The following is a 224,658-nucleotide window of genomic DNA, read 5'->3' as shown; positions in this document are numbered from 1 at the left end:
CCGCCCGCTCGGGCTGCTCGGTGGTGCGCTTGACGACGCCGCGCACCAGATAGAATTGCGGATCATGGCTGCGATGCAGCTCGGTGTAGACGGCCTTCACGCGCAATGGCTCCTGTTCGCTTGCACCGACGATTGTGCACGCAGTAGCAGCCGATACAAGCACAGATGGTTCGCACGTCCATTGGTCCGTGGGCGGCTTCCAACCGGCGGAACGGACCGCTGCGCTTCGCATCTTGTCGGCAGCGAATTTGCCGGGATCCAGGCGATCCGGCGCGTGAGGCGCGGTGGATGTGAGGAGAGATCCGCTCCGCCATGCTGGCGGTTGCCGCGACGGCCGTCGGAATGCGCCACGAAATCTGAAAAACTCGACGGGCAATCCTGATCGGCTCCTGCGCGTATGGTCAGGAGAGAAGCCTTTGCCCGGCATGGAGACCCCGGGATTGATCCAAAATTTGGATCGATCGATACAGGCTTCGGTTTGGACCGCGGCCCTCCCTCTCCTCTAGGACAGTTCTCGAGGAACGTGACAAGAGAGGTGGCGTGCATGAGCGCAATCGTAACCACGGCCGAACTGCGCCGATCGCGCGTGCGGCTGCTTATCGTGACCATGCTGTTCCTGGTCACGACCGTGAACTATGCCGACCGCGCGACCTTGTCGATCGCAGGACCTTCGCTGTCCAAGGAGCTGCATCTCGATCCCGTGGCGATGGGCTATGTGTTCTCCGCCTTCGGCTGGTCCTATGTGCTCGCGCAGGTGCCGGGCGGCTGGCTGCTCGATCGCTTCGGTTCGCGCTGGGTCTATGCCTGCAGCATCGTGATCTGGTCGATCTTCACCATGATGCAGGGCTGGATCGGCTTCTTCTCCGGCGCCGCCGCCGTCACCGCGCTGTTCACGCTGCGCTTCATGGTCGGTCTCGCCGAGGCACCGAGCTTCCCGGCCAATGCCCGCATCGTCGCCGCCTGGTTTCCGAGCAGCGAACGCGGCACGGCGTCGGCCTTCTTCAATTCGGGGCAGTACTTCGCGACCGTGATCTTCGCGCCGCTGATGGGCTGGATCGCGCACGCGTTCGGCTGGCGCCACGTCTTCACCGTGATGGGCGCGCTCGGCATCCTCATGGGCCTGATCTGGATCAGGACCATGTACGGACCGAAGGAGCACGCGAGCGTCAACCAGGCCGAGCTCGACTACATCAAGGACGGCGGCGCGCTGGTCGACATGGAGGGCGCGAAAGACGCCAAGGCCGCCTCCGGTGGTCCGACCTGGTCGCACATCGGACAGTTGCTGTCGAACCGCATGATGCTCGGCGTCTATATCGGCCAGTACTGCATCAACACGCTGACCTATTTCTTCCTGACCTGGTTCCCGGTCTATCTGGTCAAGGAGCGCGGCCTGTCGATCCTGCAGGCCGGCTTCATCGCCACCCTGCCGGCGCTGTGCGGCTTCATCGGCGGCGTGCTCGGCGGTTTCATCTCCGACGCCATCCTGCGCAAGACGGGATCGCTGACGCTCGCCCGCAAGATCCCGATCGTCGGCGGCATGCTGCTGTCGATGGCGATCATCGGCTGCAACTATGTCGACGGCCAGGCGCTGGTGGTCGGCCTGATGGCGCTGGCCTTCTTCGGCAAGGGCATCGGCGCGCTCGGCTGGGCGGTCGTCTCCGACACCTCGCCGAAGGAAGCCGGCGGCGTCTCCGGCGGCCTGTTCAACACCTTCGGCAACCTCTCCAGCATCACCACCCCGATCGTGATCGGCTACATCCTGTCGGCCACCGGCTCGTTCAACGGCGCGCTGGTGTTCGTCGGCCTCAACGCCCTGGTCGCGGCGTGTGCCTACTTGCTGATCGTCGGCAAGATCCAGCGCGTCCAGCTCCGAACCTCCTGAGCACCACGCCGCGCTTCGCGTGGTCTCGACTCCAACGGCGGCCCCCCGGCCGCCGTTTTCTTTGTCGGCGCCTCGCTGCCATTCCAGGGCGACGCGCGATAGCGCGGTGGAATGGCGCAGGTGGCGTTCAATTGAACAGCCAATCGTCGACATGCATGAGCACTAATACGCTATTCCCTGCCACAACGAGAAATATGCAAAGCCAGAACACCAAGCCAAAAAAGTACATCTTGGGCTGCACGTCACGATCGTAGACGGCGCCACGACCAAGCAGCCGCCCAGTTCGCAGGGCGGTCCAGACGATCGGACCTCCGAACCAGAGCAGCACCAAAGGAAACACGGCAAAGCCGGCAAGCATGATTTTCAGAGCCATCAGAAGCAACCCAGACGTGGTGGAACCGGACACGATCTCATCATCTCAACCCGCCGATCAGCGGACAGGCCTATCGAGCCGAGCAAAGGGAGCGCGGGGAAAGTTGCCCCGGCACACGCCACAAGGTCCCCCGCCCCCGGCGCGATAGGCGCCCCCGAAACCACGGTGATCCCCAGCAATGGACTGCGGCTCCCGGCATCTCGGCGTTGTTAGGTGAGCAATGTATCCTTAATCCAAGGTCGCGCGATGAATGAGCTTCATACTTTACAACATACAACCTGTGGTTAAAATGTCACGATGGGTTGAAATTTACATACGAAACAACCAGACGTTATTGCCCACGGACCCGCGCACCGAATAGCATGGCTCGGGTCTGGTGGTGGGAGGCAACGATGCGTAACGCATCCATCGCAATCATTTCTGCTGTTTCAATCCTTCCATTTGCGCAGGCCGCGTCGGCGGCCGATCTGCCGCTAAAGGCCCCGCCCCGCGCTGCGCCGCTCGCCGTGTTTAGTTGGACGGGATGCTATGTCGGCGCGAACCTCGGCGGGGGCCAGGTGAAACACAACCTGACGACCGACGCGCCTCCGTTCCCGCCCAATCTCATCAGTGGCATTGCAAGAACGGCAATCAACAATGCCGGTCTGGCGAGCTCGAGTCACACCGGCATTACCGGTGGAGGACAGGTTGGATGCAACTGGCAGCCAACAACGGCAGGCTGGTCGCACCTGGTCTTGGGTATCGAGGGCGATTTCAACGGCATTGATGGCAACGTGTCGCGAAACACTGGCAATGTTGTCGAGCCGGTATCGGGGAGAACGGTTGCATCAGTCGACCACATTGGTATGAATTGGTTCGCCACGGTCCGAGGGCGCGTTGGCTGGGCCTTTGACCGATTCATGATCTATGGCACGGGCGGCGCGGCGATCGCCAATGTCGACGCATCAAAGAGATTTGCGTGGGATTTTGCCGACGGCTGCCCGATCGTGAACGGCTTGAATGAATGTCATGTCGGCGGCCGCAGCAGCACCCGTGTCGGCTGGACAGCCGGCGGTGGCGTCGAATGGGCATTCCGAGACCATTGGTCCGCGAAGGCTGAGTATCTCTACGCCGACCTCGGCAACTTCTCCTATTCGACTTTCAATAACGCACCCGGATTTGGCCCCCCTGGACAAGTAGCCAACCATACGGTGAGCACGAAACTCCAGATCGTTCGCGTGGGCATCAACTATCGCTTCTAGCGGACTACGTTGAATGCGTACTGAACTCGCAGAGCAACAATGGCGCTCCTTGGCGGTGCCGTTTGTCAATTGATTGCACTGTCACTGCCCCCGCAGCTGGTCCATCAACAGCGCGTACGATCTAGCGGCAAGTGGTTGGTCCGCTTATGGCACGAAACGTCGGTCCCCCGAATGGAGGGCGTATTTCCGAAGCTGGAGGTACACCGTCTGTACCATCACCCGACCGGCAACAGCCGGATTTGATGATTCTCTCTGCGGGGAAGCTGATGCGGCGCTTCGTTGAGCAAGAGCTTCTGCTCGCTCTTGGGCCCGAGCCCGGGAAGCGCCGCAATCTCACCGAGGTCACCCGGCAGCTCGCGCCTGAGCCGGTCAAGCACATCGAACTTGTGCGACGTTACGATGGCCTCGATCTTGCCCGCGAGGTCCTTGCCGATCCCAGGTAGCTCGGAGAGATCCTCGCCAGCCTTCAGCAGGCTGGTGATGCTCTTGGGCAGGCGCTCGATCAGGCGGGCTGCGTTACGATACGCGCGAGAACGGCCCTTGACCTCCAGGAGATCCGCGGTCTGGTCGAACATCTTGGCAATTTCGGCATTCTGAACCGGCATAGGCGCTCTCCACGCCTTCTAGGCGCACACCGGGCGTTCCGCTCTTGATACAGATGACGAGAATTAGCCGCAGCAACCTACTTCGTCTTCAAGTCGACAGCAGCGGCCAATTCTCGGAGCCGTGCCGCCACATGGACCGGATAGGACGAGCCGACCTGGAGTCCCTCAAGAGCTCTCGGCAGTCGCCCCAATTGAGTCCGGGCGTAGGCGCGGATATCCTGGAGCGAGGGCTGATGCGTGACCGGACGCCCTTGTTGCAAGACAGGGACGATCAGGGCTTCTCCCTCTCGGACATCATCTTCCGTCGAGAGCACGTCGGATGTCATGTGGCCGTCGGGATCATAGCGACGCCACACCTGCTTGCGGCCCGGCCAAGTCGCTTTGCCGGTCGAACGCTTTCGCCGCGGCGTGCCTGCATACTCTTGTAGCTTATAGGCGCAGTCGAGGGCGGGGGCATCGGAGGATGTCGCCAGGCTGGTGCCGATCCCGACACCGTCGATGGGGGCGGCCTCGCAAGCAAAGGAAGACAGCGCTTCTTCGTCGATGCCGCCGCTGACGAAAATGGTCACGTCCTCGAGATCGCCCTCATCAAGGATCCGCCGGACGCTTCTCGAGAGCGCCACCAGGTCACCACTGTCGATCCGTACTCCACGGATGGAAATGCCAAGGGCCCGCAGCCGGGGAGCCAAGGCCACCACCTTTCTGGCCGCCATCTCCGTGTCATAGGTGTCGATCAACAGCACGAGATCCTCCGGTCTTGCTCGCGCAAAAGCTTCAAACGCTGCCGTCTCGTCATCGAACGATTGGACGAACGAATGCGCCATCGTGCCATAGGAAGGGATTCCAAAGCATTTCTCGGCGAGAACGGTCGCAGTCCCGGCAAAGCCCCCGATATAGCTGGCGCGGGCTGCCAAAAGACCGGCTTCCGCGCCATGAGCCCGGCGCAGCCCGAAATCGACCAACAGCTTGTTCGGCGCGAGCAGCGCCATGCGGGCGGCCTTGGACGCGATCAGCGACTGGAAATGCAACAGATTGATCAAGCGGGTCTCGACGAGCTGAGCCTCGGGGAGAGGCGCCGTGACGCGGAGGATAGGTTCGTTGGCGAAGAATACCGTGCCCTCCGGCATGGCGTGGACATCACCGCTGAAGCGGAAATCCGCGATATAATGGATTAGGCTCGCGCTGAACCGGCCGCTTCGTACCAGCCAGCTCAGTTCGTCGTCGGAAAAGCGCAGACCTCGCAGGAACTCGAGCGCCTGCTCCAGACCGGCCGCCACCAGGAAGTTGCGCTGGGCCGGCAGCTTCCGGACGAAGAATTCGAAGACGGCGGTCTGCGTCTGGCCCGCTTCCAGATACGCCTGCACCATGTTCAGTTGGTACAGGTCCGTCAGGAGCGCGCTTGACGACGTATTCATGAGCAACCCCGAGATCAGGAGGCCGGTGTCGTCGTCGTCTTCGCCGGGAACCGCTTTAAGGTTGCGATGACCTCGTCATCGCTGACTTGGCCGAAGTCACGATAATAGTAGCCGATCGCGCCAAAGTCTCGCGGCGTGTCCAGGCAAACGACTGCATCGACCTCCGTGTGCAACCGCTGCAAGGTCTCGAGCGGCGCGACCGGGACGGCTAGGACCAACTCCTTCGGCTCTCGTCTTCGCAGCGCGCGGATCGCTGCGAGCGTCGTCGCCCCCGTCGCAATGCCGTCGTCGACGATGATCGCGACCTGCCCTTTGACGTCGGACCGCAGGCGACCGCCAAGATAAAGCTCGCGCCGCCTGTCGATCTCGGCAAGCTCACCGGCGCAGATGGCGTCGAACGTCTTCTCGCTCACGCCGGTCAGATCGATGACGTCCTGATTGCGAACGATAATCGGATCGTCTCCGTCCACCACCGCCCCGATCGCGAGCTCTGGCTGCATGGGCGCGCCGATCTTGCGCACCAGAACCAGATCGAGCGGCGCTTCCAACCGTTCGGCCACCTCAGCCGCCACGGGAACGCCGCCCCGAGGCAACGCCAGAATCACGGGATGGCGGCTCTTGTACTTCAGCAAGGTTTTTGCCAGCTGACGGCCGGCGTCTTCCCGGTCCTGAAACAACATGTCGGCAGATCCGCTTGAATTTTTGTCAGATTATTGCTCCGGCGCCCGGGATCGTTGATCGGTGTCAAACTGTCTCGGTCTTCGTTTGGCAAGTGATTGTCATGCTGGACCGCCAGAACGAGCTCACGACGGACGGTGCCGAGAACGTCAGCGTTTCTGCCCTTTCCGGCAAGGTCGCATTCCTGAGCCGCCCCGAGGGCTACACTCCCGTTCCCGACCGCCTTCAGACGCGCGAGACCCACATGTCCTGGGTCTTCATGAATGGCGGGCGGGTCTACAAGCTCAAGAAGCCGGTCCGTTTTGCCTATCTCGATTTTTCGACTCTGGCTCGCCGCAGGACGGCCTGCCTGGCAGAAGCCAGCCTCAACCACCGGCTGGCACCCGACGTCTATCTCGGCGTCGTTCCGCTGACCGAGACTGCTTCGGGGTACGCGATCGGCGGCTCCGGTCCGGTGGCTGACTGGCTCGTCGTCATGCGCCGACTGAACGAGGACGAAACGCTCGAGGCCATGCTGCGCAACGGCACCGCTCGCCAGACCGATGCCGACCAGCTCGCAGCGGTTCTCGCCGGGTTCTATTCGCATGCTTCGCGGGTCCTGATCGACCCAGAGACCTATTTGGCTTCGTTGCACGAAGCCGCCGTCCTCGATTTGCAAGTCCTGCTGAATCGACGCTTCGCCCTGCCGCACGGCACGATCTTGCGCGTTGCATCCGTTCAACGACGATTTCTCAAGCAGAACGCCCGGATCCTCATCGATCGGGTCTCGCAAAGGCTTATCGTCGATGGTCACGGCGACCTGAGACCAGAGCACATCTGGCTCACGCCTGCCCATCCGATCATCGACTGTCTCGAGTTCAATTCGCGTTTGCGGGCCAGCGATGCACTGGACGAGATCGCGTTTCTGCACCTGGAATGCGAACGGCTTGGCAGCCGATGGTTCGGCGACACGATCCGACAAGGGCTGGCACGCACGCTGCACGATGATCCGGCCAGCGGCGTATTCCTGTTTTATCGAGTTGGTCGCGCGATGCTACGGGCGCGCTTGTCCATCGCGCATTTGCTCGATGCCCGGCCGCGCACGCCGGAAAAATGGCCCCGCGTCGCGCGCCACTATCTCGCCCTTGCCGAAGCCGATGCAAAGCGGCTTGAACGGCTGCTCGCCCGATGATTCGAGCAAGGCTTCGTCAAGCCTGATACATCATCAAATCAGCCAGCGACTCGTTCTGATGCAGCCGTCTGATGGCTTCTGCCAGCAGCGGAGCCGCCGAGATCACCTCAAGCTTGGCGAGAACCGGACCCGGGCGCAGCCGAAACGGCGGAACGGTGTCCGTCGCGATAATGTGATCGATAGACGCGTCCGCAAGTGCCGTTTCCGCCCCCGGCATGAACAGGCCGTGAGCGACACACGCAATGACACTTCCTGCGCCGTGCGCGCGCGCCGCTTTCGCCGCACGCACCAGGGTTCCGCCACTGCTGATGAGATCGTCGACGACGACGCAGAACGCATCAGCCACGTCGCCGGCAAAGAGGTCGCCGGACACCCGGCCGGAGCTGCGATGTTTCTCGACGAAGGCCTTGCCTATGGGTCTCTGCAAGGCCTTTTGCAATGCCTCCCGCAACAGATCGGCCCGCTTGCCACCACCGAGATCGGGAGAGACGACGCTGATCGGCCTGTCGCCGGCGATTGATTTTATCCTTCCGATCAGCAGCGGCGCCGTGGTGAGTGCAATCGAAGGACAGCGGAATGCATTCTCGAAGGCAGCCTCGTTATGCACATCGAGCGTCACCATCCTGGCCGTGCCGACCGCCTCGAACAACGACGCCAGGTAACGGATCGTCACGGGATCATTCTCTTTCGTTCTGCGATCCTTTCGCGCATAGCAAAGATATGGCGTGACCGCGGTCACGCTCGTGGCACCTGCGTCTTTCAGTGCGCCGATCATGAACAACAGACGACAAAGCTTGTCGTTCGGACTCTCAATCGGACCTCCGTGAAGACTGTGAACGACAAAGACATCGCACCCGGCAACCGTATCGAGTGGCCGAACCTTGTGCTCGCCGTCTTCAAAGCTGCGCTCTTCGTGGGCCGCCAGCTTGCAACCCAATGAGGACGCAATCCGCTCGCCCAGCTCCGTGCTGCCATTCAAGGCAAAAAGGCGCAACCGATCGCTCCGCGTCCGTGCGGTACGAGGCGTCCAGCTACTGTCCATTGTGAGCACACCACCAATTGAGATGAGGAACCACCTACGTCCGCATGCCGTGTTTGCTCAGGAGCCTGACCGTGCTGGCCTGAGGCCCCTTTTCTCCGAGCTCCTCGACATAGCCGACACGCGCGCCGACGGCGATGTTCGCGCGGCCTTCCAGAACACTGTTGCAATTGAAATAGACCTCGTGGCCGTCGTCCGCCTCGAGGAACCCGAATTCGCCGCTAGGATCGATCCGTAGCACAGTGCCAACCGGCTCTCCTTGGTGGTGCTTCGTCTCGCGGTGCATCACAAGCACCTGATCCTGCAGTTGCCGCCGCGCCCGCTTGAAAGCGTCGTCCACTGCAAAGGTCGGGTCGGCATACCTTTCATCCTCCTTGGGCGTCCGGCCCACGTTGACTTCGCGCCCGTCGGGAAGAACGAGCCGGATGTTTACCTGGTACTGACCGCCCGTCTTGTGACGCTCGCCAGGGCCTCGCACGATGACGCGCCCTGCGGTCGCTCGACCGAAGCGCTTTTCCAGCTCGGAAATGTGCTGGCTGACCGCAGCTTGCAGCTCAGGAGACGGCGTCAGATTCTCGAATTCGATTTGAGCCGGGGTTTGCATGATCTTGCTCCTCAGAAAAGGCGACCGATCTGAGCACGCCGCCCGCGCACGGCCTTGCGCGAAATCAACCCGGCCCGACGCCCTCAACCAGGTAACTCGCCGCCGGTCCAGAACGCCCGGCGGCGCTCATTTTGTTGCCCTCCTTCGGGGAACTTTGCGGCAGGTCAAAGCAGGCCGAGGACAGGCTGCGACTAATTGACCATCTGTCTCTGTCCTGGGAGCGAGACCATGAGCACAACAACGGGTGTGACTGCATTGGATCATTCGGTTCAGGAAACCAATGTTTGGCTCAAAGCGATCGATGAGCAGTTGGCCCTGGAAAGCCGCCACCATGCCTACAATGCGTTGCGAGCCGTCCTGCACGCGCTGCGCGACCGTCTGCCGCCGGAGGTCGCAGCCAAGCTCGGCGCGCAGCTACCAATCATCGTGCGCGGCATCTACTACGAGGGCTGGCATATGGCGGCGACTCCGACCAAGGAGCGGCACATCGACGAATTTGTAGCGCATGTTGGCCGAGAGCTTCCGCCGCAATTTCCCATCGATCCCCTCACGGCCGCGCGTGGAATCTACGAAGTGCTATGGGAAAAGCTGGATCCCGGCGAATTCGAGAAATTGATGGCCCATCTTCCGGCCCAACTCAGAAACCTCCAGGGCTGACCCAGAAGGGCTGACCCAGAGCGGATGTGTCATGAAGATCGATCAAGCGTTCGACGTTCGCATTCCGCCTTTCGGGCTGGCAGGAACGCTGACCCTGCCGGAAAATGCGCGCGGCCTGGTCGTCTTTGCACACGGCAGCGGCTCAAGCCGATTCAGTATCCGGAACATTGCGGTCGCGCAGGGGCTGAATGAGCGCGGCTTTGCGACGCTGCTATTCGATCTTCTCACGCCGCAAGAAGAGCATGACCGCTCGAACGTTTTCAATATCGGAATGCTTGGAACGCGGCTGGTCGCAGCCGTCGACTGGCTTCAAGGCCTTAAACCGGCGATTGCCGGCCTCCCGGTTGGATTGTTCGGCGCCAGCACCGGCGCCGCGGCCGCCCTTGTTGCCGCGGCTCAATTGCCTCATCGAATTGCCGCCGTAGTCTCCCGCGGCGGCCGTCCGGATTTGGCTGGCGAGGCCTTGTCTCATGTCCATGCGCCAACCCTGCTGATCGTGGGCGGCGCCGACTCCGGCGTGATCGAGCTGAACGAGGAGGCGCTCACCCGGCTTGGCGGGCCAACGGAACTGGAAATCATTCCCGGCGCGACGCACCTGTTTCCAGAGCCGGGCGCAATGAACACCGTCATCGACCATGCCAGCCAGTGGTTCGAGCGATATCTGCGCACACCAGCGCCTGTCCCCACCTCAAGCTAGGAGAGAACCATGGAACTCCTGTCCGGCGCTTTTGTCGACCGATCGACTATTCCGCGACGCTTCACCTGCGACGGCGAAAACCTGTCCCCGCACCTGCAGTGGGCCAACGCACCCGAGGGAACCCGCAGTTATGTCCTGCTCTGTGACGATCCCGATGCCCCAAGCGGCACCTGGCATCATTGGGCGGTCTACGACATCCCACCCACGCAAACCGGCCTTGTGGATGGCGCAGCACAGAAGCCCGGGCTGAAGCAGGCCGCCAACGATTTCCGGAAGATTGGCTATGGAGGACCGTGTCCTCCGCCGGGACATGGCGTCCACCACTATCATTTCCGGCTCCTTGCGCTCTCGGCGGATCATCTGAATCTACGGGCGAATGCTTCGTGCCGCGACGTCGAACGCGAGGCGCGCAAGGTCACCCTTGCCGAGGCCACTCTGGTCGGCCTGTATCATAGATAGTCGCGTGCGAGACGCCGATCGTCACGACCGGCCCAATGTGCCTGGAACTTGCGCCCACAACGGTTTAGCGGACTCTCGACTGAACCCAAATATGAAGTAGGCGATAGGACACTCATCGTCTGAACCGAATGATGGACCAGCGAGACTGGGATCACCGCTGCGAGGGACACTGCCAGCAACCTCGGCCATTCCTCCGGACAGCACATGTCCACCTGCGATATGGACGGGAGGGCTGTAGGTGCGATCGCACGTGCCGGCGTCAGTGATGATGAGACCATTCCAATATCCGTCGTAGCCGTCACCCCGGCCGGAGATCGCCATCCGGTGCGCCTGCCGCGCATCCGCCGCACTGACGAAGGCAGCGGCTACGACCAGCATGGTCCAGAATCCTGCGCGACAAACGTTAGCGCGAATGGTGGGACCGGCGGCTATTGTCATTCCGGGTGCTTAGGGTGCGTCAGGCGTCCAAACTTAACTCGCTGATGTTCTGCCCTCGCCGAAGAAGCTCGTTCTGCACGCGTAGCAGCTCGAGTATCTCTTCATTCTGCGCCTGGAGCTTGGGCAGGACAGACATAACCAGCTTGGGTGGGGCGCCTTCCGGAAGGCTCGCCATTATCCACCCCATGTGGGCGAGCATCTTCTTGTTCACCCAATCACCTGCTGTGCGCGTCAAGCGATGCCGCGGCTCGACCGGAAGACACCGGAGCGCGACCACGCCGCCAACTGCGGCCAACCCCAGCACGACCAATTTGGTCATCCAAGTCATTCCGGCCTCCCTGCGCCGCGCACTACCACGCGCCTACGAAGATTCAGCCCTTCGCGAAAGCGTCTTCCAAAGCAGATAGCCGCCGAGCACGATCAAGATAATGGGCATAAGCGGCAAGGGCAGAGCAACAAGATCCCAGATGCCGGCCGCGAGCATGATGAGCCCCACGATTAAACCAAACATCTCGACCTTCAGGCCCCGTTGCTGTCGCACGATCTGCGCGCCTACAATGAGGACGCCGACTCCTACAAGGAACCAAGCCCAGGGCAGGTCGGCGAGCATGACGACACCGACCCAGATGAAGAACACCGCCCAGGCTGCTGAATCGATCTGGCGAGTGCGTTCGTCTCGGCTCGAAGGTCCCGGTGAGTCAGTCAAAGGCGACTGCACGGACATGGTGCACCTCTTTTGTAAAAAGATCGCGCCGTTACAGCCGACTGCTATTGATCTGGATCAACGGTGCTACTGGCTTTCATTTCGATCGGGTTCGTCCCAATCGACGCGAAGCGCCTCCCCGTCGACCGATCAGGAACGGCCTCCGAGGTGCCTGATCGCATTCTTTCGAAATGGCACAGCGCCCGCTTACCGGTCTTGAATGCTTGACTTGACCTCAATCAGTTTCATCAAGTCGAATATGCCTCATTCTAAATTTAAGATACGCGGCCAAGCCTTACAATTTGAGAACGATGCCCACCATCGCCGATCGCGAACGATATCTCCTACGCCTGTGCTCTACCGAATAGATCGACATCGATTGGTGCTAACGTCCATCGAAGGCACTGCGGTCAGTGGCAAGTTTGAATTTGTTCGCGCTCCAAGTACCAGGTCACTTATCTCGTACGCCGTCGCAATGCATGAGTTGGCGCACATCAAGGACCACAATCAGCGCAGCAACATTGTGCGTGCCCCTTGAGCTTGAGGACAGCGCAACATCGATCTTGTGATCAGGTATATCAGTTCAGAGGAAGATGCCCGACACGGCTTGCCGGAGCGGCCGCAACGCGCACGCGACTGGAGGCGAAGCGCGATCGGATCGAGGGCGAGCGGCAACGCATTGCAGAGCTGAACGAGGGACGACAGCGTGTCGAGGCGGAACGGGCCGCGCTTGCGGAAGCCCCCATCCCTGTGGCCCTGCATCCGGCAACCTTGGATCGCCATGTCGCGACCGTCGACGCGCTGGCGGAAAGGATGGCGGGCCACGCCAGTGCCGACGACGACCGAGGCACCCTGATCGACGATTTCCGGGCCCTCGTGCATGGCGTCGCGGTTCACCCGAAGGGACCCCAGGAGGACTTTGAGATTGAAGTCAAGGGAAAGCTGGCCGCATTGCTCGGGGCAGATGTGTTCCCAGAGGCCCACTACAATAGTGGGTCACGCGTGGTAGCGGGGGAGGGACTCGAACCCCCGACCCCAGGATTATGATTCCCGTGCTCTAACCAGCTGAGCTACCCCGCCACGGTGTTCGATCAAGGCAAGACCCGTCGAAGCGGGCGTCGGGGCCTTGTGAACGGGCGGCATATAAGGAGGCGTCTCCGTCCCTGTCAAGCAAAGCTCGCGGGCCGCAACGGTTTTCGCACCAGCGGATTTCTCGGCGACTCTCCAAGGCCTTGCGGATGTATCCGCCACTCGCCGAGGGGCACGGGCCGACGCGCGCAGGAGAGAGCGGCAGCTCGGCAATGCAGATCACAAGAGGCTCACTTCGGCTGCACGTTCGGATTGCCGCCGGGGCTGCCGGGCGGCGGAATCACCGGCGTCGTGCCGCCCTCGGGGGTCGGCGCGTGCATCTCCGGATCGACCCCGCTCGGCGGACACAACACGCCGTTGGTCTTCGCCAGCTTGTCGCCGAGCGGCTCGCCGGCGCGGCCGGTGGTGATGCCGTCGGGCGTCGCCGTCGCGCGGACGTTCGGCGCGCAGGCGGCATTCGCATCGGGCGCCGGCGCGGTCGCCTGCGGCGGTGTGGCCGGCGTCGGGGGCGCCTGGGCGTGGGCCGCAGCCGCGGCCAGTGCGAACGAGAGGAACAAGGATTGCCTAATGCTCATGACGGGGCAACGCAAACCCCGCGCTCGCGTTCCGCGCGGAGGGCATGGCAAAGCGCTGCCAGAGTATCTGGCGATCAGCCCTTGCGGTAGCGAATGAGCGAGAAGTGTCCGAGCGGCGGCATCGGCCGGCGCTCGGCCAGCGTGACGCCGCCATGCTTCGCGGCCCAGTTCACGAGGCGGGCCCAGGGGAACTCCGGCCGCCAGCCAAGCCGGCGCGCGATCGGCGCGAAAGCGAGCTCGAAGAGGCGGCGCGGGCCGCTCTCGGCGCCGATGTGGTTGACCAGGATCAGCTCGCCGCCGGGCTTCAACACGCGGATGAAATCATCGAGCGTCGCTTCGGGATCCGGCACCGCGGTGATGACGTATTGCGCGACCACCGCGTCGAAGAAATTGTCGGGAAAAGCGAGATGCTTCGCGTCCATCACCGCAAGCGTCTCGACGTTGAAGAGCTTCAGCTCGCGCACGCGGGCCTGCGCCCGCCGCAGCATCGGCTCGGAGATATCGACGCCGCAGATCTTCGTGGTCCGGGCATAGTCCGACAAAGACAGGCCGGTGCCGACGCCGACGTCGAGAATGCGGCCGCCGATGCGATCGGCTTCCGCGATGGTCGATTGGCGGCCCTGATCGAAGACCTTGCCGAACACCAGATCGTAGATCGGCGCCCAGCGCTCATAGGCCTTTTCGACCCCCGCGCGGTCGATGTCCCCCATGCCCCTGCCCCGAATGATGGATGCTGATCAGCCGCGGACCGGCTCGGCCACGCGCTGCGGCCTGATCACGTTGCCGCCCAAGCTGCTGCTTTCCGCAACAGCGCTCTGGATGAAGCCGCCGCCGAGCACGCGGGCGCGGCCGGACGCGGCATCGTAGAACACGCAGGCCTGGCCCGGCGAGACGCCCTCTTCGCCGGCGACGAGCTCGACCTCGTAATGGCCGTCCGCACCGCGCAGCCAGGCCGGCTGCGGCGGCCGCGTCGAGCGCACCCGCACGAACAATTCGAGGCCCTCGCGCGCGGCCGCGTCGAGCGCGCCGTCACCGATCCAGTTGACCTCGCGTAGCGTGATGCGATGCGTCCGCAGCGCCTCGCGCGGGCCGACCACGACGCGGCGGGTGGCGACGTCCAGCTTGACGACGTAGAGCGGCGCGCCGGCAGCGATGCCGAGGCCCTTGCGCTGACCGATCGTGTAGTTCGCGATACCGTGATGCACACCGAGCACGCGGCCCTGGAGATCGACGATCTCGCCCGGCTCCATCGCGTTCGGGCGCAGCTTGCCGATGATGTCGGTGTAGCGGCCGGTCGGCACGAAGCAGATGTCCTGGCTGTCGTGCTTGTCGGCGACCTCCAGGCCGAAGCGGCGCGCGAGCTCGCGCACCTCCGGCTTGGTCATGTCGCCGAGCGGAAAGCGCAGATAATCGAGCTGCTCGCGCGTGGTCGCGAACAGGAAGTAGCTCTGGTCGCGATCGCTGTCCGCCGCGCAAGTGAGCGCGCGCGATCCGTCCGCCAGCCGCCGCGAGGCGACGTAGTGGCCGGTGGCGAGCACGGAGGCGCCGAGCTCGCGCGCGGTCTTCAGGAGATCGCCGAACTTGATGGCGCGGTTGCACTCGATGCACGGCACCGGCGTCTCGCCCGAAGCGTAACTGGCGGCGAAATTGTCGATCACCGACTCGCGGAAGCGGTCTTCGTAGTCCAGCACGTAATGCGGGATGCCGAGGCGCTCGGCGACGTTGCGGGCATCGTGGATGTCCTGGCCGGCGCAGCACGCGCCCTTGCGGTGCGTCGCCGCGCCGTGATCGTAGAGCTGCAGGGTGATGCCGACGACGTCGTAGCCTTCCGACTTCAACAGCGCGGCCGTCACCGACGAGTCCACGCCGCCGGACATGGCGACGACGACCCTGGTGTCTTCGGGACGGCCTTCGAGATCGAGACTGTTGAGCATGATCCGGTCACTGCGATCGCGGCGTCAGGCAACGGGTTCCCGGCGCGGGAACGCCTCGCATGCGCCGTCTTTGCGGATGGCTTGCTTCCGGCGATCTCCGACAGGATGTCCTGATCGGAAACAACACGAAAGCATCTGTCTCTAATATAGGCGCACTTCCTGCGAAGCAATTGCGCCGGTCGCAGATGCCGGCGGCAAATCTTGCCGGCCGGGCAGAAATGGCGAGGACGCGGCGGGGGATCCACGCCGCGATCGATTCCATAAGAATTTGAATTTGTTGACTATTTTTGACAGAACTGGCTTGGCCCGCTCCTTGCTGAACTGCTTCGTCGAGTTCATCGCGAGAGGTTCCAAGGTGTTCAGCGTCACGTCAGACATCCAGGCCGGCACGGCTCTCAAGACCACGGCGCCGAGACAGTCCCGTCAGGATGCTCCGCAGCCGTCCGACAGCTTCTCGGCGCTGGTCGACGCCGCGACTCCGGATCCGTCGACAGCGTCGCCGCCCACCTCCACGTCGCCGTCACCGCGCGCCGGCAGCGCCTCCACCCCGAGCCGCGAGCCGGCGCGGGCCGGCGACGCCGATCGCACCACCCAGGCCAGGTCGCAGGACAAGCCGGCGGACAAGGCCAACGGCAGCAGTGCGGGCGCCGACGCCAGCGGTCCCGATACCACGGCCGACGCGACCACCGGCACGCCGACCAAGACCGATGCGGCCGGGACCGCCGACGGAAAGACCAGCGACGGCAAGACGGGCGACAAGAAGGACGGCGATCAGGCCGGCACGGATGCGAGCGCTGCAACGACCGCTATAGCCGAGCAGACCGTGGCCGTGCCGACGCCGGTCGCCGTCGCTATCCAGCCCGACATCACCCTCGCCAACCCCGCCACCGGCGATGGCACGGCGGACGGCGACGGCACATCCAACGCACCCGGCGCCACCGCGCTCGTCGGAGCATCCGGTGTTGGCCCGCAAGGCTCGGTCGATGCCGCGGCGGGTCTGCTGGCGGCCGCAGCCAAATCCACCGGCGCGGCCAAGGATGCCGACGGAGCCGGATCCGCCGCGGCGGCGCCCGAGACGGCAACGGCGGCCTCCGGCGACGCTGCCGCATCTGCCGATCAGACCTTCACCGCCGCGCTCGATACGGCCGTTCCCGGCGGCACCAAGACGACGGGCAAGCCGGGCACCCAGACCAAGACGGGGCTCGCCGACGGCGCAGCCGGCAAGGTCACCGAACCGGGCAATGGCGACGTCCAGGCCGCTCAGCAGCCGGGCCATGGCCCCCTCGCCCAACAGCCCGCTGTTGCAGCCAAGCCGGACTCCGTCGAGGCCGGCGACGGGAAGGCGAATGGCAACGTGCAGGCACCAGCCTCACATGATCGCAATGCCGCGCCGACGACCAGCCCGACCAACGCGCCGGCGCCCGACCCGAGCGCACAGGCCACGGCCGCCGTGCAGCCCCAGCTGTCGACGCCGGCCGTATCGACCAGCCAGATCACCTCGGCCAACCTGACCGCGACAGCCGCCACGGCGGCCGCTGTGCCGCTGCACGGGCTTGCCGTCGAGATCGCAGCCTCCGCGCTCAACGGCAAGAGCCGCTTCGAGATCAGGCTGGATCCGGCCGAGCTCGGCCGCATCGACGTCCGGATCGACGTCGACCGCAACGGCCAGGTGACCTCGCATCTGCGGGTCGAGAAGCCGGAGACGCTGGCGATGCTGCAGCAGACGGCGCCGCAGCTGCAGCAGGCGCTGCAGGACGCCGGCCTCAAGAGCAACAACAGCGGATTGCAGTTCTCGCTCCGCGACCAGAACTCGTCCGGCCAGAACGGCGGCGATTATCAACAGAATGGCAACGCACAACGCCTGATCGTGACCGAGGACGAAAACGTCCCGGTCCAGCTCGCCGGCCGGTCCTATGGACGGATGTTCGGCGCGCAAGGCGGCGTGGATATCAGGGTTTAACAGGAGGCTTCCATGGCAATCGGCGACGCAATCACGTCAAGCCCGCCAGTCTCGGGCACGACCAACACCAATTCGTCATCCGGAAACAGCAACCTCGGCTCGAGCGCAGGCTCGACGATTGCAGGCAACTTCCAGACCTTCCTGACGCTGCTGACGACGCAGCTGCAGAACCAGAATCCGCTGGATCCGCTCGACACCAACCAGTTCACCCAGCAGCTCGTGCAGTTCGCCGGCGTCGAGCAGCAGCTCAAGACCAACGACCAGCTGGCCTCGCTGCTCACGATGCAGCAGACGGCACAGGCGACCCAGGCGCTGGCCTTCGTCGGCAAGACCGCGGTCGTCGCCGGCGACACCACCAGCCTGTCCAGTGGAAAGGCGAGCTGGGGCCTCACCATCCCCAAGAACTGCAATCTGACGGTCAACATCATCAACAAGGCCGGGCAGACCGTCTTCACCGGCAAATATACGGCCAACGCCGGTGACAACCAGACCTACAGCTGGAATGGTCAGGGCAATGACGGCACGCAATGGCCGGATGGACAGTACAAGATCACGACGGTGGCGACCGACGCCACCAACGGCAATCCGGTTGCGATCAAGACCCAGGTCCAGGGCGCGGTGTCCTCGGTCGACCTGACCCAGCAGCCGCCATTGCTGACGATCGGCGGCCAGACCTACACGGTCAACCAGATCCGGCAGATCGTCGGCTAGCCCCCAAGGCTCGCAACCGGCTCCTGAGACCACGGATGCGCCTGCAGCTGAGCTTGAACATCAAGCTCAGCTGCCGCGGCGACATGTCAGCGTAAGCGCCGGAAATTCTTAACCAATCATTTACCACGATTCCGCTCCCGGGGCGTCTCGCCACCGGAAGTGGCGGCGTTCGCGCACATCGCCGGATTCGCGCCCTTGGCTTAGGCAAATTTTAAGCGAGGCGGCGTAGGGTCTTACCGTGAGTTCAGTGGTTAAGAGTTTGTGAGTACGCCATGACAGAACCCCATCGCCCGAGGGTGAAATACGTCATCGGGCCTGACGGCAGCCCGCTCACCATCGCGGATTTGCCTGCCCCAGGCACCAAGAGGTGGGTCATTCGCCGGAAGGCGGAAGTCGTTGCCGCCGTTCGCGGCGGCTTGCTATCCCTCGAGGAAGCGTGCAGCCGCTACACCCTGACCGTCGACGAATTCCTGTCGTGGCAGTTCTCGATCGACCAGCACGGTCTGGCCGGCCTGCGCACCACCCGAATTCAGCAATATCGCCAATAGATCGTTACCGACGCGACTGGACTTCTTCGAAAATCGGCTTGGCCCTGCCAAGCCGATTTTTTGCATGTCTACACTTTGTTAGGACCCTTTAACCACCGTTAACCATATCGAAACCTTCCCATAGGCAATAATTGCCCAGTGGTTCGTTTCAACCTCCGCAACCCGTCCCGCGAATGGCGGGGGCAGCGGCTGACATCGGATCGCCACCTGGAATGCGGGTGTTGGTGAAGGTTAAGGATTGAATTTCGCGATCTATGCAACCGGCCGTAAAGGCCCGCGAAGCTCAAATCACCTTTCAGCAGCCACCCGTCGAAATGCCGAACTATGGGGCAGTTGCTTGCAAGGTCTCTTGGACTTTCTGAAGGGTTTGGGCGCCGCGCGGCTCACCGCCATGATCGCAGTCACCGCTGCTCTGATCGGCTTCTTCGGTTTCGTCATCATGCGCGTGACGGCGCCGCAGATGACCACCCTCTTCACCGACCTGACCATGGAAGACTCCTCCAGCATCATCAAGGATCTGGAGCGGCAGGGCATCGCCTTCGAGATCCGCAATGAAGGCAGCGTGATCCTGGTGCCGAAGGACAAGGTCACCCGGCTGCGCATGAAGCTCGCCGAGGGCGGCCTGCCCAAGGGCGGTGGCGTCGGCTACGAGATCTTCGACAAGTCGGACGCGCTGGGCACCACGAGCTTCGTCCAGAACATCAACCATCTCCGCGCGCTCGAGGGCGAGCTCGCCCGCACCATCCGCGCCATCGACCGCGTCCAGGCGGCACGCGTCCATCTCGTCCTGCCGGAGCGGCCGCTGTTCTCGCGCGAGACCCCGGAGCCGTCCGCCTCGATCGTCGTGCGCGTGCGCGGCACCCTCGAGCCGGCGCAGATCCGCGCCATCCGCCACCTCGTCGCTTCCGCCGTCAACGGCCTGAAGCCGCAGCGGGTGTCGATCGTCGACGAGGCCGGACAGCTGCTCGCCGACGGCACCCAGACCGACATCGACCAGCAGGTCGGCGACGAGCGCCGCAACGCCTTCGAGAAGCGGATGCGCAAGCAGGTCGAGGACATCGTCTCCTCGGTCGTCGGTGCGGGCCGCGCCCGCGTCCAGCTCTCCGCCGACTTCGACTTCAACCGCATCACTCAGACCTCCGACCGCTACGATCCGGAAGGCCGCGTGCTGCGCTCGAGCCAGACCCGCGAAGAGCAGTCCGCGACCAACGAGAGCAACGGCCAGGTCACGGTCAACAACGAGCTGCCGGGCAACCAGCAGAACCAGCCGCCGCAGCAGCCGCGGGACCAGAGCAAGAAGACCGAAGAGACCAACAATTACGAGATCTCCCGGACCACCAAGACGGAGGTCACCGAGGCCGGACGGGTCAACCGCATCTCGGTCGCGGTGCTGGTCGACGGCGCCTACTCCAAGAACGAAAAGGGCGAGCTGGTCTATCAGGAGCGCAGCAAGGACGAGCTCGACCGCATCGCCGCGCTGGTCCGCTCCGCAATCGGCTTCGACCAGAAGCGCGGCGACCAGGTCGAGGTGGTCAACCTGAAATTCGCCGACGCTCCCACGGTGCCGCAGATCAACGAGCCCACCGGCTTCCTCGGCATGCTCCACTTCACCAAGGATGACGTCATGTACGTCATCGAGCTCGCGGTGATGATGCTGCTCGGCATTGTCGTCGTGTTCATGGTGGTGCGGCCGCTGGTGAAGAAGATCATTGCCACCGAAGAGGTCGCCGCCCTGGGCGGCGGCCTGCCGGCGCTCACCGACGAAACCGTCCAGGCAGCCGCTCACGCCCAGCAGACCGCCAGCCTGATCGACGTCGCCCAGGTCCAGGGCCAGGTCCACGCCCAGTCCGTCCACCGGGTGGGCGAGCTGGCCGACCGCAACCCGGGCGAAGCCGCCGCCATCATCCGCCAGTGGCTCGCCGAGCCGCAGCAGAACTGATCCCACCGACGTGAACCGCCTGAACTGAAAAGAACGTAGACGCCATGTCGCTGCCGCAGACCCAGAACGCCAACGCCAACAACAACGACATTTCCACGGTGATCGCGACGCTGGCGAGCCGCCAGGCGCAGCGCCCGAAGACCGAGCCCTTGAGCGGCCCGCGGCGCGCTGCCGTGATGATGCTCGCGCTCGGCGAGCAGTATGGCGGCAAGATCTGGCAGCAGCTCGATGACGACGAGGTGCGTGAACTGTCGCTCGCGATGTCGACGCTGGGAACCATCGAAGCCGACGTCGTCGAGGACCTGATGCTCGAATTCGTCTCGCGCATGTCTGCTTCCGGCGCGCTGATGGGCAATTTCGACGCCACCGAGCGGCTACTGCAGCAATATCTGCCGCCGGAGCGCGTCAACGGCATCATGGACGAGATCCGCGGCCCCGCCGGCCGCAACATGTGGGAGAAGCTCTCCAACGTCCAGGAAGAGGTGCTCGCCAACTACCTCAAGAACGAATATCCGCAGACCATCGCGGTCGTGCTGTCCAAGCTGAAGCCGGAGCATGCCGCGCGCGTGCTCGCGATCCTGCCCGAGGACATGGCGCTCGACGTGATCGGCCGCATGCTCCGCATGGAAGCGGTGCAGAAGGAGGTCATCGAGCGGGTAGAGCAGACCTTGCGCACCGAATTCATGTCGAACCTGTCGCAGACCCGGCGCCGCGACGCCCACGAGGTCATGGCCGAGATCTTCAACAATTTCGACCGCCAGACCGAGACCCGCTTCATCACCTCGCTGGAGGAAGATAACCGGGAGTCAGCCGAGCGCATCAAGGCGCTGATGTTCACCTTCGACGACCTGATCAAGCTCGATTCCGCCTCGGCGCAGACGCTGCTGCGCAATGTCGACAAGGACAAGCTCGGCGTGGCGCTCAAGAGCGCCAACGAGGAGGTGCGCAACTTCTTCTTCGGCAACATGTCGTCGCGCGCCGCCAAGATGCTGCAGGACGACATGGCCGCCATGGGACCGGTGCGACTGCGCGACGTCGACGAGGCGCAGGCCCTGCTCGTCAATCTCGCCAAGGATCTCGCCGCCAAGGGCGAGATCATGCTCAGCAAGAACCGCGCCGACGACGAACTGGTGTATTGATGGCTCAGCCCGCGAAATTCCTGTTCGATACCGACTTCGCCGCGCCGGAGAAGACGACGCGGGAGCGTGCGGCCACGTCCGCCGAGATCGCACAGAAGGTCGCGGCCGCCGAAGCCGCCGCCTACCGCAACGGCTACGAGGCGGCGCAGCGCGAAGCCAAGGTCGAGGCCGACCGCCGCGTCGCGTCGGCTCTGGAGCAGATCAACATCCAGTTGCAGGGCATCTCCGCCCGCTTCGAAGGCATCGAGCAGCGGATGGAAACCGAGGCCGTCGATGTGGCGGTCGCCGTCGCTCGCAAGCTGTGCGCGGCGCTGATCGAGGCGGAGCCGCTCGGCGAGATCATCGGCCTCGTGCACGACTGCTTCGCGCATCTGGTCGCCACGCCGCACCTCGTGCTGCGCATCAACGAGACGCTGTACGAGCTCGCCCGCGAGAAGATCGAGAAGCTCGCCAAGCAGAGCGGCTTCGAGGGACGCCTCGTGATCCTCGCCGAGCCGGAGATCGCGACCGGCGACTGCCGCATCGAATGGGCCGATGGCGGCGTGGTGCTGGAGCGCGCTGCGATCGACGCCAAGATCAACGAGCTGGTCGGACGCTACATGGCGTCCAGGAAGAACTAGGCCGCTGTGGCGGTCGAAGGAGTTTAAGTCATGAGCGACAACGAGATCCCGCTTCCCGACCTCAATTCCGCGGACGCGCCTCCCCTGGGCGGGGACGTCGGCTACAATGAAGAAGAGCATGCCGCGCGCATCGCGGCCGACCTCGAGGCAGTGTTCGACGTCCCGGTTCAGGTCTCGGCCGTGCTCGGCCGCTCGAAGATGGATGTTGGCGAGCTTCTGAAGCTCGGGCCCGGCACTGTGCTCGAGCTCGACCGCAAGGTCGGCGAGGCGATCGACATCTACGTCAACAACCGGCTCGTGGCACGCGGCGAGGTGGTTCTGGTCGAAGACAAGCTCGGCGTGACGATGACCGAAATCATCAAGTCCGACCGCAACTGACAGGCATGACCTGCGTGCCGATCGAGAGCGGCGCGACCGAATAGGAGACCAACATGCGGCTTCTCATCGTCGGAACGCTGAAGGGCCAGTTGACGACGGCCACCAAGATCGCCATGGAGAACGGCGCCACCGTCACCCATGCCGAGGACAACGAGCAGGTGATGCGCGTGCTGCGCGGCGGCAAGGGTGCCGACCTGCTGCTGGTCGACGTCGCGCTCGACATCCGCGACCTGGTGATGCGGCTCGACGCCGAGCACATCCACGTGCCGATCGTCGCCTGCGGCATCACCAGCGATGCACGCGCCGCGGTCGCCGCCATCCATGCCGGCGCCAAGGAATACATTCCGCTGCCGCCGGATCCCGAGCTGATCGCGGCGGTGCTCGCCGCCGTCGCCAACGATTCGCGCGACCTCGTCTATCGCGACGAGGCGATGGCCAAGGTGATCAAGCTCGCCCAGCAGATCGCCGGCTCCGACGCCTCGGTGATGATCACAGGCGAGTCCGGCACCGGCAAGGAGGTGCTGGCGCGCTACGTCCACACCCGCTCGGCCCGCGCCAAGCGTCCCTTCATCTCGATCAACTGCGCCGCGATCCCGGAGCATCTGCTGGAATCCGAGCTGTTCGGCCACGAGAAGGGCGCCTTCACCGGCGCGGTCGCCCGCCGCATCGGCAAGTTCGAGGAGGCCAATGGCGGCACCCTGCTGCTCGACGAAATCTCGGAAATGGACGTGCGGCTGCAGTCCAAGCTGCTGCGCGCGATCCAGGAGCGCGTGATCGACCGCGTCGGCGGCACCCGCCCGGTGCCGGTCGATATCCGCATCATCGCGACCTCCAATCGCAACCTTGCCGACGCCGTTCGCGAGGGCACGTTCCGCGAGGACCTGCTGTTCCGCCTCAACGTCGTCAACCTGAAGATCCCGCCGCTGCGCGAGCGCCCCGCCGACATTCTCGAGCTGGCGCAGCATTTCGCGCGCAAATACTCCGATGCCAATGCCGTGCCGCTGCGGCCGATCTCGGCGGAAGCCAAGCGCATCCTCACCACCAATCGCTGGCCGGGGAACGTGCGCGAGCTGGAGAACACGATGCATCGCGCGGTGCTGATGGCGCAGGGCGACGAGATCGGGCCGGATGCCATCCTCACGCCGGACGGCACCCGTCTCGACATCGGCAAGACCCAGCCTGCCGTCGCGCATGCTACGATGGCCGCGGAACAGGTCACACGCGCTTTGGTCGGCCGCACGGTCGCCGATGTCGAACGTGACCTGATCCTGGAGACCCTGAAGCACTGCCTGGGCAACCGGACACATGCGGCCAATATCTTGGGCATCTCGATCCGCACGTTGCGCAACAAGCTCAACGAATATGCCGACGGCGGCGTGCCGATCCCGCCGCCAGGCTCCGGCGACACGCCGCGCGTGCCGAGCGCCGTATAATCTGCCCATCCGGATCGTTCTCGGCGGCGCGCTGGCCCTCGGCGCGCCGCTTGCCGTTTCGCCGGCTGATGCCGCAACGCGCGGCGTGCTGTCCGGCTGCTGGGAGCAGACGTCGCACGCACCGCTCGTCAATCCGTCGTCGGGTCAGGAATGGGGCGCCCGGAGCTGGTGCTTCGCAGGCAAGGGCAAGCTGATCTCGCGAACGATCGCCTGTGGCAGGGAGGGCTGCGACGGCTGGGACAATGAACGCAGCTATCGCTGGCGGCCGCCCACCCTCTCGTTGTCCGATGCCGAGACGTCGCCGGATGGCGGGCGCATCAAAGTGTGGCGCCGCTGCCGCGTGCAGTTTCTGACCGACGATTGGATGCAGCTACAGGACTGTCAGCAGTCCCCGGATCCGTGGGTTCGCGAGAACACGCCGGCGCGTCGTCGCCGGGCACCACCTCACGAATAGTTCGGCGCCTCAGGATTGCGGAAAATGTGAATGGGATCGCCGGGCGTGAACTCGCGTTGCGTCAGCACGGCATAGGCATAGAGCGCGAGATAAAGGATCGCGACGGTGCCGATCACGTAGAGCGCCCAGGTTCCGATCCGTTTCATCAGCTCCGCCGCAAACACCGCCTCAAGGCCGCGGTGCTTTTACGGCGTTCAGCTTCGGGACGCCACCCTGCGACCAACCGCCGCTCACCCCCTACGGCACGTCCTGCGGATCGGCCCCGCCGAGGGGGCCAAGTCGGGCGATGTCCGCGTCGCGGTCGACGTGCACATAGCCGCCATGCCAATACGCCAGGGCTGCCGCTTGCGGCGCCACCTCGACATGCACCACGCGGCCGATCACGATGCCATGGGAATGCCGCTCGATGATCTCCTCGACCTCGCAGTCCAGCGCGGCGAGCGCCCCGACCAGGAGCGGCACGCCGGTCACGTGCTTGCGCCACTCGGCGCCGGCAAACCGCTCGGCGCCTCTGAGACCGCCTTTACCCGAGAACCGCTCGGCCACGCCGATCTGGTCCGCGGCGAGCAGATTGGCGCCGAAAACACGCTCCCGCTGCAGGATCGGCCAGGACGAGGCGTTCCGATTGAGGCTCACGATCACGGACGCCGGCTCGATCGAGAGCGATGACAGCGAACTCACCGTCATGCCGGTGACCTCATCGCCCCGCCCCACGGTGATCACGCTCACGCCCCCGACCAGTTGGCGCATCGCGGAGCGGAAATCGGGCTGAAGCGCGGTGACGTCGGGCATGAGGCGGACGATGGAGTTCATTGCGATATCATCTCCTAACCCGTCGTGCCCGGTCCGAGCAACTGGCCCAGGATCGAGCCTTCCAGCGCCGCAAGCTCCGCAGAGCCGCGCTGGCGCGGGCGCGGCAGATCGACCCTGATGTCCTCGGCGATCCGGCCATTCTCGATGACCAGAACCCGGTCGGCCAGGGCCACGGCTTCCGCCACGTCATGGGTGACCAGGATTGCGGTGAAGGTTTGATCGGCCCAGACCCGCTCCAGCAGCCGCTGCATCGCGATCCGCGTCAACGCATCGAGGGCGCCGAGCGGCTCGTCGAACGCCAGCAGGCGCGGACCGCTGACGAGCGCGCGCGCCAGAGCGACGCGCTGCTTCTGGCCGCCGGACAGCACCGCCGGCCATTGGTCGCGCTTGTCGGCGAGACCGACTTCCTCCAGCGCCTGCCGCGCGCGCTCATGCGCGCCGGCGGCCTTGCGCTCGCGGCCGAGGCCGACCTCGACATTGCCGAGCACCCGCGCCCACGGCAGCAGCCGCGGTTCCTGGAACATGACGCGGACGTCCTCGGGCCGCGCCGCTGCTTCACCGAAGCTGATGCTGCCCGACGTCGGTTTGTCCAGACCTGCGATCAGGCGGAGCAGCGTGCTCTTGCCGCAGCCACTCTGACCGACGATCGCGACGAACTGACCGGCCGGAATCTCGAGATCGATGCCGCGCAGCACCTCGTTGTCGCCGAACGCCTTGCGAAGGCCGCGGATCACCAGCGGCAAGCCGCGCGTCTCGGTCTCGGGTTTGGCCGGGGTCACGCCTGGCTTCCTCGCGCGGCGGAAGGCCTCAGCCTGCCCGATCACGTCAGTGCCGTCGATCGCCTCGGTGCCGGACACGGGAATTCGGAGCGCTTGCTGCATTTGCGAACCTCAATGTTTGCTGAAGGCCGGATGCCAGGACAGCGTCATCCGTTCCAGCACCCGCGAAGCGCTGTCGGCGACCTTGCCCAGCAGGGCGTAGATCAGGATGGAGAGCACGACGACGTCGATCTGCATGAACTCGCGCGCCTGCATCGCCATGTAGCCGAGGCCCGAAGAGGCCGCGATCGTCTCGGCGACAATCAAGGTGAGCCACATGATGCCGAGCGCGAAGCGCAGGCCGACGAAGATCGACGGCAGCGCGCCGGGGAAGATCACGCGGCGAAACAGCTCGCCGTCGGTCATGCCGTAGACGCGGCCCATTTCAATGAGTTGCGGATCGACGGTGCGAATCCCGTGCAGCGTGTTGAGGTAGACGGGGAAGAACACGCCGAGGGCCACCAGGAACAGTTTTGCGCTCTCGTCGATGCCGAACCACAGGATGACCAGCGGGATCAGCGCCAGATGTGGCACGTTGCGCACCATTTGCAAGGTGGTGTCGGTAAGCTTCGCCGACAGCTGCGACAGGCCGTTGGCGAGCCCGAAGGCGAAGCCGATGCTGCCGCCGATCAAAAAGCCGATCGAGGCGCGCCAGAAGCTGACCCAGATGTTGCGGCCGAGCTCACCCGACCACAGCAGCTTCCACCCGGCGCGCGCGACGTCGCTCGGCGCCGGCAGCACCCGCGGCGACACCAGGCCGGCGAGAGAGGCCGCCTGCCAGATCAGGATGATCGCGAGCGGCACCAGCCAGGGGATCAGCGCATCCGCGCTCGGCACCGCGAGCTTGCGGACCTTGGGAAGGCTTTCGATCAGGCTCATGACTGCGAGGCTCTCTGCAACGGACGATGCTCGTTGGCGATGGTCTCACCGAATGGGCCGGTGTTGGTGCGCAGTTTGGTCACGTTGCCGGCCTGCTCCGACACGTTCAGCCCAAGCTTGGGAAACACCAGCTCGGCGAAGCGATAGGCTTCCTCGAGATGCGGGTAGCCGGAGAGGATGAAGGTATCGATGCCGAGATCCTGATACTCGCGGATGCGAGCCGCGACCGTGTCGGGATCGCCGACCAGCGCGGTCCCGGCGCCGCCGCGGACGAGGCCGACGCCGGCCCACAGGTTCGGGCTGATCTCGAGCTTGTCGCGCCGGCCGCCGTGGAGCTGCGACATGCGCTGCTGGCCGACCGAATCCATCCGCGCAAAAATCTTCTGTGCCGAGGCGATGGTGTCGTCGGTGACGTGCTTGATGAGGTCGTCGGCGGCCGCCCACGCCTCCGCGTTGGTCTCGCGCACGATCACGTGCAGGCGGATGCCGAACGACAGCTTGCGGCCACGGCTGTCGCCGACGGCTCTCACCTTGGCGATCTTCGCCGCGACATCTGCCGGCGGCTCGCCCCAGGTAAGATACTTCTCGACCGTATCGACGGCGACGTCGATGCCGGCATCCGACGAGCCACCGAAGAACAGCGGCGGGCGTGGCGACTGCACCGGTGGGAACAGCAGCCGGCCATCCTCGACCTTGATGTGCTTGCCGGCGAAGTTGACGGCTTCGCCTTCGAGCAGCGCGTTGTAGACGGTGAGAAACTCGCGGGTGACCTCGTAGCGCTCCTCATGCGACAGGAAGACGCCGTCGCCCTTGTTTTCGACCGGATCGCCGCCGGTGACGACGTTGACCAGCAGGCGTCCGTTGGTGACGCGGTCCAGCGTCGCAGTCATGCGCGCGGCCACGGCCGGCGATTGCAGACCCGGACGCACCGCGACGAGATAGCGCAGCTTCTCGGTGAAAGGCGCCACGGCCGACGCCACGATCCAGGAATCCTCGCAGCTGCGCCCCGTCGGGATCAGCACGCCGAAATAGCCGAGCTGGTCGGCGGCCTGCGCGACCTGGCGCAGATAGTTGAAGTTGACCTCGCGGCCGCCTTGCGAGGTGCCGAGATAGCGGCCGTCGCCATGGGTCGGCAGGAACCACAGCACATTGGGCTTCGAAGCATTGCTCATGTCGTTCTCTTTCGGATCGTGTCGCAGGCGAGCGTCAGGTGGACGGCATCCACTTCCAGACGATGTCGGCGACGTTGACTTGTTTCGGGATGAGCCCAACCCGGGCGAAGCGGTCGGCGACGGCCTGCTGGCTCTTGATGACCTCGTCGTCGATCGGCACGACGCTATAGACCGAGCGGTCGACGAAGCGCTTGACCGCCTCAAGATCGACGCCGGTGGCCTCGGCCTGGGCCTTGGCGACCTCCTCGTGATGGCTGTTGGCCCACACGCCCTCCGCGGCGAAGGCGGCGTTCAGCCTGGCCACCACGGCCGGGTACTTTTCGACGAAGTCGGAGCCGACGATGTAGAACGAGTTCGGCTTGTGCACGTCCTTGTCCCACGCGATCACCCGCGCATTCTCCTTGAGCTCGGCGAGCGCGAGATACGGATCCCAAATCGACCAGGCGTCGACCGAGCCCTTGACGAAGGCGGCGGTGGCATCGGCGGGCGCGAGCGGCGCCGGCGTGATGTCGGTCCAGGACAGGCCCGCCTTCTCCAGCGCGGCAACCAGGAGATTGTGCGCGCTCGAGCCCTTGCCGAAGGCGACGCGCTTACCCTTGAGATCGGCGAGCGACTTGATCGGCGAGTCCTTGGGCACGATGATCGCCTGGCTGCTGCCGTTCTGCTTGACGGCCGCCGCGTAGCGGATCTTGGCACTGGCGGCCTGCGCGAAGATCGGCGGCGCGTCGCCGACATAGCCGAAATCGACGCTGCCGACATTGATGGCCTCCAGCAGCGGCGGACCGAACTGGAAGTCGACCCAGACGATGTCGATGCCGACAGGCTTGAACGTGTCCTCGATGGTGCGGCGCGCCTTCACGGCCGGGAAGAAGCCGCCCTTCTGGGTGCCGATCCGGATCTCCTTCGGCTTGTCCTCGGCGCGCAGCGGCGTCGCAGAGGCCATCACCGCAGCCGATGCCAACGACAGTTTCAGAAAATCACGCCGCTTCATTGCCCTCTCCGATCACCCTTGTGCATCTACGTTGATGCGATGCACAGGATGATGGTGGCGGGCGAAACGCGTGTCGAGCACCCCTGGAAAATAGTGATGCCGGTCCTCTCGGCTCACGACCAGAGGGGATGATCGTATCGAGGCCCCCACGCAAAGCAGCGAGAATTTCTCGCAAGCAAAGATGCGATCACGCGTTTTCACGGCCCATCAACCAAGATCTCGGTGGGACCGGCGCGACTCCGCTCTGGCGGTGCGCCGGTGTGCGCGAGGTTCCGCCCGCTTGATCCAGGTCAACGCCGGTTTCCGGAGCTTTCTTAAACATAAGATTAGGCGCGGCCCGGATGCCGCAATCCCTCCTGAACCTCCCCTAGCAGAGAATTCTCTCATGTCGCTCGTTGGCAGCGATGCGAACGCGCATGCGCGTCGCAGACGCATGGAAATTTTTGCCTTCCTGTTTCTCACCGCCGTGCTGATGCCCGCGCTCGCGGTCGCCACCGTCGGCTCCTACGGGCTCACGGTGTGGGTCTACCAGATGATGGTCGGGCCGCCCGGCCCGCCTGCTGCGCATTGATTGGAACGACCACGCCTATGCTCTCCCACCGCACCTCCCTCGACCGCCGCGCGCTGATCACCGGCCGTGTCCTCACCGCCGATCCCGTCGTCGCGCCGGCCAAGGGCGAGATCGCCAGCATCATCGTGCAGACCCGCCCCGAGCAGCTCGATCGCGTCGAAGCCGACATCCTCGCGCTGTCCGGCTGCGAGATCCACGGCCGCGACGAGCGCGGCAAGCTGATCGTGGTCGTCGATGCGCCCGATGCCGGCGCGCTCGGCGCCACCATGAACCGGATCGGACTGCTGCCGCACGTGCACTCCGCCTGCCTCGTCTTCCACGCCATCGACGCCGGCTAATCACACGAGACTCCAATGACCGACATGAAGATCGATCGCCGCCAGATGCTGAAGCTGGAGGCCGCCGCGATTGCCGCGGCCGCCGCCGGCATGCCGAGCGCCTCGCTCGCGGCAAACCTCGTCACCGAGCGCGAAGCCTCCGAGTTGAAATGGGACAAGGCCGCCTGCCGCTTCTGCGGCACCGGCTGCAGCGTGATGGTCGCGACCAAGGACAACCGGGTCGTCGCCACCCATGGCGACATCAAGGCCGAGGTCAATCGCGGCCTGAACTGCGTCAAGGGCTACTTTCTCTCGAAGATCATGTACGGCCATGATCGCCTGACGCATCCGATGCTGCGCAAGACGAACGGCAAGTACGACAAGAACGGCGAGTTCACCCCCGTCTCCTGGGACGAAGCCTTCGACGTCATGGCCGCGAAGTACAAGGAGGCGCTGAAGAAGCGCGGGCCTTCCGGCGTCGGCATGTTCGGCTCCGGACAGTGGACGATCTGGGAAGGCTATGCGGCCTCGAAGCTGTTCAAGGCCGGCTTCCGCTCCAACAACATCGATCCGAATGCGCGGCACTGCATGGCCTCGGCCGTCGCCGGCATGATGCGCACCTTCGGCATCGACGAGCCGCCCGGCTGCTACGACGACATCGAGGCCACCGACGCGTTCGTGCTGTGGGGCTCCAACATGGCGGAGATGCATCCGATCCTATGGAGCCGCGTCACCGATCGGCGGCTGTCGGCGCCGCATGTCAAGGTCGCAGTGCTCTCGACCTTCGAGCACCGCTCGTTCGACCTCGCCGACATCGGCATGGTGTTCAAGCCGCAGACCGATCTCTACATCCTCAACGCGATCGCCAACCACATCATCAAGTCCGGCCGCGTCAACAAGGAGTTCGTCCAGGCGCATACCGTGTTCAAGAAGGGCCAGACCGACATCGGCTACGGCCTGCGGCCCGAGCATCCACTGGAGAAGGCGGCGACCGGCCGCACCAAGGCCAATGACGCCACCGACATCTCGTTCGACGAATACGCCAAGTTCGTCTCCGACTACACGCTGGAGAAGGCCGCCGAGATGTCCGGCGTGCCGCTCAACCGGCTCGAGGCGCTGGCCGAGCTCTATGCCGATCCGAAGACCAAGGTGGTCTCGTTCTGGACCATGGGCTTCAACCAGCACACCCGCGGCGTCTGGTGCAACAACCTCGTCTACAACATCCATCTTCTGACGGGAAAGATCGCCGAGGCCGGCAACAGCCCGTTCTCCCTGACCGGCCAGCCTTCGGCCTGCGGCACCGCGCGCGAGGTCGGAACCTTCTCGCACCGCCTGCCGGCCGACATGGTCGTCACCAATAAGGAGCACCGCACCAAGGCCGAGCACATCTGGCAGTTGCCGGAAGGCACGATCCCCGACAAGCCCGGCTACCACGCCGTGCTGCAGAGCCGGATGCTGAAGGACGGCCTGCTCAACGCCTATTGGGTCCAGGTCAACAACAATCTGCAGGCCGGCCCCAACGCCAACGAGGAAACCTATCCGGGCTTCCGCAATCCCGACAATTTCATCGTCGTCTCCGACGCCTATCCGTCGGTGACCGCGCTCGCCGCGGACCTCATCCTGCCGACCGCGATGTGGGTGGAAAAGGAAGGCGCCTATGGCAATGCCGAGCGCCGCACCCAGTTCTGGCATCAGCTCGTCTCCGCGCCGGGCGAGGCGCGCTCCGACCTCTGGCAGCTGATGGAGTTCTCCAAGCGCTTCAAGATCGAGGAGGTCTGGCCCGAGGAGCTGATCGCCAAGAAGCCGGACGTGCGCGGCAAGACGCTGTTCGACGTGCTCTACAAGAACGGCCAGGTCGACAAGTTTCCGCTCGACCAGATCGAGCCGGGCTACGCCAATGACGAATCCAAGGCGTTCGGCTTCTACGTCCACAAAGGTCTTTTCGAGGAATACGCCTCGTTCGGCCGCGGCCATGGCCACGACCTGGCGCCGTTCGAGGCCTATCACAAAGAGCGCGGCCTGCGCTGGCCCGTGGTCGATGGCAAGGAGACGCGCTGGCGCTTCCGCGAAGGCTCCGACCCCTATGTGAAGGCCGGCACCGGCGTGCAGTTCTACGGCTTCGCCGACGGCAAGGCGCGCATCTTCGCCCTGCCCTACGAGCCGCCGGCGGAATCGCCCGACAAGGACTACCCGTTCTGGCTCTCGACGGGGCGCGTGGTCGAGCACTGGCATTCCGGCACCATGACGCGCCGCGTGCCCGAGCTCTACAAGGCGTTCCCCGATGCCGTCTGCTTCATGCATCCGGACGACGCCGAGGCGGCCAGCTTGAGGCGCGGCGACGAGGTCAAGGTCGCCTCGCGGCGCGGCTTCATCCGCGCCCGCGTCGAGACCCGCGGTCGCGACAAGCCGCCGCGCGGGCTCGTGTTCGTGCCGTGGTTCGACGAGTCGAAGCTGATCAACAAGGTGACGCTCGACGCCACCGATCCGATCTCGCTGCAGACCGACTACAAGAAATGCGCCGTGCGCATCGAGCGGGTGTGACGATCATGATGAGAAAAATTGCTGTCATGCTGATCGCGGCCAGCGTTGCGGCCGGATCGAGCGCCCTGCTCGCCCAGAGCGTCTCGTCCTCCCTGCGCGGTCCCGCGCCGCTCAACGACGAAGGCCCGGCGCCGCCGATGCAGCCGATGAAGAACACCGCCGAGAGGGAGGTGCGCAACTATCCGGAGCAGCCGCCGGTGATCCCGCATGCCATCGACGGCTATCAGGTCGACATGCAGGGCAACAAATGCCTGTCCTGCCACGCCCGGGCGCGCACCGCGGAGTCGAAGGCGCCGATGCTGTCGATCACGCACTTCATGGATCGCGACGGCCAGTTCCTGGCCTCGGTGTCACCGCGCCGCTTCTTCTGCACCCAATGTCATGTGCCGCAGAGCGTCGCCAACCCGCCGGTCAGCAACGACTTCGTCGACATCGACACGCTGCTGGCGCACGACAGGCCGGGTGGCAAGCGATGAGCAGCGCCGACATCCCGGAGGGCGCCAAAGCGCCCGTCCCCGAGAAGCGGCTCGGCCTTGTCCGCCGCGCCTGGCAGTTCATTCTCGACCTCATCGACGTGCTGCTGAAGCCGAGCTCCGTGTTCGGGCTCGGCGTGCTGGTGCTGGCGGGCTTCCTCGCCGGCGTCATCTTCTGGGGCGGCTTCAACACCGCGCTGGAGATCACCAACACCGAAAAATTCTGCACCGGCTGTCACGAGATGCGCGACAACGTGTTCGCCGAGCTGAAGTCGACCGTCCACTTCTCCAACCGCTCCGGCGTGCGCGCCAGTTGCCCGGACTGCCATGTGCCGCACAACTGGACCGACAAGATCGCGCGCAAGATGCAGGCCTCCAAGGAGGTCTGGGGCCATCTGTTCGGCTCGATCAACACCCGCGAGAAGTTCACCGACCGCAGGCTGGAGCTGGCCTTGCACGAATGGGCGCGCTTCAAGGCCAATGATTCGCTCGAATGCCGCAACTGCCACAGCGCGCAGTCGATGGACATCACCAAGCAGTCGCCGCGCGCCGTCGAAGCGCACCAGCGCTTCCTCTTCACCGGCGAGAAGACCTGCATCGACTGCCACAAGGGCATCGCGCACCATCTGCCGGACATGCGCGGCGTCCCGGGCTGGCAGTAGGCTTCTTCTGGAGGGGAACGAGCGATCGCCGCAGGCACGCTGCGCCCCCTCCCCCGCTTGCGGGGGAGGGCTGGGGTGGGGGCGCCACACGGGCAGTCCCGCCGGAGCGTTCCCCCACCCGCATCGCATCTTCCGATGCGATGCGACCTCCCCCGCAAGCGGGGGAGGCGTGGACCCATTCACATCGAGCGCTTGATCTCTCCCCGCCAGCCCTTAGGTTCACGGAATGTCCCCGAGTCGCCGCGCGGCTCCATCCTCGTGAGCCATGACCACCTTCTCCCCGCATCAGGATTCCGCGCTCAAGGCCGTCGGCGACTGGCTGAAGGCCAAGCCGGGCAAGAACGGCACGCCGCAGGTGTTCCGGCTGTTCGGCTATGCCGGAACCGGCAAGACCACGCTGGCCCGCCACATCGCCGAAGACGTCGACGGCGAGGTCAAGTTCGCGGCCTTCACCGGCAAGGCGGCGCTGGTGATGCGCAGCAAGGGCTGCGACAATGCCTCCACCATCCACTCGCTGATCTATCGCGCGCAGGAGAGCGGCGAGGAGCAGCCGAACTTCGAATTGTGGGACGACGCGCCGGCGTCCAAGGCCAAGCTGATCATCATCGACGAATGCTCGATGGTCGACGCCGATCTCGGCCGTGATCTCCTGTCCTTCGACTGCCCGTTGCTGGTGCTCGGCGATCCCGCGCAGCTGCCGCCGGTCAAGGGCGGCGGCTTCTTCACCGAGAGCGAGCCCGACGTGATGCTCACCGAGGTGCATCGCCAGGCCAAGGACGATCCGATCGTGCGGATGTCGATGGACGTGCGCGAGGGCAACACGCTCGACATCGGCCGCTACGGCGAGAGCGAGGTGGTGGAGCGCCGCGAGCTCGATCCGTCGCGCGTGATGGAGGCCGACCAGGTGCTGGTCGGCCGCAACGCCACCCGCCGCGCCTACAACAACCGCTTTCGGCAGCGCCTCGACATCGAGGACGCCCTCCCCGTCGCCGGCGACAAGCTGGTCTGCCTGCGCAACAACCGCAAGAAGGGCCTGTTCAATGGCGGGCTATGGCGGGTGAAGTCGCGCGCGACCTCGAAATCCAAGATCGTGACGATGCGGGTCGCGCCCGACGAGGATCTCGGACGCAAGGTAACGAAAGTCTCGGTGCGCGGCGAATGCTTCGGCGGCGGCATCGAGGACATCCCGTGGGAGCAGCGCAAGCCTTATGACGAGTTCGACTACGGCTACGTGCTGACCGTGCACAAGTCGCAGGGCTCGCAATGGGACGACGTGGTGCTGTTCGACGAGAGCTTTGCCTTCCAGGAGAGCCGCGCCCGCTGGCTCTACACCGGAATCACACGGGCCGCGAAGCGGCTGTCGATCGTGGTGTAACGCCGGCTTTACCGCGCGAGGCGATTTCGTCCGCCTCGCTGGTACCCGCCTGCGGCCGGTTGATCCACGTCAACCTGACGCAGGGTCCTTGGCGGATAGAGATCGATTCACATCTCTGTTAATCCGGCAGCAGGCGGCGGGATCGCATGGCAAAGTCCAGGACCACGAAGGGCAAGGCCTCCAACGGCCAACGCATGAAGCGCGCAGCCGCCACCGCGCGCGTCGCGCGCCGGCAGTCCGCCGCCAGGCTCGATCCGATCGCGCAGTCGCTGGTCGACGAACAGATGCAGGCCGCGCAGATCACCGGGCTGTCGGCGTTCGAGACCGTGCTCAACGGACCGCCGGCCCTGGACGCCAACTCTGCGCCGGTCAAGGCGATGCTGGATGGTGCCGCGCCCGACGATGCCAAGCTGATGAAGGCGCTGATCGAGGGCAAGGCCAAGCCCGACAAGCGTCACACCTCCGACGAGCTCGCCGACAACTGGCGCCAGGGCGGCTACCCCTACAAATTCCGCATGTACCGCAAGGACTATGAGGAACAGAAATTCATCCTGCAGACCGAGCTGCTCAAGCTGCAGAACTGGATGAAGGATGCGCGGCAGCGCCTGGTGCTGCTGTTCGAGGGCCGCGATGCCGCCGGCAAGGGCGGCACCATCAAGCGCTTCATGGAGCATCTCAATCCGCGCGGCGCCCGCGTCGTCGCGCTGGACAAGCCGAGCGACGTCGAGCGCGGCCAATGGTATTTTCAGCGCTATGTCGAGCACCTGCCGACCGCGGGCGAGATCGTGCTGTTCGATCGCTCATGGTACAACCGCGCCGGGGTCGAGCGCGTGATGGGCTTCTGCTCGCAGGCCGAATATGACGAGTTCCTGCGCCAGGTGCCGGAGTTCGAGCGCAATCTCGTGCGCAGCGGCATGCATCTCATCAAGTTCTGGTTCTCGGTCAGCCGCGAGGAGCAGCGCCGCCGCTTCAAGGAGCGCGAGGCGCATCCGCTCAAGCAGTGGAAGCTGTCGCCGATCGACACCGCCTCGCTCGACAAATGGGATGACTACACCCGCGCCAAGGAGGCGATGTTCTTCTCCACCGACACTGCCGACTGCCCGTGGACCGTGATCAAGTCGGACGACAAGAAGCGCGCGCGGCTGAACGCGATGCGCTGCGTGCTGCACTCCCTGCCCTATGCCGGCAAGGACGCCTCGCGCATCGGGCAGGTCGACGATCTCATCGTCGGCCGCGCCAGCGTCATCCACGAGCGCGAGGAGCACGCGAGCTGAGGCGACGCGCTCAGCGCCGATGACGCCGATGCGCCCTCACGGGATCGGCTGGCGGCATCGCTGCATTTGCATTCGGAAAGGCCGGCGGGCCACGGCGAGCCAGCTCCGCCTGCGCCGCCGGCGTCAGCGCGCCGCCATTGAGCACATCGCGGTCGGGATGCATGGCCGCATAGGCCGCCGGCTCGGAGAATTGGGCCGACGCCGCGGTGGCCGCCAGTGGCGACATCAGCAGAGCTGCCGCCAGGCTCCTGAATGCGATCATGATTGGTCTTCCCTGTTGCGCACCAATTCGCGCAGGCGATGATGTAGGCAGGCGAAAGCGGCATCCCAATCACGACCGCGCGAGGTGACGGCCGTTCGTGATCGCGCCCATCTCTCAGACGTAGCGCTGCAGCCGCTGTCCGGGCAGCAGATCGTAGGACGCCTTCCAGGCGACCCGTCATCGCCGCTGCGGCAGCCGATCATACGGGCGGAGATGAGCGGACGGCGGAAACGCGGGCGCCGCGCCTGAGGCGCGCACCAGGCCCATTCGTCCCGCCGGCGTCAGTGCGCCGCCGTTGAGCACGTCGCGATCGGGATACATCGCCTGAAACGCCCCCGGCTCCTGCTCGCCGTAGAACCAGCCCTGCGCCGATGCCGGCGCGGCAGTCGCCATCGACAGCAGCACCGCTGCCGCCTTTGATTTCCAGGATGTCATGATTGTTCTCCAGGTTCTCAAGATGCGGAGAACGCGCACTCGATGTCTGGTCAGGGGTCTGACGATCGAGACGCGTCCGCCTCTGTATTGACCGCAGAGAGAACGAAATATTCGCGGCGTCTCCGCCGCGCGGGCATCACGACCACGAGACCTGAACCACATCATGGTTCGAAGATCGACGAAGTGTGATGTCATCGTGAGCTTGCGGACTAGATGGCCCGTCGGGCAAATCGGCAAACGACGACAGAAGCTGTCAAGGTCTTCTGAAAAACATAAATCGTTTCGCGGTTTGCCCAAATCAGGCTTATGATGCCCGCGTTTCGTTGCACGGCAGGGGACGTATCGCGATCGTCACGGACGTTGGCAGCGAAATGCGATGGACGCGACATGTTGCGGCGGGCGAAGCGCCTGCGGACGAACGACATGGCGCGGACGGCGAAAGCGTGTGGTCCTGGCCTCCCGACGCTGAGGCCAAGCTGGTGGTGATGATCCGCCGGCGACGGGGGCAAGACAGCCGGTCCCCGAGGAGAGCACGTATAAGCGTTAACACCATCGCGCGGGGAAGGCCGGATCTGTCTGGCTGCACCTGTGGTACCTGCCGCCTGCATTTTTTTGAGCAGGCGGGCCACGGGCCTCAGCCGAGGTCCGGCCTTCCCTGCGCCCTCCGCTTCCGGAGGGCCAATGAACCGGTATCCCTCGGGCCATTCGAGCCGCGAGAACAAATCGCCATGTCTGGAACGCTCCCGCCACAACTCACAGTGTCGTTCCCGGCGCCCAGCGCGCAATTGTGCACGCCTCGCGCCACCCCGGCCGTTCACGCAGTCGTGTCGCGTCCCCCGTAACGCCGGCCGAGCACCGACGTATCTTGCAGCAGAGGCCGGACCGGGCCAGTGTTTCCGGCTGGCGAGACGACAAGCCCCCCTAGCGAGGATCCAAAGATGCGCCTCACCCGCTCCCTTTTCGTCAAGACAGCCGCGCTCGGTGCCATGGCGGCCGGCATCCTGGCCTGGCAGCCGCTGCACGCCGCCGAGGTGGCCGTCGTGATCCCGCCGCCGGCCCAGGATCAGCCGGCCTCCGACGGGCTGGAAACCGCCGTGGTCGCCGGCGGCTGCTTCTGGGGCGTCCAGGGCGTCTACCAGCACACGGCGGGCGTGGTCAGCGCGGTGTCCGGCTATGCCGGCGGCACCAAGGCCACGGCCGATTACCGCACGGTGTCGAGCGGCACGACGGGCCATGCGGAATCGGTCCAGATCAAATACGACCCGAAGAAGATCTCCTACGGCAAGATCCTGCAGATCTTCTTTTCGGTCGTGCACGATCCGACCCAGTTGAACCGCCAGGGCCCGGACTCAGGCCCGCAATATCGCTCGGCGATCTTCACCACCTCGGAGGCGCAGAGGAAGGTCGCGGAGTCCTATGTCGCCCAGCTCGACAAGGCCAAGGTGTTCGGCAAGCCGATCGTCACCAAGATCGGCAAGCTCGAGGCGTTCTATCCGGCCGAGGCCTATCATCAGGACTATCTGACGCTGCACCCGAGCCAGCCCTATATTGCCTATAACGACCTGCCGAAGATCGAGAACCTGAAGAAGATCTTCGCGGAGAACTACATCGAGAAGCCGACGCTGGTCGGCGAGGCCAAAGCGACGAACTGAGGCGACGACCTGTCGCCACGACTTTGAGGCCGCGACGGTGGCCGATCAGCGCAATGACAGGGGCGGACGAGTCTAGGTCCGCCGGAGGAAAAGAGATGAGCGACACCAGGACCGACGACAAGGTCATCAAGAGCGAGGCGGAATGGCGCGAGGAGCTGACGCCGATGCAGTACGCCGTGCTGCGCGAGAAGGCGACCGAGCGCCCGTTCTCGGGCGAATACGAGCATGAGCATCGCGCCGGGACCTATGTGTGTGCCGGCTGCGGCCAGACCCTGTTCGAGTCCGACGCCAAATTCGACTCCGGCTGCGGCTGGCCGAGCTTCACCCAGCCGGCGACGGAGAGCCACATCGACGAGGAAACCGACTATACCCACGGCATGGTCCGCACCGAGGTGCTGTGCTCGAAATGCTCGGGCCATCTCGGCCATGTCTTTCCCGACGGTCCGGGGCCGACCGGCCTGCGCTATTGCATCAACTCCGCGGCCCTGAAGTTGAAGCCGCGCTGACGTCACCATCGGCCCCGGTTCCGTTACGGACGGTAATGGGGCCGCTGGGCTGGCGGCCGGCGAGGCGTGGGCGGCCAAAACCGGCCACCAGGGGTGAGATTTTAGCCGTGCAGATCGGGCTCTCCTGCATTCACAAGTTGCAGATCGATTAAACTATTGAAAAAAGAGGATATTTCAGCGCGGTCCGAACCAGGCCGGATTTACGATGTGAGCGTGCAGGATTCGCATTTCTGCCAAATCGGCCTATATTAGGGGTCGTAACTGACTATGCAGGGCCGGGCCGCCTGGAGCGGCAAATCCCGCCCTCCACCCCCGCAATCGCTGGCGTCATCGCCAAGCTGAATGTTTTGAAAGCTCGCGTCAGCGCTTCCAGCCGACAAGAAGAGGTCTCAGACCATGCGTCCACTGCGTCCGTTCAACTTCAACACCTCTGCCGAACTGTTTCCCGCCGCCATCCGCAAGAAGAAGCGGGCGGGGTTTGCCTATCGGCGGTTCGGCACCGCGGCTGAAGCCGTGCGCTTTGCCATGGAGGAGTTGCCTGCGGATTCGCTGAATGGCGCCTACCTGCAGGTCGAGGAAGCCCGGTTCGACCAGAACGGCATCCGCACCCTGTATGAGAGCGAGGCGTTCCCGCTGCCGCGCCGGGTGGTCGACAAGGCGCCGGACGCCGATGCAGCCTGACGGCTGCCAGACCATTCTCCAACACCCTGCCCCGCCTTGTGCGGGGCAGTTTTTTTATAGGGGTCGGTTTGTGCGGCTTTTGGCCCGGTCTCGCGGCGCGTCAACGCGGCTGGGTATCGAGCCACCGCCGCAGGATCTTGGCGTTGCGCATATTGGCGCGGAACAGCACGTCGAAGGCGTCGCCCGCCACCGGCACCATGCCGATCACCCCCTCGACCGCGACATTGCCGAGCATCCGGGTGATGACGTGCCAGGGCGCGCCCAGCGCACGGGCCTCGCGCACCAGCCACAGCGACAGCGCGGTCGCGATGAGGTCACCGACCACGGGGATCAGGCCGATGATGCCGTCGATGCCATAGCGGATGTTGGTGCCGGGCAGGACGAAGGCGACGTCGAGCAGCTTCGCCACCGCCTCCAGCCGCGCGATGCGCTGCTCACGGGTCAGATTGCCGAATGGATTGGAGGTGCTGAAATCGAAGCGCACGCCGCCCGGGCCGACGAAGGCGCCATTGAACGAGGACTGGAAGGATCCCTGCGGGATCTCACGTCCGTCCTGGTCGATGATCGGTCCGCGCGCCTCATTGGCGTTGAAGCGTGCCTGCGAGGCGCGTCCGGAGGCGCGGCGGGGCGAGGGGGTCATCTGCTCTTGCATACCCATCACATAGAAACGCGGCAGCAGGGCGCAAGTTGCGTCACGCCGTCACGCGCTGTGCTCGCTGGGCTGAGCCGCCGGCGCTTCGGGCGGGGTTTCGTCGACGAATTTGTGCACCAGCCACGACGACACCGTCGCGGGAATGAAGCCGACCAGTCCGTAAAGGACCCATTGCAGGGCACCGTATTCGGAGCCGTGCGAAGCGTAGTTGAAGCCGGCGAGCAGGAAGGCGATGCCGCCCACCAGCAGCATCCGCAAGGTCGGCCCGATGCGCCTGACGTGGAACAGGATGTCGTCGATCGCGCACATCATCAGTGCCGGCAGGAAACCGAACAGGTAGCTGTATTGCAGCGAGGTGACAAAGACCTTGAACAGCTTGGCCACTTCGCCGGGATTGGTGTTGGTCCAATAGCCGGACATGTAGGTCGTGACCAGAAGCAGCGCGAAACCGCCCAGCGCCGGGCCCACGGCAACGAAGATGAGATATCGCTTCATGCCCAATCTCCTGCCTCGCCGATTCGCCCAACGCGCGAGGCGCGTGCGGACTGCTCAGTCACCCCACAGCGCGAAGGCGTCGTTGAAGGCGCGCTCGCCCGGCGCGCCCTTCTCGATCGCGATGATGGCCCGGCGCTGATTGCTGTAGACCAGCGGAACGTCGAACCAGGAGCGCTCCTTCAGGAGCTGCACGTTGCGGGTCCGGTCGGCGTCGACATTGGACAGGCCGACCAGGAAGAAGCCGTCGGTGACCTTCACTGCGAGGCCGGCCAGCGGCGTCCCGCGCGCCTGCTCGTTGGATTTCATCAGGATCCCCGGCACGTTGCCGACGCCGCCGCCAGAGAAATCCTGCGGCAGGATGAAGGTCAGTTCCGCGGTGTGGCTCGCCGGCAGCGACGTGTCGGTGTTGCGGCGGAACGACATCGTCATCTTGAACTTGCGATCGGGAATCTCGATGTCGGCGCGCACGGCGATGTCGGCCTTCTGCGTCCCCGTCGCCTTGATCTGCTCGGTGCGCCAGACCACCGAGCCGATATATTGCTTGCCCTTCGGATCGGCTGGATCCTCGTCATAGAGCACGACGCGTTGCGCGACCGGCGCGATCTGGTCCGAGGACGGCGACTGCCCGACACGGTCGGTGATCTTCGGCTTGCTCAGCGGCGTGCCGGTGTCCTTGGGCGCCTCGACCGTCGAGGAAGATTTGAACAGGCCATTGACCATCCCAACCAGCGGCCGGCCCCACAGAATTCCGGCGCCGATCAGGATCAGCACGATCCCTGCGGCGATGGCGGCCTTGAACGGAAAGGTCGAGCCGCTGCGCTCCGACTTCTTCTTGCCCTCGCGATCCGGCGCGGCGCCGCGCTGGCGGGTCGAGGTGGCAGGCAGCGCGTAGCGCTCGGCCTCCTGGACCGACTCGTCATAGGAGTATGGCGCCTCGGGCAGCGGCGGCCGGTCATCGTCGTCGCCCTCGAGCCGATCGAGATCGGTGGTCGGAACGTTGGCGTAGGTTTTGCGCGCCGCACGGTTGGCCTGGGCAGTGGCCTTGCCGAGATCGTCGACATCAGCGGTGATGTCGCGGAAGCCGCGCATGGCGGGCGGCGTTGCCGGATTGCCGTTGTCCTGAGCACCGCGGCGGGCGGCCGCCGGACGTTCGCGCACTGGAGGCGCCGCCCCATCCTGTGGAGGCGTTTGAGGCGGCTGGGGCCGCGGCGGCACAGCCGGTGCGCCAGCGGCAGCCGGCGGCGCTTCCGGTCGCGGATTGCGCGCCGGACGCGGCTCGGCCGTCTCGCCGCCGAGCGGCGGCCGCTCGGCCCGGGCAGCGGCCGGGGCCGCCGGTCGTGGCCGCGAGGCGGTCGTGGCGGCCTGGTCTGGAGTCGGAGCGGGCTGAGCCGCGGGGGTGGCCGGAGCATCCGAATTGCGCGCACCGGCCCGCCGGAGCGCATCACCTGGGCGGGCCGCGCCGCTGGACGCCCGCTGTGCCTCGCGGGCGCGCTGGGCCGCTTCCGCCTCAACCTTGCGCACGGCTTCCTCGAGCGACAGCCGCTCGCGCGTGATCTCGGATTCGCTCAGCGGCGGCTGGACGCTGCGCAACTGTGCGATCAAGGCCGCCCGCGCCCGCTCGTAAAGCGCACGCCGGCTTTCCCCGGGAGCGTTGGGGTCCAATCCGGCAATGGCACGGGCTATCAGCGGGTAGTAGTCGGCCATATCAACTCAATTCGCGCGCTCAGCTGTCGGGTCCCGTCACGCCTCGAAGGGATTCTGGACCAGAATAGTATCCTCGCGTTCGGGGCTGGTGGAAAGCAGCGCGATCGGGCAACCCACCAGTTCCTCGATCCGCCGGACGTATTTGATGGCCTGTGCCGGCAGATCGGCCCAGGAGCGCGCGTTTGCGGTCGGCTGCTTCCAGCCTTCGATGGTCTCGTAGATCGGTTCGACCCGAGCCTGCGCGCCCTCTCCTGCCGGGAAATGATCGATCTCCTTGCCGTCCAGCCTGTAGCCGGTACAGACATCGATGGTGTCGAAACCATCGAGAATGTCCAGCTTGGTCAGCGCAAGACCGTTAATGCCGCAGGTCCGCACCGCCTGGCGGACCAGGACCGCATCGAACCAGCCGCAACGACGCGGCCGGCCGGTATTCGTTCCGAATTCGCGGCCACGCTCGCCGATCTTGCGGCCGGTCTCGTTGTCCTGCTCGGTGGGAAACGGCCCCTGCCCGACCCGGGTCGTGTAGGCCTTGCACAGGCCGAGCACATAGCCGATCGCGCCCGGCCCGAGGCCCGCGCCCGTGGCCGCCTGCGCCGCGACCGTGTTGGACGAGGTCACGTAGGGATAGGTGCCGTGATCGACGTCGAGCAGCGCGCCCTGCGCGCCCTCGAACAACATCCGCTTGCCTTCGCGGCGCTTGATGTCGAGCAGACGCCAGACCGTCTCCGCATAGGGCAGCAGCTTCGGCGCAAAGGCCGTCAGCTCGCGCAGGATCTGCTGGCCGTCGATCGGCTCGAGGCCGAGGCCGCGGCGGAGCGCATTGTGGTGCGCGAGCAGCCGATCGATCTTGTGCGGCAGCGTATCGAGATCGGCGAGGTCCATCAGGCGGATCGCGCGGCGGCCGACCTTGTCCTCATAGGCCGGGCCGATGCCGCGGCGGGTGGTGCCGATCGCGGTCGCCGCGCTCGCGGACTCGCGCAGCGCGTCGAGTTCGCGGTGCAGTGGCAGGATCAGCGTGACGTTCTCGGCAACGCGCAGATTGTCCGGGCTGATGGCGACGCCCTGCGACTGGAGCTTGCCGACCTCGTCGAGGAAGGCCTGCGGATCGAACACGACGCCATTGCCGATCACCGACAGTTTGCCGGTGCGCAGCACGCCGGACGGCAGCAGCGCCAGCTTGTAGGTCGCGCCGTTGATGACGAGGGTATGGCCGGCATTGTGGCCGCCCTGGAAGCGCACGACGATGTCGGCCTGCTCCGACAGCCAGTCGACGATCTTGCCCTTCCCCTCGTCACCCCATTGGGCGCCGACGACGACCACGTTAGCCATTCGCAGCTCTTTCCTCTGCCAAGATCCAAAACAGCACGATCGGTTCGGACGAAATCGCTTCCGATGAGGGGCCAGCCTGGCCAACCATGCGCCCAGCCCAAATCGCGGCCGGGACCGCTCGCTTGCGAGGCGACCCACCGGATAAAGGAAGCCGCCGGGCTAGGCAAGCGAGAACGGGCCTTCGGAGCACACAAGAGCGCCACCAAGCCTTTGATAAGCCCCAAAATTTCATGCCGCCCCGGCTGCGGATCGGGCGACCCGGCCGTACGCTTCTGGCGGCGCATCGACCTGGGCGGTTCCATTGAGCACCCGAACGGCGGCGAATCTACGATCGAAGCGGCGCGCTCTCAGCTCTGGATGCGGCCGTCGACAACCTCGATGATGCGATCGCAGCGCCGGGCCAGATCAAGGTTGTGGGTGACGAGCAGGACGCTCGTGCCAACCTCCCGATTGACCTCGCGCATCAGGCCAAAGACCGCCTCGGCCGACTTGGTGTCGAGGTTGCCGGTCGGCTCGTCCGCCAGCACCAGATCGGGGTTCATCGCCAGCGCCCGCGCCACCGCGACGCGCTGCTGCTGGCCGCCTGACATGTTGCTCGCGAGATGGTCGGCGAATTTCGCCAGCCCGACCTGGTCGAGCAGCGTCGACGCCTGCGCCTCGATCTCGGGGCCCGGGAAGCCGCGATCGACCAGCGAGCCGACGAAGCCGAGCAGTCCGCCTGCAGCAGAAACACACGCAAAATCTGTCCGCGCGAGGTGCCCATCGCACGCAGGATCCCGATCTCCTTGGAGCGCTGGATCACCGAGACGATCAGCACGGCGGCGATGCGGCACATTGCGGCAACCGAGGCCATCACGGCAGCGGGATGTTGCGCTAGGTCAACCGCCGCCCGGAGAGCTTCATGCAAATCAACCATGATGACCACGACCATTCATCCACCAACCTGGACAGGCCCGCGTGAGCACTGAGACGACCTCCGGCCCGCACCAATTTTGGCGCCTGTCGCCCGCGCAGGCGGGCGCGACGCTCGGCTGCGACCTGAACGGTCTCGGCGCGGCCGACGCCGAGCAGCGGCTGCAACGCTACGGCCACAACGCCGATGCGCCCTCGCACGTCGTGGGTCCGTTGCGCGCCGTGCTCCGCCGCCTGCTCGAGCCGCTGTCGCTGATCCTGCTGGTGGCGGGCATCATCTCGATGGCGACGGGAGACGTGATCGGCGGCGCCATCATCGTTCTCATCCTGACGCTGTCGATCGGCCTCGACACGGTTCAGGAGGGACATGCCGTCAAGGCGGCCGAGGAGCTCCGCCGCTCCGTCGCCTTGAAGGCCGAGGTCAAGCGGGATGGCGCCTATCGCCAGATCGACGTCGAGGCGGTCGTTCCCGGAGACATCCTGCGCGTACGCGCGGGCGACATCGTTCCTGCCGATGCGCTGGTCATCGAAAGCAAGGCGTTCACCGCCGGCGAGGCGGCGCTCACGGGAGAGCCCTATCCCGTGACGAAACAGGCCGGCATTCCGGCCGTTGAGAACGACACGTCGAATGCGCTGTTCCGCGGCTCGGTGGCGCAGACCGGCGAGGCCGTCGCCATCGTCGTCAACACTGGACCGAACACGATGTTCGGCGCGGCCGCCGCGGCGCTCGCCGAGGGGCAGGCGCGCACGCCGTTCGAGCGCGACCTGCATGAATTCGGCCTCGTCATCGCGCGGCTTACGCTGGCCCTGGTCGTGATCGTGCTCACGGTTCGCGTCGTATTCGGACGCGATGTGCTCGACTCGCTGTTGTTCTCGGTCGCGCTCGCGGTCGGATTGACGCCCGAGCTGCTGCCGATGATCACGACGGTGACACTGTCGCGCGGCGCACTGCGCATGGCCAAGCGCAAGGTGATCGTGAAGCGGCTCGCGGCGATTCATGATCTCGGCGCGATGTCGGTGCTGTGCACCGACAAGACGGGAACACTAACATCCGCGGAGATCACGCTCGCCCGCAGCGTCGCGCCCGACGGCACCGACCATCCGCGAGCTGCGGAGCTCGGCGCGATCGCGGCCGCACTCGGCGGTGATCGCGGCTCGCTCGATTGCGCGCTCGTCGCAGGCGCCAATCATGCGGCCGAGGGATGGTCCCTGGGCGGCCAGCAGACCTTCGACTTCTCGCGCCGGCTCGGCTCGGTGCTGGCGATCCGCGGCCAGGATCGGATCCTGATCGTGAAGGGCGCGCCTGAGGCGGTGATCGAGTTGTGCATGCAGCAGCGGCATGGCGGCACGTTCGCGCCGCTCGACGACAACGGCCGCACCGAGATGTACGAGCGCGTTCACGCGCTCGCACGCGAGGGCTTGCGCACGGTCGCGATCGCGTCACGGCCGTGGAACGGCGCGCCGCGCGAGATCGAAACCGACGACGAGCAGGAACTGATCTTCGAAGGGCTGTGCGCGTTCGCCGATCCGCCCAAGCCGACCGCGGCGGCTGCGATCGCGCAGCTTGCCCGCGCCGGCATCGCGCTGAAGATCCTCTCCGGCGACGATCCCGTCGTGGTCAAGCGGCTGGCCGGCCTGGTCGGGCTGAAGGCGGATCGCGTGCTGTCCGGCAGCGACATCGCCGAGCTCAGCGACGACGCGCTCGCGGTGCAGGTGCACTCGGCCGATGCGTTCGGCCGTCTGGCGCCCGATCAGAAATCGCGCATCGTCAAGGCGCTGCAGGCCTCCGGCGAGATCGTTGGCTTCCTCGGGGACGGCATCAACGATGCGCCGGCGCTGAAGGCCGCCGACATCGGCCTGTCCGTCGAAGGCGCCACCGGCGTCGCCCAATCGGCCGCCGACATCATCCTGCTCGCCTCTGATCTCGACGTCGTCGCCAACGGCGTCGAAGAAGGCCGACGCACCTTCGCCAACATCCTGAAGTATGTCCGAATGGGCGCGAGCTCGAATGTCGGCAACATGCTGTCGATGGCCGCCGCATCGATGGTGCTTCCGTTCCTGCCGATGCTGCCGACGCAGATCCTGCTCAACAATCTGCTCTACGATCTCTCCGAGCTCGGCATTCCGTTCGACCGCGTGAGCCGGCAGGCGACCGCGCGGCCGCAGCGCTGGGACATGAAGCGGCTCATGCGCTTTGCCGCGATCATGGGGCCCCTGTCGTCCCTGTTCGACTTTCTCACCTTCGGCGCGCTGCTGTATTTGTTCCATGCGACGCCCGATGAGTTTCGCACTGCATGGTTCCTCGAATCGATGGCAACCCAGATTCTCGTCATCTTCATCATCCGGACCAATGGGCGGCCATGGAGCAACCGGGCGGATCCGATGCTGACGGCGTCGTCGCTCACCGCGCTCGCCGTCGCACTGGTCGTACCCTTCACGCCGGCCGGCGCATGGTTCGGCTTCGTTGCACCGCCCCTCGCCGTCTTGGCTGCCATCGCCGCCCTCGTCGTCGCCTATCTGGTCAGTGCGGAGGGCCTCAAATCTTTCGCGGTGCGATCCGGACCGCGGAGACCGCACCGGGGACACGCTCGTGCGCGATCTTGACGACGACCATCGCTGCATGGTCGCGATGCATCTGCCCTCTTGATAGGCAGCTGCAATTGGTGTCTGTCGAAAGCGCCGGGAGGAACGGCGGCCGGACATCCCGGCCGCGCGCCGCGGCGCATCGAACCGGGCCAACACCGCCGCATGTCCGCCGCCGATCCCACCGCGTCCGCCGCGCCCGCGCGCGCCTGGATCGCCAACCAGCCCTATGTGCTGCTCAGCATCACGGCGCTGTGCTGGGCCGGCAACTCGATCGTCGGGCGGCTTGCCGCCGGCCACATCCCGCCGGTGACATTGTCGTTCCTGCGCTGGTCGCTCGCCTTCCTGCTGATCCTGCCGCTCGCCTGGAAACAGCTGCGCCAGGACTGGCCCGCGATCCGGTCGCGGCTCGGCATCATGATCGCGTTGTCCGTGACGGGCATCGGCGCCTTCAACACGCTGCAATATTGGTCGCTCGAATATACGCAGGCACTCAACACCCTGCTGCTGCAGTCGGCTGGTCCGCTGATCGTGGCAATTTGGTCGATGCTGCTGTTGCGCGTGCACCTGACCCTGGCGCAGGCCATCGGCATCGTGCTGTCGCTCGTGGGCGTGCTGCTCATCCTGACGCGAGGTCACCCCACCGCGCTGGCCGACATCAGCTTCAACAGAGGGGATCTGATCTTCCTGCTCGCGATGGCGGTGTTCGGCTTCTACTCGGTGCTGACGATCAAGCGGCCGCGGATCCACGGCTTGTCGATGGTCGCCTTCACCTTCGGTTGCGGCGCAGCCAGCCTCATTCCGCTGCTGATCTGGGAACTCAACGCGCGACCGGTCATGGCGCTCGACGCGCAGAACCTGTTGTCGCTGCTCTACGTCGCGATCTTTCCTTCGACGATCGCCTATCTCTGCTTCAATCGCGGCGTGCTCCTGATCGGCGCCAATCGCGCCGCGCCGTTCTTTCACGTGGTCCCGGTGTTCGGCTCGATCATGGCCTTCGTGTTCCTCGGCGAGCAGCCGGAGGTCTTCCACGTGATCGGCTTCGCGCTGGTGCTCGTCGGCGTGTTCGTGGCGTCGCGCAAGCAGGCGACCTGATATCCACGTCCTGCGCGCGCCCCGCGGCCCTTTGCTGTCCGATGCATGGCACCAATCCGCTGCGCCGGCTTGCGAGGGGATACGATTCAGCCCAGATTGCCTCGTCTCTCCAAGCACGCTTGGCTGCCTTTGCCTGCCCAACACCGTCATCCGCTCTCCTGGCTGAACAACCAGCCCTATCTGCTGCTCACGCTGGCCTCGCTGTTCTGGGCCGGCAACATCGTGCTCGCGCGCTATGTGGCCGGTCATGTCCCGCCGCTGACCTTGTCCTGCATCCGCTGGGTCGGAACGTTCCTGATGCTGTGGCCTTTCGCGCGCGCGCATCTCGCCCGCGACTGGCGAACATTGCGCGCGCATTGGCCGCTGATCCTGCTGTTGTCGCTGACGGGCTTTGCCATCAACAACGCGCTGTCCTATTGGGCGATGCAATATACCCAGGCGCTGAACGGTCTCCTGATCCAATCCTCGACGCCGCTGTTCGTCGCGCTGTGGTCGCTGGCCTTGTTCGGTGTGCGCCTGACCATGGCCCAATTCGCCGGCATTGCGATGTCGCTGATCGGCGTGCTGGTGATCCTGATGCGCGGCGATCTCGGTGCGCTCGCCGGCATCCAGTTCAACCGCGGTGACCTGATGTTTGCGGGCGCGCTGATGGTATTCGGGCTCTACTCGGCCGCCATGACGCGACGGCCGGCGGTGCACCAGCTGTCGCTGATCTCAGCCTGCACGGCGGCCGGCGCCGTGCTGCTGCTGCCGTTCGCGGCTTGGGAATACGCGTCGGGCTTCGTGCTCAAGCCCGATCTGCTGTCGGTCCTGACGCTCGGTTACGTGGTCGTGTTTGCGTCGACACTGGCCTACCTGTTCTTCAATCGCGGCATCAGCCTGATCGGACCGAACCGCGCCGCGCCGTTCCTCCATCTGGTGCCATTGTTCGGCTCGGTGCTCGCGATCCTGCTCCTCGGCGAGGAGCTCAGGCTGTTCCACCTTGCGGGCTACGCGCTGGTCATTGCCGGCGTGATCATCGCGTCGCGGGTCCCGATCCGGCCTCCCGGCACGGGTGACCGGCTCAAGGTGTGAGCGTGCGGCAAGACGCCTCATGAAGACCGGGGAGCATCATCCGGCTGTCATCGAAATGTCAGCGCCGCGTCAGGCCTCCTGTCCAGAACGATGCGTGGATCAAGCTCCCAGGAGGCCCTCCCATGCATCGATATCTGCTGACCACCGTTGCCGCGTTCGTTCTGAGCGCCGGCACAGCGTTCGCCCAGGGCGAAGGCGAATTCCCGGCGACGCTCTCCGGCCATGCCGTGATGCCGGCCGAGTCCTTCGTCGAGGCGCCGGCCGATGCCCCGAACGATCTCAAGACGTCCGGCAAATACACCACCGGCAAGCGCATCGACGCGATCGGCAGCGTGATGGGCAAGTCCTATGAGCGTCCGACCGGGGTGTCGCTCCCGTTCAAGGGACAACCTCTCCAGGGCCACTCCGGCATCAAGAAGATGGCCGACGGCACGTTCTGGGTCCTCACCGACAACGGCATGGGCTCGCGCTACAACTCGCCCGACTCGATGCTCTATCTGAACCACCACAAGATCGACTGGACCAGCGGCAAGGTCGAGCGGCTCGAGACGATCTTCCTGCATGATCCCGACAGGAAGGTTCCCTTCCGCATCGTCCATGAGGACACCGCCAAGCGCTATTTGACCGGTGCTGATTTCGATACCGAGGGCTTCCAGATCATCGGCGACAATCTCTGGATCGGCGACGAGTTCGGTCCCTACGTCATCAAGGCGGACAGGACCGGCAAGGTGCTGGCCGTGTTCGACACGGTCGCCGACGCCAAGCCGGTGCGCTCGCCCGACCATTGGGCGGTGCAATCGCCGGGCGCGCCAGGCGCGACCTATGCGAACGTCAACCTGCGGCGCTCGAAGGGCTACGAAGGCTTCGCGTCCTCGGTCGACGGCAAGTTCATCTACGGCCTGCTCGAAGGCCCGCTGTGGGACGCCGAGAAGAAGGATTGGGAGAAGGTCGACGGCAAGGAAGCCTCGCGCATCCTCGAATTCGACGTCGCGGCGGAGCGGTTCACCGGCCGGTATTGGCAGTACGTGTTCGAGCAGAACGGCAACGCGATCGGCGACTTCAACATGATCGATCCGACCCAGGGTCTGATCATCGAGCGCGACAATGGCGAGGGCACCAGCGACAAGGCCTGCCCGCAGGGCACGCGCGGCGACAACTGCTTTCCCGATCTCGCCAAGTTCAAGCGCGTCTACAAGATCGAACTGTCCGACGCCAACGTCGGCAAGCCGCTCCGCAAGATCGCCTCTATCGACCTGATGAAGATCAAGGATCCGGACAACAAGGCGCGCAAGCCGCTCAACGACGGCGTGCTCGCCTTCCCGTTCTTCACGATCGAGAATGTCGACCGCGTCGACGACACCCACATCATCGTCGGCAACGACAACAACCTGCCGTTCTCGTCCAGCCGGGATCCCAACAAGGCCGACGACAACGAGTTCGTGCTGCTGGAGGTCGGCGACTTCCTCAAAGCCAAGTGACGGCTGGCACGCCTACGACTTGACGGCCGCCGTTGATCCGAGAGCCCCGGATCAACGGCGCGCCCTGGCCTGATCAGGCCGTTCGCACCTTCGCCATGAAGCCATCGACGGCCTGCTGCAGCAGGCCCGACTGGCTGTCGAGCTCGCGCGCGCTCGACAGCACTTCGGAGGCAGCCATGCCGGTCGCTTCCGCCGCCTTGGTGACGCCGCCGATATGGGCGCTGATCTCGTTGGAGCCTGCGGCGACGGACTGGATGTTGCGGGCGATCTCGCGCGTCGCGTCGCCCTGCTGCGCGATCGAGGTCGAGATCGAATTGGTGATCTCGCTCATCTGCGCGATGGTCTGGGTGATGCCGCTGATGGCGGTGACCGCATCCTGGGTCGAGGTCTGCATCGCCGCGACCTGTGCCGAAATCTCCTCGGTCGCCTTCGCCGTCTGGTTGGCGAGCGCCTTCACCTCCGAGGCGACGACGGCAAAGCCCTTGCCGGACTCGCCGGCGCGCGCGGCTTCGATGGTGGCGTTCAGCGCCAGCAGGTTGGTCTGCGCCGCGATCGAATGGATCAGCTTGACGACCTCGCCGATCTTCTCGGCGCCGGTCGACAGGACCTGAACGGTCGCATTGGTGCGCTCCGCGTCGCCCACGGCTTTGCTCGCAATCTCGCTGGAGCGGGCGACCTGGCGCGAAATCTCATTGACCGAGCTCGACAGCTCTTCGGCCGCGGCCGCGACCGTGCCGACATTGTCATTGGCGCTCTGGGTGGCGGCGCTGACGGTCGAGGCGCGCGAGCTGGCATCGCTCGCGGTCGAGGTCATCGATTGCGCGGTGTGCTGCATGCCCTCGGCCGCCGACGCCACCGAGCGGACGATGCCGTTGACGCTGCGCTCGAAGTCGGCGGCGAGGTTCTGCATGGCCGCGGTCCGCTCGGCGGCCGCGCGCTGCTGGGTGGCGGCCTCGGCCTGCTCTAGCTCGCGCATCCGCAGCGCGTTGTCCTTGAAGATCTGGACGGTGGCGGCCATCCCGCCGATCTCGTCGCCGCGGCCGACACCGGGAATCTCGCCATCGAGCCGGCCATCGGCGATCTCGCGCATGCGGATGCCGAGACGATCGAGCGGCACGCTGATGCTGCGGCTGATCAGCCAGGCGATCCCGCCGGCGATGACCGCGATGCCCGCGCAGGCCATCCAGATCAGCCATTTCAGGGGCTTCATCTTCGCATCGAGATCGTCGACATAGACGCCGGTGCCCACGAACGTATTCCAGCCGGGAATCATCACCGCATAGGAGATCTTGCGGGTCGGCTGCTCCTGACCGGGACGCAGATATTCGTAGTGCAAGGTGACTTCGCCGTCCTTGGCAACGCCGTCGCGCAGCTCGACGACGAGCTTGCGGCCGTTGAGCTCGAAATCGATCACATTCGAGCCACGCTGCTTCGGATCCTGGGACAACACCACGTTGCCGTCCATCGTGTAGGCGAACAGATAACCCATGCCCTTGTCGAAGGTCATCGTTCTCGCGCGATTGACGAACTCGTCGAGCGCGGCCTCCTTCGTCAGCTTGCCGGCTTCGACCTCCTTGATGAGGCCCATGGCCATGTTACGCGCGGTCTCGACGATCGCCCGGCACTGTTCGATGCGGGCGTCGACCATCTCCTTTTGCATCAGAGTGCCGGCAAACGTACCGGCCGCAGCAAGGCCCAGCATCGCCACGCCGACGACGATGGCGAGCTTGGGGGCGATCTTCAGGTTATTCAGCAGCACGTAACGAACTCCGCCCGGTCCCCGATCGACGACCTCGATCTGTCAAGGTGAGCTGCTGGTCAACTGATCAGGCGATGGTTAGATTTCGGTTGCGAACACCCCCCGTAGAAACCCGGATCAGCTCGAGACAACGGCATCCCGGACCGGGACCGCAGCGGAGGCCGGCCGCAACGGCGCAAACTCCTCGGCGGTCAGCGTCTCCTTGGCGATCAGGAGCGTGACGCCGCGCTCGAGGTCCGGGCGATGGCTTTCGAGGATCGCGCGAGCGCGGGCGCCGCCGTCTGCGATCAGATCCCGCACGGCGAGATCGATCTCGCGGCCGGTCTCCTCCGCCGCCGACACGATCTGATCCTGTGGCTGCAGGAACGAGACCTGTGGACGCGGCGCGTATGTGCGCTGCCCGACGGTCGCATCCATCCCGTATTTGGTGACCATCTCGATCGCGATCTCGGTCGCACGCTGCAGATCGTCGGCGGCACCGGTCGAGACGTCGCCGTCGAAGATCAACTGCTCGGAAGCCCGTCCGCCCATCAGCACGGCGATGCGGTTCTTCAATTCGCTGACCGCGAGCAGGAAGCGATCTTCGGTCGGGCGCTGCATCGTGTAGCCGAGCGCGCCGACGCCGCGCGGAATGATCGAGACCTTCTGCACCGGATCGACGCCGACGAGATTGGCTGCGACCAGCGCGTGCCCCATCTCGTGATAGGCGACGCGGCGGCGCTCGGCGGGACTGAGCACGCGGCTCTTCTTCTCGATGCCGGCGACGATGCGCTCGATCGCCATCGTGAAATCGTCGAACGTCACCTCGTGGCCCTTGCGGCGCGTCGCCGCGATCGCAGCCTCGTTGATCAGGTTGGCGAGGTCGGCGCCGGTGAAGCCGGTCGTCAGGGCCGCGACCTTGTCGAGATCGACGCTGTCGGCGACCGTGATCTTGCGGACATGCACCTTGAGAATGGCAAGCCGCCCGCCCCTGTCGGGACGGTCGACCAGCACCTGCCGATCGAAGCGGCCAGCGCGCATGAGTGCGGGATCGAGGATCTCCGGCCGGTTGGTCGCGGCGAGCAGGATGACGCCGGAGCTTGGGTCGAAGCCGTCGAGCTCCGCCAGCAATTGATTGAGCGTCTGCTCCTTCTCGTCGTAGCCGCCAAACTGGCCGCCGCCGCTTCGGCTGCGCCCGAGGGCATCGAGCTCGTCGATGAAGATGATGCAGGGCGCGGCCTTGCGCGCCTGCTCGAACAGGTCGCGCACCCGCGCGGCGCCGACGCCGACGAACATCTCGACGAATTCGGATCCGGAGATGGAGAAGAACGCCACACCCGCTTCGCCCGCGACGGCGCGCGCGAGCAGCGTCTTGCCGGTGCCGGGCGGGCCGACCAGCAGGATGCCCTTGGGCACGTGTGCGCCGAGCCGGCCATAGCTCTTCGGATCCTTCAGGAACTGCACGACCTCCTGCAGCTCGAACTTGGCCTCGTCGACGCCAGCGACATCGGCGAAGGTCACCTTGGTGTCGGTCTCGACATAGACCTTGGCGCGCGACTTGCCGATCGACATCAGGCCGCCGAAGCCCTGGCGGTCCATCACCTTGCGGCCGAGGAACACCCAGATCAGATAGAACATCAGCGCCGGCACGACCCAGGACAGCAGCGCCTGAATCAGCCCGCCCGAGGGTACGCCGGTCACCGTCACGCCCTTCGCGGCAAGCTTCGCCGCCAACGGCGGATCGACACGCGTGGTGATGAACGAGGTCTTGCCGTCCGGCTGCTTGTCCTTGAACTTGCCCTGGATCGTATCCTGGCCAACCGCCACTTCGGTGATCTTGCCCTGCTCGATCAGCTGCTCGAACTGGCTATAGGGAATGGTTTCGACCGTGTTGTAGGTCGTCAGCAGCCATTGCAGCAGCAGCATGCCGACGCCGGCGAGGAAGATGTAGCCGACGGCGACGGCCTGCTTGCGGGTGTTCGGGTCGGATTCCATGGCGGCGCTCTCGGTCGAGTTCGATCACGGCCGGACAGGACGTGATCGAACGGGTTCCCACGCGCATAACAGGAGCGGGACCGGGCGGCTTGTCATGGATCAAACGGCGCCGGCCCGTGGCCTCACGCCCCGCTTCAACCCGACGGCTGCATCACGATCGACTTGTCCTTCGGCCAGCGCACCCGCCAGGCGAAGGCGATATCCTTGGCCTCGCCCGGTTTGGCGTCGATGACCCATTCGACGACGCCGCGGCGATCGCGCACGTTCGTCGACGTCGGCGGCGTGGTCGCGGACAGCATCTCGACCACGATCTCCTCGTTCTCGCTGACCGGCAGCTGATCCTGGATCGCGACCTTCAGCGGGAAGTCGTGAGCGTTGCGGACCGTCGTCTTGAAGGTGCGCTCGTCGATCTTCGCCGTCGTCACGATCAGGCCGGCCGAGCCTTCGTTGCGCTTGACCACACTGCGCTCGACCTTGACTTTGTCGTCGGCCCCGAAGCCGACATGAACGACCTCGTCCTTGCCGGCCGACGCCAGTCTGCTGGTGCCGACGAACATGCCGTCGCGATAGATCGAGACCTTGCCCGGCAGCAGCGGTGCCTCCTCGTTCTGCGGGAAGCTCGCTTCGAGGTAGGCGGTGGGATCGATGACGGGCGCCGAACGGATCGTCAGTTCGGGCGTGATCGTCGCGGTGGAAATACGCAGGCTCTTCGCGCCATCATTGGCACCGACGCTGACGCGTCCGGGGAGGTGAAAGACGGTCTGAAAGGCGCTGATCTCCGCAACCGTCTGCTGCTCGACGGCCTTGTCCGCGACATCTCCGAACGTCGTCCCTCCGCCAAAGCGAAACTCCTGTCGGCTCTCCATGAGTCCTCGCGCGGCGCTGACGGCGGCCGGCTTCGGCGCTGGCTGTGGCGGCGGCGGATATTGCGCGATGATCGTCCTGAGCTCGGGCGCGCTGCCGCCGCGTCCGGTCCGCACCGTCGAAACCGTCAGCGCGACCTCGGACCAGTCCTCCCCCGTGGCCTGCTGGATCTCGGCGCGTCGCACCAGTTCGAGAGCCGGTTTGCGGTCCTTCGCCGACGTGTCGAGACGCGCGTCGTAGAGCGGCACCCAGCGGGCATTGCGCACCGCGTAGGTCACGCGCAAGGTCGCCTTGGTCGCTGCTGCAGCCGACAATTCGATCCGCACCTCCAGCTTGCTCGGAGGCTTCGTCGTGAGATTGTCCTGCAGGCGCGCGATCTCGCGATCGATCTCGCGCTGCTTGCGCTCGGCATCACGGATCGCCGCGTCGGCCTGTCCAACCTCGTCGGCAACGGCGGCGAACGCGGCACGCCATTCTGTGATCGGACGCGCCTCGCCCTTCTCGCCGAGCCCGGCCGGTGACGCCTCGGCAAAACGCTCGGCAAATTTCTTCCGCGCCAGGGCCGCGGCGATCGTGCCATCGAGATTGGCGCGCTCGTCCTTCAGCGCTTCGATGCGCTTGTCGATGTCGGGCAGGTTGACCGGCGGCGCCGCACGCGGCGGCTTGGCGTCGACGGTGCCGATCACGAGCTTGGCGCCGGCCTCGCCTTCCACACGAAGCGAGGACGCATCGAGTCCGAGCGGGAAGTCCTTGGCAATCGCCGTCGTGTCGCCGGCGGGAAGGTCGAGCGAGATGACCCGGGTCACGGTCGCGCCGTCGGGATACACGGTGACAGCATCGACGGTGGACGTCGTGTCGAGGCTTGCCGCATGGCCCGGCGCCGCCGCCAGCGAGGCACCGAGAACGAGAGTTGTCGTAACCAGCCACGTCGTTCGCATTGCCATCGATCTCTCCGTATCCCAGCGCCCCTGAGAACCGGATGAGCCGGTCCCTTGCGGGGCGTTAGACGCCACGAGAGGTCCGCGGGTTCAAATCGTGCGACCGCAAAGCTTGCCGTTGAAATTCCGTCGAGCACAGACGAGCACAGAAAAGGGCAGCACGGCCACGGTGCCGTGCTGCCCCTTTCCGGTCGGTCAATTTGGCCCAGCGCGTGAAGAGTTGAGGTCTGGTTGCGAACCGCGAAGGATGTGCGCTCCCTCTCCCGCTTGCGGGGGAGGGCTGGGGTGGGGGTGTCTCCTCAATTGAGGCTGCCCGAGTGGAGGGAGCCCCCACCCGGCGCTTCGCGCCGACCTCCCCCGCTCTGGCGAAGCGAAGCTTCGCTTGACGGGAGAGGTGAACTGGGCCAGCGGCTAAGTCGATTCAACCAAGAAGCACCGCGCGCCCCAGCGCGTCATCAGAACGCCAGCGCCTTGGCCTGCTTGACCTGCGGCAATGCCTGGATCTTGCCGAGCAGCTCGGCCGGCACCGCACCGTCGACCTCGACCAGTGCGATCGCGTCGCTGCCCGGCGCCACGCGGCCGAGATGGAAGGTCGCGATGTTGATCTTGGCGTCGCCCAGGAGGCTTGCGAATTTGCCGATGAAGCCCGGCTTGTCCTCGTTGGTGACGTAGATCATCGACTTGCCGAACTCGGCGTCGACACGGATGCCCTTGATGTCGACGAGACGCGGCTTGCCGTCGGCGTAGACCGTACCCGACACCGCGCGCTCCTGGTGCTCGGTGGTGACCGCGACCGTGATCAGGCTCTCATAGTCGCTCTCGCCGGCGCGCAGCACCTCGTCGACGATCATGCCGCGCTCCTTGGCGATCACCGGCGCCGACACCACGTTGACCTCGCCCAGCATCGGCCGCAGCAGCCCGGCCAGCACCGCCGAGGTCAGCGCCCGGGTCTTCATCTCGGCGACGTGGCCTTCATAGGTGATCTGGATCTTGGTGATGCTGCTTTCGGTGAGCTGGCCCGCGAACGAGCCGAGCTTCTCGGCGAGCGCGATGAACGGCTTCAGCTTGGGCGCTTCTTCCGCGGTGATCGACGGGAAGTTGATCGCGTTCGAGATCGCGCCGGTGAGCAGGTAGTCCGACATCTGCTCTGCGATCTGCAGCGCGACATTCTCCTGCGCTTCCGTGGTCGAAGCGCCGAGATGCGGCGTGCAGATCACATTGGCATGACCGAACAGCGGATTGCTGGTCGCCGGCTCCTCGGCGAACACGTCGAGCGCCGCACCCGCGACATGCTTGCTGTCGAGGGCCTCGAGCAGCGCCTGTTCGTCGATCAGGCCGCCGCGCGCGCAATTGATGATGCGCACGCCCTGCTTCATCTTGGCGATCGCCGCGGCATCGATGATGTTGCGGGTCTTGTCGGTCAGCGGCGTGTGCAGCGTGATGAAGTCGGCGCGCTTCAGCAGCTCCTCGAGCTCGACCTTCTCGACGCCGAGATCGAGCGCGCGCTCCTCGGTGAGGAACGGATCGAAGCCGATCACCTTCATGCGCAGGCCCTGCGCACGGTCGCAGACGATCGAGCCGATATTGCCGCAGCCGATCACGCCCAGCGTCTTGCCGGTGATCTCGACGCCCATGAAGCGGTTCTTCTCCCACTTGCCGGCCTGGGTCGAGGCGTCGGCCTGCGGGATCTCGCGCGCCAGCGACAACATCATCGTGATCGCGTGCTCGGCGGTCGTGATCGAATTGCCGAACGGCGTGTTCATCACGATGATGCCCTTGGCGGTCGCCGCGGGGATCTCGACATTGTCGACGCCGATGCCGGCGCGGCCGATCACCTTGAGCCGCTTGGCGCGCTCGATGATCTTGGCCGTGGCCTTGGTCGCGGAGCGGATCGCAAGGCCGTCATAGTCGCCGATGATGTCGGCGAGCTTGTCCTTGTCCTTGCCGAGATTGGGCTGGAAGTCGACCTCGATGCCGCGATCCTTGAAGATCTGCACGGCAGCCGGCGACAGCGCATCGGAAATGAGAACTTTGGGTTTGGACATGACGATGTTCCTTCACGCCTCTCGCGAGAGAGGGACAGCGCATCGGCGCCGGAATGGGTGGAAGCAATCGAATCGTAGGGTGGGCAAAGCGCAGCGTGCCCACCGTCTTTCGCGTCGGTTGACGTTGATGGTGGGCACGGCGCTTCGCGCCTTTGCCCACCCTACGCGTCTTGAATTTCGTCATTGCGAGGAGCGGAGCGACGAAGCAATCCAGGCTTTCTTCGTGGCCCTGGATTGCTTCGCTGCGCTCGCAATGGCGGCACGACGAGCGTGGGTCAGGCCACCTTGGGCAGCGCGGCCTTGGCTTCGGCAAAAGCCCAGTCGATCCACTGCGTCAGCAGCGCGACGTCCTTGGCTTCCACCGTGGCGCCGCACCAGATGCGCAGGCCGGCCGGCGCATCGCGGTAGTGCGCGAAGTCGAAGCCGGCGTTCTCCTTCTCGACCAGCGACACCAGCTTCTTGGCGAACTCCGCCTGGGCATCGGCCGACAGCGATGTGATCGCGGGATCGACGACCTTGAGGCACACTGAGGTGTTAGAGCGGATGGCGGGATCCTTGGCGAGAAAATCGATCCACGGCGTCCGCGCCTTCCAGTCCGCCAGCACCTTGGTGTTGGCGTCGGCGCGGGCGATCAGCGCCTTGAGGCCGCCGATCGACTTGCCCCAGTTGAGCGCGTCCAGATAGTCCTCGACGCACAGCATCGAGGGCGTGTTGATGGTCTCGCCCTCGAAAATGCCGGCATTGAGCTTGCCGCCCTTGGTGAGGCGGAAAATCTTCGGCAGCGGCCAGGCCGGCTTGTAGGTCTCGAGACGCTCCACCGCGCGCGGCGAGAGGATGAGCATGCCATGCGCGGCCTCGCCGCCGAGCGCCTTCTGCCAGGAGAAGGTGACGACGTCGAGCTTCGGCCAGTCGAGCGGCTGCGCGAATGCGGCGGATGTCGCATCGCAGATCGTCAGGCCTTCGCGCGTCGCGCTGATCCAGTCGGCATTCGGCACGCGCACGCCGGAGGTGGTGCCGTTCCAGGTGAAAACGATGTCGCTCGCGGGATCGGCCTTCGACAGATCCGGAATCTCGCCATAGCCGGCGTGCAGCTTGGTGACGTCCTTGAGCTTGAGCTCCTTGACGATGTCGCTGACCCAGCCTTCGCCGAAGGATTCCCAGGCGATCGTGGTGACGGGCCGCGCACCGAGCAGCGACCATAGCGCCATCTCGACCGCGCCGGTGTCGGACGCGGGCACGATGCCGATCTTGTAGTCGGCCGGCACTTCGAGGACATCGCGCGTCAGCTCGATGGCCTGCTTGAGCTTGGCCTTGCCGATCTTCGCGCGATGCGAACGGCCCAGGGGAGCGTCCTTGAGATTTTCGGAGGTCCATCCGGGGCGCTTGGCGCAAGGGCCGGAGGAGAAATGCGGCACGGCAGGCCGCTGCGAGGGCTTCGCTGCAGTCATCGTCTATCCTTCCAGATAGTAAGCCTCCCGTTGGGGGGAGGTGTCCCGCCGGCGTGAATACGGGAAGGGTCGTTCCGCGTCAAGGAACTTCGCGCGCTCTTGTCGGCGTTCACGCAGTCGTGCTGGCATGCAAGCGAATGCAATTCATTCCGGTGCGGCACCGACCGGTGCCTGACCAGCCGGCGGACGATGCAGGAAGGTCATCGAGGCGTAGGCGCCGATCCAGGAGCCGACCGCCGCGAACGCGACGTAGATCCAGTTCTCGGTGTAGCTGATCACGGCGAAGGACGAGAGTATGTACCAGATCGAGCTCCAGGTCGCCGCTGACACTCGCCGCTTGGCAACGACCGCCGAAGTGAACATGACGTAAACCGCATCGGTCGCTGCAGTCGCTAGGACGACACCGAAGGCCGTGAGTGGATTGATCGCCGACATCGTCCTCTCCTCTTCGTTGTGCTGCACCAAGCGACGTCATTGTCTCGCCGAACGCATCCATGCACAATGACGCGATCTGTACGCGCCGAACAACAAGGACAGAACAATGGAACGCGTCCGTCTCGGGAGGAGCCCGCTCGACATCACCCGACTCGGCCTCGGCACGGCGCCGCTCGGCGGCCTGTTCGAGCCGGTCAGCGATGGCGATGCCGAAGCCACGATCGCTGCGGCGTGGGCGCGCGGGGTGCGCTTCTACGACACCGCGCCGCTCTACGGCTTCGGCCTCGCCGAGCAGAGGCTCGGTGCATTTCTGCGCCAGCAGCCGCGCGACAGCTACGTGATCTCGACCAAGGTCGGACGGCTGCTGCGGCCGGACCCGACGGCGTCGGGCGAAGATACGCACTATAAGGGCACGCCGCCGCTGCGGCCGCAGTTCGACTATTCCTACGACGGCGTGATGCGTTCGGTCGAGGAGAGCCTGGTTCGGCTCGGCCTGGATCGCGTCGACATCCTGCTCGTGCATGATCCCGACGACCACTATGACGAAGCCGTGGCTGGCGCCTTCCGTGCCCTGCAGCGGCTGCGCGACGACGGCAGCATCAAGGCGATCGGCGCCGGCATGAACCAGTCGGAGATGCTGGCGCGCTTCGCCGAGGCCGTTCCGGTCGACTGCTTCCTCCTGGCCGGCCGCTACACGCTGCTCGACCAGGGCGCGCTGACGGCGCTGTTTCCGATCTGCCGCGCGAAGAACATCGCCATCATTCTCGGCGGGATCTACAACAGCGGCATCCTGGCCAATCCTTACGGGCCGGCGAAGTTCAACTACGAAGATGCCGATGCCGCCTTGGTGGCCCGCGCGCGCCAGCTCGACGCCCTGTGCAAGCAACACGGCACCGAGCTCAAGGCCGCCGCGATCCAGTTCTGTCTCGCCCATCCCGCCGTCACCGTCGGCCTGCAGGGCGCGCGCAATGCGCAGGAGGCGGCCGACAACATCGCGTTGGCGCAGGCGCGAATCCCCGACACGTTCTGGCGCGACCTGCGCGCCAGCAATCTGATCGATGCGCGCGCACCGCTGCCGGGAGAGGCGTCATGAGCCGCGTCATCGATGCGCATCAGCATTTCTGGGATCCCGGCCGCGCCGACTATCCGTGGATGGCCGGCGACGCGCTGGCGCCGATCCGCCGTCCGTATGGTCCCGCCGACCTCGCCCCGCTGCTCGCCGAAAATGGCCTCGACGCCAGCATCCTGGTGCAGACCCGGTCGTCGCTCGACGAGACCGAGGAATTCCTGCGCGTCGCGCACGCGACGCCGTTCGTCGCCGGTGTCGTCGGCTGGGTCGACCTGAGCGATCCATCGGTAGGGTCGACGATCGACAGGCTGCGCGGCCTGCCCGGCGGCGACAGGCTGGTCGGCATCCGCCACCAGGTCCATGACGAGGCCGATCCGGCGTGGATCTATCGCGGCGATGTCAGGCGCGGCCTCGACATCGTGTTCGCGCACGACCTGACCTACGATCTGCTGGTGCGCACGCGCGAGCTGCCGGCGGCGATCGCGACCGTGCGCGCGTTTCCAAGAGCACGCTTCGTGCTGGACCACGCCGCCAAGCCGCCGATCGTAACCGGGTTCGATCAGGACTGGGCCGATCGCATCGCCGAGCTCGGGGCCTGCGGCAATGTCTGGTGCAAGGTGTCGGGGCTCGCCACGGAAGCCGTCTGGACCGACTGGGATGCCGAGCGGCTGTTTCCCTATGTCGCGCACGTCGCACGCTGCTTCGGCGCCGACAGGCTGATCTTCGGCTCGGACTGGCCGGTGTGTCTGCTCGCCGGCAGCTATGGCGAAATCAAGCAGGCGCTCCAGCACTGCCTGACCCGGCTGGGTGCCGAGGTCCGCAGCAAGGCCTTCGGCCCGAACGCCGTCGCAGCCTACCGCCTGCCGCTCTGATTGGATCAGAACCGCATCACCATGCCGAAATGGCTCTTGGCGAAGCCGAGCCGCTCATAGAAGCGCTGTGCGTCGGTGCGGCTCTGATGCGTCATGAGCTCGACCAGATTGCAGCGCCGGCTGCGGGCCTCGGCAATCGCCCATTGCAGCAGCTGCTCGCCGATGCCCCGGCTGCGCCGGTCGATTGCGACCCGAACGTCTTCGATCAGCGCGCGCGACGCACCTTGCGAGCTGAGCCCGGGCAGGATGCAGAGTTGCAGGCAGCCGACCACCCTGTCCGCCTCCACGGCGACGACCAGGGTGATATTCGCGTCCCGCACGATCGCCTCGAATGCGTCATAGTAGGACTGCGGCAACGGCTGCTCGACACGCTCCCGCGCCCGGCCGAGATGATCGTCGGCGAGCATGGCGACAATGGCGCCGACGTCGTCGCGTTGCGCAGGCCGGATCATGATGGACATGAGCTTTCAGGACAGGCTTGCAAACAGCTCAGAACTTGTAGCCGAGGCCCGCGCGCACCGTGTTGATGCTGGTGTCGACGGTCGAGGTGAAGCGGATGTATTCGTATTCGGCCCGCGCAAACAGGCCGCCGACGAGATTGACGTCGACGCCGAGACCGGCGCTGTAGCCATAGATCAGGTGATTGTGCTGAATGTTGTTGGCGCTGAGCGGCGCGAGCGGCGTGTAGGTCCCCAGGAAAGTGGTGCTGACGCGATCCTGAACCGTCACGGACTGGCCGAGATCTGCATTGCCGAGCGCAAGGCCGAAGAACCCATAAGGCAGGAAACAGCCCATTGCATAGCCGGCACGACCCCGGATCGTTGCCATGTCGGTGATCGATATCTGCGAGGACTGCGTCGAGGTCACGGCGTGAAAGTTGCCGTCAGACAGTGCGGCCGTGCTGACAAGCGTGCGGCTCGAAGAGGCCATGCCGCCATACTTGCCATGCAGATAGCTCGCCTCGACGCCGAGCACGACGTCGTCCCATTGACTGTTGTAGCCGACGAAGGCGCCGAAGCCAGATGCGCGCGAGGACTGCTTGCCGAGATTGGGGTTCCACGACGATACCTGCATCTGGCTCTCGATCAGCGTGTTGGCAAGCACCGCCGCCGTGATGTTCTTGGTCGAGCCGTTGAAATTTTCATCGGACGAGCCGTAGCCGCCCTGGACGCCGACGTAATAGCCGTCCCAGTTGACCCGCGAATTGTTCAGGCCCTCGGTCAGGCCGCCCCGCAGGATCGGAAGGTCGGACAAATCCGCGGCCTGCGCCGCGGAGATCATGCCGCACACCGAAACCGCCACCACCAGGCTACGCATCGCAACGCTCCAATCAACACTTGACTCTCTGTTCCGATCATCGCGCGTTAACCTTAATCATTCGTTGTCGCAGCGCTCTGCACGGAAATTCTTTCAGCGCGGAGGCGTTCGAACAGCGGGATCAGAAACGCCAAACGGCGCGGGAGGCCCGCGCCGCTTGATTGTTTACAGTGATGAGGACCGCTCGGCTCAGCCCTTGCGGATCAAGGGCGGCATCATCGGGGGCGGCGGAGGCTGGTCGAAATTCCAGCGTACGCCGAGCTTCAGGTCGTGCGAGGTGATGTCCTTGAACTTGAAGACGTTGCCGGTGGTGTTGCCGACATAGTCGGACAGGACGCCGGTCTGCCCTTGACCGAGATCGACGTAGCTGTAGGCCAGCTCCAACACCAGGTTCGGATTGACGTTGTAGGCGAGACCCGCATGGGCCGCCCAAGCGAAATTCCATTTCGAGGAGGTCGGCGCCGTCGCGAAGCTCGTGGTCGTGAACGGCAGGTTGTTGATGCCCGTGTCGGTGAAGTTCGAGACCGTCACCCGCGCACCGCCGACACCAGCGCCGATGAACGGCGTCACGCACCACCAGGTGCCGAGATCGACATAGGCGTTGGCGAGCACCAGCCATTCGGACTTGCTGCCGCTGTAATTGTCGATGCCGCTATAGGGCACGCCGCCCGCCGTTGCATTGAAGCGGTCGGTGGCCTTGAAGTTCGAATTACCGCGATACTGGCCGGTGACGTCGGCGCGGAACCAGCTGTTGAATCGATAGCCGACGCCGACGCCGTAGATGCCCGCGGTGTCGAACGCCGAGGTCTGGTTGAACGACGTCATCGGCGTGTAGGCGGACTCGCGCGAGTAATGAACGTCCTTGACCTTTTGATTGCTGAAACCGATGTCGCCGCGCAGATACCAGCCACCGAAATCGGCCGCCGGCGGCGGCGCGTAGACCGGAGGAGGCGCGATGGGCATGTCGGCCGCAAAGGCGAGAGTTGAAAACAGAGAGGCCGCTCCGGCGGCGATCAAAGACTTAACGCTACGCATTGGCTTCGTCCCTTTGGCCGGTGAGGCGATCGAGAATCCGGCCCCACATCACAACTGACGACCGTACAATCGCGCCAAATGCTTAAGCGGCGCTTAACCCTAATTATTAAGGTTGATATTTCCTGAGCGCACAAGAACCGTTAACGACCGCGCAACACCTCCTAACAATTCGTCATCTCCGTTTCGTCTTTGTAGTAAGCATCAACTAATTAGTTCAACTTAAAATTGTCGACGTCGCCCCTCTCCAGACGGAGCGATCGCATATGGCGATCTGCGTTTTGCGCCGTCTGCTCCCACATCGTCGTGGCCGGCCTGTCCCGGCCAGCCCCGTCCTTGTTGCGCTCGGAAGGAACGTCGTGGATGCCCGGGTCAAGCCCGGGCACGACGTAACAGATTGGCAGACTTGCCCGCCGCGATTGGCCGATTTCATCGATGCATCGCCCTGTCCTGGCCCCTGCCCGCTTTACGACGAGCCGCGGATCGCGCCGACAGACCCGAGCCCACCGCTCTCGCGCGCAGGACGACAAGCTGCCAACAAAACGGCCTGCCATCAGACGATGATGGCAGGCCGCAAAGGCCGAATATGACGGTTGATGACTACGCGGCGGCCGCAGCCGCGTTGCCGACCGCAGCAACGATCTCGTCGACGACCTCCTCGACCAGATCGCGGTCGTCACCCTCGCCCATCACGCGGATCACCGGCTCGGTTCCGGAGGAGCGCACGAGCAGTCGGCCATGGCCGTTGAGGCGCTTCTGTCCGGTGTCGATCGCCGACTTCACCTCGTCCGCGTCGAGTGGCTTGCCGCTGCGATAGCGGACGTTCTTGAGGATCTGCGGCAGCGGATCGAAGCGATGGCAGACCTCGGAGACCGGACGGCGCAGCCTCTGCACCGTCGCCAGCACCTGCAGCGCGGCGACGAAGCCGTCCCCCGTGGTCGCGTAGTCCGAGAGAATGATATGGCCCGACTGCTCGCCGCCGAGATTGTAGCCGTCGGCCAGCATGCGCTCGAGCACATAGCGGTCGCCGACCGGTGTGCGCACCAGCTCGAGCCCCTGCCCCTGCAGGAAGCGCTCGAGACCGAGATTGGACATCACGGTCGCGACGATGCCGGCGCGCGCCAGGCGGCCGTCTTCCTTCCAGCTCTGCGCGATGACCGCGAGCAGCTGATCGCCATCGACGATGTGGCCGCGCTCGTCGACCAGGATCACGCGATCCGCGTCGCCGTCGAGCGCAATGCCGATGTCGGCGCGCATCTCACGCACCTTGCGGCACAGTGCCTCCGGCGAGGTCGAGCCGCATTCCTTATTGATGTTGAAGCCGTCCGGCTCCACGCCGATCGAGATCACGTCGGCACCCAGCTCCCACAGCGCCTCGGGCACGACCTTGTAGGCCGCACCATTGGCGCAATCGACCACGACGCGCAGGCCGTCGAGCGAGAGGTCGCGCGGCAGGGTGCGCTTGGCGAATTCGATGTAGCGATCGTGCACGCCGTCGATGCGGCGGGCGCGGCCGAGGCTCGCGCTCTGCGCCAGCTTCTTGTCGAGCGACTCGTCCAGCAGCTGCTCGATCTGCTTCTCGACATCGTCTGACAGCTTGAAGCCCTGCGGCCCGAACAGCTTGATGCCGTTGTCCTCGAACAGATTGTGCGAGGCCGAGATCATGACGCCGAGATCGGCGCGCATCGACTTGGTGAGCATGGCGACCGCTGGCGTCGGCATCGGGCCGACCAGCAGCACGTCCATGCCGACCGAGGTGAAGCCGGCCACCATCGCGTATTCGATCATGTAGCCGGACAGGCGGGTATCCTTGCCGATCACCACCCGGTGGCGATGCTCGCCGCGCTGAAACAGAAGACCTGCGGCCTGCCCGACCTTGAGCGCGAGTTCCGGCGTGATCAGGCCGTTGGCGCGGCCACGAATCCCATCGGTCCCGAAATAGTTACGGCTCATATGACCCCCAGCAACGGCTTCTGGATTTCGTTACCGGCGGGGGCGAATCACATGGCAAGCCCCTCCGGTCAGCCCGCGGGTTATAGTCGCCTTAAAGCTAAGATGGCTTCAAAAAATGTGATCAATCATTACCACGAAACCGCCACGGCCGCCGCAAGTCATTGTTAAGGCTAATTTTTCACTCGACCTGACGGCTCCGGAGGGCCCCCCCTCGGAGCGCCCCCGCAGCAGGAATGTGCTCGCTCCGGCGGCCACTGACGTCCTGTTGCGGAACGCTCGCAGTTTGCGTGTCTTGCCCGGACGCCGTGGCGGTTCCCAAGTTGGATTTGGCAGGCGCCGCAAAGATGCTAGATGACTGCCGAGCCCAAGAAACGAGACGTCGGTGGGGAGTCGAAGAGCGCGATGAAACACGTCACCTGCATTGAAGACCTGCGCCTGCTGCACAAGCGCCGCGTGCCCAAAGCCTTCTTCGACTACGCCGATCGCGGCTCCTATGCCGAGGAGACGCTGCGGGCCAACCGCGACGATCTGCAGAAGATCAAATTCCGCCAGCGCATTCTGGTCGACGTGTCCAAGCGCGATCTGTCGACGACGATCCTTGGCGAGCCGTCATCGATGCCGCTGATCCTGGCGCCGGTCGGCCTTCTGGGCATGCAGCACGGCGACGGCGAGATTCACGCCTGCCGCGCCGCCCAGGCCGCCGGCATCCCCTTCACGCAGAGCACGATGTCGATCTGCTCGATCGAGGACATCGCGGGCAGCGTCGAGAAGCCGTTCTGGTTCCAGCTCTACGTCATGAAGGATCGCGGCTTCATCAAGGCCCTGGTCGAGCGCGCGATCGCCGCGAAGTGCAGCGCGCTATGCCTGACCGTCGACCTGCAGGTGATCGGCCAGCGCCACCAGGACATCAAGAACGGCATGAGCGTGCCGCCGGAATGGACGCTGTCGAAGCTGTTCGACTTCGCCACCAAGCCGGCCTGGGTGCAGGGCGTGCTGCAGGGCAAGCGCCGCACCTTCGGCAACATCGCCGGCCACGTGAAGAACACCGAGGATCTCACCAAGCTCTCGGCCTGGACCGCGGCGCAGTTCGACACTTCGCTGAACTGGAAGGACGTCGACTGGATCCGCTCGATCTGGCCGGGCAAGCTGATCATCAAGGGCATCCACGACATCGAGGACGCGAAGCTCGCGGCCGCGACCGGCGCGCAGGCGCTTGTCGTCTCCAACCATGGCGGCCGCCAGCTCGACGGCGCACCGTCCTCGATCCACGTGCTACCCGGCATTGCGGAAGCGGTCGGCGACAAGATCGAGATCATGTTCGACGGCGGCATCCGCTCGGGCCAGGACGTGATGCGCGCGCTCGCGCTCGGCGCCAAGTCGTGCATGCTCGGCCGCGCCTATGCCTACGGCCTCGGCGCCGGCGGCCAGGCCGGCGTCGCCAAGGCGATCGACATCATCCGCAACGAGCTGCTGACGACGATGGGCCTGTGCGGCATCAACACGGTGGCCGAGATCGACCGGAAGGTGCTGGCGGATTGATCGACACTTAACCGGTTGGGGCAAAGCATGACGCTGGTCTCACACCGTGATGATCCGAAGCGCTTGCCAAGCAAAAGCTGTCGTCCCTGCGAACGCAGGGACCCATAGCCACCGCTGTCAGTTATTTCGGGCGGTCGCGCCACTGCATGGTGCGTTTGGGCATCTGCTCAGACTAAGACACCCTGGCGTGCCCCGACACTCCATCCTGGGGTTATGGGTCCCTGCGTTCGCAGGGACGACACCTTTTGTCAGGATGCGGCATACGCTCCAGATGAGCTGGGTCACATCGGCGGCGTCAGCCCATCGCGGCCGACGCTGACGCGGCTGGTCTCGAGCGAGCCATCGGGTAACTGCTTGACGGTGGCCATCACCTTCGCGCCGGCCGTCAGCTCGGACTTGTCGCCGGGCACGAAGGTGACGATCGGCGTGTCCGGCGCGATGTCGACCCGCTTCTCGCCGCCCTTGTATTTGACGAGCAGCGAGTGACCGTCGGTCGAGACCGAGCTTTCGGATACGGTGGCGTTGGTCATGCTCGAATTCGGCTTCAGGTCCCACGACCGCGAGCCTTCGCCCGTGCCGCGCATGTCCTCGGGAAAGATGTGGATCTCGACCGCCTTCGGCGCGCCGTCCGGGCCGGGCACCGTGGTGGCGCCGATGAACGAGCCCAGCTTGATGTCGGAAAGCTGCGCCTTGACGACACCCGAAACGCGCAGATCACCGGCCATGCGCAGCTTGAAGATCTCGCCGCTGCGGGCTTTCACCGTCATCATGTCGGCGTCGACGCTTTCGATGGCGCCGCGCACGCGCGTCGGCACCGGCACCTGCTGGGCAATGGCGAGCGCGGATACAGCCGCAACCATGGCGAGTGAAGCGACGGAACGGATCAGGACGAGACGAGCGGACATGCAGGGCTCCGAGGGCGAGAGAAGATCATCCGCGTCCAATGCGGGGCTACGCGGACGCTCGATCAATGAGACGCCGACCATCTGCGCTTATTCCGCGTTCAAGCCCTTGTGAGATCGGCCTCGACCAGCGCGCGCAACTCGGGCGTGACCTGCGGACGGCGGCCGAACCACAATTCGAAGCCACGCACGGCCTGGTGCAGCAGCATGCCGAGCCCATCGGCAGTGCGCAGCCCCCTCGCCCGCGCCGCCGCGAGCAACTGCGTCTCCAGCGGCACGTAGACGATGTCGGCGACGACAGCCTGCTGCGGCAACAGCTCGACGTCGAGCTCGAGCGGCGGCTGGCCGTGCATGCCGAGCGAGGTGGTGTTCACGAACAGGCCCGCGCGCGGCAGCAGCGCGCCGACGCGGTCCCAGCCTTCGGCAACGACATGGCTGCCGAACTGATCAGCCAGGGCTTGTGCGCGCGCCGCGGTGCGATTGATGACGTGGACGCGGCCGATGCCGCGCTCGAGCAGGCCGAACACGACGGCCCGCGCCGAGCCGCCGGAGCCAAGCACCAGCGCCTCGTCGGTGCGGTCCCAGCCTGGGGCGGCGGCATCCAGATTGCCGATGAAGCCTTCGACGTCGGTGTTGGTGGCCCGCAGGATGCGGTCCTCGTACCAGAGCGTGTTGGCCGCGCCGACGGCGCGGGCACGCGCGTCCGGCTCGCTCAGCTCCAGCACGCGCTCCTTGTGCGGGATCGTGACGTTGGCGCCGACGAAGCCGCGACGGTCGAGATGCATGACGAAGTCCGCCAGCTCTTCCGGCGGCACCGCCTCGATGGTGTAGCCGCCGGCAATGCCAAGCTCGTGCAGCCAATGATGATGGATCAAAGGCGAGCGCGAATGCGCGGCAGGCCAGCCGATCAGGCACGCAGCGCGGGGTTTGGCGGCGAGGGTCATGGCCGTGACATCGGACAAGCCCCGGCTGGAGTCAATGCTGGGGCTCGGCAGTCGCCCCCCGGGAAAGCGCCGCAGCGGCCGAGAGGCGCCATGGCCCCAACGGCGACGCGGCGTTAAGGTCGCGTGTCAGCTCGCGGCGAGCCCATCGGCGACGTCCGCCGGCGCCGTCTCCTTGCCCTTGATGTCGGCCACGGCGCGCTCGATTGTCTCGCGATAGCGCACCAGCGGCGGCCGCACGCCGTGGGTCAGCAGCGCCCGGCGCACGGTCGGCGACGCGCCCGTGATGAACAGGCGGATGCCCTGGCGCCTGGCCTTGGCGGCGACGCGGCTCATGGCGTTGGCGGCCGTCGAATCCAGGAACGGCACGGCGGCGAAGTCGACCACGAAGGCTTTGCGGCGGTCGGCGATCGAGTCGAGCACGGTGCCAACGGTCGAGGCGGCGCCGAAGAAGAACGCCCCGGTGATGCGATAGACCAGCACGTCCTTGTCGGTGCTGAGCTTGGGATTGTAGGGCACCCGCGCGCCGTCCTCGAAATCCGCACGGTCCTGCGCGACCAGCGGCGTGCTGTCCTCGACGCCGGTCATCTGCGCCATGCGGTTGATGAACAGCACGGCGCCGAGCGCAAAGCCGACCAGGATGCCCTCGGTGAGATCGCGGAAGACCGTCAGCCCGAAGGTCGCGAGCAACACCGTGGCATCGCCCCAGGAGGATCGGATCAGGGTGGCGAACTCGTGCTTCTCGGCCATGTTCCAGGCCACCACCACCAGCACCGCGGCGAGCGCCGACAGCGGGATGTAGCTCGCGAGCGGAGCCGCGATCAGCATGAACACCAGCAGGAACAGCGAATGCAGCATGCCCGACACCGGCCCGCGTGCGCCGGCGCGAACGTTGGTGGCGGTGCGCGCGATGGTGCCGGTGACGCAGATGCCGCCGAACAGCGCCGAGCCGACATTGGCAAAGCCCTGCGCCACCAGCTCGCAGTTCGAGCGATGGCGACGGCCGGTCATGCCGTCGGCGACGACGGCCGACAGCAGCGATTCGATGGCGCCGAGCAGTGCGAAGGCGATCGCGTCGGGGAACACCGCCTGGACCTTGGCGAGCGAGAACGCCGGCAACGCCGGCGCCGGCAGCTCGCGCGGGATACCGCCGAATTTCGTCCCAATGGTCTCGACCGGAAGCTGCAGCGCGAAGGTGATGATGGCCGCGACCACGACCGCGATCAGGATGCCGGGCCAGGTCGGCCGCAGATGCTTGAGGCCGATGATGATCGCGATCGACAGCGCGGCCGTCACGACCGCAGACATGCTCGCGGTCGGCGCGCCATGCGCGAGCGCCGTGAGCTTCGGAAGCAGCTCGCCCGGCTCCTTGCCCGCAAGCGTGATACCGAACAGATCCTTCAGCTGGCTGGCAAAGATGATGACGGCGATGCCCGCGGTGAAGCCGACCGTGACCGGATAGGGAATGAACTTGATGTAGGTGCCGAGCCGCAAATATCCTGCGATCACCAGGATCACGCCGGACATCATCGTCGCGATCAGCAGGCCATCGAGACCCTGGCGATCGACCGTCGCAGCGACCAGCACGATGAAGGCACCCGCGGGACCGCCGATCTGAAAGCGGCTGCCGCCGAGCAGCGAGACCAGGAAGCCGCCGATCACGGCGGTGTAGAGACCACGCCCCGGCGAGACACCGGAGGCGATCGCGATCGCCATCGACAGCGGCAGCGCCACGATCGCCACGGTCAGGCCCGCCAGCGCGTCGGCGCGAAAGTCGCTGAGGCCGTAGCCCTCGCGCAAGACCGTCAGGAGTTTGGGGGAATAAAGCTCGGCGAAGGTCGGCTCATGATGTCCGACCCGCCCGTGCGAACGGTGTTCGTTTGCGATGCTCATGCCCATCACGCTCCCGTCGCCTCATCGGGCCGCGGCGCAGCCGACGATGCGTCCCACACGAAGCGCCCAGGGGCCCCGTGCCGCGCGATGAGCCTAGCTCGCGTCATCGCGCACAATGTCAGTTTGACGGCCCATGCGGCGGGGCGGCCCCGGTTCCTTCAGGCGAACACCACGCCCGCCATTCTCGCTGCGGGAATGCTCACCGATCAGATCCACGCCCGCACGATTGAGCGCATCGACGACCTTGGTCAGCGAGTCCACCACGCCGCGGACGTTGCCCGTGGAGGCTTCCATCCGCTGGATCGTCGGCAGCGACACGCCGGCCAGCTCGGCCAAGGTTCTCTGATCTATCCCGAGCAGCGCACGGGCTGCTCGCATCTGGAACGACGTGATCACGATGGCCTCACGTAGCAGACACCATAAATGATGTCTGAGACAAAGACAATGATGTAAAATACATCATAAATTGCTTTCGGAGGCAAGCTGGAACCCAGCCCTCGTCCTCTGTTCCCTGCGCGCCCGAGCAAGGTCCCGACGCGATCCGGCCCGCCATCCCGAGAGAGGATGACGGGCCGGTGCTGCTCGGCGCGGAGCGTTCGGCTCAGGCGGCGTCGCGGTGGGAGGCGATGATGTGGTCGGCGGCGCGGCCCGTCACCTCGGCCATGTGGTCGAACTGGCGGGTGAAGCTGCCGGCGCCGGCCGTGGCCGAGCGCAATTCGACGATCAGCTCGCCGATCTCGGCCTCCGGCATCATCGCGCGGACGCAATCCCAGCCCGGCCAGCCGTCGCGGGTGTCGAACGACAGGATCTGGCCGCGCCGCGCCGACAGGATCGCGTTGATCCTGGCGGTCGCTTCCGTGGGGCAGACGATCTCAACGGTGTGAATCGGCTCCAGCAGCACCGGCTGGCATTGCGGCAGCCCCTCGCCGACGCCGACCCGCGCCGCGGTGCGGAACGCGAGGTCGGACGAATCCACGCTGTGATAGGAGCCGTCGGTCAGCGTGACCTCGACGTCGATCACGGGGAAGCCCAGGGGGCCGCGGGCCATTGCGTCGACAACGCCCTCCTCCACCGCCGGGATGTAGTTGCGCGGCACCGCGCCGCCGACCACCTTCTCGGCAAAGCGGAAGCCTTCGCCGCGCGGCAGCGGCCTGATGTCGAGCACGACGTCGCCGAACTGGCCGTGACCGCCGGACTGCTTCTTGTGGCGGCCGCGCTGCGTGATCGGCTTGCGGATGGTCTCCTGATAGCCGATCGCAGGCTGATGCGATTTCACGTTGACGCCGAAACGGTCGCGCAACCGCTCCAGCGCGACGCGCAGATGCATCTCGCCCTGCCCCCACAGCACCGTGTCGTGGGTGCGCGGGTTCTGTACCATCGTCAGCGATGGATCCTCCTCGTGGAGCCGCTGCAAGGCCTGGCCGAGCTTGACGTCGTCCTTGCGGTCCACGGCGGCGATCGAGAGCGCCAGCACGGGTGGACACGCCTCGACCTTTGCCAGCGGCAGCGGCGCCGTCTTGCCGGTCGCAACCGTATCTCCGGTCTTGACCGCATCGAGTTTGCCGAGCGCGACCGTGTCGCCGGCTTCGGCGCCCGCGCGCTTGCTGTCATAGGCGCCGGTCGCAGCCAGGATGCCGGACACGCGCGCCGCCTCGCCCGAAGCGGCATGCAGCGTCGCGCCGTCGTCGAGATGGCCCGACAGCAGGCGCGTCAATGACAGCTTGCCGCCATGCTGCAGGTGCAACGTCTTGAAGACGTAGCCGAGCGCCTCCTTCGCGTCCTTCACGCCCAGCCGCTGCGCGGTCTCGGCGATTCCGGGCGCCTCGTGGCGCAGCGCCTTCATCAGCCTCAGCACGCCGTTCTCGCGCAGCGCCGAGCCGAGCAGCACCGGGCAGATCAGCCCCTCGCGCAATTCGCGCGCGAGATCGTCGAACACGGCGTCGCGCGGCGGCGGGATGTCCTCCAGCAGTTGCTCCATGAGCGCGTCATCGTGATCGGCGAGCTTCTCCAGCATCGAGAAGCGCGCCTCCTTCTCGCGGTCGAGATCGCCGCCTTCGAGCCCAACGACTTCCGACGCCTTGTGCTCGCGATAGATGAAGGCGCGCTCCAGCGCGAGGTCGACGAAGCCCTCGATCAGCTCGCCGTTCCAGATCGGAATCTGGCGCAGCACCAGCGGCACGCGCGAGGCCGGCTGCAATGTGGCAAGCGTCTCCCTGATGCGCGCATTGGCGCGGTCGATCTTGTTGAGGAACAGGAAGCGCGGGATGCGCAGCTCCTCGAGCTCGCGCAGGATGATCTGCAATTGCGGCAGCTTCTTCTCGTCGGCCTCGCAGACCACGATGGCGGCATCGACCGCCGGCAGCGCCGCGCGCATGTCGTGGATGAATTCGATCGAGCCGGGACAATCGAGGAAGGTGTAGCTGTCGCCCATGAAGGTCGTAGTCGCCGCCGTCATGGCGACGCTCATCTTGTGCTGACGCGCCTCCGGGCTGGCATCGCCGACGGATGTGCCGGCGTCGACGCTGCCCGCGCGCGGGATCACGCCCGTCCGCGCCAGAATCGCCTCCAACAGAGTGGTTTTACCGCTTTGGAAAGGGCCCACCAGCGCAATGCACCGTGGACCGCGGGGACTTCTCAGGTCTTGTCCCATTCGCCGCCTCCTCGTTGTGGAGCTCGGCCCTTGATTGGGTCGGCAAAGCCGAATGCTCTGCCTCGGCTGCCGCTTTGGCAAGCAGGCGGCCTGCGAAAAACGTTGCTGCAGTGCGGGGGATCGCGCCGTCTTCCCGCACGATGGCGGGAAGAGCGGCTATTCACGGCAAAGGGAAGATCACCGCCCCGGGCGCAATTCGAGGCTTTGCAGCCCCGCCGAGACGCTGAGGCCGACCTGGCCCTGGACGCTGAGTGGCTGCAGCGCGATCGAGTTGGCGGAGCCGCCGACCAGCACATTGCCGCCAAGGCCGACGCCGACGGCGGCCGAGCCCTGGGCGCCGGCATAGTCGCCGGAGAGATCGCCCGGCCCGAGCCGTGCAACCGGGGCATAGACCACCCAGGCCAGCAGCGATTCCTGGGTGATGCCGAGATCGAGGCCGACCTTGCGGATGGTCGCGACGTAACGATCCTCCGGCAGCCCGTCGGCGCGCAGCACGCAGCCGAGATGGGTGACCGAGCCGACGATGAAGCCGACGCTGGCGCCACCGCGGCATTCGAGGACGCCGACCCGCACGCGATCTTGCGCCTGGGCAGCGCCGCCGGTGCAGAGGACGACCGCAGCAGCGAGCCCGGCGAGGATGGTCGAGCGCATGAATAAAAACTCCGGCTGAAATGAACGTGTGATGCAGACCCGTCGATCGGACTGACGATCACGGGGCATCACATCTATGCCACAAGCCTTACAGTCGCACCAGATTCGCCGCGCCGTCAGCACGCGCCATCGCGCCGGCCATTGCGACGCGTTCGCCCGAACGCTTCCGCGGCTCAGCGATAGAAGCGCGAGAAATAGGACGATGAACGGCTCGGGCTCGGGTGGATCGGCAGCAGCGGCACCAGCTCGACCTCGGTGATTCCGGCAGCGATGTTCAGGCCGGTCTGCCCCTGCAGGCTGATCGGCTGCAGGGCGGCGGCGCGATCGGTGTCGCGCACCAGGAAGCTGCCGCCGAAGCCGACCAGAGCCGCAGCGTTGGCGGACAATCCACCGTACCGCCCGCGCAGCTCGCTGCGGCCGAAATCGTTGACCGGTGCGCTGACCGCCCACGCCATCCTGGTCTCATCCGTCAGCCCGACATCGAGGCCGTAGCGCCGGACCTTGGCGACATAGCGCTCCGGCTGGCGGCCCTGGCTGCGAAACACGCAGCGCAGGCGTGACTGGGACATCACGAGCTTGCCGGAAGTCTTTCGTCCCGCGCACTCGAGCACACCGGCGCGCATGGGGCGATTTGCGTGGGCTTGCGCGAACGGAGCAACCGACACAAGCAACATGATCGACAGCAGAAGCAGCCGCATCGAACTCCAACCCTACGCCACCAGACTTATCGACCGACAAGAGAAAGGCGCCATGTTCAAAACATGGCGCCTTTCGGCCTGGAACTTGGCTTCTGGAGTTTCGAGACGGATGTTGCCCGATTACCTCAGATTGCCGCAGAAGCGCTGGATGCGCTTGCAGGCGTCCTCGAGGTCGGAGGTCTTGGTCGCGTAGGAGATGCGGAACGCCGGGCCGAGGCCGAACGCCGAGCCGTGCACCACCGCGACGCCCTCGGTCTCCAGGAGCTCGGTGACGAAGGCCTCGTCATTGTCGATCACCTTGCCCGACGGCGCCGTCTTGCCGATCGTGCCGGCGCAGGACGGATAGACGTAGAACGCGCCTTCCGGCCGCGGGCATTCGATGCCGCTCGCCTGGTTCAGCATCGAGACCACGAGGTCGCGGCGCTCCTTGAACACCTTGTTGTTCGCGGGAATGAAGTCCTGCGGACCGTTCAAGGCTTCCACCGCCGCCCATTGCGCGATCGAGCACGGGTTCGAGGTCGACTGCGACTGGATCGTCGCCATCGCCTTGATCAGGTGCGCCGGACCGCCGGCATAGCCGATGCGCCAGCCGGTCATGCAATAGGCCTTGGAGACACCGTTCACGGTCAGCGTGCGGTCGTACAGCGACGGCTCGACCTGCGCCGGCGTGGTGAACACGAAGTCGTCATAGACGAGGTGCTCGTACATGTCGTCGGTCATGATCCAGACATGCGGATGCTTGACCAGCACCTCGGTGAGCGCCTTCAGCTCGGCCTTGGTATAGGCCGCGCCGGTCGGATTCGACGGCGAGCACAGGATCAGCCACTTGGTCTTCGGCGTGATCGCCTTCTCCAACGCCTCCGGCTGCAGCTTGAAGCCATGCGCCGCGGTGCAGACCACCGGCACCGGCTCGCCGCCGGCGAGCGCCACCATCTCCGGATAGCTGACCCAATACGGCGCCGGGATGATCACCTGGTCGCCGGGATTGATGGTCGCCATCAGCGCATTGTACAGCACCTGCTTGCCGCCGACGCCGACGATCACCTGGTTCGGCTTATAGGTGAGGCCGTTCTCGCGCTGGAACTTGCCGATGATGGCTTCCTTCAGTTCGGGGATGCCGTCGACCGCGGTATACTTGGTCTTGCCGGCCCGGATCGCCTGGATCGCAGCTTCCTTGATATTGTCCGGGGTGTCGAAATCCGGCTCGCCGGCGCCGAGGCCGATGACGTTGCGGCCCGCCGCTTTGAGGACGCGCGCTTTATCCGTGACCGCGATGGTCGCGGACGGCTTCACACGGTCGAGCGCAGCGGCGAGAAAGGACATCATCAGCTCCTATGCAGGCGTCGTGGATCACCCCCTCGGGGCCACGACCAGTCATGTCAGGGAAACGCCCATTTGTAGGGCCCCCAGCGCTGCATCGCAAGAAGCTTGGGCACATGGCTCCCAAGACTTTAGGGAACGTTAAAGCCGCCCCGCTAGCGTGGGCCCACGATTGTCCAGAGTCTCAGGCCGAAATGACCACTATCGGGTGCGCCCTGCGATCCGGCGACTGGCTCACGGCCACGCGGATCAAGTCCTACAGCTGGATTCTGCTCGCGGTCACGATCGCGGCAATCGCCGGCTGGATCGCGCTGTCCGACGGGCTGATCGACCGCAACGGCAAGCCGATCGGGACCGACTTCTCCAACGTCTATGCGGCAGGCGTGCTGACCCTTCACGGCAAGGCGGCGGATGCCTACGATCCGCCGCTGCAGCATGCGATGGAAAAGGCCGTGTTCGATGGCCGCGACGTGCCGTTCTTCGGCTGGCACTACCCGCCCTTCTTCTTCGCGATCGCCGCCATCACCGCCCTGCTGCCCTATGCCGGAGGGCTCGCGCTCTGGGTCGTGTCGAGCCTGCTCGCATACCTCGCGGTCATGCGCGCGATCCTGCCGCGTTCCGAGACCCTGCTGGTGGCGACCGCCTTTCCCGCTGTGTTCGTCAACATCGGTCACGGCCAGAACGCGTTCTTCACCGCGGCGCTGCTCGGCGGCGCGCTGTTGCTGATGGAGCGCGGCCGGCCGTGGGCGGCCGGCATCCTGATCGGCCTGCTCGCCTACAAGCCGCAATTCGGCGTCCTCATTCCCGTGGCGCTGCTCGCAGGCACGCGCTGGCCGACGATCGCTGCTGCAGCCGCCACGGTGGCCGCGCTGATCGCGATCAGCTTCGCCGCGCTCGGCAACGAGGTCTGGCACGCCTTCTTCCAGTCCATGACTTTCACACAGAGCGTCGTGCTCGAGCAAGGCGGCACCGGGTGGGAGAAGATCCAGTCGGTATTCTCCGCCGCGCGCCATTGGGGCGCCGATGTCAGGTCCGCCTATGCGCTGCAAAGCCTGCTGGCGCTGTCGCTCGCGGCCGGACTTGCCTGGCTGTGGCAGAGCGAGGCTGCGTTCGATCTCAAGGCTTCGGCACTGGCGAGCGCGAGCCTGCTGGCGACGCCCTACGTGCTCGACTACGACCTCGTGGTCGTTGCGGTTGCGATCATTTTCTTCGTCCGGCACGGCCTCGCGAACGGCTTTCGCGACTACGAGCTCAGCGTGCTCGCGGCCGCCTGGATCGTGCCGCTGCTCTCGCGCAGCGTCGCCGGGCTGACGACGATACCGCTGGGCCTCATCATTCTGATGGCCCTGTTCGCGCTGACCCTGCGCCGCGCACTCACCGATCGCGCCGTCGAGATCGGTGGACACGCGCGCATCGCACAAGCGTGATCTCGATTGTTTGAATCTATTGGAAAGTTGTTATTCGAGAGTGCAGTGCAGTAGCGCATTTCGACTTTTTCCATCCGCCGGCACTTGCAGCCTGCGCTCATCGGCATCATTGTCTGGCCGCATTGCGGGACGATCTGGCGTCCGGATGCGCGATGCGTCCAACCCTTGATTCCTCGAACTCGAAATCGGCCGGATGTACAAGCTCTATTCGATGCAGCGGTCAGGCAACAGCTACAAGGTCCGCCTTGCGCTCGCGCTTCTGAACGCGCCCTATCAGGCGATCGAGATCGACATTCTGCGCGGCGAGAGCCGCACGCCGGATTTTCTCGCCAAGAATCCGAGCGGCCAGGTGCCGCTGCTGGAAGTCGGCGAGGACCGCTTCATCGCCGAATCGAACGCGATCCTCTGGTATGTCGCCGGCGGCACGCCGCTGGTGCCGGAGCAGCGCATCGAGCGCGCCGAAGCGCTGCAGTGGATGTTCTTCGAGCAGCATGCGCTCGAGCCGAACATCGGCGCCGCCTATTTCTGGCTGCTCCTGGTCAAGGGCGGGCGCGACCTTCAGACCCATGCGCTGGAGGACTGGATGGAGCGCGGCTATGCCGCGCTCCAGGTGATGGAGAATCATCTCAAGAGCAACGATTACTTTGCCGCGAAACAGCTGACGGTCGCCGACATCGCGCTCTACGGCTACACGCACGTCGCCGATCGCTGCGACTTCGATCTGTCGACCTTCCCGAAGATCCGCAACTGGCTGCGCCGCGTCGAACAGACACCCGGTTTCGTCGCGATGGATTGGCAGCCGGCACTGATCGATTCGGCCGGCATCGCCGCCGACTACGGGTGACATGCTCACCGTAAAACTACCGACCGCCCGTAGAACAGCGGGGAAAATACACGTTTAGGCGGGAACAAATACCACGAGCGCCATGTTCTTGCCTTTTTTGCTGATTTGCCGCCGCAATCCTGCCCAGCGCTACCTTAGAATTTACCTCTGCGAGTGATTCGCTCGCGGATGTATGGGTAAGGGATTTCGACTTCATGTCCCGGTGGCGTTGTGCTTCCGTTCCGAAGTTCAGTTGGGTCCGCGGCCGCGCGTCGCCGCAGGAGTCGAACCACCGTAGAGGGCTCCGCACGCCCGTCAGCGGCTTTCACGGCCACGCAACGCTCACCCTTTCGCCCGGCCTGACCACCGCCGTGGTCGCAACGATCGCGGCCAGCACGCTCTCATTGGGTGTCAGCGTCACCATTGCGGTGGTGTCGATTCGCGCCCTCTTGTCGATGCCCGCTTAGCAGGAAGCCATTTTGACAACCCTTCGCGGTTTTCGCGACAACAGGCGATGATTGTCTCGCACACAAAATGGCGATGAAATCAACGGTCGTAATCGTTGCCGTGACCCTGGCACTCGCGATCCTGCTGGCGGCGTCACTGCTGATCCTGATCGAGCGACGGGGCGAGCTCTCGCTCTCGCCGCTGACCGAGGAGGATCGGTCGGTCTACGTCGAGCTGATGCGGCCGCCCACCGCCGAACCGGTGCTGCCCATCCCTGATTGATCGCGAACACGGCTGCGCGTATCGAAGGTCCGTCGAGATTTTCAAACGGACGACGAATCCTTCATGCACGAAGCACTCACTGTGCGCGCCATCGCGCGCGACGACCATGATCGCTGGCTGCCGCTCTGGGACGGCTACAACGCCTTCTACGGCCGTTCCGGGCCGACGGCGCTGCCGGCCGAGGTGACCGTGATGACATGGTCGCGCTTCTTCGATGCCAACGAGCCGGTGCATGCCCTTGTCGCCGAGAGCGGTGGCGAGCTGATCGGCTTGGCGCATTACCTGTTTCATCGCGCCACCACCACGATCGGGCCGCTCTGCTATCTCAACGACCTGTTCACGAGCGAGGCCGCCCGCGGCAAGGGCGTCGGCCGGGCGCTGATCGAGGCGGTCTACCGCGAAGCGCGTCAGGCCGGCGCGCCGCGGGTCTATTGGCAGACGCACGAGACCAACAGGACGGCACAGGCGCTCTACGACAAGATCGCCGAGCGCTCGGGCTTCATCGTCTACCGCAAGGCGCTGTGAACGGGCGGTGTCACGCCGCCGTCACGGGGCCGGCCTACGCTCCATCGAGCGCCTGATCATCCCCCCGTCACCGGTCACGCGTTTCAGCGGTCCCCGTCAGTCGCCGTCTCTGACCGGGGCCGCATTTTTTTGTCGAGCCTGGTCGTTGGACGTGGCGCGTCTCACGCCACGTTCGTCGTCGTGTCCTGCTGCTCCAATGGTGCCAGCTGAGAAGCCTTCGCCTGCGCGGCTTCGATGCACATTCTGACAGCCTCGCCCATGCTCGCCGCGACCAGATCGGCCTTGGTGGCTTCTTGCAGCACCTTCGCGGCCTCCTGATCAACGTCGGCCGCGCAGCAGACCAACATCACTTTTGCTCTGGGGAGCCGTCGCTTCAAGCGACGAACGGAGTAGCGCATATGTGCGACGCCGGAATTGCCGATATAGATCAGGCAGGCAATCGCAACACCTGCGGGCTCGAGCTTGATGACGTTCGCCGTCGAGAGCGCCTCCGCTCCTGAGACCTTCGCGCCCAGCCCGTGCGCCGACGACAGTTGCGCGAGAATCACCGCCGCCGCTTCGTCGATCGGGGTTCGCCCCGCCACGCACAGGACCGGCTGCTCGCTCCGCCATCCTTCGGCGAGATTGTCCTTGCTGAGGATGGGTATCGTGTCGATGGCCCCACTGCTGGCCGAGCTGTCGACGGCCGATGCCGCCTCCGGATCGCTGGTGGTCTCGCGTTTCGCCAGCGGACCATCATTCTGATCGGAAAGATCGGCGGTCAACTCGGCGACGGCGTCACGGATCGTTGCAAGGCGATCATAGGCGAGCGCCCCTCGGTCGGCGTCGGCTTGGGCCAATTGCAGCCCCTTCACCGCGACCTCGTCGCAATAGGCAATCAACGAGCGCTCCTTCAAGAACTCCTCTGCCTTCTCGGCCGCTTCCGTCGGATCGTTCGCAAGCATGCGCTGGTAGAAGATCTCGGGAGGAGACAGCGCTGGACGATCACCGAACATGACGTCGAGGAACTCCAGGCGCTCCACATGTCGTCCGATGACGACCAGGCAGACCGTCAGCGGCGTCGCGAGCACCAACCCGATCGGGCCCCACAGCCCGGTCCAGAACGCGGCTGAAACGACCACCGCCACAGGGGACAGGCCCGTGCTGCGCCCATAGACCATCGGTTCGATGACGTGGCCGAGCAACGGCTCGACCACGAGGAACAGGGCCAGCGTCCAAATCAGCATCGACCAGCCAGGGTCCACCGCTGCCGCCAGAGCAAGCGGAAACGCCGCGGCGATGACGGCGCCGATATAGGGCACGAACCGAAGCGCTGCGGCGAGGATTCCCCAAAGGAGGGCGCTGGGGATGCCGATGAACCACAAGCCGACGCCGATCACGACGCCGAACCCGCCGTTCAGGGCGAGCTGGGTGAGGAACAGCCGGCTGAGCCTGTAAGCCGCATCATCGAGCGCCGCCGTGGTGCGCTGCAGGTCCGATGAGCCCGCAAGGCGGATGAGCCGATTCCTCAGGTCCTCGCGTTGAAGCAATATGAAGATCACGAAGATGATGATGATGCCGGTCGTCGCCAGCGGATGAATGAGCGGCGAAATCAGCGTGCGAAGACTGTCCAGCGCTCCAGGATCGGGCTGCCGGACCTCCACCGGGATCGGGGTCACAGGGACTGAGGAATTCGTTCGCAGTCCGCTCGGCGACCGAGCCGCTTCCGGCTCATTCGGTTTGTCGAGTTCCTTGCCCAGATCCTTGAGCATGTCTGATGCACGCTCGAGCGTCCCTCTCCCGGCCTTGGTGTCGCGGAACGACTGGATCTTGTTGCTCATCGTCGATTGATAGTTCGGCAACTCACTGGCAAGCTGGGTGAGCTGGGTGGCGAGCAGGCTGCCCAGCGTAAAGATCACGACGAACGCGAGAACGACCACGCTGACGACGGCCAGTCCGCGCGGGGCACGAAGCCGCTGCAGTTGCGCGACCAACGGCGCCAATACGAAGCTGAGCAGGATGGCCAGGGCCACGGGCACCAGGATGTCACGACCGAAATACAGCAGCGCGATGATGATGACCGCAAAAATGGCGACGGCCAGCGCGCTGATCAGCCCGAGAACTTCCTCCGGGGTGCGGACCTTGAGCGGCTGTCTGATGATCATCGAATCTCTCTGCGAACGAGGAGGGCGGCGCACGTCGCTCATGCGGTCAGGCTGTCAACGTCGACGAAGGCGGCGCGTTGCAACGGAGGGAAGCTTCTGACGATGTCGCCGGCGCAGGTGGTCATATGCCGAAAGGTTCGTCTCGATCCGAGCAACCATCCCGGCCTTCGCTAGAACAGAGCGACCGAGGGCGCTGGCCAGCGCTGCCCGCCCTGCCGGACATTCGGCTTCCTGTTTCAGACACGCGATAACAGCCTCGTGAGGCTCCAGTTCCCGAGAGCGCCTGACGTCGCATGCGCGTCTGCCGACGGCTACGACTGGTCCGCTTCGGCGCACCGTCGCACCTGCTCGAATCAGCCGGAGCTTCGCTATGGCGTCGTCCTTGTTGACGCCAGCAGGCCCGGCGGACCGGCTGGCCCGGCGCGAGCAGCTTGCGATGGCGCACGACCGGCGGCCGTCCGGGTCCTGTCGGCCGCCGCGTCGCTTCAGCGCAAAACAAGCGTCCGCTCGGCCGTGCTCAGCCAAGACGGGTCGCGGAGACGGATCGCGATGGTGGGCTTTGTCCTACGTCTTGCTGCCCACCGTTTGGCGGACCTCGAACCCCTCGAACTGCGGCGGGCCGAGATAGTGCACCTTGGTGTCGCCGGCCCGCTGGTGCGCGGCGCGGAATGCTTCGGACTTGGTCCAGTCCTCGAACGTCGTCTTCGACGCCCAGATCGTATGCGAGGCGTAGAGCGTATGGTCCTCGGCTTCCGGTCCCTTCAACAGGTGAAACTCGACGAAGCCCGGCACCTTGTCGAGATGGCTGTCGCGCGACAGCCAGACCTGCTCGAAGGCGGCCTCCGAGCCCTTGGCGACGCGAAAACGATTCATGGCGATGAACATGCTGATCTCCTGAGGGATGAATGCCGCAGGTCGAGGAGTAGCAGACTTCGCGGTGCAATGCGCCTGCGACGACGGCCGCTGATGCCGCAATGTGGAAGGCTTCAGGACGCCTGATCGGGAAATGGCGCAAGCGAGCCTTACGCTACGAGCCCCTTGATCGGCTTCACGGCCGCGCTGTCCGGAAACACCGCGCCGCCGAGCGCGTGCTCGCCGATGCCGAGATGATCGGCGAGTACGCCCTTGAACACCGCTCGTAGATCCGTCGTCGGCGCAAGATCGCGTCCCTGGTAGAGGCTCGCCATCTTCAGCGTCGGCCAGTCGGCGATCACCCGTCCGCCCTTCACCGCACCGCCGGCAAGCAGCGCAATCGTCCCGGTCCCATGATCGGTCCCCTGGGTGCCGTTGATCCTTGCCGTGCGCCCGAACTCGGTTGCGACCACCACGACCGTATCGCGCCAGCGCGGGCCAAGCCCGCTTTCGAACTCGGCGAGCGCACCGTCGAGACCCGACAAGAGCTGCGCCAGCCGACCGACCGCACCACCTTCATTGGCATGCGTGTCCCAACCGTCGAACGCCAGCGCGGCGATGCGCGGACCATCCTCCGCGGCGATCAGCTTCGCTGCGCCGCGCGCGACCTGGCGCATCGCCGCGATCTGGTTGCCGCCCGGCTTCGGCTTCATGTCGTCACCGACCGCGACCTTCTCGAGCTTGAGCCCTTGCGACAACGCAGCCGCCAACGCGGGATCGCGATGCGCATAGAGGTCGACCAGCCGCATCGCGGTGTCGTCATCGGCCTGCGGCAACGTCACCGGCGCCCAACCAACGGTGGGCGCTGCGCCGCGCAGCACCAGCGGCGCCGTCGGACCGACCGCGAGCGCGCCCGTGACGCGGGGGCCGCGCGGCAGCGCCTCGACTGCGCGGTTCAGCCAGCCCGATTGCACGCGGCCAGGACCGGCGAAGCCGCTTTCGAGCACGTCCTGACCATCGAAATGCGAGCGCTCGCGATACGGTGTCGCGACCGCGTGAATCACGGCAGCCTGCTTGTCGCGATACATGCGCGCGAATTCCGGCATCGACGGATGCAGCGCAAAGAACGAATCGAGCGGCAGCGCCGGATTTGGTCCCGCCGTCGTCAGCGCGATCGCGCCATGCAGTCCGGCGTAGTCGGGATCGCCGATCGGCGCGACGGTGGCGAGGCCATCGAGCGCGCCGCGCAGGATCACGACGATCAGCCGCGGGTCGCGCTGGCCGGCGGCCCGCGCGAATTTCGGCAGACAGCCCCAGGCCGCAAAGGACGCGCCTGCCAGCAGCAAATGGCGTCGCGAGGTCAACAGCGAGGTCGCGATCCGGTCCACCGTCATCTCCTCTGGAATTCCGGCGACATCAGCAACAACGCCAGCGCCTGCTGGCGCGATTCCGCACGCTCGATCGTGCGCCGCGTCTCCGTCGAGGTCGCATCGCCCGCGACGAGATCGAGCAGGTCGCGCGGATCGAGATTGTTGCCAAGACGGGCGGCGAGTTGCGCGGAAATGTCCAGCCGCAGCTTCATGCCCTCAGGGGCAGCCCACATCGCGTTGGTATCAGCAAATCCGTTTGGTCCTGCGGGCGCCCATAGCGGCTGGCCGAGCGTGTTCAGGGAACTGAGATAGAAGCCGGGATCTTCCGGCACGCGCGCCAGCAGCCGGCCGCCGGCGACCAGGAACTCATAGGGCGAACGGATCTTGGTCAGCGGCGCCGACCAGGCCTCGTCGGAGTCGACCAGCGCCAAGGTCAGCGCCTTGAGGTCGCCATCGCTCTTCTTGAACACGGCTTCGAGCCGGGCGACGAGCGCGGGCGGCGGATCATCGGCGACGAAATGGCGCGCGAGCCTGGTGGCGATGAACTTCGCCGTCGAGGGATGGCGGGCGATGTCCGCGAGCGCGGCCTCGCCCTGCGCGAGACCGTCATCCTGATAGACCTTGCCGAGCAGGGTCTGCGGCCCCGGCTGGTGCGCATTGGCATTGAACACGAAGCTGCCGGGCGCCGCGTTGCGGCTGTTGCGTCCGGCAAAGCTCCAGCCGGTGATGATGCGCGCCAGCGAGGTCACGTCCTCCTGGGTGTAGCCGCCGCCGACACCCAGCGTGTGCAGCTCCATGATCTCGCGGGCGAGGTTCTCGTTGAGGCCGCGCTTGCGGTTCTGGCCGGCGCGCGAGTCCGGTCCGAGCGATTCCTGGTTGTCGAGGAAGAACAGCATCGCCGGATGCTGCTCGACCGCCTTCAGCATGTCGGCGAAGCGTCCGAGCACGTGCGGCCGGATCGCCTCGCGCTCGAACGCACCGGCCCACATCCGCGCCAACTCGCCCTTGCCTGCGGAGATGCAGAAATGGTTCGACCAGAACGCCACCAGCCGCTCGGTGAAGCCGCAATCGGCGAGCACGGCGCGCTGCAGCCGCGCCAGCGCCTCGGCACGGAACGTCTTCTGGACGACGTTGGGCGGCTGCTGAGCCTGCGCGGGCTTTGCCGGCGTTCCCTGCATCGCGGGTGCAGGGTCGGCGCCGGCTGCTGGGGCCGCCGATGGCGTTGCGGCCGTGGCTTTGTCCGCGCCGTTCGTGGACAGGCCGCGCGTGGGGCTGGACTGCTCCTGCGGCGCAGCCTCCGACTTCGCGGCCTCGCGGGCCCGCTTGACCTCGTCCTGATAGGCGAAGACAGCATCGGCGAGTGCGGGCGTCGGCTGCAGACCCGGCGCTTCCAAGAGCGCTCCATTGGGACGCCCGAGCTCGGCCTTGACGAAGCCGCGCGGGTCCGACGCCGCATTGACGAGATCGCCCGAGGCGCCGCCACGCGCGCCGAAGCCGAAGCGATTCAATGCAACAAGAGCCGCTCGAGCATCACGCGCCATGCCACATCCTCGAGCCTGTCATCGCGGGAGCTCCCGAAACGCGGTGTTGCCGCGACCGCAGACTGCGATGGCGCGGCAGATTGTCACGCACTATACTTGCCCCGGCAGATGAACCGGACATGAAAAGGGGCTGGTCGGACGTGGCTCCGAACGTGACAAATCGTTTAGCGGACATGACCGCGCGGCAACTCACCTGCGAGTCGTGCGGCGCGGAGTTCAGCTGCGATCCCGGCGGCTCCTGCTGGTGCTTCGAAGAGGCCGTGCGCCTGCCGCTGCCCAACAACGGACAAAGCCGGTTCAAGGACTGCCTGTGCGTCAACTGCCTCAAGAGGCTGGCCGGCGAACCGGAGGCGGGATCGTGACGCGCTGGCACGTCGAAGCGGTCCTGCTCGACATGGACGGAACGTTGCTCGACACCGAGAAGGTCTATCTCGAAGCTGCGATCGCGGCGCTGAATGCGCTCGGCTACAGCGACGGCGTCGTCGAGCTCTGCCATGCGATGATCGGCATTCCCGGACCCGACAACGAGCAGACCCTGCGCGACCATTTCGGCGACGATTTTCCGCTGGTCGAAGTCAACCGCCTGTTCGCGGCCAAGACGATCGAGATCCTGCAGGCAGGCATGCCGCTGAAGCGCGGCGTCGTCGCGCTGCTCGACGCGATCGACGCGGTCGGCCTGCCCAAGGCCGTCGTCACCTCGTCCTCGCGCAGCACGGCCGCGGAGCATCTCCGCCTCGCCCGCATCGACCACCGCTTCGATGCGGTCCTGACGCGCGACGACGTGACCCGCGCCAAACCGCATCCGGACCTCTATCTGCTCGCCGCGGAACGGCTACGGACGCGCGCGCCGGCCTGCGTCGCAATCGAGGATTCCAATCCCGGCGTCGCCTCGGCGCACGCCGCAGGCGCGATCACCTTGATGGTGCCGGACATCGTGCCGCCGAACGATCATTCACGGGCGAATGCGGCGGCCGTGCTGCCGGATCTCGATGCCGCCATCGCGCTGCTCGCGCGCCGTTCGGTGTTGCCCGTCAAGACATGACGTCACGTCGGCAGGCTCGTCCGGCCATGCCGCTAATTCATCAGCCATTGTCTTCAAAGGCGGCAGAAGACGGTCACGATCGGTTCACGTCGTTGCGCGCCGCCGGCGGCCCTATCGGATGCATTAACCCGCACGCACTACCGTACAGGCGTTGGCGGATGGGCTTCTTTCATGTTGCGATTTATTGGCGCCGCAGGTGCGGCATTTTTGGTTGCGTTCGCAGGTGTGAGTTGGGCGGTGAGAGGCTTTCCGCTTCCGTATGGACCGTGGCGGGGCATGGCTCGGACGGCTTCGATTGAAACCGCGGCAAATCTCGCTGCGCCCTTGCGCGAGAGCGGGGCCGTTGTGACACCTCTATCTCCCCTGGTGGACAAGACCTTCGGCGGCCCGGAGGCAAAAGAGTTCGAGCGCAAGGCGTGGCTCGCGGAGCATACCTCGCAGAGCGACAAGAATCCCAAGCTCGACGCGTTGCGCATGGACGCGCTGCAGGCCGCGACGGCCTACAAGCTGTCGCCATGCGACAAGACCATGAAGCAGAACCTGGTGGACGCACTGACGGCCTATACTCGCGCCTATGTCGCCAAGCTGGATTGCAAGCGGCAGTTCTGGGGTGCAAAAATCTGCACGGACAAATCGCTCCAGGAGGCGGCCGACAGCGTCGGCACGCCGCTCGATCAGCGCGTGAAGGAGGCCTTGTTCGAAGCCTTCGACGAGAAGGGGATCACCAAGGCGGACTTTCCGGCCGATGTGCGCGAGGACGTCCCAATGTTCGCCGGACCCGGTCTCTGGTCCGACGAATCGTCGGTGTGCCGTATCCGGCAGGCGCAACGGGACCGGCGATAGCAAACGAGCGCTGCCATGAACCGGCTCATCTTCATCATCGCAGCCATCCTCGTCTGGCAGGTTGGCGGACGCCTGTTCCTGACCGACGCGCCGAGTGCGGCGGTTGCGTTTCCGCCCGTCACGGGCGCGGAGTTTCAGGACCACGAGAAATACACCGAGGACGCCCGGCGCTCGCAGCGCCAGGACGCGCTGAAGGCGCTCGATCTGGCGTGGAGCGACCGCTGCGGCGCCAAGCGCGACAGCTTCATCAGCGGCCTCAACCACTACTACTATCATCGGCAGAACCAGAACGAGCGCTATCCCGAGACCTATGGTCCGGCGGGCGCCGCCTACATCGCCGGCGTCTGGACGACCGCCGAGGATCGCCGGATCGAACGCCTGACCCAGGAAGCCTACGCCGCCGGCTACATCAAGCCGTCCGATTTCGACGGCATGGCGAGCCAGATGGTCGCGACGATCGTTCGCGGCGAGCGGGTCAGGGGACGCGGCTGCACCGGCTGACGGTCCTGCGGGGAGCGTATCGCCTCCCCTTTGGCAGCGCCGCCGCGACCAGCGTCCGTGCCGCCGCGCCCGCGGTCTCCATGTAGCTGGCGTCCCGATGCAGCAGCACGACCGCGAACGCGCCGTCGAGCAGCAGCAGCATCTGCCGCGCGAGCTCGCCCGCTTCGGCAATTCCCTGCTCTTCGAAGACCGCCAGCAGCCAGGCCTCGAACTTCTTCTTGTGGGCGGCGCCGATCCTGATCGCGGGATGGCCGGGCAGATTGGCGAGCTCCGCGGTGGTGCGCAGGAAGCCGCAGCCGCGCCATTTCGGATGCCGCGCGGCGCGCGCAAGCTGATTGAAGATCCCGGCGATCTTGTCGGGCAGCGCGCCCTCGGTCTCGTCGAACCAGCGCTTGAACAGCTCCAGGTTCGGCTGGTCGCGCGCGGTGAGATAGGCCGCGACCAGATCGTCCTTGCTGCGGAAATGATAGTACAGCGTCTTCTTGGTCACGCCGGCCTTCTCCGCCACCGCGTCGACGCTGACGGCGCGGATGCCCTCGGCATAGAACAGCCTGCTCGCGGCGGCGATGATGCGGGCGGGCGTGGGATCGGAGGATCGGGGCATGGCGGCGCTCGGTCTCGGTCAATGTATACTGACCAGTTAATATACCTCGGCTGCCGCGGCGCCTAGTCTTCGCTTGCTCCAACCGCCAGCCTGCGAGACGCCATGACCGACCTCCTCCTGCTCGACATCTCCGACCGCATCGCCACGATCACGCTGAACCGGCCGGAGCGACTGAACGCGCTCAGCTACGCGCTGATCGATCGATTGATGGCCGCGCTCGACCGCATCGAGACCGATGCCGGCGTCAGGGCCGTGATCCTCACCGGCGCGGGACAACGCGCCTTCTCGGCCGGCGCCGACATCGACGAATTCACCGCAAGCGTCCGCCAGGGGCGCGCCGCGGCGCTGCGCGACTTCGTCCGGCGCGGCCAGGCGATGACGGCGCGGCTGGAGGCGTTCCGCAAGCCGGTCATCGCCGCCGTGAACGGGCTCGCCTTCGGCGGCGGCTGCGAGATCACCGAGGCCGTGCATCTTGCGGTGGCGAGCGAGCGCGCCAGCTTCGCCAAGCCCGAGATCAGGCTCGGCATGCCGCCGACCTTCGGCGGCACGCAGCGGCTGCCGCGGCTGGTCGGCCGCAAGCGCGGACTCGAGCTGCTGCTGACCGGCGATTCTTTCCCGGCGCAGCACGCGCTGGAGATCGGCCTCGTCAACGCCGTCGTGCCGCACGACGAGCTGTTGCCGGCGGCGCGCGCGCTGGCGCAGCGCATCATCCGCCACGGGGCGGACACCATCGCCGGCATCATCACCGCCGCGACGCGCGGGCTCAACATGGCCGTCGGCGAAGGGCTGCAGGTCGAGAGCGAGCAGTTCGCGAGCCTGGTCGGCAGCCGCGATCTCACCGATGGGCTCGCGGCCTGGCGCGAGCGCCGGCCGCCGCGTTTCTAGACCGGGTGGCCCGGCGACTTGCGCGCCAGCCCGTCGAACGCATCGAGCAGCCGCTCGCGCCAGGCATGGACGCTGTCGCTCTCCTCCAGCAGCTTGAACGGGCTCACCACGCGCGCCCATTGGAAGCCGCCGAACACGATGTAGTCGGCATAGTCGGGCGTATCGCCGCCGATGAAGGCCTGCGTCTTCAAGGTCTGGCGCAGCGGCTCCAGCGACCTGCGGAAGCCGATGACCGCCTGGTCGCGCGAGGCCATGACCTCTTCGAGGCTCTTGCCGAACCGCGCCTCGCGCGACGCGCGGAAATAGTCGGCATCCTCGGCGGCGAGGTTCTTCGGAATGTCGGCGATGATCAGCGGGAAGATGCCGCCGACGATGGCGATATCACCCCAGGCATTGAGGAAGCGCGCCATCGCGCGGCCGCCGGCGCCGCCGAACAGCGACGGCCGGTCCGGATAGGTGTCCTCGAGGTAGTTGGCGATCGCCCAGGAATCGGCCACCGCGCGGTCGCCGTCGAGCATGACCGGCACCTTCTCCGATCCATGCGGCGCGATCGCGCTCTTCTCGGTGAAGCGCCACGGAATCGATTCTGCGCTCAGGCCCTTGTGCGCCAGCGCCATCCGCGCGCGCCAGCAATAGGGGCTGAACGGGCGGCCCGCATCGGTCCCGACGAGTTCATACAGCTTCACTGCCATTCCCGGTCTTTCCTCCAACTCCGGACCGTTCTAGCGCGCGACGCGGCCGTTGTCGCGCAACAGCTGCGCGCCGGCGTCGGTGACGATGATGAAGAGGCCGACGCCCGTGATCGCCTGGCGCGTGACATAGCCCAGATCGGCGGCATCCTCCCACACCGTCAGCCGCGGGCAGCTCGTTCGCCACGTCGCCACCACCTCGGCATGGCTGCGCGGCGCGCGCGCGATCCATTCGACGAAGTCGAGCACCAGGGGGTCTGCCGATACGGCCATGCTCGCCTCACTCTGCCGCCGCCGAGCTCTGCGCGGCCAGCAGCAGCCAGCCGCCATAGAGGATGTAGTAGCTCGCCACCGCCGTGATGATGCGGTGGGCCCAGGTGCGGAACTGCTGCTCGCTCATCGCCTCCAGCAGCCGCCGCGCCAGGCTCGTGCCGAGCATCGACGCTCCGACGGCGACGAGCGCGAGCACGGGATCGAGGCCCGCGGCCTGATCGATGATGCCGCCGAAATAGATCAGCTTGGTGAGGTGGCTCGCGACCTGACACGTCGCCTTGGTGGCGACGATCGCGCGGCGGTCGAACCGCGCGCCGAGAAAGAACGTGTCGAGCAGCGGCCCGGACACCCCGGTCATCAGCATCAGCCCCATGCAGATCGTGCCGTAGATCGCGCCCTGCCAGACACTGTCCGGATCGGGCCTGAGGCCGGCCGGCATCAGCCGCGCCATGAACGGCGTGACGCCGAGCAGCAGGAGCGCGACCGGCTTGTCAGGCACGTAGCGCACCAGGGACCACAGGCCGAGCGCCAGCGCGCAACCGACGAGATACACCGCGACCGGCCGCCAGCGGATGTGCCGGCGCCACAGCACGGCGCGCCAGCCGTTGGACGCCATCTGCGTCGCCGCGTGCAGCACCATCGCCGCCGGCAGCGGCATGATCGCCAAGAGCACGCCGATCAGGATCAGCCCGCCCGCCATGCCGAACAGGCCCGACAGGAACGCCGTCGCCACCATCAGCAATCCGAGCGCTGCAATCAGGGCTGGTGTCATGGCTGATCTCCTCGCCATGCAGATTGTCGCACTGGTGACGGCCGCACAAACCGAGTTATCTTGCCCTCCATCAGTTTTCCTGAGGGCTCGATGAGACGGCTGCTGTTCCTCAACGGCATCAAGGCATTCGAGGCGGCTGCGCGCACCGGCAGCTTCGCCGCGGCCGGCGGCGAGCTCAACGTCTCCGCGGCCGCGATCAGCCGCATGGTCAACCTGCTCGAGCAGCGGCTCGGCGTGGTGCTGTTCGAGCGCAAGGCCAACCGCCTGGCGCTGACCGCGCCGGGGCGCGCCTATCAGAGCGGGCTGACGCCGATCTTCGATGCGCTGTCGAGCCTGACCGCGCAGATCATGGCGCCATCGTCGATGCGCGTGCTGACGCTCGGCGTCGGTCCGACCTTCGCGATGAAATGGCTGATCCCGCGGCTCGCCGATTTCAGCACCGAGCAGCCGGACATCGAGGTCCGCATCACCACCGGCGGGGCGGCGGTGCCGTTCGGCGACGATTGGAGCTGCGGTATCAAGCTCGGCCACGGCGCCTGGCCGGGTCTCGTCGCTGAGCCGCTGTTCGCCGCCGATCTCGTGCCGGTGTGCACGCCGCGGCTGGCCGCGACCTTGAAGAAACCGGCCGACCTCAAGGGCCCGAGCCTGCTGCGGGTGTCGCATGCCGCCGAGGACTGGGCGCTGTGGCTGAAGGCCGCGGGCGCCACCCGCGTCAGCGCGCGCGGCACCGAGTTCCAGTATTACGGGCATGCGCTGCAGGCCGCGATCGACGGGCTCGGCGTCGCGATGGGCATCCGTCCCTATATCGACGATGACCTCGCGGCGGGACGGCTGGTTGCACCGTTCGCACTGACCGTCCCAAAAGGCGAGCGCTGGTATCTTGTCTACCGCCACTTCCAGGCCGGCCAACGTGATTTCGCCGCGTTCCGGCGCTGGATCATGCGCGCAGCGTCGCAACCCGCGACCCGGAATTCTCAGCGGAGGGACGCGATCAAAAAAGACGCTGACGTGTGAACCTGTTCACAAATGCCCGGACAAACTCATGCTGTTGTTGCAGTTTGGAACATCCAGGACTGCGCAATGACGTACTTGTACGAAGACTTCGCCATCGAGCCGTTCGAAGCAGGACGCGGCTTGTGGCACGCGCGGATCCGCCGCGCGGACATGACCCCGGTGGTGATCAATGGTGTTTCGTTCCCGTCTCTCGAAGTCGGCTTTGCCTGGTCCGATGCAGACATGGCGATCGCCGATGCCAAGAGCCACATCGACCGCTTCCGCAAGCGGTGGGACTGACGACGGCCAACTGATAGGCCGTCGCTTCGAGCATGCAACGGAGGATATCGACCGCCCCCCGGGAAAAGACGGATAGCGCGACGTGGAACAATCTTCGAGAGTGAAGTCCCCGAGAGTCCATCCGCGCGGCCAGACGGTTCCAAGCCAACAATCCAAACGCCAATTCGAAATGCCGAGTGTATTCGTAATGCGGACTGCAATTCATGGCTGAGCCTGCCGTCAAACACCTCGCTTATTCGGTGCGTACGCGATGCCCGGACTGCGATGCCGAGCTGAGCGTCCTGAGCGTCATCAACGGCCGCGGCGGTTCCGAGTACTGGGCCCTGCAATGCGTCGCCTGCCACGGCGTGCATCTCGACATCGTCGAGCAGCCGACCCGGCATTGAACCGCAGCGAGGCGTCGCTGGAGCGCCATCGCGCGCGCCACGGCTCGCGAGTCGCTCGCTGATCTCGTGTGGCCTTCCGCGTGCAGGCGCATCTCGGGCCGTCCTGCTGCCACCATGCTGTCAGCAAGGCCGCTGCGCGGCGCCCGATCACTCTTTCAAGTCGGCGTCATCCGTCCCATATTCGGGCCATGGCGAAGACCCCCGACACCCCCAAGAAGCCTGGCCGAACTCCGAAATCGAAAGCGCACCGGCCCGACGTGCAGCCGATCGCGCCCGCGCTCGCCGAGCTGCTGAATCCCGCCATCAACCGCGGCGAGAGCGGCATCGGTTCCTCAACGGGACTGAAGCCTCCGCCGGACAATTCCTGGGACCGCCGCAGCGGCGGCGAGGCCGCCGCGCACCGCGCGCGGGCGTCGACGCGCGGCAAGAGCGCTGAGGTTGCGGCCCGCGACACGTCCGATCGCCCGATCCCGCTGCGGCCGAATCCGCAGCCGGTGGGAGGGCGTTCGTCCGTCCGTGACACGTCACAAGCTTCAGCCCAGCAGGACGCTGCGCTCCCTCCCCCCTTGTGGGGGAGGGCTGGGGAGGGGGGTGCCCCAAGCAACACTGCCCGTGAATCCACCCCCGCCTCCTCCCCCCAAGGGGGAGAGGAGGAGAGCGTGGCGGCGCGACCTGAGTCCCCTCCCGCGTTGGCCGACGACTCAGACACAGCTCGTGCCGGAGTACCCCCCTCCCCACCCCTCCCCCACAAGGGGGGAGGGAGCGCCGCAGCGCATGCAGACGCGCCCTTTGACAACGCTGGCGAGTCAGGCCTCGCCGAAGCGCCGCAAGCCAATTACGGCACCGCCGCCACCATCCCGACGCTCGATCCCGAGCTGGCGCGGCAGCTTGGCCTGCCCACGGCCGAGGACGACGAGGAGGCGCTCGCCCGCCCGCCGCGCAGCAAGATGGAGGCGCTCGGCGTCAAGGCCACGGCCGAAGCGCTGGAGGCGCTGATCCGCGACGGCCGCCCCGAATTCCGCCGCGATGACGGCTCGACGCAGATCTGGACGCCGCACCGCCCGCCCCGCCCGGAGAAGTCCGAAGGCGGCGTGCGCTTCGAGATCAAGTCGGCCTATGAGCCGAAGGGCGACCAGCCGCAGGCGATCAAGGAGCTGGTCGAAGGCATCGCGCGCAACGACCGCACCCAGGTGCTGCTCGGCGTTACCGGCTCCGGCAAGACCTACACCATGGCGAAGGTGATCGAGGCGACGCAGCGCCCGGCGATCATCCTGGCGCCGAACAAGACGCTCGCCGCGCAGCTCTATGGCGAGTTCAAGAGCTTCTTCCCCGACAACGCGGTCGAGTACTTCGTCTCCTATTACGACTACTACCAGCCCGAGGCCTACGTCCCGCGCACCGACACCTATATCGAGAAGGATTCCTCGATCAACGAGCAGATCGACCGCATGCGCCACGCGGCGACGCGCGCGCTGCTCGAGCGCGACGACGTCATCATCGTCGCCTCGGTGTCCTGCATCTACGGTATCGGCTCGGTCGAGACCTACACCGCGATGACCTTCGCGCTGAAGAAGGGCGAGCGCATCGACCAGCGCCAGCTCATCGCCGACCTCGTCGCTTTGCAATACAAGCGCACCCAGCACGATTTCACCCGCGGCACCTTTCGCGTGCGGGGCGACGTCATCGACATCTTCCCGGCGCACTATGAGGACCGCGCCTGGCGCGTGAACCTGTTCGGCGACACCGTGGAGAACATCGAGGAGTTCGATCCGCTCACCGGCCACAAGCAGGACGAGCTGGAGTTCATCAAGGTCTACGCCAACTCGCACTATGTGACGCCGCGCCCGACTTTGGTGCAGGCGATGAAGTCGATCAAGTCGGAGCTGAAGATGCGGCTCGACCAGTTGCACGCGCAGGGCCGCCTGCTCGAGGCGCAGCGGCTGGAGCAGCGCACCACCTTCGACATCGAGATGATGGAGGCGACCGGCAGTTGCGCCGGCATCGAGAACTACTCGCGCTATCTCACCGGCCGCCTGCCTGGCGAGCCGCCGCCGACTTTGTTCGAATACGTCCCCGACAACGCGCTGGTGTTCGCCGACGAGAGCCACGTCACGGTCCCGCAGATCGGCGGCATGTTCCGCGGCGACTTCCGCCGCAAGGCGACGCTCGCCGAATACGGCTTCCGCCTGCCCTCCTGCATGGACAACCGCCCGCTGCGCTTCGAGGAGTGGGACATGATGCGGCCGCAGACGGTCGCGGTGTCGGCGACCCCCGGCGGCTGGGAGCTGAACGAGGCCGGCGGCGTGTTCGTCGAGCAGGTCATCCGCCCGACCGGCCTGATCGATCCGCCGGTCAACATCCGCCCCGCCCGCACCCAGGTCGACGATCTCCTCGGCGAGGTCCGCGCCACCGCGCAGGCGGGCTATCGCTCGCTGATCACGGTGCTGACCAAGCGCATGGCCGAGGATCTCACCGAATATCTGCACGAGCAGGGCATCCGCGTCCGCTACATGCATTCGGACATCGACACCATCGAGCGCATCGAGATCATCCGGGATCTCCGCCTCGGGGCCTTCGACGCCCTGGTCGGCATCAACCTGCTGCGCGAAGGCCTCGACATTCCCGAATGTGCGCTGGTCGCGATCCTCGACGCCGACAAGGAAGGTTTTCTGCGCAGCGAGACGTCGCTGATCCAGACCATCGGCCGCGCCGCGCGCAACGTCGACGGCAAGGTGATCCTCTACGCCGACCAGATGACCGGCTCGATGGAGCGCGCCATCGCCGAGACCAACCGCCGCCGCGAGAAGCAGGTGGAGTACAACACGGCCCACGGCATCACGCCGGAGAGCGTGAAGAAGTCGATCGGCGACATCCTCAACTCGGTCTACGAGCGCGACCACGTGCTGATCGAGACCGGCGGCGGCACCACCACCGACGACGTCATCTCGATCGGCCACAATTTCGAGGCGGTGCTGGCCGATCTCGAAACCCGCATGCGCGAGGCCGCCGCCGATTTGAACTTCGAGGAGGCCGCCCGCCTGCGCGACGAGGTCAAGCGCCTGCGCGCCACCGAGCTCGCCGTCGTCGACGACCCCACCGCCAAGCAGCGCACCGTGCAGGGCAAGGCGGGCAGCTACGCCGGCGCCAAGAAGTACGGCGACGCCGCCAACCTCCCGACCACGGCCCTGAAGGGCCGCGGCTCGGCAGCACGCGGCGGCGGTGCGTCAAGCCGCGCGGGCGGTCCCTCCGTTCCCTCCCCCCTCGTGGGGGAGGGCCAGGGAGGGGGGCCCACGAGTCGCGGCGGCCGTGGCGGAGCAAAATCCCGCGACAGAGATCCGCTCGCGCCACTCCTCGACGAACTCACCGGCTCCTCGCGCCGCGAGGACGGTCGCTCCTCCCCCTCCCCCCTTGCGGGGGAGGGTCGGGGTGGGGGGGCCACGAGTCGCGGCGCCCATGGCGCAAGCACCGCCTCCAAAGTCCACAAGCCGCATCTCGACGAGATGCACGGCCCGGAGTCCCTGCCCTACCGCCCCAACCCCAAGCTGCCCGAAAAACCGTTCGGTAGCACCAGCCGCATCATCCAGCCGACCAACTCGCGCGAGTCCGGCCCCGAATTCGGCCCCGCCCCGCGCTCTACCGGCGGGCAGCCTGGCAAACGGGGTGGGTGGAAGAAGCGGTGAGCGTCGTCCGTGGGGAAAAGCGATGACCGTGAAGACGAAGCGTTTCGACAAGCTGCTTCATCGGCAGGCGAAGGCGGACACGAGATTCGCGGCGGCGCTTCTTCGCGAAGGCGTCGACGCGATGCTCAGCGGCGACATGGAAACGGGGAAAACCATTCTTCGCGACTACATCAAGGCGACCGTCGGATTCGAGAAGCTCGGTGAGGCGATCGATACACCGCCCAAGAGCCTGATCCGCATGTTCGGCCCGCAAGGCAATCCTCAGGCCAAGAACCTCTTAAGCGTGATCGCTTATCTGCAGAAGCAGGCGGGATTGCAGCTCCACGTCACCGGCTAAGCGCTCGATCGAGCGTCGGCCAAGTCGACAGGCTGCATCTGGACCAAATGCACGGCCAGGAGTCGCTGCCCTACCGCCCCCTGCCGGAAAAATCTTTCCGGTCCGTATCATCCAGCCGACCAACTCGCGCGACTCAGGCCCCGAATTCGGTCCTGCCCCCGCTCGACCGGTGGCGCGCCGGGAAAGCGCGGCGGATGGAAGAAGCGGTGAGGTGTAAACCATCTCGCCGCGTCATTGCGAGGAGCGACAGCGACGAAGCAATCCAGTCTATGCACTTGGCCTGATCTGGATGCTTCGCTTCGCTCGCAATGACGTCCGGCCCGCGATCTCGACTGGAAAACATATCATGTTGAGCTACTCTGCTCACATGAAACTCGGCTTTGAAGAACCTCAGACTGCCTACACCAGCGGCACGCAGAAGGCGCGGGCCTGGACCGAAGCTTGGGTCGGCGCGCAAGCCTATTGTCCGAACTGCGGCCGATCGAACATGGCGCAGTTTCCCAACAACAGCCCGCTGGCCGACTTCTTCTGTACGAACTGCAGCGAAGAGTTCGAGCTGAAGAGCCAGAAGAAGGTATTCGGCGCCAAGGTCGCCGACGGCGCCTATGGGACGAAGTGCGAGCGGCTGGCCGCCAGCAACAATCCCAATCTCCTGCTGATGAACTATGACCGTGACACCCGGTCGGTCATCAACCTCTTCGTCGTGCCGAAGCATTTCTTTGTCCGCGACATCATCGAGCAGCGCAAGCCACTCGCGGCGACCGCGCGCCGCGCAGGGTGGGTTGGCTCGAACATTCTTCTCGATCGCGTTCCCGCGTCGGGCAAGATTCACATCGTCCAGAATCGCGTCGTCCGCGCGAAGGAGGTCGTGCTGCAGGAGTGGAGCCGGACGCTCTTCCTCCGCAAGGAATCCCTGGATTCACGCGGATGGCTGATCGAGGTCTTGAAATGCGTCGAGTCGCTCGGCAAAGCGGAATTCACGCTCGACGATGTCTACGCTTTCGACCGCCATCTCAGCCTGCTCTATCCCGGCAACCAGAACGTCCGACCGAAAATCCGCCAGCAGCTCCAGTTCCTGCGCGATCAGGGATTCCTGGAGTTCGTATCGCGCGGCCGCTATCGTTTGAAGACGTGAGGTCCGGCAATGGCCCGGTTCTTGAACTTCTATCGTTGTGAACGTTGCGCGCAGGCCTGGACCGATGAATGGTCGTGCATGTGCGACGACGAGTGTCCTCATTGCGGCGCCCGCGACATGTCTCCGTCCCGGAGCGAGGACCTGACAGAGCTGATTTTGAGCAATGAGGATTGCTTTGTCGTCCTGCGATCGGCTGATGACGCGAGGACGAGCCGTCCTATGAAGAGCTCGGGCGGTTCTCGAGCCGAGCCAAAGCGGAAGAATTTCTCGCGGCGTCGGACCCAAATTAGGGGTGCCCTTCACGAAATCCGTCAGACGGCCCGCCAGACAACGCGAGAGATGAAGCGCGCGTCTTCCGAAAAAAAATAAACTTCTTGCGCTTTATCGGAATTCATGATTTTCTCCCCCGCATCCCGCCTCACCGCAGAGGGGCGTTGCGCGCGATCGTCACGACACGCGAGGTGGGAATGCGATGGCCGCGACGAAGCCGCAGCGCATCTTCGGATGCGCGGACGAACGGCAGCTTGCGGACGTGAAGTCGCAGCGTCCTGATACCCCGATGCTGGTATCCAGCATGACGCGCGCAAGCGCGTCGTGCGACATGGTGGCCAACAAGCCCGGCGCACCAGGGAGACTGCGTATAAGCGTGAAGACCGTCGCGCAGGGAATGCCGGTTGAATCGGCTTTGCCTGTGGTACTGCCGCCTGCATTTTTTTCGCAGGCGGGCCATGGGTGAGGCCTTCACCCGGCATTCCCTGCGCCCTCTGCACTCACGAGGGCCACGCGGATCGTATCACTCGGGCATCACATGCCGCGAGACCGCGCCGTCATGTCCCGGAGCAATCCTTAGCTGTTTGAATCGTAAATCCGTTGTTCTCTCCACTGCCGTCGCGGGCAGGCTGCGACGCGACAGCGCGGCGCGGCGACCTGGGATCCATACGCAGCGGCGGTCGTGAGGGACAAGAAGCCAATAGCAAGCGTGCCTCAAACCGCTCCCTGGGGGTATGGGTCCCGGCGTTCGCCGGGACGACAACAGGGTTTGTTGAGGCCGATGCGCATCATCCTCGCTGACGTAACGGAAAAAGCCACGACGCGAACAAGCGGCGCTCTCTTGTAGCCGGCACCTCCGGCACGGACCGAACGCCCGGTCACGCCGGGCCATCGCCGCCAGCTTGAGGTGAAGGCACGCCAAGCACGATGGACGCGCGGATCAACTACGTCCGGCCCTGCCCGTTGACCTGGCCCTGCTGTTGCTGCTGACGCTCCTGCTCCTTGGCACGGTGACGGCCATAGAGGCAGCCGGCGGCGGCGCCGAGCACGCCGTGATGACCGGCATAGTGGCCGGCAACGCCGCCGACGATGGCGCCCTTGATGCAGCCCTTGGCTTCGGCGGCCTGCGTCGACAGCAGCGCCAGCGCTGCGACGGAGGCGGCGAGCATGGTCTTGGTGATCGACATCTTCGTGATCGAGCTCCGCAAGAATGGTGCGGGGTAACGGCGACGCGGCGAAGCGGTTCCCGCCTCGCAACCGGCATGACGCCTTGCGCGAACCTTTCGCGCGCGGGGATGACCCATGGGGTGAGAGATGGCCCGAGACATGATCATGACGCGATCCCGCGCCAAGCTTCCGTTCACCGTACCGGCGCATTGCGCCGGCAGACGGTGACGCAAGTGGTTGACGGCTGCGGGCCGGCATCTCCAGAACGCCATCGCCGACGCGGGCATTCCCGTCAGTGGAGACAGGATGATCGAGCACATCAACAAGCAGCGCGTGCGCAAGCTGCTCGAGGCCCATGCCGCCGGCGATTTCGACAGCGTGCTGGCGCATTGCACCGACGATCTCGAGCACTTCGCCTCGGCGCCGATCGACATCTTCCCCCATCTCGGCGGCCGCCGGGGCAAGGCCGAGGTGCGGCAGATGTGGGAGACGGCACGCAGCCGCTATGCCGAGGTCCGGCACGAGATCAAGACCATGATCTGCGAAGGCGACCAGGTCGCCGTGGATCTGCGCATCTTCCTGCGCAAGCGCGACAACGACCGCATCGTGCAATACGACCTCGCAGCCTTCTACACGCTGCGCGACGGCCGCGTCGCCCGCATCCGCGAGATCATGGACACCTACGACCTAGTGCAGCAGGTGCTGGAATGCGATCTCAGCCGGCTGCTGATCGCGGGCGCCGCCCGGCCCTGAGGCCCGGCACGGCGGTTGCGGAGGCCAGCCCTGACCGGCCGATCACGGAAACGTCACCAACGGCGGCGCCGTTGCCTTGAACCTGTGGCCCGGGCTCCGCACCCCATCAGCGGTGGTATACGGGGCATCGGTGACATGAGAATAGCATTCCTGGCGATGGCCGGACTGGTGATGGGCGTCGTCGGCGGCGCGACGATCGGAGTAGGGCTTGGACTGGCCTGGATCGAGCTGTTCAACACCAGCGAATTCGAAGGCTATGCAGGCATGCTGGTGTTCTTCACGTTCATGCCGCTCGGCGCCCTGATCGGCGGTCTCGCCGGCGCCACCCTGTTCGGCATGGCCGCCTTCCGCGACCACGAGGTCGCGATCGCGCAGCAGCGGATGCAGCACGAAGGACGTTGACGGGGTCCTGGCGCCCCGCTGCCGGCCCGGCGTGCATTTGTGCAATGCAAAAAGAACCGTTGCGCGCGCAGGTGGCTGATTTATGTGAGGTGTAAGAGAGATAGATTCGGCGCCCCGGCGTGACGTCCATTGCGGCGTCGCCTTCGGGTCGGCGCGCCCCCTCGCAAGCCAGTTCAGGATCCCGAGCCGATGACGGAGCACAGCCTCTGGCGTCTGTCGCGCGCATTGCATGGCGCGATCAACGACCGCCGTTTCGACGATTTCGCCGAGCTTCTCGACGACGACATCGACTGGGCCATCTACGGCCCGATCGACATGTTTCCCTTCCTCGGCGCGCGGCACGGCCGCGCGGCGGTGCTCGACGCCGTCAGGCAGATCGCGGACAATGTGAGCATCCGGCGGCTGGAGCGCGAGACCTTGATGCTGGACGAGACCAGCGCGGCGACGATGGTCCGCTGCGCGATGACGGCGCAGGATTCCGACAAGCCGATCACCGCGCGGCTCGCGCAATTCATGCAATTCCGCGCCGGAAAGCTCGCCCGGCTGCGGATCCTGATCGATACGTTCGATCTGGTCGAGCAGACGCTCGGCCGCTCCATCGACCTGCCGCGCATCGGCAGCTTCGCCTGAGCCCGCCGCCCCCGCGGGTTGGATTGTGGTCGCACTCACCGACAACCCAACAGATCGTGACTGGCGCAGCCATAATTTTGCGCCAAGATTCCACCATATTCCGGCACACAGGTTCGGGCGGCGGGGGTTGCTCTCATGACATCGTATGGTTGCGCGCTGGCGGTTTTTACGGCCGGCTTCGGCCTTCTTGCGTCCGCCGCGCAGGCCCAGACGCTGATGCAGGCACCGCAACCGCTGCAGATCGTGCCCTGGCAGCAGATCGCGCCGGAGCCAGAGGACGAGGACAAGTCCGAGGACCAGGCCGCAGCGGCCGACCCGATGAAGGACATCAACGTCGAAAAGCTCGACTGGAGCCAGCTCGCGATCGACGACACCACCTTCCTCGACCGTCCCGAAGCCGCCGCCGCGGCGAGGCGCAAGGCCGCCGCAGAGAAAGCCGCCGCGCTCGACTGGTCGAACCAGAACAAGGGCAGCCTCGCCTCGGGCGTGTCGGTCAAGCAGTCGGTGTCGCCGTTCTGGGACGCCCGCGTCGGCGCCGACATGACGGTCGCCCGGCAGCCGACCACGATGTCGGAATTGCTGGCGGAGAAGGCCGAGAACGGCGGCAATGCTCCGCAATCCGGCGGCTCGGCCTGGGCGGCCGTCACCGCGCCTGGCGCCGGCTCGATCTGGGACAAGACCGCCATCGAGGCCCGCGTCAACCCCGGCTCGGACCAGAGCCGGCTGGGCACCACCATCACCAAGGCGGTGCCGATCGATCACTACAATCTGACCCTGCAGAACGGTTACAACGTCACCCAGCAGGGCATGGTGCCGATTCCCGGCGCGGCGCCGAAGACCAGCCGCAGCTTCGACACCGAGCAATCCGCCAGGCTCTCGATCGGCGACACCGGCACCAGCGTCACCGCCGGCCAGACCTTGTCGTCCAGCGACGACAAATGGCTGCGCAAGCTCGGTGCCGAGCAGAAGCTGTCGGATGGCCTGAGCGTATCCGGCTCGGTCAGCGAGACCGCGCAGGGCGGCACCAGCAAGAGCATTTCAGCCGGCTTCAAGCGGAGCTGGTGACGTTCACCATTGCGGCAGCCCGCCATGAATGGTCGAACCATCGCCGCGACTTCGCCGCGGTGCGGCCCAATTTGGCCGCACTGATAGGCTTTGAGAAGTTCGTCGTGCGGGGACACCGCGCTCGCTTGAACGCGAAATGAGGAAATAGCCGATGAATGTCATTCGTCCGGACAAGATCGATGGAACTGAAGCCGAGCTGGATACGGATCTGGCGGCGGTCTCCGAAGTCGAGGCCGGCATTCGTGATTTCGTCCGTAATGATATCGCCTATCTGCGCCGTCCCAATGCGGCCGCCACGGCCGAGGCTTCGATCGACGCCGATGCGGCGGTGAACAGCGTCACCACGCTGATCCAGCGCGTCGCCGGCACCTCCCTGTCGGAGATCGAGAACCTGATCGGGGAGCTCGAGAGCCTGCGCGAGCTGCTGCACGCCGAGGGACAGCGGGTGCAGCGCGAGATCGCGAGCTATGCGCAGCTCAGCCAGGCGGCGATGAAGTCGACCCGGGCGATCGCCGAGAACGTGACGCAGTGGAAGCGCGCCGCCGACGGCCTGCGCAGCAGCTGAGCGTTCTTTCCGGACCTTGAAGAGGACCGCCGTGCGAGCCATCGCGCGGCGGTTTTCGTCTTTGCAGCGCCTCGCCCTTGAACGTGACCCGGCCCTCCCGCGACCAACTCCCGCCCATCTCGTGGCGGGCAGGTTGCGTCAAGAGGGTGTCACTTTCATGGAAACGATCCGGCCGGAAAACACCGATCCGATTCCTCTGAGGCCTGAGCCTCAGCGGATCGGGACCATCATGGTCCGCTTCGTCGGTTTGCTGGTGGTGGCGATGGCGGTCATGGTGCTCATCTGGAGCCGCTAGACCGCCTCTACAAACAACAGAACTGCGTGGTCCGTTCTGGTTAACGAGTAGTTAATCCGTCACTCGTTGATCGTCGCTGACGTCTCCAGCGAATACGAGCCGTCGGCATAGCCCTTCACGACCATTCCCGTCGCGAGCATCACCGCGAGCGTCACGCTGGCAAAGATAAAGCCGAGGAGTTTCAGACCACCGCGATCTGCCATACTCATCCCCCACATCCTGATCCCTGATTGGCTGTCTTATAGAGTCGGAGTTCAGAATGCGTTAGCGCGAAGTTCGTTCCGCGCCGACAATCCTACGAAGCGTGACCTTTTCGCCTCAACCCTCGTTCCGTCGAGGGACAAAGGCCGATGCCAGCACCGAGAACACCAGATCGCCGTGCTGATTGATGCCGGTATTGCGCGCCTGCAGGATGCCCCACTCCGGGCGCGACGCCGACGCGCGAAGCGAATCAATCTCACTGGAAAAGCTGATCGTATCACCCGCAAGCACCGGCTTGTGCCAGCGCAGATCCCGAAAACCGGGAGAAGGACCTCCGAGGACGATCGGCTCGCCGCGCGAGCGCGCGATCTCCAGGAGGCGCTGATTATCCGCGACGATCAGCTTCATGCAGACGGAGCCGATGTGCCATCCCGATGCCGCGAGCCCGCCGAACAGCGATCGGCGGCCCTCTTCCTCGTCGAGGTGAAAGCGTTGCGGATCGAATTGAACGGCAAAGCGCTTAATCTCTTCGGCTGTGAACGTGTAGGAGCCGAGCTCTCGGCGCTGGCCGACCTGAAGATCTTCGAAAAAGCGCATCAGCCCACCTGCCCGCGGCTCTCACGGCGCTCGACGATGATCGGCGAAACCATCTCGCAAAGCCTCATGCCCGCCTTGTTGCGCACGCTGCATTTGAAGGTGACGATCCCGGTCGACGAACGGCTCCGCGACACCCGCGCTTCCAGAACCTCCACATCGAGCATCAGCTCATCGTCGGGACGCAGGGGCGAGAGCCACCGGACCTCGTTGACGCCCGGTGAACCGAGCGAGGCGGTGCGGCCGATGAAGCCGTCGAACATCATGCGCATCATCAGCGAGCAGAGGTGCCAGCCCGAGCCGGACAGGCCCCTGAGCATCGACTGCGAGGCGGCTTCTTCGTCCAAATGCATCGGCTGCGGATCAAACTCAGAGGCGAAGGCGATGATCTCGTCGCGGGTGACGTGTCGCGGGCCAAAGCTGCCGAACGGGCCTTGCGGAAAATCTTCGAAGGTGAGGGTCATGAGGCTGGGAATGGCTGAAAGAAGCCCGATTGTGGCCGCACTTTGCAGCAATCACAACCGGGCCGCTCGCATGGCTGACGCCCGGTCCAGTCGCACGAGAGTGCCAGAAGGCGCCACACACTGGGACCAACTCGGCCGCCGCGCATGTCGTCTGGCGCGAGAGTCGAGCAGGACTTAAAGACGGATTCGACTTCGATTCGGACGTGGCCGGGGGATCAGGATGTTGGAATTTCGCGATTTGTTCCAGTGGGACCGCTTCATCACGCCCACCATCATCAAGACGTTCTATTGGCTCGTGATTGCGCTGATCATCCTGTCGGGAATTCGCGGCATTTTCACGGGCCTCTCCGAAATGGCAATCAGCCCATTCGGCGGTTTCCTGATGCTGTTGTCCTCGCTCGCCGGAATCATCGTCGGCATGGTGTTCTCGCGCATCATCGCCGAGTTCGTGCTGATCGTCTTCCGTATCAACGAGCACCTCGGCGCGATCCGCGAGCAGGGGCGGATGTAGCCGCCCCACAGGCTCTCAGTTGTTGAAGCGGAAGTGCATCACGTCGCCGTCGGCGACGACATACTCCTTGCCTTCGAGCCGCAGCTTGCCACCCTCGCGCGCGCCCGCCTCGCCGCCAAGCGCGACGTAGTCGGCAAAGGCGATGGTCTCGGCGCGGATGAAGCCCTTCTCGAAATCGGTGTGGATGACGCCGGCAGCCGCTGGCGCCTTGGTGCCACGGTGAATGGTCCAGGCCCGCGCCTCTTTCGGCCCTACGGTAAAATAGGTGATCAGGTCGAGCAGCTGATAGCCGGCGCGGATGAGCCGATCGAGGCCAGCCTCTTCGAGCCCCAAGGTCTCCAGGAAGTCGACGCGCTCCTCGCGCGACAGCGTCGCGATCTCAGACTCGATCTTGGCTGAGATCACGACGGCGACCGCACCCTCTTCCTTGGCCCGCTCGAACACCGCCTGGGAGAAACTATTGCCGTCCTTGGCAGAGCTTTCCTCGACATTGCAGACATAGAGCACGGGCTTGGATGTCAGCAGGCCGAGCATGCCGAAGGCGCGCTCCTCTTCAGGCTTACGCTCCAACAGCCGCGCCGGTTTGCCGTCGCGCAGCAGCACCAGAGCACGGGTGACGAGCTCGTACTGCTCCTTGGCATCCTTGTCGCCGCCCTTGGCCTTCTTGGACAGGTTGTCGACCCGCTTCTCGAGGCTGTCGAGATCGGCCAGCATCAGCTCGGTCTCGATGGTCTCGATATCGGCGAGCGGCGCGATCTTGCCCTCGACATGGGTGATGTCGGAATCCTCGAAGCAGCGCACGACATGCGCGATCGCGTCGACCTCGCGGATGTTGGCGAGGAACTGGTTGCCGAGGCCTTCACCCTTGGAGGCGCCGCGCACCAGGCCGGCGATATCGACGAAGGTCAGCCGCGTCGGGATGATCTGTCCCGACTTGGCGATGGCCGCGAGCTTCTCCAGCCGCGGATCGGGCACGGCGACCTCGCCGACATTCGGCTCGATGGTGCAGAACGGATAGTTCGCGGCCTGCGCCGCCGCCGTCTCCGTCAGCGCGTTGAACAGCGTCGACTTGCCGACATTGGGCAACCCGACGATTCCGCATTTGAATCCCATGACCCGTCCCGCATCCTTTTAGACGACGGCCCGAAGCGCCTCACACGGCGCCAGCGTCGCCCTTGTCCAGAAAACCTTTGGCCTGCAGCGCCAGATGCACCTTGTTGGCGAAGGTGGAGTCGCGCCGGCCCGTCAACAAACCTGCATTGTCGGCGACCGCCTCGCACAGCGCCTCGACCCAGGGCATGTCGGATTTGGCGAAGTCCGACAGCACGTGGCCGTGCACCAATTCCTTGACGCCGGGATGGCCGATGCCGAGCCGGACGCGGCGATAGTCGTTGCCGAGATGCGCCGAGATCGAGCGCAGCCCGTTATGGCCGGCAATGCCGCCGCCGACCTTCACGCGCAGCTTGCCCGGCGGCAATTCCAGCTCGTCCTGAAACACCGTGACGTCGCCGACGCCGAGCTTGAAGAAGCTGGTCGCCTCCTGCACGGCGCGGCCGGATTCGTTCATATAGGTCGAGGGCTTCAACAGGATGACGCGCTCGGAGTCCAGCGTGCCTTCCGAGGTCTCGCCCTGAAACCTGCGTCGCCACGGCGAAAAGCGGTGACGCCGCGCGATCTCGTCCACGGCCATGAAGCCGATATTGTGCCGGTTGCGCGCATATTTCGCGCCGGGATTGCCGAGGCCGACAAACAGCAGCATGACGCGGCATCCGCACCCGCCGTCGCTTCGGGAAGCACGGGACCCGCCCGTGCTTCCCGCAAGCGGAACGGCTTACTTCTTCTTGTCGCCGCCAGCCGGCGCCTTGGCAGCGGCCGCGGGAGCCTTCGCAGCGGCAGCCGGAGCAGCGGCAGCGGGTGCCGCGGCGGCCCCAGCAGCAGCCTTCTGCTCCTCGCCATAGCCGGACGGCGGCACGATGGTCACGAGGGTGGCGTCGTCGCGCGACAGCGTCTTCACGCCGGTCGGCAGCTTGACGTCGGAGATGTGCAGCGAGTGGTTGATCTCGAGCGCGCTGACATCGGCCTCGATGAACTGCGGGATGTTCTCCGCCAGGCACTCGAGGTCGAGCGTGTGGGTCACGATGTTGACCGTGCCGCCGCGCTTGACGCCCGGCGCGGCTTCCGAACCCACCACATGCAAGGGCACGCTGACGCGGATGGTCGCGCCCTGGCCGAGCCGCATGAAGTCGACGTGGATCGGGAAGTCCTTGACCGGATCGAGATGGAAGTCGCGCGGGATCACCCGGTGCTTCTTGCCGTCGAGGGTGACGTCGAAGATCGTGGTCAGAAACCGGCCCGCAAGGATGCGCTGGCGCAGCTCGCGGTCTTCCACCGAGATCGGCAGCGGGGGCTGGTTGTCTCCATAAATCACTCCGGGCACTCTCCCGGCGCGACGCTCTGCCCGTGCGGCCCCCTTGCCGACTGACGGACGGGCGGTCGCCTTCAGTTCTCTGACGGTCGCCATCGTGTTAAGTCCTTGTTTTAAAAAGTTAAAGGCCGCGATGCGGCCCGTTGCTGGACGTCCTTCGGCAAGCCTCCAGGGGTGCGGGGGCCGCGGACGTGGCGGCGTTCTAGCGGCAAACCTGGGAAATGACAAGGAAATGAAGGGGCCGCCTGCCCCTCCCGTCCCAGGGCGACCCGGCCGCGGCGTCAGCCGTCCGCGCTGCCGGCACCCGGCGGCGTGCCGGCCGCGCCGCCCAGCTTGGCTTCCAGCGCCGCGATCCGGGCCTTCAGCGCCTCGTTCTCCTCGCGGGCGAGCCGGGCCATGTCCTTGACCGCCTCGAACTCCTCGCGCTTCACGATGTCCAGGTCGTTCAGGATCTTTTCCGCCTGGTTGCGGATGACGGAATCGACCTCCCGCTTCATGCCCTGGGCGGCACCGGCGGCATCGTTCATCAGGCGGCCGAGTTCGTCGAAAAACCGGTTGTTGGTCTGGGTCATGTGAGAAACTCCGCGTCCCGCGACGAGCACGATTGTGGAAGACAGAATGGCGATCCCTGTCGCCGCCCGCAAGATGGGCCCGTCTTGTCATGCCTTGGTTTCCTTGTCATCGTACTTGTTGCGCCGGCCCGCGGCGCTGGTATGAGCAGCCCTGAGATCACATCGCGCCGCGCCTGTTCATGTGGCGGGGCCCGTTCGAAGCCCGCATCGCCCGGGGGCTTCCAGAAGCGGGACGCCGTGTCCACGAAAGCCAGTGAATGACGCCTCTCCTCATCGACTTCCCCGTGTTCGATCCGGTTGCGATCGCCATCGGCCCGTTCGCGATCCGCTGGTACGCGCTGGCCTATATCTGCGGCATCGTGCTCGGCTGGCTCTACGCTCGCTCGCTGCTGAAGAAGGACCGGCTGTGGGGAGGCCCGGCGCCGATCTCGCTGCCACAGCTCGACGATTTCATTCTCTGGGTCACGATCGGCATCATTCTCGGCGGCCGCACCGGCTACGTGCTGTTCTACAACCTGCCATTCTTCATCGACCATCCGCTGGAGATCTTCCAGCTGTGGAAGGGCGGCATGTCGTTCCATGGCGGCTTCATGGGCTGCGTCATCGCCGTGATCTGGTTCAGCCGCCGCAACGGCCTGCCGATCCTGTCGCTCGGCGACCTCACCACCGCCGTCGCTCCGATCGGGCTGCTGCTTGGCCGCATCGCCAATTTCATCAACAGCGAGTTGTGGGGCCGCACGGCCGATCCCAGCCTGCCCTGGGCGATGATCTTCCCGCGCGATCCGACCCACCTGCCGCGCCATCCGAGCCAACTCTACGAAGCCGGCCTCGAAGGCATCCTGCTGTTCATCGTCCTGGCGATCATGATCCGGATCGGCGCGCTGAGGCGGCCCGGCATGATCCTCGGCAGCTTCATCGGCCTCTATGGCACGGCGCGCATCGTCAGCGAGCTGTTCCGCGAGCCGGACGAGCAACTCGGCTTCCTCTGGCGCGGCCTGACCATGGGCATGCTGCTGTCGGTGCCGATGCTGATCGTCGGCGCCGTTCTCGTGGCACGGGCGCTGCGCAGGCCCGAGAGTCGTCAAGCCACTCCCCCGCTGCAGGCCAATCCGTGATCGAAACGTCTCCGCTCCACACCGAGATCAAGCGGCTGATCAAGGCGTCCGGCCCGATGCCGGTCTGGCGCTACATGGAGCTGTGCCTGATGCATCCGGAGCACGGCTACTACATCTCGCGCGATCCGCTCGGACGCGAGGGCGACTTCACCACCGCCCCCGAAGTGAGCCAGATGTTCGGCGAGCTGCTCGGGCTGTGGGCGGCCTCGATCTGGAAGGCGGCCGGCTCGCCGCAGCAGTTCCGGCTGATCGAGCTCGGGCCCGGCCGCGGCACCATGATGTCGGATGCGCTGCGGGCGCTGCGCGTGCTGCCGCCGCTGTACCAGACGATCTCGGTTCACATGGTCGAGGTCAATCCGGTGCTGCGTGAAAAGCAGAAGGCGACGCTGACCGGCCTGCGCAACGTCACCTGGCACGAGAGCTTCGACGAGGTGCCGGAGGGCCCCAGCGTCATCTTCGCCAACGAGTATTTCGACGTGCTGCCGATTCACCAGATGGTGAAGCGCGAAACCGGCTGGCACGAGCGCGTGGTCGAGCTCGACGAGGAGGAGAACTTCGTCTACGGCGCGGCCGCCGATCCGACGCCCGGCTTCGAGCTGCTGCTGCCGCCTCTGGTGCGCGCCGCCCCGGCCGGCGCGATCTTCGAATGGCGGCCGAACACCGAGATGATGGCCATCGCCAGGCGCATCCGCGACCAGCGCGGCGCCGCCGTCATCATTGATTACGGCCATGTGCGCAGCGACGTCGGCGACACCTTCCAGGCCATCGCCCGTCATAGCTTCGCTGATCCCCTCAAGACACCGGGGCTTGCCGACATCACCGCCCATGTCGATTTCGACGCGCTGGCGCGGGCCGCGGAAGCCGTCGGCGCGCGCGTTCACGGCCCGGTCACGCAGGGCGAGTTCCTGCAGCGGCTCGGCATCGAAACCCGCGCGCTGACCCTCATGCAGAAGGCGTCGCCGGAAGTCTCGGAGGACATCGCGAGCGGGCTGAAGCGCCTGACCGGCGGCGGCCGCGGCGGAATGGGGTCGCTGTTCAAGGTGGTCGGCATCTCCGATCCGGCCATTCCGGTGCTGGCGGGCATCAGCGACGAACACACCAACGAGACGACGGGAGGCGCATGATGCTGGTATCATCGGATGTGATGTCCGCGATTCCTGGCCTGCGCCACGCGTTCTTCACCCGCGAGGGCGGCGTCTCCGACGGCATCTATGCCGGGCTCAATGGCGGGCTTGGATCGAATGACGTGCCGGAGAACGTCCGCGAAAACCGCCGCCGCATGGCCGTCCATCTCGGCGTCGCGCCCGACCAGTTCCTCAGCCTGCACCAGATTCATTCGCCCGACGTCGTGGTTGCGACCGGGCCCTGGGACGGCCCCGTCAGGCCTAAGGCCGATGCGCTGGTGACCACGACGCCGAATCTCGCGATCGGCGTTACCACGGCCGATTGCGGGCCGATCCTGTTCGTCGACCCGCATGAGCGCGTCATCGGCGCGGCCCATGCCGGCTGGAAAGGTGCGCTCACCGGCGTGCTCGAAGGCACGCTGCAGGCGATGGAGGAGCTCGGCGCAGAGCGCGGCCGGATCATTGCCGCGATCGGCCCCCTGATCCGCCAGCCGAGCTACGAGGTCGGCGCCGAGTTCGTCACGCGCTTCCTCGACGACGACGCCGAGCACGCGCGCTTCTTCCTGCCGTCGGTTCGCGACGGCCACGCGATGTTCGACCTCGCCGGCTTCATCCGGATGCGGCTGGAAAACGCCGGCGTGCTGCTGATCGACGATCTCGGCCTCGACACCTATGTCGACGAGCGCTTCTTCAGTTACCGCCGCTCGGTCCATCGCAACGAGCCGGACTATGGCCGGCACGTCCACGCCATCATGCTCGAAGGCTGAAGCTGGGCGCCATTGTGGCCGCATGTGGATTGCTTAACCCTTTCTGTACAACTGAGTGCACTCTGTCCCGATCTGTGGCAGCCGCGACCTAGACGTTAATCGATTTTAACGATATCGCTCCCGACGATGAGGGGAGCGCCGACACCACTTCGACGGATCAGCCGCGCTGCGCAGCACGCCTGCGTTGCCGTTTTGCTGATGACGTCCGCCGCAACGCTCGGCGGCTGCGCGACCAGCAGCGGTGGTCCGTCCAACGCCTATGCGATGGCGCCTGCATCCGATAGCGCCACGATCGCCTTCGAGCAGATCGACGGCCCGCCGCCGCAAATCTTCGATCGCATGGTCAGCGTGCTCGACAGCGAGTCCAAGCTGCGCAGCCTCGCCATCGTGTCGCGCGAGGCCCCTGCAGCGTATCGTGTCCGCACCTATCTCTCCGCCCAGGTCGTCAGCGGCAAGGGCGTGATCGCCTGGGTGTTCGACGTCTACGATCGCAATCAGCAGCGCGCGCTGCGGCTGTCGGGCGAAGAGCCGGTCGGACGCGGCGGCCGCGATCCGTGGAACAATGTCGACGACATGGTGCTTCGGAAAATCGCGCAGGCTGGCTTCAGCGGACTTTCGAACATGCTGAACGGCACCGCGCCGGCCGACAGCGCGCCACCGGCGGCGCCGGCCGCCCGCGGCCCCGCGGTCGCCGCGGCCGAGCCCGCATCGCCCAGATCCGACGGCACCAGCGTCGCGGCCCTCGGCTACACCGACCATTAGGCAAAGAGGCGCAATTTGCGCCGTTCTTGACCGGGAAAAACACCTGTTTGACCGGGAAAAACGCCTGCGGCGGGTTGCCATGCGCGCAGTGTCCTTGATATCACCTCGCCCGTGCAAAACTGCCGGTTCCATGGATAGCCCGATATGCTGAACAAGGTCTCCAGCGAGACGCGAGGAGAATTCACGATGTCGGCCAAGAACGGCTCCATCAAACTCGTCGCCGGCAACTCCAATCCGGCCCTCGCCGCCGGCATCGCCGCTGAACTTGGGCTGCCGCTGACGAAAGCGGTGGTCCGGCGCTTCGCCGACATGGAGATCTTCGTCGAGATCCAGGAGAACGTCCGCGGCTCCGACGTCTTCATCATTCAATCGACGTCCTATCCGGCGAACGACCTGCTGATGGAGCTCCTGATCATCACCGATGCGCTGCGCCGCGCCTCCGCGCGCCGCATCACCGCCGTGGTGCCCTATTTCGGCTATGCGCGGCAGGATCGCAAATCGAACTCGCGCACGCCGATCTCGGCCAAGCTCGTCGCCAATCTGATCACCCATGCGGGCGTCGACCGCGTCATGACGCTCGATCTGCACGCCGGCCAGATCCAGGGTTTCTTCGACATCCCCACCGATAACCTTTTTGCCTCGCCGCTGATGGTGCGCGACATCAAGGATCGCTTCGATCTCTCCAGCCTCATGGTCGTCTCGCCGGACGTCGGCGGCGTGGCGCGCGCCCGCGGCTTGGCCAAGCGCATCAACACGCCGCTCGCCATCGTCGACAAGCGCCGCGAGCGTCCCGGCGAGTCCGAGGTCATGAACGTGATCGGCGACGTCTCCGGGCACACCTGCATCCTGATCGACGACATCGTCGATTCCGGCGGCACCCTGGTGAACGCGGCCGACGCGCTGCTCAAATACGGCGCCAAGGACGTCTACGCCTACATCACGCATGGCGTGCTCTCCGGCGGTGCCGCGACCCGCATCACCTCGTCGCGCCTGAAGGAGCTCGTCATCACCGACTCCATCATGCCGACCGAAGCGGTCCGCAACGCGCCCAACATCCGCACGCTGGCGATCGCGCCGCTGATCGCCGAGGCGATCGGCCGCACGGCGGCGGAAGAATCGGTGTCGAGCCTGTTCGACTGACCTCGGTTGTCTGCGAACGTCGCCTCATCCTTCTCGCGCTAGAACTCGATTTGGCCACCCTCCTCTGGAGGGGGAGGGTCGATCGCACGCGAAGCGGGCGAGCGGGGTGGGGTGATCTCTCCGCAGGCTCTGGTGCAAGTGGAGAGATCACCCCACCCCGCCTCACGTCTCGCTTCGCTCGTCGTGAGGCGACCCTCCCCCTCCAGGGGAGGGTGGACAGCTTGCCCCGTACGCCGTCATTGCGAGGAGCGCAGCGACGAAGCAATCCAGGGTGCCTCAACGGAGAGATCCTGGATTGCTTCGCTGCGCTCGCAACGACGCCCGCGGTGTCTTTCATGGCAACATTGTCTGCCGACATCTGGAGATACAGCTCCGCGATCTCGCGACGCATTTTGCGTCCGAGCTTTGCTCATCGTGCCGCCCTCACGAGATGAAGGGCGCAGGGAAGGCCGGGCGCTGGCCGCGCCCGTGGCCCGCCTGCTGAAAAAAAAGCAGGCGGCAGGTACCACAGGTCTGGCCGAACACACCCGGCCCTCCCTGCGCGATGGCTTTAACGGCTGCTTCGCGTTCTCCCCGGTGCACCGGCTTTTGGCCACCGTGCGCCCCATGCGCTTTAAGCGCATGACGCGGGATACCAGCATCGGGGTATCAGGACCGCGCGACTTGACCGTGCGTGCCGAGTTGTTCGTCGGCGCGAAAACGCGCTGCAACCCGACCCGCCCATCGCATTCCGCTGCCGACGTCCATGACGACCGCGATACGTCCCCTCCGACGCAACGGAACGAGCGGGACCATAATGCTGATTTGGCGAACTCGACAAGCGATTTATTTTTATCCGAAGGGCTGGACAGGATTCAGGGAGACGAGCTGATTTTGGTCGACGGGCAGCATTGGAGCCAACCAGCAGCCGACGGCGAGGATGCATTCGGCGGATTAGCGCAGCGTCATCCGCCAATCAGCCCCCCGCCTTGCACGCCCCGTCCGCTTCGGCCAACATCCCCCACGACACCAACGACAACAACAAGAACCCCGCCCGAGCCGCCTTCCCATGTTCAGCGCCATCGAACGTCCCGCAGGCCCGCCGCCGGCAGCGGGGCAGATCACCAGCGATTTGGGCCCACTCTATGTGTCACACGGCTTCATCGGCTGGCTGTTCGCGATCACCGGACCGGTCGCCATCATCCTGTCGGTCGGCGCCAATGGCGGGCTGTCGCAAGGCGAGATCGCGTCGTGGATCTTCGGCGTGTTCTTCATCAACGGGGCAATCACGCTGCTGCTGTCGTGGCTCTATCGCGAGCCGCTGGTGCTGTTCTGGACCATTCCGGGCACCGTGCTGGTCGGCCAGTCGCTGACGCATCTGACCTTCCCGCAGGTGGTCGGCGCGTTCTACGGCACGGCGCTGCTGATGCTGATCCTCGGGCTTAGCGGCTGGGTCAAGCGCGCGATGCAATTGGTGCCGATGCCGATCGTGATGGGCATGGTCGCCGGCGTGTTCCTGCGCTTCGGGCTGGATCTCGTCCGCGCCGTGTTCGCCGACTTTGCCATCGCCGGGCCGATGGTCGTGCTCTGGCTGCTGTTGACCGCGCTCCCTGCGCTGGGCCGGCGCTGCCCGCCGATCATCGGCGCGCTCGTCATTGGCACGCTCGCAGCCATCCTGTTCGGCAAATACGACCAGAGCGCGTCGCTGCAGATCGCGCTGATCCGGCCCGTGATCCAGACGCCGTCCTGGTCGCTGGCGGCCATGATCGAGCTGATCGTGCCGCTCGCGGTCACCGTGCTGGTGGTGCAGAACGGCCAAGGCTTTGCGGTGCTGACCGCCGCCGGCCACACGCCCCCGGTCAATGTGGTGACCGTGGCCTGCGGCATCGGCTCGGCGCTCGCGGCTGTCGTGGGCGGCGTGTCGACCTGCCTGACCGGACCGACCAACGCCATCGTCGTCTCCGGCGGCGAGCGCAAACGTCACTATTCCGCGGCGATGGTCGTGGGCGTGCTTGCGCTCGGCTTCGGCCTGCTGGCGCCGACCTTCACCACGCTGCTGCTGATCGCGCCGAAATCATTGATCACCGCGCTGGCGGGCCTCGCCATGCTGCGCGTGCTGCAAACGGCGTTCGTGACCGCGTTCAGAACGAACTTCTCCCTCGGCGCCCTGATCGCCTTCCTGGTCACCGTCGCCGACGTGCCACTGCTCAACATCGGCGCCGCGTTCTGGGGGCTCGTCGCTGGCTTTGCACTGTCGTGGCTGCTGGAGCGGGCGGATTTCACAGCCGCATCGGGCGCATAACGGATTGCCGCATCGCACCACGCGCTGTCGTCGCATTCCCAGCCGAACGGGCACCATGCTGTTGCAGCGCCGCTGGATCGCGCTACACTTCACGACCAAACAAGAAGTCTTCTGGGAGGATATGATGACCGCGATCACGCGCCGCAACATGCTTGCGGGCACGGCAGCAGCAGGCGCGCTGGCGCTCACCGGCCAGCCGGCCTGGTCTGAGCCGCAGTGGAAGAAATATGCCGGTACCAAGCTCGAGGTGATCCTCGCCAAGGGGCCGCGCGGCGACAATCTGCAGAAGAACATCAAGGAATTCACCGCGCTGACCGGCATCGAGGTGGAATCCGAGCAGATCCCGGAGCAGCAGCAGCGACAGAAGGTCGTGATCGAACTGTCGTCGGGCAAGCCGAGCTTCGACGTCGTCCATCTCAGCTATCACGTGCAGAAGCGGCAGTTCGAGAAGGCCGGCTGGCTCGCCGACATCACCGACTTCATGAAGGATCCGAACCTCACGGCGCCGGACCTCGTGCAGAGCGATTTCTCCGCCGCCGGGCTGACTTACGCCAGCAACGACAAGGGCCGGATGTTCTCGCTGCCATGGTCGGTGGACTACTTCATCCTCTACTACAACAAGGAGCTGTTCGCGAAGAAGGGCGTCGAAGTGCCGAAGACGCTCGACGAGATGGTCACGGCGGCGCAGAAGCTGACCGATGCCAAGGACGGCACGTTCGGCTTCGTCGGCCGCGGCCTGCGCAACGCCAACATGACCCTGTGGACGAACTTCTTTCTCAACTACGGCGGCGAGTTCCTCGACGCCAAGGGCAACATCCTGACCGACGGCCCCGAAGCGATCGAGGCCACCAAGCTGTATCAGAAGCTGCTGACCACCTGCGCGCCGCCCGGCGTGGCCGGCTTCAACTGGATGGAGTCGATGGCCTCGTTCACGCAAGGCCGCTCGGCGATGTGGATCGACGGCGTCGGCTGGGCGCCGCCGCTGGAGGACGCCAATGCCTCGCGCGTGGTCGGCAAGGTCGGCTACACCGTGGTGCCCGCCGGACCGAAGGGACAGTACTCGGCGACCTATGGCGACGGCATCGGCATTGCGGCTGCGAGCAAGAACAAGGAAGCCGCCTGGCTGCTGTGCCAGTGGCTTGTGTCGAAGCCGCAAGGCGCCCGCCTGGTGCAAGCCGGCGGCGGCGTACCGTTCCGCAACTCGGTGCTCAACGATCCCGGAGTCCAGGGCGGCGTGAAGATGCCGAAGGAGTGGCTGCAGTCGGCGATCGACTCCGGCAAGATCTCTAAGCTCGGCCTGCCCGTGATCATCCCGGTCGCCGAATTCCGCGACCTCGTCGGCGCTGCGTTGACCGCCACCCTGTCGGGCGCCGATCCCGCGACCGAGCTGAAGAAGGCGCACGAGCAGTTCCGCCCGATCCTGGAGCGCAGCGAGAAAGCGTGAGCACGATCGTCGAACAGGCCGGCGCGGCAGCGGACGCCGCTGCGCCGGAACGTGCGTTGCGGCCGCCGTCGTACTGGCCGTTCGTGGTGCCGGCGCTGGTCACCGTGCTCGCGGTGATCATCTTTCCCTGGCTGTTCACGATCTGGATGAGCTTCCAGGAGTGGAAGGTCGGCTCACCCACGACCTTCGTCGGGCTGTCGAACTACCTGCGGCTGCCGGCCGACCCGCGCTTCGTCGAGTCGGTCGGGCACACGCTGTCCTACACGGCTCTATCGGTGCTGCTGCCGCTGGTGCTCGGCACCTTCGCGGCGGTGATCTTCCATGCGCGCTTCCCGGGCCGGGGGCTGCTGCGCGCGCTGTTCATCATGCCGATGATGGCGACGCCGGTGGCGATCGCGCTGGTGTGGACGATGATGTTCCACCCGCAGCTCGGCATCCTGAACTATCTTTTGTCGCTGGTGGGCCTGCCGCCACAGCTCTGGGTGTTTCATCCGGGCACGGTGATCCCCTCGCTGGTGCTGGTCGAGACCTGGCAGTGGACGCCGCTGGTCATGCTGATCGTGCTCGGCGGCATCGCCTCGCTGCCGACCGAGCCCTATGAGAGCGCGCAGATCGACGGTGCCTCGACCTGGCAGATGTTCCGCTACATCACCTTGCCGCTGATCATGCCGTTCCTGTTCATCGCCGCGATGATCCGCGCCATCGACGCCATCAAGAGCTTCGACATCATCTTCGCGATCACCCAGGGCGGGCCGGGCTCGGCGTCGGAGACCATCAACCTCTATCTCTACAGCGTCGCCTTCGTCTATTACGACCTCGGCTATGCCTCGGCGATCGCGGTGGTGTTCTTCGCGCTGATCATCGCGCTGACTGCGCTCTTGCTGGTGCTGCGCCGGCGCGCACAGTGGAATGCGCTGGGGAGCGACGCATGAGCGCGCAGACCATCCTCGGCCGGCTCGGCCTCGCGCTCGGCGTCTTCCTCATCGTCTCCCCGGCGATCCTGTTCTTCCTCTGGATGATCTCGCTGTCGGTGAAGTTCGAGGTCGACAACGCCGCGTATCCGCCGGTGTTCTGGCCGGAGCATTTCGCCTGGAAGAACTATGCCGACGTGCTGTCGTCCAACCGCTTCTTCACCTATTTCAAGAACAGCCTGCTGGTGACCGGCGGCGCGACTTTTCTCGCCATGCTGGTCGGCGTGCCCGCCGGCTACGGCATCGCACGGATGGCCGCGCATAAATCGGCGATCGTGATCCTGATCGCGCGCATCACGCCCGGCCTGTCATACCTCATCCCGCTGTTCCTCTTGTTTCAGTGGCTCGGCCTGCTCGGCACGCTGTGGCCGCAGATCATCATCCATCTCGTCGTCACCGTGCCGATCGTGATCTGGATCATGATCGGCTATTTCGAGACCACGCCGATCGAGCTCGAGGAAGCCGCGCGCATCGACGGCGCAACGCGCTGGCAGGTTTTCCGCCACGTGGCATTGCCGGTGGCGAAGCCCGGCCTCGCGGTCGCCTTCATCCTCGCGGTGATCTTCTCCTGGAATAATTTCGTGTTCGGCATCGTGCTGGCCGGACGCGAGACCCGCACCTTGCCGGTCGCGGTCTACAACATGATCTCGTTCGATCAGCTCTCGTGGGGGCCGCTCGCGGCGGCGGCGCTGATCGTGACCCTGCCGGTGCTGCTGCTGACCGTGTTCGCACAGCGGCAGATCGTGGCCGGCCTGACGGCGGGTGCGGTCAAGGGGGGCTGACGGGTATAATGCATACCAAAGAGAACCTGCGGCGGAATGCCGAACTTGCCTTGGTCAGGCCATAGTCTACCACTTGGTTACCTGCGTGGAACCGGGATTCGCCCCGCCCTGAAGCGCGGCGATGGCCGCGTTGATGGCTTCATCTCGTCTCTGCGCCGGCTTCGTTCCAGCCGAATACCACTGCGCCGCACGATCGACCGGCTCCGGATTTGCGCTCCGTCCGGTCCGTCTTGCAACCTGTCACCGGCTGAACGCCCGACCGACGAAAGCTGCATGACGTCCGATCGCGACGCCTCCGCGCCAGACCGATTGACTTCCCTGTTGCAGACCGAGCTGCTCGACTCGCCGCCGGAGCCGGGCTTCGACCGCGTCACGCGCCTGACCACGCGGCTGTTGCAGGCCCCAGCGGCGATCATCGCGCTGGTCGATCGCGACCGGCAGTTCTTCAAGAGCTCGGTCGGCCTGTGCGAGCCATGGGCGTCGCTGCGCGAGACGCCGCTCAGCCACTCCTTCTGCCAGCACGTCGTGACCTCGGCGCAGCCGCTGGTGATCAGCGACGCCAACGAGCATCCGCTGGTGAAGGACAATCTCGCGGTGCCGGTTCTCGGCGTGATCGCCTATCTCGGCGTTCCCCTGCGGCTGCCGAGCGGCGAGGTGATCGGCGCGCTCTGCGCCATCGATCACGAGCCGCGGCCGTGGAGCGACGACGACATCGCCCAGCTCACCGAGCTCAGCGAGATCGTGATGGACGAAATCGCACTGCGCACCGAGAATGCGCGGCGGCGCACGGTCGAGCAGCACCATCGCGTGCTGGTCCACGAGCTCAATCACCGCGTCAAGAACACGCTGGCGCTGGTCGACAGCGTCATCGCGCTGAGCATCCGCGCCGATTCGGCGCTGGCCGAGTTCGGCGAGGTGCTGCGCGGCCGTATCGCGGCGCTGACGCGCAGCCACGCGCTGGCGCTGGATCGCGGCCGCGAAGCGATCGCGCTCAATGAGCTGGTGTGCGCCGAGCTGGCGCCGTTGCAGTCCGACCGGATCGCCGTCGACGGCCCCGCCCTGCAGCTCGCGCCGGGCATCGCGCTGTATCTGTCGATGGGCCTGCACGAGCTCGTCACCAACGCGGTGAAATACGGCGCGCTGTCGAACGATGCGGGGCGGGTGACGCTGGGCTGGACCCATGCCGACGGACGGCTCAAGCTGTTCTGGCAGGAGAACGGCGGGCCGGATGTCTCCCCGCCCGCACGCAACGGCTTCGGTTCGCTGCTGTTCGAGCGCATTCTCGGCGCCGCGCTGAAGGGCGAGGTCACGCGCGACTTCGCGCCGGACGGGCTCAGGGTCTCGTTCGACCTGCCGCTCGCGCCGTGACGGAATTCAGCCGCGCTGGCCGCGCCGCCGCACCTGAGTGATCTCGGCCAGAATCGACATCGCGATCTCCTCCGGCGTGATGGCGCCGAGATCGAGGCCCGCCGGGGCCTTGACCTTGTCGAGCAGCGCGGCGTCGATGCCGTCCTTGATCAGCTTGTCGCGCAGGCTGTCCATCTTGCGGCGGCTGCCGACGAAGGCGTGGTAGGCCGCATCGCAGGCGAGTGCGGTGCGCAAGGCCGCCTCGTCGCCCTTGCCTTGCGTCGACACCACGACGAAGCGGCTGCTCCCGGCCGGTTGATCCAGCGCGAAGCCATCGATCAGCACATCGGCCTCTGGTGTCGTGACGAGATCGGACGCCGGCGCCGCCAGCGTCACGTGATAGCCGAGCGGCCGCGCCTGCGCGGCGAGCGACAGCGCCACCGGGCTCGCGCCTAAGATCACCAGCGCGGGATACGGCAGCACCGGCTCGACGAAGATGTCCATCGTGCCCTTGCTCGGACACATGTTGGCGGCGAAGCGCACGCCCTCTTTCATCTCGCCCGGCTTGACGCCGAGCTCAGCGAGCAGGTCGTCCGGCTGCACCGAGACCATGCGCGGGACACCGTCGGCGAGCGCCTCGCGCGCGGCTTTCAGCACCGCGCCACGGGCGCAGCCGCCGCCGATCCAGCCCGCAACGATGGCGCCATCCGGTCGGATGATCGCCTTGGCACCGGCCTTTGCCGCGGTCACCGACACCGTGCGCACGACGGTGGCGAGCACGAAGCTTTCGTCGGCAGCTTTCAATTGGGCGGCGAGATCGAGCAGTTCGGAGGAGGTGGTCATGGGTGCCTCCTCTGGCGCACGTTCGAGGCAGTCTGCAGCAGCACTGAAGGTCTGTTCCCTCCCCCCTCGTGGGGGAGGGTTAGGGAGGGGGGCGTCTTGCACCGAACTCGGGGTGCCCCCCTCCCCAGCCCTCCCCCACAAGGGGGGAGGGAGCCGACCGCCGATGCCGAGGCAGTCTGCGTCAACAACACTTCAGAGCGGCTCACCCTCGTCATCTCACAACCTCGCCAAATAAGGCTCGAGCGCCGCGAGCGAGCCCAGCGTATGCGCGGGCGCGTAGAGATCGACATGCGGCAGCGCCGCCTTGATGCCGCGGGCTTCCGGCGCGTAGCCGTGCCAGCCGAGCATCGGATTGAGCCAGACGATACGGCGGCAACGGCGTCGCAGTTGCGCCATCTCGCGGCCGAGCAAGGCTGGATCACCGGTGTCGTAGCCGTCGGAGACGATCATCACGCAGGTGCGCGAATGGATGACGCGCGGCGCGTGCCAGCGGTTGAAGGTCGCTAGGCTTTCGCCGATCCTGGTGCCGCCGCCGGCGCCCTGCGCCATCATCGACAGCCGATCCAGCGCCCGCGCGGCATCCCTCTCCTTCATCGCATCTGAGACGTGAGCCAGCCGGGTGTGAAACAGGAACGCTTCGGCCTCGCGGAAGGCGTCGAGCACGCCGTGGATGAAGCGAACAAACACCGACGTATAGGGGCTCATCGAGCCGGAGGCGTCGAGCAGCACCACCAGCCGGAGCGGCTTGGGCTTGCGGCGGCGATGCACCAGCGCGATCGGCACGCCGCCATGGCTGATGTTGCGGTGGATGGTGCGGCGCAGGTCGAGCCGCTCGCCCTTGCGCCGGAGCTGATCGCGGCGGGTCAGGCGCGTCTGCATGGCCTGGGCGAGCCGCGCCGCCGCCTCATGCGCCAGCGCGACCTGGTCGGGATCTGCGAGCTTGCGGAAGTCGGTATCGCTGATGGACTCCACGCGCGAGGCACCTTCGCGGACGCCCTCGCCGGCCGCCTCGCGTGGGGTTTCGTCAGAGGGAATCTGATCGGTCGGGCCGTGATGCCCCTGCCGAGCAGCATTCGCATCCTGCAGACTCTTCAGGGACGGGCTGTTCGCCGATTGCGGCGACCCTGCCGTCAGAACGCGCGAGCGCACGCGCTTGCCGAGCCAGAACGCGTCGAACAGGCCGTCGAAGCGATCCCACTCGCTCTTGCGCGCCGAAAACAGGTGCTTGAAGGCGGAGCGCAACAGGCCGGGCCTGTCGGTATAGCCTGCGGTCATCACGGCTGCCGCATCCTGCCCCTCCGACAGGCCGACCGCAAAGCCGTTGTCGCGCAGCGTCTTGAGAAATGCGCTGAGGCGTCCCGCGACCAGCCGCGCCACCGCATCCATGTCCTCATGATCAGGCGTGGCGCCACAGCAGCTCATGCGACCTTCCCCAACAATCGCGCGGCGACCTCGCGGGTGATGCGGCAGCGGTCCTCATGCGTCTTGAGCAGACACATCAAGGTGTCATGCACCACCTCCGGCTGGTCCTCGAGGTCGCGCACATCGAGCCCGACCAGCGCGGCTGCCCAGTCCAGCGTCTCGGCCACACCCGGCACCTTGCGCAGCTCTTCTTTTCGCAGGCCCTCGACCAGGCGCGCGATCTGCAGCGCAAGCGACGCCGACGCGCCATCGATCCGCGCCAGGATGATGCGGGCCTCGCGATCGACATCGGGATAGTCCACATAGTGATAGAGGCAGCGCCGGCGCAGCGCGTCCGACAGCTCGCGGGTGCCGTTCGAGGTCAGCACCACGTGCGGGATGCTGATGGCTTTGATGGTGCCGAGCTCGGGAATCGATATCTGGAAGTCCGACAGGAGCTCCAGCAGGAACGCCTCGAATTCGTCGTCGGCGCGGTCGATCTCGTCGATCAGCAGCACCGGCGGCGTGGCGCGGCGGATCGCCGCAAGCAGTGGCCGCTCCAGCAGATACTTCTCGGAGAAGATCTGGTCCTCGATGGTATCCGGCTGGCCGCGATGCGCCTCGATCGCAAGCAGCTGGCGCTGGTAGTTCCACTCGTACAGCGCGGAGCTCTGGTCAAGACCCTCATAGCATTGCAGCCGGATCAGCTCGGTGCCGTGCACGCAGGCGAGCGCCTTGGCGACCTCGGTCTTGCCGACCCCGGCCTCGCCTTCCAGCAGCAGCGGCCGCTTGAGCAGATGCATCAGCGCGATCGCAGTCGCAAGCTCGCCATCGGCGATGTAGCCGCAGGCGGAGAGCGATTGCGCGATGTCGTCGCGGGTTTTCATGTCAAGTTCGACTGCTGCGTCATCGGAGGTGAACTCCCCTCCCCCTTGTGGGGAGGGGTTGGGGGTGGGGGTCTCCACGCACACTGCCCGTGGGGTACCCCCCTCCCTAGCCCTCCCCCACAAGGGGGGAGGGAACGCGCGCGCGCGGCGAACGCCAACGCCTTCAATATTACGACCCCAATACGCCCAGGTTCTTCGCTGCCTGCCAGTTGCGCCAATAGTCATGCGGCATCTGGATGTGCGTCGAGCCTAAGAACGAGAACGCGTCATTGACCGCGTTGGAGAACGCCGGCACGCCGCCGACATTGGGGCTTTCGCCGACGCCCTTGGCGCCGATCGGGTGATGCGGCGAGGGCGTCACCGTGAAGTCGGTCTCCCAATGCGGCGTCTCGACCGCGGTCGGCATGAAGAAGTCCATGAACGAGCCGGTCACGACATTGCCCTCGGAATCGTAGCGGATCTCCTGGCCCATCGCGATCGCGAAGGCTTCGGTGAGGCCGCCATGAATCTGGCCCTCGATGATCATCGGGTTGATGCGGGTGCCGCAATCATCCAGCGCATAGAAGCGCCGGACCTTGTACACGCCGGTGTCGACGTCGATGTCCATCACGCAGAGATAGGCGCCGAACGGATAGGTCATGTTGGGCGGATCATAATAGCTGACGGCCTCCAGCCCCGGCTCCATGCCCGGCGGCACGGAGTTGTAGGCCGCCCAGCAGATGTCCTTCATCGACATCACCTTCTCGGGCAGGCCCTTGACCCGGAAGCCGTCGATGTCCCATTCGAGATCGTCCTCATGGACCTCGAGCTTGTAGGCCGCGATCATCTGCGCCTTGGCCTTGATCTTGCGCGCGGCCATGGCGATGGCTGCCCCTGCGACGGGCGTCGAGCGCGAGCCGTAGGTGCCGAGACCATAGGGCGCCGTGTCGGTGTTGCCCTCCTCGACCATGATGTTGTCGGCGGGAATGCCGATCTCGCTGGCGATGATCTGGGCCCAGGTGGTCTCGTGCCCCTGGCCCTGGCTCTTGGTGCCCATCCGCGCAATGCCGGCGCCGGTCGGATGCAGCCGGATCTCGCAGGAATCGAACATCGCGATGCCCAGGATGTCGCAGTTCTTCGACGGACCGGCGCCGACGATCTCGGTGAAGAAGGAGACGCCGATGCCCATGATCTCGCGGGTCTCGCCGCGCTGGAAGGCGGCGCGCTTCTCGGCCTGCTCCTTGCGCAAGGCCGCGTAGTCCACGGCCTCCATCATCTTGCGCATGGCGGTGTGGTAGTCGCCGGAGTCATATTCCCAGCCGAGCGCCGAGTGATAAGGAAACTGCTCCGGCCTGATGAAGTTCTTCAGGCGTAGCTCGGCCGGATCCATGCCGAGTTTCTGCGCCAGAATGTCCATGCCGCGCTCGATGCAATAGGCCGCCTCGGTGACGCGGAACGAGCAGCGATAGGCGACGCCGCCCGGCGCCTTGTTGGTGTAGACGCCGTCGACGACGCAATGCGCGACCGGGAAATCATAGGAGCCGGTGACGATGTTGAAGAAGCCGGCCGGCCATTTCGACGGATCGGCGCAGGCATCGAAGCCGCCATGGTCGGCCAGCACGTGGACGCGCAGGCCGGTGACCTTGCCGTCCTTGGTCGCAGCGATTTCCGTTGTCATGTGATAGTCGCGCGCAAAGGCGGTTGCGGTCAGATTCTCGATGCGGTCCTCGACCCATTTGACCGGCTTGCCGGTGACGATGGAGGCCACCGCGGCGCAGATGTAGCCAGGATAGGCGCCGACCTTGTTGCCGAAGCCGCCGCCGATGTCGGGCGCGATGACATGGATCTTCTGCTCCGGGATCTTCGCGATCAGCGACACCACGGTGCGGATGACATGCGGCGCCTGGAAGGTACCCCAGATCGTCAGCTCGCCCTTGATCTTGTCGAACGAGCAGACGCACTGGCAGGTCTCCAGCGGCGATGGATGGGTGCGGTGATAGGAGATCATCTCCTTGATCGTGACGTCGGCCTTCTTGAACGCGGCGTCGGTGAGCTCCTTGTCGCCGACGCTCCACTCGAAGATGTGGTTGTGGTGCTTGCGCGGGCCGTGCGCGCCCGAGGTCTTGCCGACGAGGTCCTCGCGCAGCACGGGCGCATCTGAATCCATCGCCTTGAACGGATCGACCAGCACCGGCAGCGCCTCGTACTCGACCACGACCTTGTTGACGCCGTCATCGGCGGCGTAGCGGTCGGTGGCGACGACAAAGGCGACCTCTTGGTTCTGGAACAGAACCTTGCCGTCGGCGAGCACCATCTGCACGTCGCCGGCCAAGGTCGGCATCCAGGCGAGGTTGACGGTCTTCAAGGTCTCGGCGGTGATGACCGCGAGCACGCCGGGCACTTTCAGCGCCTCCTCGGTGTGGATCGCCTTCACCCGCGCATGCGCATGCGGCGAGCGCACGAAGTCGCCGTGCAGCATGCCCGGCAGCTTGACGTCATCGACGTAGTTGCCCTTGCCTTGGGTAAAGCGGATGTCCTCGACGCGCTTGCGCCGGCAGCCCATGCCTTCGAGCGCGGCTTCGCGTTGTTCCCGCGTGGGAGTCATGTCGTTCATTCCGCGGCCTCCTGGAATTCAACGCCGTTGATCTTGGCGGCGGCGTATTGGATCGCCTTGACGATGTTCTGATAGCCGGTGCAGCGGCAGATGTTGCCGGAGATGCCGGCGCGGATCTCGGTCTCGGTCGGCGACGGATTTTCCTTGAGCAGCCGATGCGCGCGGAGAATCATGCCCGGCGTGCAGAAGCCGCATTGCAGGCCATGCATCATGCGAAAGCCTTCCTGCAGCGCCGACAGCGATCCGTCGGCGTTGGCCATGCCTTCGATCGTGGTGATCTCGGAGCCGTTGGCCTGCACCGCGAGCATGGTGCAGCTCTTCACGCTCATGCCGTCGATGTCGATGGTGCAGGCGCCGCAATGGCTGGTCTCGCAGCCGATATGGGTGCCGGTGAGCTGCGCCTGCTCGCGCAGGAAATGAACCAGCAGCGTGCGTGGCTCGGCGAGGCCCTCGACCTCGCTGCCGTTCACCTTCATCGTGATATGGGTTTTGGGCATTCGTTGCTCCCTGGGAAATCGCAAAGCTTGGGCACCACTTGAGCCGCAGTGTCAGTGCGCTCCCCTCCCCCTTGCGGGGAGGGGTCGGGGGTGGGGGTCCTCAGCGGCAGTGTCGCTTAGGGCTCCCCCCCTCCCCGGCCCTCCCCCACAAGGGGGGAGGAGAAGAGAGAGTTCGCCGAGCGGCGATGTGCGTTCAGGTTGCCCGCCTCGCAGCGCGCTGCAGCGCGCGCATCACCATGATGCCGCCGACATGCGTGCGGTACTCGGCAGGTCCCCGCGCGTCGGAGGCCGGCTGCATGATCGCGCGCGCGGCGCTCGCCGCCGCCTTCAGCGCGGCATCGTCGAGCGTGGTGCCGATCACTGCAGTCGCCGCGTCGGTCGCCAGCAACGGCGTCTCGTGCAGATTGGTCAGTGCGATCACGCACGTCTCCACCTTGCCGCCCGCCATCGTCAGCACCACGGCGGCTGCGGCCGTCGCATAGTCGCCGACCTTGCGCTTCAGCTTCTCGTAGGCGTAGCCGTGCCCCGCAGCCGGAAGCGGGATGCTGATGCCAGTCAGGATCTCGCCGGGCTCGAGCGCGGTGAAATAAGCGCCCTGGTAAAACTCGCGCGCCGCGATCTCGCGAACGCCGTTCGGCCCTTCGAGCCGATAGGAGGCGTCCAGCGCCAGCATCAAGGCCGGCATGTCGTTGCCGGGGTCGCCATTGGCGACATTGCCGCCGAGCGTGCCGCGGTAGCGCACCTGCGGATCGGCGATCAAGAGCGCGGTCTCGTGCAGGATCGGCAGCGCCTCACCGATGTCGGCAGACGCCAGCAGCTCGGCCTGCGTGGTCATCGCGCCGATGACGATGCGGTCGCCATCGCGGCGGATGCCCTTGAGCCCGGCGATGCCGTGCAGATCGATCAGATGCGCCGGGGTCGCCAGCCGCAGCTTCATCATCGGCAGCAGGCTGTGGCCGCCGGCGAGCGGTCGCGCGTCATCGCCGAGGTCGGCGAGCAGCTTGATCGCATCGCTGACGCTCGCCGGCCGGTGATAGTCGAACGGGCCAGGAATCATGACGTTTCCTCTCCTGTGCTGGCCTGCTTTATCGGCAAGGCCGTCGCGTTGTTGCGGCGGGCGTTCGTGCTGCGGGAGCGAAGTGCGAACGCGGACGCATCGCGGATTGGGCGGAGCGTCGATCGGGATCGCTGGCCGCGCAACGAAGCCGGCACGGAGAGCGGCGAAATCGCACGAAATGCGGCTGGTCGCGCACGAATTGCGTCAGCGAGGGCGACCCAATCGCGCGAGTGACGGTGTGAGCGGCCGGGCAAGACGCGCGCGCGGTGTTGCATGCGTTGGGGAGAATGGCGGCGCTCTGTTGCAGCGGCGAAACGAACGCTGAACTCAGGCCGGCCGCCGCAGCCCGAGCCGCGCCTTGACCTCGGCGACCTTGGCGCGGCTCACCGGCACGCGCGGTTTCGAGGGGCCATCGAGCTCGATGATCGCGCCCTCGCCTTCCCGACCGACGTAGATCACATGCTCGATCGCGACGATGTGACTGCGGTGCACGCGGATGAAGCGGCCGGGATCGAGCTGCGCCTCAGCCTCGGAGATCGACCATGGGCACATCCGCTCGCGGGTGCCGTCGTGGATCCGCGTGTAGTGCGCATCGGCGCGCACGCTGCGCACGTCCCCGGCATCGATGAAATGGGTGCCGTTGGCGCCCTCCAGCGGCAGCCGCGCCGCGGTCGCGCGCGGCGGCTGGCCGATGCCCCCCAACGGCGCCGCCGTCGCCCGGCTCGGAACGGCGACCTCGACGACCGGCTCGGCCGCCGTCGCGGCCGGCTCCGGTGCCAATTGCGGCGCAGCCTCGGCAACGGCCGGCATCGGCTGCGATTGACGGCGCGGGTCCGGCACCAGCGACAGCAAAAATCCGGCGACGATGACGAAGCACAGCACGGCGACGACGATCGCGAGCGCTTGCGGCGACGCAGCAAGTCCTGTTGCGGCGTGATGGTGTCCCTCACCCATCGGCACGACATGCATTCCCAGCATCGCCGTGTAATGCATGCCCGACACGGCGATGCCGAACGCAACCGCGCTGATGGCGAGCCGTAGCCCGTCCTGCCGCGCCAGGAAGATGCGCAGGCCGCCATAGGCGGCGACGATCGCAATCGCCACCGACAGCGCCACCAGCGCCGGATCATGCGTCAGCCCGAACGAGCCGGACAGGCCGTGCATGCCGACATAATGCATGCTGGCGATGCCGGCGCCGAGCAGCAGCGCAGAGGGGACGACGCGCCGGGGGGAGGGATCGCCGATGCTGACGAAGAACAGCGAGATGCCGATCACGAGCGCGCAGATCAGGAACGAGATGATGGTCGGCAGCACCAGATAGACGGCATCGGCCGGCAGTGGCGCCGCCATCATGCCCACGAAGTGCATGGTCCAGATGCCCACGGCCAGAATGCCGGCGGCGCCGGACAGCAGCACGCGCGCATTCTCTCCCGGACCGCTGCGGATGCGCGCGGTGAGACTGAAACCGGTATAGCCACCCAGGCTCGCGATCACGACCGAGAGCGCGACGAGATAAGGATCGTATCCTTCGATCATCCTTGTCGGCCGCCCGTCGCCACGGGCAAGCCTCCTCCCAGGAGAGATTTTACAGGGGTGGCGAGGAAATTGACAACACAAGGCGGGGAGCGTGAGGGGACGTGGTGTCGCTGAGGGTGGGGCGGACGACACGATGACTGATCGGCGCGGAGCAAGAGGCTGAATTCGAGCTCGAGCCGCGAGACGGTGAGCCCCCTCCCCCTCGCGGGGAGGGGAGCTCACTGCCGTTGCCGTGAGATCTCGATCCCGGCGTTTCGATAGCGGGTGTCTGGCTAGCCTGAAGCCAGCCACACGACATCACCGCCTCAGATGATCCCCGCGGCCACCTGCCCCCGCAACCGCTCCAGGCTCAGCAGCGTCTCGGCGCAGGCGGTCGCCACCTCGATGCCCTTGGTCGCAAAATGCTTGCGGAAGAACTCGAAATGCGCCTGCGTCTCGTGGAATTGCTGCGGCGTCAGCACCGCGGAGAACACCGGCACCTCGGTGCGCAATTGCACGTCCATCAGCGCCTTGATGACGGTGTCGGCGACGAACTCGTGGCGGTAGATGCCGCCGTCGACAACGAGGCCGGCCGCGACGATGGCGGTGTAGCGCCGCGTCTTGGCCAGGAGCTGCGCATGCAGCGGGATCTCGAACGAGCCTGGCACCTCGAAGATGTCGACCCGATCGCGCGGGATGTGGCGCGCCTCGATCTCGTCGAGGAAGGCCAGACGGCATTCGGCGACGACGTCGCGATGCCAGGCCGATTGCACGAAGGCGACGCGCTGCGGCTTGCTGAAGCGCGGATGCGACGGCGCCGGTGGCGACTCGTCGGGCGGTGACGCGACCGGCGTATCCGCCGGCGGCGACGTTCCTGCGGTGATGGTGTCGGTGGGCGTATCAGTAGGCGCGTCTTGCAACATCTGATTCATGGTTGTCCTCGTCAGAGACCAGAATCAGGGCACACGGAACAACGACGCCCCCACGCTGGATTGCGCGGGGTGCCGGGACCCGTTCTCTTTCATCCGGACTGTGACCGTCGGCTTCGGAGTCGCACCGAATCTGCTGACCCTTCTCTGCGCGACGCGTTCCGGAGAACGGAATTCTCCAGACCGCGCCTTGCCGAGAAGGCGCTCGCGGGCTCGCGCGCTCGACCGAGAAACGCTTACCGCCGGTGGGGAATTTCGCCCCGCCCTGAGAACATCGGCCGCCCGGATGGACGGCCTGAACGAACTATGCAGGCGGTCGGCGGCTGCGGCAAGGCCTCACGCCCGCGGTCCACGACGGGCGGCCATGCAACCGCTCGCGGCCGTTCCCGCGGCCAAATCGGCTCGGACGGGGCGGTTGCGGCGAATCCGATTCCGTTTTGTTCTCATTCGGCCATGATTCCACAGGCCGGACAGGAGTTGTGGACGAAGCGGTGTTTGGCTGTGGACGGACTCGCCCCCCCGTTGCGCAGATTCCGCAAATCACATCAGTTTGTCCTCGCACGCCCGGGGTACCTCCGGGACTGCAAGCCGGGTCTCGAAGCGCCGAGAGGGCGTGGGCCGGGTCGCCGCGTATGTACCAACGAGATCAAGAAGACGAGGTCGAGACGGCATGTCCCTGCTCGAAAGCACTATCGATTCCACCGACCACCCGCTGAGCGTGGTCGAGACCATTGCGGCCGACAACAACTGGATGTTCGAGCGCTCCGGCGAGGACGAGATCACGATTGCCTCCAAGGGCCAGTGGACCGACTATCAGCTCTCTTTCACCTGGATGGCGGAGATCGAGGCCCTGCATCTGGCCTGCGCCTTCGACATGAAGATTCCGGAAGCGCGCCGCGCCGAGGTGCAGCGGCTGATCGCCGCGATCAACGAGCAGCTCTGGCTCGGCCATTTCGACATCTGGACGCACACCGGCATGGTGATGCACCGCCAGGCCCTGGTGCTGCCCGGCGGGATCACCGCGTCGGGACTGCAATGCGAGAGCATGCTGGCCGGCGCCATCCACGCCTGCGAGCGCTATTTCCCGGCCTTCCAGTTCGTGGTCTGGGCCGGCAAGTCGACCCAAGAGGCCATGGCGGCCGCGCTGTTCGATACCGACGGCGAGGCGTAAGCCGCCGCCGCTTCCTCACACGCGGTGTCGTCCCTGCGCACGCAGGGACCCATACCGCGTGATGTCCGTCTGGCGCGCGACGCTTGTCGCTCTGCCCCTGCTCCACTAGAACCGCCGGTGGTTATGGGTCCCTGCTTTCGCAGGGACGACAGCGGAGTGCGTCGTGACATCAGCGGACAACAACCTGCTTCATCAGCTCACCGGCACCATCGTGCTGGCCGGCGCCGGCAAGATGGGCGGCGCGATGCTGACCGGGTGGCTGGCCGGCGGGCTCGATCCTGCGCGCGTGGTGGTGATCGAGCCGATGCCATCGGCGGAGATCACGGCGCTGGTGGCCAGGGGCGTCCGCCTCAATCCGACGGCGCCTGCGCCGGCCGAGGTCGTCATCGTTGCCGTCAAGCCGCAGATGTTCCCCGACGCCGGCCCCGCCTTGAAGCCGTGGGTCGGCGACGCGACGCTGGTGCTGTCGATCATGGCGGGGACGACGATCGCCGGCCTGCAGCAAACGATCGGCGGCGCGGTCGTGCGCGCGATGCCGAACACGCCCGCCGCGATCGGCCGCGGCATCACCGTGGCGGTGCCCGCCGCCAACGTCAGCGCCGCGCAACGGGCGCTGACCGACGCGCTGCTGCGCGCCACCGGCGCGGTGGAATGGGTCGACGACGAGGCGCTGATGGACGCGGTGACCGCGGTGTCCGGCTCGGGTCCCGCCTATGTGTTCCTGCTCGCCGAGGAGCTCGCCCGCGCCGGCGTCGCCGCCGGCCTGCCCGAGTCCCTGGCGACAAAGCTCGCGCGCCACACCGTGTCGGGCGCCGGCGAATTGCTGCGCCAATCGGACCTGCCGTCCGCCACGCTGCGCCAGAACGTCACCTCGCCGGGCGGCACCACCGCCGCCGCGCTGTCGGTGCTGATGGGAACCGACGGCTTCCAGCCGCTGCTGACCAGGGCGGTCGCCGCGGCCACGGCGCGCTCGAAAGAGCTCGCGAAGTAGACAACCGCGAGCTGACAGCTCAGCGCGACGGCGTCGGCGGCCCGCCATGCTGCTGGCGCCATTGCAGGAACTGGCGGAACAGGGAGCTGCGCTCAGCCGGATCGTTGGACAGCTGTCCCCCGCTCTGGCGCACGAAGCTCTCGAACTGGGTCTGGCGCACGTCGGCGACCTGCGGCCGCGGCACCATGTTGCGCGCCAGCAGCCACTCGTCCGCCGCCTTGAAGCGCTTCCAGTTCGGAATGGCGGCGACGATGCTCGACTCCCGCCATTTGGGATGCCGGGGCGGCTTCATGAACTCGTCGTAGTTGGCGAAGAACGCCTCGACGAAGCGCGCCACCTTGCGATAGCGCTCGGTATTCTCCGGCCAATTGTAGCTGACGAGCAGCATGCCGATCGCCACCGTCTCGATCGTCTCGCCGGGGTTGAGCAGGTTCGGATATTCCTCGGAGGACAACGTCGTGGGCAGATAGAGGTCCTGCAGCCGGCGGTCGTAGGGGATCGTCACCAGGTGCAGCGCGCGGTTGTCGTTCCTGATGCTGCGGGCGAGCTGGAACACCTTTCCGGTGGAGACGATGTAGGCGTCGGCGTCGCCATCGATCAGCTTCTGGATCGATCTGGCATCATCGGTCGCATAGTCGAACGACGCCGTCAGGCCGAGCCGGTTGAAGATCACGCGCGCGGAATAGAAGCCGACATCGGTCGGCGCGATGATGCGCTTGCCGTTGAGGTCGAAGATCGAGCGGATCGAGGAGCGCGCGATGACATGGATCTCGTTGTGATAGAGCCGCGCGATGTAGCGGAGCTGCGAGGTGATGTCGGGGATGCCGTATTGCAGGCGGTAGAATTCGGGCACGTCGGCTGCGACCGCGCCCATGTCGATGCTCTTCAGAAACAGAATGTCGGAGACGTTGCGCACCGGTCCCTTGCCGAGCACCGGCAGCACGCGGACGTTGGTCTGATCATCGAGCACGCGCGCCATGTCCGAGCCGAACACGGAGGTGGCGCCGCCGGCCGGCGCGGTGATGATGGTGACGGTGCCGTCGTTGACGTCGGTCGGGTTGGGCAGCCGCCATACGTCCGGCCCGCTGCCGGGCGCGGGCGACAGCGACGCCGGCAGGCCGGCGGGACGTGGCGGCGCGGGGATCACGGGCGCGCCGTTCGGCCGGGCGGCCGGGGCGACAGGCACGATGATGGAGCGGGTCGCTGCCGGGCGCGGCGGCTGCGGCGGTTGTTGTTGCAGCTGCGGCCACGCCTGCGCCGATGCCTGACTCAGCATGAGTCCGGCTGCGAGCGCGGCAAGCACGACTTGCGAAGCTGCCTTCGTGACGATGGACATAGCGCAACGGCCTCCTGCACCATCGCGATGCCGCCGCAGCGTTCTCGACCAGTCCGGAGCATTCACCTCGAGGCCTGCCTGCGTCAGGCATGCGACGGGCGACCGCGGCCTCGGCTGAGACCTCGCGACAACCAATCTCGCGATGCGGAGCACGCACGAGGCCAAATGGCCACGATCGGCTCCGATCGAGTTCCACAGTTGGGTGAGGTGATTCGATGAATTTGCGGCGGGCGCCGGGATTTTGTATGACGACGTGCATATAAACCGGATATTGGACTCCGGCTGTGGCTCCGATGCAACGCCTCTTGTTTCAGGCCGCCAGCCGGTGTTGCCGTCGTGCCAGGATCAGCAGCGTCACGACGATGCCGAGGTTCAGGCCATTCCATGCGATGCCATTCGCGAAGGCCGCCGAATAGGACCCCGTGGCGTCGAAGATGACGCCCGAGACCCAGCCGCCGAACGACATGCCGAACACCGAGGCGAAGATGATGATGCCGACCCGGGTGGCGGCCTCGCGTGCCGGCATCGCCTCACGCACGATGATCGCATAGCTCGGCACGATGCCGCCCTGGAACAGGCCGAACATGCCCGAGATCAAATAGAGCGACGTCAGGCCATCGAAGAACAGATAGAACAGAAGCGCAAAACCCTGCGCCAGCGAGCCGATCAGCAACGTCCGCATGCCGCCGACACGGTCGGCGAGAAAGCCGGAGCCGATCCGGCTGACGATGCCGAGCGCCATCATCAAGGACAGCATCTGCGCGCCGACAGCGACGCCATAGCCGAGGTCGCCGCAATAGGCGACGATGTGCACCTGCGGCATCGCCATCGCCACGCAGCAGGCGATCGCGGCGATGCTGAGCAGCACGGTCAGCGCGTTGGTGGAGATCGGCAGCTCCAGTTGCGGCGGCGCCGCGCCGGCATGGTCCTGCGCGCCGGCACCGTCCATGCGCGCGCGCAGCACCAGGAGCAGCGCGCTCATCGTCACCGCGCAGAAGACACCGAGCGCGACATGGCTGGCGCGCCAGCCGATCTGCTGCACGCCCCAATTCACCAGCGGCGGCCACACCGTGCCGGCGACGTAGTTGCCCGAGGCGACGATGGTGACGGCGAGGCCGCGATAGCGCACGAACCAGTGCGATGCCTCCGCCATCAGCGGCGCGAAGGTGACGGACGAGCCGAGCCCGATCAGGAAATACACCGCCTGAAACTGCCACAGCGTCACCGACGCGCCGGCGAGCAGATAGGCGGCCGCGGTGCAGGTGATGCTGAGGGCCATCGCGGTGACGATGCCGAAGCGGTCGGTGATGCGGCCGACGATGACGCCGCCGAGGCCGAAGCCGAACATCGTCAGCGTATAGGCCAGCGACACCGCGCCGCGGCTGGCGGCGAACTCGGCCTGCACGACCGGCAGAACGACGACGACGGTCCACATCCCGGCGCCGCCGATGGAACCGATGACGAGCGCAAGCGCCAGCCGCGCCCAGGCCTGGCGCGAGTCCGGAATGAAGTGAGGCGCTTCCTCGAATCTTGGCTTCGGTGCGTGCACGATATGCGCAACCTCGTTGCCGCACCGCATCAGGTCAAGCCACATTGCTGCGGCATTGGGCATGCAGAAGCAGCGCAACAGGAGGGATCTGCACGATCACGGTCCGGCCCTCTTGGCGGCGCCGCGCTTTATCATTAGGTTGCGCGGCGGATCGGAGTGATTTGGGCGCGCATGTCGTTGGGACTGACACGGAAGATGCTGATGGTGGCGGGACGGCTGCTCGTCCTCGCTTACCTCGTCTGCGTGCTCAGCCCGGGCGTGGCGCTCGCGCTCGGCGATGGGGCGGCGCCCTGCCTCGACGAGACCGTCGTTGCCGTTGCGGCCTCTCATCATGACGCGGCTCATCACGAGATGATCTTGGCGGCGATGCCGCAGGTAGAGACCGCGCACGCCCATCATCATGATCATCCTGTTGCAGACGCTGGGATGCAGGCGCCAGCTCCCGCGCCGTCGCACCACGATCACAGCAAGATGCCGGGCCCCTGTTGCGCCATGATGTGCGCCGTGGGCCTCGCTGCCGCGCTGCCGGCGGTCACCCTTCCCGCTTCGTTCGCCGCCACCAGCGTGACCCCGCGCGACGAAGGCCTGCCCGGTCGCACGCCGCCGCGCCTGTATCGGCCCCCCATCGTCCTGGTCTGAGCGAACGACGCCGGCTTCGTGCGCGTGTCGCGCGCGGCTGCTCGCGATTCATCGACAGACCAAGGATACCTCATGTTGTCGCAATACATGGCGACGCCCGCTGCCGCATCTCCGGCGCGGCGCAGCCTGCCATTCTCCGTTGCCGCTTGCGCATTGACGCTGCTTGCCGCGGCGAGCCTCGGCGCCTGCCAGCCGCGCACGATCGCATTGGCCGGGGCTGATCCGGCCGATCCGGCGGCGAACGTTGCGCCCGTGCGCATGTCGGGGATCGTCGGGCCCTACACGCCGCTGCGCCCGGTCGCGCCGGCCTCCTGGGGCCAGCGCATCGACCCCGGCGCACCGCGCCTTGAGCCGAGCCGCTAAGGAGCGCCACATGCAGGGGATCATCAGGCTCGCGGCGCTCGCCGCAGCACTTGCGCTCGCAGGCTGTGCCTCGTTCTCGCCGGACGGCGGCATGAGCGCCGTCGCGGACATCACCGGCCACACCACCGGCAAGGAGGTCGCCTCCGTGAGAGGCAATGACGACGCCGAACGCGTCCGCGCTGCAACGCGCCGCCTGCTCGCCCGGCCCTTGTCGGCCGATGCCGCCGTGCAGGTCGCGCTGTTCAACAACAAGGGCCTGCAGGCGGCCTACAACGCGCTCGCGCTCAGCGAGGCGGACATGGTCGAGGCCAGCCTGCCGCCGAACCCGACCTTCTCCCTGATGCGCATCAGCGGCGACGGCGCGCTGGAGGCCGAGCGCCAGGTCGCCGGCGACATCCTGGCGCTCGCCACCTTGCCGCTGCGCTCGGAGATCGCGCGCGAACGGTTTCGCCAGGCCCAGTTGAAGGCCGCGCTGGCGACGCTGCGGCTCGCCGCGGAGGTGCGCCGCGCGCATGTGCGCGTCGTCGCCGCCACCGAGCTGGTGGCCCTGCTGGTCGAGGCGCAATCGGCCGCGGAGGCGACCGCGAAGCTCGCCTCGAAGCTCGGCGAGACCGGCGCGCTCAACCGGCTCGACCAGGCGCGCGAGCAGGTGTTCTATGCCGAGACCACGGCCGAGCTCGCCACCGCCCGCCGTGCCGCAGGAAGCGCCCGCGAGCGGCTGATCCGGCTGATGGGCCTGTGGGGCGACGATCTGAATTTCCGCCTGCCCGACCGGCTGCCGGCACTGCCGCGCCGCCCGCTGAGCCAGCCCTTCGTCGAGGCCGATGCAGTCGGCCATCGCATCGATCTGCAGATCGCCCGCCTCGAGCTCACGGCGCTCGCCACATCGCTGCAGCTCAGCGAGGCGACGCGCTTCGTCACCCTGCTCGATCTCGCCGGCCTCGATCGCAAGACCGTCGAGCCCGACGGCCGCGTCATCCGCGAACGCGGTTACGACGTGCAGTTCCAGATCCCGATCTTCGACGGAGGCGAGGTCCGCGTGCGGCAGGCCGCCGAGACCTACAACATCGCCTTCAACCGCCTCACCGAGCGCGCCGTCACCGTCCGCTCCGAGGCGCGCGACGCCTATCGCAGCTACCGCGCGGCCTTCGACATCGCCGGCCACTACGCCCGCGAGGTGCTGCCGCTGCGCCGGATCATCAGCGAGGAGATGCAGCTGCGCTATTCCAGCATGCAGGTCGACATCTTCGCGCTGCTGCTCGAGGCGCGGCAGCGCCTGGCGTCACGCCGCGCCGCGATCGACGCCGTCAGAGACTTCTTCCTCGCCGAGGCCGAGCTGTCGGCTGCGGTCAATGGCGGAGTCGCGAGCAGCGAGGACAGCGCACAGCAGACCGCGAGCGCAGTCGCGCCCGGCAACGACTGACAGGAGAGCACGCATGTTTTCACGCCGCACACTGCTCGGCTCCGCGGCGCTGGCCGGCGCCTCCGCCGTCTCCGGCCGGGTGCAGGCCGCCGCCATTCCCGAAGCGCCCGTGATGGACAAGGCGGTGATGCAGCCCCCGCTGCATCCCAGCGCCGGCCCGGACTATCAGCCCGTGGTCACGCTCAACGGCTGGTCGCTGCCGTTCCGCATGAACGGCGACTGGAAGGAATTCCATCTCGTCGCCGAGCCGGTCACCCGCGAGTTTGCGCCCGGCATGACCACGCATCTGTGGGGCTATAACGGTCAGTCGCCGGGCCCGACCATCGAGGCGGTCGAGGGCGACAAGGTCAGGATCTTCGTCACCAACAGGCTGCCGGAATACACCACCGTGCACTGGCACGGCGTCATCCTGCCCTGCGGCATGGACGGCGTCGGCGGCCTGACGCAGCCGCACATCAAGCCGGGCAAGACCTTCGTCTACGAGTTCGAGATGAGGCACGCCGGCACCTTCATGTATCACCCGCATGCCGACGAGATGGTGCAGATGGCGATGGGCATGATGGGCATGATCGTCGTGCATCCGCGCGGGCCGCAGCCGCCGCCGGTCGACCGCGACTTCGTGTTCGTGATGTCGACCTATCGCATCGAGCCCGGCAGCTACCTGCCGAAGGTCACCGAGATGACCGACTTCAACATGTGGACCTGGAACGCGCGGGTGTTTCCCGGCATCGATCCCCTGCCGGTGCGGCTCGGCGATCGCGTCCGCATCCGCATCGGCAATCTCACCATGACCAACCATCCGATCCACCTCCACGGCCACAAGTTCAAGGTGATCGGCACCGATGGCGGCTGGCTTCCCGAAACGGCGCAATTCCCGGAGACCACGACCGACGTGCCGGTCGGCGCGGTGCGCGTGCTCGACTTCACCGCCGACAATCCCGGCGACTGGGCGTTCCACTGCCACAAGTCGCATCACACGATGAATGCGATGGGCCACGACATGCGAAACCTGGTCGGCGTGTCGCGCAAGGAGCTGGCCGCCGCCGTCGGCAAGCTCGCGCCCGACGGCATGGTGATGGGCAACACCGGCATGGCGATGGGCAGCATGGAGATGCCGGCGCCCGACAACACCCTGCCGATGATGACCGGCAGCGGTCAGTTCGGGCCGATCGAGATGGGCGGCATGTTCACGACCGTGAAGGTGCGCGAGGGCCTCGCCCGCGACGACTACCGCGATCCCGGCCCTTATCAGTTCCCGCAGGGCAGCGTGGCCTATGAGGTCGCAAGCGCACCGGAGCCGGTGCGGCGAAGCGACGGCCCACCGACGCAGGTCCGCACCCAGCGCTGAATTCACCAAGCACCGCCTCAACCGACGACCACCATCAGGAGATCTCCATGAAGACTGCATTCGCGATCAGCGCAGTGGCGGCGGCCGCTCTGATCGTCGCACCGGCCCGTGGCCATGAGCAGCACGGATCGCGCGGCTATTCCGCCGGCGAGCCGGGTGATCCCAAACAGCCGTCACGCACCATCGAGGTGCTCCTGAGCGAGATGGAGTTCACGCCGGCGCGCATCGAGGTCAAGCGCGGCGAGCAGATCCGCTTCGTGCTGCGCAACACCGGCAAGGAGGATCACGAGTTCCTGCTCGCCACCAAGGCCGAGAACCTGAAGCACGCCGCGGTCATGAAGAAGCACCCGCATATGGAGCATGACGAGCCGAACGGCACCCGGCTCGCGCCGAACAAGACCGCCGAGCTGCTGTGGCGCTTCACCAAGCCCGGCACGTTCGAATATTCCTGCCTGATCCCAGATCATCGCGAGTTCGGCATGACCGGCCACGTCGCCGTGAAGTGACGGATGAAGCCGTCTTGACAACGCGTAGGGCGGGTCAGCGCCGCGTCATCCGCCCTACGCCTCGCTATGAGTTCACCAGAAGGAAACACATCATGAAGACGTTCTCTCAGCTCACGACCGCCGCCGCGTTGGTTCTCGCTCTCGCGACCCCTGCCCTCGCCGCCGAGGCGATCAGCGGCGACGTCAAGAAGGTCGATGAGGCCAACGCCAAGATCACGCTCCACCACGGCCCGGCCAAGAGTCTTGGCATGGACGAGGCCATGACCATGGTCTACCGCGTCAAGGACGCCGCGCTGCTGAAGGGCCTCAAGGCCGGCGACAAGGTGAAGTTCGAGGCGGTCGAGGACGCCTCCGGCTACACGGTGACGAAGATCGAGAAGGGCAAGTAGCAACGGGCATCCGGCTGCTTTGCCCAACCGCTACAGCCTCGCCCGGGCGAATATCGCCGTGATCCAGTCGAGGAACACGCGCAGCCGCAGCGTCATCTGCCGGTTCTGCGGATACAGCGCGTGCAGCGGCGTCGGTGATGGCGGCGTGTCGGCGAGGATCTCGACCAGGCTGCCATCCGCCAGATCCGGCGCGAAGCGATAGCGCGGCGCCTGCACCAGGCCGAGGCCGAGCCGGGCGAGGTCCATCATCGTGTCGGAATTGTTGACCGTGACGCGGCTCGGCAGAACCAGATGGCGCAGCGTGCCGCCGCAGGTGAATTCGAGCGGCAGCACCTCGCCGGTACGCGACGAGATGAAGCCGACCATGCGGTGGCCGTCGAGATCATCAGGTCCAGCCGGCGTTCCGTGCTCGCGCAGATAGGCCGGGCTGGCGACGGTGATCTCCTCGATCGTGCCGAGTCGGCTCTGGATCATGCCGCTCGCCTCCGGCTCGCCGGAGCGGATCACGCAATCGACACCCTCACGCACGAGATCGACCAGGCGGTCGCCCTGGCCGATGCGCAGATCGAGCTGCGGATGCGCGGCGAGAAACGCGGGCAGATGCGGCAGCACGAACGTCCGCGTCAGCAGCGGGTGCGCGTCGATGCGCAGCAGGCCACGCGGGCGCGAGTCGCGCAGTGCAGTCTCGGCCTCCTCGATGTCGGCGAGGATGCCGACGCAGCGCCGGTAGTACTCCTCGCCATCCAATGTCGGGGTGACGTGGCGCGTGGTGCGCTCGATCAGCCGGATGCCGAGCCGCGCCTCGAGCTCCTTCAGCACCTCGCTCGCCGTCGAGCGCGGCAGGCCGAGATCGGCGGCCGCGGCGGTGAAGCTGCGGCGCTCGACGACGCGAATGAACAGACGCATGGCATCCAGGCGATCCATAGCGATGGTTCGCCCAGGCCGACATCTGATGTCAAGCCAAGGCCGATTATACGGACGAGGCGATCAGCTATGTCCGCTCGCATTGAAAAGAGGGAGACTGACCATGCCCAATTCTTCATCCCAGGTCGCGATCATCACCGGCGGCTCGCGCGGGATCGGCGCGGCCATCGCCGAACGCCTCGCCGCTGATGGCGTCGCGGTCGTCATCAACTATGCCCGGGCCGAGCAGGCCGCGGCGCACATGGTGCAACAGATCGAGGCGACCGGCGGCCGCGCGCGCGCCGTGCAGGCCGACGTTGCCGATCCCGCCAGCGCGGCGGCGCTGTTTGATGCCGCCGAGCAGGCCTTCGGCGGCGTCGACATCCTGGTCAATAATGCCGGCACGATGGCGCTCGGCGCCTTCGCGGAGCTGAGCGACGCAGATGTCGCGCGCCAATTCGAGGTGAATGTCGCGGGCGTGTTCCGAACCCTGCGCGAGGCGGCGCGGCGGCTCCGCGACGGCGGCCGCATCGTCAATTTCTCGTCCAGCGTGGTCGGGCTGTATCAGCCGCGCTACGGCGCCTACGCCGCCACCAAGGCCGCGGTGGAAGCCATGACGCATGTGCTCGCCAAGGAGCTGGCGCGGCGGAGCATCACGGTCAACGCGGTGGCGCCCGGCCCCACCGAGACCGAGATGTTCCTCAACGGCAAGACCGACGAGCAGCTGCGCGCGATGGCCGCAGCGAACCCGTTCGGCCGGTTCGGACAGCCGCGCGAGATTGCCGATGTCGTGGCCTTCCTGACGAGCCCGGAGGCCGGCTGGGTCAACGGCCAGGTTGTGCGCGTCAATGGCGGCGTGATCTGACGCCGCGCTGCTGTCACCCGCCGGCCGATGCCGGCCCAACACCAAAGGAGTTCCCATGCCGTTCGCCAATATCAAGGTGCCGCAGGCCGCGCTGACCAAGGCGCAGAAGGAGGAAATCGTGCATCGCGTGACCGCGATGTTCGTCGACTATTTCAGCGAGGCCGCGCGACCGCACACGATGGTGCTGATCGAAGAGGTGCCCGACGGCGGCTACGGCCGCGCCGACGAGGTGTTCGTGATCCCGCAAGCCTATCGCGCGACGACGTGAGCCGCGGGCCGCGGCCGCTCGCGCAACGGTCGCCGAACGGGCAGGCATGGGCGGATGAGCAGCAGTATCATCCGCCCTCCCCCGCGAATGCATCGGACGCGCACGTCGACGGAACGCGCACCGATCTGTCGGCCGCTTATGGCTGCGCCGATGTTCCGATCGTATGATCCACCGCGTCGCGCGGAGCCCGCCATGAAGGCCTATCTCGTCCTCGATCTCGCCATTCACGACCACGCCTCGTTCAAGGCCTATATCGATGCGATCCCCGCCTTCATCGCGAGGCATGGCGGCCGCTACATCGTCCAAGGCGCGGTGCCCACGCCGGTCGAAGGCAGCTGGACGCCCGAGCGGATGGTGATCCTGGAATTCCCATCGCGCCAGACCGCCACCGACTTCCTCGGTGATCCCGAGATCCAGGACCTGTTCGCCATCCGGCACCGCACCACGACGAGTCGGCTGGTGCTGGTCGACGGGTGCGCGGAGTGAACGCGCATTGCACGCCTGCCCCTCGCACTTGATCCATATGAGAGCGCGTGCAACGGATGGCTCCTCCGTCGCAGGGCGAGACCAGCCACCGCGTGCACCAAATATCTCAGATGCAACTTGCTTCTTTTCGGACGCTCGCTGTGCTGGGGCTCGGCGTAACCGCCGCACTGCCTACGTTCATGCCCCGTGCCGCGATCGCGGGCGCTGGCTTCTTCGACGTGCGCACGCTGTGCCAGCCGCTCGAGATCCGAAACGGAGCGCCGGAGGAGAGCGCCTGTCTGAAGGAGCAGCCGGCCATCGCCCGGCGTGACGGCCGCAAGCTGACGCTGGCGCTCACCAACGGCAAGACCAAGGTCATCACCGACGCCAAGGAGTGCGAGCCCGAGGGGCCTGAAGCCGCCTGCATCAGCTACCGGCTTGTCGGCCACGTCGGCGGCCGGCACTACATCGTGCTGGTCATGCCCTACGAGTGCTCCTACGTCATGCTGGTCAACCGGCGCACCGGGGCCGAACTCAACATCGGCAGCGGCCCCTTCCTGTCGCCAAACGGCCAGCGCTTCATCACCATCGATCCGCGCGACGACGGCAATTGCGGCATAGACTATCGCATCGGCATGTTTTCATACGGCGACAGCCCCAAACTGGAGTGGAGCTACAAGCCGGAGGGCCTCGAGCAATACGAGATCGACACGTGGATCGGCGACAATCGCGCGCGCCTGCAGGCATCAGACGATACCCGCAAGGAGGCATCGACCGATCTGACGCGCACGGCGCTGGGCTGGCAGCTCAAACGCCCCAATGGCGAGATCAGCATGGGCTCGGTGCCGGCGCCACAGGCTTCACCGCCCCGAGCGAGTCTAGCCCCAGGCTCGTTGGGCAGCCGCTGAGCTGCTGGTGCCTGTCGACCATTTCCATCGCGTCCCGGGGCATTCGCGGACACAACAAGCTCCTTCCGTCACCCCGTTAACCATTTGCTAACCACGACGCGGGCAAGCTTTGCCGCGTCGCGCTGCGCGTGGCCGGCGACCGGACAACCACAGGACATCCTGGGCTTTGCTGCCGCCGGGCATGGCGGCGCCCCGGTTGCCGGTCGCAGCGCATCGCTGCGGCGTCCGACGCCATGCCGTCCTGTCTGTCCGGAGACCCAAGTCCTTGAGCACCGTCGGTTCGCGCGCCTTCCAGAAGGCACGACAGGAAAAGAAACAGAAGAAGCTCGTCGAGGGGCAGTTGGCGGTGGCGTTCAAGGCCTTCCAGGCCGGACGCCAGGCGGAGACGCAGGCGCTGTGCGCGAAGCTGCTGCAGGAGGTCCCCGGCTGCTTCGATGCCATGCATCTGCTCGGCGTGTCCCTGGTGTCGTCGGCACGCTTCGCCGAGGCCACCGCCTTCCTGGCGCAGGCCGTCGCGATGGAGCCGAATTCCGCCGACGCGCAGTCCAATCTCGGCTGGGCGCTGATCAATTGCGAGCGCTACGAGGAGGCGCGCGCCGCGCTGGAGCGATCGCTGGCGCTGCGCCCGAATGCGCCGATCACCTTGCGCAACCTCGCGATCGCGCTGCTGCGGCTCGGACAAGGCGAAGCCTCGCTCGCGGCCGCGACGCGGGCCCTCGAGCTCAAGCCCGACGACGTCGATGCCTGGTGCAATCGCAGCGTCGCCGAGCTGATGCTGCGGCGCTGGGACGCCGCTGCCGCCAGCGCCGAGCGCGCGCTGGCCTTCAACCCGAACCATTTCGAGGCCACGGTCAACAAGGGTCTCGCGCATCTCGAGCTGCACCATTTCGAGCTGGCGGAAGCGACCTTCAATGCGGCGCTGGCCGCACGCCCGTCCCATGCCGAGCTGCGGGCGCATCGCGGCCGGCTCTACATGATCTCGGGACGCACGGCGGAAGCCGAAGCCGATTTCGACGCCGCCGTGACGCTCGATCCCCATCTGCAATTGGGATGGCAGGGCAAGGCGCAGATCTGCATCCTCAACGGCAACGTCGCGCAGGCGATGGCCGCCTGCAAGCGCGTGCTCGACACCAATCCGAAGGCGCAGGTCGCGCTCACCCTGCTCGGCGCCTGCCGCGGCCGGCTCGGCGACGTCGCAGGCGCCATCGCCCAGTTCGACCAGGCGCTCGCGGTGCAGCCGGACTACGACGAGGCGATCACCAAGAAGATCTTCTATCTCGACTTCCTGCCCGGCGCCGACTTCGCGGTCCAGCAGGCGGCGCGGCAGTATTGGTGGATGGCGGTCGGCTCGAGATTCCCGCGCCGCAAGCTTGCGCCGCGCTCGCTCGATCCCGACAGGCGCATCGTCGTCGGCTACGTCTCGGCCGACTTCCGCATGCATTCGGCGGCCTTCGCCTTCCTGCCCGTGCTGCGCGGCCACGACAAGACGCAGGTCCAGGTCAACTGCTACTCGACCTCGCCGCGGCACGATTCCTACACCGCGACGTTCCAGTCGATTGCCGACGTCTGGGTCGAGGCCTCGAGCCTGTCCGACGACGAGTTGGCCGACCGCATCCAGGCTGACGGCGTCGACATCCTGGTCGATCTCTCCGGCTACACCACGGGCACGCGCATGCCGGTGTTCGCGCGCAAGCCGGCGCCGATCCAGGTCACGGCCTGGGGCAGCGGCACCGGTACGGGCCTTGCCACCATGGACTACTTCTTCGCCGATCCGGTCACGGTGCCCGAGAACGTGCGGCCGCTGTTCGCCGAGCACGTCCACGACCTGCCGTCGGTGATCACGATCGATCCGGTGCTCGACGTTCCGCCGGCACCGCTGCCGATGCTGACGAACGGCCACGTCACCTTCGGCGTCTACAACCGCATCGACAAGATCTCCGACGCGGCGATCGCGCTGTGGGCGCGGCTGCTCGCCGAGATCCCCGACGCGAAGCTCGTCGTCAAGCATCTCGCGCTCAACGACCCCGCGGTGCGCGACGGGCTGCTCGCCCGCTTCGTTGCGCAGGGCGTGCCCGAGGCGCGCATCCTCTGCCTTGGCGCCAGCGAGCGCGTCGAGCATCTCAAATCCTACGAGCGCATCGACATCTCGCTCGATCCGTTCCCGCAGAACGGCGGCATCTCGACGTTCGAATCGCTCTACATGGGCGTGCCGGTCGTCGCCAAGCTCGGCGCCGGCGCGGCCTCGCGCGCCGCCGGCGGCATCCTGACCGCGGCCGGACTGGCCGACTGGGTCGCCGGCGATGATGACGGCTACATCCGGATCGCCAAGAGCTTTGCCGCGGAGCCCGAGCTGCTGGCGAAGCTGCGGGCGGAGCTGCCCGGCCTGGTCGCACGCTCGCCGGCCGGCGACGTCGCCAACTACACGCGCTGCGTCGAGGCCGGCTATCGGCAGTTCTGGCGGGACTATTGCGCCAAGGGAAGCAAGGCCGGCGCCTGATCGCGCCGGCATGCCAAGGCCTCGATCTCGCAGCAGGCCTCGACGCCCGATCGCACGAACGTCCGGCTTCGACCGCTCCTTGCAACCGCAAGCTGCACCGGTTTCCAGCGAGCCATTGTGGCCGCGTGCGATGAGGCGACGACTCTTGGACTGATATCGCGGCGTTTCTCCGTCCAGACCGAGGCGCAATCAAGCCTATGGCTTTTTGGTGGCGAGGATGCGCTTCGCAGCAGCCCCGGCTGCGCCCAACCGGCGAGTAGTAGACCTCATTCCTCAACCAAGGAGATAATGCGCGAAAATCGGCCGCGCCTCACGGTCGCCGTGTGGCCGGCAACGGAGGAATTTTGGGCATGCGGGTCGCGTTGTTGAGTTGCGTCGTTGCGGCGGGATTGAGTCTGGTGGCACCGTTGCTGCCGGCCATGGCACAGACGGCGCGGACCGGAAGGCCGGCGGCGGCAACGGCCGCCGCGGCCGGCGAAGGCGGCAAGCTGCAGGAGTCCAACGAATGGACGGTCGGCGTCGCCGGCGGCCTGCTCGAAGGCACCAACATCCGTTTTGCGGCCGAGATGGCCAAGGTGCTCGACGACCGCCCGAACCTGCGCGTGCTACCGATGGTGACCTACGGCGCGCTCGGCAACATCGAGGACCTGCTCTATCTGCGCGGCGTCGACGTCACCATCACTTCGGCCGACGTGCTCGATGAGTTCGTCCGCAACGGCACGCTCGCCAACATCAAGAACCGGATCCGCTACATCTGCTCGTTCTACATCAACGAGATGCATGTCTACGTCCGCCCGGAGATCAGGACGCTCGAGGATCTCGCCGGCAAGAAGGTCTCCTTCAACACCGTGGGCAGCGCCGCCAACCTCACCGGCGGCATCGTGTTCGACCGGCTCAAGATCGGCGCGGAGAAGGTGTTCATCAACAATTCGGTGGCGCTGGAGAAGATGCGCAGCGGCGAGATCGCCGGCGTCGTCCACGTCACCGGCAAGCCGACCGATCTGTTCGCCAAATTCAAGCCGGAGCCGGGCTTCCACTTCCTGCCGATTCCGTTCGCGCGCAGCCTGCAGGACTACTACGTGCCGACCAAGCTGACGTCGCAGGACTATCCCAATCTGCTCAAGCCCGGCGAGAGCGTCGAGACCATCGGCGTGCCGCAGGTGCTGGCGGTCTACAACTGGCCGCCGGAGACCGAGCGCTACCGCCGCGTCGCGCGCTTCGTCGACTATCTGTTCAAGCGGTTCGACCAGTTCAAGCGGCCGCCGTTCCACCCCAAATGGAACGAGATCAGCCTCTCCTCCTCGCTGCCCGGCTGGACCCGCTTCCGCGCCGCGGAGGAGCTTTTGGCCAGCACGCGCGCGCCGCAGGCCGACGGCGCCGCCATCAAGCAGCAGTTCGACGAGTGGATGAGCGCAAGGGCGCCGACCGGCGGCCGGCGAATGAGCGAGGACGAAACAAGGGTGCTGTTCGAGCAGTTCCGCGACTGGATGAAGCGCGACGGCGGCCAGCCGGCGCGGTAGCGCCGATGGTTCTGGCGTAGAGCATGATCCGGAAAAGTGGAAACCGGTTTTCCCTCGCGACAAACGCCGAAGGCATTTGTGCGGAGATCATGCTCAACAGAGAGATGAGGCTACGGCGCAGCCGGCTTGGCGCGCAGCGCCGGCGGCGTGTCCGGCTGCGCCAGCGGATGGGCGGACGCGAAGGCCGGCAGCGCCATCGCGGCCTCGACGACGCGCTGCACCGTCGGCGTCGCGGCGAGGTCGAGGCCTTTATTGCGCGCGTAGACGGCGTGGCCGGCGAGGCAGATGTCGGCCATCGTCGGCGCATCGCCATGGCAGAACCGGCCGGTCGCGACATGGCCCGCAAGCTGGGCCTCGATCGCGACCAGCATCTCCGCCGTCCAGTGCCTGAGCCAGGCCGCGCGTGCCGCGTCGTCCACGTGCAGCACCTCGGTGAGATAGCGCTGCACCCGCGGCGTCGTCAGCGGATGCGCATCGCAGGCGATCATCGCCGCCAGCGCCCTCACCCGCGCGCGCCCCTTGGCATCGGCAGGCAACAACGCCGCGCCGGAACAGGCCTCGTCGAGATAATCGAGGATCGCCAGCGACTGCGTCAGCACGGTGCCGTCGTCGAGCACCAGCGCCGGCAGCGCCATCTGCGGATTGAGCGCGGCATAGGCCTCGTCCCGCTGCTGCTGCCGGTCGACATCGACCGCGACCTGCTCATAGGCGATGCCCTTGAGGTTGAGCGCGATGCGCACGCGAAAGCTCGCCAGCGACTGCCAGAACGAATAGAGCTTCATGCGGGTCCCCCTTCACCTCAATATCGCATTTCAGCAACCAATATCGTTTCGATGAAGGCGCCCGCCGCTTCCGAATCGTCTTGCCCGAGGCTCGTCCCGTCACTCCGTGCCCGGCGTGAAGTCCTGGTCGGCAACGCCGGCGGTCTGCGGCACCTTGATGACCACGGCGGCGCGATTGAGCGCCTGGTGGCACGAATTGCAGGCGGCCGTGAGGTCGGCATAGGAGCGCTCGAAGCGGCCGATGTCCTTCTGCTTGATGGCCTGCGCCAGCTCGTCGAACGGCTGCTGCGTCACGGCCGTCGTCATGTCGGCGAACGAATTGCCCTCGACCAGCGGCTGCGCCCGGCTGACACGGTTGAACGCGCCCTTGAGATTGCCGAGCTCATAGGCGCTGAACGTCCAATTGCCGCTATGGCCGGCGATCCAGAGCCTGAGATGGCGCGGCTGGATGGTCGCGATCATCAGGTCGCTGACGGTCGGCAGATAGGCCGGTGCTGGTGCGGGCGTCGGCGTCTCCGCCCTTGGCGCGGCGATCGCGATCAGCGATGCAAGCCCGGCAAGGCCAGCGGCCGTCACTGTCAGCCGCAGACCATGGCGGAGCTTCGGTCGATGCATCTTCGGGTCTCCTGAGAAAAATTTAGAAGCCTTCTAAAGAGCAACATCCCGCATCGCCAATCGCAATCGCTGATCGCAGCGATCAGAAAAACTTGAAGCGTCACGCAGCGCGACGCGCGTGATCCGGCCACATTGCCTGGTGCCGTGGGCACCATCGACCCGCGCCCCCTCCAGGTCCAACTGGAATCGCCTGCAACCTCCGCGAATGGAAGCGGCGGATCACCCTGCCGATCCGCGCCAAGGCGCGATGAGACAGAGTTGATCGAGCCTGAGCAAAACCGCGAGAGCTCCTCCAGGTCTCCCTGCAATTCTTGATTGATCGAAACAATCTGATTTCTTTTTTCCAAGTTGCTCGAGCATCCCTGCGTCGGTGAGCGGTCAATGCGATGCGCCGCTTGCGGAGCGCGTCGCCGCGGTGCCTTGCGGGCCATGGCGGCAACACCCGGACGCCGACCGCCGCGGCCTGGTGATGACGCGTCGATGCCGTCCGGCCGTCGACAGAGAGCTCAGTTCACGCTCGACAGAAAGCCTGCGAGAATCGTCCGGCTCTGGCTCAGCGTCTCGATCCGTTGATCGATCAGGCCAACCTGCTCGGCCAAGATGCGTCGCAGATTGTCGCATGGCGTAAAGGCCGGCTGGTCGCTCTTCACGCAGGGCAGCAACTGCTGGATCGTCTCCAGCGTCATCCCGGCCGCGCCCAGCAATTTGATCCGCCGCACGGTTTCCTCCTCTGCCGGGCCATAGTCGCGATAGCCGGAATCGGTCCGTCGCGGCGCCAGCAATCCCTGGCCTTCGTAGTAACGCAGCATCCGGACGCTGACCCGCGTCCTCCGGGAGAGCTCGCCAATCTTCACCTGAAAACCTCTTGACCCTGACAGCGCTGTCAGACCTTACAGAGTCTGCTCATCCAGGTGAATGCCCTTGGAAAGGAGCAACCATGAAAGCCTATCATGTGAATGGCCATGCCGGCGCCAGTCGCCTCGTGCGGGTAGACGTCCGCAAGCCCGAACCCGGCAATGGCGAGGTCCGCATCCGCGTCGAGGCGGCGAGCCTCAACTACCGTGACCTCATCATCCTCGACCGCGCGGGCCAAGACGGGCTGGACGGCCGCATTCCGCTTTCCGACGGCGCAGGCGTCGTCGATGCCGTGGGCCCCGATGTCGTCCAATGGCAGGTCGGTGACCGGGTCGCCGCGTCGTTCTTTCGCGACTGGGTCTCGGGTCCGTTCAAGACCGACTACGTCGCGTCAGCGCTGGGCGGCAGCACGATGGATGGCATGCTGGCGGAGCATGTCGTGCTGCCGGCCACGGCGGTGGTCGCCGTGCCGGAGCACCTCACGTCGATCGAGGCCGCGACCCTGCCCTGCGCTGCCGTTACGGCCTGGCATGGCCTCGTCACGCGCGGCGGGATGGGCCAAGGCGACACGCTGCTGGTGCAGGGCACCGGCGGCGTCGCGCTGTTCGGACTTCAGTTCGCCACCGCGCTGGGCGCGCGTGCGATCGTGATCTCGTCCTCGGATGAGAAACTCGCCCGTGCCAAGGCGCTCGGGGCTGCGATCCTGATCAACTACCGCACCACGCCTGACTGGGATGTGGCACTGATGACGGCGACCGACGGCCAAGGCGCCAGTCATATCCTCGAGCTCGGCGGCCCCGGCACCTATGACCGATCGATGCGATCGGTCGCCTCGGGCGGCAAGATCGTTCAGATCGGCGTCCTGACGGGGTTCGGCCCCAAGCCCGACCTCGCCCGCCTGCAGTGGGAAAATGCCGACATCATCGGCGTCACCGTCGGATCGGTCGAACATTTCACCGCGATGAATCGTTTCCTCAGCGAACACGCGATCCGCCCGATCGTCGATCGGGTGTTTGGCTTCGACGAGGTACCTGATGCATATGCCCATCTCCGGTCCGGCTCGCATTTCGGCAAGGTGGTCGTGACGCTGTAGGCATGGGGCAATGGCCGGCATCGTCATGGGACGGATCATCTCATCGCGGCCAACGCTGCCGATGCCGACATCTCAGGCCTGCCGGCCTCGCGCATTTGGTGCAGTGGACTGCACCCCTTAAGTGAGACACGATAATTTCTGTGACAGTGGGGTTGCCACGACGACTATCGTGCCTTGTTTTGCGCGAACGCGGCTTCGAACTCAATAGGCGATCGATAGCCGAGCGCCGAGTGCAGGCGCTCCTTGTTGTAGACATCCGCAATGAAGCTATCGATCCGGCGGCGAGCGTCTCTTATGTCGGAGAACGCCTTGCCGTTGACCTCCTCGGCCTTGAGCGTCTTCATGAACCTCTCAGCCTTGGCGTTGTCGAAGGGGTTGCCCGGCCTGCTCATGCTGATCGTGATGTCGCGATCCGCTAATATTTGGCGATAGGCGATTGACGCGTATTGCACGCCGCGGTCGGAATGGTGGATCAGGCTGCTGCGTTGCGGCTTGCGGGCCTCGATGGCCTTGTTCAATGCTGCAATCGCGAGCGAGGCATTGAGCGTGTTCTCGAAGGCCCAGCCAACCGCCTTGCGCGAGAAGGCATCGAGGATGACCGCGAGGTAGGCGAAGGTCGTGGCGAGATGGACGTAGGTGATGTCTGCGACCCAGATCTGATCGGGAGCGGACGGCACCAGGCCGCGCACCAGATTGGGCACCACGACAATGTCCCTTGGTCGCTCTGCAGGCGGCTTCAGGAATGGTGCCTTGCGCTGTGCGAGAAGATTGTCCTCGCGCATGAGCCTGAGCACCTTCTTAGCATTAACGACCATGCCTTTACGTCGGATGGTGGCCGTCACGCGCCGGTAGCCGTAGAACGGATGCTTCAGGCAAATGCGTTGGATCTGGTCGCGCAGCTCGCAGTCGGCAGTCTCACGACTGCGTTTGTTGAGATGCCGGTAATAGGTCGCGCGTGGCAGGCCGGCCAGACCGCAGAGCCGTTGCACGTCGGCGTGGGACTCCGTTGCCTCCGATGTCATGGCTTGGATGACTTCGATGATGCGGGTGCGGGTCCGCCTTGCGCTGCCGGCCGCTCCAATGCGCGCAAGGCTTGCCGAAAAAAATCGAGATCCATCTGCTGACGGCCGACAAGCCGTTCGAGCTCGGCGATGCGGGCATTCGCCCGCGTCAGTGCAGACCGCTTATCGTCATAGGTTGCTAGAGCCTTGAGCTTGCGGGGGCCGGGCTTCGGTCCCGGCTTGCGGTTCAATCCCTCCGGCCCCTGGGCCTTCCAGGCCTTGATCCAGTCGTGCAGGATCTTGCGGGATATCCCAAGCTCGCGAGCCACAGGCAGAACGCCTTCGCCCCGCTCGACACGCCTGATTGCCTTCAGTTTGTAAGCCGTCGGAAACTGACGGTTCTTCCCTCTTGCTGCCACAGGTCATCCTCGGAATGCCTGTCACTGAGATTATCGTGTCTCACTTGAGGGGGGCAGTCCAGCAGCGTCACCGTAATCCCCTACTGCATTTTCGACGACGTGTCGCGCCGTCAGAACGAGATTGGGGGCGACAAGAATTCCGCTCGCGCGTGTCTCTTCGCTCTCTAAAAGCGCAACCTGCCGATAGATTCCGACGGGGTTCTGAATGAACGTATAGTCCGTCTGGTAGGCGTTATGATTGTCGAGCCCTTCGTTTCGCGTTTGATCGGGATAGTAAAGATTACTAACCCAGGGGCGATCGATACCCATTGTCGCTCTCTCATAAAAGGTTGCAGATCAAAGCAGACAAACTAATCAGCTGGCAGGGGAGGTCTCGTTTCATACGTCACGCGACATAGGGTCGTTCTGATTTCGTACGTACCGAAGATCGGATGGCCCAGAATGCGCTGCACGGATTGCAAGGTGTTGCGGTCGCTGCCGAGCAAGGTCGAAGGCATCAATTTGTAGCGCGGACCGTCGCGGTCCCAATCATTGTGCACGCCCCACCGATCTGCCTAACCGTTTCGCCGGCAAGAAGCCGACGTTGAACATCCAGGTCGAGCCAATAGCTGAACCAGGTGGCGCAGACTTCGTCCAGGGCACGCTTGTCGACGGACGTGCACATGATCACATGACGCTGGCAGGAATCAGGCTGGCGCGACGTGTCCATCTGCGAACATGCGGGCCGATCCGCTGCAGACGCCCGCTGGCACACGTCGCAGCCATCGTTCCATGTCTTGCAATAGGGCGACCGCCATGCCGATGCCCGCACGCCTCGCGGAGGCTCGACCTGTTCAAGTTCCAAATAGCGCACGGGTGGCGCCCAGGCGCTCTTGTCAGCCGTTGATGTTGTGCCGCCGCCTCCGGCATGGCACGCCATCGGAAGGCTCATGATGACAGCGACGAAAGTCATTGTTCCCTGCATGCGGGTTGACGGCTGCTTTCGTACTCCACCGATCCAGGACGCTTGCTCACTCGGGCGGCCGATGACACCTGACATCATGAAATCTTCCGCCACCCGACGCCTGGCATCGCAACAAACCGCACCTGTCTCACCGCATAGTCAGGCCTGCGGTAAAATCGTAACCGCCTCCTCCGCGGAATGCAATCAGGTCGTTACACAATTTCCACGCGTGTAAGCGAAACCCGAGGCGTGCGCGTCTTCAGATTGCGTTCAACTTCACAAGAGATTTTCTCACCGATCGGAAGATCCACCCTTGAATCGTCGGCGACCCTGCCTCGGACAGATCTAATTTCGCCGCAGGAAGATTTTTCTTTCCTTTTTTCCGAAATCATGCTTATATCCCTTCGTCCTGCTTCCGCCGGAGGGGCGTGTCGCGACCGTCACGAGACGTGGGAGGTGGGATGCGATGGGCGCGAGGAATCGCAGCGTGGCCTCTGGTCGCGCGGACGAACGGTTCGTTGCGCACGGCGAAATCGTGCGGTCCTGACACCCCGATGCTGGTGTCCCGCGGCTGGCGTGCGCAAGCGCGCTGTCGCGCGTGGTGGCCAACAAGCCCGGTGCACCAGGGAGACCACGTATAAGCCGTTCCAACCGTCGCGCAGGGAAGGCCGGGTGTTTTCGGCCAGACCTGTGGTGACTGCCGCCTGCTTTTTTTGCTGCAGGCGGGCCACGGGCGCGGCCGGCGCCCGGCCTTCCCTGCGCCCTCCACCTGATTTGAGGGCGGACCTGATGCACGACTCGGGCGCGATCCGCCGCGGGAGACGATGCCGCATGTCTGCGAGCGGAAATTCATTCGTGCTTGTTCGCGGTCGGGCCCGGCAGGCGCCTCATGGTTCGAGACGGCGCTGCGCGCCTCCTCACCATGAGGGTTTGGCGCCGAAACCGGAGCTGCATTTGGCCGTGAGCGGTGTGCTCATCGGGAGGAGCGCGATGGCCGGCACAATTCATCGTCCGGGGACGACCCTCGCTCCTCACCCTGAGGAGCCCGCCGTAGGCGGGCGTCTCGAAGGGCGAGGCCCGGATCGTGGCGGCGTAACGAAGATGCGGCAGGAGAGCGCATCCCCTCTCCCCCGCAACCCTTTGTTAACCGGCATTAACCGAACGCTAACCAACCACCGGGCAAAAATTGCCGGGTGGAATGTGCGTGTCGTGGTTGGGTGCAGTTGACGGAGGAGACCTTCCGTGGACGCCGGCGCGGTACCTCAGTTTCGGAACGGCGGCCCTGCGGCCGTCGCGCAGTCGTTTGGGGCCGGCACACGCGGCCGGCGGGAAGGGGCGAAAGCCATGGTCGACGTCACGGCGGGTCAGGGGGTCGGATCTCCGGCCGGCGGGTTCTCATTCGCTGACCTCAAGACAGCAGTCCTGCGCGGCGACATCGCGCTGGCGCTCGGCATCCTCACCATCCTGGTGGTGCTGATCCTGCCGCTGCCCTCGCTGGTGCTCGACCTGTTCCTGGCGATCTCGATCACCCTGTCCATCCTGATCCTGATGACCGCTTTGTTCATCCAGGCGCCGCTGGAATTCTCGTCCTTTCCGACCATCCTGCTGATCTCGACGATGCTGCGGCTGTCGCTCAACCTGGCCTCGACCCGGCTGATCCTGTCGCGCGGCCACGAGGGCACCGATGCGGCCGGCCACGTCATCGAGGCGTTCGGCAACTTCGTGATGAGCGGCAATTTCGTCATCGGCATCATCGTGTTCGCGATCCTGGTGACGGTGAACTTCGTCGTCATCACCAAGGGTTCGGGCCGCATCGCCGAGGTCGCGGCGCGCTTCCATCTGGACTCCATGCCCGGCAAGCAGATGGCGATCGACGCCGACCTCTCCGCCGGCCTGATCGACGAGAAGGTCGCCAAGATCAGGCGCAAGGAGCTGGAGGACGAAAGCGGCTTCTTCGGCGCCATGGACGGTGCCTCCAAATTCGTCCGCGGCGACGCGGTCGCCGGCCTGCTCGTCGTCTTCATCAACATCATCGGCGGCATCATCATCGGCGTCGCCCAGCAGGGTCTCGGCTTTGCCGAGGCCGCCCGCACCTACACCACGCTGACCGTCGGCGACGGCCTCGTGACCCAGGTGCCGGCGCTGATCGTCTCGACCGCCGCGGGCCTCCTGGTCTCCAAGGCCGGCGTCAGCGGTGCCGCCGACAAGGCGCTGATCAAGCAGTTCTCGGGCTATCCGCAGGCGCTCGGCATGTCGGCCGCCGTGATGCTGGTGCTGGCGCTGCTGCCGGGCATCCCGACCCTTCCGTTCCTGGCGCTCGGCGGCGGCGCCGCCGCGCTCGCCCTCAAGGCGCGCAAGCAGAAGGAGGTCGCGAAGGCCGAGGAGGTCGCCGCGGCTGCAGCGCCGGCGGCTGCTGCCACCGCCGCGGCCGCCGAGGAGCCGATCTCGGCCGCGCTCAAGATCGACGACCTCAAGATCGAGCTCGGCTATGCGCTGCTGCCGCTCGTGAACGCACCCGACGGCACCGACCGCCTGACCGACCAGATCAAGGCGCTGCGCCGGTCGCTCGCGATCGAGATGGGTTTCGTGATGCCATCGGTGCGCATCCTCGACAACGTGCAGCTCGAGGCCAACACCTACATCATCAAGATCAAGGAGGTCGACGCCGGCTCCGGCAAGATCTGGCCGAGCCAGTTCATGGTCATGGACCCCGGCGGCAACCAGGTCGCGGTGCCCGGCATCCACACGACGGAGCCGACCTTCGGCCTGCCCGCCACCTGGGTCGACGCCGGCCTGAAGGAAGAGGCGACGCTCAAGGGCTACACGGTCGTCGACGCGGCGACCGTGCTGTCGACGCACCTGACCGAGCTGCTCAAGGCCAATATGAGCGACCTGCTGTCCTACGGCGAGGTGCAGAAGCTCCTGAAGGAGCTGCCCAAGGAGCAGAGCGAGCTGGTCAAGGACATCGTGCCGACGCAGATCACGATTTCCGGCATCCAGCGCGTGCTGCAGCTGCTGTTGTCGGAGCGCATCTCGATCCGCGACCTCTCGACCATCCTCGAAGGCATCGCCGACGCGCTCGCGTTCTCGCGCAACCCGGCCACGATCGTCGAGCACGTGCGCGCCCGCCTCGCCCGCCAGATCTGCGCCCAGAACACCTCGCCGATGGGCTACCTGCCGCTGATCGCGCTGTCGGCCAGGTGGGAGCAGGCGTTTGCGGAATCGCTGATCGGCCAGGGCGAGGAGCGCAGCCTGGCGATGCAGCCGTCGAAGCTGTCGGAGTTCATGACCGCGACGCGCGATGCGTTCGAGCGCGCCGCACGCGAAGGCGAGTCGCCGGTGCTGGTGACGTCGGCGGCGATCCGGCCCTTCGTCCGCTCGCTGGTCGAGCGCTTCCGCGCCCAGACCACGGTGCTGTCGCAGGCCGAGATCCATCCGCGGGCGCGGCTGAAGACGGTGGGGAGCGTGTGACGGCTGGCGTTGCGGAACCGCGGAATCCCGAGCGCGTTTGATCAGCGGGGCCGGCGCCAGGCGCCGGCTTTTGCCGTTTTTACCGGCAGACCACCCCTTGCTTTACCGCCACAGGCAAACAAATTCTTAAATTTGCGTTAAGTGGCTGAAGTTTCATCCGCACACCGAACAACAAGTCAAGTTATTGATTTAACTATATAAATATATATTTCATCGACTTTCGATCGCGAGACATCACGCCTTATCACACACTTGTGATGTGGTCTACGAAACAGAATTGAGGTTTCCTACGTTAGTTCACGCGAGACGATGAACCGGAAAGCCCCCGGCTCACACGAATCAGCGAAGGACGGAAGACGGCAGGAGGCTTCCATGAACCACTCGATTTACAGCGCGGATCGGACCACCCACCTCAAGATCGTGGTGGTGGCGCTCGTGGCTGGCATCGCAGTGGCCGGCTTCGGCATCTCCGCCCGTCTCAACGCGGAGCCGAACTACGCGCAGACGGCAAAGGTCCTCAAGGCCGGCAAGCCGGTCGTGGTGACGAGTTCGGAGACGTCGCTGGTTCGCTGACAGGAATTTCCCGAATTCACGCGGTTCTCACAGCCCCCCAACTGGCCGCGTGGATATGTAGTAGACCCAACCCCAAGTCGACTACTGAAAACGCCCGCTCCCCACGGGCGTTTTCTTTTTTGGGGCTTGAATCACCGCGCCGGCGGCACCGTCTCGATCAGCTTGCCGGTAAACACGATCGGCCCGGTCGCCTGCCCGGTAGGCGACCCGCCCTCGGGCTCGACCGTGACGGCGTAGGTCGCACGACTCACGGTGTCGGCGTCGTAGGACGAGAGAACGGGACGGCTGGTGAAGTCGCTGCCACCGATCACGCCGAGCGAGCGCGGCTTCTGCAGCTTGTCGGATACGAGCCACAGCTCGAAGCTCTTGCCCGGCTCCGGCGCAGCGCCGACCCGGCGCACGGTGTAGCTTTTGCTGGCAGCATCGACGGTCAAGATGAACGCCGGCGACGCCGCGTCCTTCTGCAGGAGAGCAACGAACTGGGCGGAGGGTTGCGCGACCGGCACCTTGACCTCCACAGTCTGGATCCGCGGCTTCGGCCGCAATGGCTGCGGCAAGAGATCGGGGCGGTAAACCTGGACACCGACCAGCGCGAGCAGCACGGCCGCGAGCGCGGTCATGATGTTGGCGACCGCGCGCAACTGCCGGACCTTGGACGAGAGCCGCACCACATTCGCATCATCGTTCGCGATCTCATGCGCTGCAGACGCGCTGCGCGTCGCGGCGACGGCCGCGACCTCAGGCTCGGGCGCCTCGACCGGGGCCGCTTCGATCGGCAGGGCTTCCGCCGCGACAGGCGAACCCTCGGGAGGCGCAGGGTCAGGATGAACAGCAAAGACTGGAGCCTCGGCCACCGCCACCGGTTCAGCCGGCGGCGCGCTCTCGGCGAACGCGCGCAACCGCGCGATCTCGGCCTTGATGCGCTCCCACAGCTCGGGGCGCGGCTCGACCAGCCCGACCATCTGGTTGAGCGGACCGAGACGAAATTCCCACGCCTGGACCAGCGCGACAAAATCCTTGTCGACCGCCATCATGGTCTCGACCTGCGCCCGTTCGGCGGCGTCGAGCGTCCCGAGCGCATATTCCGCCGCCAGCGCGATATGGTCTTCGCTATACGCCATCACAGGTCCAGGTCACGTCCTACAAGGTCTCTCGCCGGCTCGAACGGCACCTCATCCGAGACCGAGGCATTGGCGGATGTCCATCATGCTCCGCCGCAACCAGGTCTTCACCGTGTTCACCGGCGCCTCGAACTTGGTCGCCAATTGCTCGCGGCTCCAGCCGTTATAGTAGGCAAGCAGCACGAGCTTCTGGCGGTCGGGCTCGAGCTGGCCGACACATTCCAAAAGACGCTTGAGCTCCTCCGACATCTCGCGCCGCGCCAGCGGATCCGGCGTCTCGGCCGCAACCTCGAGCGCGGAGGGCTCATCCTCCAAAGACAACTCACCGCGCTTGCGCACCAGGTCGATGGCGCGGTTGCGGGCGATGGCGGCCATCCAGGTGATCGGGGAAGAAACGGCCGGGTTGAACTGCGCGGCGTTGTTCCAGACCTTCACATAGGTCTCCTGGACGACCTCCTCGGCGAGGTCCTGTCGGTGCAAGATACGGAGCACGACGCCATAGAGTTTCGCGCGCGTCGCCGCGTAGAGGCGCTCGAAGGCGGCCTCGTCCCCTTTGGCAACAGCGGCAAGCAACCAGACCAGCTCTGCCGGCGTCAGCATTCAGCGTCCCCGAAAATCGCCCCACTCCCTCGTTCGAGCCTACGTCCTCCCGTAGCACAAGTCCTGGGCAACTCTCCACCGGGGCGGGCGCGACGAAAAACCCGGACCTCGCGGCCCGGGTTTTCGAAAGCGACAGCCGCGACGGCGACAGGGGCTCAGGCGATGACGCCGAGCCGGGCGCGCATCAGGCCGATAGAGTCCATGTCGGCCTGCTCGCGGGCGCTCTCCTCGGCCTTTTCGCGGGCCTGGTCACGCTCGTCGAGCAGTTCGACCTTCTTCATCTCCTCGAACGCCTCGGACAACGCGGCCTTGGCGTCCTCGAGCTGGGCGCGCAGCTCGTCGGCCGAGCGCGTCAGGTTTTCCCGGCGCTGGATCGCGGCCTTGGCGTAGGTCGGATAGGCAAAATGGGTCGGGTCGTTGATGCCGGCCCGCTCCTGCTCGGTCTGGATCTCCCGCTCGAGCTCGGCCGACATGCGCTGGAAGTCAGCGATCATGCCCTCGATCTGCGTCACCCGGCGGCGTTTCTCATCCACCTGAAACTTCTTCAGACGGATCAGCGTTTCGCGCGACTTCATCGACTCATACTCCCCAGAAGTCCCGTGTACGGCGCGGGACAGGGCCGGCCGCCCTCCCTGGGCTCGCCGACTAGGCTCGTTACATGGAGGGGATGATTACCCGACAAAGTTAGCTTTCCGTTTCCAAGCGCCCCAGGATCTGTTCCAGTTCCCGATACCCGCTTTGCAACGTCGAGACCTCGTCCTTGCGCTGGCGCAGGAACGCCTCCAACGGCTCGTGCAGCCGGATCGCCTCGTCGACCTCCGGACTGGAACCGGCGCGGTAGGCGCCGAGCCGGATCAGCTCCTCCATGTCGGCGTAGGTCGCCATCACCTGGCGCGCCCGCATGATGGTCGGCAAGAATACGGGGTCGGCCGATTTCGGCATCGTCCGCGACACGGATTTGAGGACGTTGATCGCCGGATAGCGGCCGCGTTCGGCGATCGAACGTTGCATCACGACGTGGCCGTCGAGAATGCCGCGCACCGCATCCGCCACCGGCTCGTTGTGATCGTCGCCATCGACCAGCACCGTGAAGATCCCGGTGATGGTGCCGTCGCCGCTGCCCGGCCCCGCCCTCTCCAGCAGTTTCGGCAGCTCGGTGAACACGGTGGGCGTGTAGCCCTTGGCGGTCGGCGGCTCGCCAGCCGACAGCCCGATCTCGCGCTGCGCCATCGCAAAGCGCGTCACAGAGTCCATTAGACAAAGGACATCCTTGCCCTCGTCGCGGAAATATTCGGAGATCGCGAGCGTCAGATACGCCGCCTGCCTTCGCATCAGCGCCGGCTCGTCGGAGGTCGCGACCACGACGACCGAGCGCGCGAGACCCTCATCGCCGAGATCGTCCTGCAGGAACTCCTGCACCTCGCGGCCGCGCTCGCCGATCAGTCCGATCACCGACACCGCCGCATCGACGTTGCGCGCCAGCATCGACAGCAGCACCGATTTGCCGACGCCCGAGCCGGCGAAGATGCCGAGCCGCTGACCGCGGCAACAGGTGAGAAAGGTGTTCAATGCGCGGACGCCGAGATCGAGCGGCGAGCCGACGCGCCTGCGCGAATGCGCCGGCGGCGGATTGTTCCGATAAGGAACCGGCGAGGCGCCCTGCGGCAGCGGCCCCTTGCCGTCGATCGGCTCGCCCATCGCATTGATGACGCGGCCGAGCCAGGCCGGCGACGGCCGCACCTGGTTGGCCGCATTGGCGATCACGGCGCGGCAGCCGCGGCGCACGCCCTCCAGCCCGGCGAACGGCATCACCACGGCATTCTTGCCGGAGAAACCGATCACTTCGGCAGGGATGTAATTGTTGCCGGTCTCGATCACGATGCGCGCGCCGACCGACATCGCATGAATCGGCCCGGCGATCTCCACCATGAGTCCCTTCACGCCGACGACACGCCCATAGGTGTTCACGGCGTCGATGTCGCTGATCTGCTCGGCCAGGGCCTTCATTGCCAAAGCGCCTTCATCGCGAGAGAAAGTTCATTGCGCCAGAGCCTTCATTGCGAAAACCTTAAGTAGGGGCAGATTCGCGTCGTCGGCTTAACTCTGTGTTTACTCGCATCATTAATCATTACGTCATGGTCTGGAGTGACTGACGTGCTTCGCTTTGCCGCCTTCGAAAAGCGGTGAGATCTGAGAGTCGGTTAGGTCCATCTCTTAACATGGAGCTTGAACGAGGACGGCTAAGAAAAACTGCCTTATCGCAACACCTTACGGCGATTCGATAAAAATTGCACGGATAGAGCTTGCGGAGGGGAATCAGGATTTGTTAACCATCTCTCGTCAGGATCCGAATCAGTTGTTCAAAGGCGTTTTGAGTGCCGCGATGGCGGCCGACCTGACGCCCGGAGCGGCGACTATGGGGAACTGGCATGCGCGTTTTGCTGATTGAGGATGACAGCGCCGTCGCGCAGTCGATCGAGCTGATGTTGAAGTCTGAGAGCTTCAACGTCTACACGACTGACCTTGGCGAAGAAGGCGTCGACCTCGGCAAGTTGTACGATTACGACATCATCCTTCTCGACCTCAATCTGCCCGACATGTCCGGTTACGACGTGCTCAAGCAGCTGCGCGTCTCGAAGATCAAGACGCCGATCCTGATCCTCTCCGGCCTCGCCGGGATCGAGGACAAGGTCAAGGGTCTCGGCTTCGGCGCCGACGACTACATGACCAAGCCGTTCCACAAGGACGAGCTGATCGCCCGCATCCACGCGATCGTCCGCCGTTCCAAGGGCCACGCCCAGTCGGTCATCCAGACCGGCGACCTCGTCGTCAACCTGGACACCAAGACGGTGGAGGTCGGCGGCCAGCGCGTGCACCTGACCGGCAAGGAATACCAGATGCTGGAGCTGCTCTCGCTCCGCAAGGGCACCACGCTCACCAAGGAGATGTTCCTCAACCATCTCTACGGCGGCATGGACGAGCCCGAGCTGAAGATCATCGACGTCTTCATCTGCAAGCTGCGCAAGAAGCTCGCCAACGCCTCCGAAGGCCGCAACTTCATCGAGACCGTCTGGGGCCGCGGCTACGTGCTGCGCGAGCCGCACGACATGGACGAGCGCATCCCCGCCTGATCTTTCACTGGGTACTCCGGCAGGCCTCACCGGCTTGCTCCTCCCAGACTGGGCCCCGCCGCAAATGGCGGGGTTTTTGTTTGTGGGGGGTGTGATTGCTGTGGGGCCGGTGCTTGTTTGCTCGGAGCCTTGGGGGCGCTCGACCCAAACTCTCGCGACCCGATCGGTGCGCTCCCCTCCCCCTTGCGGGGAGGGGTCGGGGGTGGGGGTCCACGGAAATGGACTTCATGGAAGCCACCCCACCGACAGCTGATTAGTTAGTCATCCCTATAGCGCACACGCCGCTCGTGCCTGCATGCGCCACAAACTTCGTTCGGAGCAAGAAACCCCCACCCCCAACCCCTCCCCGCAAGGGGGAGGGGAGCCCACCGCTTCTGCCGCGCCTACGCGCCTCAAACCCCGAACTCCCAAACACGACCACCCTCGCCTTCCAGCAATGCGAGCACGAAGCTCGATAGAGCCTCGACCGCGATCCACGCCCCGCGCTTCAAACCTTCCGTCATCCCAAGCTTTCGCGATCTCGCGGCGCCCAGCGCCCGAGCTATGCATCCATCTCACCGCCCTCCTCTCACTGAGGGCGCAGGGAAGGCCGGGCGCTGGCCGCGCCCGTGGCCCGCCTGCAGAAAAGAAAGCAGGCGGCAGTCGCCACAGGTCTGGCCGAAACACCCGGCCCTCCCTGCGCGATGGTTTTACGATTTATACGCGATCTCCCTGGGGACCGGCTGTCTTGCCCCCATCACCCGCAGGCAGCTCATCAGCAACGCCCACAAGCTTGACCTCAGCACCGGGAGGCCAGGACCACGCGACTTCACCGTGCGCCGGGGATCGTTCGTCGGCACGGCCAAGCCATGCTGCGACCCCACAGCGCCCATCGCATCCCACACCCGACGTCCGTGACGACCGCGAAGCGTCCCCTCGTTGGGGCGGGACGGCGCGCAGTAGAGCACATTTTTCGGAAAAACAAAATAGAATTTCGATAAACAGAAATCATATTCCTTTCAGGCGTTCGAACGGTCACCGCCAAGGCTTGCGTTCCCGATCGAGACCCTGTCGAACGCTCCTGTTTCGGATCGGCGATCTGCCATGAGCGGCTTCGCGCAAGTCACCTGCGATGCCCATGCGGCGCAGAGCTCGGTCCCAATTCCGATCACCACGCTCGGCGGGGTGGTGTCGACCAGTTGCCAGAACGTGCTGAGCAGCGATCGGCTTCTGGTCGACATGACGACCGGCGTTTCGCAAGTCGAAGTCGATAGCGGTACGGTGAAGGCATCGGTCAAACCCGTCGTCAGAGGCATGTTGCGGAGCGACATCGGCTCCGCCGGGCACCGCGCCAAAGCCGAAGAAATGATGCCAAAAGTCGTGCGGACCGTGACGTCGCACCCGCTTTTAGTACCTTGAGTTGCATCAAAGACGGTCAGCAAGTTCCGTGGCAGGCTAACATTGACGGCGTATCCGTCATCAATGGTCCTTCAACGTGAGGAGTTCACTATGGCTAGAAGCATTGCTGTTGGTCTTGTTATTCTCGCCGTCTCTACATCTGCGGCCTTGGCCGGACATCGTACTCATCATGCAAGAGGTACTCATGCAAAAGCCAGTGCGGCTCAGCAGGTCGGGGCGGGCAAAAGTGATCGCGACCAATATGGAAATATGCAGGTCAATCCCGGAACTCCGGGCCTGAGCGGCAGCAACGCTGACCTACATGCAAAAACGCATCGCGATTCCGGCTACAGGCCGAAGAGTGACTACAATGCAGACGGGACCATGCGGGTTGACAGCGGAACTCCGGGCGCAAGCGGCAGCAACGCTGCCCTACATCGTAGAACGCACCGCGATTCCGGCTACAATCCCAAGAGTGACTACAACGCGGACGGGACCCTGCGGGTGCATCATTAGTCGCTTCTTGCGACCACGTGATGAGCCCGGAGCGTTCCGCGCACCGGGCTTTCACGTCCACGAAAACTAGCTGTCCTTGCATTGACCGACAGCGATTTCATGTCGGCTGTTCTGTAACGGCGGGCCCATGAGTCTGGCCGGTCGCGCTGGCGGCACCGTACGCGCGGACGCCATGTAGGAGCTAGTCGCGGAGATACTGTTCCTGCTGTCGCCCGGGGCGTCGAACCTGACCGGCGCATTCTACGCGACGGACGGCGGATGGACGGCCTATTGAACCCGCTTCCAGTCCGCTGAGGACTGGAACGATCGTTCACCCACGATCAGCTTCGAGCAAAGAGACGAGATCATGATGCGATCCCGCGGACCCACATCATGATCAGGGTCTCGGAAGAGCCGCGGACCTAGCGGCACTCCTTGTCTGACGGTTGTTCACGGGAGCGATATCGCAATTGGCCGTCATTGCGAAGGGCGAAGCGACGACGCAATCCAGAGTCGCGAGCTCGAGTTTGGATTGCTTCGCTGCGCCGCTGCGCTCGCAATGACGGATGGGAAGAGCGTGCTTAGGCCACTCAGGCCACTGCACCCGGCTTGCCGCGCGTAACGTAGCGGCCGTCGCCCTTGGCGCCGACCAGCTGGCCGTCGCGCACGACAAATTTTCCGCGCAGCATCGTCGCGACCGGCCAGCCGGTGATCTCGATGCCTTCATAGGGCGTGTAGTCGGAGCCGTGGTGCAGGCCGGACTGGCTGATCTTGGCCGTCTTGGTCGGGTCCCACAGCGCGATGTCGGCATCGTAGCCGATCGCGATGGAGCCCTTAGCCCTCAGCCCATACGTCTTGGCGTGGTTAGTGGCGGTGAAGGCGACGAACTGGTTCAGGGTGATGCGGCCCTTGTTGACGCCTTCGGAGAACAGGATCGGCAGCCGCGTCTCGACGCCGGGGATGCCGTTCGGCACCCAGCGAAAGCTGGTGCGGCCCTTCGGCGTCAGCTTGCCGGCCTCGTCGTCATAGCGGAACGGGCAGTGATCCGACGAAAACAGCGAGAACACGCCCTGCTGCAGGCCCTCCCAGCACGCCTCCTGGCTGGCCTTGTCACGCGGCGGCGGCGAGCAGACATATTTGGCGCCTTCCATGTTGAGGCCCTGCATGTCCTCTTCGGTCAGCACCAGATATTGCGGGCAGGTCTCGCCGTGGATCTTCAGGCCGCGCGCCTGCGCGCGGCGGATCTCCTCCATCGCCTCGCGGTTGGAGACGTGGACGATGACGATCGGCACGTCGATCAGCTCGGCCAGCGAGATCGCGCGATGGGTCGCCTCGCGCTCGACCGGAATCGGCCGCGACTTGCCGTGATAATACGGCGCGATGTTGCCGGCGCGCTCCAGGCGGTCGGTGAGGAAGCGGATGGCGTCGTAGTTTTCGGCGTGAATCTGCACCAAGGCCCCGCGTTCGCGCGCGACCTGCAGCACGCCCAAAATCTCGTAGTCGCTGAGCGCGAGGCCCTCATAGGTCATGAAGATCTTCAGCGACGAATAACCGTCGGCGACCAGCGCCGGCAGCTCCTGGCCGAGCACGGCGTCGGAGGGGTCGGCGATGATGAGGTGGAAGGAGTGGTCGACGTAGCAAGCGTTGTCGGCGAGGGCATGATAGTCCTTCAGCGCTGATCGCAGCGGCTGGCCCTTCTCCTGCAGGCAATACGGCATCACGAAGGTGTTGCCGCCGAACGCCGCGGCGCGCGTCGCACTCTCGAAATCATCGGCCATGACGATGCCGGGGCCGGAGGGCTGGCTGATATGGACGTGGCTGTCGATGCCGCCCGGCAGCACCAGCAGGCCCGTGGCATCGACGATCTCGTCGGCGTCGGTGATGGCCTCGCCGATCGCGACGATGCGGCCGCTCTTGATGGCGACATCGGCCTTGAACGTATCGCTCGCGGTGGCGACGGTGCCGTTGCGGATGGCGGTGTCGAATGCAGCCATGTGACGTCCTTCTCAGGCGAAGTTCTTGAACAGCGAGCCCCAGCCGGTCACGGCGGCCGGATCGACGCCGGCGACCTTCAGGCTCTTCCATACCACGGTGGCGATGGTGTCGAGAATCGGAATGCCCGTCTCCTGCTCCATCCTGTCGACCAGCGGCGCGGCGCGCAGGTTGGTGCAGACGACGGCGATCGCATCGGGCTTCTCGGCCGCGACCTCGCGGATCATGCGCTCGAGCTGCGCCTCGGTGACCTCGGCGAAGGAGAAATTGTCCTGCAGGCCGAGATGGCGGTCGCCGCCGCAACCGATGCCGAGCGTCTCGTAGTTGGCAATGATCCGCGCCTGCACGTCGTCGCGATAGGGTGTGACATAGCCGAGCCGCTTCACGCCGGATCTCGTCAGAATCTCGTTCAGCGCCAGCATCGAGGTGGTCGCGGGAATGCCGGTCGCCGCGGTGATCTGCTCGCACAGCTTGACGTCGGCCTCGAAGCCGAGCCAGCCGGACGAGGTGCCGTTCCAGCCGATGACGTCGACCCTGGCATGCGCGAGCAATTCTGCCGCGCGCAGGATGTTCGATGTGTCGAACTGCGCCAGCGCGTCGGTCGACAACGCGATCTCAGTGACCTTGAAGCGCGAGAAATGCGCGGAGACGCTGGGCAGCCCGGCGACCATGGCCGAGGTGATCGGCTCCAGGGCGGTGTTCGACGACGGCGTCAGCATGCCGAGGAGAGTGCGTTTGGTCATGAGTGGCTCACCTTATGCCAAGCGATGCGATCGCACGTGGCGTGCGGGAAAACCTCTCCCGCTTGCGGGGGAGGTCGGATCGCATCGCAGATGCGATCCGGGTGGGGGACATCTCTCCTCACGGGCAGTCTGCCGTGTGGCGCCCCCACCCCTGCCCTCCCCCGCAAGCGGGAGAGGGGGCGCACTGCCGTTGGGGCGATGGCTCGGGCCCAACGACTCGCGTTCAGATGGGCGCGGGCCATCCTCACACCCGCTCCCCCTGCTCCGCCCGCTCGCCGCGCAGCAGCGCCAGGATGTGGCGCTTCAGCGCGTTGAACTGCGGCGAGGTAATATCCCGTGGACGCGGCAGGTCGATCGGGATGATCTCGACGATGCGGCCGGGACGTGCGCTCATCACCGCGACATGGGTGCCGAGCGTCAGCGCCTCGTCGATGCCGTGGGTGACGAACACGATCGTGCCCTGGTGCTGCTGCCAGATCCTGACAAGCTCGGTCTGCATGTCCATGCGGGTCTGCTCGTCGAGCGCGCCGAACGGCTCGTCCATCAGAATCACTTGAGGATTCATCAGCAGCGCCCGCGCAATGCCGACGCGCTGGTTCATGCCGCCCGACAGCTCCGACGGATAGTGGTTCTCGAAGCCGGTGAGCCCGACCATGTCGATATAGACCTGCGCCCGCGCGCGGCGCTCGGCCTTCTGGCCGCCGCCTAGCAGCAGATGAAAGGCGACGTTCTCCCACACCGGCAGCCACGGCATCAGATTGGCGTGCTGGAACACGACGCCGCGATCGGCGCCGGGCGCCGTCACCGTCTCGCCGTCGACGGCGATGCGGCCCGCGCTCGGCTGCTCGAATCCGGCGATCATGTTGAGAAGGGTCGACTTGCCGCAGCCGGACGGGCCGAGCAGGCAGACGAACTCGTTGCGCGCGATGCTGAGGCTGATGTCGGCGAGCGCCGTCACCTCGGCGTTGCGCTTCCTGTCGGTGAAGATCTTGGAGACGCTGGCGATCTCGATCGCGACCATGCTCATTCCCCGCCGCCCAAGGTGGTGTTGCGCTGCCAGTGCAGCACGCGCGCCATCACGAAGCGGATGGCGAGATCGCTGCAGAAGCCGAGCAGGCCGATGCTCGCCATCGCCGCCAGCACCAGATCGTAACGCAGGAAGTAGTAGGAATCCCACAGCACGTAGCCGAGCCCGCTCTTCACCGCGACCATCTCGGCCGTCACCGTCAGCATCCAGGCCGAGCCGATGCCGATGCGAAGCCCGGCAAAGATGCTCGGCATCGCCGCGGGCACGACGATGTAGCGCAACAGCTTGCGCTCGCTGCCGCCGACCATGGCGCCGGCGCGAATGAGATTGCGGTCGCAGGTCTTCACGCCGTGGATGGTGTTGAGCAGGATCGGGAAGAAGGCGCCGAGAAACACCAGGAAGATCGCCGGCTTGTTGGCGATGCCGAACCAGATGATGGCGAGCGGGATCCACGACACCGGCGGGATCGGCCTGAGCATCTGCAAGGTCGGCTCGATCACGATCTCGGTCTTGCGCGACCAGCCGATCGCGACCCCGAGGCCGACGCCGAGCAAAGTGGCGATGGCAAAGCCCGCCGCGACGCGCGACAGGCTCGCCAGCATGTCGGCGAGCCAATGCGCGCTGTAGGTCTGGGTGTTGCCGTCGGTGCCGACCAGCCAGTCCGCCCACGCCCACAGCACCGTCGACGGCGCGGGCAGCAGCGCCGCCGGCAGCGCGCCGGAGCGCGAGAACGCCTCCCAGCCCGCGAGCACCAGCACGGGCACGATGGTGCGGTCGAGCTTCCTGAGCTGGGCGAGCGCGGCCATCTCAGTAGCCGAGCTCGGTCTTCGGCTTGCCGGTCGCCGCTTCCAGGAAGCGGTAGTCGAGATTCTTCTCGACCGCGGCCGTGACGTCCGAGTTGATGTATTTGAGGTCGCGCATCATCGTGGCGATGGCGAGCGCGGAAGCGCGGTACATCTTCGGATCGGGATCGAGATTCTCGACCGCGCCGGTGGCGATCGCCTTGTCCAGGCCGGTGATCTTGGAGATCACCTCGATCAGCGCCGGCTTGTCGGCCGCGATGTGCGCGTCGACCTTCACGACCGCGCGCACCACGCCCTCCAGCGCCTTCGGGTTGGATGCGATGACGTCGGAGCGGGTCAGGATCAGATTGGTCAGCTTGCCGGCGGCCTGGTCATAGGGGAAGCCGAAGAACTTCGCCGCCTTGGCCTGCATGATCTGGGTCGCGAACGGCTCGACGGTGCAGATCAGTTCGACCTCGCCACGGCGCAGCGCCTGCAGATGATCCGACGGGTTCGGGATGTTGATGAACTGCACGTCCTTGTTGATGTCGATGCCCTGCTTGGCGAAGGCACCGCGCATGTGAATGTCCTGCGCATTGCCGCGCGAGGCGGCGACGCGGAACGGCTTGCCGTCGGCCTTGAACTTGGCGATGACAGCCTTCAGCGCGGTCCAGTCGCCCGGCGCGATCTCAAGATCATTGCCGAGCAGGATCGCCGAGCCGCCATTGACCTGGCCGGAGATGGCGACGACATCGAAGCCTTTGTCGAGCGCGATGGCGTAGTGCAGATAAGTGACTTGCGCGACGTCGATGTTCTTCGACACCAGCGCGGTCAGCGCATCAGTGCCGGTGTTGAAGCTGACGGCGTCGATCGCGACGCCCTCCGCGAATTGCGGCGTCAGCGACATCGGCGTGCAATGCGCGCATTTGGCGTAGCCGAGTTTGATCTTGGCGGCGTCGTCGGCGAAGCTGAGCGAGGGCAGCGCGAGCGCGAGCAGGGCGAGCATGGGCAGCACGAAACGTTTCACATCCATCTCCAGGGCAGGTCGATCCACGGGATTGTCACGGCTTGTCCTCTCATCAGCAAACGACATGCCAACTGGATGCGATATGCAATGTTGATTTTATACAATAAAATCAGTATGAAATAGCATATCGAACTTGGAGAACCTGCCTGATCCGCGGGCGCATCGCCCGAATTTCAGGCATCTCGCAGCGGAGCAGCCGCGCCCGACATGACCCCACCGGCACCCCGGCCCAGACTGAAGACGCGCTTCAAGCCGGCGCGGCTGAAGCTGTCGTCCGACCACTCCAAGCGGCCGCTCGATCGCCTGTCGCTGCACGATCAGCTCGTCGCCAGGGTGCGCGAGATGATCGTGGACGGCGAGCTCGCCGCCGGCGCTGCCTTGCCCGAGCGCATGCTGTGCGAGACCTTCGGCGTCTCGCGCACGCCGCTGCGCGAGGCCTTCAAGATCCTCGCCGCCGAGGGCCTGATCGAGCTGCGGCCGCATCGCACGCCCGTGGTGACGCCGATCGACGCCCGCGAGATCGCCGAGATCTTCGACGTGATGGTGTCGCTCGATGCCACCGCGGGCCGCGCCGCGGCCGCGCGTGCGACGTCGGACGACCTCGCCAGGCTCGACGCCATGCATGCCGAGCTGGTGGCGCTGCATCGCGTCGCCGAGCGCGCCGCCTATTTCCGGCTCAACCAGCAGATCCATGCCGAGATCACCAAGCTCGCCGGCAACGCCGTGCTGCTCAACATGTGGAGCACCCTGCATGCGAGCGTGTTCCGCGCGCGGGCGGTCGCCAATTACGACGCGCGGCGCTGGGACGAGTCGATCGGCGAGCACGAGGCCTTCATGGCGTTGCTGCGGGCCCGAGACGGCGACGGCTTCGCCGAGGCGCTCTCCGAGCACACCCGCAAGACGGGCGATTCCGTGCTGCAGATGCTGGACCAGGCCAGGCTGGATCCGGCGAAAGACGGATAGACTTTGTTCACGTCGAACCGGGCATGCTGGCATCGCGACAGATGAGAGCTTCCACGCGTCGGGCCTGATCCATGATCCTGCAATCGCTCGCCGGCCTGCCGGCCTTTCTGGTGTACTTCTGTACCGCGCTGGTCGCGGTGACGGCCTACCTGTTCATCTACACCCGCGTCACGCCCTACAATGAATTCCAGCTGATCCGGGACAACCATCCGTCGGCTGCGATCTCGCTCGGTCTCAGCCTGCTCGGCTTCACCCTGCCGCTGGTCAGCGCCATCGCCCATTCCGCCAACGTGCTTGACTGCCTGATCTGGGCGCTGGTCGCGCTGATCGTCCAGGTGATCGTCTATTACCTCGTCCGCATCCCGGTGCCGGATCTCGCCCAGCGCATCGTCGCCGGCGAGCTGGCCTCCGCAATCTGGCTCGGTCTCGCGTCGCTCTCCGCCGGCGCACTCAATGCCGCCTCGATGATCATCTGACCATGTCCAAGCAACGCCGCGAATTCGGCAAGCGCCGGCCGATGCCGCCCCCGCCCGCGACGCCGCCGGTGAAGCGCTCCGGCCACGTCGCGCTGCTGCTGATGAGCACGCTCGCCGTCGGCGGCACTGCCTATGCGCTGATGCCGCGGCAGCAGAGCTGCCCGCAGCCAGGCGCCGAGACGCCGACCATGGCCGGCCAGCCGCAGACGAGCGAATGCACGACGCGCCGCTCGAGTGGCGGCGGCAGCGGCTCCGGTCGCTGGGGATTTTCCAGCGGCGACAGCGATTCCAGAAGCAGCGGCCCGAGCCATGTCGCCGAGGCGTCCTCCGCGCATGTCTCGCGCGGCGGCTTTGGCTCGTTCGGACACGGCTTCGGAGGCGGCGGCTGATTTTCGTCGCGTCGGCGCCGTGAAAACACCGCGTTTGTGATGTTTCCTTGGATTCGGATCTTTGACACAGACTCAAAATCATAAAAAACTGGCCTACCGACTCATCGGAAGCGATCCGATGCAACGTCCGCACCCTGGGGTACCGACGACTATGACGGCTGCGGTGGCCGCCGCCACCTCGCCGCGCTTTGGTAGCAAACAATCGTACGGTGCCGGGCGCGAGCCTGCGCCTGGACCGCGCGGACGACGTCATGGCCGCATCAGCGATGAGGGCCTTGGCTGTGCTGCGCCCCGTTGCCACGGGCACGGCATGATCGCCGCTGCGTTAGGCTGACGCCGATGCAGCGCATCCCATGCCCCGAGCGTGACGACTGGCGCGAGACCGCGGCACGATGCGGATTCGCCTTCTACGAACTCGACGGCGAGCGCTATTGGGACGAGCGCGCCTACTACGCGTTCACGATTGCCGAGATCGAGCTCGGCATCGAGGAGCCGACGGCCGAGATCGAGCAGATGTGTCTCGCGCTGGTCGCACGCGTCATCGGCGACGAGGCACTGCTGCGCCGGCTGAAGGTCCCGCAAGCGGTCTGGCCGCTGCTGGCGGAGAGCTGGCAGCGAAGGGACGGCAGCCTCTACGGACGGTTCGACCTCAGCTATCACGGCGGCCGCGCGCCGGCGAAGCTGCTCGAATACAACGCCGACACGCCGACGTCGATCTTCGAGGCCGCGGTCTTCCAATGGACCTGGCTCGAGCAGGCGATCGAGCGCCGCATCCTGCCGGGGCGCGCGGACCAGTACAACTCGATCCATGAGCGCCTGATCGAGCGCTGGCGCGCCCTGGGCAGGCAGCGCCGCGTACATCTGGCCGGCCTTACCGGCAACGCCGAGGACGCCGCGACCCTGGCCTATCTGGCCGACACGGCAGCCCAAGCGGGTCTGTCGACAACCATCCTTGACGTCGCCGACATCGGGTGGCGCGAGACCGGCGGCGGCTTCGTCGATCTCGACGACGGCAACATCGCGCTCGCCTTCAAGCTCTATCCCTGGGAATGGATGTTCCGCGATGCGTTCGGCGCCAAGCTCGCGCAAGCGCCGACGCAATGGATCGAGTCGCCGTGGAAGGCCATCCTGTCCAACAAGGGCATCCTGCCGCTGCTGTGGCAGATGCACGAAGGCCATCCGAACCTGCTGCCGGCCTATTTCGAGGACGATCCGAAAGCCGCCAGCCTCGGCTCGAGCTTCGTGCGCAAGCCGATCTACTCGCGCGAGGGCGCCAATGTCAGCCTGGTGTCCGACGGCGTCGCCGTCTCCGCGCAGGACGGGCCCTACGGCGCCGAGGGCTACATCCGCCAGGCGGTGGCGCCGCTGCCGGATTTCGGCGGCGTGTTCCCGGTGATCGGCAGCTGGCTCGTCGACCACGAGCCATGCGGCCTGTCGATCCGCGAGGACACGAGCCCGATCACCGGCAACCGCTCGCGCTTTTTGCCGCATGCAATCCTGTAGGATATTGACGACAGCCAGCGAAAGCGCCTCGACACGCCGTTCCGGAGCACTAGATAGGACCGAGGGGAATTCCCTGCGCGATCGGCGCGCATAGTCGGGATGAGGCATGGCGACGGACAATACCGAACTCGAAGGCCTGCGGATCCTGGTCGCCGAGGACGAGGGCCTGATCGCGCTCGATCTGAAGATCGTCACTACCTCGGGCCATGACGATGCGACGCTGCTTCCGCCGGAGATCCGCGGCCTGCCCCGGCTCGCCAAGCCGTTCGACAAGCGCGCGCTGCACGCGATGGGCGAGACCACGTTCGTTCGGCATCAGCGCAACTCATAAGGCTTCGCTCGGGCCCGGCACATCGGGAGGCATCGCGTGTCCATCATCGAAGATACCGCGGCCTACGAGGCCTGGCTTCGCAGCCAATGCGCAGTGGTCGAGGACGACCTCCTCACCAAGCACGAGCGGATGCGAAAGAGCCCCTTCATCTTCCTGCGGGCGACGTACTACCGCTGGGCGCGGCGCATCGCCGAGACCAGCCCCGAGCTCACCGACGCACCAGCTGCGCTCTGCGTCGGCGACATCCATCTGGAGAATTTCGGGACATGGCGCGACGCCGACGGGCGCTGGGTGTGGGGCGTCAATGATTTCGACGAGGCCGCGGTGATGCCCTACGTCCTCGATCTGGTCCGACTCACGACCAGCGTCGAGCTCGCGCCGAAAATGGAGATCGGCAACCGCGATGCGGCAGACGCGATCCTGGAAGGCTATCGCCACGGACTTCAAAGGCCAGGGCCGGCGCTGCTCGACGACCATGAGATGTGGATCCGCTCCTACGTCAAATGCTCGGATCAGTGCCGGCGAAAATTCTGGGACGAGATCGACGGATTGACGCCGGCGGATGCAATTCCTTCCGCCGTCCATAAGTTGCTCCTCGGCAGCCTTCCCGGGACGGGCGAGACGCCGAGATTCTTCCGCCGCGCCGCCGGCGGCGGCAGCCTGGGACGTCCACGCTTCGTCGTCGTCGCAACATGGCGCGGCGGCCGCGTCGTGCGCGAAGCGAAGGCGTTGGTCCCTTCGGCCTGGACCTGGGCGAAGGACAAGCCGCAACGGAAGCCGGCGCCTCAGCACAGGTTCATTGAACTCTCGAATGGAGCCCATCGCGCGCCCGATCCATTCCTCCGCGTTTACCGGACCGACGAGGGGGACTACGTCGTTCGGCGATTGTCGGCCGATGCGCGCAAGATCGACCTCGGCAAGGAGGCCGGCGCCGACCTCAAGCTCGTCCTTCTGCGCGGCATGGGCGCGGAGCTCGCCTCCGTCCATGCGGCTGACGGTCGCGTCAGCAGCACCATCGCGGCGGATCTCAGGAAACGCGGTTCGGGCTGGCTGCGCAGAGCTTCCCGCGCCGCACGCGAGGCGACGGAGAGGGACTACGACGTGTGGTGCCGACGGGCCTGAGTTCAGCGCTCGACGTGAGGGCCGATACGGCGAGGACGAGGAAGCACCGACCGGAGCGCGACCTTCACCACACACCGGTCAGTCCGGCCGCACGGCCGACGCCGGCGGATGTTCCGGCGATGTCTCCGCCGCCAGCGCAAACGTCAGCGAGCCGCGACCACCTTGAGGCCGGGCAGCAGCGCAGCGCCACCGCGCGGACTGCGCACCGGATTGATCTGGTACAGACCCCGCCGCTCCTGGTTGGGCCTGAACGCGTCGGTGATGCCGACGACCGATTCGGCGGCTCCCAGCAACAGCGTGCCGTCCGGCTCCATCACCTTGGCCATCCGCTCGAAGATCGAGGCCTTGGTCTCCTGGTCGAAATAGATCAGCACGTTGCGGCAGAAGATGATGTCGAACTTGCCGAGATGCGAGAAGTCCTGCAGCAGATTGAGCTGGCGATGCTGGACCATGCCGCGGATGTCGGCGCTGAGCTGCCAGAGCTCGCCGAGCTGCGTGAAATATTTCACCAGCAGCTGGATCGGCAATCCACGCTGCACCTCGAACTGGCTATAGAGGCCGGCCTTCGATTTCTCCAGCACCTCCTGCGACAGGTCGGTGGCAATGATCTCGATGCGCCAGCCCGCCAGAGCGGGACCGAATTCGCGCAGGCACATCGCGATCGAATACGGCTCCTGTCCGGTCGAGCAGGCGGCCGACCAGATGCGCAGGGAACGACGATTGGCGCGCGACTGGATCAGCGCCGGCAGGATGCCCTCACGGAGATGATCGAACGGAATCTTGTCGCGGAAGAAGAACGTCTCGTTGGTGGTCATCGCCTCGACCACCTGGGTCGTGAGCTGCTCCGCGCCGCTCCTGATCTTCTGCACCAGCTCCGGGATGCCCGGCAGGTTGGCGCGGCGGGCCAGCGGCAGCAACCGGCTTTCGACCAGGTACTGCTTGTCGGCCGACAGATCGAGGCCGGAGCGATCCTTCAGGACCTTACGCAAGAACTCATAGTCCAGGGGTGTCACGAACGGTCTCCAGCAAACAGACGGACCAGCTTCGGTCCGATCTGGTTCAAGGGAAGGACGGCCGCGCAGATGCCGGCATTGGCGGCTGCGCCCGGCATGCCCCAGACCACGCTGGTCGCCTCGTCCTGCGCGATCACGCTGCCACCGGCGGCGACGATGTCCTTGCCGCCGCGCATGCCGTCGGAACCCATGCCCGTCAGGATCACGGCCAGGGTCGAGCCCTGCCAGACCTCGATCGCCGACATGAACAAGGGATCGACGGCGGGCTTGCAGAAATTGATCGGAGGACCGTTGTCGAGCGCGATCACCACATCGGCGCCATGGCGCGCCACACGCATGTGGCGGCCGCCGGGGGCAAGGTAGATCTGACCCGGCCTCACCACCTCACCGTCGACGGCCTCGTGGGCCGGTCGGCGGCTCGAGCGCGCCAGATGCTCGGCGAGGATGGTGGTGAAGGTCGGCGGCATATGCTGGGTGATCAGCACCGGAAAGCGGTCGATCACGGGACCGAGCTCGGTCACCAGCGACATCAGCGCCTGCGGGCCGCCGGTCGACGATCCGATCAGCAGCACCTTCGGCATCTGCGTGCTGAAGGAGCGGCGCGCCAGCTGGGTCGGCACGGCGGGCGCCACGGGGGCGACCATCGGCCGCGATGCAAGCGCAGGCCGGAGCCCCTGGACTTGCGGAACGATCGGCGATGCGGCCGGCGCATGCGGAGCAGGAGCGGCGCGGCGCGCCTTGGCGCCAAGATTGCGGATCTTCTGAATCAAATCGTAGTGGAAATTGTCGGCCGCCGAGGCCTCGCGCGTGCTCTCGGGCTTCGGGATGTAGTCGGCCGCGCCGAGCGACAGCGCCTTGAAGCTGATCTCCGCGTTGCGGCGGGTCAGCGTCGACGCCATGATGACGGCGAGGTTCTTCTTCTTGGCAAGCAGCTTCGGCAGGGCGGCAATGCCGTCGAGCTCGGGCATCTCGATGTCGAGCACGGCGACGTCGGGATTGACGCGATCGATCTGGTTCACGGCTTCCAGGCCGGTGCGCAGCGACGCCGCCACGACCATGTCGGGCTCAGACGCGATCCAACGCGAGATCATGCCGCGGATGACGACGGAGTCGTCCACGACCATCACCCGGAGAGGTTCCTGCCTGATCGAACTCGGGATCGAAGAACTGGCCAACGCGACGCTCATAGTTCACCAACAGGACAGAGGCACGGGGTGACGGCAAGCCCGGACGACCACGGGACCGCCGCACGCAACGGAGATCAGATCAGCCCGACTTCCTGAAACTTCGCGGTCACGATGTCCTTGTCGAAGGGCTTCATGATGTACTCGTTGGCGCCGGCGTGCAGCGCGCGCGCGATGTGCGCGACATCGTTCTCGGTCGTGCAGAACACCACCTTCGGCGCGTCGCCACCGGGCATGCGCCGGAGATTGCCGAGAAACTCATAGCCGTCCATGACGGGCATGTTCCAGTCGAGCAACACCGCATCGGGAAGGCCCCGCTTGCAGATCTCCAGAGCCTGCTCGCCGTCCTCCGCTTCCACGATCTGGAAATCCAGACCTTCCAGAATGCGTCGCGCCACCTTTCGAATGACGCTGGAATCGTCAACTACCAGACACGTTCTCATATCAGCCTCACGAGGTCAGGATCCAATGCAACGACGCCTGATGCGCCGCCGCCCTCAAATTGCAGTGTTCAGGCCGCCATCTTGTCTGCTGCGAGCTCGAGCACGCGATCGACATCGAGGATGACCATCAGCTGACCGTCGAGGCGGTGCACGCCGCCGGCGAGCTTCGCCATGCGCGGGTCGAGATTGACCGGGTTCTCCTCCCGGCTCTCCTCGGGCAGCCGCAGCACCTCGCCGATCTGATCGATCAGGAGACCATAGGACTCGCCACGCAGATCGACGCCGACCGCCATCGGCGGCTTGCCGTCCTCGGCGCGGGCGAGGCCGAGCCGCGCCCGCATGTCGACGACGGTCACGATGCGGCCGCGCAGGTTGAGGACGCCGGCGATCTCCGCCGACGACAGCGGCACCCGCGTCACCCGCTCCGGCATGAACACGTCCTGCACCCGGGAGATGGGCAGGCCGAAGAGCTGACCGCCGATCATCGCAGTGACGTATTCGACGGCGGCGCCTTCGGTGGTTTCGATCTTGCTGCTCATCGCACGCTGCTCCTGTCCGCTTGCTGTCACGCGGCCCGCCGGTTGGCTTCGGCGCGCGCCCGTTCCTCGATCTGTTCCTTCAGCGCCGCGATCAGGCCGGGCCGGTCGAACTTGGCGATGTAGTCGTAGAGCCCGGCCTGGCGGCCGCGCTCGATCGCCGCCGGCGACACCAGCGACGACACCGCGATGACCGGCATCTGGTTCAGGTTCTGGTCGGCGCGGATCGCCTCGGTGAACTCGAAGCCGTTCATCTCCGGCATCTCGATGTCGGTGACGACGATGTCGAAGCTGTGCCCGGAACGCAGCGTGGCGAGGCCCTCGATCGCCGACGCCGCCGTGCGCACCTTGTAGCCGGCCGACTTCAACACCGGCGCCAGCATGTTGCGGAAGAACGGCGAGTCGTCGACCAAGAGCACCGACTGCGTCTGCGACTCGGTCGCCATCTCCTTGCGGATGAACCAGTCGGCGAACGCCATCGGCAGGAAGTGGCCGACGTCGATCACTTCCGTCGCCTGGCCCTTGATCACCGCCGAGCCGAGGATGCCGTCCTTGGCGCCGGAGACCTGGATGTTGAGCCGCTCCTCGACGATGTCGATGATCTCGTCGACCACGAGGCCCATCGCCCGGGTCTCGTCGGCGAACACCAGGATCGGCTGCGAGCCCGACGTCTGCACCGACACGCCTTCCATCTGCACCAAGGGCATCAGCTGGTCGCGGTACTGCACCATGTAGCGGCCGTTGGAGATCTCGATCTTGTCGGCCGCGATCTCCTCCAGGCGCGTGACCAGCGCCAGCGGCACCGCCTTGGGCTGCGCCGTGCCGGCGCGGAACACCAAGAGCGAGGTGAGCTGCTCGCCACCGATCGCGTGATGCGCGGCGTGTTCGTCGGATACCGCCTGCGAGGCCGAGCCGGCGGCGCCGAGCGCTTTCGCAATGCCGTTCGGATCGATGATCATGATCACGGCGCCGTCGCCCAGGATGGTGTTGCCCGAGAACATGTCGATGTGACGCAGCTTGGTCGACATCGGCTTGACCACGATTTCCTCGGTGTGGAACACGCAGTCGACCACGATGCCGAAGGTCTGGTTGCCGACCTGCGTCACCACGATGAAGCCGTTCTCCGGATCGGTCGACGAGCCGTCGTCGATCTTCAAGAGCTTCTTCAGATGCATCAGCGGCAGCAGCTTGTTGCGCAAGCGCAGCACCGCGGTGTCCTTGATGCGCTCGATGCGGTGCTCGGAGTTGGCGCGCGCGCGCACCAGCTCGACGACCGACAATTGCGGGATCGCGAAGCGGTCGCCACCGGCTTCGACGATCAGCGCCGAGACGATCGCGAGCGTCAGCGGGATCTTGATGGTGACCGAGGTGCCCTCGCCGAGCACCGACTTGATGTCGATGGTGCCGCCGATCTGGTCGATGTTGGTGCGCACCACGTCCATGCCGACGCCGCGGCCCGAGACCGAGGTGACGGCGGCCGCGGTCGAGAAGCCCGGCTCGAAGATGAACTTGTGGATCTGCGCTTCCGTCATCTTCTCGAGCTCGGCCTCGGTGACGAGGCCGTTCGCCAAGGCCTTGGCCTTGATGCGCTCGGTGTTGAGGCCGCGGCCGTTGTCGGCGATGCAGATGATGATATGGCCGCCTTCATGATAGGCGGACAGCCGGATGGTGCCCTGCTCGGCCTTGCCGGCCGCGGCGCGCTCGGCCATCGTCTCCAGGCCGTGATCGGCGGAGTTGCGCACCATGTGGGTGAGCGGGTCCTTGATCAGGTCGAGCACCTGGCGGTCGAGCTCGGTGTCGGCGCCGTGCATCTCGAGCTCGATCTGCTTGCCGAGCTCGGTGGCGAGGTCGCGGACGATGCGCGGCAGCTTCTGCCAGGCATTGCCGATCGGCTGCATGCGCGTCTTCATGACGCCCTCCTGCAGCTCGGCGGTGACGTTGGACAGCCGCTGCAGCGGCACCTTGAACTCGGTGTCCTCGTTGCGGCGGGCGATCTCGAGCAGCTGGTTGCGCGTCAGCACCAGCTCCGAGACCATCGTCATCAGATGTTCGAGCGTGTCGACGTTGACGCGGATCGACTGGTTGGCGACCTTGTCGTTCTCGTGCACCTCGCCATCGGCATTGGCCTTGGCGCGCGCCGCCTTCTTCGGCGCCTCGGCCCTGGCCTCTGCTTCCGCCTTGGCAGGCCCGGCCTTGGCGACCGGCGCCGGGGCAGCGGCCTTGGGCTCAGGCGCCTTCTCATGCGCGGGCGGCAACTCGATCGCGGTCTCGCGGAAGGCGCGCTCGAGCTCGTCGAGCGACACTTCGCCCGGACGCAGCGGACGCTCCAGCGTCTGGTCGATCAGCGAGCCGTGCGTGACCGCGGGCGCGGCCGGCGCTGCAGGCGCAAGCGGTGGCGCGGTCTCGCCGGCCATCGCGATCGGCTCCGCCGACGCGGCCATTGCCGCCATGCCGCGCTCGACCATGGCTTCGAGCTCGCTGATGAGATCGCGGTCCTCGCCTTCGGGCTCGGCCTCGTTGGCCTCGAGCTGTCCGAGGATGTCCTTGATGCGGTCGATGGTGGTGAGGATTAGCGTCACGGCCTCGCCGGTGACCGGCATGCCGTCGCGGAACTTGCCCATCAGGGTCTCGGCGGCATGCGCCAGCGCTTCGAGCCGCGGCAGGCCGAGGAAGCCGCAGGTCCCCTTGATCGTGTGCACCAGCCGGAAGATGTTATCGAGGATCTTGGCGTTGTTCGGCTCCTGCTCGAACCGCACCAATTGATTATCGACGGTGTCCAGGCTCTCGCTGGTCTCCGTCAGAAACTCACGCAACAGGTCATCCATGAAACTGGCCTTCGCACGCAACGGAACGCGACATGACGCGCCCTTCAAACCGTGGCCAGTTTCGGTGCAAAGCGTTTAATATTAGTTGAGTAAGCGCAAATGAACGGACTCAACAAAGAGATAAGATGCATCCGGACAAATTCGGACCCATCGGCAAGGCTTGATTAACCATGGTGAATGGATTGTTGCGTCTGTCCCACGACACGAGGTCGCAGGACTGACGCGGCAGGACGTCTGCCAGATCAGGCCGCCTGCACGACCATCGCGTTGCCGTCGGCGGTGAGCGTCACCTTGAGGCCGCAGGCATCGGCGAGCAGACGGGTGTAGTAGGGCTGCACCGCGTGGGCATCGATGGTCGACTGCAATTCGCCGCCAAGCAGATTGACGATGTTCTGCGGCAGGCGGGCATTGAGCCCGGTGGCAGCGACGCGGAAGCTCATGGACTCGCCGTCGCCGATCGGGTCGACGGTCAGCATGCCGCCGCGCGGGATCGTCTGCTGCGCCACCACCATCATGTTGAGCAGCAGCTTGACCCGGTTCTTGGGCAACAGCAGCCGCGGCAGATTCCAGGTGATCGAGGTCTTGGCGTCCTCGATGTGGCCGCGCGCCATGGTCTGGGCGTCGCCGAGATCGATCTGCGCGCCCGCAGAGCCGGCCGCACCAAAGGCGAGGCGGCAGAACTGCAGCCGCGCCGACGCCGTCTTGGCGCTCTTGCGGATCAGCTCCAGCGCGAAGTCGCGATCCTCCGGCTTCGGATTGTCGTCGAGCACCTCGAGCCCATTGACGATCGCGCCGACCGGACTAATCAGGTCGTGGCAGACCTTCGAGCAGAGCAGAGCGGCAAGTTCGAGCGTATCGGGAGCGGGAATCGGATTGGCGATCTCGGGAGAGGACGTGCCGGACATTCGATGTTCCTGAAATCCGCGAACCTGGGCGAATCATGCTTGCGTTAACGCTTGATACACTGCGAAAGCATGGACCGCCACCGGACTGAGGGCGGGACACGGGAAAGTACGTAGCGGTTTTCCCGGCAGCCGCAGCTCAATGAACGTGCGAACGGCCGTACCCGGATGCGCCGGCGCCAGAACAAGGATACGATGATGCAAGCTGCGTACGGAACGGCCGGAAGGAGCACCGCGCAATGACGACGGCACCGACTGCAGGAACCGTCGAGGTCGAGGCCGCCGCCGCGCTGATGACGCCCCTGACGGAGCTCGTCGTCGAGGCGGCCTACGCGATCCTCGCCGTCAACCGCCGCGCCATGGCTGTCACCGACAAATCCGACGGCTCGCCGGTCACCGAGGCCGATCTTGCCGCCGACAGGGTCATTGCCGAAGGGCTGGCACGGCTGGCGCCCGCGATTCCCGCGCTGTCGGAGGAACGGGTCGGGGCGAGCGCAGGACCGTTCAATGGCAGCTTCTTCCTGATCGATCCGCTCGACGGCACCAAGGAGTTCGTCGCCGGGCGCGGCGAGTTCACGGTCAATCTGGCGCTGGTCACCGGCGGCAGCCCGCTGCTCGGCATCGTCTGCGCGCCGGCCATCGGCCAGATCTGGCGCGGCCTGGTCGGCCGTGGCGCCGAGCGGCTGTCGTTCACGGAGGCGGGTTTGGCGGCCGCCGAGCCGATCCGCACCCGGCCGATGCCGCCGCAGGGCGCGGCATGGGTCGCCGCAGTCAGCCGGTCGCATGGCGATGCCCGCACCGAAGCCTTCATTGCGGCCCGTCCGGGCGCGGTGCGCCTGCCGCTCGGCTCGGCCGTGAAGTTCGGCCGGCTCGCCGAAGGTCTGGCCGACATCTATCCGCGGCTCGGCCCAACCTCGGAATGGGACGTGGCGGCAGGCCATGCCGTGGTCGCAGCCGCCGGCGGCGCCGTCACCAGCGAGACCGGCGCGCCGTTGCGCTATGGCGAGCGCCCCGACGGCTTCATCGTGCCGTCCTTCATCGCCTGGGGCGACCCGGCTGCGGTGAGGATTTGAGACAGCCCTACCGCCTACTGCGGCAGATCCTCCTCGAGCGCCGGCCAACGAGCTTCCGCCCGCGGCAGATAGCGGCTCGGGTCGGCCGCGAAGGCGTCGCGGCTTTCCTCGCGATTGAACAGGAACAGCCGTTCCTCGACCACGACGAAGAAGCGCGGGTTGCCGGCCACCGTCACGCCGCGAGCCACATCGGTCGGGTCGTAGCCGCCGAATTGCGGGCCGTAGACCTCCGGATGGGCCAGGAAGGAGGCACGATTGCCCTCGTTGCGAAACCGCCAGACCACCCCACCCTGGGACGCCTCGAAATCCGGCAGTCCCAGCAGGGCCTTGCCATCCACGAAATAGGAAACGGGGTCGAAGCCGTCGATCGCCAGCCCGCTGAAGCGGTCGGAGATGATGCGCTGCGTCGTGGCCGCCGGCGCGCCGACCGGCAGCAGCAGCGCAGCGAGCGCGATAGCGGCAATTACAAGGCGAAACAGCGACTTTGATCCGGTCTGGTTCGGTTGTTGCCGTTGTGCGGTCATAGTTGGTGCCGATAACATGGGAGTCGCAGGGGCATCGCCCCTCGCCCGACAATCGCCCGATGGGGTTGGCGTCAGGTTAAGGCGAGGCTCGGGCAGCCGATAGCAGGGGATTTCCATCGATGAGTTTCGCATCACGCCTTGCCGCCGCGACGTTAGCGGCCGTGCTGGCCATGACCGCGTCGGTCGCCGCGCAGCAGGCGCCCCCGCCTGCTGCGCCGCCCTACCAGGCTGCGCCGCCGTATCAGCAGCCCGCACCGCCGCCGCGGCCTGCGCCGAGCCCGGACAGCTTCAATCCGGACGAGCTCGTCAATGCCGGCCACCGCTTCTTCGGCAACGTCTCGCGCGGCCTCGCCTCGGTGATCGAGCGCGCCGTCAGCCAATGGGGCCTGCCGAACGGCTATATCCTGGGCGAGGAAGGCGCCGGTGCTTTCGTCGCCGGTCTCCGTTACGGCGAGGGCACGCTCTACACCAAGAACGCCGGCGACCTCCGCGTCTACTGGCAGGGCCCCTCGCTCGGCTTCGACTGGGGCGGCGACGGCGCCCGCACCATGACGCTGGTCTACAATCTGCCGGCCACCAGCGCGATCTATCAGCGCTTCGTCGGCATCGACGGCTCGGCCTATATCGTCGGCGGCTTCGGCATGACGGCGCTGACCGCCAACAACATCGTGCTGGTGCCGATCCGGTCCGGGATCGGCCTGCGGCTCGGCGCCAATGTCGGCTACCTCAAGTTCACCCCAAGTGCGACCTGGAACCCGTTCTGAGGTCGCCGGCTGGTACCGCTAGGACACGTTCTCCCGCGACGGATCAAGGTTAACACGGCATTGGGCTGGCGTTGAATCAGCCCGCCGTGCATTGTGATTCCGTTAATCATTTTGGACCGGGAGTTGTGCGTCATGGTCGAGCCGATCATGTATTTTGCGATCGGTTTTCTGATCGCCATGCTCTGTGCGCTGATGATCGTGCCGCTGGTGCACAATCGTGCGGTACGGCTGACGACGCGCCGGCTCGAGGCGGCGACGCCGCTGTCGATGGCCGAGATCCAGGCCGACAAGGATCAGCTGCGCGCGGAGTTCGCGATGTCGGCGCGGCGGCTGGAGATGAGCGTCGACGCGCTCAAGAACAAGGCCACCGGCCAGCTCGCCGACCTCGGCAAGAAGACCGACGCCATCAACCGCATGAAGATCGAGCTCGGCGAGAAGAACGCCGCGATCTTCGCGCTGGAGGCGCGCGAGAAGGCGCTGAAGGACCAGCTCCGCGCCACGGAAGAGGAGTTCGCCGCCAAGACCGAGGCGCTGCGCGCCGCCGAGCAGGCGCTGAAGGAGAAGCAGGCCGAGCTGGTCCGGCTGAGCACCGAGCTGAACGACAAGGCGCTGCTGGCGGACAGCCGCCAGGTCGAGCTGGTGTCGGTCAGGACCCAGATCGAGGAGCTGCGCAGCCGCGTGGCCGACGCCGAGAAGGAATTCTCCGCGACCCAGACGCGGCTGGCGCTGGAGCGCGACGAATCCGACACCGCGACCAAGGCGCTCAACGACGCCCGCGCGCGGGTCGAGAATCTCAGCCAGCGCGTCACCGAGCTCGACCGCCAGCTGATCGTCCAGGTCAAGGAAGCCGAGATGCTGGCGACCCGCGTCGCCGACCTCGAGAGCCGGCTGTCGACCCAGGGCAAGCTGCTTGCCGAACGTGATTTCGAGAACAACCAGTTGCGCGAGGCCAACGTGGCCGCCGACCGCGCCTTGAAGGAGCTGCGCGAGGAGCTGGCCGGCTTCGGTAGCGGCAAGTCAGCCGCATTCGAGCGGCTCAAGTCCGAGAAGGCCGCCCTCGAAGAGCAATTGCAGGCCGCCCGCGACGAGCGCACCAAGCTGCAGCGCGAGATGAACGCGATCCAGCAGCAGGCCGAGAGCACCTGGGCCCAGGAGCGGATGGAGAACGCGCTCTTGCGTGAGCGCATCAACGACATCGCCGCCGAAGTGGCCAAGCTCGCAATGCAGATCGAGGGCCCGAACTCGACCATCGAAGCCATGCTGGCCGCCGAGCCGGCCCCCGCCAAGCCGGCCAACGCCAATGGCGTCGCCGCGGCTCCGGCCGCTGCAGCCGGCGCAGGCGGTCCGCAAGGCGGCACCCTGGCCGACCGCATCCGCGCGCTGCAGTCTCATGCCTCGCGAGCACGGCAGCTCGGGGCCTGAGGCCGCCGGATCGGCGCCGAGTGCGGCGGATATCCGCCCCTCGCTTCAGTATGGAGGCCGGCCCGCGAGAGGGCCGGTTTCGGCCCCTATCGAGGACGGGCCACCGCACCCCGGCAGTTTTCCTCGCCAGCGGCGCCGCAAATCCTTGACACCCCCTGCCCGCGCTTCGTAAATCGCGGGCTCCGACGGACTGCTTCGGCAGCTGCCTCTTACGGCCCCACGGCCGGCAGCCACCAGGATCCGGGCGCATAGCTCAGCGGGAGAGCGTTCCCTTCACACGGGAGAGGTCCAAGGTTCGATCCCTTGTGCGCCCACCATTGACCTCTGAATTTGCGCGTCCGTTCCGTGTTTACTACCGTCCATCTGGCCGCCATCGCATGATGACGATCGGGGCACCGCCAGTGGACGCTCGGCGAGCTTGACCTTGCATTGGCCGAGTTCACATTCCGGCAGGCCGAAGCGGCCGATGTCGACCGGTAGTCCGAGCTGCTTCCCTGGCGAGAATGTCGGCGTCCTCGTCGTGGGATCGCGCGATCTCCATGAGAATCCCGGCCGCGACGTCCCGCGGCAGGCAGATATGATCGACCATCCACAGCGGCGCCATGGCCGCTTCGCGCTGACAGGTCTACGCCTTCCGCAACGGCGCGAGCTTCTGCAACGCCTGCTCGCGACGCTCCGCCCGAGCGTCGGCGACTGCATCGCGCGCGAGCGTCTCGATCTCCTCGGAAGAGCGGACCGCGCTCAGGTTGTTCGACTTTCCGTTCTTCCCCATGAAGCCCGAAGCTATTCCATTTGGACCAGAGGCCGACGTCGCAGCAACGGCCGCGGCTACGCATCGAATGTGCATCGAGGCATTTGGATCGCCGCACCCGGCCATTTTGACCTCGCTCGTCCCCGCATGGGCGCCCTGCACCCAGCACATCAGTCACAGAATGCACCTGCTACCTCCGCGGGGCCGGCGCAAGGCGGCTTTTGCGGGGCGGCGCTCTCACGTTTTCCTGATTCCTGCGTCAGAACGCCGCGACTCGAATCCGCCTATGGTCCGGGGCGTTTCCAACCCACGGAGGTTTTCCGCATGCGTAAACTGATCATCGCCACCGCCGCCCTCGCGTTCGTCTCGTCGGCCGCTCTTGCCCAGTCCACCGAGAAGCCGATGACGACCACCGGCCAGTCGGCGAAGAGCGGCGACGCCATGGGCGGGGGCGACGACATGAAGATGAGCAAGACGAAGAAGAAGTCGGCGAAGAAGTCGTCCGGCGACGCCATGTCGAAGTAGGGCGTGGGCGCGCCTGTCCGCAGGCTCCACATGCGCGACGAGATCGGGCCGCTCCTCTCAGGGGCGGCCCTTGTTCATTCGCGTCGACCGCGATCGCGCACCTCTTCTGCGAGATGTCTCAGCCGGCGGCGAGTCCCATCTGCTGCAATCGCCCCGCGAACCAGGCCGACAGTCCCGGATCGATCCGGGCGCCGACATAGACCTCCGGCGTGATCACGCTGCGGCGGTCGAGAATCACCAGCACGCCGATCCAATAGGCGAACCACAGATGCGGATCGGTCAGCGCCATCAGCTTGTGGCGGTCATGCGCCAGCGGCTGGTGGTTGCCGGCCTTGCGGACCTCGATCGCCAGCAGATTGTCGGGCACGGCACGCTTGTGCACGACGATGTCCGGGTAGACCGATTTGCCCAGCTCATCGTCGGTCGAGACGATGGTGCCACGCGGCAGCAGCATGGCGCGGTCGCCGAGCCGATTGTAATCGCAATCGACATCCCACCCCAGGAAGTTGCGTTCGAGATGCACCGCCAGCCGATGCGTCAAGGCGCGCTCGCCGAGATCACGGTCGAGGATGAAGCGCTCGCGCGCATAGAACTCCTGCAGCGCAGAGATCAGCCGGTTCAATTCACTGTGCATGCCGCTCAGATACAGGAGAGAAGGACACCTCACCATCAACACGCGATCGGCGTGAGTCGCCAACCCCATAAATGAGGCGATGCGCCTTCCCTCGGCCGGCGGCCGTTTTGCGGCCGCCAGCGTTGCGGATTTACATCTGCACTTCGATCAGGCGCGGGCCATATTCGGCATTGGCCTCGGCCAGCGCGGCATTGAACTCGTCAGCCGAGGTGACGGCGCGGCCGGGGACGCCCATGCCCTTCGCCATGGCGACGAAGTCGAGCGTCGGGCGGTCGATCTTGAGCATGTCCTGGGCGCGCTGGCCCGGCTCGCCGGCGCCGACGCCGTCGAACTCGCCGCGCAGGATCTGGTAGATCCTGTTGGCGAACACCACCGTGACGACGTTGAGGTTCTCGCGCGCCTGGGTCCACAGCGACTGGATCGTGTACATCGCGCTGCCGTCGCCCACGAGGCACATGACCTTGCGGTCCGGGCAGGCCACCGCGGCGCCGGTCGCGACGGGGGTCGAGAAGCCGATCGAGCCGCCCATGTTCTGCAGCCAGTCATGCGGCTTGGCGGCCGCCGTCGGCGGGAAGAAGCCGCGGCCCGTGGTGATGGATTCGTCGACGATGATCGCGTTCTCCGGGATCGCATAGGCGATCGCCTGGGCGATGGTGGTGTGGTTCAACGCGCCGGTGGGCTTGATCAGCTCGGCGAGCGGCTGCGGCTTAACGTCGGCGGCCTTGGCGCCGAGATGGCCGGCGAGCGCCTCGAGGGCGGCGGCCGAGTTCTCGCCCCAGGCGGTCATGCGGTGCACCTCGGTGCCCTCGGCCTTGAGCATGCTCGGCTTGTTCGGATAGGCGAAGAAGGCGACGGGGTCGTTGGCCTCGACCAGCACGATATGCTTGTAGTTCTTCAGGATCGGCAGCGCCTGCTCGATCACGTAAGGGATGCGGTCGATCGAGAACCGTCCGGCGCCGCGCGCCATGCGCGGGTGATAGGTCTGGCCCATCACGCGGCAGCCGGTCTTGCCGGCGATCTGCTGGGCGAAGGTCAGAGCCTGCTCGGTCAATGCGCCCGCTGTCATCAGCACCAGCGTCTCGGGGCCGTGGGCGTGCAGGATCTTCGCGGCCTTCTCGACCGCGTCAGCCGAATAGCTCGGGCGCTGCGCCTCTCCCGGAACCTGGGCAATGCCGTCGACCTCGTTCCAGGCGGTGTCAGCGGGCAGGATCAGGGTGGCGATCTGCGGCGGCGCGCTCTTGGCGGCGGCGATCGCGGCGGCGCCGTCGGCAGCCACGGCCTTGGCGCTCGGCGAGGTCCGCACCCAATCGGACATCGGCCGCGCCAGGCCCTCGATGTCCGAGGTCAGCGGCGCATTGAAGCCGATGTGGTAGGTCGCGTGCTGGCCGACGATGTTGACGATGCCCGAGCGCGCCTTCTTGGCGTTGTGCAGGTTGGCGAGGCCGTTGGCCAGGCCAGGACCGAGATGGAGAAGCGTCGAGGCCGGCGTGCCCTTCATGCGGAAATAGCCATCTGCGGCGCCGGTCACCACGCCCTCGAACAGGCCGAGCACGCAGCGCATGCCCTCGACGCGGTCGAGCGCGGCGACGAAGTGCATTTCGGAGGTGCCCGGATTGGTAAAGCAGACGTCAACGCCCCCTGCGACCAGGGTCCGTACCAGGCTTTCCGCACCGTTCATCATGTTCTCCTGCTGATTCCGCGCACTATTTGCAATGCCGGGCAGATCAATCATTGTTCGCCCGCGGCGTCAAAGGGGCTGGCCGCATTGCTGCCATCGCCACGGTGCTCATGCGCGGGCTTGGCTAACAGGATGTTGGTCCAGGACGCGCGCGATTGTCCGTGGGATTTGGGTCACGGACCGTCGCCACATACCGGCCTCACGCCGCCGTGGGTTGCGAAGTGCAACCGTTTATGGCCTGTCTGCGAACGGAATTTGATGTTTGCCAGGGGACGGAAATGAAGCGCTGTTTGGCTTTGGGAATTGCTGCGGTCGCGTCGGTGGCAAGCGCCGGGATGGCGCGGGCGGAAATGTTCGACACCAGGGACCTCTTCGGCGGCGGGCCGAACTTCTATCAGAGCGGTGTCAGCCCGATTCCGCGCCAGACCGTGATGTTCCAGAGCCAGTATGCGCCAGGCACCATCGTCGTGAGCACCAGTGAGCGCCGGCTCTATCTGGTCCTGCCGGGCGGCCAGGCGCTGCGCTACGGCATCGGCGTCGGCCGTGACGGGTTCCGCTGGAGCGGCGTGCACCGCATCTCCGCCAAGAAGGAATGGCCGGCCTGGACCCCGCCGTCGCAGATGCTGCGGCGCCGGCCCGACCTGCCGCGCCACATGGCCGGCGGCATCGAGAACCCGCTCGGCGCGCGCGCAATGTATCTCGGTTCAACGCTGTACCGAATCCACGGCTCGAACGAGCCCGAGACGATCGGCCAGGCGGTATCGTCGGGCTGCTTCCGCATGACCAATGACGACGTCGCCGACCTCTACGACCGCGTCTCGGTTGGCACGACCGTGATCGTCAAGAACTAGAGCCGCACTCGACCACGACGATGAGGCAATGTCACAGCGCGCATCCTCGCCACGAGCATCCGTGCTCCTGGCGCCCCCTGCGGAGCGCGGTGGCGGCCGCGCTGGCTGCGCTTGTGACCGCGATGGTCCCGCTGCCGGCGTCGACCACCGAAATTCCGGCGATCGCCGCCCGCCAGCGCATCGAGAAGAAGAGCTTCACCGACGCCGAGATCACCGACGGCTTCTTCAAGACCGCGTTCGGCGCCGAGTATCACCTGGCGGGCCGGGTCGACCGCATCCGGAAGTACAGCGCACCGGTGCGGGTGTTCGCCGATGGCCGCCGCGCCGATCGCAAGGCGCAGCTCGCCAAGGTCGTCAGCGACATCGCCGCGCGCATCCGCAACCTCGACATTGCGATGACCGACACCGACGGCGACGCCAATGTCCGCGTCAAGCTGGTACGCGACCGCGATCTCTACCACACCATCAGCCAGTCCTATGGCAGCGAGCGCGCGCGCGAGATCAAGACCTCGCTGGATCCGCAATGCCTGTCCGGCTTCCGCAAGAACGAGGCGTTCGAGATCGAGCATTCCGACGTCATCCTCACCGTCGACAACGGCGATTTCGTCTTTCTCGACTGCGCCTATGAGGAGCTCCTGCAGTCGCTCGGGCCGATCAACGACACTTCGAGCGTGCCCTGGACCATGTTCAACGACAACGTCTCGATGGGCTATTTCGACGTCTACGACCAGTACATCCTCAACCTGCTGTACGATCCGCGCGTCAAGGCCGGCATGACGCTCGCCGAGGTCAAGGCGGTGCTGCCGGACGTGCTGGCCGATGTGCGGGCCTGGGTGAAGAAGACGAACAATCTGGCGGAATAGGTGTCGGCGCTGCCATCTCACCAGCAGTGCCGTCGCTCAACCCGCGTCGAAGCAGACGCGCACCGCTCTCACCCCGTCATTGCGAGCGCAGCGAAGCAATCCAGAATCTTGCCGCCGAGGACATCTGGATTGCTTCGCTGCGCGCTGCGCTCGCAATGACGGATGAGAGAGGGTCGATCGTCCCGACGAGCCGTGCGTGAGGCGCCGGATCGCCGGCGGCTACTTGCAAATTCCCTTCAACGCCCGCCACTCGTCCGCACTCAGCAGCGGCGGGCCGCTCGGCGGCCGGTCCTCGGCGCGCATGCGGGCGAGACGGTCCTCGCTGAGCGGATGGCTGGCCCACAGCGACGGGCGCTTGCCATCCTCCTTGCCGGTGATGCGAAACAGCAATTCGCCCATCGGGCGCGTCGGCCGTCCGAGCTTGTGCATCACGTCGATCGCGAAACCGTCCGCCGCCGCCTCCGCCTCGCGCGAATAGGACGCATTGATCATGGCCCGCGAGGCGAAGATCGCCGCGCCCGCGCCGGTGACGTCGCCGAACAGCAGACCGATCAGGAATGAGCTGCCGCCATTGTGGATCAGCTGCCGCAGGTTGTCGCGGTGCTTGAGGTGGCCGAGCTCATGCGCCAGCACGCCGGCGACCTCGTCGGGGTCATTGGCCTTGTCGAGCAGCCCCCTGAACAGGAAGAATTGCCCGCCCGGCAGCGCGAAGGCGTTGGGGATCGGCGTGTCCAGCACCTGCGACGCGATGCTGTCGTCGAGGCCGGCGGGGCGGCGCAGCGCCGTGACCAGCTTGGCGAACGCGGCCTGCCCGGCCGCCTCGCTGCAAAGCTTGTCGCCGAACACGGTCTGGATCTGCACCACGGCGGCCTCGCCGAGATGCCGCTCCATGGTCGGCGGCACCAAGGGCGTCAGCCGATCGGATGCGAACGGAATCACCACCAGCACGACGGCGACGATCGAGGCGACGGCGGCCAGCGACCAGCCGACGATGCGCGCGATGGCGCCGCGGGTCATCCTGTTCTGGTCGATATGGCTGCAGCGCGCGATCAGCTCGGCCGACAACGCCGCGTCGCGGATCTCCAGCCGTGCCAGCGGCGACGCCGACAGGCAGCTCACGCGCAGCGTGCCGCTCGGGCCGTCGACGCGGCGGATGTCGGCATAGGGCCAGGAGACGAAATTGTCCGCGCTGCGCATCACGAGCTGATTGGCGAAGCCGATCGTGACCGTCTGCCGCCGGTTGGACAGGCCGTCGAAATAGACCGCAGGGCCGCCGAGCGGAGCGGCCGGCTCGACCGGCGTGGCGGCGGCCGGCGCAGCAGCGGCCACCTGCCCGGGATCAGAATCCGGCGACGTCGAGTCCATCGGCAAATCCTTCGCCGAGCGCGCTGGCCAGATCGCCCTTGGCGGCGACATTGGCCATGGCCTCGATGCCATGCACTTGAACCGACTGCAGCACGGTCGCCCACATGTCGCGCACCAGATAGAGCCGCATCACGACGTTGAGCGCCAGGATCCAGGCGATGTAGCCCAATCCGACCAGCACCAGCATCGGCACGTTGTCGGACAGCGCCTGCGCCTGAGGCCGGCCGTCACTCCCCGGCCCCAGCAATCTGAGCATCAGTGCGGCGACACCGCCGAAATAGGCGCTGGAGGCGATCGACAGCAGAAACCACCAGCCGATCACCTTCCAATAGAGACCATAGAACGCATTGCCGGGCAGGTCCGATTCCAGACGCACGCCGCCGAAGCGAATGCCCGACAGCCACCAGCGCCACTCGATCGCTTTGAACTGCGCATAGACGAACGGAAACAACGGAAACAGCAGCAGCGCAAACGGCGCGATGACCCACAGATACCAGGCGCGCTTGAAGAACTCCCAGCCGCGTCCCTCGAAGTCGCCGCTGAGATCGCCATAGTGCGAATGTCGCATCTTGTAGCGCTCGAGCGCGGCGGCGCGCCACGGCCAGGCCAGCCCCAGCGTGACCACCGTCAACAAGGTCCACAACATGGCGCGCCCGGCATAGGCCCAGCCCGAACCCGTCATCCAGAACCGGATGCCGCGCCAGACCGTGCGCGTCAGCCGGTAGCGGCGCGCGCGGAAGATGGCGAACTGGCCGAAGGCGTAGAAGGCGATCACCAGCGGCACGCTGGCGAAGCCCTGGTAGCGCTCGGCCTCGACGCCGATGAGGAAATAGGCGAGATAGATCGGGACCAGGATCGCCATCGCGAACAGGAAGCCGATCAGGAGCTCCTTGCCGCGCCCGGTATATTCTGCGGCATCACCGTCGACAGCCGTGTTGACCCAGAGATGCCGGCGGATGTCGGTCGCGAGCCAGAACCGGTAGAAGCCCAGTGTGATCAGTTCGATGGCCGCCCCGCGGCTGACCAGCCGGAAGAACTCGCCACGCGCACCTGAGAAGGTGGCGGTGAGAGGCGGAAGCGGCGGCAGCTGCTCCGGAACGTAACTCATCTGGTTCACGGCTCAGGGCCTCCGACACACGCAAAAGATCTACAATATACCTCGATTGTTCGTCGCCGGGACGACTCCGAGGTTCGACGTATTTTCTACGCAAGTCGGCCGGAAAAAAACACCGGCCTCGACGAGGATGACTAAAATATCTGCATCCGGCCGGTTGGCGAACGCATGTCCCGCATGCGCCAACCGCTTGGTCGGCACCTCAAGACGTCTTGTCGAACAATTCCCGCCCGATCAGCATGCGCCGGATCTCGCTGGTGCCGGCGCCGATCTCGTAGAGCTTGGCGTCGCGCAGCAGCCGCCCGGTCGCATAGTCGTTGATGTAGCCGTTGCCGCCGAGCAGCTGGATCGCATCGAGCGCACATTGCGTCGCCTTTTCGGCGGCGAACAGAATCGCGCCCGCCGCGTCCTCGCGCGTGGTCTCGCCGCGATCGCAGGCCTTGGCCACCGCATAGACATAGGCGCGCGCGGCGTTCATCGTCGTGTACATGTCGGCGACCTTGCCCTGCACGAGCTGGAAGGTGCCGATCGGCTGGCCGAACTGCTTGCGCTCATGCACGTAAGGCAGCACAGCGTCCATGCAGGCCTGCATGATGCCGAGCGGACCTGCGGCGAGCACCGCGCGCTCGTAGTCGAGGCCACTCATCAGCACGTTGACGCCGCGGCCGACCTGCCCCAACACGTTCTCCTCCGGCACCTCGCAATCCTCGAACACCAGCTCGCAGGTGTCCGAGCCGCGCATGCCGAGCTTGTCGAGCTTCTGCGCGGTCGAGAAGCCCTTCATCCCCTTCTCGATGATGAAGGCAGTGATGCCGCGCGGGCCGCCCTGCGGATCGGTCTTGGCGTAGACCACCAGCGTTTCCGCGATCGGACCGTTGGTGATCCACATCTTGTTGCCGTTGAGGACGAAGCGATCACCCTTTTTGTCGGCGCGCGTCTTCATCGACACCACGTCGGAGCCGGCCTGCGGCTCGGACATCGCCAGCGACCCGACATGCTCGCCCGAGATCAGCTTCGGCAGATATTTGCGCTTCTGCGCCTCGTTGCCGTTGCGGCGGATCTGGTTGACGCAGAGATTGGAGTGGGCGCCGTAGGACAGGCCGACCGAGGCCGAGGCGCGCGAGATCTCCTCCATGGCGATGCAGTGCTCGAGATAGCCGAGACCCGCCCCGCCATACTCCTCCTCGACGGTGATGCCGTGCAGGCCGAGCTCGCCGATCCGGGGCCAGAGGTCGCGCGGAAACTGGTTGGAGCGGTCGATCTCGGCGGCGCGCGGCGCGATCTGCTCCTGCGAAAAGCTCGCCACCGTCTCGCGGATTGCGTCCGCAGTCTCGCCGAGATCGAAATTGAACATGCGCTGCGCGTTGGCGATCATGGGGCGGCCTCCTGCTAGTCTTCTGCTTTGCAACAATCGCTCAAAGCCATATTCCGTGACGTGGCGCTTGTCACGCCCGACGTCCGGACAAATACCAGCGTTGCGACGCAAGACCGGCCCGGCGGCCCAAACTCCGCGCTTGCCCCGCGCTCCCGGGCAGGATGTAATCGCGCCCGACATCGCCGGACAGCTAGAATCCGGCCATCAGGGAGACGTCCATGCACGGGACCACCACGACGGCCGAGGCACAGCGACACGCCGCAGCAGGCGACCGCGTCAACGACGCGGCCGCCAGTCGCGCCGCATCGTTGCCGCTCGCCGAATTCGACCCCGGTCATCCGGAGTTGTTCCGTACCGACACGCACTGGCCCTATTTCGACCGGCTGCGTCGCGAGGATCCGGTGCACTACTGCAAGGAGTCGATGTTCGGCCCCTACTGGTCGATCACCCGCTACGACGACATCATGGAGATCGAGACCAACCACGCGGTGTTCTCCTCGGCGTCCGCGCTCGGCGGCATCACCATTCGCGACGTCGACCCCGACCTGCGCCGCGAGAGCTTCATCGCGATGGATCCGCCGCGCCATGCCGCGCAGCGCAAGACCGTGGCGCCGATGTTCACGCCGACACATCTCGACGAGCTCGCGATCAACATCCGCAAGCGCTCCGCCGAATGCCTGGACAATCTGCCTGTTGGCGAGGTGTTCGACTGGGTCGATCGTGTCTCGATCGAGCTGACCACGCAGATGCTGGCGGTGCTGTTCGACTTCCCCTGGGAGGACCGCCGCAAGCTGACGCGCTGGTCGGATATCGCGACCACCATCCCGGGTCCGGACGGGCTGGTCGCGACCGAGGATGAAAGGCAGGCCGAGCTGATGGACTGCGCGCGCTATTTCGCGCGGCTCTGGCAGGAGCGCGTCAACCAGCCGCCGAAGAGCGACCTGCTGTCGATGATGGCCCACAGCGAGGCGACGCGGAACATGGATCCGAAGAACTTCCTCGGCAATCTCGTGCTCCTGATTGTCGGCGGCAACGACACCACGCGCAACACCATGTCCGGCAGCATCTATGCGCTCAGCCAGAACCCGGATCAGTACCGCAAGCTCAAGGATAACCCCGCGCTGATCGACAGCTTCGTCCCCGAGGTCATCCGCTGGCAGACCCCGCTCGCCCACATGCGCCGCACCGCGCTTTTCGACATCGAGTTCCGTGGCAAGCAGATCAAGAAAGGCGACAAGGTCGTGATGTGGTATGTCTCGGGCAACCGCGACGAGGCCGCCATCGAACGCCCCTACGACTTCATCATCGACCGTATCAGACCGCGTCAGCATCTGTCGTTCGGCTTCGGCATCCACCGCTGCGTCGGCTTGCGATTGGCCGAACTGCAACTCAAGATCATCTGGGAGGAAATCCTGAAGCGATTCGATCATATCGACGTGATGGAGGAGCCAAAGCGGGTCTATTCGAGCTTCGTGAAGGGATATGAGGCATTGCCGGTCAGGATTGCGGCTTAAGTTGTATTGAAGACGAATCGGGTCCGACACGAACGGTCCCGTAGGGTAGGCAAAGGCGGTCGCGCATCGCGCGAATGCTGTGCCCACCATCTTTCGATTGGCGCGAAACGCGGTGGGCACGCTTCGCTTTGCCCACCCTACGCGTCCTGCTCGCGACGACAGGCGAGCAGACTTATGACTTGTCTCGATTGTCGAGCGACTGTTTAGCAAAGGACGCCCCCATGACCGCCCAGGCCGCGCTTCGCTCCGATAAGGCCGATCTGCTGCGCGACGCGCGCCTCGAGGCCTATTCCACCCCGATCGAGGACTTCCATCCTGGCGCACCACGGCTGTTCCAGAACGACACGATCTGGCCGTGGTTCGAGCGGCTGCGCAAGGAGGCGCCGGTGCACTACTGCACCAAGGCGCCAATCGAGCCCTATTGGTCGGTGACGCGCTATCACGACATCATGCATGTCGACACCAACCACGCGATCTTCTCCTCGGACGTCAGCAATGGCGGGATCATGATCCGAGACGTGCCGCCCGGATACGAATGGCCGAGCTTCATCGCGATGGATGAGCCCCGCCATGGCGAGCAGCGCAAGACGGTGCAGCCGATGTTCACGCCGGACCATCTCGACGAGATGGCGGTACTGATCCGGCAGCGCTCGGCCAAGGTGTTGGATTCGCTGCCGCGCAACGAGACCTTCAACTGGGTCGAGAAGGTCTCGATCGAGCTGACCACGCAGATGCTGGCGACCCTGTTCGATTTCCCGTTCGAGGAACGCCGCAAGCTGACGCGCTGGTCCGACGTCTCGACCGCGCTGCCCAAAAGCGGCATCGTCTCGTCGGAGGAGGAGCGCCGCCGCGAGCTCGGCGAATGCGCCGAGACCTTCGGCCGGATGTGGAAGGCGCGCCAGGCCGAGCCTGGCCGCGACCTGATCTCGATGATGGCGCATAGCGAGGCGACGCGGCACATGACGCCGGACAATCTGATGGGCAACCTGATCCTGCTCATCGTCGGCGGCAACGACACCACGCGCAACACCATGACGGCATCGGTGCTGGCGCTGAACGAGAACCCGGCCGAGTATCAGAAGCTGCGCGACAATCCGGCACTGATCGAGACCATGGTGCCTGAGGTGATCCGCTGGCAGACGCCGCTCGCCCACATGCGCCGCACCGCGCTGGTCGATACCGAGCTCGGCGGGAAGACGATCAAGAAGGGCGACCGCGTCGTGATGTGGTACGTCTCGGGCAACCGCGACGGGGAGGTGATCGAGAATCCGGACGCCTTCATCATCGACCGCAAGCGGCCGCGCATCCATTTGTCATTCGGCTTCGGCATCCATCGCTGCGTCGGCATGCGGCTCGCCGAGCTGCAGCTGCGCATCGTCTGGCAGGAGATCCTCAAGCGCTTCGACCGTATCGAGGTCGTGGGCGAGCCGAAGCGGGTCTATTCCAGCTTCGTGCGCGGCTACGAGAGCCTGCCGGTGCGGATTCCCGGGTGAGCTCCAGTCGACCTCTTCCAAATGGACACTCGTTCAGTCGACCGAATTCGGGCCTCATGGTTCGAGACGCCGCTACGCGGCTCCTCACCATGAGGGTGAAGGCCCGCCTGGATGAGCGAGGCTCCAGACCCTCATGGTGAGGAGCGCCGCTTGCGGCGCGTCTCGAACCGTGGGGCCTTAGCTGCCTATAACGGCATGGCTGGGTCCACCGGGATTCAATGGGCTTCGACGGTCGTTTCTGGCTAAATCATCCGCTGCACCACGGGTGCACACGAACCACAGGACGCCATGGCCGCTTCCGATACACCAAGCCCCAGCCCCGACTGGCCGCTCGCCATCTACCAGGCGCTGAAGGCTGCCGACGTCCGGCAGCTCTGCTACGTCCCCGATGCCGGCCATTCCAGCCTGATCAGCCTCGCCCATGACGATCCCGCGATCGCCACCACGGTCCTCACCACCGAGGAGGAAGGTATCGCGCTCTCCGCCGGCGCCTGGCTCGGCGGCCAGCGCGCAGTGCTCCTGATGCAGTCGAGCGGCGTCGGCAATTGCGTCAACATGCTGTCGCTGCTGGCGAGCTGCCGCTTCCCGTTTCTCAGCTTCGTGACCATGCGCGGCGAATGGGCCGAGTTCAATCCGTGGCAGGTACCGATGGGCAAAGCGACGCAGGCGGCCTTCGAGATCATGGGCGTCACGGTGTTCCGGCTGGAACGTCCCGAGGACGCCGGCGAGATGGCGGCCGCTGCAGCGAGGCTCGCGTTCGACAGCGATCAGCCGATCGCGGTGCTGATCTCCCAGCGCATGATCGGCGCCAAGAAGTGGACGGAGGCGAAGTGATGGGAGCACCGCTCGACCGCCGCACCGCCGTCAAGGCGTTGCTCCATGATCGCGGCGATCTGCTGGTGATCAGCGGCCTCGGCTCGTCGTCCTACGACGTGTTCGCCGCGGGCGATCACGACGCGAACTTCTATCTCTGGGGCGCGATGGGCGGCGCGGCCATGATCGGCCTGGGTCTCGCACTGGCGCAGCCATCGCGCCCGGTCGTCGTCATCACCGGCGACGGCGAGCAACTGATGGGGCTCGGCAGCCTCGCGACCTCGGCGGCGAAGCAGCCGAAGAACCTCTCGATCGTCGTGCTCGACAACGCCCATTTCGGCGAGACCGGGATGCAGATGAGTCATTCCGGGCTCGGCGCGAAGCTGGAGCTGATTGCCGCGGGCGCCGGCTTTCCCTCGGTGAGCACGATCGAAACGCGTGCCGCACTCGACGCCTTCCGGCCGAAGCTGCGCGATCGGCAGGGTCCGCATTTCGCCCGCGTGACGATCTCGACCGATCATGTCGACCGCGCGTTGCCGCCGCGCGACGGCGTTTTCCTGAAGAGCCGCTTTCGCGGCCATCTCGGATTTCCCGTCAGCTAGAACGCGATCACCGCGCGGGCGCGCCATGCCGCTGGGGCGGGGCCGGACGCGCGCGGCGTGGTCATTCCCTGCTTGCCAAGGCTGGCATGCTTCGTCATAGGCTATGACGAACAAGCATAGGGAGACCGCGGGGCCGCGCGACAGCGGTCCGCGGAGCAGCGCATGACCGAACACCATCCGCACGACGATTATGCCGACATCCGCGACGCGGTGGCAAAGCTCTGCGCCCAGTTCCCCGGTGAGTATTGGCGCAAGCTCGATCGCGAGATGGCCTACCCGTCCGCCTTCGTGGATGCGCTGACACAGGCTGGCTATCTCTCCGTGCTGATCCCCGAGGAATATGGCGGCGCCGGCCTGAAGCTGTCGGCTGCGGCAGCGATCCTCGAAGAGATCCAGCGCGCCGGCTGCAATGGCGGCGGCTGTCATGCCCAGATGTACACGATGGGCACGGTGCTGCGTCATGGCAATGCCGAGCAGAAGGCCAAGTGGCTGCCAAAAGTCGCAAGCGGCGAATTGCGGCTGCAGGCGTTCGGCGTGACCGAGCCGACCTCGGGCACCGACACATCGTCGCTGAAGACCTTCGCCAGGCGCGACGGCGACAGCTACGTCGTCAACGGCCAGAAGATCTGGACCAGCCGCGCCGAATATTCCGACCTGATGATCCTCTTGGCGCGCACCACGCCGAAGGACCAGGCGCAGAAGCGCACCGACGGTCTCTCCGTCTTCATCGTCGACATGCGCGAGGCCAAGAAGGCCGGGCTCACCATCCGCCCGATCCGGACCATGATGAACCACGCCACGACGGAAGTCTTCTTCACCGACATGCGCGTGCCGGCGGAGAACCTGATCGGCGAGGAAGGCAAGGGCTTCCGCTACATCCTCTCCGGCATGAACGCCGAGCGCATCCTGATCGCGGCCGAATGCGTCGGCGATGCCAAATGGTTCATCGCGAAAGCCACCACCTATGCCAAGGAGCGCGTCGTGTTCGGCCGGCCGATCGGCCAGAACCAGGGCATCCAGTTCCCGATCGCCAAGGCCTATGCGTCGATGCGGGCCGCCGAGCTGATGGTCAAGGAAGCCACGCGCAAATACGAGGCCGGGCTCGACTGCGGCGCCGAGGCCAATATGGCCAAGATGCTCGCCGCCGACGCGTCGTTCGAGGCGGCCAATGCCTGCATCCAGACCCATGGCGGCTTCGGCTTCGCCGAGGAGTACGACGTCGAGCGCAAGTTCCGCGAGACGCGGCTGTATCAGGTGGCGCCGATCTCGACCAACCTCATCCTGTCCTACGTCGCCGAGCACGTGCTCGGCATGCCCAGGTCGTATTGAGGTCCTGCCATGCTGCCGCTTGAAGGGATCATTGTCGTCGCCGTCGAGCAGGCGGTGGCCGCGCCGTTCTGCTCGTCGCGTCTCGCCGATGCCGGCGCTCACGTGATCAAGATCGAGCGGCCCGAGGGCGATTTCGCCCGAGGCTACGACGCCGCCGCCAAGGGCCAGAGCAGCTACTTCGTCTGGCTCAACCGCGGCAAGGACTCCGTCATCGTCGACCTTTCAAAACCGGAAGGTCGCGCCGAGCTGGAGAAGCTGATCGCCGGCGCCGACGTTCTCTTGCAGAACCTCAAGCCCGGCTCGATGGACAAAATGGGCTTCGCCCGCGAGCGGCTGCGCCAGGACTATCCGAAGCTGATCTGCTGCACCATCACCGGCTACGGCGACTCCGGTCCCTATGCCGACCGCAAGGCTTATGACCTGCTGATCCAGGCCGAGAGCGGACTGGCCTCGATCACCGGCGGGCCGGATGGCCCCTCGCGCGTCGGCATGTCGATCGTCGATGTCGCGACCGGCGCGACGGCCCATGCCGCGATCCTCGAGGCGCTGATCAGGCGCAGCCGCACCGGCGAAGGCGCCGATATCAGGATCTCGATGTTCGACGTGATGGCCGACTGGCTCACGGTGCCCCTGCTCAACGCGGAAGCCGGCCATGCGCCAAAGCGCATCGGCCTCGCCCATCCCTCGATCGCGCCCTACGGCGTGTTCACCTCGAAGGACGGCAAGGACATCCTGATCTCGATCCAGAGCGAGCGCGAGTGGAAGACGCTGTGCGCCAAGGTGCTGGACCAGCCGGCCCTGCCCGACGACCCGCGCTTCGCCAACATGGTCGAACGCGTGCGCAATCGTGCGCTGACCGACGGCATCGTCGCCGAGCGCTTCGCGGCATTGTCGCGCGACGCGCTGCTGGCCAAGCTCGCCGCGGCCGACATCGCCTTCGCCGAGGTCAACAGCATGGCGGATCTCGCGGTCCATCCGCATCTGCGGCGCATCGAGGTGGACACGCCGAACGGCGTCGTCAGCTATCCCGCGCCGGCGGCGATCGTGGTCGGCGAGGACAGGCATTACGGCGCCGTGCCCGCGATCGGCGAGGCCGCTTCGCCCCATCAGCGCAAGGGATGATCATGACGGACACGCTCGATCTCGACCATCTCCGGCAATGGGTCGGCCGCAGCGCCGAGGCGACCGACATCGTCACCGCGCAGCTCACCAAGGGCCTGCGCGCGACGCTGTTCCAGGACATCGGCGAGCCGACAACCGGCGACATCGCGCCCTACACGGTGCATTGGTGCCTGGGCCAGCCCGTGTTTCCGCACGATCAGCTCGGCCCCGACGGCCATCCCACCCGCGGCGGCTTCCTGCCGCCGGTACCCTTGCCGCGCCGCATGTGGGCGGGCGGCGAGGTGCAGTTCATCGATCCCTTGCGCGTCGGCGATGTCGCCACCCGCGTCTCGACGATCTCAGACGTCACCCTGAAGAGCGGTTCGACCGGCCAGCTCTGCTTCGTCGCCGTCGAGCACGTCGTGACCACGCCGCGCGGTGTCGCGATCCGCGAGCGCCAGGACATCGTCTATCGCGACATGGGCGGGGCGCAGGCTGCGCCGGCAAAAGCGCCGCCGCCTCCACCGGTCGCGCAGCACAGCGAGACGCGTGTCTCCGATGCCGTGCTGCTGTTTCGCTATTCCGCCCTGACCTTCAACGGCCATCGCATCCATTACGACCGCGACTACGTCACCAAGGTCGAGGGCTATCCCGGACTGATCTTCCACGGACCTTTGCAGGCCGCGCTGCTGGTCGAGTTCGCCGCCAGCCTCAAGGGCAAGCCGCCGGCCAAGTTCGCCTATCGCGGCGTGCAGCCTTTGTTCGAGGGCAGCGCGTTCTCGGTGAATGCGAATGACAAGGATGCCGGCCTGGAGCTGTGGACCGCCAACGCCGAGCGCCAGCCGACGATGAAGGGCACCGCGAATTGGTGAAGTCGGTCTCGTCATTGCGAGCGAAGCGAAGCAATCCAGAGTTCCACCCGCGACTCTGGATTGCTTCGTCGCTTCGCTCCTCGCAATGACGGTCATTCGAGGAAACGCCGTGCCAAAAACCACAAGAACAACAACCAAACCGGTCACCGTCAAGCAGGCCACGTTCGAACTGCTGCGCGCGTTCGGCATCAAAAAAGTCTTCGGCAATCCCGGCTCGACCGAGCTGCCCTTCCTCAGCGACTGGCCCGATGACATCGACTACGTGCTCGGCCTGCAGGAGGCCTCGGTGGTCGGCATGGCCGACGGCTATGCCCAGGCGACGCGCAATGCCGGCTTCGTCAATCTGCATTCGGCGGCCGGCGTCGGCAACGCGCTCGGCAACATCTACACCGCGCATCGCAACCAGACGCCGCTGGTGATCACCGCCGGTCAGCAGGCGCGCTCGATCCTGCCGCTGCAGGCCTTTCTCTATGCCGAACGCCCGTCCGAATTCCCGCGCCCTTACGTCAAATACAGCGTCGAGCCGGCGCGGCCCGAGGACGTGCCGGGCGCGATCGCCCGCGCCTACTACACCGCGATGCAGCCGCCTTGCGGGCCGACCTTCGTCTCGATCCCGATCGACGACTGGATGCATCCGGCGCAGCCGATCACCGCGCGCAAGGTGAGCCGCGAGCTCGGCTCCGATCGCGCCGCCATGGACGAACTGGTGAACGCACTGGCCGCCGCGAAGAATCCCGCGCTCGTGGTCGGCCCCGGCATCGACCGCGCCGGCTGCGTCGAACTGATGGTCGAGGTCGCCGAGAAGGCCAAGGCCGCGGTCTGGGTCAGCCCGTTCTCGGCGCGCTGCTCGTTTCCCGAGCGCCATCCGCAATTCCAGGGCTTTCTGCACGCCTCGCCCGGACAATTGTCCGACGCCCTGAAGCCGCACGACCTCGTCGTCGTGTTCGGCGCCCCGGTGTTCACCTTCCATGTCGAGGGCCATGCCGCGATCTTCGACGGCGCCACCACGCTCTATCAGATCACCGACGATGCCGAAGGCGCCGCCGTGCCGCCGATCGGCACCAGCATCATTGCCACCATGCGGCCGGCGCTGGAGGTGTTGCTGGAGTTGCTGCCGGAGACCAGGCGCGCGGCGCCGAAGGGCCGCGTGCTGCCGGCCGCGCCGAAGCCGGCCGATCCGATCCCGGTCGACTATCTCCTGCATACGCTGGCGCAGGCGCTTCCGGCGGGCAGCGCCGTGGTCGAGGAGATCCCCTCGCATCGGCCGCTGATGCACAAGTACATGCCGATGCCCGGCGCGGATTCGTTCTACACGATGGCGAGCGGCGGACTCGGCTACAGCCTGCCGGCGGCGGTCGGCATGGCGCTGGGGCGCAACGCGGGCCGCACGGTGTGCCTGATCGGCGACGGCTCGGCGATGTATTCGCTGCAGGCGCTGTGGACCGCCACGCAGCGCAGGCTGCCGCTGACGGTCGTCGTCATCAACAATTCCGGCTATGGCGCGATGCGCTCGTTCAGCCAGGTCATGCAGGTGCGCAACGTACCCGGGCTCGAGCTGCCCGGCCTCGATTTCGTCAAGCTCGCGGAAGGCATGGGCTGCGATGCAGTGCGCGTGAGCCATGCCGCCGAGCTCGCCAGTGCGCTGACGCGAGCCCTCGCACATGCCGGCACGAGCCTCGTCGAGGTGATGGTCGACGCCGCGGTCCCGCTGCTCTACGCGCAAAGAGGCTGATCCGCCGTTCGCACAGCGGACGACTTGTCAATCATGACATATGCGACAATGCGTCGCATCTTCAATGGCGGCAGCATGGCTCGCCGCGAAATGCTCATCGGCCCGCCGCAACCGTGCAACCGGCATACCGACGGCAACCGCTTGTTTCAAAAGCTTTCTGTTCCCCTGCGCCATCTCGTCGCGGCTGGCTCGCCGCAAACATCGCGAAATCCTGCCGTCAGCTTGCAGGCAGACGCCTTGCTGCTTGCAAGGTCCGACCATGCTGCAAGCCAAAATCATTTTCAAAAGGTTCCATCATCCAATCCAGCGTACCAAGGGAGTTGAGCTGATGGCGGACAAGAAGAACCTTCAAACCGCAGCGTCGAGGACCGATCTCTATCGCCATGTCAGCGTGCTGGCCCTGATGACCGCCCTGACGATGACGGCGCTGCCGCATCAGGCCAATGCGCAGGCCATGACCACCGCCCTTGCCACTTCGGCCACCACCAACGCCGCCGCGAAGGCGGCGCAGGATGCGGCGGCGAAGGCCGCAGCCGCGGCCGCTGCCAAAGCGGCGCAGGACGCCGCTGCCAAGGCTGCGGCGAAGGCGGCGAGCGATGCCGCTGCAAAGGCGGCAGCTAACGCCGCTGCAAAGGCTGCAACCAACGCCGCCGCCAAGGCCGCAGCCGACGCCGCTTCAAAGGCCGCCGCCAACGCCGCCGCAAAGGCCGCGACCAGCGCCGCCGCCAAGGCGGCCACCACGGCCGCAGCAACGGCAGCCGCCACCGCAGTGAGCACGGCAGCCAAGACCGCCGCCGCAACGCCGACGGCCACGGTTGCGACGGCCAGCACCGCGGCCAAGCCCGTCGCGGCCACCACTACGGCGGCCAGCACAGCCAAGCCCGCCGCGGCCGCCACCGCGGCAACGACGACGACTGGCACGGCCAAGACTGCAACCGCGACCACCACGGGCACGAGCACGAGCGCTGCCAAGCCGGCCGCGGCCGCCGCAGCGGCGGCAACCACCACTGTCGCCCTCGCAAAGGCCACCGCCACGCCTGCCGCCGCAGCAACCCCGGCCAAGGCGGCTGCCGCGGCGTCGAGCAGCACCGATGCCGTCGCCAAGGCCAACGCGGCGGCCGCGGCCGCCGCGCAGACCGCCGCCGCCGCCGAGGCGCAGGTCGCCGCCGACCGCAAGGCGATCGATGTCGCGCGTCAGGCCGAGCAGAACGCACGAGGCGCCGCGATCGAGGCCCAGGAGCAGGCCGAGAAGAACCCAACCGCGGCCAACCAGGCGGCGGCGACGGCGAATGCCGCGAAGCTGACGGCCGCTTCGGCCGCGCTGCAGAGCGCCTTCCAGAAGCTCGACAAGGACATCGACGTCTCCAACGAGGCCAAGGAAGCCGCCAACGCCGCCAAGGACACGGCGCGCGAGACCGCCGAGGCCGCCGCGAAGGCGGCCCAGCAGGCCGGCCAAGCCGCCGGCAACGCCAACAATGGTGGCAACGCCAACAATGGCGGCAATGCCAACAATGGCGGAGCGGCGGCCGGCAACGGCGGCAACAACAACAATAACAACAACCAGCAGAACCAGGCGGCCCAGGAAGCCGCCGAGCAGGCCGCGCTGCAGGCGGCGTTGAAGACCGGCGAGCAGGCCCGCGCGGTCGCCCAGCAGAAGACCCAGGCCGCGCAGGCGGCTGCGACCCAGAACCAGAAGACGGTCGAGGCCGCGCTAAACCAGAAGATCGGCACGATCGATGCGACGGTGGAAGCGGCCGAGCAGAAGGTGAACGCCGACCGGCAGGCCCTGGAACAGGCGCGTCAGGCGGCACAGCAGGCCAAGCAGGATGCGCAGGAGGCCGCCGAGGTCCTCGAGCGTGCCAACAATGCGGCCAACCAGGCCGCGCTGGCGGCGGCCCAGGCCAAGGCGCAGACCACCGCCAACGCCTTCAACCAGGCCAATGCGACGCTGAACGCCGACAACCAGGCCCTGACCCAGGCGCGCGAAACCGGCGAGCAGCAGGAGGGGGCGCTGCGCGCGGCGGCTCAACAGCAGATCCAGGCCGGCTACACCGCCGCTCAGCAGGCGACCCAGGCCGCCTGGGCCGAGGCGCAGCAGATCGGCAACGCTGCGCTGGCCGCGCTCGAGCAGTAACGCGATTGCGGTCCGCGTCGCCGACCGGCAGCGCGGACCCGCTCATAACAACAAGACCATCACCAGCCACATGCCGAACCGATCGGGGACGGCGCACGCGTCGGCGACCTGACCTCACCCCGCCGCGTGAGACGCGCCCCGGTCCCCCCCCCCACCGCCCGGCATGCCATGCCTTGAGCCCCGCCCCCCTGCGGGGCTTTTTTTGTGCGCGACCGAGCGATCATGTCGCGGCCATCCTTCGAGCGCCGGTATCGGAGCCAGACCTCATGGTGAGGAGCGCCGCTCTTCGGCGCGTTCAGGCGATGCTCTGCATCGCCCTGAGAACCATGAGGCCCGGAAGGGCGCCGCCATGGGAAGGCCATCTGCAATAGCCCTGCGGGTCGGCGGTGATATTGGCGACGACGGTCAGCCAAACGGCCCCCATCACACGCTCAGTACTGGACACGCACGCCGACGACGCCGACCACCGCCATGAAATTGTTGAGCGCGATGTTGGAGCGGGTCCATTCGGTGCGGACCTCGCTCTTCAACTGAACGTTGCGGTTCATCTTGTAGGTGCCGCCGGCGGCGACGAACATGCGCTGGTCGACGCGGCCGATGCCGACGAACTGATCCTGGCCGTAGCCGCCGCGCAGCGTTCCGATCAGCCACGGCTCGAACTGATGATCCATCTGCAGGATCACGTCGCGGGACAGGATGCCCGAGACGTTCATCGCCGGCGTCTCCGAGGCCTGCGAGCGCGCCACCAGCACGAAGGTCGTGGTGTCGGTCGCGGCCCATGCGAGCGTCGCATCCGCGATCACGCCGCTGACGTTCGGCATCAGCGGCGAGTCCATGCGGCGCGTGAGATAGCCGACCGAGGCTTCGCCGGTCAGCGATCCCATGTTGACGACGGCGCCGCCACGCGCGGTGATGCCGCTGGAATCGCGGCGCTGGCCGTTGAAGTCGACCTGCAGATCGTGGTTGCGCCGATCGAAGCTCATGTCGACGAACGGCGAGATGTTCGGCGTCAGCACATAGGTGACGCGGACCTGCGCGCCCGGCTGGGTGTAGTTGCGGTCCTGCGTCCGCAGCGGCACGTTGGCCGTGATGACAGCATCGTTGAAGACGACCCGGTCCGCCGATCCCTTGAACGCGATCTCGGTCGGACCGATCTTCTGCAGCACGCCGGCGCTGCCGCCGAAGCTGGTGGCCCGCGGCAGCTTGAGCGCGCCCGGAAGCGTCAAGGCGTCGTTGACGAAACGCGCCTCGCCGGTGACGGCCGTGCCCTCGGTGACGTCGTAACGCCCTTGCGCCCGCGCCTCGAAGGTCGGATGGCTGATGGAGCGGACGTTGGTGTCCTCGGTGTAGGCGCCGCGGAAATCCGCGTTGAGCTGATGCCGCTCCCACTGTGAGCGGACCGCGACCTCCGTTGCCACGATTGCGACCGGCGAGCCCTGCCCGCCGTTTCGCCGGGTGGGATTGGTGTCATAGCCGGCCTGGATCTCGACGGCCGGCTTCACCAGGAACGACCCGACCGTCATCCCCGTCGGATCGTAGGGCTTCGCATCGGCGGTCACCGGTTGCGGCTTCACCGTGTTCAGATTGCGATCGGGAAGAACGTCGCGGTTGCGCAGCACGGCCGCGGGCTGGGCGGCTGCCACGGTCTCGTCCGGCTTGGCCGGCGGCGCCCCGGCGGCTGCAGCGGGCTTTGCCGCGATCTGCCGTGCGGCCGGTTGCGGCGCGGCGCGTTGAGCGTCTCGCGCCGACTCGGCCGTGGCCACGCGCGCGCCACGGGCTGGCTGAACCGCCGCGAATCCAAATCCGAAGCTGCCGACCGGAGCGCCGGGCTTGCCTGGCGCGGCCAGCGACGGCGCGCCGGCCTCCCGCACCGGACGCAACAATGCGCTCACGCCACGCGGGTCCTGGCGCATCATCAGCGTCCGGCTGTCGTTGGTGATCCGCGGAACGTTGTAGTAGATGCTGCGCGCCGTCACGTGACGGAAGAACAGCCGATCGGCGCGTCCCGGGACGACGTCCGTCGGCTTGGCCTTGATGGTCTGCTGTCCGGACGCGGCATCCACCACCATCACGGTCAAGAGCAGCACCTCGACGAGCGCGAGCGTGACCCCGCGGTGGGATCGCGTCACCATGAGCCGCTTGGTCCGCACCGCGAACGCGCCGGTCTTTTGTCGTGAATGAGCCTGCAAAGCAATGCCGGAGAGTATGCCAATATCACGCGACGACGTCAGGTCGGGGCGCCGCCGCAACGATTACGCAGCGCATGCTCGCGACGAGCTCCCCTTGCCTTGCAGATAGCCGGCAAACGTCGGCGGAAGTTTTGCCGAGCTGGGACGATTTCAGGCGAGATTGAGAGGTGTTCGCAATGAACCGCCGCGAAGCGGCGCCGCGGCATCTCCGCGTTCGCAGACAGCACTAATTAGTTGAAACGAGGACGATCGTTGCGCGGCTTCGCCAAAGTCGGCGAAATTCGGACTTCGGCATGATGTCGTTTCGACGATCATTCGCCCGAGACCGGCTTCGGCGATCGCGGGTCTTGCGCCGTTGCCGCCGTTCAGGAAGCCAAGAAGCCGCCATCGGCCGCCAGAACGTGGCCGACGACGTAGGACGACGCGTCCGACAACAACCACAGCACGGCCTCGGCGATGTCCTCAGGCTGCCCCATCCGGCGCAGCGGCAGGCCGGCGGCGACGGTCGCGACGTCGCCGACACCGGCGCGCAGCATCATGTCGGTGACGACACGTCCGGGCGCAATCGCGTTGATCCGGACGCCGCGCGGTGCCGCCTCCATCGCGGCCGATCGCGTCAGCGAAATGACGGCGGCTTTCGAGGCCGAATAGAGCGCAAGCCCCGCATTCGGATTGCGCACGCCGCTGACGGAGGCGTTGATCACGATGCGTCCCCGGCCGCGCGCATACATGATCGGCAACTGCGCGCGCAGGCACAGAAAAACCGAGCGCACATTGGCGTCGAACACGTCCGCATAGACGCCGTTGCCCTGCTGCTCGATCGGCGCTCGGCGCTCCTGGACACCGGCATTGTTGAAGGCCGCATCCAACCGGCCGTAGCGCTCCAGCACTGCCTGTACCAGGCTCGCCACATCGTCCTCGCGCGTGACGTCGGCTTTCACCGCGAGGGCCTCGGCCCCGAGCGCCCGGCATCGTGCCGCCGTATCGGCCAGCTCGGCCTCGCGCCGCCCGGCGACGACGACCGCCTCCGCGCCGTCGGCGGCGAGCTTCAAGGCGGCGGCGCGGCCGATGCCGGAGCCGCCCCCGGTGACGAGGCAGACCTGCCCCTGCATGCGCGACGCCGCGGTCAAGCGTGCCTCGGCCGTGAGCTGCGTATCACCCATCTCCGACCCTCCGGCGATATGGCGTCGTCGATGCCACGTTGCATCGGCTATTTGTTGTATGATACAACTATATGGCAGGAGTCAAGATGCCGGATCCCGATCTCACGCTCGTCGACGACATCCGCGCCGCCTCGCGCCTGATGGTGCGCGAGCTCGGCTTCATGGAATCGACGCTGGCCGCCACCGACCTTCCGCCGTCGGCGGTCCACACCATCCTGGAGATCGGCCTGCGCGGCCCGCTGACCGCGATGCAGCTCGGCACGATCCTGCATCTCGAGAAATCCAGCATCAGCCGCATGGTCCGCAAGCTGATCGACAGCGGCGAGTTGCAGGAGACAATCGATTCCGGCGACGCCCGCATCAAGCCGCTCTGCCTCACCGCGAAGGGACGGAAGACGCTCGGCACGTTGCACGCCTTCGGCCGCCAACAGGTTCGCGGCGCCCTGTCGTCGCTGTCGAAAGCCGAGCAGCGCACGGTGTGCGAGGGCCTGTTGCTGTACGCCCGCGCGCTCGAAGCCTGGCGCGCGGCAGAGCAGGACATGCAGCCGTCGGAGCCATGAGCGCGCCCGACGGGCAGATTGCGCATACGCACCATGACGAAACTGCCCGTCGTGTTGAAATGCCGCAGCATGCGGCCTTGCGTCGTCGGGCAAATCAGGACGATCTTTCCGCGCATCCCGCCTCACCACGGAGGGGCGTTGCGCGCGATCGTCACGACACGCGAGGCGGGATGCGATGGCCGTGGCCATGCCGCAGCGTAGCTTGCTACGCGGACGAACGGCGTGGCCGCGGACGTGAAGTCGCAGCGTCCTGACACCCCGATGCTGGTGTTACGTTCGCGATGGCGCTGATGCGCCGCGCGGACAATGGTGGCCAACAGCCCGGCGCACCAGGGAGACTGCGTATAAGCGTGAAGACCATCGCGCAGGGAATGCCGGTGATCGGCTGCACCTGTGGTACCTGCCGCCTGCATTTTTTGCTGCAGGCGGGCCATGGGTGAGGCCTTCACCCGGCATTCCCTGCGCCCTCCCATGTGTTGGAGGGTCGTGTCGACCGAACCACTCGGGCGTGATCCGCCGCGAGGCCGTAAGGTCGTGTCAGAAGCTGTTTGAGATGTGAATCGGGCGAGCCTGAGCGACACTGCCGTAGGGTGGGCAAAGCAGCCGCCCGCAGGGCGGTCGCGTGCCCACCGTCGATCTCCGCACGCGGAGCAAATGGTGGGCACGGCGCGCGAGGGAGCGCGGCATGATGCACACAGTATCGCCCGCGCGCCTTTGCCCACCCTACACGCTTAAAATTCGCAAGCTTATGCGCGGTGCAAGTGAATGCGCCCTCTCCCCTTGGACCTACTTAAATTCCTCGCGCATCTTCGCCTGGATCTTGGCCATGCCGCCGAGCCAGCGGTCGTAGTTCTCGGTCTTCTTGCGCATGTAGCCGAGCACCTGCGGATGCGGCAGGATCAGGAAGCTCTCCTCGGCAAGGCCCTTCAGCACGTCCTGCGCGACCTGCTCCGGCGTCAGATCGCCGTCGCCGGATTGCGGGCCCTTCGGGATCGCGCGCAGCATGTCGGTGTCGACGCCCTGCGGACACAGGATCGAGACCTTGATGTTGTCAGCCTTGTGCGAGATCGCGAGGTTCTCGGCAAATCCCACCGCGGCATGCTTGGTGGTGGAGTAAGGCGCGCTGCCAACCTGCGACAACAGGCCGGCCGCCGAGATCGTGTTGAGGAAATAGCCGCCGCCGCGCGCCTTGTAGCGCGGGATCAGATGCCGCGCCGCATAGACATGAGCCATCACGTGGATGGCCCAACTGCGCGCCCACGGCTCGTCGGAGGTGCCGCCGGCATTCACCGACAACGGGTCGAAGCCGCCGCCGATGCCGGCATTGGAGCAGAACAGCGCAATGGGTCCGAACTGCCGCTCGGTCTCCTCGATCACGTGCCGGATGTCGGCTTCCTGGGAGACGTCGCATCTGAAGGCTGCGCCGCCGATGCCATCAGCGACGGCCTTGGCTCCGGCTTCGTCGAGATCGGCCACGATCACCTTGGCGGCACCGGCCTTCGCAAAGGCCTCGCACAGCGCCTTGCCGATGCCGCGGGCTCCGCCGGTGACCACAACAATCTTGCCGGTCACCTGCATGCAAAGCCCTCCTCGTGGAATTTTCTAGGTCAAGACCAGATCAAGCACCGCGGTATAGTGAAAGCCGGCGCCCAGCAACACGAAACCATGCCAGATCGCGTTCTGGAAGCGCAAGCGCCGCCACGAGTGGAAGATGACGCCGAGGCTGTAGAGGATGCCGCCGGTGAGCACGCAGGCCAGGACCGAGGCCGGCATCACCGAGATCACCCGGTCGTACATCATCACGCCGCTCCAGCCGAGCGCGAGATACAGGCCGATCGAGAGCGCATCGAAGCGCCCGGGCCAACGCAGCTTCAGCACGATGCCGAAGATGGCGACGCCCCAGACACCGAGCAGCAGCGCGGCCGAGAATACCGTATCCTTCAGGGCGGCGATGAACGGCGTATAGGTGGCTGCGATCAGCACGTAGATGGCGGAGTGGTCGAAGCGGCGCAGCACCCATTTGGTCGGCGACACCGGCCACAGATTATACGTTGCCGACAGCGTCAGCATCGAGAGCAGTCCGGCGACATAGATCGACACCACCACGATGTCGACGGCGCTGGCATAGATCGAGGTCAGCACGACGAGCACGGTTGCGGCGACCAGCCCGGCGGCGATGCCGACGACGTGGACGACGCCGTCCGCGATCATCTCGACCTTGTCGTAGTTCCAACGCATCGCGCCGGTAGCGGCATGGACGGAGGTCGAGGCGAACTGCTTCAGTTGAAATACGGTCATGTCAGAACCTGGTGCCGGTTTTCCGGGACAATTGTGCCGGAAGGATTATGGTTTCCAGTGGTCAACGTTCCGTTCAAAGTCTGGTTCTATCCGGAAACGGGCCGGAATTGTGAGCTTGAATCCGGCGTTTTGCATCGCCACCTGTCAAAAATCGCTCACGCCCTTTTCAACTGCGAATTCCCCCTCCTCCCATGGTGACCTTTTCCGAACTCGTCGAGGAAGCGCGGCTCTCGGCCCGTGCCCTGCTCGATTATGGCGAGAGCTTCCTCAACCCGACCATCCGCCTCGGCGTCACCGGGCTGTCACGGGCCGGCAAGACCGTGTTCATCACCGCGCTGATCCACGACCTCGTTCGCGGCGGGCGCATGCCGGTGTTCGAGGCCTTGGCATCGGGCCGCATCGCCCGCGCCTATCTGACGCCGCAACCCGACGACGGCGTGCCGCGCTTTGCCTACGAGAGTCATTTGCGGGCGCTGGTCACCGAGCGGCGCTGGCCGAGTTCGACCGTCGACATCAGCGAGCTCAGGCTGGTGATCGAATTCCAGCGCGCCAACGGCGCCGAGCGGACGCTCACGCTCGACATCGTCGACTATCCCGGCGAATGGCTGCTCGACCTGCCGCTGCTGAACAAGAGCTATGAGCAGTGGGCGCAAGAAAGCCTCGCGCTGTCGCGCAGCGAGCCGCGCGCCCATGTCGCCAAGGACTGGCACGCGCATCTGGCGACGCTCGTCCCCGAGGGCCAGGAGGACGAGCCGGCGACCCTGGAGGCGGCGCGGCTGTTCACCGAATATCTGCGCGCCTGCCGCGACGAGCGCTTCGCCATGAGCCTGCTGCCGCCCGGCCGCTTCCTGATGCCGGGCAATCTCGCGGGCTCGCCGGCGCTCACCTTCGCGCCCCTCGGCGTGCCGGCCGAGGGCCAGCCGCCGAGCGGATCGCTGTGGGCGATGATGGCGCGGCGCTACGAGTCCTACAAGGACATCGTGGTGCGGCCGTTCTTCCGCGACCACTTCGCCCGACTCGACCGCCAGATCGTGCTGGTCGACGCGCTGGCGGCGTTCAATGCCGGCCCCGAGGCGCTGCATGATCTCGAGGCCGCGCTGACCGGCATTCTCGATTGCTTCCGCGTCGGGCGCGGAAACATGCTGACGGCGCTGTTCCGGCCGCGCATCGATCGCATCCTGTTCGCGGCCACCAAGGCCGACCATCTGCATCACACCAGCCACGACCGGCTCGAAGCGGTGCTGCGGCGTGCCGTCAACCATGCCGTCGCGCGCGCCGAGAGCACAGGCGCTGCGATCGACGTCGTGGCGCTGGCCGCGGTCAGGGCGACGCGCGAGGCGCTGGTCGCCCGCGGCCGCGACAAGCTCCCCTCGCTGCTCGGCACCCCGGCGGCCGGCGAGAGCGCCAATGGCGAGATCTTCGACGGCAACACCGAGGTTGCCACTTTTCCGGGCGAGCTGCCGGCCGACGCCGAGGAGCTGTTCAAGGGCGGCGCCTATCGCGGCCTGTCGAGCGCCGCCGCCGACGGGACCGATTTCCGCTTTCTTCGCTTCCGCCCGCCTTTGCTGACCCCAGATGCTGGCGCCGAGCCCGCTTTGCCCCATATCCGCATGGACCGCGCCCTTCAGTTCCTGATCGGAGACCGGCTGCAATGAGCGAACGCGCCAAGCCACGTCGTCCCCAGACCTTCCGGCTCGACGATCCCGACGTCGTCGTGGTCGATGCCGAGGAGGCCACCCGGCCGGGCCGCGGCACCATCCAGATCACGCCGGAGGCCGATCCGGCGCAACTGCCGGTGCAGGTCGAGACCATACTGCCGGCGCGGCGCGGCTTTGGCTGGGGCGCGCTTTTTTGGGGCTCGGTCGCCGGCCTCGTCCTGCTCGGCCTCGGCCTCGGCGTCGTCAGACTGATCGAGGATCTGTTCGCCCGCAGCGAAGCCCTCGGCTATGTCGGCGCGGGGTTCGCGGCCGCAGCCGCGATTGCATTGGCGGCCGTCGTTGCCCGTGAGACCTACGGGCTGGTGCGGCTCGCCACCATCGAGAAGCTGCATCAGCGCGCGGCCGCGGTGCTGCTGTCCGACGATCGCGCCGAGAGCCGCGAAGTCGTCGTCGAGCTGCTGCGGATCGCACATGCCAATCCCCGGCTGGCGCGGCCACGTGCCGCGCTCGCCGGCCACGCCGACGACATCATCGACGGCGGTGACATGATCAAGCTCGCCGAGCGCGAGCTGATGGCGCCGCTCGACATCGAGGCACGGCGGCTGGTGTCGGTCGCGGCGCAACGGGTCTCTGTGGTCACGGCGGTCAGTCCGCGCGCGCTGATCGACGTGCTGTTCGTCTTCGTGGCAAGCTTGCGGATGATCCGGCAACTCGCGCGGCTCTATGGCGGCCGTCCCGGGGCGCTCGGCATGATCAGCCTGTTGCGCCACGTCGTCGCGCATCTCGCCATCACCGGCGGCATGGCCGCGAGCGACAGCCTGATCCAGCAGGTGCTGGGCCATGGCATCGCGGCAAAACTTTCGCAGCGGCTCGGCGAAGGCGTGCTCAACGGACTGCTCACGGCGCGGCTCGGCCTCGCGGCCATCGACGTGACGCGGCCGATGCCGTTCGCCGCGCTGCCGCGGCCGGCGCTGGCCGATCTCGCCAAGGATCTCCTGCGCAAGCAGGAGGACCAGGAATGAAGCTCAGGCCCGCGGCGTGTGATCGGGGTCACCGGCGAGCCAGCGCCATGGGTACAATGGCGAATCCGGTGGCGGCGCCAGCTCCGGCGTCCAGCCCGTCAGCTTGCCGAACGCGTAAGTGTCCATGACACGGCCGCGCCAGCTCCGCTCGACATGTCCGAGCGGCTCGCGGTGCGCGGTCGTGTCCGCCAGCAGCGGGCCGGCATTGTCCGGCTCGCGCACGACATAGAGGCCGGCATGTCCTGCGATCAGGTCCATGCCGGGATCACGGAAGCCGATGAAGCGGGCACGCTCGTTGATCTGGACCACCGGCACGCGGCTGCGAAAGAACCACCGCATCATTGCGTAGGTGCGGTAGTCGGAGGTTGCGATCCAGGTGGCACCGGTCTTTGCCAGCTCCTGCTCGACGCGCGCCGCGACCTGCTGATAGCCCGCCTCGGCGCCGATCGGATCGGCTCGTCCGAGGAAATTCCAGGGCGCTGCGACGTAGTAGAGGAAGATCAGGACCACCATGGCAATGCCGCTGACGACGGCGATGCGCGCCCAGCGCACGGTCGATCGGACGAACCAGGCGGGCGCGCCGTCCTGCGGCATCTTGACGATGTTGATCGCGACCGCCGCAAACCCGATCGGCCACATGAACATCGGCCAGGTGTCACCGATCCGCAAAGTGAGCGACTTCCAGAGGAAGTAGAGGAACGGCACCAGCACCGCCGTCGACAGCAGAATCGCGACCGGCTCACGCGTGCGACAGCCGCGCCAAGCCGTGAGCGTCAGCGCCGACAGCGTGACCGGCAGCAGGACGAAGCCGACCTGTCCGAATTGCAGTCCGATGTAATCGCCCAGCGTCCGCAACGAAAAATCATGCGGCGCCGTGGCGCGAACGAACTGGAAGCGGAACGAGGCCCAGTCGTGCTGAACGTTCCAGATCAGCACCGGCGAGAACACGGCAAGCGCGATCAGCGCCGCGCACCAGGGATAGGGGCTGGCAAGCCAACGGCTGCGCCAGGCCGGAACGAGCAGGAACGCCGCCACGCCCGGCAGCAGCATGACCACCGTGAATTTGGACAACAGCGCCAGTCCACCGAACAGGCCGGCCGCGAGCCACCAGCGGCCATCGTCGCTCTCGGCGAGGCGCACCAGCGCCCAGATCATCGCGAGTGCAAACGGGATCGCCGCGACGTCCGGCGCCACCTTGGCCATCAGCAGGCCATAGTAGAGCGCCGCCTCGGGCAGCAGCACCGCGAGGATCACGGCCCGCATATCGTGAGTGGTACGGCGAACGATGTCGGCGAGCAGGAGCTGCGTCACCGCCATCGCGAGGATGCCGGCAAAGCGAACGCCGAGATTGGTGTCGCCGAACAGGGCAGTGCCCAGCCGGATGAACCAGGCGATCATGGGCGGATGATCGAGGAAGCAGAGCTGCAGCTCCTTCGACCAGGTCCAGTAATAGGCCTCGTCGGTGCGCAGATCGAGCGTAGCGGCATAGACGACGCGGAAGATCGTCATGCTTGCGATCACGGTCGCAGCCATCAGCCACGCAGCGCGCGTGGACCGAGACTTTGGGCTGTCGATGCCTGGGGAAATGGCCGTCACGCGGTGCTTTTCCCCGACTCCGCCGGGCGAGTCAACGTTCGCGCGCAGCTCGCGCCGCCGGATGACCGCCGCCACCAGCCCTCTAGGACAACAGGGAATAAATCTCTAGCATTGCGGCTCCAGATCATACGGACCACATGACCATTTCGATTTACCATCGTTTGCAGTCCGCCTGTCGCGGCATCGGTGTGCGGCAGGTGCGGCTGATCTGCGGCTTCATACTCTTCAGCTACCTGCTCAGTCATTTTCTCAACCATGCGCTCGGCAACATCTCGCTGCAGGCGCTCGCCGAGGGCGTGTCCTATCATGTGGCGTTCTGGCAGTTTCTTCCGATCGCCGTGCTGTTCTATGCGGCCGCTCTTACCCATGGCGGGCTCGGCGTGTGGGCGCTTTATCAGCGCCGGCAATTCAGCCGCAGCACGATGGAGCCGCTGCAACTGCTGCTCGGCCTGAGCATTCCGGCGCTGATCTTCAGCCACATCGCCGGCGTCCGCATCGGACAGACCCTGTACGGACAGGAGAAGCTGTACCCGCAGGTTTTGTACTCGTATTGGACCGGCCCGTCCTGGCGGATCTGGTTGATGTCGGCAGCCCTGCTGACGTCATGGGCGCATGGCTGCATCGGGCTGCACTTCTGGCTGCGGCTCAAGCCGTTCTACAAGCGCGCGGCGCCGTGGCTGCTCGCCTGCGCCGTGCTGCTCCCGGCGCTGGCGCTGCTCGGCTTCTACCGTGGAGGTCGAGACGTCATCGCCGCCAACGCAACACCGCAGTGGCGTGCCGAAAATCTTTCATTGAAGCAGACCGGCACGCCATCTGAACAGGCGGTGCTGGAGACCATCATGAACGGCTTTCTGGTCGGCTATGGCGGCCTGATCGGCTTGGCGCTCGCCGCGCGCGGCGTGCGAGCAGTCCATGAGCGACGTGGCGGCATGGTCACGCTGTCCTACAACAATGGCCGCTCCATCCGGGTGCCAAAGGGTTTGTCCGTGCTCGAGGCCAGTCTGCGCAACAACGTACCGCATGCCAGCATGTGCGGCGGCCGCGCGCGCTGCTCGACCTGCCGCATCAGGGTGATCGGAGATCCCGGCGCGCTGCCGCCCCCCTCGCCTCGCGAGGCCTTCGTGCTCGCGCAGATCGGCGCGGCGGACCCGTCGGTCAGGCTGGCCTGTCAGTTGCGCCCCACTGACGATCTCTCATTCTTTCAACTGTTCATGCCGAACCCGACACCCGGCGAGCGCGGCAGCTCGCGTGCCGGAATCGGGCAGGAGCGCTACCTCGTCAGCCTGTTCGTCGACATGCGCGGATCGACCGGCCTCGCTGAGAAACGGCTGCCGTTCGACGTGGTGTTCATCGTCAACCGCTTCCTCAGCGCCGTCTCCCAGGCCGTGCTGGCGAATGGCGGGCAGCCCAATCAGTTCGTCGGCGACGGTATGCTCGCGCTGTTCGGACTAGCCGCCGATTCACATGTCGCCTGCGGCCAGGCAATCCAGGCAGCGCGTGACATCGCGGCCAACATCGCCGAGCTGAACGCGTTCCTCAGCCATGATCTGCATGAGCCGATCCGCTTCGGCATCGGCATTCACGGCGGCGAGGTGATCGTCGGCGAGATCGGCTATCGCGACCACATGGTGTTCACCGCGCTGGGCGACGCCGTCAACGTCGCATCACGACTGCAGGACATGACGAAGATCCTCGGCTGCCAGGTGATCATCTCGGACGAGGTCTACGCGCGGGCGCGACTCGCCTCCGACATGCTGCCGCAACGCGAGGTCGAGATTCGCGGCCGCGCCGAGCCGATGCGCGTCAGGACGGCCATGGATGCCGCCGAACTCGCTATGCTCTCGGACGAAGGGGCCGCGGCATGACGCGTTGCGTTGAACCTGTTTGCAGCCTGCGCTGTCATACCGAGAACGGTTGCAGCGGGTCCGCGGTGACTGGCGGAACGGTGGCGCTACGGTCAAAAGCCGCAAAGCCGCCACGATATCGATCATTTCGGGCCAAAACCGCCCGCGGTTTGCGCTATCACGCCTGTCGCAACCGCAGTAGTCTTGAATTCCGGGCCTGACGGTTTGCGGGGACCGCCGGCTCGTACTCGGATTGGTCCCGCGGAGGCGACGTATGGCTAAAGGTACGGTCAAGTGGTTCAACCCGACCAAGGGCTATGGCTTCATCCAGCCCGCGGCCGGGGGCAAGGACATTTTCGTTCACATCTCCGCAGTGCAGAAGGCCGGGCTGACGACCCTCAACGAGGGCCAGACGATCGAGTACGACGAGATCGCCAACCGCGGCAGGAGTTCGGCCGAGAACCTGAAAGTGTAGTGGACCAATTGGCGCGCCATTCCGCCTCGCGGCTTTTCGGCGCGATCGTTTCCCTCACCAAGCCAGCATGATTGTCGACACGTCGAAATAGACAGGAGCGGTGCCCGCTCCTGATCACATCTTTACGTTTGTTTGTAGTTTCGGCTCCCTCCCCGCCATTGCCTCGCTCGCCCGACCTGGGTCAAATGCGCCTCGAACCGCGCCGTCAGCAGAATTCCAGCGCGCGGAAACAAGCGACGGGAGCGACGCATCATGGACGACAAGGGCATTTTCCATGGCCTGAAGGTGCTGGACTGCGCGAGCTTCATCGCGGCCCCTGCAGCCGCCACCGTTCTTTCCGATTTCGGCGCTGACGTCATCAAGATCGAGCCGCCCGGCGCCGGCGATCCCTACCGCAACCTGCCGAACCTGCCGGGCTATCCGCGCAGCGAGCATAACTACGCGTGGTATCTCGAAGCCCGCAACAAGCGGAGCCTCGCGCTCGATCTTTCGAAATCCGAAGCTCAAGCCGTGCTGCAGCGGCTGGTGAGTGAAGCCGATGTCTTCATCACCAACTTCCCGCCGTCGGTCCGCGCCAAGCTCGGCCTCACCCACGAAAAGCTGGCGCCGCTCAATCCGCGGCTGATCTATGCGTCGTTCACCGGGTATGGCGAGAAGGGCGAGGAAGCCGACAAACCCGGCTTCGACAGCAATGCCTATTGGGCGCGCTCCGGACTGATGGACCTGGTCCGCGCCGACGAGAGCACGACACCCGCCCGCTCCGTCGCCGGGATGGGCGACCACCCCTGCGCGATGGCGTTCTATGGCGCGATCGTCACGGCGCTGTACCAGCGCGAGAAGACCGGCAAGGGCTGCCATGTCGCCTCCAACCTGATGGCGAACGGGGTCTGGGCGGCCTCCGTGCTTGCTCAGGCCAAGCTTTGCGGCGCGACCTTCGTCGAGCGGCGGCCACGCGAACGCGCGCTGAACGCGGTCGCCAATCATTACAAGTGCCAGGACGGCCGCTGGATCATGCTGTCGCTCCTCAATGAGGAGAAGCAGTGGCCGATCCTCGCCCGTTGTCTCGGCCGAGAGGAGCTGATCGATGATCCGCGCTTCGTCACCAAGGCCGATCGCCACGCCCGCTCGGTCGAGCTGATCCACGAATTCGACGTGGTGTTCGCGACCAGACCGTTGGCCGAATGGCGCCGGGTCCTCGACGGCAGCGGGCTCGTGTTCGGGGTGGTCGGAATTCTCGACGACATTCCAAACGACAGGCAGATGATCGAGAACGAGGTGCTGGTGCCGTTCGAGAACGACACCATGCTGACCGTCAACAGCCCGATTTTCATCGACGGCCAGCGCAAGGTCACCCCGCGCAAGCCGCCCGGCATAGGCCAGCACAGCGACGAGATCCTGCGCAGCGCCGGCTTCGACGACGAGACCATCCGCGACCTGCGCGCGCGCGGCGCGGTGGCCTGAGCTAGCGGGTCGCGATGAAGCACATGCCGAACCGCGTCGCCGGGCCGGTCTGACAGGACAGGTTCGCGGCGCAGGTCCAGGTCGAGAAGCTCTTGTCATTGTCCGCGGCCGCGGCGTGGCTCGCGTAGCAATGCCCGCCCCAGCCGTCGTTGTAGACCGTGCCGACGAGCTCATCGCTGCCGCGCAGCTGCGGGCGGCTGGCGAAGCCGCGCGAGAAATCCGGAGTCCGCCCCTCGGCAAAGGCGTTGAGGATGTCGCGCCGGCGGACCTGGTCGCCGAAGAAGTGCGGCGAGCCCGGCACCACGACGGTGTTGGACGGCTTCTCCGCCATCCAGTCGACGCCGGGAAAGTGAAAGCCGCCGATGCCGCGGGTCTGATGGCAGCCGCCGCAGCTCGAATCGTTGAGGCGGCGCTCGAAGCCCGCGACCGACCGGATGTTCTGCAGCACGATGCCCTGCGCGGCCGCCTTCTCCAGCGCACCGACCACGTCGGCCTCGGTGAACACCGCGCCCTGCCCGGCCGCGCTCCCCTGCACCAGCCCGTAGGCCGGCAGCAGATCGGAATTGACGAATCCGACCGGGGTCGGCGCCACCGCAACCTTGGCCAGGAACTGCTCGGGGATCACCGCGGTGCCGCGGTCGAGCTCGCCGAGATGGACCGGGTCGAGCAGCCAGGCCTTGAACTCGCGCGCCAGAGCGGCATCCGCCAGCAGCCGGTCGCGATCGACCTGATCCTCCAGCACCGCCTCCTCGAACGTCCCGCTCGCGGCCTGATAGTCGAACACCTTCATCATGTAGTCGGTGCGGAAATCGCGGATCGCCGATTTCGGCGCATGCGCGATCTGCAGGTTGGTCTCGATGCGGTGGATGTTCTCGGGCCTGATCAGCGCCAGCGGGCCGTCCGGCGCCGTCAGCTTCGCGGCAAGCTCCGGGCCGGTCAGTTGCAGATCGGACATCGCCAGCCAGCGCTTGGCGATCTCGGCACAGCTCGGCGAATTGCTCTTGGCCTCCGCATCGCTGCGCGCCTTGAGCACGATGTTGAGCGTCATCGGCAGCCGCGGCGAGGCGACCTCGCCATCTTTGGCCTCGGGCGGCGTGGTCCGCGTCAGGCGGTACAGCAGCCGCACCTCGCCGCAATGGTCGGGATCGACGAAGGCGCGATCCATGCGATTGACGACGCCGGCCAGCACGAAGCGGGCATCGGACGAATCGAGCATGGTGCGGTCGAACAGCTGGAACGCGTAGGACGTGCCGACGCCAATGCTCTCGTTCGGCAGCGTGGTCTTGTGCTTGTCGACATAGCGGTCGAACTCCGCGTCGAGCGCCTTGCGCACGGGAATCATCGACGGCAGCGCAAACAATGCCGCGTCGGTCAGCGGCGCATCGCTCGCGCGCGCAAGCATCTTCCCAAGGCCGAACGCGCCGTTGTCGAGCTCACGCAGCGCGAACGGCTCGAGGATGGCGGCGCCGCGCTCGATCGGCGCGCTCTCGTCCGCATGAGCGAGCTGGCCGCAGCACAGCATGACAAGGCCGAATACCGACAGTCGCAAGACGCGCCTCCTCGCTTCCACGAACATGCAATTGAGGGCCTGCTAGTCCTCGAAGATAGCCGAAAGGCGGGCGGCTTCGGACAATTGTGCGACGAGGCGCCTCACGTCGCGGTGAGGCGCCTCGTCAGATTTGTCTCCAAAAACAGATGGTCCGTCAGCGCGCGACGACAAGCCCCTTGGTGGTGACGACCACCCAGCGACCGTCCTGCTTGCGGATCGCGTCGACCTTGCCGAGGCCCGGCACGGGATCGCCGGCATAGACCTCGTAGAGGCCACCGCGGCCCTCGATCAGCGCGCCACCACGACCGACGTCGCGCAGCACCCAGCCCTCGACGACCTTGGGCTTGGTGGCCTCCGCGCGGCTCGGCTCGGGGCGAGCGGTCTCCGCCCTCGCCGGCTCGGCCCGGCTCGCCTCTGCCCTTGCTGCTTCGGTCCTGGCTGCCTCGGTGGTCCTGGCCGCGTCGGCCCGGCTCGCCACGCCCGCGGGCGGCGCCGCCGCATTGATCGCGCCCACCGCCTGCGGCACGGACGCGGCGCTGTCTCGCGCGGGGGCCTGCGCGGTCGCGGACGCCTGCGCGGCGCGCAGCCGGTCCACGGCCTCGCTCAGACGCTGCAGCTCGCTCGGCTTGGCCGACGATTTCGTCGACAGGTCACCCAGGATCTTCTCGAGCCGGTCGAGACGCTCGGCGGACTTGTTGAGCTCGACGAGGCTGGTCTGATTGGTCTGGTCGAGGCTCGCCTTCAGCGCGGCGACATCATTGTCGATCCGCGCCACGGTCGCGCCAAGCGTGGAGTCTGTAGCCTCGCCTGCCGCCGCATCGGCCACGTCACCGCCGCCGGAGCGCGTGACGAACTTGGCCGTGACCAGACCACCGGCAACGCCGCCGACAATCATCGACAGCAGCAGGATCGCAGCCATGGCCGGCAGGCCGAGCCTGCCGTTCACGGCATGCGGCGGCGGGGCCTGGCCCGGCTGCGGAGGCGGCAGCGCCGCTCCGGCAGCGGTCGCGCTGGCCGCCGTTGCGGCAGCGGCCGCCGGCTTGGACGCCGCATTGAACTTGAAAGGCTCGGTCTTGAACTTCGCTTTGGCCCAGGCCGCGGCCTTGTCGACCGCGGCAAAAGCACCCGCCCTGGTCGCCGGTCCGGCATCCGCCTGGACTGGCGTGACCGGGCGCGTCGCGGACACCTCGGGTTTGGCCGCGGATGCCTGCTTGGCAACGGGCTCCGACTTGGCCTCCGACTTGGCGACAGTCTCTGGCCTGGCAACAGTCTCCGGCTTGGCAGCCGGCTCTGGCCGGACGACGGCTTCTGTCTTGGTGGCAGCCACGGACTTGATCGGCGCGTCCGGCTTGATGGCCGTCTCCGGCTTCGGCGCAGCCGCCGCCATCGGGCCGACTTTCGGCGCATTGGCCGCGAGCATCGACAGCTTCGGTGTCTCGACCTTGAGGAGCTCACCGGCCGCAGCCGTCTTGATCGGCTCCGACTTGACCGGCTCCGTCCTGATCAGATCCAGGATCGTCGAGGGAGATCTCGCAGCACTCGAGCTCGCTGCGGCTTCGACTTTGCCCGTCGCCGCAAGGTTGCCCCCCGCCGCCTGGGCCTTGGTCAGCTCGGGCTTGACCTTGTCGGATTTGCCCTTGTCGGACTTGACCAGGTCGAGCCGCGCGGGCTCTGGTTTGGCTCGCTCCGGCTTCGCCGCTTGGATCTTGGCGGGCTCGATCTTTTCCGGCTCGGCCGTAAGGGCTTCGACCTTGACCTGTTCGGGCTTGACCGGCTTGACGCTGATCGTCCCGATCTCGGTGTCGGCCGTCATCTCGGTCTTGATCTCAGACTTGTTGGCCTCGGCCTGCGGCTCGGGCGCGGTCACCGCTTCCACGATCGCCGCCTTGGGGTCAATGCCCGGACGGTCAGCCGCAGGCGCTTCGTGATCCGGCGCGATCATGGGCGGGGCGACGGTCGCGATCGCAGGCACGGCCAGGTCGACTGCATCGGGGAACGCGGATGTCTTCGGCATCAGGTCGACACTCGCACTGGCCATGCCAGTCGTATCGGCCACGCCAAGGCTGGCCCGTTCGGGCTTTTGGTCGCTCACGTTCAGAGTCTCCGCATGACGTTGAGCACTTGGTAACCTTAGTTAGCGTTCGATTGATTGCCAAAATCTTACTTTTGGAAGGCTTACCTGAGTTTTAGGGATTCATACTGGGCGGATTTGCGCCAACAAAGTGGAGCAGATGTGGCGGGCGGTGCCCGAATATTCAGCTCTGGGCGGCATCGCCCGGTGTCAGCAGGCTCCGATCGGCTCGCGGCGCAGCGCGGTCGACGCGGAGACGAACGGAGCCGCTCTCGCGGCGCGATTGCGCCCGAGCTTTGACGATCATTCCCTCCTCATTAGTCGGAGGGCGCAGGGAAGGCCGGGTGCCGACTGGCACCCGG

At 65.9% G+C, this 224,658-nt stretch carries 219 protein-coding genes, 2 tRNA genes, 3 pseudogenes and 1 riboswitch (1 of these 225 only partly in view); of the genes and pseudogenes, 116 read left to right on the top strand and 108 right to left on the bottom strand.

Going from position 1 to position 224,658, the window contains the following annotated elements:
• A protein-coding gene (locus QX039_RS20790; protein ID WP_315733817.1) for a histone deacetylase family protein crosses the window boundary here: on the bottom strand, positions 1–100 show its start. 926 nt of this gene lie to the left of the window's left edge; only the first 100 of its 1,026 coding nucleotides appear in the window; its start codon is at positions 98–100; its stop codon lies off the left edge, out of view.
• 444 nt (positions 101–544) lie between these two features.
• Between QX039_RS20790 and QX039_RS20785 the strand changes: the two genes are divergently transcribed.
• The gene (locus QX039_RS20785) at positions 545–1,882 is read left to right on the top strand and encodes an MFS transporter (protein WP_315733819.1); all 1,338 of its coding nucleotides are present in this window, start codon (positions 545–547) and stop codon (positions 1,880–1,882) included.
• A 127-nt stretch (positions 1,883–2,009) separates the two neighbouring features.
• On the opposite strand, the gene QX039_RS20780 is transcribed toward QX039_RS20785, so the two are convergent.
• Positions 2,010–2,288, bottom strand: a complete 279-nt coding sequence (locus tag QX039_RS20780) for a hypothetical protein (RefSeq protein ID WP_315733821.1) — start codon at positions 2,286–2,288, stop codon at positions 2,010–2,012.
• A gap of 359 nt (positions 2,289–2,647) precedes the next feature.
• On the opposite strand from QX039_RS20780, the gene QX039_RS20775 reads away from it, so the two are divergent.
• On the top strand, positions 2,648–3,496 hold the full coding sequence (locus QX039_RS20775; RefSeq protein WP_315733823.1) for an outer membrane protein: 849 nt from the start codon (positions 2,648–2,650) through the stop codon (positions 3,494–3,496).
• 215 nt (positions 3,497–3,711) lie between these two features.
• Here QX039_RS20775 and QX039_RS20770 read toward each other — a convergent pair whose 3' ends face one another.
• From QX039_RS20770 to QX039_RS20760, 3 genes are all read right to left on the bottom strand, one after another.
• On the bottom strand, positions 3,712–4,101 hold the full coding sequence (locus QX039_RS20770; protein ID WP_315733824.1) for a helix-hairpin-helix domain-containing protein: 390 nt from the start codon (positions 4,099–4,101) through the stop codon (positions 3,712–3,714).
• A 77-nt stretch (positions 4,102–4,178) separates the two neighbouring features.
• Positions 4,179–5,516 carry a nicotinate phosphoribosyltransferase gene (locus QX039_RS20765; RefSeq protein ID WP_315733825.1) on the bottom strand — a complete coding sequence of 446 codons (1,338 nt, stop codon included), beginning with the start codon at positions 5,514–5,516 and terminating at the stop codon, positions 4,179–4,181.
• Positions 5,517–5,530: 14 nt separating this feature from the next.
• Positions 5,531–6,196 carry a phosphoribosyltransferase gene (locus QX039_RS20760; protein ID WP_315733827.1) on the bottom strand — a complete coding sequence of 222 codons (666 nt, stop codon included), beginning with the start codon at positions 6,194–6,196 and terminating at the stop codon, positions 5,531–5,533.
• A 101-nt stretch (positions 6,197–6,297) separates the two neighbouring features.
• Between QX039_RS20760 and QX039_RS20755 the strand changes: the two genes are divergently transcribed.
• Positions 6,298–7,365 (top strand): hypothetical protein, encoded by a 1,068-nt coding sequence (locus tag QX039_RS20755; protein WP_315733829.1) that lies wholly within the window; start codon positions 6,298–6,300, stop codon positions 7,363–7,365.
• 16 nt (positions 7,366–7,381) lie between these two features.
• On the opposite strand, the gene QX039_RS20750 is transcribed toward QX039_RS20755, so the two are convergent.
• Together QX039_RS20750 and QX039_RS20745 are read right to left on the bottom strand one after the other, a co-directional pair.
• Positions 7,382–8,359 carry a ribose-phosphate diphosphokinase gene (locus QX039_RS20750; protein WP_315733831.1) on the bottom strand — a complete coding sequence of 326 codons (978 nt, stop codon included), beginning with the start codon at positions 8,357–8,359 and terminating at the stop codon, positions 7,382–7,384.
• A gap of 82 nt (positions 8,360–8,441) precedes the next feature.
• The gene (locus tag QX039_RS20745) at positions 8,442–9,008 is read right to left on the bottom strand and encodes an HPF/RaiA family ribosome-associated protein (RefSeq protein WP_315733833.1); all 567 of its coding nucleotides are present in this window, start codon (positions 9,006–9,008) and stop codon (positions 8,442–8,444) included.
• 228 nt (positions 9,009–9,236) lie between these two features.
• Between QX039_RS20745 and QX039_RS20740 the strand changes: the two genes are divergently transcribed.
• The 3 genes from QX039_RS20740 to QX039_RS20730 are packed head-to-tail and all read left to right on the top strand — an operon-like array spanning position 9,237 to position 10,821.
• Complete coding sequence (locus QX039_RS20740) at positions 9,237–9,665, top strand: DUF2267 domain-containing protein (protein WP_315733835.1); 429 nt, start codon at positions 9,237–9,239, stop codon at positions 9,663–9,665.
• A 31-nt stretch (positions 9,666–9,696) separates the two neighbouring features.
• Positions 9,697–10,362: a dienelactone hydrolase family protein gene (locus QX039_RS20735; RefSeq protein WP_315733837.1), complete on the top strand. Its 666-nt coding sequence runs from the start codon at positions 9,697–9,699 to the stop codon at positions 10,360–10,362.
• A 9-nt stretch (positions 10,363–10,371) separates the two neighbouring features.
• A complete protein-coding gene (locus QX039_RS20730) occupies positions 10,372–10,821 on the top strand; it encodes a YbhB/YbcL family Raf kinase inhibitor-like protein (protein ID WP_315733839.1) in 450 nt (149 codons plus the stop codon).
• 457 nt (positions 10,822–11,278) lie between these two features.
• On the opposite strand, the gene QX039_RS20725 is transcribed toward QX039_RS20730, so the two are convergent.
• From QX039_RS20725 to mnmA, 7 genes are all read right to left on the bottom strand, one after another.
• Positions 11,279–11,587, bottom strand: a complete 309-nt coding sequence (locus QX039_RS20725) for a hypothetical protein (RefSeq protein WP_315733842.1) — start codon at positions 11,585–11,587, stop codon at positions 11,279–11,281.
• A 33-nt stretch (positions 11,588–11,620) separates the two neighbouring features.
• Positions 11,621–11,983, bottom strand: a complete 363-nt coding sequence (locus tag QX039_RS20720; protein WP_315733844.1) for a hypothetical protein — start codon at positions 11,981–11,983, stop codon at positions 11,621–11,623.
• A 486-nt stretch (positions 11,984–12,469) separates the two neighbouring features.
• Positions 12,470–12,946 carry a hypothetical protein gene (locus QX039_RS20715; protein WP_315771897.1) on the bottom strand — a complete coding sequence of 159 codons (477 nt, stop codon included), beginning with the start codon at positions 12,944–12,946 and terminating at the stop codon, positions 12,470–12,472.
• 19 nt (positions 12,947–12,965) lie between these two features.
• Positions 12,966–13,042: transfer RNA gene (locus QX039_RS20710), tRNA-Met, on the bottom strand.
• A 239-nt stretch (positions 13,043–13,281) separates the two neighbouring features.
• Positions 13,282–13,626, bottom strand: a complete 345-nt coding sequence (locus QX039_RS20705; protein ID WP_315733848.1) for a hypothetical protein — start codon at positions 13,624–13,626, stop codon at positions 13,282–13,284.
• 74 nt (positions 13,627–13,700) lie between these two features.
• Positions 13,701–14,336, bottom strand: a complete 636-nt coding sequence (locus tag QX039_RS20700) for a class I SAM-dependent methyltransferase (protein WP_315733850.1) — start codon at positions 14,334–14,336, stop codon at positions 13,701–13,703.
• Positions 14,337–14,363: 27 nt separating this feature from the next.
• Positions 14,364–15,560 (bottom strand): tRNA 2-thiouridine(34) synthase MnmA, encoded by a 1,197-nt coding sequence (gene mnmA / locus QX039_RS20695; RefSeq protein ID WP_315733852.1) that lies wholly within the window; start codon positions 15,558–15,560, stop codon positions 14,364–14,366.
• 355 nt (positions 15,561–15,915) lie between these two features.
• Between mnmA and QX039_RS20690 the strand changes: the two genes are divergently transcribed.
• The 9 genes from QX039_RS20690 to QX039_RS20650 all read left to right on the top strand — a co-directional run bounded on the left by QX039_RS20690 (position 15,916) and on the right by QX039_RS20650 (position 24,742).
• Positions 15,916–17,520, top strand: coding sequence for a flagellar hook-length control protein FliK (locus QX039_RS20690; protein WP_409998863.1), 1,605 nt, complete (start codon positions 15,916–15,918; stop codon positions 17,518–17,520).
• A 12-nt stretch (positions 17,521–17,532) separates the two neighbouring features.
• Positions 17,533–18,231: a flagellar hook assembly protein FlgD gene (locus QX039_RS20685; protein WP_315733856.1), complete on the top strand. Its 699-nt coding sequence runs from the start codon at positions 17,533–17,535 to the stop codon at positions 18,229–18,231.
• Positions 18,232–18,503: 272 nt separating this feature from the next.
• Positions 18,504–18,779 (top strand): DUF1153 domain-containing protein, encoded by a 276-nt coding sequence (locus QX039_RS20680; protein WP_002714638.1) that lies wholly within the window; start codon positions 18,504–18,506, stop codon positions 18,777–18,779.
• Positions 18,780–19,116: 337 nt separating this feature from the next.
• A complete protein-coding gene (gene fliF / locus QX039_RS20675; protein ID WP_315733858.1) occupies positions 19,117–20,718 on the top strand; it encodes a flagellar basal-body MS-ring/collar protein FliF in 1,602 nt (533 codons plus the stop codon).
• Between the two features lie 44 nt (positions 20,719–20,762).
• Entirely contained in the window at positions 20,763–21,857 is a 1,095-nt protein-coding gene (gene fliG, locus QX039_RS20670) for a flagellar motor switch protein FliG (RefSeq protein ID WP_315733860.1), read from the top strand.
• On the top strand, positions 21,857–22,477 hold the full coding sequence (locus tag QX039_RS20665) for a FliH/SctL family protein (protein WP_315757304.1): 621 nt from the start codon (positions 21,857–21,859) through the stop codon (positions 22,475–22,477). Before fliG ends, QX039_RS20665 begins: the two co-directional genes overlap by 1 nt.
• Before the next feature lie 30 nt (positions 22,478–22,507).
• Positions 22,508–22,855 (top strand): flagellar motor switch protein FliN, encoded by a 348-nt coding sequence (fliN, locus tag QX039_RS20660; protein WP_315733864.1) that lies wholly within the window; start codon positions 22,508–22,510, stop codon positions 22,853–22,855.
• A 53-nt stretch (positions 22,856–22,908) separates the two neighbouring features.
• Positions 22,909–24,288, top strand: a complete 1,380-nt coding sequence (locus tag QX039_RS20655; protein ID WP_315771895.1) for a sigma-54 dependent transcriptional regulator — start codon at positions 22,909–22,911, stop codon at positions 24,286–24,288.
• Complete coding sequence (locus QX039_RS20650; RefSeq protein WP_315733868.1) at positions 24,218–24,742, top strand: hypothetical protein; 525 nt, start codon at positions 24,218–24,220, stop codon at positions 24,740–24,742. The genes QX039_RS20655 and QX039_RS20650 overlap by 71 nt, the downstream gene beginning before the upstream one ends.
• Here QX039_RS20650 and QX039_RS20645 read toward each other — a convergent pair.
• The 6 genes from QX039_RS20645 to QX039_RS20620 all read right to left on the bottom strand — a co-directional run bounded on the left by QX039_RS20645 (position 24,733) and on the right by QX039_RS20620 (position 29,415).
• Positions 24,733–24,888, bottom strand: coding sequence for a hypothetical protein (locus QX039_RS20645; RefSeq protein WP_315733870.1), 156 nt, complete (start codon positions 24,886–24,888; stop codon positions 24,733–24,735). The genes QX039_RS20650 and QX039_RS20645 overlap by 10 nt on opposite strands.
• Positions 24,889–24,979: 91 nt before the next feature.
• Positions 24,980–25,555 (bottom strand): flavin reductase family protein, encoded by a 576-nt coding sequence (locus tag QX039_RS20640; protein ID WP_315733872.1) that lies wholly within the window; start codon positions 25,553–25,555, stop codon positions 24,980–24,982.
• A gap of 14 nt (positions 25,556–25,569) precedes the next feature.
• Entirely contained in the window at positions 25,570–26,436 is an 867-nt protein-coding gene (locus QX039_RS20635) for an ATP-binding cassette domain-containing protein (protein ID WP_315771893.1), read from the bottom strand.
• A gap of 9 nt (positions 26,437–26,445) precedes the next feature.
• Positions 26,446–27,252 (bottom strand): ABC transporter permease subunit, encoded by an 807-nt coding sequence (locus QX039_RS20630; protein WP_315771890.1) that lies wholly within the window; start codon positions 27,250–27,252, stop codon positions 26,446–26,448.
• Positions 27,249–28,424, bottom strand: a complete 1,176-nt coding sequence (gene ssuD, locus QX039_RS20625; RefSeq protein ID WP_315771888.1) for an FMNH2-dependent alkanesulfonate monooxygenase — start codon at positions 28,422–28,424, stop codon at positions 27,249–27,251. Before ssuD ends, QX039_RS20630 begins: the two co-directional genes overlap by 4 nt.
• Before the next feature lie 34 nt (positions 28,425–28,458).
• The gene (locus QX039_RS20620; protein WP_315771886.1) at positions 28,459–29,415 is read right to left on the bottom strand and encodes an aliphatic sulfonate ABC transporter substrate-binding protein; all 957 of its coding nucleotides are present in this window, start codon (positions 29,413–29,415) and stop codon (positions 28,459–28,461) included.
• A 385-nt stretch (positions 29,416–29,800) separates the two neighbouring features.
• Here QX039_RS20620 and napE point away from each other — a divergent pair, with 385 nt between their 5' ends.
• From napE to ppk2, 7 genes are all read left to right on the top strand, one after another.
• Positions 29,801–29,986 (top strand): periplasmic nitrate reductase, NapE protein, encoded by a 186-nt coding sequence (gene napE / locus QX039_RS20615; RefSeq protein ID WP_315733882.1) that lies wholly within the window; start codon positions 29,801–29,803, stop codon positions 29,984–29,986.
• Positions 29,987–30,003: 17 nt separating this feature from the next.
• A complete protein-coding gene (locus tag QX039_RS20610) occupies positions 30,004–30,324 on the top strand; it encodes a chaperone NapD (protein WP_315733883.1) in 321 nt (106 codons plus the stop codon).
• A gap of 15 nt (positions 30,325–30,339) precedes the next feature.
• Positions 30,340–32,844: a nitrate reductase catalytic subunit NapA gene (napA, locus tag QX039_RS20605; RefSeq protein WP_315771884.1), complete on the top strand. Its 2,505-nt coding sequence runs from the start codon at positions 30,340–30,342 to the stop codon at positions 32,842–32,844.
• A gap of 5 nt (positions 32,845–32,849) precedes the next feature.
• Positions 32,850–33,320, top strand: a complete 471-nt coding sequence (locus QX039_RS20600) for a nitrate reductase cytochrome c-type subunit (protein ID WP_315771882.1) — start codon at positions 32,850–32,852, stop codon at positions 33,318–33,320.
• Positions 33,317–33,979 carry a NapC/NirT family cytochrome c gene (locus QX039_RS20595; RefSeq protein WP_315733889.1) on the top strand — a complete coding sequence of 221 codons (663 nt, stop codon included), beginning with the start codon at positions 33,317–33,319 and terminating at the stop codon, positions 33,977–33,979. Before QX039_RS20600 ends, QX039_RS20595 begins: the two co-directional genes overlap by 4 nt.
• Before the next feature lie 265 nt (positions 33,980–34,244).
• Positions 34,245–35,354 (top strand): ATP-dependent RecD-like DNA helicase, encoded by a 1,110-nt coding sequence (locus QX039_RS20590; RefSeq protein WP_315733892.1) that lies wholly within the window; start codon positions 34,245–34,247, stop codon positions 35,352–35,354.
• 146 nt (positions 35,355–35,500) lie between these two features.
• A complete protein-coding gene (gene ppk2, locus QX039_RS20585) occupies positions 35,501–36,628 on the top strand; it encodes a polyphosphate kinase 2 (protein ID WP_315733894.1) in 1,128 nt (375 codons plus the stop codon).
• A gap of 10 nt (positions 36,629–36,638) precedes the next feature.
• Here the strand turns inward: ppk2 and QX039_RS20580 are convergent, their stop codons facing one another.
• Complete coding sequence (locus QX039_RS20580) at positions 36,639–36,890, bottom strand: hypothetical protein (RefSeq protein WP_315733896.1); 252 nt, start codon at positions 36,888–36,890, stop codon at positions 36,639–36,641.
• A gap of 177 nt (positions 36,891–37,067) precedes the next feature.
• The gene (locus QX039_RS20575; RefSeq protein WP_315733898.1) at positions 37,068–37,325 is read right to left on the bottom strand and encodes a hypothetical protein; all 258 of its coding nucleotides are present in this window, start codon (positions 37,323–37,325) and stop codon (positions 37,068–37,070) included.
• Between the two features lie 938 nt (positions 37,326–38,263).
• On the opposite strand from QX039_RS20575, the gene msrA reads away from it, so the two are divergent.
• The 3 genes from msrA to QX039_RS20560 all read left to right on the top strand — a co-directional run bounded on the left by msrA (position 38,264) and on the right by QX039_RS20560 (position 40,164).
• On the top strand, positions 38,264–38,977 hold the full coding sequence (gene msrA / locus QX039_RS20570; protein ID WP_409998860.1) for a peptide-methionine (S)-S-oxide reductase MsrA: 714 nt from the start codon (positions 38,264–38,266) through the stop codon (positions 38,975–38,977).
• A 95-nt stretch (positions 38,978–39,072) separates the two neighbouring features.
• Positions 39,073–39,483, top strand: coding sequence for a peptide-methionine (R)-S-oxide reductase MsrB (gene msrB / locus QX039_RS20565; RefSeq protein ID WP_315733900.1), 411 nt, complete (start codon positions 39,073–39,075; stop codon positions 39,481–39,483).
• Between the two features lie 396 nt (positions 39,484–39,879).
• Complete coding sequence (locus tag QX039_RS20560; protein WP_315733902.1) at positions 39,880–40,164, top strand: hypothetical protein; 285 nt, start codon at positions 39,880–39,882, stop codon at positions 40,162–40,164.
• A 100-nt stretch (positions 40,165–40,264) separates the two neighbouring features.
• Here the strand turns inward: QX039_RS20560 and QX039_RS20555 are convergent, their stop codons facing one another.
• The 6 genes and pseudogenes from QX039_RS20555 to QX039_RS20530 all read right to left on the bottom strand — a co-directional run.
• Positions 40,265–40,816, bottom strand: coding sequence for a DUF4112 domain-containing protein (locus QX039_RS20555; protein ID WP_409997726.1), 552 nt, complete (start codon positions 40,814–40,816; stop codon positions 40,265–40,267).
• Between the two features lie 48 nt (positions 40,817–40,864).
• On the bottom strand, positions 40,865–41,311 hold the full coding sequence (locus QX039_RS20550) for a DUF5413 family protein (RefSeq protein ID WP_315733906.1): 447 nt from the start codon (positions 41,309–41,311) through the stop codon (positions 40,865–40,867).
• A gap of 54 nt (positions 41,312–41,365) precedes the next feature.
• Positions 41,366–43,015, bottom strand: a complete 1,650-nt coding sequence (locus QX039_RS20545) for a hypothetical protein (RefSeq protein ID WP_315733908.1) — start codon at positions 43,013–43,015, stop codon at positions 41,366–41,368.
• A 36-nt stretch (positions 43,016–43,051) separates the two neighbouring features.
• Entirely contained in the window at positions 43,052–44,344 is a 1,293-nt protein-coding gene (locus tag QX039_RS20540; protein WP_315733910.1) for an adenylosuccinate synthase, read from the bottom strand.
• Between the two features lie 347 nt (positions 44,345–44,691).
• Positions 44,692–45,036 (bottom strand): annotated as a pseudogene (locus QX039_RS20535) (ABC transporter ATP-binding protein); the annotation flags it as partial.
• Positions 45,034–45,173 (bottom strand): annotated as a pseudogene (locus QX039_RS20530) (FtsX-like permease family protein); the annotation flags it as partial. The pseudogenes QX039_RS20530 and QX039_RS20535, both read right to left, overlap by 3 nt.
• 128 nt (positions 45,174–45,301) lie before the next feature.
• Between QX039_RS20530 and mgtA the strand changes: the two are divergent.
• The 4 genes from mgtA to QX039_RS20510 all read left to right on the top strand — a co-directional run bounded on the left by mgtA (position 45,302) and on the right by QX039_RS20510 (position 51,486).
• Positions 45,302–47,860, top strand: coding sequence for a magnesium-translocating P-type ATPase (gene mgtA / locus QX039_RS20525; protein ID WP_315771881.1), 2,559 nt, complete (start codon positions 45,302–45,304; stop codon positions 47,858–47,860).
• Positions 47,861–48,004: 144 nt separating this feature from the next.
• Positions 48,005–48,934 carry a DMT family transporter gene (locus QX039_RS20520; protein ID WP_315771880.1) on the top strand — a complete coding sequence of 310 codons (930 nt, stop codon included), beginning with the start codon at positions 48,005–48,007 and terminating at the stop codon, positions 48,932–48,934.
• A gap of 129 nt (positions 48,935–49,063) precedes the next feature.
• Complete coding sequence (locus QX039_RS20515) at positions 49,064–50,008, top strand: DMT family transporter (protein ID WP_315771879.1); 945 nt, start codon at positions 49,064–49,066, stop codon at positions 50,006–50,008.
• Between the two features lie 122 nt (positions 50,009–50,130).
• Positions 50,131–51,486 carry an esterase-like activity of phytase family protein gene (locus QX039_RS20510; protein ID WP_315771878.1) on the top strand — a complete coding sequence of 452 codons (1,356 nt, stop codon included), beginning with the start codon at positions 50,131–50,133 and terminating at the stop codon, positions 51,484–51,486.
• A gap of 73 nt (positions 51,487–51,559) precedes the next feature.
• Here the strand turns inward: QX039_RS20510 and QX039_RS20505 are convergent, their stop codons facing one another.
• The 6 genes from QX039_RS20505 to QX039_RS20480 form a co-directional block, all read right to left on the bottom strand.
• Positions 51,560–53,245, bottom strand: a complete 1,686-nt coding sequence (locus tag QX039_RS20505; protein ID WP_315771877.1) for a methyl-accepting chemotaxis protein — start codon at positions 53,243–53,245, stop codon at positions 51,560–51,562.
• A 117-nt stretch (positions 53,246–53,362) separates the two neighbouring features.
• On the bottom strand, positions 53,363–55,219 hold the full coding sequence (gene ftsH, locus QX039_RS20500) for an ATP-dependent zinc metalloprotease FtsH (RefSeq protein ID WP_315733916.1): 1,857 nt from the start codon (positions 55,217–55,219) through the stop codon (positions 53,363–53,365).
• A gap of 134 nt (positions 55,220–55,353) precedes the next feature.
• Complete coding sequence (locus QX039_RS20495; RefSeq protein ID WP_315735653.1) at positions 55,354–57,021, bottom strand: mucoidy inhibitor MuiA family protein; 1,668 nt, start codon at positions 57,019–57,021, stop codon at positions 55,354–55,356.
• A 455-nt stretch (positions 57,022–57,476) separates the two neighbouring features.
• Positions 57,477–59,066 (bottom strand): phosphoglycerate dehydrogenase, encoded by a 1,590-nt coding sequence (gene serA / locus QX039_RS20490; protein ID WP_315733917.1) that lies wholly within the window; start codon positions 59,064–59,066, stop codon positions 57,477–57,479.
• Between the two features lie 275 nt (positions 59,067–59,341).
• Complete coding sequence (locus QX039_RS20485) at positions 59,342–60,514, bottom strand: phosphoserine transaminase (protein ID WP_315733918.1); 1,173 nt, start codon at positions 60,512–60,514, stop codon at positions 59,342–59,344.
• 144 nt (positions 60,515–60,658) lie between these two features.
• Complete coding sequence (locus QX039_RS20480; protein WP_315771875.1) at positions 60,659–60,949, bottom strand: hypothetical protein; 291 nt, start codon at positions 60,947–60,949, stop codon at positions 60,659–60,661.
• 106 nt (positions 60,950–61,055) lie between these two features.
• Here QX039_RS20480 and QX039_RS20475 point away from each other — a divergent pair, with 106 nt between their 5' ends.
• Together QX039_RS20475 and QX039_RS20470 are read left to right on the top strand one after the other, a co-directional pair.
• Positions 61,056–62,042 carry an aldo/keto reductase gene (locus tag QX039_RS20475; protein WP_315771874.1) on the top strand — a complete coding sequence of 329 codons (987 nt, stop codon included), beginning with the start codon at positions 61,056–61,058 and terminating at the stop codon, positions 62,040–62,042.
• Positions 62,039–62,890, top strand: a complete 852-nt coding sequence (locus QX039_RS20470; RefSeq protein WP_315771873.1) for an amidohydrolase family protein — start codon at positions 62,039–62,041, stop codon at positions 62,888–62,890. The genes QX039_RS20475 and QX039_RS20470 overlap by 4 nt, the downstream gene beginning before the upstream one ends.
• Before the next feature lie 5 nt (positions 62,891–62,895).
• Here the strand turns inward: QX039_RS20470 and QX039_RS20465 are convergent, their stop codons facing one another.
• The 4 genes from QX039_RS20465 to glmM all read right to left on the bottom strand — a co-directional run bounded on the left by QX039_RS20465 (position 62,896) and on the right by glmM (position 67,192).
• Entirely contained in the window at positions 62,896–63,351 is a 456-nt protein-coding gene (locus QX039_RS20465; RefSeq protein WP_315733922.1) for a GNAT family N-acetyltransferase, read from the bottom strand.
• 28 nt (positions 63,352–63,379) lie between these two features.
• Positions 63,380–64,207, bottom strand: a complete 828-nt coding sequence (locus tag QX039_RS20460; RefSeq protein WP_315733923.1) for an outer membrane protein — start codon at positions 64,205–64,207, stop codon at positions 63,380–63,382.
• 189 nt (positions 64,208–64,396) lie between these two features.
• Positions 64,397–65,242, bottom strand: coding sequence for an outer membrane protein (locus QX039_RS20455; protein ID WP_315771872.1), 846 nt, complete (start codon positions 65,240–65,242; stop codon positions 64,397–64,399).
• Between the two features lie 597 nt (positions 65,243–65,839).
• The gene (gene glmM / locus QX039_RS20450) at positions 65,840–67,192 is read right to left on the bottom strand and encodes a phosphoglucosamine mutase (protein WP_315733925.1); all 1,353 of its coding nucleotides are present in this window, start codon (positions 67,190–67,192) and stop codon (positions 65,840–65,842) included.
• Positions 67,193–67,594: 402 nt separating this feature from the next.
• On the opposite strand from glmM, the gene QX039_RS20445 reads away from it, so the two are divergent.
• Entirely contained in the window at positions 67,595–68,731 is a 1,137-nt protein-coding gene (locus QX039_RS20445) for an alpha-hydroxy acid oxidase (RefSeq protein ID WP_315733926.1), read from the top strand.
• Between the two features lie 281 nt (positions 68,732–69,012).
• Here QX039_RS20445 and QX039_RS20440 read toward each other — a convergent pair whose 3' ends face one another.
• The 8 genes from QX039_RS20440 to QX039_RS20405 all read right to left on the bottom strand — a co-directional run bounded on the left by QX039_RS20440 (position 69,013) and on the right by QX039_RS20405 (position 77,789).
• Positions 69,013–69,591 carry a hypothetical protein gene (locus QX039_RS20440; protein ID WP_315771906.1) on the bottom strand — a complete coding sequence of 193 codons (579 nt, stop codon included), beginning with the start codon at positions 69,589–69,591 and terminating at the stop codon, positions 69,013–69,015.
• Between the two features lie 143 nt (positions 69,592–69,734).
• Complete coding sequence (locus QX039_RS20435; RefSeq protein ID WP_315771871.1) at positions 69,735–70,577, bottom strand: shikimate dehydrogenase; 843 nt, start codon at positions 70,575–70,577, stop codon at positions 69,735–69,737.
• A 126-nt stretch (positions 70,578–70,703) separates the two neighbouring features.
• Positions 70,704–72,467: a SulP family inorganic anion transporter gene (locus tag QX039_RS20430; RefSeq protein ID WP_315733928.1), complete on the bottom strand. Its 1,764-nt coding sequence runs from the start codon at positions 72,465–72,467 to the stop codon at positions 70,704–70,706.
• 93 nt (positions 72,468–72,560) lie between these two features.
• Positions 72,561–72,863, bottom strand: a complete 303-nt coding sequence (locus QX039_RS20425) for a helix-turn-helix domain-containing protein (protein WP_315733929.1) — start codon at positions 72,861–72,863, stop codon at positions 72,561–72,563.
• A gap of 205 nt (positions 72,864–73,068) precedes the next feature.
• Entirely contained in the window at positions 73,069–75,117 is a 2,049-nt protein-coding gene (locus QX039_RS20420) for an elongation factor G (protein ID WP_315771870.1), read from the bottom strand.
• A gap of 177 nt (positions 75,118–75,294) precedes the next feature.
• Entirely contained in the window at positions 75,295–75,768 is a 474-nt protein-coding gene (locus QX039_RS20415; protein ID WP_315733931.1) for a DUF992 domain-containing protein, read from the bottom strand.
• Between the two features lie 173 nt (positions 75,769–75,941).
• Positions 75,942–76,466 (bottom strand): DUF992 domain-containing protein, encoded by a 525-nt coding sequence (locus tag QX039_RS20410; RefSeq protein ID WP_315733932.1) that lies wholly within the window; start codon positions 76,464–76,466, stop codon positions 75,942–75,944.
• A 120-nt stretch (positions 76,467–76,586) separates the two neighbouring features.
• Positions 76,587–77,789, bottom strand: coding sequence for a pyridoxal phosphate-dependent aminotransferase (locus tag QX039_RS20405; protein WP_315757337.1), 1,203 nt, complete (start codon positions 77,787–77,789; stop codon positions 76,587–76,589).
• A 191-nt stretch (positions 77,790–77,980) separates the two neighbouring features.
• Here QX039_RS20405 and QX039_RS20400 point away from each other — a divergent pair, with 191 nt between their 5' ends.
• From QX039_RS20400 to QX039_RS20380, 5 genes are all read left to right on the top strand, one after another.
• Complete coding sequence (locus QX039_RS20400) at positions 77,981–79,213, top strand: glycosyltransferase family 87 protein (RefSeq protein ID WP_315771869.1); 1,233 nt, start codon at positions 77,981–77,983, stop codon at positions 79,211–79,213.
• A 193-nt stretch (positions 79,214–79,406) separates the two neighbouring features.
• Entirely contained in the window at positions 79,407–80,057 is a 651-nt protein-coding gene (locus QX039_RS20395) for a glutathione S-transferase family protein (protein ID WP_315714112.1), read from the top strand.
• Between the two features lie 194 nt (positions 80,058–80,251).
• Positions 80,252–80,503 carry a hypothetical protein gene (locus tag QX039_RS20390; RefSeq protein WP_315771868.1) on the top strand — a complete coding sequence of 84 codons (252 nt, stop codon included), beginning with the start codon at positions 80,252–80,254 and terminating at the stop codon, positions 80,501–80,503.
• Between the two features lie 67 nt (positions 80,504–80,570).
• Positions 80,571–80,765, top strand: a complete 195-nt coding sequence (locus QX039_RS20385) for a hypothetical protein (RefSeq protein WP_315733936.1) — start codon at positions 80,571–80,573, stop codon at positions 80,763–80,765.
• Between the two features lie 63 nt (positions 80,766–80,828).
• On the top strand, positions 80,829–81,290 hold the full coding sequence (locus QX039_RS20380; protein WP_315771865.1) for a GNAT family N-acetyltransferase: 462 nt from the start codon (positions 80,829–80,831) through the stop codon (positions 81,288–81,290).
• Positions 81,291–81,451: 161 nt separating this feature from the next.
• Here the strand turns inward: QX039_RS20380 and QX039_RS20375 are convergent, their stop codons facing one another.
• The 4 genes from QX039_RS20375 to QX039_RS20360 form a co-directional block, all read right to left on the bottom strand.
• Positions 81,452–83,434: an AI-2E family transporter gene (locus QX039_RS20375; RefSeq protein WP_315771863.1), complete on the bottom strand. Its 1,983-nt coding sequence runs from the start codon at positions 83,432–83,434 to the stop codon at positions 81,452–81,454.
• Between the two features lie 564 nt (positions 83,435–83,998).
• The gene (locus QX039_RS20370) at positions 83,999–84,319 is read right to left on the bottom strand and encodes an antibiotic biosynthesis monooxygenase (protein WP_315733939.1); all 321 of its coding nucleotides are present in this window, start codon (positions 84,317–84,319) and stop codon (positions 83,999–84,001) included.
• 137 nt (positions 84,320–84,456) lie between these two features.
• The gene (locus tag QX039_RS20365; RefSeq protein ID WP_315733940.1) at positions 84,457–85,680 is read right to left on the bottom strand and encodes a DUF1501 domain-containing protein; all 1,224 of its coding nucleotides are present in this window, start codon (positions 85,678–85,680) and stop codon (positions 84,457–84,459) included.
• Entirely contained in the window at positions 85,677–87,197 is a 1,521-nt protein-coding gene (locus QX039_RS20360; RefSeq protein WP_315733942.1) for a DUF1800 domain-containing protein, read from the bottom strand. The genes QX039_RS20365 and QX039_RS20360 overlap by 4 nt, the downstream gene beginning before the upstream one ends.
• 140 nt (positions 87,198–87,337) lie before the next feature.
• Here QX039_RS20360 and QX039_RS20355 point away from each other — a divergent pair, with 140 nt between their 5' ends.
• The 4 genes from QX039_RS20355 (at position 87,338) to QX039_RS20340 (ending at position 89,583) form a co-directional block, all read left to right on the top strand.
• Positions 87,338–87,559 (top strand): cysteine-rich CWC family protein, encoded by a 222-nt coding sequence (locus tag QX039_RS20355; RefSeq protein WP_315735657.1) that lies wholly within the window; start codon positions 87,338–87,340, stop codon positions 87,557–87,559.
• The gene (locus tag QX039_RS20350; RefSeq protein ID WP_315733945.1) at positions 87,556–88,239 is read left to right on the top strand and encodes an HAD family phosphatase; all 684 of its coding nucleotides are present in this window, start codon (positions 87,556–87,558) and stop codon (positions 88,237–88,239) included. Before QX039_RS20355 ends, QX039_RS20350 begins: the two co-directional genes overlap by 4 nt.
• A 276-nt stretch (positions 88,240–88,515) precedes the next feature.
• On the top strand, positions 88,516–89,082 hold the full coding sequence (locus QX039_RS20345; protein ID WP_315733947.1) for a hypothetical protein: 567 nt from the start codon (positions 88,516–88,518) through the stop codon (positions 89,080–89,082).
• Between the two features lie 15 nt (positions 89,083–89,097).
• Positions 89,098–89,583, top strand: a complete 486-nt coding sequence (locus QX039_RS20340; RefSeq protein ID WP_315733949.1) for a hypothetical protein — start codon at positions 89,098–89,100, stop codon at positions 89,581–89,583.
• Here QX039_RS20340 and QX039_RS20335 read toward each other — a convergent pair.
• The gene (locus tag QX039_RS20335; protein WP_315733952.1) at positions 89,558–90,187 is read right to left on the bottom strand and encodes a helix-turn-helix domain-containing protein; all 630 of its coding nucleotides are present in this window, start codon (positions 90,185–90,187) and stop codon (positions 89,558–89,560) included. The genes QX039_RS20340 and QX039_RS20335 overlap by 26 nt on opposite strands.
• 102 nt (positions 90,188–90,289) lie before the next feature.
• Between QX039_RS20335 and QX039_RS20330 the strand changes: the two genes are divergently transcribed.
• Positions 90,290–91,072, top strand: coding sequence for a crotonase/enoyl-CoA hydratase family protein (locus QX039_RS20330; RefSeq protein ID WP_315733954.1), 783 nt, complete (start codon positions 90,290–90,292; stop codon positions 91,070–91,072).
• Here the strand turns inward: QX039_RS20330 and QX039_RS20325 are convergent.
• From QX039_RS20325 to QX039_RS20315, 3 genes are read right to left on the bottom strand one after another with little or no spacing between them, the layout of a single operon-like run.
• Positions 91,069–91,764 (bottom strand): glutathione S-transferase family protein, encoded by a 696-nt coding sequence (locus QX039_RS20325; RefSeq protein WP_315771860.1) that lies wholly within the window; start codon positions 91,762–91,764, stop codon positions 91,069–91,071. The genes QX039_RS20330 and QX039_RS20325 overlap by 4 nt on opposite strands.
• A gap of 30 nt (positions 91,765–91,794) precedes the next feature.
• Positions 91,795–92,034 (bottom strand): hypothetical protein, encoded by a 240-nt coding sequence (locus QX039_RS20320; RefSeq protein WP_315771859.1) that lies wholly within the window; start codon positions 92,032–92,034, stop codon positions 91,795–91,797.
• Positions 92,035–92,041: 7 nt separating this feature from the next.
• Positions 92,042–92,806, bottom strand: a complete 765-nt coding sequence (locus tag QX039_RS20315; RefSeq protein ID WP_315771858.1) for a sulfite exporter TauE/SafE family protein — start codon at positions 92,804–92,806, stop codon at positions 92,042–92,044.
• Positions 92,807–92,896: 90 nt separating this feature from the next.
• On the opposite strand from QX039_RS20315, the gene QX039_RS20310 reads away from it, so the two are divergent.
• The 8 genes and pseudogenes from QX039_RS20310 to QX039_RS20280 all read left to right on the top strand — a co-directional run bounded on the left by QX039_RS20310 (position 92,897) and on the right by QX039_RS20280 (position 100,373).
• Positions 92,897–93,820 carry a LysR substrate-binding domain-containing protein gene (locus QX039_RS20310; RefSeq protein ID WP_315771856.1) on the top strand — a complete coding sequence of 308 codons (924 nt, stop codon included), beginning with the start codon at positions 92,897–92,899 and terminating at the stop codon, positions 93,818–93,820.
• Positions 93,821–93,886: 66 nt separating this feature from the next.
• Positions 93,887–94,099: a hypothetical protein gene (locus QX039_RS20305; protein WP_315733961.1), complete on the top strand. Its 213-nt coding sequence runs from the start codon at positions 93,887–93,889 to the stop codon at positions 94,097–94,099.
• A gap of 203 nt (positions 94,100–94,302) precedes the next feature.
• Positions 94,303–94,485 (top strand): hypothetical protein, encoded by a 183-nt coding sequence (locus QX039_RS20300; RefSeq protein ID WP_315733962.1) that lies wholly within the window; start codon positions 94,303–94,305, stop codon positions 94,483–94,485.
• 188 nt (positions 94,486–94,673) lie between these two features.
• Positions 94,674–98,165 carry an excinuclease ABC subunit UvrB gene (uvrB, locus tag QX039_RS20295; protein WP_315771854.1) on the top strand — a complete coding sequence of 1,164 codons (3,492 nt, stop codon included), beginning with the start codon at positions 94,674–94,676 and terminating at the stop codon, positions 98,163–98,165.
• Positions 98,166–98,187: 22 nt separating this feature from the next.
• Positions 98,188–98,502, top strand: coding sequence for a transcriptional regulator (locus tag QX039_RS20290; RefSeq protein ID WP_315771852.1), 315 nt, complete (start codon positions 98,188–98,190; stop codon positions 98,500–98,502).
• A 29-nt stretch (positions 98,503–98,531) separates the two neighbouring features.
• Positions 98,532–98,712, top strand: a pseudogene (locus QX039_RS33080) (hypothetical protein); the annotation flags it as partial.
• Positions 98,713–98,848: 136 nt separating this feature from the next.
• Positions 98,849–99,637 carry a DpnI domain-containing protein gene (locus QX039_RS20285; RefSeq protein ID WP_315771850.1) on the top strand — a complete coding sequence of 263 codons (789 nt, stop codon included), beginning with the start codon at positions 98,849–98,851 and terminating at the stop codon, positions 99,635–99,637.
• A 472-nt stretch (positions 99,638–100,109) separates the two neighbouring features.
• Complete coding sequence (locus tag QX039_RS20280; RefSeq protein WP_315771848.1) at positions 100,110–100,373, top strand: hypothetical protein; 264 nt, start codon at positions 100,110–100,112, stop codon at positions 100,371–100,373.
• Positions 100,374–100,851: 478 nt separating this feature from the next.
• Here the strand turns inward: QX039_RS20280 and QX039_RS20275 are convergent, their stop codons facing one another.
• On the bottom strand, positions 100,852–101,076 hold the full coding sequence (locus QX039_RS20275; RefSeq protein WP_315735660.1) for a hypothetical protein: 225 nt from the start codon (positions 101,074–101,076) through the stop codon (positions 100,852–100,854).
• Positions 101,077–101,380: 304 nt separating this feature from the next.
• On the opposite strand from QX039_RS20275, the gene QX039_RS20270 reads away from it, so the two are divergent.
• The 6 genes from QX039_RS20270 (at position 101,381) to QX039_RS20245 (ending at position 104,784) form a co-directional block, all read left to right on the top strand.
• Complete coding sequence (locus QX039_RS20270) at positions 101,381–101,827, top strand: nuclear transport factor 2 family protein (RefSeq protein WP_315733967.1); 447 nt, start codon at positions 101,381–101,383, stop codon at positions 101,825–101,827.
• 135 nt (positions 101,828–101,962) lie between these two features.
• Positions 101,963–102,229, top strand: coding sequence for a hypothetical protein (locus QX039_RS20265; RefSeq protein WP_315714089.1), 267 nt, complete (start codon positions 101,963–101,965; stop codon positions 102,227–102,229).
• Between the two features lie 189 nt (positions 102,230–102,418).
• A complete protein-coding gene (locus tag QX039_RS20260; RefSeq protein ID WP_315733968.1) occupies positions 102,419–102,859 on the top strand; it encodes a nuclear transport factor 2 family protein in 441 nt (146 codons plus the stop codon).
• Positions 102,860–102,994: 135 nt separating this feature from the next.
• On the top strand, positions 102,995–103,924 hold the full coding sequence (locus QX039_RS20255) for a hypothetical protein (protein ID WP_315771846.1): 930 nt from the start codon (positions 102,995–102,997) through the stop codon (positions 103,922–103,924).
• Between the two features lie 151 nt (positions 103,925–104,075).
• Complete coding sequence (locus QX039_RS20250; protein ID WP_315714086.1) at positions 104,076–104,489, top strand: hypothetical protein; 414 nt, start codon at positions 104,076–104,078, stop codon at positions 104,487–104,489.
• 157 nt (positions 104,490–104,646) lie between these two features.
• Positions 104,647–104,784, top strand: coding sequence for a hypothetical protein (locus QX039_RS20245; RefSeq protein WP_315733970.1), 138 nt, complete (start codon positions 104,647–104,649; stop codon positions 104,782–104,784).
• Positions 104,785–104,843: 59 nt separating this feature from the next.
• On the opposite strand, the gene QX039_RS20240 is transcribed toward QX039_RS20245, so the two are convergent.
• The 3 genes from QX039_RS20240 to QX039_RS20230 all read right to left on the bottom strand — a co-directional run bounded on the left by QX039_RS20240 (position 104,844) and on the right by QX039_RS20230 (position 106,043).
• Positions 104,844–104,993 carry a hypothetical protein gene (locus QX039_RS20240; protein WP_315714401.1) on the bottom strand — a complete coding sequence of 50 codons (150 nt, stop codon included), beginning with the start codon at positions 104,991–104,993 and terminating at the stop codon, positions 104,844–104,846.
• Positions 104,994–105,102: 109 nt separating this feature from the next.
• On the bottom strand, positions 105,103–105,582 hold the full coding sequence (locus tag QX039_RS20235) for a MaoC family dehydratase (RefSeq protein ID WP_315733971.1): 480 nt from the start codon (positions 105,580–105,582) through the stop codon (positions 105,103–105,105).
• Positions 105,582–106,043 (bottom strand): MaoC family dehydratase, encoded by a 462-nt coding sequence (locus QX039_RS20230; RefSeq protein WP_315733972.1) that lies wholly within the window; start codon positions 106,041–106,043, stop codon positions 105,582–105,584. The genes QX039_RS20235 and QX039_RS20230 overlap by 1 nt, the downstream gene beginning before the upstream one ends.
• A 220-nt stretch (positions 106,044–106,263) precedes the next feature.
• Here QX039_RS20230 and QX039_RS20225 point away from each other — a divergent pair, with 220 nt between their 5' ends.
• On the top strand, positions 106,264–106,554 hold the full coding sequence (locus QX039_RS20225) for a DUF4282 domain-containing protein (RefSeq protein ID WP_315714083.1): 291 nt from the start codon (positions 106,264–106,266) through the stop codon (positions 106,552–106,554).
• A 15-nt stretch (positions 106,555–106,569) separates the two neighbouring features.
• Here the strand turns inward: QX039_RS20225 and ychF are convergent, their stop codons facing one another.
• From ychF to QX039_RS20205, 4 genes are all read right to left on the bottom strand, one after another.
• A complete protein-coding gene (ychF, locus tag QX039_RS20220; RefSeq protein WP_315733974.1) occupies positions 106,570–107,667 on the bottom strand; it encodes a redox-regulated ATPase YchF in 1,098 nt (365 codons plus the stop codon).
• A 40-nt stretch (positions 107,668–107,707) separates the two neighbouring features.
• On the bottom strand, positions 107,708–108,313 hold the full coding sequence (gene pth / locus QX039_RS20215; RefSeq protein WP_315733976.1) for an aminoacyl-tRNA hydrolase: 606 nt from the start codon (positions 108,311–108,313) through the stop codon (positions 107,708–107,710).
• A gap of 72 nt (positions 108,314–108,385) precedes the next feature.
• On the bottom strand, positions 108,386–109,075 hold the full coding sequence (locus QX039_RS20210; protein ID WP_315733977.1) for a 50S ribosomal protein L25/general stress protein Ctc: 690 nt from the start codon (positions 109,073–109,075) through the stop codon (positions 108,386–108,388).
• 185 nt (positions 109,076–109,260) lie between these two features.
• The gene (locus QX039_RS20205) at positions 109,261–109,551 is read right to left on the bottom strand and encodes an accessory factor UbiK family protein (RefSeq protein ID WP_315714079.1); all 291 of its coding nucleotides are present in this window, start codon (positions 109,549–109,551) and stop codon (positions 109,261–109,263) included.
• A 257-nt stretch (positions 109,552–109,808) separates the two neighbouring features.
• On the opposite strand from QX039_RS20205, the gene lgt reads away from it, so the two are divergent.
• The 10 genes from lgt (at position 109,809) to QX039_RS20155 (ending at position 121,305) form a co-directional block, all read left to right on the top strand.
• Positions 109,809–110,666, top strand: coding sequence for a prolipoprotein diacylglyceryl transferase (lgt, locus tag QX039_RS20200; RefSeq protein ID WP_315733978.1), 858 nt, complete (start codon positions 109,809–109,811; stop codon positions 110,664–110,666).
• Complete coding sequence (locus QX039_RS20195; protein ID WP_315733979.1) at positions 110,663–111,790, top strand: class I SAM-dependent methyltransferase; 1,128 nt, start codon at positions 110,663–110,665, stop codon at positions 111,788–111,790. The genes lgt and QX039_RS20195 overlap by 4 nt, the downstream gene beginning before the upstream one ends.
• Before the next feature lie 20 nt (positions 111,791–111,810).
• Positions 111,811–112,557, top strand: coding sequence for a peptidoglycan editing factor PgeF (gene pgeF / locus QX039_RS20190; RefSeq protein ID WP_409998862.1), 747 nt, complete (start codon positions 111,811–111,813; stop codon positions 112,555–112,557).
• A 198-nt stretch (positions 112,558–112,755) separates the two neighbouring features.
• On the top strand, positions 112,756–113,319 hold the full coding sequence (locus QX039_RS20185) for a hypothetical protein (protein WP_315733982.1): 564 nt from the start codon (positions 112,756–112,758) through the stop codon (positions 113,317–113,319).
• Positions 113,320–113,505: 186 nt separating this feature from the next.
• Positions 113,506–114,459 (top strand): ribose-phosphate pyrophosphokinase, encoded by a 954-nt coding sequence (locus QX039_RS20180; RefSeq protein ID WP_315735662.1) that lies wholly within the window; start codon positions 113,506–113,508, stop codon positions 114,457–114,459.
• A gap of 1,048 nt (positions 114,460–115,507) precedes the next feature.
• Positions 115,508–116,740, top strand: coding sequence for a benzoate/H(+) symporter BenE family transporter (locus QX039_RS20175; RefSeq protein WP_315733985.1), 1,233 nt, complete (start codon positions 115,508–115,510; stop codon positions 116,738–116,740).
• A gap of 124 nt (positions 116,741–116,864) precedes the next feature.
• Positions 116,865–118,184: a sugar ABC transporter substrate-binding protein gene (locus QX039_RS20170; protein ID WP_315733987.1), complete on the top strand. Its 1,320-nt coding sequence runs from the start codon at positions 116,865–116,867 to the stop codon at positions 118,182–118,184.
• Positions 118,181–119,116, top strand: coding sequence for a sugar ABC transporter permease (locus QX039_RS20165; protein ID WP_315733989.1), 936 nt, complete (start codon positions 118,181–118,183; stop codon positions 119,114–119,116). The genes QX039_RS20170 and QX039_RS20165 overlap by 4 nt, the downstream gene beginning before the upstream one ends.
• The gene (locus QX039_RS20160; protein ID WP_315733991.1) at positions 119,113–119,937 is read left to right on the top strand and encodes a carbohydrate ABC transporter permease; all 825 of its coding nucleotides are present in this window, start codon (positions 119,113–119,115) and stop codon (positions 119,935–119,937) included. The genes QX039_RS20165 and QX039_RS20160 overlap by 4 nt, the downstream gene beginning before the upstream one ends.
• A gap of 273 nt (positions 119,938–120,210) precedes the next feature.
• Positions 120,211–121,305 carry an HWE histidine kinase domain-containing protein gene (locus QX039_RS20155; RefSeq protein WP_315733993.1) on the top strand — a complete coding sequence of 365 codons (1,095 nt, stop codon included), beginning with the start codon at positions 120,211–120,213 and terminating at the stop codon, positions 121,303–121,305.
• Between the two features lie 6 nt (positions 121,306–121,311).
• Here QX039_RS20155 and QX039_RS20150 read toward each other — a convergent pair whose 3' ends face one another.
• From QX039_RS20150 to QX039_RS20115, 8 genes are all read right to left on the bottom strand, one after another.
• Positions 121,312–122,127 (bottom strand): XdhC/CoxI family protein, encoded by an 816-nt coding sequence (locus QX039_RS20150; RefSeq protein WP_315733995.1) that lies wholly within the window; start codon positions 122,125–122,127, stop codon positions 121,312–121,314.
• A 216-nt stretch (positions 122,128–122,343) separates the two neighbouring features.
• A complete protein-coding gene (locus QX039_RS20145) occupies positions 122,344–123,549 on the bottom strand; it encodes a VWA domain-containing protein (protein ID WP_315733998.1) in 1,206 nt (401 codons plus the stop codon).
• Positions 123,546–124,415, bottom strand: a complete 870-nt coding sequence (locus QX039_RS20140) for a MoxR family ATPase (protein WP_315734000.1) — start codon at positions 124,413–124,415, stop codon at positions 123,546–123,548. Before QX039_RS20140 ends, QX039_RS20145 begins: the two co-directional genes overlap by 4 nt.
• 169 nt (positions 124,416–124,584) lie before the next feature.
• On the bottom strand, positions 124,585–127,008 hold the full coding sequence (locus QX039_RS20135; protein ID WP_315771843.1) for an aerobic carbon-monoxide dehydrogenase large subunit: 2,424 nt from the start codon (positions 127,006–127,008) through the stop codon (positions 124,585–124,587).
• Positions 127,005–127,505, bottom strand: a complete 501-nt coding sequence (locus QX039_RS20130; protein WP_315771842.1) for a (2Fe-2S)-binding protein — start codon at positions 127,503–127,505, stop codon at positions 127,005–127,007. Before QX039_RS20130 ends, QX039_RS20135 begins: the two co-directional genes overlap by 4 nt.
• Positions 127,506–127,698: 193 nt before the next feature.
• The gene (locus tag QX039_RS20125) at positions 127,699–128,562 is read right to left on the bottom strand and encodes a xanthine dehydrogenase family protein subunit M (RefSeq protein ID WP_315771840.1); all 864 of its coding nucleotides are present in this window, start codon (positions 128,560–128,562) and stop codon (positions 127,699–127,701) included.
• A gap of 327 nt (positions 128,563–128,889) precedes the next feature.
• The gene (locus QX039_RS20120) at positions 128,890–130,098 is read right to left on the bottom strand and encodes an MHYT domain-containing protein (protein WP_315771839.1); all 1,209 of its coding nucleotides are present in this window, start codon (positions 130,096–130,098) and stop codon (positions 128,890–128,892) included.
• Positions 130,099–130,403: 305 nt separating this feature from the next.
• Complete coding sequence (locus QX039_RS20115) at positions 130,404–131,009, bottom strand: 6,7-dimethyl-8-ribityllumazine synthase (RefSeq protein WP_315771838.1); 606 nt, start codon at positions 131,007–131,009, stop codon at positions 130,404–130,406.
• A 77-nt stretch (positions 131,010–131,086) separates the two neighbouring features.
• Positions 131,087–131,283, bottom strand: a riboswitch (FMN riboswitch).
• 393 nt (positions 131,284–131,676) lie between these two features.
• On the opposite strand from QX039_RS20115, the gene QX039_RS20110 reads away from it, so the two are divergent.
• Both QX039_RS20110 and proC read left to right on the top strand, forming a co-directional pair.
• The gene (locus QX039_RS20110) at positions 131,677–132,177 is read left to right on the top strand and encodes a YbjN domain-containing protein (protein ID WP_315771836.1); all 501 of its coding nucleotides are present in this window, start codon (positions 131,677–131,679) and stop codon (positions 132,175–132,177) included.
• A gap of 163 nt (positions 132,178–132,340) precedes the next feature.
• Positions 132,341–133,168 (top strand): pyrroline-5-carboxylate reductase, encoded by an 828-nt coding sequence (gene proC / locus QX039_RS20105; protein WP_315771834.1) that lies wholly within the window; start codon positions 132,341–132,343, stop codon positions 133,166–133,168.
• 19 nt (positions 133,169–133,187) lie between these two features.
• Here the strand turns inward: proC and QX039_RS20100 are convergent, their stop codons facing one another.
• Together QX039_RS20100 and QX039_RS20095 are read right to left on the bottom strand one after the other, a co-directional pair.
• Positions 133,188–134,504 (bottom strand): TAXI family TRAP transporter solute-binding subunit, encoded by a 1,317-nt coding sequence (locus QX039_RS20100; RefSeq protein ID WP_315771833.1) that lies wholly within the window; start codon positions 134,502–134,504, stop codon positions 133,188–133,190.
• Between the two features lie 310 nt (positions 134,505–134,814).
• Positions 134,815–136,053: an MFS transporter gene (locus QX039_RS20095; protein ID WP_315771832.1), complete on the bottom strand. Its 1,239-nt coding sequence runs from the start codon at positions 136,051–136,053 to the stop codon at positions 134,815–134,817.
• A 171-nt stretch (positions 136,054–136,224) separates the two neighbouring features.
• Here QX039_RS20095 and QX039_RS20090 point away from each other — a divergent pair, with 171 nt between their 5' ends.
• From QX039_RS20090 to QX039_RS20065, 6 genes are all read left to right on the top strand, one after another.
• Complete coding sequence (locus QX039_RS20090) at positions 136,225–136,692, top strand: hypothetical protein (RefSeq protein ID WP_315771830.1); 468 nt, start codon at positions 136,225–136,227, stop codon at positions 136,690–136,692.
• A 72-nt stretch (positions 136,693–136,764) separates the two neighbouring features.
• Entirely contained in the window at positions 136,765–137,055 is a 291-nt protein-coding gene (locus QX039_RS20085) for a hypothetical protein (RefSeq protein ID WP_315771828.1), read from the top strand.
• Positions 137,056–137,065: 10 nt separating this feature from the next.
• Positions 137,066–138,478: a TolC family protein gene (locus QX039_RS20080; protein WP_315771827.1), complete on the top strand. Its 1,413-nt coding sequence runs from the start codon at positions 137,066–137,068 to the stop codon at positions 138,476–138,478.
• Positions 138,479–138,491: 13 nt separating this feature from the next.
• On the top strand, positions 138,492–139,826 hold the full coding sequence (locus QX039_RS20075) for a copper oxidase (protein ID WP_315757383.1): 1,335 nt from the start codon (positions 138,492–138,494) through the stop codon (positions 139,824–139,826).
• Positions 139,827–139,873: 47 nt separating this feature from the next.
• Positions 139,874–140,332 carry a cupredoxin family protein gene (locus QX039_RS20070; protein ID WP_315771825.1) on the top strand — a complete coding sequence of 153 codons (459 nt, stop codon included), beginning with the start codon at positions 139,874–139,876 and terminating at the stop codon, positions 140,330–140,332.
• A 92-nt stretch (positions 140,333–140,424) separates the two neighbouring features.
• Positions 140,425–140,721, top strand: coding sequence for a copper-binding protein (locus QX039_RS20065; RefSeq protein WP_315734032.1), 297 nt, complete (start codon positions 140,425–140,427; stop codon positions 140,719–140,721).
• Between the two features lie 30 nt (positions 140,722–140,751).
• On the opposite strand, the gene QX039_RS20060 is transcribed toward QX039_RS20065, so the two are convergent.
• Positions 140,752–141,645, bottom strand: a complete 894-nt coding sequence (locus QX039_RS20060; RefSeq protein WP_315771822.1) for a LysR family transcriptional regulator — start codon at positions 141,643–141,645, stop codon at positions 140,752–140,754.
• A 103-nt stretch (positions 141,646–141,748) separates the two neighbouring features.
• Here QX039_RS20060 and QX039_RS20055 point away from each other — a divergent pair, with 103 nt between their 5' ends.
• The 6 genes from QX039_RS20055 (at position 141,749) to QX039_RS20030 (ending at position 148,147) form a co-directional block, all read left to right on the top strand.
• Complete coding sequence (locus tag QX039_RS20055; protein ID WP_315734038.1) at positions 141,749–142,489, top strand: SDR family oxidoreductase; 741 nt, start codon at positions 141,749–141,751, stop codon at positions 142,487–142,489.
• A gap of 55 nt (positions 142,490–142,544) precedes the next feature.
• Positions 142,545–142,757 carry a 4-oxalocrotonate tautomerase family protein gene (locus QX039_RS20050; protein ID WP_315734040.1) on the top strand — a complete coding sequence of 71 codons (213 nt, stop codon included), beginning with the start codon at positions 142,545–142,547 and terminating at the stop codon, positions 142,755–142,757.
• 192 nt (positions 142,758–142,949) lie between these two features.
• Complete coding sequence (locus QX039_RS20045; protein WP_315771821.1) at positions 142,950–143,243, top strand: DUF1330 domain-containing protein; 294 nt, start codon at positions 142,950–142,952, stop codon at positions 143,241–143,243.
• A 110-nt stretch (positions 143,244–143,353) separates the two neighbouring features.
• Positions 143,354–144,130 (top strand): hypothetical protein, encoded by a 777-nt coding sequence (locus QX039_RS20040; protein ID WP_315771819.1) that lies wholly within the window; start codon positions 143,354–143,356, stop codon positions 144,128–144,130.
• A gap of 265 nt (positions 144,131–144,395) precedes the next feature.
• On the top strand, positions 144,396–146,627 hold the full coding sequence (locus tag QX039_RS20035; protein ID WP_315771818.1) for a tetratricopeptide repeat protein: 2,232 nt from the start codon (positions 144,396–144,398) through the stop codon (positions 146,625–146,627).
• A 350-nt stretch (positions 146,628–146,977) separates the two neighbouring features.
• Complete coding sequence (locus tag QX039_RS20030) at positions 146,978–148,147, top strand: TAXI family TRAP transporter solute-binding subunit (RefSeq protein WP_315734048.1); 1,170 nt, start codon at positions 146,978–146,980, stop codon at positions 148,145–148,147.
• Between the two features lie 110 nt (positions 148,148–148,257).
• Here the strand turns inward: QX039_RS20030 and maiA are convergent, their stop codons facing one another.
• From maiA to QX039_RS20015, 3 genes are all read right to left on the bottom strand, one after another.
• Positions 148,258–148,929: a maleylacetoacetate isomerase gene (gene maiA / locus QX039_RS20025; RefSeq protein WP_315771817.1), complete on the bottom strand. Its 672-nt coding sequence runs from the start codon at positions 148,927–148,929 to the stop codon at positions 148,258–148,260.
• Between the two features lie 99 nt (positions 148,930–149,028).
• Positions 149,029–149,544 carry a cytochrome family protein gene (locus tag QX039_RS20020; RefSeq protein ID WP_315771815.1) on the bottom strand — a complete coding sequence of 172 codons (516 nt, stop codon included), beginning with the start codon at positions 149,542–149,544 and terminating at the stop codon, positions 149,029–149,031.
• A gap of 506 nt (positions 149,545–150,050) precedes the next feature.
• Positions 150,051–150,398 carry a MerR family transcriptional regulator gene (locus tag QX039_RS20015; protein ID WP_315771813.1) on the bottom strand — a complete coding sequence of 116 codons (348 nt, stop codon included), beginning with the start codon at positions 150,396–150,398 and terminating at the stop codon, positions 150,051–150,053.
• A gap of 83 nt (positions 150,399–150,481) precedes the next feature.
• On the opposite strand from QX039_RS20015, the gene QX039_RS20010 reads away from it, so the two are divergent.
• Positions 150,482–151,492 carry an NAD(P)-dependent alcohol dehydrogenase gene (locus QX039_RS20010; RefSeq protein ID WP_315771812.1) on the top strand — a complete coding sequence of 337 codons (1,011 nt, stop codon included), beginning with the start codon at positions 150,482–150,484 and terminating at the stop codon, positions 151,490–151,492.
• A gap of 164 nt (positions 151,493–151,656) precedes the next feature.
• On the opposite strand, the gene QX039_RS20005 is transcribed toward QX039_RS20010, so the two are convergent.
• The 3 genes from QX039_RS20005 to QX039_RS19995 form a co-directional block, all read right to left on the bottom strand.
• A complete protein-coding gene (locus QX039_RS20005) occupies positions 151,657–152,514 on the bottom strand; it encodes an IS3 family transposase (protein ID WP_315771810.1) in 858 nt (285 codons plus the stop codon).
• Positions 152,511–152,912 carry a helix-turn-helix domain-containing protein gene (locus tag QX039_RS20000; protein WP_315771808.1) on the bottom strand — a complete coding sequence of 134 codons (402 nt, stop codon included), beginning with the start codon at positions 152,910–152,912 and terminating at the stop codon, positions 152,511–152,513. The genes QX039_RS20005 and QX039_RS20000 overlap by 4 nt, the downstream gene beginning before the upstream one ends.
• A gap of 496 nt (positions 152,913–153,408) precedes the next feature.
• The gene (locus QX039_RS19995) at positions 153,409–153,864 is read right to left on the bottom strand and encodes a hypothetical protein (protein ID WP_315771806.1); all 456 of its coding nucleotides are present in this window, start codon (positions 153,862–153,864) and stop codon (positions 153,409–153,411) included.
• Between the two features lie 1,335 nt (positions 153,865–155,199).
• On the opposite strand from QX039_RS19995, the gene flhA reads away from it, so the two are divergent.
• A complete protein-coding gene (gene flhA, locus QX039_RS19990; protein WP_315714040.1) occupies positions 155,200–157,326 on the top strand; it encodes a flagellar biosynthesis protein FlhA in 2,127 nt (708 codons plus the stop codon).
• A 372-nt stretch (positions 157,327–157,698) separates the two neighbouring features.
• Positions 157,699–157,899 (top strand): hypothetical protein, encoded by a 201-nt coding sequence (locus QX039_RS19985; protein ID WP_315734069.1) that lies wholly within the window; start codon positions 157,699–157,701, stop codon positions 157,897–157,899.
• 131 nt (positions 157,900–158,030) lie between these two features.
• Here the strand turns inward: QX039_RS19985 and QX039_RS19980 are convergent, their stop codons facing one another.
• The 4 genes from QX039_RS19980 to fliI form a co-directional block, all read right to left on the bottom strand.
• Positions 158,031–159,020 carry an anti-sigma factor domain-containing protein gene (locus tag QX039_RS19980; protein WP_315734071.1) on the bottom strand — a complete coding sequence of 330 codons (990 nt, stop codon included), beginning with the start codon at positions 159,018–159,020 and terminating at the stop codon, positions 158,031–158,033.
• A 51-nt stretch (positions 159,021–159,071) separates the two neighbouring features.
• Entirely contained in the window at positions 159,072–159,620 is a 549-nt protein-coding gene (locus QX039_RS19975; protein WP_315714037.1) for a sigma-70 family RNA polymerase sigma factor, read from the bottom strand.
• A 155-nt stretch (positions 159,621–159,775) separates the two neighbouring features.
• Positions 159,776–160,195, bottom strand: a complete 420-nt coding sequence (fliJ, locus tag QX039_RS19970; RefSeq protein WP_008960735.1) for a flagellar export protein FliJ — start codon at positions 160,193–160,195, stop codon at positions 159,776–159,778.
• Positions 160,196–160,304: 109 nt separating this feature from the next.
• Positions 160,305–161,627: a flagellar protein export ATPase FliI gene (fliI, locus tag QX039_RS19965; RefSeq protein WP_315734073.1), complete on the bottom strand. Its 1,323-nt coding sequence runs from the start codon at positions 161,625–161,627 to the stop codon at positions 160,305–160,307.
• 422 nt (positions 161,628–162,049) lie between these two features.
• Between fliI and ctrA the strand changes: the two genes are divergently transcribed.
• From ctrA to QX039_RS19950, 3 genes are all read left to right on the top strand, one after another.
• Complete coding sequence (gene ctrA, locus QX039_RS19960; protein ID WP_012046382.1) at positions 162,050–162,751, top strand: response regulator transcription factor CtrA; 702 nt, start codon at positions 162,050–162,052, stop codon at positions 162,749–162,751.
• A gap of 1,083 nt (positions 162,752–163,834) precedes the next feature.
• A complete protein-coding gene (locus tag QX039_RS19955; RefSeq protein ID WP_315734075.1) occupies positions 163,835–164,149 on the top strand; it encodes a hypothetical protein in 315 nt (104 codons plus the stop codon).
• 90 nt (positions 164,150–164,239) lie between these two features.
• Positions 164,240–164,644 carry a hypothetical protein gene (locus QX039_RS19950; RefSeq protein WP_315734077.1) on the top strand — a complete coding sequence of 135 codons (405 nt, stop codon included), beginning with the start codon at positions 164,240–164,242 and terminating at the stop codon, positions 164,642–164,644.
• Positions 164,645–165,213: 569 nt separating this feature from the next.
• Here the strand turns inward: QX039_RS19950 and hydA are convergent.
• The 5 genes from hydA to QX039_RS19925 form a co-directional block, all read right to left on the bottom strand.
• The gene (hydA, locus tag QX039_RS19945; RefSeq protein ID WP_315734080.1) at positions 165,214–166,617 is read right to left on the bottom strand and encodes a dihydropyrimidinase; all 1,404 of its coding nucleotides are present in this window, start codon (positions 166,615–166,617) and stop codon (positions 165,214–165,216) included.
• 12 nt (positions 166,618–166,629) lie between these two features.
• Complete coding sequence (locus QX039_RS19940; RefSeq protein WP_315734082.1) at positions 166,630–167,358, bottom strand: aspartate/glutamate racemase family protein; 729 nt, start codon at positions 167,356–167,358, stop codon at positions 166,630–166,632.
• A gap of 244 nt (positions 167,359–167,602) precedes the next feature.
• Positions 167,603–168,379, bottom strand: coding sequence for an ABC transporter ATP-binding protein (locus QX039_RS19935; RefSeq protein WP_315771904.1), 777 nt, complete (start codon positions 168,377–168,379; stop codon positions 167,603–167,605).
• 2 nt (positions 168,380–168,381) lie between these two features.
• Positions 168,382–169,191, bottom strand: coding sequence for an ABC transporter permease (locus QX039_RS19930; RefSeq protein ID WP_315734084.1), 810 nt, complete (start codon positions 169,189–169,191; stop codon positions 168,382–168,384).
• Between the two features lies 1 nt (position 169,192).
• On the bottom strand, positions 169,193–170,200 hold the full coding sequence (locus QX039_RS19925; protein WP_315771902.1) for an ABC transporter substrate-binding protein: 1,008 nt from the start codon (positions 170,198–170,200) through the stop codon (positions 169,193–169,195).
• 201 nt (positions 170,201–170,401) lie between these two features.
• Here QX039_RS19925 and QX039_RS19920 point away from each other — a divergent pair, with 201 nt between their 5' ends.
• The 6 genes from QX039_RS19920 (at position 170,402) to QX039_RS19895 (ending at position 174,978) form a co-directional block, all read left to right on the top strand.
• Positions 170,402–171,157, top strand: a complete 756-nt coding sequence (locus tag QX039_RS19920; RefSeq protein WP_315771804.1) for a GntR family transcriptional regulator — start codon at positions 170,402–170,404, stop codon at positions 171,155–171,157.
• 71 nt (positions 171,158–171,228) lie between these two features.
• Positions 171,229–171,633, top strand: a complete 405-nt coding sequence (locus QX039_RS19915; protein WP_315771802.1) for a DUF350 domain-containing protein — start codon at positions 171,229–171,231, stop codon at positions 171,631–171,633.
• A 2-nt stretch (positions 171,634–171,635) separates the two neighbouring features.
• Complete coding sequence (locus tag QX039_RS19910) at positions 171,636–172,022, top strand: hypothetical protein (protein ID WP_315771800.1); 387 nt, start codon at positions 171,636–171,638, stop codon at positions 172,020–172,022.
• 339 nt (positions 172,023–172,361) lie between these two features.
• Complete coding sequence (locus QX039_RS19905; RefSeq protein WP_315771798.1) at positions 172,362–173,525, top strand: glutathionylspermidine synthase family protein; 1,164 nt, start codon at positions 172,362–172,364, stop codon at positions 173,523–173,525.
• A gap of 106 nt (positions 173,526–173,631) precedes the next feature.
• Positions 173,632–173,856 carry a hypothetical protein gene (locus QX039_RS19900; protein ID WP_315771796.1) on the top strand — a complete coding sequence of 75 codons (225 nt, stop codon included), beginning with the start codon at positions 173,632–173,634 and terminating at the stop codon, positions 173,854–173,856.
• A gap of 36 nt (positions 173,857–173,892) precedes the next feature.
• Complete coding sequence (locus QX039_RS19895) at positions 173,893–174,978, top strand: DUF2252 family protein (RefSeq protein ID WP_315734097.1); 1,086 nt, start codon at positions 173,893–173,895, stop codon at positions 174,976–174,978.
• A 143-nt stretch (positions 174,979–175,121) separates the two neighbouring features.
• On the opposite strand, the gene QX039_RS19890 is transcribed toward QX039_RS19895, so the two are convergent.
• The 6 genes from QX039_RS19890 to chpT all read right to left on the bottom strand — a co-directional run bounded on the left by QX039_RS19890 (position 175,122) and on the right by chpT (position 181,884).
• Positions 175,122–175,991, bottom strand: coding sequence for a protein-glutamate O-methyltransferase CheR (locus tag QX039_RS19890; RefSeq protein WP_315734099.1), 870 nt, complete (start codon positions 175,989–175,991; stop codon positions 175,122–175,124).
• Positions 175,988–177,178 (bottom strand): chemotaxis response regulator protein-glutamate methylesterase, encoded by a 1,191-nt coding sequence (locus QX039_RS19885; RefSeq protein ID WP_315771794.1) that lies wholly within the window; start codon positions 177,176–177,178, stop codon positions 175,988–175,990. The genes QX039_RS19890 and QX039_RS19885 overlap by 4 nt, the downstream gene beginning before the upstream one ends.
• A gap of 74 nt (positions 177,179–177,252) precedes the next feature.
• Entirely contained in the window at positions 177,253–177,618 is a 366-nt protein-coding gene (locus QX039_RS19880; RefSeq protein ID WP_006613312.1) for a PleD family two-component system response regulator, read from the bottom strand.
• Between the two features lie 68 nt (positions 177,619–177,686).
• The gene (locus QX039_RS19875) at positions 177,687–178,157 is read right to left on the bottom strand and encodes a chemotaxis protein CheW (RefSeq protein ID WP_172114528.1); all 471 of its coding nucleotides are present in this window, start codon (positions 178,155–178,157) and stop codon (positions 177,687–177,689) included.
• A gap of 26 nt (positions 178,158–178,183) precedes the next feature.
• Complete coding sequence (locus QX039_RS19870; protein WP_315734104.1) at positions 178,184–180,979, bottom strand: hybrid sensor histidine kinase/response regulator; 2,796 nt, start codon at positions 180,977–180,979, stop codon at positions 178,184–178,186.
• A 242-nt stretch (positions 180,980–181,221) separates the two neighbouring features.
• Positions 181,222–181,884, bottom strand: coding sequence for a histidine phosphotransferase ChpT (chpT, locus tag QX039_RS19865; RefSeq protein ID WP_315734106.1), 663 nt, complete (start codon positions 181,882–181,884; stop codon positions 181,222–181,224).
• A gap of 236 nt (positions 181,885–182,120) precedes the next feature.
• Here chpT and cysQ point away from each other — a divergent pair, with 236 nt between their 5' ends.
• Entirely contained in the window at positions 182,121–182,954 is an 834-nt protein-coding gene (cysQ, locus tag QX039_RS19860) for a 3'(2'),5'-bisphosphate nucleotidase CysQ (RefSeq protein ID WP_315771792.1), read from the top strand.
• A gap of 14 nt (positions 182,955–182,968) precedes the next feature.
• Here the strand turns inward: cysQ and QX039_RS19855 are convergent, their stop codons facing one another.
• Positions 182,969–183,478 (bottom strand): YHS domain-containing (seleno)protein, encoded by a 510-nt coding sequence (locus QX039_RS19855; RefSeq protein ID WP_315757409.1) that lies wholly within the window; start codon positions 183,476–183,478, stop codon positions 182,969–182,971.
• Positions 183,479–183,597: 119 nt separating this feature from the next.
• On the opposite strand from QX039_RS19855, the gene QX039_RS19850 reads away from it, so the two are divergent.
• The 3 genes from QX039_RS19850 to QX039_RS19840 all read left to right on the top strand — a co-directional run bounded on the left by QX039_RS19850 (position 183,598) and on the right by QX039_RS19840 (position 185,981).
• Positions 183,598–184,242, top strand: coding sequence for a DUF1134 domain-containing protein (locus tag QX039_RS19850; RefSeq protein WP_315771790.1), 645 nt, complete (start codon positions 183,598–183,600; stop codon positions 184,240–184,242).
• A 132-nt stretch (positions 184,243–184,374) separates the two neighbouring features.
• Positions 184,375–185,664, top strand: coding sequence for a hypothetical protein (locus QX039_RS19845; protein ID WP_315771789.1), 1,290 nt, complete (start codon positions 184,375–184,377; stop codon positions 185,662–185,664).
• 242 nt (positions 185,665–185,906) lie between these two features.
• Positions 185,907–185,981, top strand: a tRNA-Val gene (locus QX039_RS19840).
• A gap of 308 nt (positions 185,982–186,289) precedes the next feature.
• On the opposite strand, the gene QX039_RS19835 is transcribed toward QX039_RS19840, so the two are convergent.
• Entirely contained in the window at positions 186,290–186,436 is a 147-nt protein-coding gene (locus tag QX039_RS19835) for a hypothetical protein (protein ID WP_315734230.1), read from the bottom strand.
• A gap of 303 nt (positions 186,437–186,739) precedes the next feature.
• Between QX039_RS19835 and QX039_RS19830 the strand changes: the two genes are divergently transcribed.
• On the top strand, positions 186,740–186,940 hold the full coding sequence (locus QX039_RS19830; protein ID WP_315734232.1) for a hypothetical protein: 201 nt from the start codon (positions 186,740–186,742) through the stop codon (positions 186,938–186,940).
• A gap of 118 nt (positions 186,941–187,058) precedes the next feature.
• Here QX039_RS19830 and QX039_RS19825 read toward each other — a convergent pair whose 3' ends face one another.
• Together QX039_RS19825 and QX039_RS19820 are read right to left on the bottom strand one after the other, a co-directional pair.
• Positions 187,059–187,574: a hypothetical protein gene (locus QX039_RS19825; protein ID WP_315734235.1), complete on the bottom strand. Its 516-nt coding sequence runs from the start codon at positions 187,572–187,574 to the stop codon at positions 187,059–187,061.
• A gap of 130 nt (positions 187,575–187,704) precedes the next feature.
• Positions 187,705–189,252 (bottom strand): acetolactate synthase large subunit, encoded by a 1,548-nt coding sequence (locus QX039_RS19820; protein ID WP_315734237.1) that lies wholly within the window; start codon positions 189,250–189,252, stop codon positions 187,705–187,707.
• A 278-nt stretch (positions 189,253–189,530) separates the two neighbouring features.
• On the opposite strand from QX039_RS19820, the gene QX039_RS19815 reads away from it, so the two are divergent.
• The gene (locus tag QX039_RS19815) at positions 189,531–190,103 is read left to right on the top strand and encodes a L,D-transpeptidase (protein ID WP_315734239.1); all 573 of its coding nucleotides are present in this window, start codon (positions 189,531–189,533) and stop codon (positions 190,101–190,103) included.
• Positions 190,104–190,225: 122 nt separating this feature from the next.
• Entirely contained in the window at positions 190,226–190,966 is a 741-nt protein-coding gene (locus QX039_RS19810) for a DUF2927 domain-containing protein (RefSeq protein WP_315735670.1), read from the top strand.
• 219 nt (positions 190,967–191,185) lie between these two features.
• Here QX039_RS19810 and QX039_RS19805 read toward each other — a convergent pair whose 3' ends face one another.
• The 3 genes from QX039_RS19805 to QX039_RS19795 all read right to left on the bottom strand — a co-directional run bounded on the left by QX039_RS19805 (position 191,186) and on the right by QX039_RS19795 (position 194,820).
• The gene (locus QX039_RS19805) at positions 191,186–192,331 is read right to left on the bottom strand and encodes a M48 family metallopeptidase (RefSeq protein WP_315734241.1); all 1,146 of its coding nucleotides are present in this window, start codon (positions 192,329–192,331) and stop codon (positions 191,186–191,188) included.
• Positions 192,306–193,439 carry a DUF898 family protein gene (locus QX039_RS19800; RefSeq protein ID WP_315735672.1) on the bottom strand — a complete coding sequence of 378 codons (1,134 nt, stop codon included), beginning with the start codon at positions 193,437–193,439 and terminating at the stop codon, positions 192,306–192,308. The genes QX039_RS19805 and QX039_RS19800 overlap by 26 nt, the downstream gene beginning before the upstream one ends.
• A 208-nt stretch (positions 193,440–193,647) precedes the next feature.
• Positions 193,648–194,820, bottom strand: a complete 1,173-nt coding sequence (locus QX039_RS19795; protein ID WP_315734243.1) for an isovaleryl-CoA dehydrogenase — start codon at positions 194,818–194,820, stop codon at positions 193,648–193,650.
• 218 nt (positions 194,821–195,038) lie between these two features.
• On the opposite strand from QX039_RS19795, the gene QX039_RS19790 reads away from it, so the two are divergent.
• From QX039_RS19790 to QX039_RS19745, 10 genes are all read left to right on the top strand, one after another.
• On the top strand, positions 195,039–196,334 hold the full coding sequence (locus tag QX039_RS19790; protein ID WP_315734245.1) for a cytochrome P450: 1,296 nt from the start codon (positions 195,039–195,041) through the stop codon (positions 196,332–196,334).
• Between the two features lie 221 nt (positions 196,335–196,555).
• Positions 196,556–197,827 (top strand): cytochrome P450, encoded by a 1,272-nt coding sequence (locus tag QX039_RS19785; RefSeq protein ID WP_315734247.1) that lies wholly within the window; start codon positions 196,556–196,558, stop codon positions 197,825–197,827.
• Positions 197,828–198,115: 288 nt separating this feature from the next.
• Positions 198,116–198,661: a thiamine pyrophosphate-binding protein gene (locus QX039_RS19780; RefSeq protein WP_315734249.1), complete on the top strand. Its 546-nt coding sequence runs from the start codon at positions 198,116–198,118 to the stop codon at positions 198,659–198,661.
• Positions 198,661–199,242, top strand: coding sequence for a thiamine pyrophosphate-dependent enzyme (locus tag QX039_RS19775; RefSeq protein WP_315734251.1), 582 nt, complete (start codon positions 198,661–198,663; stop codon positions 199,240–199,242). The genes QX039_RS19780 and QX039_RS19775 overlap by 1 nt, the downstream gene beginning before the upstream one ends.
• Before the next feature lie 162 nt (positions 199,243–199,404).
• Entirely contained in the window at positions 199,405–200,571 is a 1,167-nt protein-coding gene (locus QX039_RS19770) for an acyl-CoA dehydrogenase family protein (RefSeq protein ID WP_315734253.1), read from the top strand.
• 9 nt (positions 200,572–200,580) lie between these two features.
• Positions 200,581–201,693, top strand: a complete 1,113-nt coding sequence (locus tag QX039_RS19765) for a CaiB/BaiF CoA-transferase family protein (RefSeq protein WP_315734255.1) — start codon at positions 200,581–200,583, stop codon at positions 201,691–201,693.
• A 2-nt stretch (positions 201,694–201,695) separates the two neighbouring features.
• Positions 201,696–202,544 (top strand): MaoC family dehydratase N-terminal domain-containing protein, encoded by an 849-nt coding sequence (locus QX039_RS19760; RefSeq protein WP_315771787.1) that lies wholly within the window; start codon positions 201,696–201,698, stop codon positions 202,542–202,544.
• Between the two features lie 109 nt (positions 202,545–202,653).
• Positions 202,654–204,276, top strand: coding sequence for a benzoylformate decarboxylase (gene mdlC, locus QX039_RS19755; protein ID WP_315771785.1), 1,623 nt, complete (start codon positions 202,654–202,656; stop codon positions 204,274–204,276).
• A 33-nt stretch (positions 204,277–204,309) separates the two neighbouring features.
• Positions 204,310–204,600, top strand: coding sequence for a hypothetical protein (locus tag QX039_RS19750; RefSeq protein WP_315771783.1), 291 nt, complete (start codon positions 204,310–204,312; stop codon positions 204,598–204,600).
• A gap of 4 nt (positions 204,601–204,604) precedes the next feature.
• Positions 204,605–206,410 carry a hypothetical protein gene (locus QX039_RS19745; protein WP_315771781.1) on the top strand — a complete coding sequence of 602 codons (1,806 nt, stop codon included), beginning with the start codon at positions 204,605–204,607 and terminating at the stop codon, positions 206,408–206,410.
• 431 nt (positions 206,411–206,841) lie between these two features.
• Here the strand turns inward: QX039_RS19745 and QX039_RS19740 are convergent, their stop codons facing one another.
• Both QX039_RS19740 and QX039_RS19735 read right to left on the bottom strand, forming a co-directional pair.
• Positions 206,842–208,542 carry an outer membrane beta-barrel protein gene (locus tag QX039_RS19740; RefSeq protein ID WP_315771779.1) on the bottom strand — a complete coding sequence of 567 codons (1,701 nt, stop codon included), beginning with the start codon at positions 208,540–208,542 and terminating at the stop codon, positions 206,842–206,844.
• 422 nt (positions 208,543–208,964) lie between these two features.
• A complete protein-coding gene (locus tag QX039_RS19735) occupies positions 208,965–209,762 on the bottom strand; it encodes an SDR family NAD(P)-dependent oxidoreductase (protein ID WP_315734267.1) in 798 nt (265 codons plus the stop codon).
• 86 nt (positions 209,763–209,848) lie between these two features.
• On the opposite strand from QX039_RS19735, the gene QX039_RS19730 reads away from it, so the two are divergent.
• Complete coding sequence (locus tag QX039_RS19730; protein WP_315734268.1) at positions 209,849–210,322, top strand: MarR family winged helix-turn-helix transcriptional regulator; 474 nt, start codon at positions 209,849–209,851, stop codon at positions 210,320–210,322.
• A 786-nt stretch (positions 210,323–211,108) separates the two neighbouring features.
• Here the strand turns inward: QX039_RS19730 and QX039_RS19725 are convergent.
• Positions 211,109–211,900: an SDR family oxidoreductase gene (locus QX039_RS19725; RefSeq protein ID WP_315734269.1), complete on the bottom strand. Its 792-nt coding sequence runs from the start codon at positions 211,898–211,900 to the stop codon at positions 211,109–211,111.
• 24 nt (positions 211,901–211,924) lie between these two features.
• Complete coding sequence (gene trhA / locus QX039_RS19720; RefSeq protein WP_315759485.1) at positions 211,925–212,620, bottom strand: PAQR family membrane homeostasis protein TrhA; 696 nt, start codon at positions 212,618–212,620, stop codon at positions 211,925–211,927.
• Between the two features lie 191 nt (positions 212,621–212,811).
• Between trhA and QX039_RS19715 the strand changes: the two genes are divergently transcribed.
• Positions 212,812–214,275 carry a YcjX family protein gene (locus QX039_RS19715; RefSeq protein WP_315771777.1) on the top strand — a complete coding sequence of 488 codons (1,464 nt, stop codon included), beginning with the start codon at positions 212,812–212,814 and terminating at the stop codon, positions 214,273–214,275.
• On the top strand, positions 214,272–215,300 hold the full coding sequence (locus QX039_RS19710) for a TIGR01620 family protein (protein ID WP_315771776.1): 1,029 nt from the start codon (positions 214,272–214,274) through the stop codon (positions 215,298–215,300). Before QX039_RS19715 ends, QX039_RS19710 begins: the two co-directional genes overlap by 4 nt.
• Positions 215,301–215,303: 3 nt before the next feature.
• Here the strand turns inward: QX039_RS19710 and QX039_RS19705 are convergent, their stop codons facing one another.
• The gene (locus QX039_RS19705) at positions 215,304–216,809 is read right to left on the bottom strand and encodes a glycosyltransferase family 39 protein (RefSeq protein WP_315771775.1); all 1,506 of its coding nucleotides are present in this window, start codon (positions 216,807–216,809) and stop codon (positions 215,304–215,306) included.
• 224 nt (positions 216,810–217,033) lie between these two features.
• Here QX039_RS19705 and QX039_RS19700 point away from each other — a divergent pair, with 224 nt between their 5' ends.
• The 3 genes from QX039_RS19700 to QX039_RS19690 all read left to right on the top strand — a co-directional run bounded on the left by QX039_RS19700 (position 217,034) and on the right by QX039_RS19690 (position 220,676).
• A complete protein-coding gene (locus tag QX039_RS19700) occupies positions 217,034–218,761 on the top strand; it encodes an adenylate/guanylate cyclase domain-containing protein (RefSeq protein ID WP_315734278.1) in 1,728 nt (575 codons plus the stop codon).
• Between the two features lie 253 nt (positions 218,762–219,014).
• The gene (locus QX039_RS19695) at positions 219,015–219,215 is read left to right on the top strand and encodes a cold-shock protein (protein ID WP_315734280.1); all 201 of its coding nucleotides are present in this window, start codon (positions 219,015–219,017) and stop codon (positions 219,213–219,215) included.
• Between the two features lie 252 nt (positions 219,216–219,467).
• Positions 219,468–220,676 carry a CoA transferase gene (locus tag QX039_RS19690; RefSeq protein ID WP_315734282.1) on the top strand — a complete coding sequence of 403 codons (1,209 nt, stop codon included), beginning with the start codon at positions 219,468–219,470 and terminating at the stop codon, positions 220,674–220,676.
• Position 220,677: 1 nt separating this feature from the next.
• On the opposite strand, the gene QX039_RS19685 is transcribed toward QX039_RS19690, so the two are convergent.
• Entirely contained in the window at positions 220,678–222,252 is a 1,575-nt protein-coding gene (locus QX039_RS19685; RefSeq protein WP_409998859.1) for a hypothetical protein, read from the bottom strand.
• 127 nt (positions 222,253–222,379) lie between these two features.
• On the bottom strand, positions 222,380–224,317 hold the full coding sequence (locus QX039_RS19680; protein WP_315734284.1) for a hypothetical protein: 1,938 nt from the start codon (positions 224,315–224,317) through the stop codon (positions 222,380–222,382).
• Positions 224,318–224,658: the final 341 nt, after the last annotated feature.

Source organism: Bradyrhizobium sp. SZCCHNR1043, assembly GCF_032489675.1.
Classification (GTDB): Bacteria; Pseudomonadota; Alphaproteobacteria; order Rhizobiales; family Xanthobacteraceae; genus Bradyrhizobium.
This window is presented reverse-complemented; position numbering and strand designations above follow the sequence as displayed.

Coding starts and splice junctions, on each gene's coding strand:
- QX039_RS20020 (WP_315771815.1), bottom strand. CDS start 149,544: ATGCATCGACCGAAGCTCCGCCATGGTCTGCGGCTGACAGTGACGGCC.
- QX039_RS19880 (WP_006613312.1), bottom strand. CDS start 177,618: ATGAGAACGTGTCTGGTAGTTGACGATTCCAGCGTCATTCGAAAGGTG.
- QX039_RS19775 (WP_315734251.1), top strand. CDS start 198,661: ATGGGAGCACCGCTCGACCGCCGCACCGCCGTCAAGGCGTTGCTCCAT.
- pth (WP_315733976.1), bottom strand. CDS start 108,313: ATGCTGCTGTTTGTCGGCCTCGGCAATCCCGGCGCGAAATATGCGCGC.
- QX039_RS19825 (WP_315734235.1), bottom strand. CDS start 187,574: ATGCACAGTGAATTGAACCGGCTGATCTCTGCGCTGCAGGAGTTCTAT.
- QX039_RS20775 (WP_315733823.1), top strand. CDS start 2,648: ATGCGTAACGCATCCATCGCAATCATTTCTGCTGTTTCAATCCTTCCA.
- QX039_RS20380 (WP_315771865.1), top strand. CDS start 80,829: ATGCACGAAGCACTCACTGTGCGCGCCATCGCGCGCGACGACCATGAT.
- QX039_RS20230 (WP_315733972.1), bottom strand. CDS start 106,043: ATGACCCTCACCTTCGAAGATTTTCCGCAAGGCCCGTTCGGCAGCTTT.
- maiA (WP_315771817.1), bottom strand. CDS start 148,929: ATGAAGCTCTATTCGTTCTGGCAGTCGCTGGCGAGCTTTCGCGTGCGC.
- QX039_RS20345 (WP_315733947.1), top strand. CDS start 88,516: ATGGCTCGGACGGCTTCGATTGAAACCGCGGCAAATCTCGCTGCGCCC.
- QX039_RS19805 (WP_315734241.1), bottom strand. CDS start 192,331: ATGGACTCGACGTCGCCGGATTCTGATCCCGGGCAGGTGGCCGCTGCT.
- QX039_RS19800 (WP_315735672.1), bottom strand. CDS start 193,439: ATGAGTTACGTTCCGGAGCAGCTGCCGCCGCTTCCGCCTCTCACCGCC.
- QX039_RS20520 (WP_315771880.1), top strand. CDS start 48,005: ATGTCCGCCGCCGATCCCACCGCGTCCGCCGCGCCCGCGCGCGCCTGG.
- msrA (WP_409998860.1), top strand. CDS start 38,264: ATGCGCCTCACCCGCTCCCTTTTCGTCAAGACAGCCGCGCTCGGTGCC.
- QX039_RS19935 (WP_315771904.1), bottom strand. CDS start 168,379: ATGGTCGCGATCGAGATCGCCAGCGTCTCCAAGATCTTCACCGACAGG.
- trhA (WP_315759485.1), bottom strand. CDS start 212,620: ATGACCGTATTTCAACTGAAGCAGTTCGCCTCGACCTCCGTCCATGCC.
- QX039_RS20745 (WP_315733833.1), bottom strand. CDS start 9,008: ATGCAAACCCCGGCTCAAATCGAATTCGAGAATCTGACGCCGTCTCCT.
- msrB (WP_315733900.1), top strand. CDS start 39,073: ATGAGCGACACCAGGACCGACGACAAGGTCATCAAGAGCGAGGCGGAA.
- QX039_RS20420 (WP_315771870.1), bottom strand. CDS start 75,117: ATGGGACAAGACCTGAGAAGTCCCCGCGGTCCACGGTGCATTGCGCTG.
- QX039_RS20170 (WP_315733987.1), top strand. CDS start 116,865: ATGACCGCGATCACGCGCCGCAACATGCTTGCGGGCACGGCAGCAGCA.
- QX039_RS20540 (WP_315733910.1), bottom strand. CDS start 44,344: ATGGCTAACGTGGTCGTCGTCGGCGCCCAATGGGGTGACGAGGGGAAG.
- QX039_RS19900 (WP_315771796.1), top strand. CDS start 173,632: ATGGCGACGGACAATACCGAACTCGAAGGCCTGCGGATCCTGGTCGCC.
- QX039_RS19835 (WP_315734230.1), bottom strand. CDS start 186,436: ATGGGGAAGAACGGAAAGTCGAACAACCTGAGCGCGGTCCGCTCTTCC.
- lgt (WP_315733978.1), top strand. CDS start 109,809: ATGACGCCTCTCCTCATCGACTTCCCCGTGTTCGATCCGGTTGCGATC.
- QX039_RS20210 (WP_315733977.1), bottom strand. CDS start 109,075: ATGGCGACCGTCAGAGAACTGAAGGCGACCGCCCGTCCGTCAGTCGGC.
- ctrA (WP_012046382.1), top strand. CDS start 162,050: ATGCGCGTTTTGCTGATTGAGGATGACAGCGCCGTCGCGCAGTCGATC.
- QX039_RS20205 (WP_315714079.1), bottom strand. CDS start 109,551: ATGACCCAGACCAACAACCGGTTTTTCGACGAACTCGGCCGCCTGATG.
- QX039_RS19690 (WP_315734282.1), top strand. CDS start 219,468: ATGGACGACAAGGGCATTTTCCATGGCCTGAAGGTGCTGGACTGCGCG.
- ychF (WP_315733974.1), bottom strand. CDS start 107,667: ATGGGATTCAAATGCGGAATCGTCGGGTTGCCCAATGTCGGCAAGTCG.
- QX039_RS20315 (WP_315771858.1), bottom strand. CDS start 92,806: ATGACACCAGCCCTGATTGCAGCGCTCGGATTGCTGATGGTGGCGACG.
- QX039_RS19910 (WP_315771800.1), top strand. CDS start 171,636: ATGTCCAAGCAACGCCGCGAATTCGGCAAGCGCCGGCCGATGCCGCCC.
- QX039_RS19735 (WP_315734267.1), bottom strand. CDS start 209,762: ATGGGTGATACGCAGCTCACGGCCGAGGCACGCTTGACCGCGGCGTCG.
- QX039_RS20250 (WP_315714086.1), top strand. CDS start 104,076: ATGAATGTCATTCGTCCGGACAAGATCGATGGAACTGAAGCCGAGCTG.
- uvrB (WP_315771854.1), top strand. CDS start 94,674: ATGGCGAAGACCCCCGACACCCCCAAGAAGCCTGGCCGAACTCCGAAA.
- QX039_RS20300 (WP_315733962.1), top strand. CDS start 94,303: ATGGCTGAGCCTGCCGTCAAACACCTCGCTTATTCGGTGCGTACGCGA.
- QX039_RS20760 (WP_315733827.1), bottom strand. CDS start 6,196: ATGTTGTTTCAGGACCGGGAAGACGCCGGCCGTCAGCTGGCAAAAACC.
- QX039_RS20270 (WP_315733967.1), top strand. CDS start 101,381: ATGATCGAGCACATCAACAAGCAGCGCGTGCGCAAGCTGCTCGAGGCC.
- QX039_RS19850 (WP_315771790.1), top strand. CDS start 183,598: ATGAGTTTCGCATCACGCCTTGCCGCCGCGACGTTAGCGGCCGTGCTG.
- QX039_RS19790 (WP_315734245.1), top strand. CDS start 195,039: ATGCACGGGACCACCACGACGGCCGAGGCACAGCGACACGCCGCAGCA.
- QX039_RS20325 (WP_315771860.1), bottom strand. CDS start 91,764: ATGGCAGTGAAGCTGTATGAACTCGTCGGGACCGATGCGGGCCGCCCG.
- QX039_RS20410 (WP_315733932.1), bottom strand. CDS start 76,466: ATGCGGCTGCTTCTGCTGTCGATCATGTTGCTTGTGTCGGTTGCTCCG.
- chpT (WP_315734106.1), bottom strand. CDS start 181,884: ATGTCCGGCACGTCCTCTCCCGAGATCGCCAATCCGATTCCCGCTCCC.
- QX039_RS20640 (WP_315733872.1), bottom strand. CDS start 25,555: ATGAACTCCATCGTCCGCCTCATGCCCGACGTCACCGCGCTTCAGCCC.
- QX039_RS20110 (WP_315771836.1), top strand. CDS start 131,677: ATGTCCCTGCTCGAAAGCACTATCGATTCCACCGACCACCCGCTGAGC.
- fliN (WP_315733864.1), top strand. CDS start 22,508: ATGAGCGACAACGAGATCCCGCTTCCCGACCTCAATTCCGCGGACGCG.
- QX039_RS20600 (WP_315771882.1), top strand. CDS start 32,850: ATGATGAGAAAAATTGCTGTCATGCTGATCGCGGCCAGCGTTGCGGCC.
- QX039_RS19785 (WP_315734247.1), top strand. CDS start 196,556: ATGACCGCCCAGGCCGCGCTTCGCTCCGATAAGGCCGATCTGCTGCGC.
- QX039_RS20590 (WP_315733892.1), top strand. CDS start 34,245: ATGACCACCTTCTCCCCGCATCAGGATTCCGCGCTCAAGGCCGTCGGC.
- QX039_RS20120 (WP_315771839.1), bottom strand. CDS start 130,098: ATGATCGAAGGATACGATCCTTATCTCGTCGCGCTCTCGGTCGTGATC.
- QX039_RS20655 (WP_315771895.1), top strand. CDS start 22,909: ATGCGGCTTCTCATCGTCGGAACGCTGAAGGGCCAGTTGACGACGGCC.
- QX039_RS20545 (WP_315733908.1), bottom strand. CDS start 43,015: ATGGCCGACTACTACCCGCTGATAGCCCGTGCCATTGCCGGATTGGAC.
- QX039_RS20650 (WP_315733868.1), top strand. CDS start 24,218: ATGCCGACGGCGGCGTGCCGATCCCGCCGCCAGGCTCCGGCGACACGC.
- QX039_RS20705 (WP_315733848.1), bottom strand. CDS start 13,626: ATGAGCATTAGGCAATCCTTGTTCCTCTCGTTCGCACTGGCCGCGGCT.
- QX039_RS20135 (WP_315771843.1), bottom strand. CDS start 127,008: ATGAACGACATGACTCCCACGCGGGAACAACGCGAAGCCGCGCTCGAA.
- QX039_RS20275 (WP_315735660.1), bottom strand. CDS start 101,076: ATGCTCGCCGCCTCCGTCGCAGCGCTGGCGCTGCTGTCGACGCAGGCC.
- QX039_RS20085 (WP_315771828.1), top strand. CDS start 136,765: ATGTTGTCGCAATACATGGCGACGCCCGCTGCCGCATCTCCGGCGCGG.
- QX039_RS19730 (WP_315734268.1), top strand. CDS start 209,849: ATGCCGGATCCCGATCTCACGCTCGTCGACGACATCCGCGCCGCCTCG.
- QX039_RS20180 (WP_315735662.1), top strand. CDS start 113,506: ATGTCGGCCAAGAACGGCTCCATCAAACTCGTCGCCGGCAACTCCAAT.
- QX039_RS20370 (WP_315733939.1), bottom strand. CDS start 84,319: ATGTTCATCGCCATGAATCGTTTTCGCGTCGCCAAGGGCTCGGAGGCC.
- QX039_RS19695 (WP_315734280.1), top strand. CDS start 219,015: ATGGCTAAAGGTACGGTCAAGTGGTTCAACCCGACCAAGGGCTATGGC.
- QX039_RS19710 (WP_315771776.1), top strand. CDS start 214,272: ATGAGCGAACGCGCCAAGCCACGTCGTCCCCAGACCTTCCGGCTCGAC.
- QX039_RS20735 (WP_315733837.1), top strand. CDS start 9,697: ATGAAGATCGATCAAGCGTTCGACGTTCGCATTCCGCCTTTCGGGCTG.
- QX039_RS20595 (WP_315733889.1), top strand. CDS start 33,317: ATGAGCAGCGCCGACATCCCGGAGGGCGCCAAAGCGCCCGTCCCCGAG.
- QX039_RS20005 (WP_315771810.1), bottom strand. CDS start 152,514: ATGACATCGGAGGCAACGGAGTCCCACGCCGACGTGCAACGGCTCTGC.
- QX039_RS19705 (WP_315771775.1), bottom strand. CDS start 216,809: ATGACGATCTTCCGCGTCGTCTATGCCGCTACGCTCGATCTGCGCACC.
- QX039_RS20700 (WP_315733850.1), bottom strand. CDS start 14,336: ATGGGGGACATCGACCGCGCGGGGGTCGAAAAGGCCTATGAGCGCTGG.
- QX039_RS20100 (WP_315771833.1), bottom strand. CDS start 134,504: ATGTCCATCGTCACGAAGGCAGCTTCGCAAGTCGTGCTTGCCGCGCTC.
- fliJ (WP_008960735.1), bottom strand. CDS start 160,195: ATGAAGTCGCGCGAAACGCTGATCCGTCTGAAGAAGTTTCAGGTGGAT.
- QX039_RS20685 (WP_315733856.1), top strand. CDS start 17,533: ATGGCAATCGGCGACGCAATCACGTCAAGCCCGCCAGTCTCGGGCACG.
- fliI (WP_315734073.1), bottom strand. CDS start 161,627: ATGAAGGCCCTGGCCGAGCAGATCAGCGACATCGACGCCGTGAACACC.
- QX039_RS20580 (WP_315733896.1), bottom strand. CDS start 36,890: ATGATCGCATTCAGGAGCCTGGCGGCAGCTCTGCTGATGTCGCCACTG.
- QX039_RS20090 (WP_315771830.1), top strand. CDS start 136,225: ATGTCGTTGGGACTGACACGGAAGATGCTGATGGTGGCGGGACGGCTG.
- QX039_RS19995 (WP_315771806.1), bottom strand. CDS start 153,864: ATGACTTTCGTCGCTGTCATCATGAGCCTTCCGATGGCGTGCCATGCC.
- QX039_RS19940 (WP_315734082.1), bottom strand. CDS start 167,358: ATGACCAAACGCACTCTCCTCGGCATGCTGACGCCGTCGTCGAACACC.
- QX039_RS20485 (WP_315733918.1), bottom strand. CDS start 60,514: ATGACTGCAGCGAAGCCCTCGCAGCGGCCTGCCGTGCCGCATTTCTCC.
- hydA (WP_315734080.1), bottom strand. CDS start 166,617: ATGGCTGCATTCGACACCGCCATCCGCAACGGCACCGTCGCCACCGCG.
- QX039_RS19975 (WP_315714037.1), bottom strand. CDS start 159,620: ATGCTGACGCCGGCAGAGCTGGTCTGGTTGCTTGCCGCTGTTGCCAAA.
- QX039_RS20445 (WP_315733926.1), top strand. CDS start 67,595: ATGAAACACGTCACCTGCATTGAAGACCTGCGCCTGCTGCACAAGCGC.
- fliG (WP_315733860.1), top strand. CDS start 20,763: ATGTCGCTGCCGCAGACCCAGAACGCCAACGCCAACAACAACGACATT.
- QX039_RS19930 (WP_315734084.1), bottom strand. CDS start 169,191: ATGGCCGCGCTCGCCCAGCTCAGGAAGCTCGACCGCACCATCGTGCCC.
- QX039_RS19925 (WP_315771902.1), bottom strand. CDS start 170,200: ATGGATGTGAAACGTTTCGTGCTGCCCATGCTCGCCCTGCTCGCGCTC.
- QX039_RS19820 (WP_315734237.1), bottom strand. CDS start 189,252: ATGAACGGTGCGGAAAGCCTGGTACGGACCCTGGTCGCAGGGGGCGTT.
- QX039_RS20070 (WP_315771825.1), top strand. CDS start 139,874: ATGAAGACTGCATTCGCGATCAGCGCAGTGGCGGCGGCCGCTCTGATC.
- QX039_RS20620 (WP_315771886.1), bottom strand. CDS start 29,415: ATGAAGCGGCGTGATTTTCTGAAACTGTCGTTGGCATCGGCTGCGGTG.
- QX039_RS20060 (WP_315771822.1), bottom strand. CDS start 141,645: ATGGATCGCCTGGATGCCATGCGTCTGTTCATTCGCGTCGTCGAGCGC.
- QX039_RS20385 (WP_315733936.1), top strand. CDS start 80,571: ATGGCGATGAAATCAACGGTCGTAATCGTTGCCGTGACCCTGGCACTC.
- QX039_RS20435 (WP_315771871.1), bottom strand. CDS start 70,577: ATGACCCTCGCCGCCAAACCCCGCGCTGCGTGCCTGATCGGCTGGCCT.
- QX039_RS20360 (WP_315733942.1), bottom strand. CDS start 87,197: ATGGCGCGTGATGCTCGAGCGGCTCTTGTTGCATTGAATCGCTTCGGC.
- QX039_RS20550 (WP_315733906.1), bottom strand. CDS start 41,311: ATGAAGCGATATCTCATCTTCGTTGCCGTGGGCCCGGCGCTGGGCGGT.
- QX039_RS20340 (WP_315733949.1), top strand. CDS start 89,098: ATGAACCGGCTCATCTTCATCATCGCAGCCATCCTCGTCTGGCAGGTT.
- QX039_RS20075 (WP_315757383.1), top strand. CDS start 138,492: ATGTTTTCACGCCGCACACTGCTCGGCTCCGCGGCGCTGGCCGGCGCC.
- QX039_RS20465 (WP_315733922.1), bottom strand. CDS start 63,351: ATGTCCATCATGATCCGGCCTGCGCAACGCGACGACGTCGGCGCCATT.
- QX039_RS20610 (WP_315733883.1), top strand. CDS start 30,004: ATGCTCTCCCACCGCACCTCCCTCGACCGCCGCGCGCTGATCACCGGC.
- QX039_RS20330 (WP_315733954.1), top strand. CDS start 90,290: ATGACCGACCTCCTCCTGCTCGACATCTCCGACCGCATCGCCACGATC.
- QX039_RS20235 (WP_315733971.1), bottom strand. CDS start 105,582: ATGCGCTTTTTCGAAGATCTTCAGGTCGGCCAGCGCCGAGAGCTCGGC.
- QX039_RS20755 (WP_315733829.1), top strand. CDS start 6,298: ATGCTGGACCGCCAGAACGAGCTCACGACGGACGGTGCCGAGAACGTC.
- QX039_RS20225 (WP_315714083.1), top strand. CDS start 106,264: ATGTTGGAATTTCGCGATTTGTTCCAGTGGGACCGCTTCATCACGCCC.
- QX039_RS20555 (WP_409997726.1), bottom strand. CDS start 40,816: ATGCAAGAGCAGATGACCCCCTCGCCCCGCCGCGCCTCCGGACGCGCC.
- QX039_RS19685 (WP_409998859.1), bottom strand. CDS start 222,252: ATGTTCGTGGAAGCGAGGAGGCGCGTCTTGCGACTGTCGGTATTCGGC.
- QX039_RS20335 (WP_315733952.1), bottom strand. CDS start 90,187: ATGCCCCGATCCTCCGATCCCACGCCCGCCCGCATCATCGCCGCCGCG.
- QX039_RS20395 (WP_315714112.1), top strand. CDS start 79,407: ATGTACAAGCTCTATTCGATGCAGCGGTCAGGCAACAGCTACAAGGTC.
- QX039_RS20320 (WP_315771859.1), bottom strand. CDS start 92,034: ATGGCCGTATCGGCAGACCCCCTGGTGCTCGACTTCGTCGAATGGATC.
- QX039_RS20065 (WP_315734032.1), top strand. CDS start 140,425: ATGAAGACGTTCTCTCAGCTCACGACCGCCGCCGCGTTGGTTCTCGCT.
- QX039_RS20185 (WP_315733982.1), top strand. CDS start 112,756: ATGACGTCCGCCGCAACGCTCGGCGGCTGCGCGACCAGCAGCGGTGGT.
- QX039_RS20080 (WP_315771827.1), top strand. CDS start 137,066: ATGCAGGGGATCATCAGGCTCGCGGCGCTCGCCGCAGCACTTGCGCTC.
- QX039_RS20375 (WP_315771863.1), bottom strand. CDS start 83,434: ATGATCATCAGACAGCCGCTCAAGGTCCGCACCCCGGAGGAAGTTCTC.
- QX039_RS19955 (WP_315734075.1), top strand. CDS start 163,835: ATGAGCGGCTTCGCGCAAGTCACCTGCGATGCCCATGCGGCGCAGAGC.
- QX039_RS19815 (WP_315734239.1), top strand. CDS start 189,531: ATGAAGCGCTGTTTGGCTTTGGGAATTGCTGCGGTCGCGTCGGTGGCA.
- QX039_RS20115 (WP_315771838.1), bottom strand. CDS start 131,009: ATGAATCAGATGTTGCAAGACGCGCCTACTGATACGCCCACCGACACC.
- glmM (WP_315733925.1), bottom strand. CDS start 67,192: ATGAGCCGTAACTATTTCGGGACCGATGGGATTCGTGGCCGCGCCAAC.
- QX039_RS20720 (WP_315733844.1), bottom strand. CDS start 11,983: ATGTCCGTGCAGTCGCCTTTGACTGACTCACCGGGACCTTCGAGCCGA.
- QX039_RS20305 (WP_315733961.1), top strand. CDS start 93,887: ATGACGTACTTGTACGAAGACTTCGCCATCGAGCCGTTCGAAGCAGGA.
- QX039_RS20560 (WP_315733902.1), top strand. CDS start 39,880: ATGCGTCCACTGCGTCCGTTCAACTTCAACACCTCTGCCGAACTGTTT.
- QX039_RS20150 (WP_315733995.1), bottom strand. CDS start 122,127: ATGACCACCTCCTCCGAACTGCTCGATCTCGCCGCCCAATTGAAAGCT.
- QX039_RS20290 (WP_315771852.1), top strand. CDS start 98,188: ATGACCGTGAAGACGAAGCGTTTCGACAAGCTGCTTCATCGGCAGGCG.
- QX039_RS19950 (WP_315734077.1), top strand. CDS start 164,240: ATGGCTAGAAGCATTGCTGTTGGTCTTGTTATTCTCGCCGTCTCTACA.
- QX039_RS20635 (WP_315771893.1), bottom strand. CDS start 26,436: ATGCAGCAAGCGCTCCGAATTCCCGTGTCCGGCACCGAGGCGATCGAC.
- QX039_RS19700 (WP_315734278.1), top strand. CDS start 217,034: ATGACCATTTCGATTTACCATCGTTTGCAGTCCGCCTGTCGCGGCATC.
- QX039_RS20645 (WP_315733870.1), bottom strand. CDS start 24,888: ATGAAACGGATCGGAACCTGGGCGCTCTACGTGATCGGCACCGTCGCG.
- QX039_RS20280 (WP_315771848.1), top strand. CDS start 100,110: ATGGCCGCGACGAAGCCGCAGCGCATCTTCGGATGCGCGGACGAACGG.
- ssuD (WP_315771888.1), bottom strand. CDS start 28,424: ATGAGCAATGCTTCGAAGCCCAATGTGCTGTGGTTCCTGCCGACCCAT.
- QX039_RS20040 (WP_315771819.1), top strand. CDS start 143,354: ATGCAACTTGCTTCTTTTCGGACGCTCGCTGTGCTGGGGCTCGGCGTA.
- QX039_RS20265 (WP_315714089.1), top strand. CDS start 101,963: ATGAGAATAGCATTCCTGGCGATGGCCGGACTGGTGATGGGCGTCGTC.
- QX039_RS20145 (WP_315733998.1), bottom strand. CDS start 123,549: ATGAGCTGCTGTGGCGCCACGCCTGATCATGAGGACATGGATGCGGTG.
- QX039_RS20045 (WP_315771821.1), top strand. CDS start 142,950: ATGAAGGCCTATCTCGTCCTCGATCTCGCCATTCACGACCACGCCTCG.
- QX039_RS20415 (WP_315733931.1), bottom strand. CDS start 75,768: ATGCGCTCGACCATCCTCGCCGGGCTCGCTGCTGCGGTCGTCCTCTGC.
- QX039_RS19870 (WP_315734104.1), bottom strand. CDS start 180,979: ATGGATGACCTGTTGCGTGAGTTTCTGACGGAGACCAGCGAGAGCCTG.
- QX039_RS20285 (WP_315771850.1), top strand. CDS start 98,849: ATGTTGAGCTACTCTGCTCACATGAAACTCGGCTTTGAAGAACCTCAG.
- QX039_RS19845 (WP_315771789.1), top strand. CDS start 184,375: ATGGTCGAGCCGATCATGTATTTTGCGATCGGTTTTCTGATCGCCATG.
- QX039_RS20740 (WP_315733835.1), top strand. CDS start 9,237: ATGAGCACAACAACGGGTGTGACTGCATTGGATCATTCGGTTCAGGAA.
- QX039_RS20680 (WP_002714638.1), top strand. CDS start 18,504: ATGACAGAACCCCATCGCCCGAGGGTGAAATACGTCATCGGGCCTGAC.
- pgeF (WP_409998862.1), top strand. CDS start 111,811: ATGTCCGCGATTCCTGGCCTGCGCCACGCGTTCTTCACCCGCGAGGGC.
- QX039_RS20010 (WP_315771812.1), top strand. CDS start 150,482: ATGAAAGCCTATCATGTGAATGGCCATGCCGGCGCCAGTCGCCTCGTG.
- QX039_RS20765 (WP_315733825.1), bottom strand. CDS start 5,516: ATGAATACGTCGTCAAGCGCGCTCCTGACGGACCTGTACCAACTGAAC.
- QX039_RS19740 (WP_315771779.1), bottom strand. CDS start 208,542: ATGGTGACGCGATCCCACCGCGGGGTCACGCTCGCGCTCGTCGAGGTG.
- QX039_RS20245 (WP_315733970.1), top strand. CDS start 104,647: ATGGAAACGATCCGGCCGGAAAACACCGATCCGATTCCTCTGAGGCCT.
- QX039_RS20455 (WP_315771872.1), bottom strand. CDS start 65,242: ATGCGTAGCGTTAAGTCTTTGATCGCCGCCGGAGCGGCCTCTCTGTTT.
- QX039_RS19715 (WP_315771777.1), top strand. CDS start 212,812: ATGGTGACCTTTTCCGAACTCGTCGAGGAAGCGCGGCTCTCGGCCCGT.
- flhA (WP_315714040.1), top strand. CDS start 155,200: ATGGTCGACGTCACGGCGGGTCAGGGGGTCGGATCTCCGGCCGGCGGG.
- QX039_RS19875 (WP_172114528.1), bottom strand. CDS start 178,157: ATGAGCAGCAAGATCGAAACCACCGAAGGCGCCGCCGTCGAATACGTC.
- QX039_RS20460 (WP_315733923.1), bottom strand. CDS start 64,207: ATGCGTAGCCTGGTGGTGGCGGTTTCGGTGTGCGGCATGATCTCCGCG.
- QX039_RS19855 (WP_315757409.1), bottom strand. CDS start 183,478: ATGACCGCACAACGGCAACAACCGAACCAGACCGGATCAAAGTCGCTG.
- QX039_RS19795 (WP_315734243.1), bottom strand. CDS start 194,820: ATGATCGCCAACGCGCAGCGCATGTTCAATTTCGATCTCGGCGAGACT.
- serA (WP_315733917.1), bottom strand. CDS start 59,066: ATGTCCAAACCCAAAGTTCTCATTTCCGATGCGCTGTCGCCGGCTGCC.
- QX039_RS19725 (WP_315734269.1), bottom strand. CDS start 211,900: ATGCAGGTGACCGGCAAGATTGTTGTGGTCACCGGCGGAGCCCGCGGC.
- QX039_RS20510 (WP_315771878.1), top strand. CDS start 50,131: ATGCATCGATATCTGCTGACCACCGTTGCCGCGTTCGTTCTGAGCGCC.
- QX039_RS20155 (WP_315733993.1), top strand. CDS start 120,211: ATGACGTCCGATCGCGACGCCTCCGCGCCAGACCGATTGACTTCCCTG.
- napA (WP_315771884.1), top strand. CDS start 30,340: ATGACCGACATGAAGATCGATCGCCGCCAGATGCTGAAGCTGGAGGCC.
- QX039_RS19985 (WP_315734069.1), top strand. CDS start 157,699: ATGAACCACTCGATTTACAGCGCGGATCGGACCACCCACCTCAAGATC.
- QX039_RS20240 (WP_315714401.1), bottom strand. CDS start 104,993: ATGAGTATGGCAGATCGCGGTGGTCTGAAACTCCTCGGCTTTATCTTT.
- QX039_RS19760 (WP_315771787.1), top strand. CDS start 201,696: ATGACGGACACGCTCGATCTCGACCATCTCCGGCAATGGGTCGGCCGC.
- QX039_RS20055 (WP_315734038.1), top strand. CDS start 141,749: ATGCCCAATTCTTCATCCCAGGTCGCGATCATCACCGGCGGCTCGCGC.
- QX039_RS19905 (WP_315771798.1), top strand. CDS start 172,362: ATGCAGCGCATCCCATGCCCCGAGCGTGACGACTGGCGCGAGACCGCG.
- ftsH (WP_315733916.1), bottom strand. CDS start 55,219: ATGGAATCCGACCCGAACACCCGCAAGCAGGCCGTCGCCGTCGGCTAC.
- QX039_RS20730 (WP_315733839.1), top strand. CDS start 10,372: ATGGAACTCCTGTCCGGCGCTTTTGTCGACCGATCGACTATTCCGCGA.
- QX039_RS20255 (WP_315771846.1), top strand. CDS start 102,995: ATGACATCGTATGGTTGCGCGCTGGCGGTTTTTACGGCCGGCTTCGGC.
- QX039_RS20480 (WP_315771875.1), bottom strand. CDS start 60,949: ATGTCGGCGATCAATCCACTCACGGCCTTCGGTGTCGTCCTAGCGACT.
- QX039_RS20130 (WP_315771842.1), bottom strand. CDS start 127,505: ATGCCCAAAACCCATATCACGATGAAGGTGAACGGCAGCGAGGTCGAG.
- QX039_RS19830 (WP_315734232.1), top strand. CDS start 186,740: ATGCGTAAACTGATCATCGCCACCGCCGCCCTCGCGTTCGTCTCGTCG.
- QX039_RS19920 (WP_315771804.1), top strand. CDS start 170,402: ATGACCCCACCGGCACCCCGGCCCAGACTGAAGACGCGCTTCAAGCCG.
- QX039_RS20050 (WP_315734040.1), top strand. CDS start 142,545: ATGCCGTTCGCCAATATCAAGGTGCCGCAGGCCGCGCTGACCAAGGCG.
- QX039_RS20770 (WP_315733824.1), bottom strand. CDS start 4,101: ATGCCGGTTCAGAATGCCGAAATTGCCAAGATGTTCGACCAGACCGCG.
- QX039_RS20160 (WP_315733991.1), top strand. CDS start 119,113: ATGAGCGCGCAGACCATCCTCGGCCGGCTCGGCCTCGCGCTCGGCGTC.
- QX039_RS19810 (WP_315735670.1), top strand. CDS start 190,226: ATGGTCCCGCTGCCGGCGTCGACCACCGAAATTCCGGCGATCGCCGCC.
- ppk2 (WP_315733894.1), top strand. CDS start 35,501: ATGGCAAAGTCCAGGACCACGAAGGGCAAGGCCTCCAACGGCCAACGC.
- QX039_RS20470 (WP_315771873.1), top strand. CDS start 62,039: ATGAGCCGCGTCATCGATGCGCATCAGCATTTCTGGGATCCCGGCCGC.
- napE (WP_315733882.1), top strand. CDS start 29,801: ATGTCGCTCGTTGGCAGCGATGCGAACGCGCATGCGCGTCGCAGACGC.
- QX039_RS20495 (WP_315735653.1), bottom strand. CDS start 57,021: ATGCGAACGACGTGGCTGGTTACGACAACTCTCGTTCTCGGTGCCTCG.
- QX039_RS19765 (WP_315734255.1), top strand. CDS start 200,581: ATGCTGCCGCTTGAAGGGATCATTGTCGTCGCCGTCGAGCAGGCGGTG.
- QX039_RS20430 (WP_315733928.1), bottom strand. CDS start 72,467: ATGAGCATCGCAAACGAACACCGTTCGCACGGGCGGGTCGGACATCAT.
- mnmA (WP_315733852.1), bottom strand. CDS start 15,560: ATGCTCAACAGTCTCGATCTCGAAGGCCGTCCCGAAGACACCAGGGTC.
- QX039_RS20140 (WP_315734000.1), bottom strand. CDS start 124,415: ATGAAAACCCGCGACGACATCGCGCAATCGCTCTCCGCCTGCGGCTAC.
- QX039_RS20365 (WP_315733940.1), bottom strand. CDS start 85,680: ATGACGGTGGACCGGATCGCGACCTCGCTGTTGACCTCGCGACGCCAT.
- QX039_RS20175 (WP_315733985.1), top strand. CDS start 115,508: ATGTTCAGCGCCATCGAACGTCCCGCAGGCCCGCCGCCGGCAGCGGGG.
- QX039_RS20400 (WP_315771869.1), top strand. CDS start 77,981: ATGACCACTATCGGGTGCGCCCTGCGATCCGGCGACTGGCTCACGGCC.
- QX039_RS20725 (WP_315733842.1), bottom strand. CDS start 11,587: ATGACTTGGATGACCAAATTGGTCGTGCTGGGGTTGGCCGCAGTTGGC.
- QX039_RS19745 (WP_315771781.1), top strand. CDS start 204,605: ATGGCGGACAAGAAGAACCTTCAAACCGCAGCGTCGAGGACCGATCTC.
- QX039_RS20260 (WP_315733968.1), top strand. CDS start 102,419: ATGACGGAGCACAGCCTCTGGCGTCTGTCGCGCGCATTGCATGGCGCG.
- QX039_RS19915 (WP_315771802.1), top strand. CDS start 171,229: ATGATCCTGCAATCGCTCGCCGGCCTGCCGGCCTTTCTGGTGTACTTC.
- QX039_RS20125 (WP_315771840.1), bottom strand. CDS start 128,562: ATGATTCCTGGCCCGTTCGACTATCACCGGCCGGCGAGCGTCAGCGAT.
- QX039_RS20475 (WP_315771874.1), top strand. CDS start 61,056: ATGGAACGCGTCCGTCTCGGGAGGAGCCCGCTCGACATCACCCGACTC.
- QX039_RS19750 (WP_315771783.1), top strand. CDS start 204,310: ATGACATATGCGACAATGCGTCGCATCTTCAATGGCGGCAGCATGGCT.
- QX039_RS20630 (WP_315771890.1), bottom strand. CDS start 27,252: ATGAGCCTGATCGAAAGCCTTCCCAAGGTCCGCAAGCTCGCGGTGCCG.
- QX039_RS20390 (WP_315771868.1), top strand. CDS start 80,252: ATGTCCCGGTGGCGTTGTGCTTCCGTTCCGAAGTTCAGTTGGGTCCGC.
- QX039_RS20030 (WP_315734048.1), top strand. CDS start 146,978: ATGCGGGTCGCGTTGTTGAGTTGCGTCGTTGCGGCGGGATTGAGTCTG.
- cysQ (WP_315771792.1), top strand. CDS start 182,121: ATGACGACGGCACCGACTGCAGGAACCGTCGAGGTCGAGGCCGCCGCC.
- QX039_RS19885 (WP_315771794.1), bottom strand. CDS start 177,178: ATGAGCGTCGCGTTGGCCAGTTCTTCGATCCCGAGTTCGATCAGGCAG.
- QX039_RS19980 (WP_315734071.1), bottom strand. CDS start 159,020: ATGGCGTATAGCGAAGACCATATCGCGCTGGCGGCGGAATATGCGCTC.
- QX039_RS20575 (WP_315733898.1), bottom strand. CDS start 37,325: ATGACATCCTGGAAATCAAAGGCGGCAGCGGTGCTGCTGTCGATGGCG.
- QX039_RS20665 (WP_315757304.1), top strand. CDS start 21,857: ATGGCTCAGCCCGCGAAATTCCTGTTCGATACCGACTTCGCCGCGCCG.
- QX039_RS20310 (WP_315771856.1), top strand. CDS start 92,897: ATGAGACGGCTGCTGTTCCTCAACGGCATCAAGGCATTCGAGGCGGCT.
- QX039_RS19770 (WP_315734253.1), top strand. CDS start 199,405: ATGACCGAACACCATCCGCACGACGATTATGCCGACATCCGCGACGCG.
- QX039_RS20440 (WP_315771906.1), bottom strand. CDS start 69,591: ATGGTTGCGGCTGTATCCGCGCTCGCCATTGCCCAGCAGGTGCCGGTG.
- QX039_RS20785 (WP_315733819.1), top strand. CDS start 545: ATGAGCGCAATCGTAACCACGGCCGAACTGCGCCGATCGCGCGTGCGG.
- QX039_RS19780 (WP_315734249.1), top strand. CDS start 198,116: ATGGCCGCTTCCGATACACCAAGCCCCAGCCCCGACTGGCCGCTCGCC.
- QX039_RS20405 (WP_315757337.1), bottom strand. CDS start 77,789: ATGTCCTTTCTCGCCGCTGCGCTCGACCGTGTGAAGCCGTCCGCGACC.